The organism is Streptomyces flavalbus (genome assembly GCF_042674625.1).
Taxonomy (GTDB): Bacteria; Actinomycetota; Actinomycetes; order Streptomycetales; family Streptomycetaceae; genus Streptomyces; species Streptomyces flavalbus.
Genome location: NZ_JBHTEB010000001.1, coordinates 4,807,656 through 5,035,531, shown reverse-complemented (window position 1 = coordinate 5,035,531; position 227,876 = coordinate 4,807,656). Strand labels below are relative to the sequence as shown.

Genomic DNA, 227,876 nt, shown 5'->3' with positions numbered 1-227,876 from the left:
GCTCGCCGCCTGCGCGGTCCTGACCGCCTGCACCGGGCAGGACGGCGACGACGGCGACACCGCACCCGCCTACCAGCGCGGCACCCTGCGCGTCCTCGCCTCCAGCGAGCTGGGCGACATGACGCCGGTGCTCGACCAGGTCCGCGAGGAGACCGGGATCACCGTGCGGCCCACCTACATGGGCACCCTCGACGCCGTGGACCTGCTGGCGCGCGGCGCGGCGGACGGCACCTACGACGCGGTGTGGCTGGCCTCCAACGACTACCTGCGGCTGCGGCCCGAGGCGGCCGAGAAGGTCGTCTCCGAGACGCCGGTGATGTCCAGCCCGGTCGCCATCGGCGTCAGGCCGGACACCGTGGCCGAGCTGGGCTGGCAGCCGGAGGACGTGACCTGGGCCGACGTCGAGCGGGCCGTCCGGGACGGGAAGCTCACCTACGGCATGACCGACCCGACCCGCTCCAACTCCGGCTTCGCCACGCTGGTCTCGGTCGCCTCGGCGCTGTCCGGCGCCCAGTCCGCGCTCACCGACGCCGACGTGCGCCGGGCGACGCCCCGGCTGAAGGAGTTCTTCCAGGGCCAGCAGCTCACCTCGGGCTCCTCGGGCTGGCTGGCGCAGGCGTACCAGCGGCGCGGCACCGTCGACGCGCTCCTCAACTACGAGTCCGTACTCCTCGGCATCCCCGACCTGACGGTGATCCGCCCCCGCGACGGCGTCATCACCGCCGACTACCCGCTGTCGTCCCTGCGCTCCTCCAACGCCACCGCCCGCGAGGACGTCCGGCGGCTCGCGGAGGCGCTGCGCGAACCGGAGGTCCAGCGGCAGATCACCGGCACCACGCACCGCCGCCCGGTCGTCGCCGCCGTACCGCCGGGCCCCGGGCTCGACCCGGCGCGCCGCCGTGAACTGCCGTTCCCGGGCAGCCGTTCGGTCGCCGACGGCCTCCTCGACAGCTACCAGAACGAGCTGCGCCGCCCGTCGCGGACGGTGTACGTCCTCGACACCTCCGGCTCGATGCAAGGTGACCGGCTCGACCGGCTGAAGCAGGCCCTGACCGACCTCACCGGCGACTTCCGGGACCGCGAGGAGGTCACGCTGATGCCGTTCGGCTCCCAGGTGAAGGACGTCCGCACCCATGTCGTCGACCCCGCCGACCCCGCCCGGGGCCTGGACGGCATCCGCCGCGACACCGAGGCGCTCTCCGCCTGGGGCGACACCGCGATCTACACCTCCCTGGAGCGGGCCTACGACCATCTGCGCGCCGACAAGGACACGTTCACGTCCATCGTGCTGATGACGGACGGCGAGAACACCACCGGCGCCGACGCGGGCGCCTTCGACTCCTTCCACGCCTCCCTCACCGGCGCCCAGCGGGACATCCCCGTCTTCCCGATCCTGTTCGGCGACTCCGACCGGGCGGAGCTGGAACACATCGCCGACCTGACCGGCGGCCGTCTCTTCGACGCCCAGCAGGGCTCGCTCGACGGCGCCTTCGAGGAGATCCGTGGCTACCAGTGACCGGTCCGTGCCGCGGCGCCTGTCGGCGTACGTGGAGTCCCGGAAGAACCTGACCGGCAGCGTGTGCGGGCTGCTGGGCCTGGTGCTGACGTTCACCGGGGTGGCGGGCCCGTACTGGCCCGTGGTGGTCTTCGGCCTGTACGGCGCGGGCGCGCTGATCGCCCCGCCGGAACGGCCCCCGCTGCCGGACTTCCCCAGCCCGTCGGAGCAACTGGACGCCGTGCGCGCCGACTTCGACCGCCTCGGCGGCTACCTGGCCGACGTGGAACTCCCGCCCACGGTGGCCGGGCGGCTCACCGCGCTGACGGAGCTGCTGGGCGCGCTGCTGGCGCCCGGCTGGGTCGCGGAGGCGCTGGCCGCCGACCCGGAGGGCGTGCACACCGTCTCCCGGGCGGTGCGGCAGGACGTCCCCGAGGCCGTCGACGCGTTCGTGCGCACCCGCTGGTGGCACCGGATGACGCCGGGCCAGGAGCCGCCGGAGCGGCACCTGGAGCGGCAGCTCGGCCTGCTCCACGAGGAGGCGGAGCGGCTGGCGGCGGACCTCAGGGAGGCCGAGGCCCGCCGCCAGGAGTCGCACACGCGGTACCTGGAGGACCGCGGCGGGCTCAGCGGGTGACGTACACCGTCGCCGCCGCGGTGGACGGCTGGTGCAGGTCGTCGCCGGGCCAGCTCACCGTGTAGGTGGTCTCGCGGCGGGTGCGCGGCAGGTCGTCGATGGTGAAGGTGCCGTCCGCGGCGACCGTCACCGACGACAGCGTGCCCGAGCCGAGCCGGTCGGTCCGCTCCACCTTCAGCGTGGCCCGCTCCGGCAGCGCCTTGCCCTGCGCGGTGAACGTGCCGGTGATCCGCACCCCGCCGGACAGCGACGCCTCCGCCGGGGCGGTCAGCGCGATCGCCGTGGGCGCCTTGCCGACGGTCACCGTGTGGGTGAGGTCGGTGGCGGGGCGGTGGGTGAGGTCGCCGAGGAAGGAGACGGTGTAGGTGGCCTCGCCGACCAGGTCGGGCTCGTCGAGGACGGTGAAGGTGCCGTCGGACCTGACGGTGGCGGTGCCCAGGTCGTGGGTGCCGGTGGCGTCCGTGCGGGTCGCCCTCACCTTCAGCGGCTCGCTGGGCGCGGGCCCGTCCAGCTCCAGCCTGCCGCGCACGGCGAGCGGCTCGCCCGCGACGGCACCGGACGGGCTGTGGGTCAGCTCACCGGCGAAGCGGGTGTCGTACTGCACGGCCGGGGGCTGGATGACGTGCAGCCAGTACTGGCTGCCGCTGGCGTTGGTGGTCACCGCGAACAGCCGGGAGCCGTCCGCGGACCACTCCAGGCCGCGCGGCGCGACCCGGTCCCCGTCGAGGCTGCCCTCGAAGGCGAACTCCAGCGGCGCGGTCGCGTCGGTCGGGTCGGCGGGCTGGACCAGCAGGTCGGGCGTGGCACCGGTGGCCGCCGCGCCCCGGGCGACGTACGTGCCGTCGCCGCCGAAGGCGACCGCGCTGGCGGTGGCCCCGGCCGGGAGGGCGGGGTAGCCGGTCGCCGCGTCGGAGAGGTCGGCGGTGTTGAGCAGCCGGGTGCCGTAGGAGGCGTCGGCGACGGCGACCTTGCTGCCGTCCGCGGAGAACGCCATGTCCTTCAGGTTCAGCGCGCCGCGGCCGTCCGCGTCGGCGAAGCGGCGGGCGGCGTTGCGGACCAGCGTGTCACCGCTGGCGTCGAAGACGGTGAGGAACGGGTTGGCCGCCCGGGCGTTCAGCGGCTGCCCCATCAGCATCCGGTCCCCCGCCCCGGCCTCCAGTTGGAGCACCCCGAAGTCGTTCCAGCCGGTGCGCGTGTAGGTGGTGCCGGTGAGGGTGTCGAGGTTCGTCGGCACCGTCGCGCACGAGTCGGTGGTGCCGTACGGCGTGGTGAAGTGCAGTCGGCCGCCGGACTGCGCCAGCGAGCGCCCGCAGATGTCGACGGAGACGTTGGTGGTGCCGGTCTGCTGGTGGGTGGTGGTGTCGAAGGCGAGGATCTGGGTGCGCCCGCCGACGTACAGCGTGGAGCTGTCGGCGCTCAGGGCCAGGCCGGAGACGTAGTACTGGGTGCTGATGGTGGTGACGCGTTCGCCCTGGAAGTCGTATACGGCGATGTTCCCGGGGTTGTAGTAGTAGTCGGTGTTGCTGTCCGCGACGTAGACGCGCTGGTGGACGGAGTCCACGGCCATCGCGGAGTAGGTGCTGATCGGCAGCTTGGCCACCACGTCGGAGGCGGCGGCGTGGGCCGCGGGCGCGACGGCGACGGTGAGTCCGGTCCCGGCGAGCGCGGCGGCGAGGACGGTGGCCGCGAGTCGTCTCGGACGGTGTGCTGTATTCAACTGTGCCCCCCACAGGCTGTGTTGAGTCCCACCGGACACGGCGGGACTCGTGTGTCACCCATGTAACAGGGGTGAAGATCATGTGATCAAGGGGGCGCACCGGGGGCGGGTGGCACGGGAACGGCAGCACGCCCCGCACGCCGTTGTGCGGGGCATCGGTTCGTGACATGTGTGCCGCCGCCCGCGGCCGACCGTGACGATCGCTGGTCAGGGCTCCCATCGAGGGGTCGGCCGCGGGGGTTCTTGGGGGGAGGGCGTCAGCCCAGGCGCCGCACCAGGGCGCGGTACTCGTCCCACAGCTCCTTGGGCGTGTGCTCGCCGAAGGTGTTGAGGTGGTCGGGGACGAGGGCGGCCTCCTCGCGCCACACGTCCTTGTCGACGGTGAGCAGGAAGTCCAGGTCGCTGTCGGACAGGTCGAGGCCGTCCGTGTCGAGGGCGCCCTTGGCGGGCAGCACGCCGATCGGCGTCTCCACGCCCTCGGCCTTGCCCTCCAGACGCTCCACGATCCACTTCAGGACGCGCCCGTTCTCACCGAAGCCCGGCCACACGAACCGGCCCGCGTCGTCCTTGCGGAACCAGTTGACGTAGTAGATCTTCGGCAGCTTGGACTGGTCCTTGCCCTTGGCGACGTCGACCCAGTGGCCCATGTAGTCGCCCATGTTGTAGCCGCAGAACGGCAGCATGGCGAACGGGTCGCGGCGCAGCTCACCGACCTTGCCCTCGGCGGCGGCGGTCTTCTCGGAGGCCACGTTGGCACCGAGGAAGACGCCGTGGTTCCAGTCGAAGGACTCCGTGACCAGGGGGACGGCGGTGGCGCGCCGCCCGCCGAAGAGGATCGCGGAGATCGGCACGCCCCTCGGGTCCTCCCACTCCGGCGCGATGATCGGGCACTGCGCGGCGGGGACGGTGAAGCGGGCGTTGGGGTGCGCGGCGGGCGTCCCGGACTCGGGGGTCCAGTCGTTGCCCTTCCAGTCGGTGAGGTGGGCCGGGGGCTCCTCGGTCATGCCCTCCCACCACACGTCACCGTCGTCGGTGAGGGCGACGTTGGTGAAGACGGCGTTGCCCCACAGCGTCTTCATCGCGTTGGCGTTGGTGTGCTCACCGGTGCCGGGCGCGACGCCGAAGAAACCGGCCTCGGGGTTGATGGCGTACAGGCGGCCGTCCTCGCCGAAGCGCATCCAGGCGATGTCGTCGCCGATCGTCTCGACCGTCCAGCCGGGGATGGTCGGCTCCAGCATCGCCAGGTTGGTCTTGCCGCAGGCGCTCGGGAACGCGGCGGCGACGTACTTCGCCTCACCGCGCGGCGGGGTCAGCTTCAGGATGAGCATGTGCTCCGCGAGCCAGCCCTCGTCGCGGGCCATCACGGAGGCGATGCGCAGGGCGTAGCACTTCTTGCCGAGCAGCGCGTTGCCGCCGTAGCCGGAGCCGTAGGACCAGATCTCGCGGGTCTCCGGGAAGTGGGAGATGTACTTGGTCTGGTTGCACGGCCAGGGGACGTCCTGCTGGCCGGGCTCCAGGGGGGCGCCCAGCGAGTGCACGGCGCGCACGAAGAAGCCCTCGTCGCCCAGCTCGTCCAGGACCGGCTGGCCCATGCGGGTCATGGTGCGCATGGAGACGGCGACGTACGCCGAGTCGGTGATCTCGACGCCGATCGCGGACAGCGGCGAGCCCAGCGGTCCCATGCAGAAGGGCACGACGTACATGGTGCGGCCCCGCATCGAGCCGCGGAACAGGCCCTTCTCCCCGCTGAAGATCTCCCGCATCTCGGCGGGGTCCTTCCAGTGGTTGGTGGGACCGGCGTCCTGCTCCTTCTCGGAGCAGATGAAGGTGCGGTCCTCGACGCGGGCGACGTCGGTGGGGTCGGAGGCCGCGTAGTAGGAGTTGGGGCGCTTGATCGGGTCGAGTTTCCGGAAGGTGCCCTGCTCGACGAGCTGCCCGCACAGCCGCTCGTACTCCGCCTCGGATCCGTCACACCAGACCACGTTGTCCGGCTGGGTCAGTTCGGCGATCTCGTTGACCCACGAGATCAGTTCCTGGTGCTGGGTGGGGATGACGGGGGGAGCCGCGATATCGCGCGCCACGATCGCTCCTAGGTGAGGGTTTGTCGTGAGGGATATGTCGTTGTCTGCCCCGTGGGGGCCGCGACCCGGATGCGTTGCCGTGCTTGCGCGCTCATCCGGTGCCGACCGCACTCATATGATCATGCGATGCGAGTGCCCATCTGTCCAGAGGGCCTCACAACTGAGCAACGTGACCATTGCCACGTATGAAATGTCACTTTAGGTGCACTTTGCGTTCACTCGACTGTCTCTTTACGCCAACCGGAACCCGGTGCACCGCCCTCAACTCCCGTGAGACGATGGCCACTACCAGCCGGGGACTGATCCGTAACTTACGGTTCCGTAGGTACGATGTGGGCATGACTGCGTCCGCCTCCGACGCGCCCCTGGAGACGCAGGCCGTTGGCCGCGCCTCCGCCGCGCTCTCCCTGCCGCACCCGATCAAGCCGAAGCTCCGAGGCTGGCTGCATCTCGGCATGTTCCCGGCCGTCCTCATCGCGGGCCTGGTGCTCACCGCGCTGGCCGACTCCCCCCGAGGACGCCTGGCCTGCGGGATCTACGCCCTCACCGCGTGCCTGTTGTTCGGCGTCAGCGCGCTGTACCACCGGGGCAACTGGAGCCCCCGCATGGACGGCGTCCTGCGCAGGCTGGACCACGCGAACATCTTTCTGATCATCGCGGGCACCTACACCCCGCTGACGATCCTGCTGCTGCCGGACACCAAGGGGCAGTGGCTGCTGTGGGGCATCTGGGCCGCCGCGCTGGCCGGGATACTGTTCCGGGTCTGCTGGGTCGGCGCCCCGCGCTGGCTCTACACCCCCTGCTACATCGCCATGGGCTGGGCGGCCGTCTTCTACCTGCCCGACTTCATGCGCGCGGGCGGCATCGCCGTACTGGTCCTGGTGATCGTCGGAGGCGTGCTCTACAGCGCGGGCGGCGTCATCTACGGCATGAAGCGCCCCAACCCCTCGCCCCGCTGGTTCGGCTTCCACGAGGTCTTCCACTCGTTCACGCTGGCGGCGTTCATCGCGCACTACGTGGGGATCTCGCTGGTGGCGTACCAGCACGCGTAGCGGCTCCCGACAGCTCCTCCCTTCATGGCCACGGCATGTAAAGCCGTGGCCATTTTTGCTGCGCCCACCACTCTCCTGGCCCACGCATTGTTGACAGAGGATAGTGTTTGACAGTTACTCTCATTTCATGGCTACTGTCATCGTCCCGGTCGAGCCGAGCCACGACCCCCGCCGCTGGTGGGCCCTGGCCGCGCTGGTCGCGAGCACCCTCGTGCTCGGCTTCGACCTGACGATCCTCAACGTGGCCCTGCCGACCATGGCCGCGCAGCTCGGCGCGGGCACCGACGAACAGCAGTGGGTGGCGGACGCCTACGTCGTCGTCTTCGCGGCGCTGATGCTCCCCGCGGGACTGCTGGGCGACCGGTTCGGGCGCCGCCGGATGCTGGTCACCGGGCTCGTGGTCTTCCTCGCCGGGTCCCTGCTCGGCGTGTTCGCCGCGGACGTGCACACCGTCATCGCGGCCCGGGCCGTGATGGGCGTCGGCGGGGCGCTGGTGATGCCGCTGGCGCTGTCCGTGCTGCCCACGCTGTTCGGGCCCGGCGAGCGCCCCCGGGCCGTCGGCGTCCTGTCGGCCGCCTCCGCGCTCGGGATGCCGCTCGGACCGATCCTCGGCGGCTGGCTGCTCGACCACTTCTGGTGGGGCTCGGTCTTCCTGGTCAACGTGCCGATGGCCGTCATCGGCATCGCGGCCTGCCTGTTCCTGCTGCCGGAGACGAAGGACCCCGCCGCCCCCAGGGTCGACCCGGTCTCCACCGCGCTCACCACCGCCGGGCTCGGCACCCTCGTCTACGCCATCATCGAGGCGCCGGGACGCGGCTGGGGCGACGCCCACGTGCTGGTCCCGCTGGCCGGGGCGGCGCTGCTGCTCGGCGCGCTGGTGCGCCGGGAGCGGCGGACCGCGCGCCCGGTGCGCGACCTCGCCCTGCTCGGCGACCGCGGCTTCCTGCTCAACGCCGGGACGGCCACGCTGGTGACCTTCGTGCTGGCCGGGCTGCTGTTCCTGCTGCCGCCGTACCTCCAGGCCGTCCTCGGCCACGACGCCTTCGGCACCGGGCTGCGGCTGCTGCCCGTGATGGGCGGGGTGCTGCTCGCCGCGCGGGCCGCGCAGCCGCTGGTGGAGAAGCTGGGCTCGCAGACGGTGGTGAGCGCGGGCCTGGTGGTGCTGGCGTTCGCCGCGTTCCTCGGCAGCCGTACGACGGTGGACTCCGGGTACGGCTTCACCGCGCTGTGGCTCTCCCTGGTCGGCGTCGGCTTCGGCTTCTCCATGGTCCCGGCGATGGACGGCGCGCTGGCCGCGCTGCCCGCCGACCGCTCCGGCAGCGGCTCCGGCCTGCTGATGACCCTGCGCCAGGTGGGCGGCGCGATCGGCATCGCCCTGCTGGGCAGCCTCCTCGCCGGGGTCTACCGGGCCGGGCTCGACGTGCCCGGGCTCCCCGCCGCGGCCACCGAGACGGCCGGTCAGTCGGTCGTCGCCGCGCACCTGCTGGCCGAACACACCGGCGCCCCGGCCCTCGCCGCGTCCGCGAACGCCGCGTACGTGCAGGGCATGGCCGTGGTGCTGCTGGTCTGCGGGACGGCGGCACTGGCGGCGGCGCTGCTGGCGGCGGCGTTGCTGCCGGGGCTGGCGACGGCGGGTGGGTCGGGGGGCGTCGGGAGCCGGGCGGGGCAGGCAAGGCAAGCTGGGCAGACCCGCCAAACCGGGCAGAGCGGTCCACCGGATCAGGCCCACCGGATCAGGCGCACCGAGCGTGACGGGCGCGACGGGCGCGACGGGCGCATCGGGCATGTCGTAGGACGGAGCGGAAGCTGATGATCGACATCGAGGAGTACGACGGCGGGTACCTCGCCACGGAGACGTACGGCGGCGGGTACGGCGCCACCGAGACGTACGGCAGTGGTTACGGCGCCACCGAGACGCACGGCAGTGGTTACGGCGCCACCGAGACGTACGACGGCGGATACCTCGCCACGGAGACGTACGACGCCGGATACCTCGCCACGGAGACGTACGACGCCGGAAACCTCGCCACCGGGGAGCACGCTCCCCTCACCGACGACCACGTGCCCGCGCCCCCGCCCCCGGCGCCGACGCTGGCGCTCGCGCTGCGGTGTCGGATACCGGTGGGCGTGCCGGAGCCGACCGGGCAGTCGCCCTCCCACGGCATCGGTCCCTCATGGGAAGTGTGACCGCCGCCTGACATCCTGATCGGCGTGAACGGACCCGAGATCCACGTCGAATTCGCCCCCGGCCTCCACCTGTTCGTCCCGGCCGCCCGCCGCGCCGGACGCACCCCGCTGACCACCGACGGCGTCTCCACCCTCGGCCATGTCGTCGAGTCCCTGGGCGTGCCGCTGACCGAGGTGGGCGCGCTCGTGGTGGACGGCCGGGAGGTGCCCGCCGCGCACGTCCCGGCCGCCGGTGAGTCGGTGACCGTACGGGAGGTCACGCGCCCCCAGCGGGTGCCGGGCGCCCCCTTGCGGTTCCTGCTGGACGTGCACCTCGGCACGCTCGCCCGGCGGCTGCGGCTGCTCGGCGTGGACACGGCGTACGAGTCGACGGACATCGGCGACCCGGCGCTGGCCGCGCGCTCGGCGGCGGAGAAGCGGGTGATGCTCAGCCGCGACCGGGGCCTGCTGCGCCGCCGTGAGCTGTGGGCGGGCGCGTTCGTCTACAGCACCCGCCCCGACGACCAGCTCCAGGACGTCCTGGACCGCTTCGCCCCCGAACTGCGCCCGTGGACCCGCTGCACCGCCTGCAACGGGCTGCTGCGCACCGCCACCAAGGAGGAGGTGGCGGACCAGTTGAAGGGCGGCACCCAGCGCTCGTACGACGTGTTCGCCCAGTGCGCGGAGTGCGGGCGCGCCTACTGGAAGGGCGCCCACCACGACCAACTGGAGGCCATCGTGACCCGCGCGACGGCCCCCCGCGCCCAGGACGGCTAGCCGGTCAGCGCGTCAACGCCGCCCGCAGCCGCTCCCGGTCGGTCGTCGGGGCGTCGCAGGTGAAGTTGCGGCAGACGTACGCCGTCGGGGCGCCGTCGGTGAGCGGCCGGTCGGCGAGGAGCGGGAACTCGTCGCTGCCGACGGTGCCGTAGGCGACGACCGCGCCGGGCGCGGTGCCCAGCAGGGCCGTGCGGTGCAGCTCCCTGCTGGCGGGGTCGTCGAGCGCCGGTCCGACGACGGCGACCTCGCGCGGACCGTCGAGGAGCGCCTCCGCGACCGCCAGCCCCCACCCGACGAACCTCGGCACCCGCGGCCCGAGCGCCCGCACCACGCCGAGCGCCCGTTCGGCGGCGGTGCGGTGGGGCTCGGAGCCGGTCTGGGCGGCGTACCCGAGCAGGGCGCCCGCGGCGGCGCTCCAGCCGGACGGCACGGCGTTGTCGGTGGGGTCCTGCGGGCGCCGGATGAGCCGCTCGGCGTCCGCCGCGGTGTCGTACAGGGCGCCTGACTCCGCGTCGGTGAAGCGGACCAGCACATGGTCGAGGAGGAACCCGGCGAACTCCAGCCAGACGCCCTCCCCGGTCACCGACGCCAGCGCGAGGAACCCCTCCGCGACGTCGGCGTAGTCCTCCAGGACGCCCGCGTTGCTCCCGGCGCGGCCGTCCTTGCTGGTGCGGGTGAGCCGGGCGGCGTCGTCCAGGTGCAGCCGGACCAGCAGGTCGGCGGCGCAGACGGCGGCCTCCACCAGGTCGGGACGGTCGAAGTAGGCGCCGGTCTCGGCGAGCGCGGCGATCGCGAGCCCGTTCCAGGCGGCGACGACCTTGTCGTCCCGGCCGGGGGCGGGCCGCCCGCCGCGCGCCTCGAACAGCCGCCGCCGGATGGAGTCGATCCGCCCGGCGTCGACGACGCCCTCGCCCTGCGGCAGCCGCAGCACGGACGCGCCCTCCTCGAACGTGCCCTCCTCCGTCACCCCGAAGTGCTCGGCGGCGACCGCGGCGTCCGCCTCGCCGAGCACCTCACGCAGTTGCGCGGGCGTCCACACGTAGTACGCGCCCTCGACGTGCCGACCCGAACCGTCGTCGCTGTCGGCGTCCAGCGCGGACGCGAAGCCGCCCTGCTCGGTGCGGAGTTCACGGACCATGAAGTCGGCCGTCTCCAGCGCGATCCGCCGGGCCAGCGAGGAGCCGGTGGCCCGCCACAGGTGGGCGTAGACGCGGCACAGCAGCGCGTTGTCGTAGAGCATCTTCTCGAAGTGCGGCACGGTCCAGTCGCGGTCCACGGAGTAGCGGGCGAAACCGCCGCCGAGCTGGTCGTACAGCCCGCCGCGGGCCATGCGCTCGCAGGTGTCCGCCGCCATCTGGAGGGCGCCCTCCGCGCCGGTGCGGGCGTGGTGCCGCAGCAGGAACTCGATCACCATGGACGGCGGGAACTTCGGCGCCCCGCCGAACCCGCCGCGCTGCGGGTCGTACTCCCGGGTCAGCCCGAGCAGCGCCTGCGACAGCTCCTGCTCACCGGGGACCTCGGTGCCGCCGAAGGACACCTCCCGCCCGGCCAGGTCCCGGACGATCTTCCCCGCCACGTCCGCGACCTCCTCCCGCCGGTCCGCCCACGCGTGGTGCACGCCCTGAAGGACCTGCTGGAACGACGGCATCCCGCCGCGCGGCGCGGGCGGGAAGTACGTACCGAAGTAGAACGGCTCCGCGTCCGGCGTGAGGAACACCGTCATCGGCCACCCGCCCTGCCCGGTCGCCGCCTGCACCGCCTCCATGTAGACCGCGTCGACGTCCGGCCGCTCCTCCCGGTCGACCTTGACGGACACGAAGTGCCCGTTCATGTACGCGGCGGTGTCAGCGTCCTCGAAGGACTCGTGCGCCATGACGTGGCACCAGTGGCAACTGGAGTACCCCACGCTCAGCAGCACCGGCACGTCCCGTCGCCGTGCCTCCTCGAACGCCTCCGGCGACCAGGGCCACCAGTCGACCGGGTTCTCGGCGTGCTGGAGCAGATACGGCGAGGTCTCGTGCGCGAGTCGGTTCGGCATGGGGTCCATCCTGCCCCAGTACCCGGCCCGACACCGGACAGCGGCGGCCGGGTGATCCCGCCCCCTCGTCAGGTCGCGCCCCGGGCAGCACACTTGATGACCTACACAGCGATCCGCGGAGGGGGACACGATCATGCGGGACGCTCACCGCGCGGAGGCCGACCGGCTGCTGCGCCGGGCCGTGGAGGAGGAGGTACGGCGGTCAGGGGGCCGTACCGACGGACAGGTGCTGCTGACCCGGGCGCGCGGGGCCCTGGACGCGATGGGGCAGACCGCCGCCGAGGAGTACGCCGCCTACACCCGCGCCCTCGACGAGTCGGAGGCCGGGCGGCTCACCTTCGGCCAGCGGTACGCCCGGGAGGGCGCCGGGACGCCGCTGCTGGTGGCGGGCGTCGCCGGGCTCGCGGCGGTGGTGGCCGACCTGGCGCTGGGCACCGGCACCGGGACCGCGTTCGGCGCGGGCGTCACCGTCGGCGTCGTCGGCGCGGCGGCGACCGTGGTGAAGGTCGCCGGGACGCATCTGCCCGCCGCCCACCACCGCGCCGGTGCCGTCGGCCAGCCGGGCGGGCCCGAGCAGCTCAGGCTCCAGTGGCTGACCGCGCTTGAGGTGCGCGGCATCCGGCCGTTCCTGGACCAGCAGCGGGTGCTGGCCGCGTCCACCGGGCCGGTCGGCAAGCAGCAGGGGCCGAAGCTGCGCGGCGCGGACAAGAGCGGCAGGGCCCGCGGGCGCAGCGTGCTGGAGCAGTCGTTCGCCCAGCTCCCCGAGCCCACGGGCCCGTTCGCGGGGCGCCGTACCGAACTGGGCCGCATCCGGCAGTGGGTGCAGGCCGCCCGCGCCAGCACCGAGACCCGGCCCACGGTGGTGGTGCTGCACGGGCCGCCCGGCAGCGGTCGTACGACGCTCGCGGTGCGGGCCGTCCACGATCTGCGGGACCAGTTCCGCGGCGCCTGCGTGGTCGACCTGCGCGGGGACAGCCCGCAGGACCCGCCGCTGACCACCCGGGACGCCCTGCTGCACCTGCTGAACCGGCTCGGCGCCTCCCGCGAGCAACTGCTGTTCCGGGAGCGCTCCTCCCCCGACCAGCACGTCAAACGGCTCAGCGAGCTGTACCACCAGCACCTGACCGGCGTCCCCGTCACCGTCGTCCTCGACGACGCCTCGGACGTGGAGCAGATCCGCACCCTGGTGCCCGAGCGCTCCGACAGCCTCGTCCTGGTCACCGCCCGGGAGCCCCTGGAGCTGCCGTCCGACCTGCCCGCCTGGGTGCACCACCTGCCGGTGCCCGTGCTGGACGCGGCGGGCGCGGAGGAGCTGCTGGGCGCGGCGGCGCAGGACGCCTCGGGGCCCTACGACGCCGAGTCCGCGGAGACGGTCCGGGAGCTGTGCGGCGGGCTGCCGCTGGCGCTGCGCGTCGCCGGGTCCTCGCTCGGCCCGCGCTCGCCCCGCCAGCTCGCCGCCGACCTCGGCGCGTACGGGCCCGTGCAGCCGGTGGAGCGGGCGCTGTGGCTGTGCTACACCGACCAGTCGGACGCCGCCCGGCGGCTGCTGCGGCGCCTCGCGCTCGCCGGGCGGGCCTCGCTCGGGGCGGCGGCCGCGGCGGCGCTGATCGCCACCGACGAGGCCGAGGCGACCCGGCACCTCGTCGCGCTCGCCCGTGCCGGGCTCATCGACCAGGTGCGCGGCGACCGCTACCGGCTGCACGACCTGGTGCGCGTCTTCGCGCAGGCCGCCTCCTCGACGAGGAGGAGCCCGCGGAGCGCGCCGCCGCCCAGGAACGGCTGATCGTCAACTACGCCGAACTCGCCGACTCCGTGCTGCGGCTGGTCGACGGCAACATGTCCACCCGCTCCGACCGGTTCGGCCCGCACGGCTTCACCTCCCTCGACGAGGCGCTGCGCTGGCTGGACGACGAGTCCAGCTTCATCACCGCCACGCTGCGGCACGCCGAGGGCGTCGACCAGGGCGCGGTGCTGAACCTGCTGGGCGCGCTGTGCGACTACTGCCTGCTGCGCGGCGACCTCTACCGGCTCGGGGAGATCAGCGAACTCGCGCAGGCCGTCGACCAGGGGCTGCTGGTGCGGTCGGTGCAGTGGCGCACCGGTATCGCCGCCCGGCAGCTCGGTGAGCTGGACAAGGCCCGCACCACGCTGACCTCCGTCGTCGACCTGTACCGGGAGGCCCACCACGACGCGGGCGCCGCCCGTGCCCTGTGCTCGCTCGGCATCACCCTGCACCACCAGGGCAACCTCACCGAGGCCGCTGCCCGGCTCCGGGAGGCCCTCGACCTCCAGGCGTCCCCCGACCTCGCCACCGACCGGGCCTGGACCATGCACGCGCTGGCCGCCGTGGAACGCGACCGGGCCCACCTCGCGGAGGCCCTCGACCTGCTGACCCGCTCCCTGGAACTGCACCGCGCGGGCGAGTCCCTGCACGGCCAGGCGTGGGCGCACTACCAGCTCGGGCAGCTCTGTCTGCGCCTCGGTGACGTGCCGCGCGCCGAGACCGAGCTGCGGCACGCCCTCGACCGCTACGGCCGGACCCGCGACGCCCGCGGCGAGGCGTGGGCGCTGACCCAGCTCGCGCGGGCCCGGCTGGTCGCCGGGGACGCCACGGACGCGGTGACCGAGCTGCGGAGCGCCGCCGTGCGGCACCGGGAGAACGAGGACGCCCGCGGCGAGGCGTGGACCCTGTACTACCTCGGGCAGGCGCTGGAGGAGACGGGCGACCTGGACGTGGCGGTACGGGACCTGGAGCGGGCCCGCACGATGTTCTCCCGGATGCGGGACGTGTACGGCCTGGCCTGCGCCCGGCACCACTCCGCCCGCGTCACCCGCGACCAGCGGGCCGCGCAGACCGGGTCGCTGCGCAACTCCGGGTTCGCCCGGCAGCTCCTCGTCGACGCCCGCGCCGACTTCCAGCGCATCGGCGTCGCCCATGGCGAGGCGTGGACGTGTCTGGAGCTGGCCGTCGTCGACGCGGGCAACGGCCGCACCCAGCAGGCGCTCACCCTGTGCGACGAGGCCGCGGGCCTGTTCGCCTCCTACGGCGACCGGCGCGGCGAGGACTGGGCGCGCTTCCTGCGCTGCACCCTGCTGCCGTACGCCGCCCCCGGCGGGGTGGAGGTCGGTACCGCCGTCGCCCAGGAGGAGCTGGCCCAGCTCGCCCGCGCCGGGCATCCGGCGCGGGACGAGAAGCTCGACGACTTCGTGGGCGCCTACGAGCTGCTGCTGGAGCGCGGCATCACCCTGGAGTCGGGCTGGCAGGCATGGCGGCTCGGCATGGTGCCCAGCCGCCACGCACGTGAGGTGATGGGCGTCGCGGTACCGGCGACGCCGTGACCTCAGGCCTTGCCGGGTCGCTCGGCCCCGGAGTCGACGGCGGTGCCGTCCGCCTTCGGGGCCTCCTTGAAGTCGACGCGGCCCATGTGCCGGTTCATCGACTTCATCAGGCCCCACACGGCCAGGGCCATCACCGCGAACACGATGAAGCCGAGGACGCCGGGCGTCACCTTGTCCTCGTCGAGTTCCTTGGCGAGGGTCGCGACGTGGGTCATTGCCAGGCTTGCGCTTGCGCTCATATCAGGCATTGTCGCGGATGCCCGCGAAGAGGTCGTCCTCGGGGAGGGAGGTCTCCACGAGCGACTTCGCCAGCTCGTACTCCTCCGTCGGCCAGACCTCCTTCTGGAGCTCCATCGGCACCCGGAACCAGCCGCCGTCGGGGTCGATCTGCGTACGGTGCGCGATCAGCGCCTTGTCGCGGATCTCGAAGAAGTCCGCGCACGGGACGTGCGTGGTCAGGGTGCGCTCGGCGCGCTCGAACTCGTCCCAGCGCTTGAGCCACTCCCCGTAGGGCGACTCCAGGCCGCGGTCCAGCATCGCCTGGTGCAGCGCCTCGGTGCGGGGGCGGTTGAAGCCCTGGTTGTAGTAGACCTTCATCGGCTGGTAGGCCGGGCCGTACTCGGACTCCGGGTACTTCTCGGTGTCCGCCGCGCCCTCGAACGCCACCATCGTGATCTTGTGGGTCATGATGTGGTCGGGGTGCGGGTAGCCGCCGTTCTCGTCGTAGGTGGTGATCACCTGGGGCCTGAAGGCGCGGATCTTGCGCACCAGCTCCCCGGCCGCGTGGTCGACGTCCTCCAGGGCGAAGCAGCCCTCCGGCAGCGGCGGCAGCGGGTCGCCCTCCGGCAGCCCCGAGTCGACGAAGCCGAGCCACTCCTGCTTGACGCCGAGGATCTCCCGGGCCTCGTCCATCTCCTTCTTGCGTACCTCGTGGATGTGTTCCTCGATGTACGCGTCCCCCTGGAGCTTCGGGTTGAGGATGGAGCCGCGCTCCCCGCCCGTGCAGGTCACGACCAGCACGTCCACCCCCTCGGACACGTACTTCGCCATGGTGGCCGCGCCCTTGCTCGACTCGTCGTCGGGGTGGGCGTGGACGGCCATCAGTCGCAACTGGTCAGTCAAGACTCAATCCTCAAGTCGTTAGGCGCCCTGTGTGCGGTGGCGCGATGAGCGGCTTCTATAGTGACCGAATCGGGCGAGGAATAATTCCGCCCTGGGAACGACCCCAGGAACGGCCCCGAAGACCCCCGGGAGGACGAGGATCATGAGCACGGCGAGCACGCGCCTGCCCGAGGGCCGCTACGGCCGTTCCTCGGACGAGCGTGCCAACCGCACGCTCATGGTGGTCGGCGCCGTCCTGGGTGCCGGGCTCCTCGCCCTGATCGGCTACTTCGCCTACCACTACGTCGGCGGCAACAAGATCAGCGGCCAGGTGATCAGCTTCGACCTCGCGGACGACGCGGTGAAGGTGCGCCTCCAGGTGGAGAAGGACGCCGGTACCTCCGGCTACTGCACCGTGCGCTCCCAGGCCGCGGACGGCGCCGAGGTGGGCCGGGCCGACTTCCGCTTCGAGGGCGACGCCACCACCGTCACCCAGGTCGTCACGCTGCGGACGACGGCCCCGGGGTCGACGGCCGAACTGCTCGGCTGTCACGCCGACTGATGATCAACTCCGGGTGTTCATCCCCGCGTCACCACAGCGCGGTCGGTGTCACCCGGAATCCGTAGGCGCTGACCTGCGTTGACACGACTTTGGTGACTTATGTCCTCCCCCTTCCGCCACTGAATTGTTAGGCTCGTGGTTTCGCCCACTCCTGAAGGAACATTCTTCTGGGTAGGGCGATGCTTTGTATTCCCAGTACCGACGAGGAGCACCCTGTGACCCAGACCAGCGAGAACGTCACCTGGCTGACCCAGGAGGCGTACAACAAGCTCAAGGACGAGCTTGAGTACCTTACTGGTCCTGCGCGCACGGAGATCGCCGCCAAGATCGCGGCCGCGCGCGAGGAGGGCGACCTGCGCGAGAACGGCGGGTACCACGCGGCCAAGGAGGAGCAGGGCAAGCAGGAGCTCCGTGTGCGCCAGCTCACCCAGCTCCTCGAGAACGCCAAGGTCGGTGAGGCCCCCGCCTCGGCCGACGGGGCGGTCGCGCCGGGCATGGTCGTCACGATCGCCTTCGACGGCGACGAGGACGACACGCTGACCTTCCTGCTCGCCTCGCGTGAATACGCCAGCGGCGACATCGAGACGTACTCGCCGCAGTCGCCGCTCGGCACCGGCGTCATCGGCCACAAGGTCGGCGAGGACGCCCAGTACGAGCTGCCGAACGGCAAGAAGGCCTCGGTGCGCATCCTCAAGGCCGAGCCCTACAGCGGCTGACCGGCTGATCCCGCAGGACCCTGGCACGCCCCCGCTGTCTTCCTGACGCCGGGGGCGTCGCCATGCCGGTCTCCGTGCCCGGAGCCGCCGTCCGCCCGCCTACGCGGTCGCGGAGCGGTACTTGCGGACCGCCAGCGTCCGGAAGAGGGCGATGATGAGTATCGAGTAGATCAGCGAGGCCCAGACCGGGTGCTGCATGGGCCAGGCGTCCGACGGGCTCACCCCGGGGTTGCCGAACAGCTCGCGGCACGCCTGCACGGTGGCGCTGAACGGGTTCCAGTCCGCGACGTGCCGCAGCCACGGCGTCATCTGGCTGGAGTCCACGAACGCGTTGGACACGAAGGTGACCGGGAAGAGCCAGATCAGCCCGCCCGAGGTGGCCGCCTCCGGGGTCCGCACGGACAGCCCGATCAGCGCGCCGACCCAGGTGAACGCGTACCCGAGCAGGAGCAGCAGCCCGAAGGCGCCGAGCACCTCGCCTATGTTGGTGTGGGTCCGCCAGCCGACCAGCAGCGCGACGACCGCCAGCACCGTCACGGTCAGCGCGGTCTGCACCAGGTCGGCCAGCGTCCGCCCGGTCAGCACCGCCCCCCGGGCCATGGGCAGCGACCGGAAGCGGTCGATCAGCCCCTTGTGCATGTCGTCGGCGATGCCCGCCCCCGCACCGGCGGTGGCGAAGGTGACGGTCTGCGCGAAGATGCCCGCCATCAGGAACTCACGGTAGACACCCGGGTCGGTGGTGCCGCCGATGTTCATCGAGCCGCCGAAGACGTAGCTGAACAGCACCACGAACATGATCGGCTGGATGAGCCCGAAGATGACCATCTCCGGGATCCGCGTCATCCGGATCAGATTGCGCTTGGCGACCACGAGTGAGTCGCGCACGGACTGGCTGAGCGGGTTGGACGGCGCGCTGATCCGTACGGTGTCGGTGATGGCACTCACCTGACGGCCCCCTTCTCGTTCTCTTCGTCCTTGACCTCGGCCACGTGTCCGGTCAGGGACAGGAACACGTCGTCGAGCGTGGGTCGGCGCAGGCCGATGTCGTCTATCTCGATACCGCGCACGTCCAGCTCGCGGATGACCTCGGCGAGCAGCTTGGCGCCGCCGGTGACGGGCACGGTGAGCTTGCGGGTGTGGTCCTCGACGGTGACGTCGCCCTTGCCGAAGCCGCGCAGCACCTCGCCCGCGGTCGTGATGTGCTCACGCTCGTGCACCACGACCTCCACCCGCTCCCCGCCGGTGCGGGCCTTGAGCTGGTCGGAGGTGCCACGGGCGATCACCTTGCCCTGGTCGACCACCGCGATGTCATGGGCGAGGTGGTCGGCCTCCTCCAGGTACTGGGTGGTCAGCAGCAGCGTCGTACCGCCGGAGACCAGTTGCTTGATGACCTCCCAGAGCTGCTGGCGGTTGCGGGGGTCGAGGCCGGTCGTCGGCTCGTCCATGAACATCACCGGCGGCGAGACGACCAGCGCGGCGGCCAGGTCGAGGCGGCGGCGCATACCGCCCGAGTAGGTCTTGGCGGGGCGGTCGGCGGCGTCCGCGAGGTTGAACTGCTCCAGCAGCTCGGCGGCGCGGACCTTCGCGTCCTTGGCCCGCATCTGGTAGAGCTGCCCGACCATCTGGAGGTTCTCCCGGCCGGTCAGGTACTCGTCGACGGCGGCGAACTGGCCGGAGAGGCCGATGGAGCGCCGTACCTCGTTCGGGTGCTTGAGCACGTCTATGCCCGCGACCACCGCCCGGCCGCTGTCGGGGCGCAGCAGCGTGGTCAGGCAGCGGACCGTGGTGGTCTTGCCCGCGCCGTTCGGCCCGAGCAGGCCGAGGACCGTGCCCTCCGGGACGTCGAGGTCGACGCCGTCCAATGCCCTTACGTCGCCGAAGGTCTTCACCAGGCCTTCGGCATAGATGGCGCCTGGCATATGAGTCTCCACCTCATTGGGGTTCGTCAGGGATTCGTCAGGGGTCGTCGGCGGGATTCAGGTTCGGGATTCGGGATTCGGGTCAGGGAATCCGCGTTCGAGGTTCTCACCATAACGCGATGTATCGCGTCTCACAATGCGGTTCATTCGAACGGGTGAGGGAAGGGATGTCGATCCAGGGGGATGCGGTGGGGTCAGCCCATGACCAGGTATCCAGCGGCGCGCAGGGCGTCTTCGACCTCGACGCAGTGAGCCGGTCCCTTCGTCTCCAGGTGCAGTTCCACCTCCGCCTCCGTGAGCCCGAGCCGTGGGTCGGTCCGTACGTGGCTCACATCGAGGACGTTAGCGTCGACCACTGACAACACCCCCAGCATTTTCGCGAGGGCGCCCGGCCGGTCGGTCAGCCGCAGCCGAACGGCCAGGTAGCGGCCCTGCGCCGCCATGCCGTGCCGCAGCACCCGCTGCATCAGCACCGGGTCCACGTTGCCGCCGGACAGCACCGCCACCACCGGGCCCTCGAACGCCCCCGGCTCGCTCAGCAGCGCCGCGACCGGGCTGGCTCCCGCCGGTTCCACCACCAGCTTGGCCCGCTCCAGGCAGAGCAGCAGCGCGGTGGACAACTCGTCCTCGCTGACCGTGCGGACCTCGTCCACCAACTCCTCGACGATGCCGAACGGCACCTCGCCCGGCCGCCCCACCCGGATGCCGTCGGCCATCGTCGCCGGGTTCTCGACCGCCACCGGCCGCCCCGCCGCCAGCGAGGGCGGATAGGCAGCCGCGCCCGCCGCCTGCACGCCGACGATCCGCACGTCCGGCCGCAGCGTCTTCACCGCGACCGCGATCCCGGCCGCGAGCCCGCCGCCACCGACGCCCACCAGGATCGTGCGCACCTCCGGGCACTGCTCCAGGACTTCCAGGCCGACCGTGCCCTGCCCGGCGATGACGTCCGGGTGGTCGAAGGGGTGGATGAACACCGCGCCGGTCTGGGCGGCGTACTCCTGCGCGGCGGCCAGCGTCTCGTCGACCACCTGGCCGTGCAGGCGCACCTCGGCGCCGTAGTCACGGGTCGCGCTGATCTTGGGCAGCGGGGCGCCCTTCGGCATGAACACCGTCGCGCGCACCCCGAGCAGCGCGGACGCCAGGGCCACGCCCTGCGCGTGGTTGCCCGCGCTGGCCGCGACCACCCCGGCGGCCCGCTCCTCGGGCAGCAGCCCGGCGATCCGGACGTAGGCGCCGCGCAGCTTGAACGACCCCGTGCGCTGGAGGTTCTCGCACTTGAAGTGCACCGGCGCCCCCACGAGCTGCGTCAGGTGCCTGCTGCCCTCCATCGCGGTCACCCGGGCCACCCCGGTGAGCATCTTCTGCGCGCCGCGCACGTCGTCGAGGGTGACCGGCGGGACGGGGACCGACTTGCGGTGGTTCATGCCTCAAGTCTCGCAGTTCACACACGCCGACGGCTGTTGTGACCAACCTCCGAGACTGGTTTCCGCAGCCCCGGTACGGGCCGCCTGCCATCCGCGTAACCTGTCCCCCAACCCAGCTACCCAGCGATGAAGTGAGCCCCCCGCCATGCCCACAACACCTGAAATGTCGATGGACATGACGACCGTCGGCGACAGCGGTCTTCTCGACGCGCTCCAGCACGAGGTGGCGGTGTTCGCCCGCCGTGCGGAGCAGACCCGGCTCGGCGGCGTCGGTCAGGTGCGCAACTCCATGGACCGCGCCGCGTACCTGCTGCTCAACCGCCTCGACAAAGAGGGCCCGATGGGCGTCAAGGCGCTCGCCGCGAGCATGGGCATCGACTCCTCCACCGTCACCCGGCAGGTGGCTCCGCTCGTCGACACGGGCCTGGTCAAGCGCACCTCGCACCCCGAGGACGGCCGCGCGGTGGTCCTCCAGCTCTCCCCGCGCGGGCACTCCCGGCTGGACGAAGTACGGTCCTCACGGCGCCAGTTGATGGCCGACCTGACGCAGGACTGGGCGCCGGAGGAGCGCGCGGCGTTCTGCACCCTGCTGACCCGCTTCAACCAGTCACTGTCCGCCCGGATGGCCGCCCAGGGCGTGCCCGGCGCGGACCAGCCCACGCAGTCCTGACCTGCCGGGGCCGCCGCGGAGGGCACGGGCGGGACATACGGAGGACCCGCCTCCGCGGGCTGGTGGGTGCGCGGCTCTTGACCGAAAGGGCACCCCTGGCCTCATATGAGACCGGGTCCTGGTCCTCGTACGCGGGTTCGCGCGCCGTGCCCCGCGTCCGGCCGGGGTCCGTTGTCCTCAAGGTCGCCTTCAGGCGGGGGGAGGCGCGGTGCGAGATCGGCAAGCGTCCCGGGGTGCCCGCCGGGACGAGGAGTTCCGCGCGTTCGTCGCGGGCGCGGCGGGCAGGCTGCTGCACACCGCGACCCTGCTCACCGCGGAGGCCCCGGACGACAACCCGCGCGCGCGGCGGCTGCTGACGCTGGCCCTCGCCCACACCTACGCGCGCTGGGACGGGCTGCGCGGCGAGGACCCCTACGACCGCACCCGCCGCTATCTCGCCACCCGGTTCGCGCACGCGGCCTGGCACCACCACGGCGCCCTCCGCCGGGCCCGCCCGCACCCGCGCAGCGCGCTGTCCCACCTGTCGCCGCAGGAGCGTCTGGTCGTCGTCCTCAGGTTGTACGAGGGGGTCGCGGAGAAGCAGACGGCGGCCCTGCTCGGCCTGCCCGTCGAACGGGTCCGCGCCCTGTGTGACCGGGCGACGGCGCTGCTGCTCCACCCGCCCCGCGAGCCCGCCCCGGCCGTGGTGGCGGGGGCCAAGGTGGCGGCGTCATGAGCGGAGCCGTGACGGGCGGCCGTGCCGGGAGCCGGGCCGACGGGGAGGCCGCGTCATGAGCCGCGCCGACCGGGAGGCGGCGGCGCGGCGGGTCATGGACCGTACGCCGCCGAGGGTGCCGCCGGAGCTGTATCCCGACGCCGTACGCCGTGGCGCCCGCATCCTGCGCCGCCGCCAGCTCGTCCACCGGGTGCTGTGGGTGCTGCTGTGCGTGGCGGCGGTGGCGTTCACCGTGTGGGCGCTGGTCGCGCAGCCGTGGGTGGAGCCGCCGTCGGAGACGACCCCACCGCTCACGGACTGGTAGCCCGGCCCGGTCAGCCGAGGGCCTGCTCCAGGTCGGCCAGCAGGTCGTCGGCGTTCTCGATGCCGACGGAGAGCCGCACGAGGTCGGCGGGGACCTCCAGGGCCGAGCCCGCCGCGGACGCGTGGGTCATCCGCCCGGGGTGCTCGATCAGCGACTCGACGCCGCCCAGGGACTCACCGAGGGTGAACACCTTCGCTCGGTCGCAGACCGCGACGGCCGCCTCCTCGCCGCCCTCGACGCGGAAGGAGACCATGCCGCCGAAGGACCGCATCTGCTTGGCGGCGACCTCGTGACCGGGGTGGTCCGGCAGTCCGGGGTACAGCACGCGCGTCACGCGCGCGTGCCGGGTGAGCATGTCGGCGACCTTGGCGGCGTTCTCGCTGTGCCGGTCCATGCGCACCGGGAGCGTCTTGACGCCGCGCAGCACCAGCCAGGAGTCGAAGGGCCCGGCGACCGCGCCCATCGCGTTCTGGTGGTACGCCAGCTCCTCCCCGAGCCCCTCGTCAGCGACGACCAGGGCGCCGCCGACGACGTCGGAGTGGCCGCCCATGTACTTGGTGAGGGAGTGCACGACGACGTCCGCGCCGAGCGACAGCGGCTGCTGGAGGTAGGGCGTGGCGAAGGTGTTGTCGACCACGAGGCGGGCGCCCGCGTCCCGGCTGACCTGCGCGACCGCGGCGATGTCGGTGATGCCGAGGAGCGGGTTGGAGGGGGTCTCCACCCAGACGACCTTGGTCTTCGGGGTGATCGCGGCCCGTACGGCGGCCGGGTCGGAGGTGTCCGCGACCGACCACTCGACGCCCCAGCGCGCGACGACCTTGGCGAAGAGGCGGAAGGTGCCGCCGTACGCGTCGTTGGGGATGACCACGTGGTCGCCGGGGCTGAGCAGCGTACGCAACAGGCAGTCCTCGGCCGCCAGTCCGGACGCGAACGCGAGGCCGCGGCGACCGCCCTCCACGGCGGCGAGGTTCTCCTCCAGCGCGGTCCTGGTGGGGTTGGCGCTGCGGCTGTACTCGTAGCCGCCGCGCAGCCCGCCGACGCCGTCCTGCTTGTAGGTCGAGACCTGGTAGATCGGCGGGACGACGGCGCCGGTGAGGGGATCGGCGGTGTTGCCCGCGTGGATCGCCAGGGTCTCGAAGTGCTGACTGATGTGCCTGTCGCTCATGGGGACCGAGCGTAGTGCGCCCGGGGCGCGGACCGGGGCGCTGGGGGAACGCGGGTTTTCCACAGGCTCGCGCCACGGGTTGGCCAATTGTCACTGGCGTCTGGTTCGCTTGAGGCATGGAGATTCTCTGGGTCCTGATCGCGCTGGTCATGCTGGGGTTCGTGGTGCTGCCCCTCGTCCGTCGCAGGCGCGGTGCGATCGAGCAGGTCCCGCCGGGCCACCCGGACGCCGCGGACCCGTCGGACTACGGCTTCGCCCGGCAGGAGGAGCTGGACGTCCGGATGCCCGGCCCCGACAAGGACCTGCTGGACGTCCTGGACGTGGTGCAGCGCACGCAGGACTACCGGGCGGCGGCCCAACTGCTGGCGGGCACCGAGACGGAGGGCGAGCTGCGCTGGCAGCGGGTGCAGGCGTTCGCGGGCGCCGCGTCGCTGGAGCTGGCGCGGAGCCCGGGCGGGGTGAGCGAGCTGCCGGGCGGGCAGTGGCTGCGGATCTGGCGCACCGAGGCGCCCAAGGACGCGGGCGGCGCGGCGGTGCACGCCGAGTTCCTGGTGCAGCAGGCGTGGCGGACGGCGACGCCGGGCACGGACGAGTTCCGGATCATCATGGAGGAGGCGAAGGCGGCCTGCGGCGACGCGGCGCTGCTCGCCCCCGGCGACCCGGTGCCGTACATCGTGGAGCTGTCGGTGGCACGGGGCCTGGCGTACCCCCGCCCCGAGTTCGAACAACTCTGGCTGAAGATCCTCGACCGCGCCCCGAACCACATGGGCGCGCACCTGGCGGCCCTGCAGTACTGGTGCGAGAAGTGGCACGGCTCGCGCGAACTGGCGACGTCGTTCGCGGAGGCCGCGGCGGCCCGCGCGCCGCAGGGCTCCCTGCTGGCGGCGATGCCCCTGTTCGCGGTCTTCGAGCACCTGCCGGAGCTGAACCTGGTCAGGAGCTTCTACCAGAGCGAGGTCGTCAGCAAGGCGATCCACGGCGCCCTGCACGCGGTGCACTCGGCCCGCCCCGACGACCCCATGCTGGCGCACGTCCGCCACCTGCTGGTCTTCTTCCTGGTCCGCGCCGAGCGCTGGGCCGAGGCGATGACCCAACTGGTCCACGTCGACGGCCACGTGGGCGCCCTCCCCTGGACCCTCTCCCCCGACCCGGCCGCCGAGTTCGCGGTCTACCGCGCCCTGGCGGTAGCGGGCTACGAGGCGAACGGCGGCAGCCCGGCGACCCTCCCGGGCTGACCACCCCCGCCCCTGGAATGCGCAGCCCCGGCCGCGCCGTTGACGCGGTAGCCGCGCTGTCCCAGGAGAAGGAGCCCCGCAGATGCCGTTCGGCCGCACCCCCACGCTCCCCACCCGCGACCAGGCTCTGCGGGGCCGTCCGGCGCCGATCTTCACCGTCCCCGGCCACCACACGGTCCTCGGCACCCCGCTCCTCGGCCCCTATCCCGACGGCCTGGAGATCGCCGACTTCGGCCTCGGCTGCTTCTGGGGCGCCGAGCGCGCGTTCTCGAGGCTCCCCGAGGGTGTGTGGACCACCCTCGTCGGCTACCAGGGCGGCCATACCGAGCACCCCACGTACGAGGAGGTCTGCTCGGGCCTGACGGGCCACACGGAGGTGGTTCGCGTGGTCTACGCCCCCGAGCACCTCTCCTACGAGTCCCTCCTGAAGACCTTCTGGGAGTCCCACGACCCCACCCAGGGCTTCCGCCAGGGCAACGACGGGGGCACCCAGTACCGCTCGGCGATCTACACCCACACGCCCCAGCAGCACACCACGGCGACGGCCTCCCGCCAGACCTACCAGCGCGCCCTGACGTCCTCCGGGCACTGCCAGATCACCACGGAGGTCCTGCCCGCCGAGCCGCGCCCCTTCTACCCGGCGGAGCCGTACCACCAGCAGTACCTGGACAAGGACCCGGCGGGCTACTGCGGAATCGGCGGGACGGGGTCAGGCTGGGCGCCCGGTCCTGAGGCTCAAGAAGCTGGCCTGAGCCTCGAGAAGCTAGTCCACCTCGATCCCGAAGTCCCGTAGGAGCTGTTCCAGGCCGCCCGGATAGCCCTTGCCGCCCAGGACGAAGTCCCAGTCGCCGTTGGCGCGGCGACGGAAGGAGCCCAGTACCAGGGCGGTCTCGGCAGCGCGGCCGTCGGAGACGTCGAGTTGCCCAAGCTCGCTCCGGCTCGGGTCGAGCAGGCGGATGCGGGCGTCCGTGAAGCCGGAGAGGTCGGCGTCCGGGTTGACCTCCGGGTCGACGGCCGCCACCAGGACGAGGCGGTCGGCGGCATTCGGCAGGGCGTCGAAGGAGACGCAGATCGCGGCCTTGTCCGGCGCGGTGGCGGGCAGGGCCCGTACGGAGCCGTCCGGTGTGCGCGGGTTGTTGTAGAAGACGAAGTGGTCGTCGCTGAGGACCCGGTTGCCCTGGCAGACGAGCGCGCACACGTCCAGGGCGACGGTTCCGGTCCAGGACATGCCCAGGATGTTGTAGTCGTTCGGTAGGTCGGGATACGGGGCCGGACGGGCGGCCGGGGCCGCGCCGGTGGTCCGACGGCCGCCGTCCCCGAGACGCCCGCGCAGGCCGTGCCGGTGCAGCAGGTCGACGAGTTCGGTGCCCGAGACCAGCTCCAGCGGCTTGCCGTTGGCGAAGGTGTGGGAGCCTGGGCCGAACCCCGACGTGGTCACGAGCACGCCCTTGTTGGCACCGGCGTCCTGCATGGTCCCGTACAGGTCGCGTACTGCGGTGGGCGGTACGGTGTTCCGGTACCGCTTCACCTGGACGACCAGCTCGCCGCCCCGGATCGGTGTCGGGTCGATCGCCTTGACGTCCACGCCGCCGTCGTTGGAGCGCTGGGTCGTCACCGCCCGCATCCCCATCGCCTCGAAGAGTTCCGCCACGAGGTTCTCGAAGGCGATCGGGTCCATCTCGTACAGGTCCGGCTCCTCATCGCCGCCGTGCGCGACGACGCGGTTCCCGACCTCCTGTGGCCGCCGCCCCGGCCGTACCGGGGTGAACTGGTCCGGCCGGGCCGAGAGCTGTCCCCGGAGCGCGTCCGCCAGACAACTGCCCGGGTCGACCTGCGCCAGCCGCAGCTCACGGAACGCAGCCCTCGCCGCCATGACGGTGGCGAGGACGAACCGGCCCGGTCGGCCGGTCGTGGGGTCGTGTCCGTCGACGAACCCGTTCAGGGCCACCGACTCCAGGGCGCCCGTCTCGTCCGCCGCGAACAGCTCGTGCAGTACGAGCAGCACGCACTGCGCGAGGACCTCCCGGTACAGCGCCCGGCGCTGCCCCACCGGTCGCGGGCTCTCCTTGTACTGGTCGGCCGCGTACATGTACCGGACCGACTTCGTCTCCGGGACGACGTCGTACCCGGGCAGTTCCCAGTCCAGTACGAGCTGCCGGGCCGCGGGGTCGTAGGCGGCCACCACCTGCCGTGGGAAGCCCTCCGGCCACACCGTCGAGGCGTACAGCGCGGCGGAGAAGAACTCGATCACGGACTCGGGGTCCCTGCGCCTGACGCCCTCCGTCACCGCGAGCACACCGGCGTTGTGCCGCCGCGCCTCGGCCAGTTGGGCGTCGGCCCACTGCTGGTACTCCCGCTGGTACGACGCGAGCTGCTGCTGCCGGTGCGCCTCGGCGGCCTGGGCCGCCTGCCAGTCCCGCTCGAAGCGGGCCCGCGCCTCGGCCTGCGTCTGCGCCCGCTGACTGGCGGTCCAGCCGCCCTGGACCTCGTACTGCCGGAAGTCAGGCATGGGCACGGGCTGTGCCAGGTGGCCCGGCGCGAAGGGCTGGACCTCTTCTGCGCGCATCAGCGACGCCGCCCTGAACGCCGGAGCCTGGCAACCCGCGACGAGGATGCCCTGCAGCGCGGCGACCCGCGCGTCTAACTCCTCGGTGCGACGGAGCGCCTCAGCCACCTTGTACTCACGCTGACTCTGCGTGGCGCGCCACTGGTAGGCGCGGGCCTGCTGATCTTCCTGTCTCCGCCGTCTGGCTTCGGCTTCCAGTTGGCGCTGCTGCTGCCGCTGCATCTCGGCCCAGACGCCGACAAAATCGGTAGAGCGACGACTCATGTGGTGCGGGCCCCTCCCCAAGGCGCTCTGGCTGTCCCCACAACCAGCTGTAACGAGCCGACTGTACCGAGCAACCACGGCCCCGCCTATCCATGCGTCACGGGCAACCTGAACCTCTCGTCAGGCCGCCCCGCCCCCTACCCCTCCGCCTCCCACCGCAGCAGATCCCCCGGCTGGCACTCCAGTGCCTCGCACAGGGCCGCCAGGGTCGTGAAGCGGACCGCCTTGGCGCGGCCGTTCTTCAGGACGGCCAGGTTGGCGGGGGTGATGCCGACGCGGTCGGCGAGTTCGCTGACGGAGAGCTTGCGCTTGGCCATCATCACGTCGATGTCGACGACGATCGGCATCAGATGACCTCCGCCAGCTCGGCCCGCATCCGGGCCGCCTGGGCGAGCAGCATCCGCAGGACGAGGACGATGAGCGCGACGCCGAAGAGGCCGAGGGAGAGCCCGCAGACCAGCAGGACCACCCCCGGCGCCACGGCCTCCCCCGGCGCCAGGACGACCGCCAGCGAGAAGACCACCAGCGCCGCCGCCACGAACGCCCCCGTGATCACGTGCACGTAGCGGAACGCGCCCGGGGAGAAGACGGTGTCCCGGCGGACCATCGTCACCAGGCGCCATACGGCGGCCAGCACCACCTGCGCCGTCGCCACGCCCAGGACCACGATCACCAGGACCGGGACGCGCAGGTGGGCGACGTCCTCGTCCAGTCCGCGCATGTCGATCGCCAGCAGCGGCACCATCACCGCCTGCACGAACACCGAGCCCGCCAGCAGCAGCGCCAGCACGGCCCGCAGTGCGAGCACCGCCAGGTTTCCCATCGGTCGTTCCCTCCCCGCCTCGCCCATCCATCGTTCAGCGATAGGAATCTATCGATAAACGATAGGTGTGAGCAAGGGGGAGGTTCAGATCGTCGACGTGTCGATCACGAACCGGTAGCGCACGTCGCTCGCCAGCACCCGCTCGTACGCCTCGTTCACCTGCTCCGCGCGGATCACCTCGATCTCCGCGCCGATCCCGTGCGCCGCGCAGAAGTCCAGCATCTCCTGGGTCTCGCGGATGCCGCCGATGCTGGAACCCGCCAGCGTCTTGCGCCCGCCGATGACGGAGAACAGGTTGAGGGAGACCGGCTCCTCGGGGGCGCCCACGTTGACCAGCGCGCCGTCCGTCTTCAGCAGCGAGAGGTAGGCGCCGAGGTCCAGCGGGGCCGAGACCGTCGAGATGATCAGGTCGAAGGTGCCCGCCAGCTTCTGGAACGTCGTCGCGTCGCTGGTCGCGTGGTAGTGGTCGGCGCCCAGCCGCAGGCCGTCCTCCCGCTTGCGCAGGGACTGCGACAGCACCGTCACCTCCGCGCCCAGCGCGTGCGCCAGCTTCACCGCCATATGGCCGAGACCGCCCAGGCCGACCACGGCGACCCGCTTGCCGGGGCCCGCCTGCCAGTGCCGCAGCGGGGAGTACGTGGTGATGCCCGCGCACAGCAGCGGCGCGGCCACGTCGAGGGCCAGGCCGTCGGGGACGCGGACGACGTAGTTCTCGTCGACGACGATCTTCTCGGAGTAGCCGCCGTGCGTCGGCTGCCCGTCCCTGCCGACGCCGTTGTACGTCATCACGTTGCCGTTGGTGCAGTACTGCTCCAGCCCGGCGCGGCAGTTGTCGCACTCCCGGCAGGAGTCGACCATGCAGCCGACGCCCACCCGGTCGCCCACGGCGAACTTGGTGACGCCGGGGCCCACCTCGGAGACCACGCCCGCGATCTCATGGCCGGGGACCATCGGGAAGATCGCCTCGCCCCAGCCCTCCCGGACCTGGTGGATGTCGGAGTGGCAGATTCCGGCGTACTTGATGTCGATCAGGACGTCGTGCTCCCGTACCGCCCGGCGCTCGATCGTCGTGCGCTCCAGCGGAGCCTTGGCGGCGGGGGCGGCGTATGCGGCGACAGTGGTCATGCCGGTCGTTCTCCTAGCAACAATTTCCCGGAGGTCTTCTGACGCTGACCAGCCTGCCCCCGCCGTCCGCGTTCGCCCAGGTCACCGCTTTGCGTACGTCCGCTGTGCCTACCACTGGCAGGGACAGGCTCCCCGTCGTACGACCAGCCGCGCCTGGCGATACTGGGGGTATGGACCAGCAGCCCACCGAGCAGCAGCCCAGCGAGCAGCAGCCCGCGCCGACCCCCGGCGCCCCCGGCGGTGCCCTCGACCGGCGCGCCGAGCTGAGCGAGTTCCTGCGCACCCGGCGGGCCCGGCTGAAGCCGGAGGACGTCGGGCTGCCGGACTTCGGGCGGCACCGCCGCGTGCCGGGGCTGCGCCGCGAGGAGCTGGCCCAGCTCGCCGGGGTGTCGGTGGCGTACTACACCCGCCTCGAACAGGGCAACGGACGGAACGTGTCGGCCGAGGTGCTGGACTCCATCGCCCGCGCCCTGCGGCTGACCAGCGCCGAGCACGCGCACCTCACGCACCTCGCCCGGCCCACGCAGCAGCGCAGGAAGACCGCGCCGCGCACCCAGCACGTGCGCGGGGCGCTGCGGCAACTGCTGGACACCATCGACACCGTCCCGGCGTACATCGTCGGCCGCCGCACCGACATCCTCGCCTGGAACCGGATGGCGGCGGCCGTCTTCGGGGACTGGTCCGAGCTGCCCGCGCCGGAGCGGAACTGGGCGCGGCTGGTGTTCCTGCGGCCCGACTACCGCGACCTGTTCGTGGCGTGGGAGCAGAAGGCCGCCGACATCGTCAGCTACCTGCGGATGGACGCGGGCTGCCACCCGGACGACCCCCGGCTCTCCGCGCTGGTCGGGGAGCTGTCGGTCAAGAGCGAGGAGTTCCGGCGGCTGTGGGCGACGCACGACGTCAAGGAGAAGACGTACGGCGTCAAGTTGATGCGCCATCCGCTGGTCGGTGAACTGGCGCTGTCCTTCGAGAACTTCCGGCTGGTCGACGACGCCGAGCAGTCGCTGGTCACCTACCACCCCGAGCCGGGCTCACCGTCCGCCGAGTCCCTGCGGCTGCTGGCCAGCTGGGGCGCGGACGCCACCCGCGCGGGCACCTCATCATCGTCGGCGACCCGGGAGCAGTAGAACGGCGACCCGGGAGCAGGAGAACGGCCACCCGGGAGCAGGAGAACGCCGACCCCAGAGCAGGAGAACGGCCCCCCGGAAGCCATGCCTCCAGGGGACCGTTCCCTTCACCTCAGCGCTACCGCGGCAGCAGGCTCACTTGCCGTAGTACGCGTTGTAGATCGAGATCGTCGACTTGTTGCCCTTCTTGTCGGTGATCTTCGCGTGGTACGAGATCGACTTGCCCTTGGCCGGGTTCTTGACCTTGACCTTGCCGTCCTTGACGGTGAGCTTCTTCCAGGTCTGGCCGTGGTCGTACGACACGTACACGTGCAGCGACTTCAGGTTGGAGCCCTTGGCCGCGCCCTCGACGGTGACCGGGACGGTGGCCGTGCGACCGGCCGTCACCTTGCTGTCGAGGGTGGTGTTGGCGCCGAAGCGGACGGTGGAGGCCGGGAGCTGGACGATCTCGGCGTTGGACTTCTTGGAGCGGAAGGTGAACTTGGCGTCGATCCGGGTGGAGGCCGCCGCCACCTTGTTGCTCCGCTTGACCGAGGTCGTCAACTGGTACTGGGCGTCACCGGACGGGACCTTGAACATCTCCCCCTCCAGCGGGTCGCTGTTGGAGGCGATCTTGGTGCCGTTGCGGTACAGGTTCGTGGTCACCGAGGTGTACAGGGACGAGCCCGGGTGCTTGGCGCTGTCCGCGAAGAGCGGGAGCGAGCCGTAGATGTAGTTGTCCTCGCGGAACAGGCCGTAGTCCGAGTTCAGGGTCGGGCCGAAGACCGCGCGGTTGAAGGTGGTGCTGTAGGTGTTGCCCGCGCGGTACTTCTTCGGGTTGCCGCCCCCGTAGTACGCCTCCACGGTCCGGAAGCCGTCAGCGTCCACCGGGCCGAGCTGGAGGAAGTCGTACGACCAGCGGATGTCGTCCACCGTGGACAGGTGCAGCGTGCGCTTGGTGGGCAGCTTGCGGTCGATCTCGGAGCTGAAGACGGCGTTCTCCGGGAACAGGCCCCACGGCATGAGCGCGCCGGTCTTGCCGGGGGCGGAGGCGCCGACGTCCGCCTTCACCGTGGCGAGTTCGCTCTTCTTGAAGTGCCGGACCTTGTCGCCCTGGATCTTCTTCACGTTGGCGGTCGTGGCCACGTCGTACTCGCTGCCGGAGCCCTTGGTGAACTGGCCGAACCAGGTCTGGCTCAGGCCCCGGGGGATCTCCGGGCCCAGGTGGGCCATGCGCAGGTCGGCGAAGGAATCCGCGCCGAAGCCGATGCCGACCGCCTCGTCGAGGAAGTAGTCGATCGACGCGAACACCGGCTTGGCCGAGGAGTCCGGCACCCGGATGTCCGCCGCCTTCGTCTTACGGGCGTCCAGGGTCACCGAGGTGTTCTTGGTGACGCTCAGCTTGGGCTGGACCAGCCAGTCCAGGCCGCCCTCGAAGGTCTCGAAGTCCTTCACGATCCAGGCGTCCAGGACGTACGTGCCCTTGGCCACCCGCAGCGTCGTCACGCCCGACTCCACCGGCGGCACGGAGTAGGCGCGGCCCTCGCCGAGCCCGGAGTAGCCGAACAGCACGGTGTCGTACTGGTTGGCGGCCTGCCCGTCCCGGCCGATGTGCTTGACCTTGACGTCGTACGACTCCACCTCACGGTTGACCGCGGCGGCCGTGCGGACGGTCTGGCCGCCGCCCTTGGCCGTGACGTACGCCGAGTAGGTGCCGTCGAGGGTGCCGCCCAGCCGGGTGTCGGCGGTCATGGTCACGGAGGCCGTGCCGCCCGCGGGGACGGTCACCGTGCTGGCGCCCAGCGTGAAGAAGCCCGCCGGGGCCGCGGCGCCCTTGGGGTCGGTGGCGCTGACGCTGAGGTTCAGCGTCACGTCGGCGGTGCCGAGGTTGCGGTACGTCAGCTCCTTGCCGACCGGCGTGTCGTCGGTGTGCGGCCACTGCTGGGTACCGAAGCTCACCGACACCGGGTCGGCGATCACGGTCTGCTTGATCGCCTTGTCGACCTGGATGCGGCCCGAGCCCTGCTCGAACGGCGTGTACTTGCCGCCCTTCGTGGACGCGGTCAGCGCGCCCTTGAGTTCGGTGTACGTCCAGTCCGGGTGCTGCTGCTTGAGCAGCGCGGCGGCGCCCGCGACATGCGGGGTCGCCATCGACGTACCGGAGATGGTCAGGTAACCGGCGGGCGACTCGCCCACCTCCTGGGCGATGACGCTGCCCTTGGCCGACGCGGCGGTGATGTCGACGCCGGGCGCGGTGACGTCCGGCTTGATGGCGCCGTCCCCGACGCGCGGGCCGGTGCTGGAGAAGTCCGCCAGCTTGTCCTTGTCGTCGACGGCGCCGACGGTGAGCGCGGCGTCCGCGGAGCCCGGCGAACCGACCGACTCGGGGCCGGAGTTGCCCGCGGCGATCGCGAACAGCACGCCCGTCTCGGCGGAGAGCTTGTTGACCGCCGCCTCCAGCGGGTCGATCTCCGGGGTGTCGAAGCCGCCGAGGCTCATGTTGATGACGTCGGCGCCCTGCTGGGCCGCCCACTCCATACCGGCGAGGATGCCGGAGTCGTCACCGAAGCCGTTGTCGTCGAGGACCTTGCCGTTGAGGATCGTCGCCCCGGGGGCCACGCCCTTGAACTTGCCCCCCGACTTCGCCCCGGTACCGGCCGCGATGGACGCGACGTGCGTGCCGTGGCCGTACTTGTCGGTGGCGTCGGCGGCGGTGGTGAAGTTCTTCGCCACCGCGACCTGCGACTTCAGGTCCGCGTGGGTGGCGTCGACGCCGGTGTCCAGGACGGCGATCTTGACGCCCTTGCCGTCGTAACCGGCCTCCCACGCCTTGGGGGCGCCGATCTGCGGCACCGACTTGTCGAGGGTGACCTGGCGGACGCCGTCCAGCCAGACGTGCGCGATGCCGGAGGCGGTCCGCTGCCCGTCGGTGAGCGCGTCCCAGAGCTGCGGCGTGTCCTGCTCCGGGGTCCGCACCGCGTCGGCGTTCAGGGTTTTCAGGGTGCGGCGCAGGGTGCCCGCGTCCCGGACGTCCGCCTTGGCCGTGGCGGCGGTGCCGCGGTAGCCGACGATGACCTTCAGGGCGTCGTGCTCGCCGCTCCGGGACTGCGCCCTGCTCAACTCGGTGACGTCGAACAGCCGCTGGTCCAGCTTGCCGGTGGCGACCATGCGGGCCGCGTCGGCGGGTATGACGAGCGTGCGCCCCTCGATCTTGCGGATCTGCACGGGTATGTGCTCGCGCCCCTCGGCCCGGTCCAGGCCGACGACGCGCCCCTTGGCGTCCACGGTGACCTGGTCACCGGTGATGAGCGTGACGCGCTGGTTGGCGGTGTTCGCCGAGGCGTCGGCAGCGCCGGTCACGCGCTGCTCCCCCCGGTCGGTGGGCTTCGCCGACGCCGGGCTGGTCAGGCCCGCGGCGAGGGCGACGGCGGCTGCCGTGGCTACGGCGGCAGCGCCGACTCTCTTTACTTGTGTGCGCAAAACTCCCCCTGGGAGATGAGGTACCGGATGAATTCCCCTTCACCCGGCCGGGGGAGTTATCGCACGCGTACACGAACGCCCCCCGGAATACGCAGTATGCCGGGGGGTGATCACTTGCCTCAATACGGTCATCGGCCACAACCGGGCTATGACAGAACTGTTACGCACTCGGCCCGTGGGCCCGCGCGCTCACACGTTCTCCCTGACGGAGATCCTGCCCTTCTTGATGGTGGCCAGCCGCGGCGCCTTCCGCGCGATCGCGGAGTCATGGGTGACCATCACGAAGGTCAGCCCGTGCTCCTTCCACATGGACTCCAGTACGTCCATGATCTCGTCGCGCATCGACTCGTCGAGGTTGCCCGTGGGTTCGTCCGCCAGCAGCACCTTCGGCCGCTTGACCAGCGCCCGCGCGATGGCCACGCGCTGCTGCTGACCTCCGGACATCTCCCCGGGGAGGTGTCCGAGCCGCTCGCCGAGACCGACCGACCGCAGCGCCTCGGCGGCCCGTTCCCTGCGGTCCTTCGCCTTCACGCCGAGGGGGACGAGGGCGGTCTCGACGTTCTCCTGCGCGGTCAGCGTGGGGATGAGGTTGAAGCTCTGGAAAACGAACCCGATGCTTTCGCTTCGCACCCGGGTGAGCCGCGCCTCGGGCAGTTTGCCGAGGTCGATTCCGTCCAGCACCACATCGCCCGAGGTGGGCCGGTCGAGGCCGCCGAGCATCTGCAGCAGCGTGGACTTTCCCCCGCCGGTGGGTCCTTGAATGACCAGCCGGTCGCCGTCGGGGATGGTCAGGTCTATGCCGTCCAGGGCGTGGACGGTTTCCTTACCGCGCGTATACCGCTTGGTCACGGACGTGAGTTCGTACATGGGGACAACAACTCCTGGCAGAAGAAAAGGAGAACGGCGGGAACCGCGGGAACGCCGTGAACGGCTGTCAGAAAGGCGGGAACTGACCCAACCGATGCGCTACTCAACCCGTCGCAGCGCGTCCGCGGGCCGCAGCCGGGAGGCCCGCCAGCCGCCGAAGGCCCCCGCGATGAGCCCACCGGCCACCGCCAGACCGACCGCGAGACCGATGGTCGTCACACTGACCGGCGCCGTCAGCGCGACCTCCAGGGTGCGGGACGCCGCCTGCCGCATCGGACCGCCGCCCATGCCCCCGGGGCCGCCGGTCCCACCGCCACCGCCCAGCTCGGCCTGGAGCGTGGGGCTCACCGCCGTCACCGCGTAGGCGCCCGCGAGCCCCAGGGCGATGCCGAGGACGCCACCGACCAGACCGTTGACGACGGCCTCACCGACGACCTGCCGGGTGACCCGGCCCGACCGCCAGCCCAGCGCCTTCAGCGTGCCGAACTCCCGCACCCGGCGCGAGACCGCCGAGGAGGTGAGCAGCCCGGCGACCAGGAACGCGGCGATCAGCACCACGATGGACAGCCACTTGCCGACGCTGGTGGCCAGCGAGGACGCCGTCGACAGCGAACCGGAGACGGTGTCGGCGAGGTCGGCGGAGGTCGTCACCGTCGTACCGGAGATGTTCTTCTGGATCTCCGACTTGACGCTGTCGATCCGCTGGGAGTCGGTCGCCTGCACGTAGATCGTGGTGACCTTGTTCTTCGAGTCGCTGAGGGTCTGCGCCTGCTTCAGCGGGACGTAGAGGTTGGCCGCCGCGTCGCCGCTGTCGGCGGTGGCGATGCCGATGACCTCGAACTTGACGCTCTTGATCGTGACGGTGGAACCGACCTTGAGTTCCTTCTCCTTGGCGTACGCCGAGTCGACGACGGCGACCTTGGCGTTGGTCTCGGAGGTCTTGAACGTACGGCCGCTGGTGATCTTGGAGGAGGTCAGCGGGCCGAGGGCGGGCTCACTGACGTCGGTGCCGTAGACCGAGTAGTTGTTGACGTCGAAGTCGGCGCCGCCGCCCTGCACCTCACCGCCGGGCTGCTCACCGCCGCTCCCGCCGGGGAAGCCCTGCTGCGCGTTGCCGGAGTCGTCCTGCTGGAACTGACCGCGGGTGAACTGCCCGCTGACCTTGATGACCTGGAGGCTCAGCCCGCCGACCGCGTCGGAGACGCCGTCCTGCTCGGCGACCTTGGCGACGGTCGAGGACGACAGCGTCTGGAAGCCCTGCACCATGACGCGGTCGGTGCTCTGCTCCTCGTCGGAGTCGCTGTCCTGGGCGTCGAACTGGAACCGGGGCCGGGCGTCCTCGCCGTCGGTGGGCGCGGTCGCCGCCTTGGTGACGGTCATGTCGGTGCCCAGGCCGTAGAGCGATTCGAGGACCTTGTCCTGGGCCTTGCCCATGCCGGAGGACACGGAGTTGACGACGATGACCAGCGCGATGCCCAGCGCGAGGCCGGAGGCGACGACGAGGGCCGCCTTTCTGCGGCGGCGCAGCTCGCGCCTCAGGTAGGTGAAGAACATGCGCCGCAAGCTAGGCGCGCGGCGTGATGAAGGGATAAGCCCCGGATAAGAGAAGGATGAGAAGCCCCGGAGACGCCTCGGAGGCCCCCATGGACGCCGGAGCCTCCCGGAAAAGGCGAATGCCGCCCCGGAGGGCGGCATTCCCCGTGTGCGGGAGCGTCAGGCGGCGGAGCCCGCCGTCCACTGGTCCCAGCTCATGTTCCAGCCGTTGAGGCCGTTGTCCGGGGAGACGGTCTTGTCGCCGGTGTTCTGGACGACGACCACGTCACCGACGATCGAGTTGTTGTAGAACCAGGCGCCCGGCGTGTTCGGGTCGTCCGCGCCCTTCTTGTCCTGGAGGCCGACGCAGCCGTGGCTGGTGTTGACGTTGCCGAAGACGGACGGCGAGCCCCAGTAGTTGCCGTGGATGAAGGTGCCGGAGGTGGTCAGGCGCATGGCGTGCGGCACGTCCTTGATGTCGTACTCGCCCTTGCCGTCGTCGTCGGTGAAGCCGACCGTCGCGCCGTTCATCCGGGTCTCCTCGAACTTCTCGGAGATCACCATCTGGCCTTCGTACGTCTTGTTCTCGGGGGCGCCCGCGGAGATCGGGATGGTCTTGACGACCTTGCCGTCCTGGGTGACCTTCATCTGCTTGGTCTCGGCGTCGACGTAGGTGACCTGGTTGCGGCCGATCTTGAAGGTGACCGTCTTCTGCTGGACGCCGTAGACACCCTCGGCACCCTCGACGCCGTCGAGGGCCAGCTTCAGGGTGACGGTGGCGCCCTCCTGCCAGTAGTCCTGGGGGCGGCAGTCCATGCGGTTGGCGCTGAACCAGTGGCAGGCGACCTCCTGGCCGCTGCTGGAGGTGACCGTGACGCCCTTCTGGACCTCGGCCTTGTTGGTGATCGCCTTGTCGAAGTTGATCGACACGGGCATACCGACGCCGACCGTGGAGCCGTCCTCCGGCGTGAAGTAGCCGAGGAAGCTGTTGTCCGGGGAGACCGTGGTGAAGGAGGCGTTCTCGTGGGCGGCGCGGCCCTCGGAGTCCTCGGCGGTCGCCGAGATCTTGTAGGTGGTGGAGCGCTCAAGCTGGACGCTGGGCTTCCAGCTCGTCTTGTCGGCCGATATCTCGCCCTCGACGGCGACGCCCTCCGCGGTCTCCATGGTGACCTCGGTGAGCGTGCCCTTGCTCACGGTGACGGCGGCGTCGTTGTTGATGGAGGCGTTGCTCGAACCGTCCTTGGGCGTGATCTTGATCTGCGCCTCGGAGGTCTTCGCGGCGGCGGCCTCGTCGACCTTCGCGGCCGAGGTCTCGTTGCCGCCGCTGCCGGAGGCGTCGTCGCCGTCGTCTCCGGAGCAGGCCGAGAGCACCAGCACACCACCGAGCAGAGCGGACGCGACCGTCAGGCCCCGACGCCGCCTACTGTTCGTCATCACACGCTTCTCCATCGTTACCGAATCCCCAAAACCCCGGAGTCCCCGTCAAGAATCTTCAACGCTACGACCGGTTCGTCCCGTTCCACATACGCTCGATGTGTGGGGCACGCCACGTCCCGCCGTGCGGCTTGGCGCGATGGTCGGTCACTGCGCACCATGAGACGACGAAATCCCCGGCCGCGGTTGCCCTCCATGGTCACGATTTCCCCAAGGCGCCCGCCCCAATCCGCCCGCCGTGCCCCCTGTGAGATCCATGACGTCGGGCGAGATCCGTTCACCATCTCCCGACAAACCGCGACATCTTCGGACGTTTCCCCCGCGAGGCGCACATCCCATGGCTCCCGCGACTTTCCCGCGGCCCGGGCCTTTCATTAGCATCCCCCCACACGGCCAATTCGCCAGTGCCACAAGGGGATCGATATTCCGTGTCATCCGCTCGCCGTCCGTTGCTGACCGCCACCGCCGCAGGCACCCTGCTGGGGGCCCTGTGGTTCGTCCCCTCCGCGAACGCGACGGGAGACGACGCCACGGTCAGACATCTGCCCACGGACACGCGGACGGCGCAGGCGAGGGCGGTCTCGCTGACCACCTCCGACACCGGCGCGGCCACCGCGGCCGACACCGGCGCCGACAGCGGCACCCGGCTCGCCGACACCGGCAGCTTCGACAGCACCCCGTACGTCGTCGGCGGCACGTTCTGCCTCGCCCTGGGCGCCGGTTTCGTGGTGTATTCGGTGCGCAGGGAACGGCTTGGGTTCTAACTACCCGAATACGCGCTCGATTTGACGTTCCCTTGACCCTGTCTTCATAGTCCGCTCATGAAGAGATCATCGAGCGCGCGCCTGGGCGCCACGGCCGTGGTGGGCGTCCTGTCGCTCGCCCTCGTCACGGGCTGCTCCGACAGCGGTTCGGACGACACCAAGGACACCGGCTCGGGTTCCGCCTCCGGGTCGGGCTCCGGCACGCAGGCCGCGAAGGCGCTCAGCGCGGCGGAGTTGAAGGGCGTCATCCTCGCGCAGGGGGACGTCGAGGGCTACAAGATCGGGCCCGTGGAGGAGTCGATGACGTCCTCCAAGAGCGACATGAAGACGGACGAGAAGTGTCTGCCGATCGCCTACGTCATGAGCGGGCTCGCCCCCGGTGACGCGGCGGCGGAGACCAACCGCATGGCCACCCAGGAGAAGGAGCCCACGGACACGGCCTCCCAGTCGATGGAGGACCTGGACGAGGGCGAGTTCGAGGACGCGTTCACCGACGCGCTGAGCGTGGACGTCACCATCGTCGGGCTCTCCTCCTACGAGGGGGCGGGCGCCGAGGAGACCATGGCGGCCGTCTCCGACGCGGTGAAGGGCTGCGCGGGCGGCTTCTCCGCCACCTCGGAGGGCGAGGAGGCGAAGGTCACCAAGGTCGCCGAGGAGAAGGCGACCGGCGGCGGTGACGCGTCGGTGGCGTTCGCGGTGACCGGGGAGATGGACGAGTCCGGGGGCGACACGTCCACCGTGCACGCCCAGGTGGTCCGGCACGGCAGCACCATCGCCACGTACTACACGCTGAACCTGGGCGCGATGATGTCCGGTGGCGGCGAGGAGTACTCCGTCCCGGCCGCGCTGGTCGAGGCGCAGGCCGCCAAGCTCAAGTAGACCGGGAGGAGGGGCCCCAGGGCCCCTCCCCACCCCCTCACCGCAGCGGCCCCGTCACCTTCTCCACCGCCGCCAGCAGCCCCCCGCCCCGCACGAAGGCGTCCGCCGCCGCGAGGTCGGGGGCCAGGAACCGGTCGGGACCCGGCCCGCCGACCCCCGCCTCCCGGGCGGCGTCGATGACGGCGCGGGTCGCCGGGGCCGGGGTCAGCCCCTCGCGCAGCTCGACGGCGCGGGCGGCGGCGTACAGCTCGACGGCGAGGACCCGGGTCAGGTTGTCGACGGCGGTCCGCAGCTTGCGCGCCGCCGACCAGCCCATCGACACGTGGTCCTCCTGCATCGCGGAGGACGGGATCGAGTCCGCCGACGCCGGTACGGCCAGCCGCTTCAACTCGCTGACCAACGCGGCCTGCGTGTACTGGGCGATCATCAGCCCGGAGTCCACGCCCGCGTCGTCCGCGAGGAACGGCGGCAGCCCGTGGCTGCGGTTCTTGTCCAGCAGCCGGTCGGTGCGCCGCTCCGCGATGGACGCGAGGTCGGCGACGGCGATGGCGAGGAAGTCCAGCACATAGGCGACCGGCGCCCCGTGGAAGTTCCCGTTGGACTCCACCCGCCCGTCGGGAAGAACCACCGGGTTGTCCACCGCCGACGCCAGCTCCCGCTCCGCGACCAGCCGGGCGTGCGCGAGGGTGTCCCGCCCGGCACCGGCGACCTGCGGCGCGCAGCGCACCGAGTAGGCGTCCTGGACGCGGGGCGCGTCGTCCTGGTGGTGCCCGGTCAGCCCGGACCCCTTCAGCACGGCGAGCATGTTGGCGGCGCTGGCGGCCTGCCCGGGGTGCGGACGGATGGCGTGCAGCTCGGGGGCGAGCACCTTGTCCGTGCCGAGCAGCGCCTCCAGCGACAGCGCGGCGGTGACGTCGGCGGACTTGTACAGGGCGTCCAGGTCGGCGAGGGCCATGACCAGCATCCCGAGCATCCCGTCGGTGCCGTTGAGGAGCGCGAGCCCCTCCTTCTCACGCAGCTCGACGGGTTCGATCCCGTGCACGGCGAGCAGCTCACCGGCGGGCCGTACGACGCCGTCCGGGCCCTCGGCCTCCCCCTCCCCCATCAGGGTCAGCGCGCAGTGCGACAGCGGGGCGAGGTCGCCGGAGCAGCCGAGGGAGCCGTACTCGTGGACGACCGGGGTGATCCCGGCGTTCAGCACGTCGGCCATGGTCCGCGCGACCTCGGGGCGTACGCCGGTGTGCCCGGAGCAGACGGTCTTCAGCCGCAGGAACATCAGCGCCCGGACGACCTCCCGCTCGACCGGCGCGCCCATCCCGGCGGCGTGCGAGCGGACGATGTTGCGCTGGAGCTGGGCCCGCAGCTCCTGGCTGATGTGCCGGGTCGCGAGGGCGCCGAAGCCGGTGGAGACGCCGTAGACGGGGTCGGGCTTGGCCGCCAGCGCGTCGACGATCCCGCGGGCCGCGGTCAGGGCGGCCACCGCCTCCTCGGCCAGTTCGACCCGGGCGCCGCCACGCGCCACGGCGAGCACGTCGGACGCCGTCGTCCCGGACGTCCCCACCACCACAGTGTGCATATCCATATTCAGGAGCGTACGCAGTGAATCTGAGGATGTCACCAGTGGGGCGGCCTTGCACCCCTTACCCCGCCCACCCAGCGCCCCCCTTCTAGTCCCGCCCCCGGAAGCGCCGCCGCTCCGGGCTGGCCTCGTCGGACGGGGTGTCGGCCAGCCGTACGACCGGGTCGTCCGGCCCCTCCCGGCCCGCGACGACCGGCCGGGTGGAGCGCTCGGCCTTGGCCCGGTACTGGGCGGCGTCCGCGAGCCGGAACAGGCGGCGGGCGCTGCGCACCGGCCCGATCGGCTCCGCGGTGGACGCCACCCCGCACGCCACGCCCTCCCCCAGCTCCAGCTCGGCGGCCCGGCGGCACAGCTCGTCGGCCACCTTCACCACGTCGTCGGCGGGCGGGCCGACCGCGAGCAGGCAGAACTCGTCGCCGCCGAGCCGTGCCACCAGCGCGCCCGGCAGCATCGCGCCGCACAGCGACAGCACCGACCCGAACCGCTCCAGCAGCCGGTCACCGACCGCGTGCCCATGGGTGTCGTTGACCCGCTTGAGCCCGTTCACATCGCAGACGACGAGACTCACGACGGTGCCGTCCGCGCGGTACCGCTCGACCGCCTCGTCCAGCCGCATGTCCACGCAGCGCCGGTTGGCCAGCCCCGTCAGCGCGTCGGTGAAGGCCAGCCGCCGGGCCTCCTCCAGCCGCTCGGTCTGCGTCAGCCCCGCCGCCACCACGGAGGCGAGGACGGTCGCGAAGTCGGCGTCGCCCCGGTCGAAGACGTCCGCGCCGACCGGCCGGGCCACGTACAGCTCGCCCCATGCGCGCCCGTGCAGCACCACCGGCGCGACCACGCAGCAGCCCCGGCCCCGGCGGCGCAGGGCGGCGACGCGCTGGTGGCAGTACCCGGAGCGCAGCCCCTCGGCCGGGCCCTCGGCGGTCTCCACCCAGGCGTTGGGCTCACCGCCCGCGGCCCACTGCTCGTGCAGGAACTCGGTGATCTCCGCGAACTGGTGCACCGGGTACGCCTCGTCCTCCGGGAACTCCAGCTCGTCCGGGGCGCGCTCGCCGACGTTCACCAGGACCCTGAGCCGCCCCAGCTCCCGCTCCCACACCGACAGCGCGGCGAAGCTCCCGGTCAGCGCCCGGCAGGCGCCCAGGGCGGCGGCCCGCCATGACTCGCGCGGGGTGTGGGCGGCGGCCATGCCCTGCGCGAGCGCCACGACGTCCTGGAGCCGCTTGTCGTCAGCCATTCCTCCAGGCTAGGGACGTTCAGGGCGAACGGGGACATTGAGGGGACGGGAGGGTGATCGACCGACCCGCCAGGACCCCACCGGCGGCACCGGCGGCACCGGCGGCACCGGCGGCACCGGCCGCGCCCGCCTCACTCACCGGGCCACTGCGGCTTCCGCTTCTCGTTGAACGCCGCCACCCCCTCCGCCCGGTCCCCCGAGAACGCCACCGACCGCCACGCCGCGTCCTCCACCTCAAGCCCCGCCCGCAGATCAAGCCCGTGCCCCAGCCGCAGCGCCCGCTTGGCCGCCCGCAGCCCCACCGGCGAGTTCCCGGCGATCCGGGCGGCGAGCGCGAGGGCGGCCTCGCGGTCCCGCCCCTCCTCGACCAGCTCGTCCACGAGCCCCAGCTCGCGCGCCTCGGCCGCCGCCACCCGCCGCGCGCTGAAGATCAGCTCGGCGGCCCGCGCCGCCCCCACCCGGCGCGGCAGCAACTGCGTGCCGCCGCCTCCCGGGATCACCCCGACGGACACCTCGGGCAGCCCCACCACCGCCGTGCCGTCGGCCACGATCACGTCGCACGACAGGGCCAGCTCGAACCCGCCGCCCAGCGCGAACCCGTGCACCGCCGCGACCGTGGGCACCGGCAGCTCAAGCACCCCGGTGTAGGCGCCCCGTGCCACGGGCCGCTGCCGCACCAGCTCCGCGTCGCTGAAGGAGTTGCGCTCCTTCAGGTCGGCGCCCACGCAGAACGCCCGCTCGTGCGTGGAGGTGAGGACGACCACCCGGACCTCCCGGTCGGCCCCCAGCGCCGTACACGCCTCGGCGATGGACCGCGCCATCCCGGTCGACACGGCGTTCATGGCCTTGGGCCGGTCCAGGGCCAGCTCCGCCACGTGCCCGCCCTCATGCCGCCGCACCAGGACGAACTCCCCGAACCGCTCCTCGCTCACAACGCCCTCCGGTTAACGCGGGTTAACAACGTCCGCCACGATCATCGCAGCCCCGCCCCCCAAGGAGAAGAGGGGAAAACCCCGAGAGAACCCGGAGAACCCGGAGAACCCGGAGAGCCCGGGGAACCCGAGAAGCCATGGCCCCCGGAGAACCCGAGAAGCCATGGCCCCCGGAGAACCCGAGAAGCCATGGCCCCCGGAGAACCCGAGAGCCCCCGCAGGGCTACGCCCCGCCGTCCCGCCGCATCAGCAGCCACGGCTCCACGACCCCGAGTCCACGCACCGGCCGCTGCCACATCGGCTGAAGCGCGAAGCGGTACGTCGGCGGCTCCTCGCCCTCCTTCTCCGCCGCCGCCGCGGCCTCGGCCGCCTCCGTCTCCGAGGCGGGCGCCTCCCCGGTGCGGATCAGCTCCTCGGCGAAGGCGCTGTCGACGAGGACGGCGTCACGGGGCGCTATCGAGGTGAGCCGGGACGCCAGGTTCACGGTCGTACCGAAGACATCGCCCATCCGGGTGGTGACCGTGCCGAAGGCGATCCCGACGCGCAGCTCGGGCATGGTCTCGTCGTTGGCCATGGTCTCGATGAGCCGCAGCGCGATCTCGGCGGCGACCCCGGCGTCGTCGGCGCTGTAGAGCACCTCGTCACCGAGCGTCTTGATCAGCCGTCCGCCCCGGGCGGCGACCAGGTCGGCGGCGGTGGTCTCGAAGGCCTCCACCAGCTCCCCGAGTTCCTCCTCCTCAAGGCGCCGGGTCAGCCGGGTGAAGCCGACCAGGTCGGCGAAGCCCACGGCGAGCCGCCGGTCGACCATCTCCTCGTCGTCGGTGGCCTGCACGACCCGCCCGGTGGCCGCGGCGAGCTGCCGCCGCCAGACGTAGACGAGGAACTCCTCCAGTTCCGGCAGCAACAGCTCGACCAGCGGATACGTCACCTCGGTGCGGGTCATCCCCGGCTCCGGCGGCTCGGTCAGGCCCTCCAGGAAGGAGTCGATCTGCCAGTCCGCCAGCCGGGCGGTGGTCTGCCCGGTGGAGCGGGCCACCTGCACGGCCATCGCCTCGCTGAGCAGCCCCGCCTCCACCAGACCGGCGAGACGGCGCAGGGCGAGCACGTCGGCCTCGGTGAGCGCCTTGGCCTGCCCGATGTCGGCGAAGCCCATGGCCCGCCAGAACCGGGAGGCCAGTTCCATGGAGACCCCGGCGCTGCGGGCCGCCTGGAACGGGGTGTAGCGGCGCTCGGCGCCGAGGATGAGCTGTTCGAGGCGCAGGGCGAGGGGGTCGTCGCCGGGGTCGGCGGCCCTCGGCTCCGCCCGGCCTTGCGCGTCCGTGCCGGAGCCCGTGTCGTCGACGGTCACGCCTGTTGCCCTTCCGATCTGCCGCGGTCAGGTATCGACCGGCCTCAACTCTACGGCAGATGTGCCGCAGCTCACTCCGTGAGAAAAGCCGGACGCACGCTCTCTGCCTGCGTACTCGCCGGTGCGCCCGCCCGCGTACCCGGCCGCTCACGCGGGGCGCAGGTGCACGATGTCCCCCGCCCCCACGGGCTCCCGTACGCCGTCCTCGGTGGCGAGCACCAGCCGCCCGTCGCCGTCCACGGCGACCGCCTCACCGACCACCGCCCGCTCCCCGGGCAACTCGGCGCGCACCGGCCGCCCGAGCGTCGCGCACCCCGCGGCGTAGGTCTCCTGGAGCCCGCACGCCGACGCGTCGCCGCCGACGGCCCGCCACGTGCCGTACCACTGCTCCAGCGCCCGCAGGACGGCCCGCAGCAGCGGGTCGCGGTCCGTGCTGACCGCCCCGGCCAGCGCCAGCGACCCGGCGTGCGGCACCGGCAGCTCGTCGGCGCGCAGGGTGACGTTGACGCCGACGCCGATGACGACGCCGTCGTCGGCCCGCTCGGCGAGGATGCCGCCCGCCTTGCGCTCCTCGCCGCCGACGGTGACCAGGAGGTCGTTGGGCCACTTGAGGGCCGTGTCGACCCCGGCGGCGCGGGACAGCCCCGTGGCGACCGCGACGCCGGTGAGCAGCGGCAGCCAGCCCCAGTGGGCGACCGGCACCTCGGTGGGGCGCAGGAACACGGAGAAGAAGAGGCCGGAGCGGGCCGGTGCCGTCCACTGCCGGTCGAGCCGCCCGCGCCCCGCGGTCTGCTCCTCGGCCACGAGGACGGCGCCCTCGGCCACCTTGCCCGCGCTGGCCAGCGCGACGAGGTCACCGTTGGTGGAACCGGTGCTCCGCACCACCTCCACCCCGGACCACAGCCCGCCCTCCCGTACCAGCCCGCGGCGCAGGGAGGCGGTGTTCAGCGGGGGCCGTTCCAGGTCGGACCAGCGACCGCCGTTGTTCGCGTCTGATGCATCGTGCGGCGTCATGCAAGCCAGCCTAGGTGTGGTAAATGCCGCACTGCCGATCGGTAGGCCCCCCACTACGCTACGGATGAGTAGCCGACCCCCCTTCTGAGCACCCTTTTCAGAACCCGAGGCAGGGAGAGCAGCATCCCGATGTCCGAGCCGGAAGAGCTGGCGCAGCAGCCCGACATCCACACGACCGCGGGCAAGCTCGCGGACCTCCAGCGCCGTATCCACGAGGCGACCCACGCGGGCTCGGAGCGTGCCGTGGAGAAGCAGCACGCCAAGGGCAAGCTGACGGCGCGCGAGCGGATCGCCCTGCTGCTGGACGAGGACTCCTTCGTGGAGCTGGACGAGTTCGCCCGGCACCGCTCCACCAACTTCGGCCTGGAGAAGAACCGCCCCTACGGCGACGGCGTGGTCACCGGCTACGGCACGGTGGACGGCCGTCCGGTGGCCGTGTTCTCGCAGGACTTCACCGTGTTCGGCGGCGCGCTCGGCGAGACGTACGGCCAGAAGATCTGCAAGGTGATGGACTTCGCGCTGAAGACCGGCTGCCCGGTCATCGGCATCAACGACTCCGGCGGCGCCCGCATCCAGGAGGGCGTGGCCTCGCTCGGCGCGTACGGCGAGATCTTCCGCCGCAACACCCACGCCTCCGGTGTGATCCCGCAGATCAGCCTGGTCGTCGGCCCGTGCGCGGGCGGCGCGGTGTACTCCCCGGCGATCACCGACTTCACGGTCATGGTCGACCAGACGTCGCACATGTTCATCACCGGCCCGGACGTCATCAAGACGGTCACCGGTGAGGACGTCGGCTTCGAGGAGCTGGGCGGCGCCCGCACCCACAACACCGCCTCCGGCGTGGCCCACCACATGGCCGGGGACGAGAAGGACGCGGTCGAGTACGTCAAGCAGTTGCTGTCCTACCTGCCGTCGAACAACCTCTCCGAGCCCCCGGCCTTCCCCGAGGAGGCCGACCTGACGGTCACGGACGAGGACCGCGAGCTGGACGCGATCGTCCCGGACTCCGCGAACCAGCCGTACGACATGCACACCGTCATCGAACACGTCCTCGACGACGGGGAGTTCTTCGAGACGCAGGCGCTGTTCGCGCCGAACATCCTCACCGGGTACGGCCGCGTCGAGGGCCACCCGGTCGGCATCGTCGCCAACCAGCCGATGCAGTTCGCGGGCTGCCTGGACATCACCGCCTCCGAGAAGGCGGCCCGCTTCGTGCGCACCTGCGACGCGTTCAACATCCCGGTGCTGACCTTCGTCGACGTGCCCGGCTTCCTGCCCGGCGTCGACCAGGAGCACGACGGCATCATCCGCCGCGGCGCCAAGCTGATCTACGCCTACGCCGAGGCGACCGTCCCGCTGATCACCGTCATCACCCGCAAGGCGTTCGGCGGCGCGTACGACGTCATGGGCTCCAAGCACCTGGGCGCGGACCTGAACCTGGCCTGGCCCACGGCCCAGATCGCGGTGATGGGCGCGCAGGGCGCGGTCAACATCCTGCACCGCCGCACCATCGCCGAAGCGGAGGATGTGGAAGCGACCCGGGCGCGCCTGATCCAGGAGTACGAGGACGCCCTCCTCAACCCGTACACCGCCGCCGAGCGCGGCTACGTCGACGCGGTGATCATGCCGTCGGACACCCGCTCGCACATCGTCCGCGGCCTGCGCCAACTGCGCACCAAGCGGGCCGCGCTCCCCCCGAAGAAGCACGGCAACATCCCCCTCTGACGACTAGGAGCCCGCTGTGACCATCAAGGTCGTCCGGGGCAACCCGACCCCCGAGGAGCTGGCCGCCGCCCTGGCGGTGGTCCGCGCGCGCGCCGCGGCGGCGGCTGCCACGCCGCCCGGCGCGCCCGGCCCCCGCGCCTCCTGGGCCGACCCGTCCCGCATCGCCGCCCAGCACGTCCCGCACCCGGGCCCGGCGTCGTGGAGCCGCACGTACTGGCCCGCCTGACCCGCCGCTCGATTTGAGTACGCGTACTCAGGCGCCCTCAGGAGCCCCGCCGGACCATGGCAGACATGCTGTGGTCCGACCCGGAGAACGAGCCCCCCAAAGAGCTGCGCGCCATGCAGGCCATGCTGCGCAGACTGGGCGTCCTCCTGGCCCTGGCCATGATCCTGGCGATGATCGTGACGGGCCTGAGGTGAAGGGCCCCGGACCGCGCCACTAACCTGGCCGTATGACTGATCAGCCGCGCCGCCGCCTCGTCCTCGCCTCCCAGTCACCCGCCCGTCTGGGCCTGTTGCGGCAGGCGGGGCTGGCGCCGGAGGTCGTGGTGAGCGGGGTCGACGAGGACGCCGTCACCGCCCCCACCCCCGCCGACCTGGCGCTCGCGCTGGCCGAGGCGAAGGCGTCCGTGGTGGCCGCCCGGCCGGAGGTCAAGGGCGCCCTGGTGATCGGCTGCGACTCGGTCCTCGACCTGGACGGGCAGGCCCTGGGCAAGCCCGCGGACGCCGAGGAGGCCACCGCGCGCTGGAAGGCGATGCGCGGCCGGGTGGGCACCCTCCAGACGGGCCACTGCGTCTACGACACCCTCAGCGGCCGGTACGCCTCGGCGACCGCCTCCACGGTGGTCCGCTTCGGTGAGCCCACGGACGAGGAGGTCGCGGCGTACGTCGCCTCGGGTGAGCCGCTCCACGTCGCCGGGGCGTTCACGCTGGACGGCCGCTCGGCGCCGTTCATCGACGGCATCGACGGCGACCACGGCAACGTGATCGGCATCAGCCTGCCCCTCGTACGCCGTCTGCTGGCGGAACTGGGCGTGGGGATCACGGAGTTGTGGGCGCCGGTGGAGTGACGGCGGGCCCGTCGCCCTGGGTCTCCCGCGGGGCGTCGGCGGTGTCGCCCCGCTGACCGTCGTACGTCATCAGCAGCAGCACGATCAGGGCGAGCACGACGACCATGGACAGGAAGGCGTGCCAGCCCACCAGCCCCCAGGTGAAGGCGCCGAGCAGCCCGTGCACCACGGCCGCGCTGATCAGCAGCAGTCGCCCGAACCCGGCGGGCCGCCGGTCACGCAGGGCCACCAGCAGGGCGACCAGACCGCACAGCGCGAAGTAGAGCCCGAAGACCACTCCACCGACCTTCGAGGACGTCGACATAACGTCCGGGTCGAGGCCCGCGAGTGACATGTCCTGTCGGTCCACGACGACTCCGAGGAACCAGTTCAGCGCGGCCACGCCGAGGGCCTCCGCGAACAGCAGAACCGCCACCACCCACGCAACCGGCCTGCGCACCACAGCCCACCACCCCTGTTACCTCGGTTACCGGAAGTACGTTTCCTGTGAGCGCGAACGCTACTAACGGGTAAACCTTCGGACAAGGGTTCAGCGGTGGGCAAAGATTCGTTGGGCCATTCGTAGGGACTCCACAAAGAAACGGAGTGGGCCGCAGCACGCTCTCACAGAGACCTTGACCACACAGGACGGCTAGGGTTTTCCGGAGCAGCCCTGTGTACCGCAGTACGACAAGGGATTTCGCAGGTCGAGCGAGCCTCGAATCACGCTCCGTGTGGGCAAGCTCACCATTGGGGACGGGTCGAAGTGCCGTGTCGGCAGTCCCTAAACTCGGCTTGTTTCAAGGAGGGAGCCTCATCGTGCGCAAGGTGCTCATCGCCAACCGTGGCGAAATCGCTGTCCGCGTTGCCCGGGCCTGCCGGGACGCCGGTATCGCGAGCGTGGCCGTCTACGCCGACCCGGACCGGGACGCTCTGCATGTCCGCGCCGCGGATGAGGCGTTCGCCCTGGGCGGTGACACCCCGGCCACCAGCTATCTGGACATCGAGAAGGTCCTGGGCGCCGCCCGCGAGTCCGGGGCGGACGCGGTCCACCCGGGCTACGGCTTCCTCTCCGAGAACGCCGAGTTCGCGCAGGCGGTCCTGGACGCCGGTCTGATCTGGATCGGCCCGCCGCCGCAGGCCATCCGCGACCTGGGCGACAAGGTGGCCGCCCGGCACATCGCGCAGCGCGCCGGGGCCCCGCTGGTCGCGGGCACCCCCGACCCCGTGTCCGGCGCCGACGAGGTCGTGGCCTTCGCCGAGGAGCACGGCCTGCCCATCGCGATCAAGGCGGCGTTCGGTGGCGGCGGTCGCGGTCTGAAGGTGGCCCGCACCCTCGAAGAGGTCCCCGAGCTGTACGACTCCGCGGTCCGCGAGGCCGTGGCGGCCTTCGGCCGGGGCGAGTGCTTCGTCGAGCGCTACCTGGACAAGCCGCGCCACGTGGAGACGCAGTGCCTGGCCGACAAGCACGGCAACGTGGTCGTCGTCTCGACCCGTGACTGCTCCCTCCAGCGCCGCCACCAGAAGCTGGTGGAGGAGGCCCCGGCCCCGTTCCTCTCCGAGGCGCAGATGGCCGAGCTGTACGCGGCGTCGAAGGCCATCCTCAAGGAGGCCGGGTACGTCGGCGCGGGCACGGTGGAGTTCCTCGTCGGCAACGACGGCACGATCTCCTTCCTGGAGGTCAACACCCGCCTCCAGGTGGAGCACCCGGTCACCGAGGAGGTCGCCGGGATCGACCTGGTCCGCGAGATGTTCCGCATCGCCGACGGCGAGGAACTCGGCTACGGCGACCCGGAGCTGCGCGGCCATTCCCTCGAGTTCCGCATCAACGGCGAGGACCCGGGCCGGGGCTTCCTGCCCGCCCCCGGCACCGTCACCACGTTCGCCCCGCCGTCGGGCCCCGGCGTCCGCCTGGACGCGGGCGTGGAGTCCGGCAGCGTGATCGGCCCGGCGTGGGACTCCCTGCTGGCCAAGCTGATCGTGACCGGCCGCACCCGCAAGGAGGCCCTCCAGCGCGCCGCCCGCGCCCTGGAGGAGTTCACGGTCGAGGGCATGGCCACCGCCATCCCGTTCCACCGCGCGGTGGTGAAGGACCCGGCGTTCGCACCGGAGGTCCACGGCGAGGAAGGCCCCTTCACGGTCCACACCCGCTGGATCGAGACGGAGTTCGTCAACGAGATCAAGCCCTTCACCGCCACCGCCGACACGGAGACGGACGAGGAGACGGGTCGCGAGACGGTCGTCGTCGAGGTCGGCGGCAAGCGCCTGGAGGTCTCCCTCCCGGCCTCGCTGGGCATGTCCCTGGCCCGCACCGGCCTCGCCGCCGGGGCCAAGCCGAAGCGCCGCGCGGCCCGCAAGTCGGGCCCGGTGGCCTCCGGCGACACCCTCGCCTCACCCATGCAGGGCACCATCGTCAAGCTCGCGGTGGAGGAGGGTCAGGAGGTCAAGGAAGGCGACCTGATCGTCGTCCTGGAGGCGATGAAGATGGAGCAGCCCCTGAACGCCCACAAGTCGGGCACCGTCAAGGGCCTCGCGGCGGAGGTCGGCGCGTCCGTCACCTCGGGCGCGGCGATCTGCGAGATCAAGGACTGACGCACCCGGGAGCGCCCGGCGGCTGGCTGACGAAGGCAAGCCCGCCGGGCGCTCGCGCGTTCCCGCACCCGACCGCTCGCCCCCTCCCTCCCACGCCCGTCAGCGCCGCCGGAGGTCGGCGACCCTCGCCCGCTCGCTTCCGGGCGCCTGCTCCCCGAGGCTGCGCAGTGAGGGCGCCGTGCCCTGGACCTGACCGCGGCGCGGGGAGGGGAGCGGCACGTCCCGGCGCTGCTGGCGTGCTGGGGCGGGCTCACCCCCCGCCACGTTTCCCGAGCCGCCCTGCGCGCCCGCCACGGCGATCTGGACGCCCTGGTCGGCCAGGGCCTGCAGTTCGGTGGCGGCACGGTCGTCGTGCGCGGGCGGATCATCGGTCACCAGCCGGGTGATCACATCGGTCGGCACCGTCTGGAACATGGTGTCCGACCCCAGCTTGGTGTGGTCGGCCAGGACCACGACCTCGGCGGCGGCCTGCACGAGCGCCCGGTCGACGGACGCGGAGAGCATGTTGGACGTGGACAGCCCCCGCTCGGCGGTGAGCCCGCTCCCGGACAGGAAGGCACGGGACACCCGCAGCCCCTGGAGGGACTGTTCGGCTCCACTCCCGACCAGGGCGTAGTTGGACCCCCGCAGGGTCCCCCCGGTCATCACCACCTCCACCCGGTTGGCATGGGCCAGCGCCTGGGCCACCAGCAGCGAGTTGGTGACGACGGTCAGCCCGGGCACCCGGGCGAGCCGACGGGCCAGCTCCTGCGTCGTGGTCCCCGCCCCCACCACGATGGCCTCGCCCTCTTCGACGAAGCCCGCGGCGAGGTCGGCGATGGCCGTCTTCTCGGCGGTCGCGAGATGTGACTTCTGCGGAAAGCCGGACTCCCGCGTGAAACCGCCCGGCAGTACCGCACCGCCATGTCGGCGGTCGAGGAGTCCTTCTGCCTCCAGTGCGCGCACGTCCCGCCGTACGGTCACTTCGGAGGTCTGGACGACGCGGGCCAGCTCACGGAGCGACACGGCTCCGTTCGCTCGCACCATTTCGAGGATCAATTGGCGACGTTCTGCAGCGAACACGAAACTGACAGTAACCCCAACGACCGTCTGGTTTCAGCAGTTTGCGCCGAATAACAGAAGTTGTTCGCACACCAGGGGTGGAGGTGGTATAGGGGCCTAGGCCACCCGCCTATGCCACGACGCCACCCCGCCACCCTCCGTGACCAGCGAAGAGTCCCTTTCGGCCGTCAGACCTCGACGCCCGCCTTACGGGTGTGCAGTTGCCGCGCGACCTCCGCGATCGACCCCGACAGGGACGGGTAGACGGTGAAGGCGTTCGCGATCTGTTCGACGGTCAGGTTGTTGTCGACCGCGAGCGAAATCGGATGGATCAGCTCCGAGGCGCGCGGCGCGACCACGACACCCCCGACCACGATCCCGGTCCCCGGCCGACAGAAGATCTTGACGAACCCGTCCCGGATGCCCTGCATCTTGGCCCGCGGATTCCGCAGCAGCGGCAGCTTCACCACCCGGGCGTCGATCTTCCCGGCGTCGACGTCGGCCTGGCTGTACCCCACCGTGGCGATCTCCGGATCGGTGAAGACATTGGACGACACGGTCTTCAGGTTCAACGGGGCGACGGCATCACCAAGGAAGTGGTACATCGCGATACGCCCCTGCATGGCGGCGACGGACGCCAACGCGAACACCCCGGTGACGTCACCGGCCGCGTACACCCCCGGAGCGGTGGTCCGCGACACCTTGTCCGTCCAGATATGCCCGGAGTCCCGAAGCCGCACCCCCGCCTCCTCCAGCCCCATTCCGGCGCTGTTGGGAATGGCGCCCACGGCCATCAGACAGTGCGACCCGGCGATGACGCGCCCGTCAGCGAGCGTCACCTCGACCCGGTCCCCCACCCGCTTGGCGGACTGCGCACGGGACCGCGCCATGACGTTCATCCCGCGCCGCCGGAAGACCTCCTCCAGCACGGCGGCGGCGTCCGGGTCCTCCCCCGGCAGCACCCGGTCCCGCGACGACACGAGCGTCACCTTGGACCCGAGCGCCTGATAGGCCCCGGCGAACTCGGCCCCGGTGACACCGGACCCCACCACAATCAGCTCTTCAGGCAGCTCATCAAGGTCGTACACCTGGGTCCAGTTGAGGATCCGCTCCCCGTCGGGCCGGGCGTCGGGCAGCTCCCGGGAATGCCCCCCGGTAGCCACCAGCACCGCGTCCGCCGTCAGGGTCTCCTCACTCCCGTCGGCGGCGGTGACGACGACCTTCCGGGACCCGTCGAGGGCCTGCGTCCCCTCAAGGCGCCCGCGCCCCCGCATGACCCGCGCACCGGCGCGCGTCACGGCGGCGGTGATGTCGTGCGACTGCGCCAGCGCGAGCCGCTTCACGCGCCGGTTGACCTTCCCCAGGTCAACGCCCACCACCCGGGCGGCCTGCTCGATATGAGGGGTGTCATCGGCGACGATGATCCCCAGCTCCTCGTACGACGAGTCAAAGGTGGTCATCACCTCGGCCGTGGCGATGAGGGTCTTCGACGGCACGCAGTCGGTCAGCACCGACGCCCCGCCCAGACCGTCGCAGTCGACGACGGTCACCTCCGCGCCGAGTTGCGCGGCCACCAGGGCCGCTTCGTATCCGCCGGGTCCGCCACCGATGATCACGATCCGAGTCACGTACTCCATTGTCCCGCACACCTCACCCGAGGGCCGCCTCGGGGCCCTCCCGACGCCCCTTCCGTTACCGGAGTGACGCACGTGCCGCCTGCCGTACCCTCTCCCCATGTCGCTCTACGCCGCCTACGCCGGCAATCTCGACGCGCGGCTGATGACGCGCCGCGCCCCGCACTCGCCGCTGCGCGCCACCGGCTGGCTCAACGGCTGGCGGCTCACCTTCGGCGGCGAGCACCTGGGCTGGGAAGGCGCGCTGGCGACCCTCGTCGAGGACCCGGTCAGCCAGGTCTTCGTCGCCCTCTACGACATCGCCCCGATGGACGAGGAGTCACTCGACCGGTGGGAGGGCGTGGGCCTCGGCATCTACCGCCGCCTGCGCAACGTGCGCGTCCACACCCTGGAGGGCGAGGAGCAGTCCTGGACGTACGTCCTCGACACCTACGAGGGCGGCCTGCCCTCGGCCCGCTACCTGGGCGAAATCGCGGACGCGGCGGAATCCGCGGGCGCGCCCCACGACTACGTCATGGAGCTGCGGAAACGCCCCTGCTGACGCCACCCTCCTCGGAACGAGAACGGAACAATCCGCATCCGGTGAGGTCTGTCATCTACGCGCGTAGGCCCAGACCGGCTACCCTCAACCACGTGAACGCATCTCTTCTTCCGGACGACATCCAGGGCGACCCCCACGCCGCCGCCGACGCCGCCGCCGCTCGCCTGCGCGAACTCACGGGCGCCGAGTCCCACGACGTCGCCCTCGTGATGGGCTCCGGCTGGGCCCCGGCCGTGGACGCCCTCGGCGCACCCGAGGCCGAACTCCAGGTCACCGACCTGCCCGGCTTCCCGCCCCCGGCGGTCGCTGGCCACGGCGGCAAGGTCCGCTCGTACCGCATCGGCGACAACCGCGCCCTGGTCTTCCTCGGCCGCACCCACTTCTACGAGGGCCGGGGCGTCGCCGCCGTCGCCCACGGCGTCCGCACCGCGGTAGCCGCAGGCGCCAAGACAGTCATCCTCACCAACGGCTGCGGCGGTCTGCGCGAGGGTATGCGTCCCGGCCAGCCGGTCCTGATCAGCGACCACATCAACCTCACGGCGGTCTCCCCGATCATCGGCGCGAACTTCGTCGACCTGACCGACCTGTACTCGCCGCGCCTGCGCGCCCTGTGCAAGGAGATCGACGCCACGCTGGAGGAGGGCGTCTACGCCCAGTTCCCCGGCCCGCACTACGAGACTCCGGCCGAGATCCGCATGGCCCGCGTCATCGGAGCGGACCTGGTGGGCATGTCGACGGTCCTCGAAGCGATCGCCGCGCGGGAGGCGGGGGCGGAGGTGCTGGGGATCTCCCTCGTCACCAACCTCGCGGCGGGGATGACGGGGGAGCCGCTGAACCACGAGGAGGTCCTCCAGGCCGGACGCGACTCGGCGACGCGGATGGGGGCGTTGCTGGCGCAGGTGCTGGGGCGGTTGTAGGGGAGTCGGGGGCGTGCACGCCCCGGCGCTAACCGGGTGCCGCCGATCCCCGTACCGCTGGGTGGGTCGCGCGGCCCGGCGCTAACGGGGTGCCGCTGCGCCCACCCTCCCCCAAGCTCTCGGCTTCGCTCGAGCAGGGGGACCCCCATCGCCCCAGCGGCACGACTGCCCGCAGTGACGGCGGAGCCGACGACGAGTCGCAGTCGCCGTACTACGGAAGGGGCCGTGTCGGGGGGTGTCCGCCCGCAGTGGTTCGCGCGCAAGACCCCGTCCACCCCACGACCCACAGCCCGCGCGGTTCCGAGGACGGACACCCCCCGGCGCGGCCCCGACCCACCCCCCGGCAGACAGCGCTACGCACGCCACCCACCACACAGCCACAGGCCGCCGCAGGCATACTCACGAACACACCCGAGAGGTTGGACCGAACGTGCAGCACGACGATCTTCTCGCACGAGCCCAGGCATGGCTGGCCGAGGACCCCGACCCGGAGACCCGCGACGAGCTGGCCAAGCTCCTCGACGCGGGCCAGGACGCCACCGAAGAACTCGCCGCCCGCTTCAGCGGCACCCTCCAGTTCGGCACCGCCGGTCTCCGAGGCGAACTCGGCGCGGGCCCCATGCGCATGAACCGCTCCGTCGTCATCCGCGCCGCCGCCGGTCTCGCCGCGTACCTCAAGAAGCAGGGCAACCAGAACGGCCTCGTCGTCATCGGCTACGACGCCCGCCACAAGTCCCAGGACTTCGCCCGCGACACCGCCGCCGTCATGACCGGCGCGGGCCTCAGGGCAGCCGTACTCCCCCGCCCCCTCCCCACCCCCGTCCTCGCCTTCGCCATAAGGCACCTCGGCGCGGTAGCGGGCGTAGAGGTCACCGCCAGCCACAACCCACCCCGCGACAACGGCTACAAGGTGTACCTCGGCGACGGCTCCCAGATCGTCCCGCCCGCCGACACGGACATCGCCGCCGAGATCGCCGCGATCACGACCCTCACCACCGTCCCCCGCCCCACCACCGGCTGGGACACCCTCGACGACGACGTCCTCAACGCCTACCTCACCCGCACGGACGCCGTCCTCTCCCCCGACACCCCCCGCACCGCCCGCACCGTCTACACGGCGATGCACGGCGTGGGCAAGGACGTCCTCCTCGCCGCCTTCGCCCGAGCGGGCTTCCCCGAGCCCACCCTCGTCACCGAGCAGGCCGACCCCGACCCGGACTTCCCCACCGTCGCCTTCCCCAACCCGGAGGAGCCCGGCGCGATGGACCTCGCCTTCGCCAAGGCGACGGAGACCGACCCGGACCTGGTCATCGCCAACGACCCCGACGCGGACCGCTGCGCGGTCGCCGTCAAGGACGACGGCACCTGGCGGATGCTCCGCGGCGACGAGGTAGGCGCCCTCCTGGCCGCCCACCTGGTGTCCCGCGGCGCGCACGGCACGTTCGCGGAGTCGATCGTCTCGTCGTCCCTCCTCGCCCGCATCGCCGCGAAGGCGGGCCTCCCCCACGAGGAGACCCTGACCGGCTTCAAGTGGATCGCCCGGGTCGAGAACCTCCGCTACGGCTACGAGGAGGCCCTCGGCTACTGCGTGGACCCCGACGGCGTACGCGACAAGGACGGCATCACGGCCGCCCTCCTGATCACGGAACTGGCCTCGGTCCTCAAGGAAGAGGGCCGCACCCTGCTCGACCTCCTCGACGACCTCGCCGTCGAACACGGCCTGCACGCCACGGACCAGCTCTCGGTCCGCGTGGAGGACCTGTCGATCATCGCCAACGCGATGACCCGCCTCCGCGAGACCCCGCCCACCACCCTCGCGGACCTCCCCGTCACCAACGCGGAGGACCTCACCCAGGGCACGGCCACCCTCCCGCCCACGGACGGCCTCCGCTACACCCTCGACGGCGCCCGCGTCATCGTCCGCCCCAGCGGCACGGAACCGAAGCTGAAGTGCTACCTGGAGGTGGTGATCCCGGTCCCCGACCACACGACCCTCCCCACGGCCCGCGCAAAGGCAACGGACCTCCTGACGGCCCTCAAGCGAGACCTGGCCGCAGCAGCGGACCTCTAAAGGCCACGCCCCCACGCCCCGCTCAAGGCTCACGCCCCCGCAAAAGGCCCACGCCCCCGCGCCTCACCCAGAGGCGCGGGCCACGCACCCCCAGAAACCCCCGGTCACCCGACCGCCAGCAACACCACCACCAACAACACCGCCCCCGCCCCCGCAGGCCCCATCACCTCGTAAGCCCACCGCACGGACACCTCCCCCTGCGCCTCCGCCGCCTTCTCCCGAGCCCCCCACATCTCCCGCAACTCATCCATCACCTGGTCGGTCTCCGCCCGCACCGGCCCCGCGTCCGAGTCCGCCGCGACGGGATCGATCCCCCCGAGCCCCCCGAAGCCACCCCCGAACGACAGCCCCCGCCGCCGCCCCTCACCCCGCGCCGCCGCATCCCGCCGAGCCTGCTGCCGGGCCGCCTTCTTCCGCGCCCGCAGCGACACGGGGATGGACCACAACTGGTACTTCTCCCCCGACGCCGCCACCACCTCGTTCGTGTACCCGGACCGCAGCGACGCCACCTCCCCCCACGGCAGCACCACCACCCGGAAGGGGTTCCGCACCCGCAGCCGGTCCTCCCCCGCGAACACCGCGGGCCGCAGCGTGAACGCGATCACCAGCGGCACCAGGAACAGCATCACGGCCAGCGCCAGCCAGGGCGTGCGCCCCTCCCCCGTCACCACCGCGTCGCCCCCCAGCCACCCGATGACCAGGAGCAGCAGCACCCCGGCCACCAGGGCGGACGGCGACCGGTAGATCCGGTCCCGGGTGCGGGGCGGCTCGGGCCGGGGCCCGGATGACTGGTTCTCGGAGCTGCTCATGCCCCCGATTCTGCCCGACCCCACCGACACCGCCCCGCAGCGGTAGCCCCCGGACGTCCCCAGGAACCATCCCCCACGCCCTGTACAGCCGCTACGCGCGTAGATATGCTCGTCTGGTGACCATGCCCACCTCTGCACCCACCCCAGCGGCCCCCGCGACAGCGCCGAGGACGACGACCGAGGCGAACCCCTTCGCGGACGTCACCGCGTCCGACCGCACGCTGCGCCGCTTCCTCCACGGGCTGCCCGGCGTCGACCCGGTCGGCCTGGAGGCGCGCGCGGCCTCTCTCGGCACCCGCTCCATCAAGACGACCGCCAAGGCGTACGCCATCGACCTGGCCATCTCCATGGTCGACCTGACGACGCTGGAAGGCGCGGACACCCCCGGCAAGGTCCGGGCGCTCGGCGCCAAGGCGGTCCACCCCGACCCGACCGACCGTACGACCCCCGCCACCGCAGCGGTCTGCGTCTACCCCGACATGGTGGCCACCGCCAAGGAGGCCGTCGCGGGCTCCCCGGTCAAGGTCGCCTCGGTCGCCACCGCCTTCCCGGCGGGCCGCGCCCCCCTCGCGGTCAAGCTGGCGGACGTCCGCGAGGCCGTCGCCGCGGGCGCCGACGAGATCGACATGGTCATCGACCGCGGCGCGTTCCTCGCGGGCGACTACATGAAGGTGTACGACGAGATCACCGCGGTGAAGGACGCCTGCGGCACCAGCGCCCGCCTGAAGGTCATCTTCGAGACCGGCGAGCTGTCGACGTACGACAACATCCGCCGCGCGAGCTGGCTCGGCATGATGGCCGGGGCGGACTTCATCAAGACCTCGACGGGCAAGGTGGCGGTGAACGCGACCCCGGCGGGCACCCTCCTGATGCTGGAGGCCGTGCGCGACTTCCGCGCCGCCACCGGCGTCCAGGTGGGCGTGAAGCCCGCGGGCGGCATCCGCACCACCAAGGACGCGGTCAAGTTCCTGGTCCTGGTCAACGAGACCGTGGGCGAGGACTGGCTCGACAACCACTGGTTCCGCTTCGGCGCCTCCTCGCTCCTGAACGACCTGCTGATGCAGCGTCAGAAGCTGGCCACCGGCCGCTACTCCGGCCCCGACTACGTGACGGTGGACTGATCACCATGGCATCGGCATTCGCATACGCCCCCGCACCCGAGTCCCGCGCGGTCGTCGACATCGCCCCGTCGTACGGGCTGTTCATCGACGGCGAGTTCGCCGAGGCGGCGGACGGCAAGGTCTTCAAGACGGTCAGCCCCGCCTCCGAGGAGGTGCTCTCCGAGGTCGCCCAGGCGGGCGAGGCGGACGTGGACCGCGCGGTGAAGGCGGCCCGCAAGGCGTTCGAGAAGTGGTCGGCGCTGCCCGGCTCGGAACGCGCGAAGTACCTCTTCCGCATCGCCCGGATCATCCAGGAGCGCAGCCGCGAGCTGGCCGTCCTGGAGACCCTGGACAACGGCAAGCCGATCCGGGAGACCCGGGACGCGGACCTCCCCCTGGTCGCCGCGCACTTCTTCTACTACGCGGGCTGGGCGGACAAGCTCGACCACGCCGGGTTCGGACCGGCCCCGCGCCCGCTGGGCGTCGCGGGCCAGGTCATCCCCTGGAACTTCCCCCTCCTGATGCTGGCGTGGAAGATCGCCCCGGCGCTGGCGACCGGCAACACGGTCGTCCTCAAGCCCGCCGAGACGACCCCGCTCTCCGCTCTCTTCTTCGCGGACATCTGCCGCCAGGCGGGCCTGCCCAAGGGCGTCGTCAACATCGTCACCGGCGACGGCCGCACGGGCGCCGCGCTGGTCGCGCACCCGGACGTCAACAAGGTCGCGTTCACCGGCTCGACGGCGGTCGGCAAGGAGATCGCGCGCACGGTGGCCGGGACGGACAAGAAGCTCACCCTGGAGCTGGGCGGCAAGGGCGCCAACATCGTCTTCGACGACGCCCCGCTCGACCAGGCCGTCGAGGGCATCGTCAACGGCATCTTCTTCAACCAGGGCCAGGTGTGCTGCGCGGGCAGCCGCCTGCTGGTCCAGGAGTCGATCCAGGACGAACTGCTGGACTCCCTCAAGCGCCGCCTGTCCACCCTGCGCCTGGGCGACCCCCTGGACAAGAACACGGACATCGGCGCGATCAACTCCGCCGAGCAGCTCGCCCGCATCACCGCCCTCGCCGACCAGGGCGAGGCGGAGGGCGCCGAGCGCTGGTCCCCGCCGTGTGACCTGCCGACGTCCGGCTACTGGTTCGCCCCGACGCTCTTCACGAACGTCACCCAGGCGCACACGGTGGCCCGCGACGAGATCTTCGGCCCTGTCCTCTCGGTCCTGACCTTCCGCACCCCGGACGAGGCGGTGGCCAAGGCCAACAACACCCCGTACGGCCTCTCGGCAGGCATCTGGTCGGAGAAGGGCTCGCGCATCCTCGCGGTCGCGAACAAGCTCCGCGCGGGTGTCGTCTGGTCCAACACGTTCAACAAGTTCGACCCGACCTCGCCGTTCGGCGGTTACAAGGAGTCGGGCTTCGGCCGCGAAGGCGGTCGCCACGGCCTGGAGGCGTACCTCGATGTCTGACGTGACCCGACTCTCCGTCTTCAAGACCTACAAGCTGTACGTCGGCGGGAAGTTCCCGCGTTCCGAGAGCGGCCGGGTGTACGAGGTGACGGACCCGAAGAGCAACTGGCTGGCCAACGCGCCCCTGTCGTCCCGCAAGGACGCCCGGGACGCCGTGGTCGCGGCGCGCAAGGCGTTCGGCGGCTGGTCCGGCGCGACGGCGTACAACCGCGGCCAGGTCCTCTACCGCGTCGCGGAGATGCTGGAGGGCCGCCGCGACCAGTTCACCCGCGAGGTGGCCGACGCGGAGGGCCTGTCCAGGTCCAAGTCGGCGGCGGTCGTCGACGCGACGATCGACCGCTGGGTCTGGTACGCGGGCTGGACCGACAAGATCGCCCAGATCGTGGGCGGCGGAAACCCGGTGGCAGGCCCGTACTTCAACCTCTCCTCCCCCGAACCGACGGGCGTGGTGGCGGTGCTGGCCCCCCAGGACTCCTCCTTCCTGGGCCTGGTGAGCGTCCTCGCCCCGGTGATCGCCACGGGCAACACGGCGGTCGTGGTGGCCTCGGAGCAGCGCCCCCTCCCCGCCCTCTCCCTGGCCGAGGTGCTGGCCACCTCCGACGTCCCCGGCGGCGTGGTCAACGTCCTCTCGGGCCGTACGGCGGAGATCGCGGCGCCCCTCGCCGCCCACCAGGACGTCAACGCGATCGACCTGGCGGGCGCGGACGCGGACCTGGCGAAGGAGCTGGAGATCGCCGCGGCGGACAACCTGAAGCGGGTGCTGCGTCCACAGCCTGTGGATTACTTCGAGACCCCGGGCACCGACCGCATGACGGCGTTCCTGGAGACCAAGACGGTCTGGCACCCTACGGGTTCCCTGGGCGCGGGCGGCTCGTCGTACTGACGCCCACCACCCCCTGAGCAGGGCCGCGACTCCTCACCGTCCGGAGGAGCCGCGGCCCTTCTGTCATCTGTCGTTCCGGTCAGGAAACCTCCGCCATCGACCGCACGTCCTCGGGCTCCGCGGTCCACTCCGTCCCGCCGCCCTCGGGCCGCAGCCACACCAGCCCGTCCTGATAGTCCATGACGATCCCGCGCCGTTCCCGCCGTGTGTCGTAGGCGAGTTGACCGACCGGAACCGTCGTCGTGGGGCGTCGGGTTGCCACGGGTACCTCCTGGGGCGCGCTTGCACTGTTTCGCACACCCAGCGAAACGGTCGGCGCCGCCCCGCGGACAGGGTGACGGTGTTCCGCGACGCGTTACGGAACAGCCGCGGCCTGCCGTTCTTCACGGTTCGCACGCGGACCGTCACCCACCGCGACTACCGTGAACGGCGTGCGCCGTCCCCTCCGGTAAGGGAGCCCCACCATGCCCCACCCCGCCCGCGACCTCGACCCCGCCAGCTCGGCCCGCGACCTCTACGGCGTCGAACTCCACCGCCAACGCCAGCTCACGGGCCTGTCCCTGGACCGGCTCTCCGACATCGTCAACTACAGCAAGACCCACCTCCACGGCGTGGAGACCGGCGAACGGCTCCCCCTCCCCCGATCTCCGAGAAGCTGGACGCGGCGTTCGGAACGGGGGAGTTGCTCCAGGGGCTGTGGGGGGCGGTGAAGAGGGAGCACACGCCGAGGCGGTTCGATCATTGCCTGGAGTTGGAGGCGCGGGCGACGCGGATTCAGGAGTTCAGCGCGACCGTCATGCCAGGGCTGCTCCAGACCCCGTCGTATATGCGCGCGCTGTTCAGGAAGGGCCATCCGGGCGCCAGCACCAAAGAGATCGACAGCTTGGTGGGCGCCCGCCTGGGCCGTCAGGAAGTCCTGCGGAGCGACACTCCACCCGACGCCTGGTCGATCATCGGCGAAGCGGCCCTACGGCAAGCCGTGGGCGGCGCCGGGGTGATGCGCGAACAACTCGCGGCCCTGCTGCCGCTGGCGGAAACCCGCCACACCACGATTCAAGTCGTCGCGTTCAAGGCGGGCGCGTGCACCCTGATGAGCGGCACCCTGATCCTGCTGACCCTGCCGGACAACTCCACGACCGTGTACCAGGAAGGGCCGAGGAACGGCGAGATCTTCGACGACCGGGAGACCGTCATGCAGCGCGTGCGAGAGTACGATCTGATGAAGGCCAGCGCACTCCCCCCACAGGAATCCTGGGCGCTGATCAAAGCGACGATGGAGACGTACGAGCCATGCGAGTCACCCCGGACCTGAGCACCGCCCGCTGGCGAAAGTCCTCCTACAGCGGAAACCAACAGGGTGACGCGTGCGTCGAGGTCTCCGGCGACTACCCCGGCACCGTCCCCGTCCGCGACAGCAAGAACCCCGCCGGCCCTGTGCTGATGTTGGCCGGGGCTGCCTGGGAGCCGTTCGTCGCGGGTGTTCGGCGAGGTTCCCTGTAAGGAAGGGGGCCGCCCGCTTCTTTGCCAGTGTCGTGCTTCCACGGCCCGGCCTCAAGGGCGCTCCCTACGGTCGCGTCGCCTTCGGCGATGGCCCTGCGGGCCACCCTTGACCCCGGTCCGCTCCAGCACGGGTAAGAAGCGCGCGGACGGCCCGGAAAAACGGGGGCCCAGGCCTGTTGTCCCTTCAGGTGGGCTGCCTGGTGGGCGTGGGTGTGGGGGCGCGTCAGCGCCTCGCCAGCACGCCGGGCTGGCTTAGCGGCCTGCGGCCCGGTGGGGGGATGGGGGGTGGCAGCTTGCCTCTGCTGTCACATGAGCCCCACGAGTGTGCTGGAAGGGGGTGATTGGTGCCTTTGGCTCACACCCTGACCCCTTCTTCCCAGAGGGGTGTGGGCCAAAGGGGCCAATCACCGCCCGCCTCTTGACACGAGCCCCTCTCCTTCTCTCCCTCCCCACCCCCACCGGGCCGCAAGCCGCTAAGCCCACCCGGCGTGCAGGCGAGGCGCCAGCGCGCCCCCGCACCCACGCACACGTGGAGCCCACCCAAGGGACCCACAGGCCCCGGCCCTCCGTCTTTCCGGGCCGCCCGCGCGCTTCTCACCCGTGCTGGAGCGGACCGGGGTCAAGGGTCGGCCGCAGGCCGATCGGCGCAGCCGACGCGACCGCAGGGAGCGCCCTTGAGGCCGGGCCGTGGAGGCACGACCCTGGCAAAAGAAGCGGGCGGCCCCCACGGTCACTTGTCAGCGAGGGGTGAGTCCGCCCAGCGACCCCGCCACCTGCCCCACCCCCGGAATGCTCCCTACCGACGGTGCCTGGGCGACCGGACGGGTCAACCCCTGGGACGTCAGCGGCTGGAAGTCGGCGAGCTGGGTGCCGACGCCGTTGTCGAGGGGGTCGACGCCCGTGCCCGCCAGGGGGTTGGGCTTGAGGCCCGCGAGGGGGCCCGTGACGTAGCCGACCGAACCCGACACCGCCTGGAGGCCCGCCTGGGGGTTGATGTTGCCGAGGGAGGTGGGGCGGTACTTGACCATGCCCAGCATCTGCTGGGGGTCAGCCGCCGAGGACGTGGTGGTGCCCGCGCCCAGGGCGACGCCCGCCAGCGTGAGAACGGCGAACGTCCGCCGGGGCGTGGACTGCGAGGAGTCGTTACGGGCCGTCATTGCCGTCACCTTTTTCTGATGCTCTGGGTAATCGGGTCGACACGTAGGGTATTTGACACGTGACGTGGGCTTCAAAGCCGACCCGCTGAGTCGTTGACTGGGCGGGGGATGCCTCACACTGGTGTCCCGTGAGTCCCCATCCGCCCATACCCACGCGAGTCGTGCTGCTCTGCGGCCCCTCCGGCTCCGGCAAGTCCCTCCTCGCGGCCCGCTCCGGCCTCCCGGTGCTACGGCTCGACGACTTCTACAAGGAGGGCACCGACCCGACGCTCCCCCTCGTCAGGGGCAGCGCGGACATCGACTGGGACCACCCCGACTCCTGGGACGCGGACGCCGCCGTCACCGCGATCACCGACCTGTGCCGCACGGGCCGTACGAAGGTCCCGGTGTACGACATCTCGCTGAGCGCCCGCACCGGCGAGGACGGCGTCGACATCGGCCGGACCCCGCTGTTCATCGCGGAGGGCATCTTCGCCGCCGAGATCGTCACCCGCTGCCGTGAGCTGGGCGTCCTCGCCGACGCGCTGTGTCTGAGCCGGGGGCCGGTGAAGACGTTCCGGCGCCGGTTCGTGCGGGACCTGAGGGAGGGCCGCAAGTCGGTGCCGTTCCTGCTGCGGCGCGGCTGGCGGCTGATGCGGCAGGAGCGGACGATCATCGCCCGGCAGACGGCACTGGGCGCGTACGCCTGCGACCGGGACGAGGCGATGGGCCGCCTGGCGTCGGCGGCGGGCCGGTGCCCGTCGTCCTCGCCGCAGACGGCGGCGTGAAGACGTAGAGCGGAGAGCGGAGAACGTGGACCGCACACACAGAACAGCGGGACTGGATGGACCCCCCGGCCCTCCAGTCCCGCTCTCTGCGGGGCTCCCCCGAACCCCTGTGGTGCTCCCCCGTGCTTCCCCCGTGTTTCCCCTTTCCCCCGTGCTCCCCCGTGATTCCCCGTGGTGCTTCCCCCGTGGGGTGAGGCTGAGGAATCCCCCCGGGTTCCCCGTCCTCGTAGTCAGGAGTCCCGGGCATCCCCCGTGATACACCCCGGCCCCGGACTTCTCTGAAATTCTTCAGGCGACCAGTTCGCCGAAGGCGTCCTCCTGGTCACGGCCGAAGCTGAGGACCTCGTCCTCGCGCAGCCGACGCAGTGAGCGCCAGATGCTCGACTTCACCGTGCCGACGCTGATGTCCAGGATCTCCGCGATCTCCGGGTCCGTGCGGCCCTCGTAGTAGCGCAGGACCAGCATGGTGCGCTGGAGTTCGGGGAGCCGGGCCAGCGCCTGCCACAGGACCGCGCGCAGTTCGGTGCCGCGCATCGCGTCCGTGTCGCCGACGGTCTCCGGCAGCTCCTCGGTCGGGTACTCGTTCAGCTTGCGGCGGCGCCACGCGCTGATGTGCAGGTTGGTCATCGTGCGGCGCAGGTACCCGCCGACGGCGGCCTTGTCGCTGATCCGGTCCCACGCCCGGTACGTCGAGAACAGCGCGCTCTGGAGCAGGTCCTCGGCCTCGAAGCGGTCGCCGGTGAGGTGGTACGCGGTGGCGTACAGGGAGGCGCGGCGCTCCTGGACGTAGGCCGTGAACGCGGCTTCCGCGTCCGCCGACCGCGTCGCCGGGCGGCGCTCTCCCGTTTCCTCCCTGTACGCGGATCCCCCGTGCGTCTCCCCCGTGACCCCCGTGGGCGCGTCAACCACCGTCATGAAGCCGGTGTGCTGACGCCCGGTGCCGCGAGCGCACCCCCGCCCGCTCACGGCACCGGACTTCTCGGAACCCCGGCTCACGTCGTGCAGCCGCGTGATCACTGCGCTGGTGCTGTTGCCGTGCAGCGTGTTCATCTCGCGCCCCCCGTCGTGGACTTCCGGTGTTCGGTCTGGCTTCCGTGCTGTGTCGAAAATCCTGCCTCGGGCACTTCATCGCCGTGTCCGTCGACTGTCACAGACCTGTCACAGGGGCGCGTCGTGGGGCCGTAGCCGTACGGGTGTCGAAACCGCCACCCCCCATGGGCCAGAATGACCCCCGTGCCTTCCCTGTTGCTGATCGAGGACGACGACGCCATCCGTACGGCCCTGGAACTGTCTCTGACGCGCCAGGGACACCGGGTCGCGACCGCTGCCAGCGGTGAGGACGGTCTGAAGCTGCTCCGCGAGCAGCGGCCGGACCTGATCGTGCTGGACGTGATGCTGCCCGGCATCGACGGGTTCGAGGTGTGCCGTCGTATCCGGCGCACGGACCAGTTGCCCATCATCCTGTTGACCGCGCGCAGCGACGACATCGACGTGGTGGTGGGCCTGGAGTCCGGCGCCGACGACTACGTCGTCAAACCGGTGCAGGGGCGGGTCCTCGACGCCCGTATCCGGGCCGTGCTGCGGCGCGGCGAGCGGGAGGCGAACGACGCCGCCACGTTCGGCAGCCTGGTCATCGACCGGGCCGCGATGACCGTCACGAAGAACGGTGAAGACCTCCAGCTCACCCCGACCGAGCTGCGGCTGCTGCTCGAACTGAGCCGACGGCCGGGGCAGGCGCTGTCCCGGCAGCAGTTGCTGCGGCTGGTGTGGGAGCACGACTACCTCGGTGACTCACGGCTGGTGGACGCCTGTGTCCAGCGGCTGCGTGCCAAGGTCGAGGACGTGCCGTCGTCCCCGACCCTGATCCGTACCGTGCGCGGTGTCGGCTACCGGCTGGATCCGCCTCAGTGACCCACCAGCAACAAGAGCACCACGGGCACGACGAGCAAGACGGGCACGAGGGGCACGACGACGAGCACGACGGGCCGCGCGGCTGGGTCGGTGCCCTCACGCGCAAGGGGATATGGTCCCGGCTCCGCCTCACCAGCCTGCGGCTGCGGCTGGTCGTGGTGTTCGGGCTGGTCGCGCTGACGGCCGCGGTGTCCGCGTCGGGGATCGCGTACTGGCTCAACCGGGAGGCGGTGCTCACCCGCGCCCAGGACGCCGTACTGCGCGACTTCGAGAGCGAGATGGAGAACCGCGCGGGCGCGCTGCCCGAGCACCCCACGCGGGACGAACTCCAGCGCGTCGCCGGTCAGATGGCCACCGGCGGTCAGCACTTCACGGTGCTGCTGGTCGCGGAGGACGCCAGCGGCCTGCCGGTGTACGGCGGTTCCGGCGGCCTGAACGGGTTCACGCTGGCCGACGTGCCCGAGTCGCTGCGCACCGCCGTCAACGAGGAGCAGCCGGTCGACTCCGGCAACGCGTCGCCGTACCACCTGTACTGGCAGCGGATCGTGGACGACGGCACCCCGTACCTGGTGGCCGGGACGCGGGTGATCGGGGGCGGGCCGACCGGTTACATGCTGAAGTCGCTGGAGCCGGAGGCGAAGGACCTGAACTCGCTGGCGTGGTCGCTGGGCATCGCCACCGCGCTGGCGCTGATCGGCTCGGCGCTGCTCGCGCAGGCCGCCGCCACGACCGTACTGAAGCCGGTGCACCGGCTGGGCGTGGCCGCGCGGCGGCTCGGGGAGGGTCGGCTCGACACCCGGCTGCGGGTGTCCGGGACCGATGAACTCGCCGATCTTTCGAGGACCTTCAACAGTGCCGCGGAGGCGCTGGAGAAGCGCGTCGACGACATGGCGGCGCGGGAGTCCGCCTCGCGGCGGTTCGTGGCCGACATGAGCCATGAGCTGCGCACCCCGCTGACCGCGATCACCGCGGTCACCGAGGTGCTGGAGGAGGAGCTGGAGTCCGAGGGCGGCGGCATCGACCCGATGATCGAGCCCGCGGTGCGGCTGGTGGTGAGCGAGACGCGGCGGCTGAACGACCTCGTGGAGAACCTGATGGAGGTCACCCGCTTCGACGCGGGCACCGCCCGGCTCGTCCTCGACGACGTCGACGTGGCCGACCAGATCACCGCCTGCATCGACGCCCGCGCCTGGCTGGACGCCGTGGAGCTGGACGCCGAGCGCGGCATCCACGCCCGGATCGACCCGCGGCGGCTCGACGTGATACTCGCCAACCTGATCGGCAACGCCCTCAAGCACGGCGGGTCCCCGGTGCGGGTGTCGGTGCGGGACGCGGACGACTCCGTGACGATCCAGGTCCGCGACCACGGACCCGGCATCCCGGAGGACGTGCTGCCGCACGTCTTCGACCGGTTCTACAAGGCGAGCGCCTCCCGGCCGCGCTCCGAGGGCAGCGGGCTCGGGCTGTCGATCGCCCTGGAGAACGCGCACATCCACGGCGGCGAGATCACCGCGGCCAACTCCCCGGACGGCGGCGCGGTGTTCACACTGCGGCTGCCCCGGGACACCTCCGAGGACACGGGTTCGGAGAAGGGCACGGCTCGGAAGGGGGACGCGTGATGGGCGTACGGCGGAGGATGGTGTTCCTCCCCGTGCTGGCCGGGCTGGCCGCGGTGCTCGCCGGGTGCGGGATACGGCCCACGGAGGTGCCGACGGACTTCGGTCCGGCGCCGTCGCGGGCGCGGTGTTCGCTCGCGGAGCCCGACGTGACCACGCAGGCGTCGGGGGGTGGGATGCCGGTGCAGGTGTTCCTGCTCTGCGGGTCGTCGCTGGTGACCGTGGACCGGGCGATACGGGTGCCCGAGGGCGACTCGGAGACCGAGCGGCGGGTGCTGGTCGCGCAGGGCCTGCTGGACGAGCTGGCCCGCACGCCGTCGACCGCGGCGAAGGACGCCGGGTACGCCACCGACGTACGGCCCGGTACGAAGGTCAGCGGGCCGCGGCGCGGGGACCCCGAGGACGCCCTGCGGCTGAGCAGCGCGCCGGGTGACCTGTCGGCGTACGCCCTCGCGCAGATCGTCTGCACGTTCTCCGACTCGGCGGCGGCGGGCGAGGTCGACGGGTCGGTGATCCTCGGCGGGCCGGAGTCGGAGACGTTGCGCCGGTACGAGTGCACCGAGGGGGTGCGGGCGCGGCCGGGGGCGGGGGAACCGCCTTCGGGGGAAGTGTCCGCTGGGTGACGTTTCGGGTGGGGGTCCGGGGGTCGCCGTGGGTGTGGTGTATGCCTCATGCAGGCGGAGGGCGACATCCCGGAACCGATCGTGCCGAACGCCGCGTCTAGGGGGGCGTGCAGCGTCAAGGCTCCATGGGCGGCAACGCCGCGATCCACGTCCGTGTGACAGGAGGTGTCCTCCTCGTCGCCTATCTCGCGTTCGTCGCCTGGTTCACGCTGCGCCCCCTGGACGTCCCCTGGGTGATGCCCGCCAACCTGCGGCCCTTCGCCGGTATCCGCGCCGATCTCGCGCTCGGCTGGGAGCAGGCGGCGCGGTGCATCGGGGAGGGGCTGGCGCTGCTCGCCCCGCTGGGGGTGCTGCTGCCGCTGGCGGGCGGCAGGCTGACCGTGTCGCCGTGGGCGTCGCTGTTCCGTACGGTCGCCGCAGGGGCCCTGCTGTCGCTGACCATCGAGTTGTTGCAGACCGGCGTGCCCGGACGGGTCGTCGACGTCGACTCGCTGTTCCTGAACACCGCGGGCGTGGGGCTCGCCCACCTCGCCGTCGTACCCGCCGCCCGCGCCTGGCTGCGGCGGCGGTGCGCGTCGGGGCCGGGGGTGCCGTCCGCGCCGTCCGCGCCGTCCGCCCCGGATGAGGTGGGTCAGGGTCGGACCCCGACGATTCCCAGGGTCGGGATCGCTCCGTAGGGCGAGGCTTCTTCGGCCGCGTTTCCTTACCGTTGACGGTAGATGAGACGAATCGTCCCGAGGAATCGTCCCGAGGAATCGTCCCGAAGCCTCGTCATGAAGGAGCAGCCATGTCCCGCCTCGCCCGCCCCACCAACGGCCGCATGATCGGCGGTGTGTGCGCCGCGCTGGCCCAGCGCTTCGGCACCTCCGCGACGACGATGCGGGTGATCTTCCTGGTCTCCTGCCTGCTGCCCGGCCCGCAGTTCCTGGTCTACCTCGCCCTGTGGTTCCTGCTGCCCTCCGAGGACAAGGCCGCGCGTACGGCCTGGTGAGCACGCCGCCCGGGTACGACGACGGGGCGCATCCCTGGGGAAGGGGTGCGCCCCGCTGTCCTGCCCGGGGGTGGCGGGCCGGGGTCAGCCGCCCAGCGGGATGCCGTTGACCGGCGTGCCCTGGACGGGCAGGGCCGCGTCGGCAGTCCGCCGAGGAGCGCGGCGGCCGGGCCGGTCGGGCCCTCGGCGAGCAACTGCTGGACGGCGGGCTGCGCGGCCGTCAGCCCGGCGCCGACCGCCCGCTGGCCCTGGGCGAGCGCCCCGCTGCTGCCCGGCACCGTCTTCTCCAGGTTCTCCGCGGGCAGCGCCCGGACGGCGGTGTCCAGCACCCGGTTGCTGACACCGGCGACGTCGGGGGCGGCGTTCGCGGCACCCGTACCGGCGGCGGCGAAGGCGGCGCCGAGGGCGGCGACGCCGAGGGTCTTGGCGGTCGTGGCGGCAGACTGCTTCATGGTGAATAACGTCCTTGGGAACGAGGGAACGAACTGATTGAGAGCGGTCCAGGAACGTAAACACGGCAAGCCGTTCGCCGCAAACATCGAGTGGCCGGGGCGTGGTGAATTCCCGATGCTATGGGATGATGGGTGCGGAGGCTTGTTACCGCAGGTCAGGCCCGGGTCAGCGGAACAGCCATTCGGATTTCAGGGTGGCGTATCCGGGCTTGATCACGTCATTGATCATGGCCAGTCGTTCATCGAAAGGGATGAATGCTGACTTCATCGCATTGACGGAGAACCATTGCATGTCGTCGAGCGTGTAACCGAACGCGTCGACGAGGTGCTCGAATTCCCGGCTCATGCTGGTGCCCGACATCAGGCGGTTGTCGGTGTTGACCGTCGCCCGGAACTGCAGTTTCCGCAGCAGGCCGATGGGGTGGTCCGCGTAGGAGCTGGCGGCGCCCGTCTGGAGGTTGGAGCTGGGGCACAGCTCCAGCGGGACGCGCTTGTCGCGGACGTACGCGGCGAGGCGGCCGAGGGTGACGCTGCCGTCGTCCTTGACCTCGATGTCGTCGATGATGCGGACGCCGTGGCCGAGGCGGTCCGCGCCGCACCACTGGAGCGCCTGCCAGATCGACGGCAGGCCGAACGCCTCACCGGCGTGGATGGTGAAGTGGTTGTTCTCCCGCTTGAGGTACTCGAAGGCGTCCAGGTGCCGGGTGGGCGGGTAGCCCGCCTCCGCGCCCGCGATGTCGAAGCCGACGACGCCCAGGTCCCGGTAGCGGTTGGCCAGTTCGGCGATCTCCAGGGCGCGGGCGGCGTGCCGCATCGCGGTGAGCAGGGCGCCGACGCGGATGCGGTGGCCGCTGGCCTGCGCGCGCCGTTCGCCCTCGCGGAAGCCCTCGTTGACCGCCTCGACGACCTCTTCGAGGGTGAGCCCGGCCTCCAGGTGCTGTTCGGGGGCGTACCGGATCTCGGCGTAGACGACGCCGTCGGCGGCCAGGTCCTCCGCGCACTCGGCGGCCACCCGGACGAGCGCGTCGCGGGTCTGCATGACGCCGACCGTGTGCGAGAACGTCTCCAGGTACCGCTCCAGGGAGCCGGAGTCGGCGGCCTCCCGGAACCAGACGCCGAGTTTCCCGGGGTCGGTCTCGGGGAGTTGCGTGTAGCCCGTCTCGCGGGCCAGGTCGACGATGGTGGCGGGGCGCAGGCCGCCGTCGAGGTGGTCGTGCAGGAGGACCTTGGGGGCGCGGTGGATCTGCTCCGGGGTCGGGGAGTTGGCCGCCCTGGCGGTGGGGTTCCGGTGAGTCTCGCTCGTCATTTCCGCACTCTAACTCCTACGCGCGTAGATCGCTTGTTGATCGGGCGTTCTGGTTTTAGCGGTCGCTTGGTGGCCTCGGCCTTGTGCGGTTCCGCGGACTCGGACTTGTACAGTTCCGCCGATATGTAACGGTGACCGCACGGACGGGTGGCGTATACCCGTGATTCTGACACTGTTCTGTCATGGTGCAGCAAGCTACGGCGGCCCGCAGGGCCCGGCTGGGGCGGGTGTTCGGACCGGTACCGACGGCGGTGAGCGGCGTGGTGCTGCTGCTGCCCGCCGGTGACGAGGTCTCCGGCCGCAGGCCCTCTCCCTTCTTCTCCGTCGCGTCCGTACGGGCGTTGGGGCGGCGGCTGGCGCGGGTGGGGCGGGCGGAGGGGCTCGCCGTGCACGTCGTCCACTACCGCTACCGCGGCTGGAACGGCAGCGAGGCGCATCTGGCGCGGGACGCGGCGTGGGCCGCCGACGAGGCCGTACGGCTCTACGGCGACGTACCCGTCTGCCTCGTCGGGCGGGACATGGGCGCGCGGGCGGCGCTGCACGCGGGCGGGCACGAGGCCGTCAACTCCGTGCTGGCGATCGCGCCCTGGCTGCCGGAGGACGACGTGGCGGCGCCGCCCGAGCCCGTGAAGCAGCTCGTGGGGCGGCGGGTGCTGATCGTGCACGGCACGAACGACGAACGGACCGATCCCGAGCTGTCGTTCCGGCTGGCGGCGCGGGCGAAGAAGGCGAACCGGGAGGTGTGCCGGTTCGAGGTGCACTCCGACCGGCACCGGTTGCGGCAGCACCGGGCGGAGGTGGCGGCGTTGGCGGAGGACTTCGTGATGGGGGCGCTGTTCGGGCGGGCGTTCTCGCGTCCGGTGCGGGACGCGTTGGCGGCGCCGCCGCCGTTGGGGTTGCGGATGCCGTTGGCTGCGGGGTTTGGGGGGAGTTGGGGGCGGTAGGGGGTTGGGGGCGGTAGGGGGTTGGGGGTTCGGGTTACGGCAGTAGGTTGCCCCTTCTTGACAGCAGGAACTTCTTGAACGCCGCGACCGGTGGGGTGTCCTGGCGGCCCTCCAGCCAGGCGACGCCGATCTCGCGGGCCGCGCGGGGGGCGGTGACGGTGAGTTCTACGACGCCGGGGCGGGGGACGGCCGGGGGTGGGAGGAGGGCCACGCCGAGTCCCGCGGCCACCAGGCCCCTGAGTGTCTCGGCCTCCTCGCCCTCGAAAGCGATCCTCGGCTTGAAGCCCGCCTCGTTGCAGAGGTCGTCGGTGATGCGGCGCAGGCCGTAGCCGGGTTCCAGGGTGACGAACGCCTCCTCGGCGGCCTCCGCGAGGCGGACGCGTCTGCGGGCCGCGAGGCGGTGGTCGGCCGGGACGACCAGCCGCAGCTTCTGCTCGTCGAGGCGCCGGGTGACGAGGTCGGGCGCGGTGGGGACGGGGGAGGTCAGGCAGAGGTCGAGTTCTCCGGCGCGGAGGCGTTCGATCATGGCCTCGCCGTAGTTCTGGACGAGGCTGAAGCGGACCCTCGGGTGGTCGGCGCGGAAGGCGTGGATCAGGCCGGGGACGGTCTCGGCGCCCATGGTGTGCAGGAAGCCGAACGCGACCTTGCCGGTGGCCGGGTCGGCGTCCGCGCGCACCTCCTCCGCGGCGCGTTCCACCTCCGCGAGGGCGCGCTCGACGTGGGTGAGGAACGTGCGGCCCGCGGGGGTGAGGGAGACGGTGCGGCCACGGCGGGCGAACAGGTCGACGCCGAGGTCCTGTTCGAGGCGGACCAGGGCGCGGGAGAGGGTGGACTGGGGGACGTTCAGCTCCTGGGCGGCGCGGGTGACGTGCTCGGTGCGGGCGACTCCGGCGAAGTGGGCGAGGCGGGGGGCGAGGCGGGTGACGATGTCTCGTGCGTCACTGCTTGTGTCACTGGTGTGTGACAGGCGGGGCTGGGAGCTGGGTTGATGCGGCACGGGAACGATTATGGGGGTTCTGTGCATTGGACGGATGAGTGCGGGGGTTCGTAGGTTCGGGGTATGTCTCCTGCCAGTACCGGGGCGTCCACGGTCGTGGGCGCCGTTCCTGTTCCCGCTGCCGCTGCCGCTGCCGCTGCCGCTGCCGCTGATCGACGTATGGAGCCGGGTGGTCCCGGTTACCGGCGGATGAGTTTCGCGCTGTTCCTGGCCGGGGTCGCCACCTTCGCGCTGCTGTACTCCACGCAGGCGCTGCTGCCGTTGATCTCCGGGGAGTTCGGGGTGACGGCGAGTGCGGCGAGTTGGACGGTGGCGGCGGCCACGGGTGGGCTGGCGCTGTTCGTGCTGCCGATGAGCGCGCTGTCGGAGCGGTTCGGGCGGCGTGCGGTGATGACGGGGTCGCTGGCGGTGGCGGTGGGTGTGGGGCTGCTGGTGCCGTTCGCGCCGTCGTTGCCGGTGCTGGTGGTGTTGCGGGCGGTGCAGGGCGCCGCACTGGCGGGGCTGCCCGCTTCGGCCACGGCGTATCTGGCGGAGGAGGTCCGGCCTCGGGCGCTGGTGACGGCGATCGGGCTGTTCGTCGCGGGCAACAGTGTGGGCGGGATGAGCGGTCGGGTCATCACCGGGTGGGTCGCGCAGGAGTGGGGCTGGCGGGTCGCGGTCGGGGTGATCGGGGCGGTGGCGGTGGTGTGCGCGGTGTCGTTCCGGCTGCTGCTGCCCGCGCCTCGGCACTTCGTGGCGGGGTCGTTGCGGCCTGGGGTGCTGGTGGGGACGGTGCGGGACCATCTGGGGACTCCGTTGCTGCGGCGGCTGTACGCGATCGGTGCGCTGTTCATGACGGTGTTCGGTGGCGTGTACACGGTGATCGGGTACCGCCTGACGGAGGCGCCGTTCTCGTTGCCGCAGGGTGTGGTGGGGTCGATCTTCCTGGTGTACCTGGTCGGTACGGTGTCGGCTTCCGGTGCGGGGCGGCTGGTGGGGCGGTTGGGGCGTCGGGGAGCGCTGTACCTGGCCGGGGGGACTACCGCTTTGGGGCTGCTGCTGTCCCTGGCGGACTCGCTGGGGGCGGTGGTGGCGGGGCTGGTGCTGATCACGGCGGGGTTCTTCGCGGGGCACGCGGTCGCCTCGTCGGCGGTGAGCAAGACGGCGACGCGGGGGCGGGCGCAGGCGTCTGCGCTGTACCAGTCCGCGTACTACGTCGGCTCCAGTGCGGGCAGTACGGCGGGGGCGGTGGCGTTCCACGCGGGGGGCTGGGGCGGGACGGTGCTGGTCGGCCTCACGGCCGTGGCTGGCGTCGTCGCCATCACGGTGGCGGGCTCGCGGGCGGCTGCCCGAGCGTGACGCACTGCCTGCGGCGGCCTGCGCGGGTGGTGTGGGTGGCGTGCGTAGCGCTGTCTGCCGGGGGGTGGGTCGGGGCCGCGCCGGGGGGTGTCCGTCCTCGGAACCGCGCGGGCTGGGGGTCGTGAGGGGAACGGGGTCTTGCGCGCGAACCACTGCGGGCGGACACCCCCCGACACGGCCCCTTCCGTCGTACGGCGACTGCGACTCGTCGTCGGCTCCGCCGTCACTGCGGGCAGTCGTGCCGCTGTAGCCGCCGTCGTAGCTGCGGGCAGTCGTGCCGCTGGGGCGGCACGGGTGGGCGCAGCGGCACCCCGTAGCGCCGGGCCGCGCGACCCACCGCCGCCAGCAGCCGCGCCGGGCGGGTGAGGACACCCTCCCCCCTGCTGACCAGGTAATTCCCCGCTCCGGACGCCATTGTCAGTGGGCTGCGGTAGCTTCCAAGGTGCCGGGCGCGATGGCGCGCTACAGGAATGCCACAGGGGTGGGTGGACGCACGATGAGCAACGGTACGGCGACGACGACAGAGCTTGACGCGCAGTTGGAGAAGTACCGTGTCGAGCTGACCGGTTACTGCTACCGAATGCTCGGCTCGTCCTTCGAGGCCGAGGACGCGGTGCAGGACACGATGGTCCGGGCGTGGCGGAGCTACGAGAAGTTCGAGGGGCGCTCCAGCCTGCGGTCGTGGCTCTACCGCATCGCCACGAATGTCTGTCTCGATCTGCTCACCGCGGGTAACAAGCGCGCCAGACCGATGGACCTGACGGAGGCCACCCCGCTGGCGCAGGCGGCGTTGTCGCCGCGGCCCGATCACACCTGGCTGGAGCCCATGCCGGACGCCCGAGTGCTGCCGACCACCGCGGACCCGGCGGAGGCCGCCGTCGCCAAGGAGTCGGTGCGGCTGGCGTTCATGGCCGCGTTGCAGCAGTTGCCGCCCAAGCAGCGGGCGGTGCTGATCCTGCGGGAGGTGCTGGCGTGGAAGGCGAGCGAGGTCGCCGAGTTGCTCGGCACGTCGGTCGCGTCGGTGAACAGTGCCCTTCAGCGGGCCAGGGCGACCCTCGCCGAGCGGGCGGACAGCGGCGCCGAGGCGGCCGTGTCCGATCCGCTGGACGAGGAGCAGCGCAAGTTGTTGGAGCGGTATGTCGCGGCTTTCGAGGGCTACGACATGACCGCGCTGACGGCGCTGCTGCACGAGGACGCCGTCATGACGATGCCGCCGTTCGACCTGTGGTTGCTCGGGCCTTCGGACATCACCGGGTTCATGACGACGATGGGCGCGTCCTGCGCCGGGTCGCGGCTGCTGCCGGTGGAGGTGAACGGGCTGCCCGGGTTCGCGCACTACAAGCCGGACGAGGAGGCGGGTGGCTTCAGTCCCTGGGCGGTGCAGGTGCTGGAGATCTCAGGGGGGCGCATCACTGGGTTCCACTGCTTCCTCGACACCAAGCGGTGGTTCCCGCTGTTCGGGCTGCCCCTCCATCTCGAAGCGGAGACCGACCAGGTCGAGGAGGGCAGGTAGTCCGGGGGCGGGGTTGCGGAGGCGGATGTGGCCTCCGGCCCGTTTCGCCGTGAGTTGGAGGCGGGCGAGGAGGTCGACGGTCGTCAGGCCGGGTGGTCCGAGTCCGGCGACGTCGCAGACGACGACTCTGACGGCGGCCCCCTCCAGCCGTACCCGTACGTCCTCACAGAGTCCCGTCACCTCGTCCCGGGTGACGGGGCCTACGAGCACGAGTTCGGCGGGTGTCTTGGCGTCCACGATCGGTAGACCGGGTGGACGCCGTGAACTAATCGGCGGGGAACTCCGACGTGTCGATGACCAGGTCGAAGGGGGCGGGCAGCTTGATCGGCTCGCCGAACTTGGCCGTGCTCAGGGGGCGGTAGACGTCGTCCTTCGGGTCTCCGTACAGCGTCGCTGTGGCGCCTTCCGGGGCCCAGCGGTCGATCAGCAGGTACAGGGGGATGCCCGCGGCGGCGTAGGCGGCGGGTTTGCTGATGCGGTCATGGCGGGCGTTGGATTTGGAGGTGATCTCTACGACCAGTTCGGCGAGAGAGGCGGGGACGTGGTTCTCCGCCTGGTCGCACAGGGCGACGGGAGCGACCACGAGGTCCGGGATGAACATGCCCAGGCGGGACGGCACGGCGATGGACAGCGTCTGGAAGATTCCCCAGTCGTCAGGGATCACGGAGTAGAGGCGACGTTGGAGACGGTCCGCGATCAGGTTGTGGCGGGTCGCGGGAGAAGGTGACGCGGTGATGATCCCCTCGATGATCTCCACCTTGCTGCCCTCAGGCCACTCCATCTCCTCCCGGAAGCGGACGAGGTCGTCCCAGTTGTGCTCGGGGTCATGGCTGACGGTGAGTGCGCTCATGGCGGTCTCCTATCGGTGCGTCACCGAGTCCAGCATGGCGAACGGGACCGGTGGTGGTCCACCGATCCCGTTCACCCGTATGAGGAAACCGCTGGTCAGGCGATACGTTCCAGCACCACGGGGGATGCCGTGAAGTCCGTGCCGGGCTGCGCGATGTCGTAGGCGTTCGTGAGGGAGTCCAGGGCGTACTCGAAGCGGTCGGGGGTGTCCGTGTGGAGGGTCAGGAGGGGCTGGCCCTCGGTGACCTGGTCGCCGGGCTTGGCGTGCATTTCGATGCCCGCGCCTGCCTGGACCGGGTCCTCCTTGCGGGCGCGGCCCGCGCCGAGGCGCCAGGCGGCGACGCCGATGTCGTAGGCGTCCAGGCGGGTCAGCGTGCCGGACGCCGGGGCCTTGATCACGTGCTGTTCGCGGGAGGTCGGCAGGGGGGCGTCCGGGTCGCCGCCCTGGGCGGTGATCATGCGGCGCCAGACGTCCATCGCCGAGCCGTCGGCGAGGGCCTTCGCCGGGTCGGTGTCGTGGAGGCCCGCCGCTGCCAGCATCTCGCGGGCCAGGGCCAGGGTGAGGTCCACTACGTCCGACGGGCCGCCGCCTGACAGGACCTCGATGGACTCGCGGACCTCCAGGGCGTTGCCCGCGGTGAGGCCGAGGGGGGTGGACATGTCCGTGAGGAGGGCGACCGTGCGGACGCCGTGGTCCGTGCCCAGGCCGACCATCGTCGCGGCCAGTTCTCGGGCGTCTTCGATGGTCTTCATGAAGGCGCCTGTGCCTACCTTCACGTCCAGGACCAGGCTGCCCGTGCCTTCCGCGATCTTCTTCGACATGATGGAGGAGGCGATCAGGGGGATGGCCTCGACCGTGCCCGTGACGTCGCGGAGGGCGTACAGCTTCTTGTCGGCGGGGGCCAGGCCGTCGCCCGCCGCGCAGATCACCGCGCCGGTGGTGTCGAGGACGTTCAGCATCTCCTCGTTGGAGAGCAGGGCCCGCCAGCCCGGGATCGACTCCAGCTTGTCCAGGGTGCCGCCCGTGTGGCCGAGGCCGCGGCCCGAGAGCTGCGGGACCGCCGCGCCGCAGGCCGCCACCAGGGGGGCGAGCGGGAGCGTGATCTTGTCGCCCACGCCGCCCGTGGAGTGCTTGTCGGCGGTGGGGCGGGTGAGGGAGGAGAAGTCCATCCGCTCGCCCGAGTTGATCATCGCGGCGGTCCAGCGGGCGATCTCCCGGCGGTTCATGCCGTTGAGGAGGATGGCCATGGCGAGCGAGGACATCTGCTCGTCGGCGACCTCGCCGCGGGTGTACGCGTCGATGACCCAGTCGATCTGCGCGTCACTGAGTTCGCCGCGGTCCCGCTTGGTGCGGATGACGGAGATGGCGTCCATGGCCATGGGGTTCCTTACCTTCCGAGTGGTTCTGGAAGTGTGCGGCCCCTCCGGTGTGTGGTCCGAAGGGGCCGTCGTGGGGGCTTACTTGGTGAGGTGGTCCGGGCCGAAGGCCTGGGGCAGCATCTCGGAGAGCGGGAGGATGCCCGCGGGGGTCTCCAGGAGCAGGTCCGGGCCGCCGTGCTCGTACAGGAGCTGGCGGCAGCGGCCGCACGGGACGAGGATGTCGCCCTTGCCGTCGACGCAGGTGAAGTGGGTCAGACGGCCGCCGCCGGTGCGCTGGAGTTCCGAGACCAGGCCGCACTCGGCGCACAGGCCGAGGCCGTAGGAGGCGTTCTCCACGTTGCAGCCGGAGACCGTGCGGCCGTCGTCGACCCTGGCCGCGACGCCGACCGGGTAGCCCGAGTAGGGGGCGTAGGCGTGGGTCATGGCCTCGTGTGCCACCTCGCGCAGGGCGTCCCAGTCGGCTTCGGTCACTTGCCCTGTCCCTTCCGGTACGGCAGGCCGTCCGCCTTCGGCATCCGCAGGCGCTGGGCCGAGAGGGCCAGGACCAGGAGCGTGATGACGTAGGGGGTGGCGGAGACGACCTGGTTGGGGACCTCGTTCGTGCCCGCGTACCAGGCGAAGACCGCCGCGCCGACGATCAGGGTGATCACGGCGGGGACGTAGTTCTTGCGGATCGCCAGGTAGATCGCGCCGATGAGGAGGAGCAGGGCGCCCAGGAGGAGCAGCGCGTGGACGTTCTCCGAGCCGCCTCGGAGGTTGAGGCTGTCCGTGTAGCCGAACAGGCCCGCGCCGATCGCCAGGCCGCCCGGCATCCAGTTGCCGAAGATCATCGCGGCGAGGCCGATGTAGCCGCGTCCGCTGGTCTGGCCCTCCAGGTAGAAGGGGTTGGCGACGATGGAGAGGAAGACGCCGCCCAGGCCCGCGAGCGCACCCGAGATGATCACGGCGATGTACTTGTACTTGTAGACGTTGACGCCGAGGGACTCGGCGGCGATCGGGTTCTCGCCGCAGGAGCGCAGGCGGAGGCCGAACGGGGTGCGCCAGAGGATGTACCAGGTGCCCGGGATGAGGGCCACCGCGACGAGGGTCAGCCAGGAGACGTTGGTGACCAGGCCGCCGAGCAGGCCCGCGATGTCGGAGAGGAAGAACCAGCCCTTGGCGTTGAGGTCCCGGAGCCAGTCGGAGAGGCCGGGGACCGTGAAGTGGCCGAGGGACTCGACCGGCGGGGACTGCTTGGCGGAGCCGCCCTGGTGGCCCTCGAAGGCGAGGGGGGCCAGGTAGCGGGTCGCGCCGAGGGCGAGGATGTTGATGGCCACGCCGGAGACGATGTGGTTGACGTTGAAGGTGACCGTGACGATCGCGTGCAGCAGGCCGCCGATCGCGCCGCCCGCGAGGCCGACGAGGACGCCGGTCCACGGGCCCCACTGGAAGCCCGCCCAGGCACCGAACCAGGTGCCGAGGATCATCATGCCCTCAAGGCCGATGTTGACGACGCCCGCGCGTTCCGCCCAGAGGCCGCCGAGACCGGCGAGGCCGATCGGCACGGCGAGCTGGAGGGCGGTGGACATCTGGCTGACGTTGGTGATGCCGTCCGCGCCGGTGATGATGCGGACGATCGAGGTTAGCGCCAGCGCTCCGGCGATGACCAGGAGCAGGACCGGCAGGGAGAGGCGGCGGCCGGTGGGTGCCGCGGGCGTCAGCGTCGGCTGGTTGACGTCGGTCGCTGAGGTCGGCGCGGTCATCGGCCAGCCACCTCCTTCGTGGTGTTGTTGTCGGCGCCGAGCGCGTTACCGGCGGCCAGTTCGGCGCCGACGTGGCGCTGCTGGCGGCGCAGGCCCCATTCGCGTACGGCTTCGTAGGAGACGACGACCGCGAGGACGATCACGCCCTGCATGATGACGGCGATCTCCTTGTCGTAGCCGTGGAAGTCCAGCTCGGGCGAGGCCTTGTCGAGCCAGGCCCACAGCAGGGAGGCGAAGGCGATGCCGACCGGGCTGTTGCGGCCGAGGAGGGCGATGCCGATGCCGAGGAAGCCGATGCCGGTGGGGAAGCTGCGGCTGAAGGTGTGGGTGTCGCCCATGAGGATCGGCAGGCCCGCGAGTCCGGCGACGGCACCCGAGATCAGCAGGGCGGAGAGCACCATGCGCTTGGGGTCGACGCCGGACGCCGCGGCGGCGGTCTGGGAGGCGCCGGAGGCGCGCAGGTCGAAGCCGAAGCGGGTGCGGTTGAGGACGACCCAGTAGCCGATGCCGAGCAGGGCGGCGAGGACGACCAGGCCGTAGATCTCGCCCGCCTCGCCCATGTCGATGCCGGGGACCCAGCCGGACTCGGCCATCTCGCCGGTGGTGCTGTTGTTGCCGACCTTCTCGCCGAAGACGTCGGGCAGCCACATGTAGGAGATGAGGCTGACGGCGACCGCGTTGAGCATGATCGTCGCGACGACCTCGCTGACGCCTCGGGTGACCTTCAGGATTCCGGCGATCCCGGCCCACAGGGAGCCGGTGAGGGCGGCGGCCAGGAGCAGCAGCGGGATCTGGATGACCGACGGCAGGTCCATGTGGGCGCCGACGATCGCGGCGATCATGGCGGCGAGCTGGTACTGGCCGTCGACGCCGATGTTGAACAGGTTCATCCGGAAGCCGATGGCCACCGCGAGCGCCGCGATGTAGTACATCGAGGCCTGGTTGATGATCAGGACCTGGATGTCGGAGAACGTGGCCTGCTCGAACATGATCGAGAACGGCTCGAACGGGTTCTTGCCGGACGCGACCAGCACGATCGCGCTGAGCACGAAGGCCACGGCGAGCGCGATGACCGGACCGGCCAGCGCGAGGAGCACGCGCTCCTTGTCGAACTTCTTCATCAGCGGGCCTCGTCTTCCGGAGCCTCGGGGGCCTGGGCCGGGGTCTCGGGGGTCTCTTCGTCTTCGAGGTGTCCGGAGGCCGCGCCGGTCATGGCGGAGCCCAGCGCCTCCGGGGTGATGGTGGCCGGGTCGGCGTCCGCGACCAGCCTGCCGTTGTAGATCACCCGCAGGGTGTCCGACAGGCCGATGAGCTCGTCCAGGTCGGCGGAGATCAGCAGTACCGCGAGGCCCTCGCGGCGGGCGGCGCGGATGTGGTCCCAGATGGCGGCCTGGGCGCCGACGTCCACACCGCGGGTGGGGTGGGCGGCGATCAGGAAGCGCGGGCCGCTGCTCATCTCCCGGCCGACGATCAGCTTCTGCTGGTTGCCGCCGGACAGGGAGGCGGCGGTGACGTCGATGCCGGGGGTGCGGACGTCGTACTCCTTGACGATCCGGCGGGTGTCCTCCTGGGCGGCCTTCGGGTTCAGCCAGACGCCCTTGGCGTTGGGCTGCTCGGTGACGTGGCCGAGGATGCGGTTCTCCCAGAGGGGGGCCTCCAGGAGCAGGCCGTGCCGGTGGCGGTCCTCGGGGATGTAGCCGATGCCCTGCTCACGGCGCCTGCGGGTGGGCCAGGCGGTGATCTCCTCGCCCGCGAGGGTGATGGTGCCGGAGTCGGCGCCCTTCAGGCCGATGAGGGCGTCGACCAGTTCGGTCTGGCCGTTGCCCTCGACGCCCGCGATGCCGAGGACCTCGCCCGCGTGGATGGTGAAGCTGATGTCGTCCAGCAGGGCCTTGCCGCCGGGGGCCGCCAGGTGCAGCTTGTCGACGGTGATGACGGGGCGGTCGGTGACCGTGGACTCGGCGGTCTCGGGGGTGGGCAGCTCGCTGCCGACCATCATCTCCGCGAGCTGGCGGGGGGTGGTCTCGGAGGGGATCGCGGTGCCGACGGTGGTGCCGCGGCGGATGACGGTGATGTCGTCGGCGACGGAGAGGACCTCGCCCAGCTTGTGCGAGATGAAGATGACCGACAGGCCCTCGGCGCGCAGCTCGCGCAGGTTGGCGAAGAGGGCGTCGACCTCCTGCGGGACCAGGACGGCGGTGGGCTCGTCGAGGATCAGGGTGCGGGCGCCGCGGTAGAGGACCTTGAGGATCTCCACGCGCTGGCGGGCGGCGACGCCGAGTTCCTCGACCAGGCGGTCGGGCTCGACGCCGAGGCCGTAGCGGTCGGAGATCTCCCTGATCTTGCGGCGGGCCTTGGCGCCGATGCCGTACAGCTTCTCGCTGCCGAGGACCACGTTCTCCAGGACCGTGAGGTTGTCGGCGAGCATGAAGTGCTGGTGGACCATGCCGATGCCGCGGGTGATGGCGTCGGCGGGCGAGTGCAGGGAGACCTGCTCGCCCTCGATGGTGATGGTGCCCTCGTCCGGCTTCTGCATACCGTAGAGGATCTTCATCAGCGTGGACTTGCCCGCGCCGTTCTCGCCGACGAGGGCGTGGACGGTGCCCTTGCGGACGCTGAGGTGGATGTCGTGGTTGGCCACGACGCCGGGGAAACGCTTGGTGATCCCGGCGAGTTCGACGGCGGTCTGCTGACCGTTGACCGCCGCTCCGGCCGGAGGGCTGCTGGACGCGTTGATGGCGCACTCTCCTGGGGACGGGGGTCGTCTACGCGCGTAGCGCCCCTACGGCATTCAAAGGGGCGACGCACCGCTGACAACGGGGTACGGGGAGCAAGCCTCCCCGTACCCCGTTGAGCGGACGTAACCCCGCGGTTACACGCTGCTCAGGGTCTCGGACGTGTCTGGTGGATCCGGTCGGTGTCACGGGTTCCGGCACACGTGGCCGCGCTGTCGTCAGTCGCCATGGCCCCGCCATGACTCCCTCCTCCGCCTCGCAGCCGCGCGTACCGGACCCCGGTCAGGCTGACCCCGCTCGGGCTGGCCACAACCTACCGTCGATCCACGGTGATCTGGACCATGGGACGACCCTGTTTCGTCAGCTCGACTTGACCTCGATCTCGCCGCTGATGATCTTCTGCTTGGCCGTCTCGATGGCCTTCTGGAGGTCGGCGTCGCCCTTGAACGCGGGGTTCGAGTCCGACAGGCCGACCTCGCCCGTCTTCAGATCGCCCTTGACGATACCGGTCGCCGGGCTTCCGTCCTCGACCGACTTCGCCAGGTTGTAGACCGCCTTGGCGACGTCCTTCATCGCCGAGGTGAGGATCGAGTCCTTGTACTGGGCGAGGGCTTCCTGCTTGTACTGGTCGGAGTCGACGCCGATCGCCCACACCTTGTTGGCGGCGGCGGCCTCGATCACGCCCTGACCGGAGAGACCGGCCGCCGCGTACACGACGTCGGCCTTCTTCTCGATCTGGCCCTCGGCGGCCGACTTGCCCTTGTCGGGGCTGGAGAAGCCGCCCTCCTCCGCCGTCTGGGTCAGGTACTGCGAGAGCACCTTCACCTTCGGGTTGGTGTCCGTCACACCCTGCTCGAAGCCCGCCTGGAACTTGTGGATCAGCGGGATGTCCACGCCGCCCACGAAGCCGACGGTGTTCGTCTTGGTGGACTTGGCGGCGGCGACACCGGCCAGGTACGACGCCTGCTCCTCGGAGAAGACCAGGTCCGCGACGTTGTCCGCCTCGATGGTGGCGTCGTCGACGATGCCGAAGGTGGTGTCCGGGAACTTCTCCGCGGCTTCCTTCACGGCGGCGGCGTACGCGTAGCCGACGCCGATCACCGGGTTGTAGCCCTGCTTGGCCAGCGAGGACAGCCGCTGGGTCTTGTCGGCGTCCGTCTCGCCGTCGGTGGGCTCGATGTCGGCCGTCTCGTAGCCGAACTCCTTCTTCGCCTGCTCCAGGCCCGCGAAGGCGGCGTCGTTGAAGGACTGGTCGCCCTTGCCGCCGACGTCGTACGCGATGGCGAGGCCCTTGTCCCCGCCCTTCGACTCCGAGGAGGCGCTCTCGGAGGAGGTGCCGCCGCAGGCGGAGAGGGCGAGGGCCAGGGAGGCGGTCGCTGCGCCTGCGACCGTGATCCGGGAAATCCGGCGCATTGTGGTGCTCCTGTCGTACTAGCGGGTCCGGAGAAGAAGGGGGTACCCACACTTCCCGGGGTCGCTTAGCGCCGGGACGGTTCAGCAACGGCGCTGGCTTTTCCGCAGATTAACGCGCGTAGACCTGCCTGAAAACCCCTTCTGTCCGCCTTGTTATGTCCCCGTGTTCTGGGGGGCGGAGAGCTTGGTCACAGGCCCCGGGGAGGGTGGCGGTGGGTGACGTCCCGGTCGCGGGGTGGTCCGGACACGCCGAAGCGGGCGGGGCTGGGGGCGCCCGCCCGCTTCGCGCGTGGAGTACGACCGGTTACGGCTACTCGGTCTTGACCTTGATCGAGCCGTCGATGATGCCCTCCTTGGCCTTGGCCACGGCGTCCTGGAGGCCCTCGATCTCGGCGAACTTCGGGTTGGAGTCGGACAGGCCCACGCCGTCCACCTTCAGGTCGAAGGTCTGCACGCCGGTCAGCGGCTTGCCGTCCTCGACGGACTTGGCCAGCGCGTACACGGCGCCGCCGACGTCCTTCAGCGCGGAGGTGAGGATGTAGTCCTTGTACGCGGCGAGGGCTTCCTGCTCGTACTGGTCGGAGTCGACGCCGATCGCCCAGACCTTGGCCTTCGCCGCGGCCTCGATCACGCCCTGGCCGGAGAGACCGGCCGCCTGGTAGACGACGTCGGCGTTCTTCTCGATCTGGCCCTCGGCCGCCGCCTTGCCCTTGTCGGGGCTGGAGAAGCCGCCCTCTTCGGCCGTCTGGGTCAGGTACTGCGAGAGCACCTTGACCTTCGGGTCGGTGTCGGTCACGCCCTGCTTGTAACCGGCCTCGAACTTGTGGATCAGCGGGATGTCCACACCGCCCACGAAGCCGACGGTCTTGGTCTTGGTGGCCTTGGCGGCGGCGACACCGGCGAGGTACGACGCCTGCTCCTCGGCGAAGACGAGGGACGCGACGTTGTCGCCCTCGACGACGGAGTCGATGATGCCGAAGGTGGTGTCCGGGTACTTCGCGGCGACGGCCTCCATCGCGGGGCCGTAGGCGAAGCCGACGCCGACGACGGGGTTGTAGCCCTGCTTGGCCAGGGACGCCAGCCGCTGCTCCTTGTCGGCGTCCGTCTCGCCCTCGGTCGGCTCGATGTCGGCGGTCTTGTAGCCGAACTCGGCCTTGGCCTTCTCCAGGCCCGCGAAGGCGGCGTCGTTGAAGGACTGGTCGCCCTTGCCGCCGATGTCGTAGGCGATGGCGAGGCCGAGCTTCTCCTTGCCGCCGTCGCTGCCGCTGTCGTTGTCGCTGTCACTGCTGGTGCCACCGCAGGCCGTGGCGGCGAGCGCGAGCGACGCGATCCCCACCGCGACGCGGGTCAGTTTGGATATCCGACGCATCGTGAAGTTCCCCATTCTCCAAAGCCCCGCAGTGGGTGCTCAGTTCGGCGCACATTAACGCGCGTAGACACTCCTGGGAACGGGGTGCCGCAGGGCCGTTATCCATTCGTGCCGGTGGCCGGTTACGTCCCCGTGAACCACCGGATCGAATGGTGCATACAGGGCGAGATGTGCGCGCCTCGACGTCACGCGCACCACGTTGCCCCGGGGCGTGCGGGACCGCAACCGGAGGGGGTACGAACGGTCACCAGGCGCTGTCGACGAGGGCCGCGGCGGTGAACAGCTCCACCCCCACGGTGATCGCGTGCTCGTCCACGTCGAAGTCGCCCTGGTGGAGGTCGCGGACCGTGCGCTCGCCGGGGGTGCGCACGCCGAGGCGGGCCATGGCGCCGGGGACGTGTTCGAGGTACCAGGAGAAGTCCTCGCCGCCGAGGCTCTGCTCGGTGTCCTCGACGGAGTCGGCGCCGCGCCGGGCGGTCATCGCCGCGCGCAGGAGTTCGGTGGCGTCGGGGTGGTTCACCACGGGCGGCACGCCACGGACGTAGTTGATCTCCGACTTGGCGCGGTGCAGGTTGGCCACCTCGTCGACGGCCGCGTGCACCACGTCGGGCGCGGTCCGCCAGGTGTCCAGGTCCAGGCAGCGCACCGTGCCGGACAGCTCGGCGTGCTGCGGGATGACGTTCGGGGCGTGGCCGGACTCGATGCGGCCCCAGGTGACGGCGAGTCCGGCGCGGGTGTCCACGCGCCGGGCGACGATCGCGGGCACGTCGGTGACCACCCGGGCGACGGCGGTGATCAGGTCGGTGGTCAGGTGCGGGCGGGCGGTGTGGCCGCCGGGGCCGTCGAGGGCGATCTCCAGCCGGTCGCAGGCGGAGGTGATGGCGCCCTGGCGCAGCCCGATGCGCCCGGCGTCGACGCGCGGGTCGCAGTGCACGGCGATGATCCGGCCCACGCCCTCCAGCGCGCCGCACTCGATGACGTCGGCGGCGCCGCCGGGCAGCACCTCCTCGGCGGGCTGGAAGACCAGCCGCACCGGGCGGGGCAGCAGGCCGCGGCGGTGCAGGTCGGCCAGGACCAGACCGGCGCCCAGCACGACGGTGGTGTGCACGTCGTGGCCGCAGGCGTGGGCGCGGTCGGGCACGGTGGAGCGGTACGGGCACTCCGTCTTGGCGTCGGGGATGGGCAGCGCGTCGATGTCGGCCCGCAGGGCGAGGACGGCGGGGCCGTCGGCCTGGGGGTCGCCGATGTCGCAGACGAGTCCGGTTCCGACGGCGAGGACGCGCGGCGCGAGGCCCGCCTTCTCCAGCCGGGCCTTGATCGCGGCGGTGGTGCGGAACTCCTGGTTGCCGAGTTCCGGGTGCATGTGCAGGTCGCGGCGGAACGCGACCAGCTCGGCGCGCAGGGCCTCCGGCAGCGTGCCGGGCAGCGCGGCTTCCCCGGGGGCGTCGGCTTCGGCTTCGGACTCCAGTGACATCAAGTGCTTCACCCTCTGAAGGGTAGGACGCCCGGACGGCCAACTGACCCGAGATCAACAAAACTTCAGCCCGTTAGGGGAAGAAAAACTGGCCGCCGGACGCATAGGCGTCGGAACGGATGGGTAAACTCGCCGGATTTCCGACCCTGGCGAGGCTCTGGCGCCCACCCGCTCCCTCACGCATACCACGCCCCACCCCGCCCACGCTCGCCCGTTCAGTGGGCGGACGGGACTGTGGCAGTCAGGCGCCGGGTACCGCCAGCAGTCGGTCCACACCGCGGGCGGTGCCCGTGACGCCGTTCAGGAAGCCCTGGGCGCGCGGGGAGGCGCCGGTGGTGAGCCAGTCGGGGTCGATGTCGCAGACGGCGACCCTGACCTCCGTACCGGCGAGGGCCAGCGGGAGGGTGTGCACGACCGTCGACGGGAAGCTGAGGATGGTCCGGCCGATGGGGCCGCGGCGGGCGATCAGCTCCAGCGGGAGGTCGGGGCGGACGACCTCCAGGCCGGTCTCCAGGGAGAGCCGGTGGAGTTTGTCGGCGCTCTCCCGGCGGTGCGCGAAGTAGCGGGTGGCGCCGTGCGCCTTGGCGAGGGTGCGGACGGCCTCCAGGTACCGTTCGCCGTCGACGACGCCGGTCTCCACCAGGGAGGTGCCGACCAGGTCGGCGCCCTTGGTGAGGCGGGGCGGGCCGAAGCGGGCGCGGGTCCAGGAGAAGTCGTTGGCGGTGATCTCCACGCCGCCGGGGACCTCCTCGATCGGCATGGAGGAGAAGATCCGCACCCGGTGCCGCTCGCCGGGGGTGAGGCGGCGCCGGGCGGCCGAGGAGACCGGGCCGAAGACCAGGTCGCGGGGGCCGGGGCGGCTGCCCTTGCGGTGCCAGCGCACCAGGCGTTCGCCGCGGGCGAGCTGGGTGACGAACTCCATGGTCGCGGTGCCGTCGTCGACGACGACCAGGTCGCGGGCGCGGGTGATCGTCAGCAGCAGTTGGACGTAACGCGAGAACGGATCGCCCATGACGATCCGTTCGGCGCGGCGCAGCGGGCCGACGAGGGAGCCGATGGTCTGGAAGGGCGCGGCGGCGCCGCCCCGCGCCTCCTCCCAGCGGACCTCGTGCCCCTCCTCCCGGGCCAGCTCGGACATGCGCCGGAGCTGGCCGCGGGTCATCGGGTCGACCGGGGAGAGCACGACGAGCGTGAGGTCCGCGCCGGAGGCGTGGCGGTGCGCCCACTCCAGGGTGTTCAGGAGCTGGACCGGGCTCTCGACGAAGGCGAGAGTGGGGGCGCTGGCGTTCCCGGCGCGGGGGCTCATCGGCGTACGACCGTCCCGTGGTGAGGGGGTTGTGGGGTGGTGGTGTCCGTCGGTCAGACGGTGACGGGCTCGCCCGCGGCGGCGGCGATCTCCGCCTCGGCGACGACGCCCTGGACGCGGCGGAGCTTCTTCATCGGGCCCAGCTCGGAGTCGTAGACCTTCTTGACGCCGTCGCCGAGGGAGGACTCGATGGTGCGGATGTCGCGGACGAGGCGCTGCAGGCCCTGCGGCTCCACGGAGGCGGCCTGGTCGGAGCCCCACATGGCGCGGTCGAGGGTGATGTGGCGCTCGACGAAGACGGCGCCGAGGGCGACCGCGGCCAGCGTGGTCTGGAGGCCGGTCTCGTGGCCGGAGTAGCCGATCGGGACGTTCGGGTACTCCTGCTGGAGGGTGTTGATGACGCGCAGGTTCAGCTCCTCCGCCTTCGCGGGGTAGGTGGAGGTGGCGTGGCAGAGCAGGATGTTGTCGCTGCCGAGGACCTCCACGGCGTGCCGGATCTGCTTCGGCGTGGACATGCCGGTGGAGAGGATGATCGTGCGGCCGGTGGCGCGCAGCGAGCGCAGCAGCTCGTCGTCGGTGAGCGAGGCGGAGGCCACCTTGTGGGCGGGGACGTCGAACTTCTCCAGGAAGGCGACGGCCTCGGTGTCCCACGGGGAGGCGAACCAGGCGATGTCCCGGCTCTTGCAGTACGAGTCGATCTGGCGGTACTCGTCCTCACCGAACTCCACGCGGTGGCGGTAGTCGATGTACGTCATCCGGCCCCAGGGGGTGTCGCGCTCGATGTCCCACTGGTCGCGCGGGGTGCAGATCTCCGGCGTGCGCTTCTGGAACTTCACCGCGTCGCAGCCCGCCTCGGCGGCGGCGTCGATCAGCTTGAAGGCGTTCTCCAGCTCACCGTTGTGGTTGATCCCGATCTCGCCGGTGATGTAGACGGGCTGGCCCGGACCGGCGGTCTTGGAACCGAGGGCGCGCAGACGGGAGTTGGTGCTCATTTCAGGGGTTTCCTTACTGGGTGAGGGGGTCGAGAGAGTCGAGCGAGGGTCCGAGGATCCAGCTGGCGATCTCCCGGATCGCGCCGTCGCCACCCGGGACGGTGGTCACGGCGCGGGCGGCGCCGCGGACGACGTCGTGGGCGCTGGCGACCGCCACGGGCCAGCCGACGAGGGCGAAGCACGGGAGGTCGTTGACGTCGTTGCCGACGTAGAGCACGCGCTCGGGCGCGATGCCCTGGTCCTCGCACCACTGCTTGAGCGCGAGGTCCTTGCGGTCGACGCCGTGCAGCACCGGGAGCTTGAGCTTGCGGGCGCGGGCGGCGACGACCGGGTTCTGTTCCGTGGACAGGATCAGCATCCGCAGCCCCGACCTGCGCAGGGCGGCGATGCCGAGTCCGTCGCCGCGGTGCACGGAGACGAACTCCCGTCCCTCGGAGTCGATCAGCACCCGGTCGTCGGTCTGGGTGCCGTCGAAGTCGAGGACGACCGCGTCGATGTCGTCGGCGGTCGGCAGGGCGCCGGGCCGGTCGGCGTCGAAGAGCGGGGCGAGGGCGCGGGCGCGGGCCAGCTCGTGCGGGTCGTCGATCTCCAGCACGCGCGCGGGGTCGGTGCGGACGAGTTCGGTGTGGCCGAAGAAGCGGTGCAGGTGCTCGCGGAAGCCGGGGGCGGCCATGGCGTAGGCGGCGCCGGTCTCCAGGAAGTCCTGGGGGCGGTCCTGGCGGCGGGGGCGGAAGGACTTGTCGTGGTTGACGCCGTAGCCGCCGGTGGGGTTGTCGCCCTCGGTGTCGGTGGCCTCGTCGTCGGCGTCGCGCCAGACGAAGCCGTGGAAGGGGGCGACGGTGACGGCGGTGTCGGCGCCGTTCTCGACGACCGCGGCGGCGACCCCGTCGATGTCCTCGCGGACCAGGAAGGGGCTGGTGCACTGCACGAGGAGGACCACGTCGACGGGGGTGCCGTGCAGTGCCTCGTGGGCGTCCATGGCGTGCAGGACCGCGGCCTCGGAGGTGGCGGTGTCCCCGGCGATGGCGGCGGGCCGCAGCACGACCTCGGCGCCCGCCTCCCGGGCGGCGGCGGCGATGGCCTGGTCGTCGGTGGAGACGACGACGTCGGTGACGAGCCGGGCGGCGCGGCACTCGCGCACGGCGCGGGCGACCAGCGGGACGCCGCCGACGGGGGCGAGGTTCTTCGCGGGCACGCCCTTGGAGCCGCCCCGCGCGGGGATCACCGCGAGCACCCGGCGCATCGTCGCGCCCGGTGTCGCTTCCGGGTGGGTCATGGGCTGTACTCCTGGCTTCGAAGAGGGTGAGTGGGTCACAGCTCCCCCATCCGCCGGATGACGGGGGCGACCCGCTGGACGCCGTGCCGGTAGGCACCGCGGGCGGCGCGGCGGACTATCTGCCGGACCGGTCCGGGGTCCTTGTCGTGGGCGGGGGCGCCGGGCAGCGGGGTGCCGTCGGGGCCGAGGTGGTGGCGGGCGAGGATGCCGGGGAGGTAGCCGGGCGCGGTCACGGGCGTGTAGTACGGCGTGATCGGCGGGAGCCCGCCGGGGGTCGCGAGGAGTTTCGCGATGCGTTCGCGGGCGGCGTCGAAGGCGGTGGCGTAGGAGCCGTCGGCGCACACGCCCTGCCGGGCGGTCCACTCCTCGTCGGCCTCGGGCCGGTGCCCGGCGTCGAGCTGCTCCCAGGAGGCGAGGCAGCCGGAGCCGGTGAAGTGGTGGTTGCCGAGGGTCTCGCGGATGCCGAGGTCGGTGAGGACGACGGTGGGGATCCGGCGGTGCAGTGACTCCAGGGCGGCCGTGGAGCTGACCGTGACCAGCAGGTCGGTGCGGTCCAGGACCTCGCCCATGTTGCCGTAGACGAGCCGGAAGTTGGGCGGGAGGTCGCCGTGCCGCTGGGCGAGCTTCTGGTAGGGCAGTTCCTCGATGTGGGTGGTGTGCTCGCCGGGCTTGGAGCGCAGCTTCAGGAGGACCTCGCGCTCGGGGTGCAGCCGGGCGTGCCGGACCAGCCGGTCGAGGAGGTAGGTGCGGTCCTTGCGGCTGTCGGGTACGGAGGGCTGCGCGGCGAACACCACGGTGTACGGGTCGTGTTCGCCGGTGTAGGGGGTGCCGCCGAGGAACGGCAGGGCCACTTCGGTGACCGTCGAGGAGTCGGCGCCCACCCCGTCGTACACGGCGCGGAAGCGGTCGGCGTCCTGGCGGGAGTTGGCGAGCACGAGGTCCGCGCCGTGCCGCAGCAGCAGACCGTCGGCGAGCTTCTCGTAGACGACGCCGACGTAGCCGGTGACGATCACGGGCCGGTCGGTGCGGCCCTCGAAGACGCGCGCCAGCCCGTGCAGCATCGCCTGCACCCCGCCGCCGACGAGGGAGAGCACCAGCACGTCGTACGACTCCCGCTCCATGGTGCGCAGGAACTCGACGGCGGTGACCTCGCGCAGCGAGTCGGCGCGCACGCCGACCTCCGCGAGCTGGCGGGGGGTGGGGGTGGCCCGGCCGCGCAGCAGGAATCCGTCGAGCGCGGCAGTGACTTGCGTCCCGTCGAGCGGTCCGGCTTCCATGGACGGGCCCGGAACGATTCGGCCCGCGGTCAGCGCACCCCATTTCCAGCGGGTGTCGGAGTCCGCGAGTACTGCGATCCGTGGGGGCTTCGTTGTACGTGGTGGCACAGCTCAAAACCTAGGGAGGAATTCCTAGTTGTGGACGAACCGCCACGCAACAAAAAGTAAACAGCAGACCACCGAAAGCCGAACTGGCCCGTCAACCCCCAGGAAGTACACGGGATGCACCAATCCGACACATTGAGTTCACCTTCCGTACCCCGAGTCGAAAGTTCCACCGCCGGGCCCCCTCCTAGGCTTTCGCGGGTGCCCAAGCTCTCCGTGATCGTGCCGTTCTACAACGTCCAGCAATACGCGCCGGACACCCTCAGAAGCATTCGCGCAAACGCGCGAAAAGACTTTGAATTCATCCTCGTCGACGACCATTCGAGGGACGAAACCCCGGCCATTCTCGAACGCGCTGCCGAGGACCTCTCGAAGTACGCCGAGGTGCGCCACGTCCGCCACGAGGTGAACGGCGGTCTCGCCACCGCCCGCAACACCGGGCTGGACCTCGCGCGCGGCGAGTACCTCACCTTCCTCGACGGCGACGACTGGCTGGCCCCCGGCTACCTGGAGCAACTGGTCGCCGCCATCGAGGCGCTGGGCTGCGACTTCGTCCGCACCGACCACGTGCAGGCCACCGCGCGCGCCCGCTCCGTGCACCGGGCGCCGGTCGGCCGCCGCGACGAGGTGCTGAACCCGCGCGAGGCGATCCTCCCCGTGGACCGCACCACCTCCGTCGACTACGCCTACGCGTGGGCGGGCGCCTACCACCGCCGACTGCTCGACAAGGGCGTCCTGCACTTCACCGACGGGCTGCGCACCGCCGAGGACCGGCCGTGGATCTGGAAGCTGCACCGGGAGGCGGACTCGTTCGCCGTGCTGAGCCTGCTCGGCGTCTTCTACCGCCGGGGCGTGGCCAACTCGCTCACCCAGATCGGTGATGTGCGTCAACTCGACTTCATCCGCGCCTTCGACCAGGTGGTGGCGGAGACCGCCGCCGACCGGGACGCCGCGAAGCTGCTCCCCAAGGCGGTGCGCACCTACTGCGCGATCATCGCCCACCACCTGTCGGAGATCGAGAAGTTCGAGGCTCCGGTCGCCAAGCAGTTGCGGGTGATGGCGGCGGCGGCCATAAAGCGGATGCCGCAGGACGCGCTCGGCGACGTCCTGGAGACCATGGACCTGCGGCGCGCCGCCAAGCTGCGGCGACTGCGGCGCCGGATCACCACAGCGAAGGCGGCTGCCTGATGTCCCGTACCACCCAGATCTTCTGCGTCTCCACGCTGTACGGCGCCGCCACCCTGGCCGCCGCGGTCGACGCCGACTGCTTCGACGCCGCAGACCGCCGGATGCTGCTGGTGTCCAACAACGCCGCGACCCCGGAGACCACCCCGTCGGTGCACGAGATGCCCGGCTTCGAGGCGCTGCGCGACCGCTTCGACGACGTCGTCTTCCACAACGACGCCATCCGCCCCTTCCACCCGGGCGCCTGGTCGCCGCGCCCGGACGACCTGCCGCTGTTCGAGCGGTACCTGCGGCTGCTGTGGGGGCTGGGCGACGACCGGGTGGAGCTGGTCCTGGAGTCCCTCCAGGTCAACCCCGCGCTGGCGCTCGCCCAGACGTTCACCGGCGCGCCCGTGCACGTCTACGCGGACGGGCTGATGAGCTACGGACCCACCCGCAACAAGCTGGACCCGCTGGTCGGCACGCGGGTACGGCGGCTGCTCCACCTGGACCTGGTGCCGGGTCTGACGCCGATGCTGCTCACCGAGTTCGACGTGCCCGCGCAGGTGGTGCCGACGGCGGCGTTCACCAAGGTGCTCAGCAGCCTCACCGGCGCCTCCGGCGAGCTGCCCGCGGTGCCGGAGAACGCGGCGCTGCTGCTCGGGCAGTACCTGTCCGCGCTGAACATCCTCAGCGCGGACGAGGAGGAGGAGCTGCACGTACGGATGATGCGGGGCGCCGCCGAACGCGGTCACCGCGCGGTGGTGTTCAAGCCGCACCCCGCCGCACCGGCCGCTACAACCTCGCCCTGGAGGCGGAGGCGGAGAGGCTGGGCGTGGCGCTGACCGTCCTCGACTCCCCCGTCCTCGCCGAGGCGCTGTTCGTCAGGAACCGGCCCGCGCTGGTCGTCGGCTGCTTCTCGACCGCGCTGTTCACGGCGTCCGCGCTGTACGACCTGCCGGTGGCCCGCGTCGGCACCGAGCCGCTGCTCGACCGGCTCACGCCGTACCAGAACAGCAACCGCGTCCCGGTCACCCTGGCCGACGTGCTGCTGCCGCCGCTGGAGGGTGAACGCGCCGACGCGGACACGGTCCCGGCCGACCTGCTGGGCCCGCTGCTCACCACGGTCGGCTTCACCATGCAGCCGCAGATCTACCCGGGCCTGCGGCCGACAGCGGAACGGTTCCTCGCGGCGCACTACGGGCCGCTGGTGCAGCGGTACTTCAAGCGGCGGAGGTTGACCTCGCTGGGGTTGCCGGGGGGGATTCCGGAGCGGCTGGGCTTCCTGCCGCGCAATGCCACGGCACGGCGGGTGGTGCGGCGGGCGCGGGCGCTGAAGAAGGCGGTCAGGCGCTGAAGGATGCGGGTTCCGTGCGTCCCAGGGGATCACCATGGGCCCCACGGAACCCGTCCTTGCCCTTTTGGTCGCTAGGTCAGTCGTTCGAAAGTGACTGTTCACCGACCATGCACCGGGAAGCCACCTGCGCTCGCTCGGGGTGGGGCACATTCGTCCTCCGATCGGAGGACGGTGGAACGGATGACGAACCCCCTGGCGGGACTGTTCAAGGCACGGCACAAGGAAGCCGCCAGGCAGGAGCTGTACGCCCGTGGTGTGCGCCGGTGCGGCGCCTACCTCGCGGAGCTCGGGGACACGTCCACCCCTGGTCAGGCCCGTCTGGCGCAAGCGGTCGGCACCCTCACCGCCGCCCTCGGCACCCCGGCGGCCGACCCCTTCGACGCCCTGCTCCAGGTCGGCGAGCGCGCGCTGGAGGCCGGGGGGCCGCACGAACTCCGGCTCGCCCTCGTCATCGCGGAGGTGTCGGCCACGCTGCGGCAGCGGTCCAAGGGCGCCTGGCGGCTGCGCGGGCTGGCGCTGGACGGGCTCGGGCGGGACGCCGAGGCACTGGAGAGCTACGAACGGTACCTGTCCCTGCTCCCCGACCCGAAGAACGCGGCGCCCCGGGTGGCCCGCAGGATGGACACCCTGCGCGGACGGCGGGCCTGCCTGGCCGAGGCCACGGCGCTGCTGTCCGGACCGGCGATCACGGCGCCCGAGTTCGCCGCCCGGGTGCGGGAGCACACCGCCCGGCACGGCCTCGGCGACCCCAGGACGCGGCGGCTGCTGGAGCTGTACGGCCGCCACCGCAGGCTGGTCGAGCGGGAGGCGGTGGCCGAGGAGCTGATCGGCGCGAGCACCCCCGTCGGCGCCGGTGGGCTGCGCGCGCTCGTCGCGGACCGCGCGGTGTGCCTGGTGTCGAACGCCGCCGACGTCGCCGCCAGCGGCCTCGGCGCGGAGATCGACGGCTACGACGTCGTGGTGCGCTGCGACTCCTTCCGCCTCCGCGCCGGGGGCACCGGCGCGCGCACCGACGTGCACGCGGTCACCCTGCGCGGGGACACCCCGTGGGAGGGGCCCGCCTGGACCCAGCGGGCGGGCACCCGACTGGTCTTCGGGGAGTCGGCGGCGGCCTGGCGGCGTGCCGTGCGGGAGCGGCTGGTGCCCGGCGCGCAGGACCGCGTCGGTGACGTGTCCCTGCGCCGTCCCCTGGCCGACCCCGCGCTGCTGGGTGAGGGCGGCTGGGGCCCGGGTACCAGCACCGCCTTCACCGTCCTGCGGCTGCTGGACTTCCTGGACGTGAGCGCCCGGCTGGACCTGGTCGGCTTCACCCTGCCCGGCCGACTGCGGCCGAAGGAGGCCGAGTGGGTCATGGACCGCGCCCAGCACGTCGACGACAGCAAGATGAGGATCGCCCTGCGATGACGCACTCCTCTGCGGACGACCGCAGCACCATCACCGGCAAGCGCCGCGTCGCCTTCGCCGTCCACACCGACGCGGACCGGCTGTCCGACGTGGCCGTGCTGCTGCGCAGCCTGGCGCTGACCAACCCCGGCGTGTGCGAGGACGTCGTCGTCCTCCACCCGGGCCTGCCCGAGGACGCCTTCGACGGGCTGCGCCGACTGCACCCCCGGATCGTCACGCGCCGCGCGGCCGACCGCACGGAGGCGTTCCGGCTGGCGGACTACGACACCGTCATCGCCCTCAGCCCCGGCATGGTCGTCCTCGGCGGCCTCGGCGAGCTGCTGCGCCTGCGGCACGGGGTGGCCGCCGTACCGCAGTTGCTGTGCGACGCGGACGGCACGGAGCGGCGGGCGGTGCTGCCGGACGGGCTGTACGTCATCCAGCGCGCCGACGTCGACGACACCGCGCCCGACCCGGCCGCGAGCGGGCCGCTGACGGCGCTGCACGCGCGCTACGACTTCGTCGCCCGGCGCCTGCGCGACGACCTGCCGGTGCCCGGTGAGGTCGCGGTCCTGCGGTTCACGGGGCCGGTCGACGCGCCCGGTCACGGCCCGGCCACCGCGGCGTGGCGCCGGTTCGAGATGGACGACGAGGACTTCTGGGCGGCGTACTGCGCCCTGCCCGGCGGCAAGCACCCCGACCTGCTGGCGCTGTGCGCGCCGCCGCTGCTCAAAGCGCGGACCTCCCTCGACCTGGCCCGCACCGTCGCCGACGTCTACCGCCGCCAGGGCCGCTACGACGAGGCGGTGGAGGTGCTGGCGCCGGTGGTGGCCGACCGGCTGGACGCGCCGCGCTGCCAGGAGACGCTGGGCCTGTGTCTGATGGCCCTGTCGCGCTACGACGAGGCCGAGGCGCGACTGCTGCTGGCTGCGGCGTCGCCCGACGTGGCGCCGCGGGCGTTCGCGCAGCTCGCCCGGCTGGCCTGGCTGTGCGGGCGGACGGCGGACGCGCACGCCTACGCCCGGCAGGGGCTGTCCGCCGATCCGACGGACGCCGGGTGCCATAGCTGGTCCGTGCGGACCGCCAGCCCCGAGGAGAACGACGACACGGTCGTGCCCGCCGAGCAGTTGGCGCACGTGGCGCTGTTCGCGGGGGGGCAGGAGAACGCGGGCGACAAGGTGCTGCCCGAGGCAGTGCGGATGTGCTTCGGCGCCGACACCGGTCCGCGCCACTGGTACCAGCAGCCGGTGCACCGGCTGGTCGACGAGGCGGCGCTGGAGCGGCTGAACGCCCGGCGCGGGATCGTCGTCGGCGGCGGCGGGCTGTTCCTGCCCGACACCTCGCCCAACGGCAACAGCCACTGGCAGTGGAACGTCCCCGACGACGTGCTGGCCCGGATCAGCACGCCGCTCGCGGTGTTCGCGGTCGGCTACAACGTGTTCGACGGCCAGCTCTACCGGCGCAACCGGTTCGCGGAGAGCCTGCGCGTCCTCGTCGAGCGGTCGGCGTTCTTCGGGCTGCGCAACCACGGCTCCATCGACCGGGTCCGCGAGCTGCTCCCCGCCGAACTACGCGACCGGGTGCGCTACCAGCCCTGCCCGACCACGGTGGCCCGGCAACTGGTCCCCGACTGGACTGACCCGGCGGAGCGCTCCGGCACGGTCCTGGTGAACTGCGCCTACGACCGCGAAGGGCTGCGCTTCGGCCACGACTACGCCCACTTCCTCGCCCAACTGGCCACCGCGCTGCGGCGGCTGCGGGGCCGGGCCGAGGTGCGGTACGCCGCCCACATGCCCGCCGACGAGCGGTTCGTGCACGACCTGCGCCGGGAGCACGGCATCACGCTGCCCGTCGAGCCGCTGTACGACATGACGAACGACGCCATCCGCACCCTGTACGCCCGCTCCCTGCTGGTCATCGGGATGCGCGGGCACGCCGGGATGATCCCGTTCGGCTGCGGCACCCCGATCCTGAGCCTGGTCTCGCACCCGAAACTGGCTTATTTCCTCACGGACATCGGCCACCGCGAGTGGGGCCTCTCGGTGCACGAGCGGGAGTTGGGCGGGCTGCTGGTGGAGCGGGCCACCGCGGTCCTCGATGACCACCCGGCCGCCGTGGCGGACGTGCACGCCGCCCAGGGATTCCTGTGGAAGACCACGCAGTCGAACCTCGACGAGCTGCGGGAGATCTTCAACGACGGCTGAGTCCCCAAGAATTCACTTTCACCGCGAATGGAATTCACCTGTCCGTGTCCGCGGCGCCACCGCCTCTCACAGGAGGCCGTTAGCCTGTTCTAATCTCCATCCCCCGAACGTGAGAGGCCCGCGTGCCCAGACTGTCCGTTGTCGTCCCCATGCACAATGTGGGGGCCTTCGCCGAGACCACTCTGCGAAGCCTCGCCAACAACGCGGACCCGGATTTCGAGTTCCTGATCGTCGACGACTGCTCGACCGACTCCACCCCCTGGGCCATCGAGCGCTGGGCGGAAAAGCTGCCGAACACCAAGGTGATACGGCACGCGGAGAACAAGGGCATAGCCCACGCCCGCAACAGCGGCATCGACGCGGCGAACGGCGAGTTCCTCACCTTCCTCGACGGTGACGACTGGTACGGCCCCGGCCACCTCGCCGGGCTGGTGCGCTCGATGGACGAACTGGGCTGCGACTTCGCCCGCACCGACCACGTCCAGGCCACCGGCACCCAGCGGGTGATCCGGCGGCCCCCGGCGCGGGTGCGCAACGCCGTGATGGACCCCCGCGACGGCATAGCGCCCGCCGACACGGAGACGATGGTCGACTACCCCTTCGTCTGGGCGGGCGTCTACCGCCGCCACCTCTTCGACGACGGCGCGATGCGCTACGAGACCCGGCTGCGCACCGCCGAGGACCGGCTGTGGATCTGGCGCCTGCACCTGAGGGCCCGCAGCTACGCCTCCCTCAGCCTGAACGGCGTGTTCTACCGGCGCGGCGTCGCCACCTCGCTCACCCAGGTCAAGGACGACCGCCAACTGGACTTCATCCCCGCGTACGACGCCCTCCTGAAGGACGTGCGCGAGGACCCGGAGAGCGACCGCTTCCTGCTCAAGGCGGTGCGGACGTACTGCGCGATGATCGCCTTCCACATCGGCAAGGTGGACGAGTACGAGACGTCGGCGGCCCAGCGGCTGCGGCGGGAGGCACGGGCCGCGCTGCACCGGATGCCCGAGCGGGAACTCGCGGAGACCCTCCGCACCATCGACAGGACCAGAGGCAGGTTGCTCAGCCGCCTGCGTGACGGGCGGAAGGCTGCCTGATCCATGCCCCACCGAACCCAGATATTCCAGGTCTCGACCCTGTACGGGGCCGCCACCCTGGCCGCCGCGCTCGACGCGGGCCAGTTCGGACCGCGCGAGGACGTCCGGCGCATCCTGCTGGTCTCCAACAACGCTGCGATACCGGAGACCGCGCTGCGCCTGGACGAGATGCACGGCTACGCGCGCATAGCCGCCCGCTTCGACTCGGTGATCAGCTGGAACGAGGCGATACGCCCGTTCCACCCCAGCACCTGGGGCCCCCGCGGCCATGACACCGTGATCTGGCAGAAGGCGTTCCGCCTCGCCTGGGGCATCGACGAACACGACCTCATCGACCTCGCCGTCGAGTCGATCCAGGTCAACCCGGCCCGCGCCCTGACCGCGATCTTCTCCGAGAGCGCCGTCCACGTGTACGCCGACGGCCTGATGAGCTACGGCCCGACCCGCGACAAGCTGCCGCTGGCCATCGCCAACCGGGTCCAGCGGCTGCTGCACCTCGATCTGATCCCCGGCCTGCGACCGCTGCTGCTGTCCGAGTACGGCGTCGAGCCCGAGGTCGTCCCGGACGACGCGTTCCGCGCGGCCCTCGACGAGATCTCCCAGGACGCCGCTGACGACCCGCGGCTGACGCCCGTCCTGGAGGAAGCGCCCACGGCCGTGCTGCTCGGCCAGTACCTGGCCGCCATCAACATCCTCAGCCCGCAGGAGGAGGAGGACCTCCACGTCCGGATGCTCACCGCCGCCGCGCGGGCCGGGCACCGGTCGGTGGTCTTCAAGCCGCACCCCACCGCCCCCGCCAGCTACTCGGCCGCCCTCAGCAAGGCCGCGGCGGAGGCGGGCGTACGGCTCACCGTGCTGGACGCGCCGCTGCTGGCGGAGACGCTGTACCACCACTGCGCACCCGAACTCGTCGTCGGCTGCTTCTCCACGGCCATGGTGACCGCCTCCGCTTACTACGGCGTCCCGATCGGCCGGGTCGGCACCGCGCTGGTCATGCGGCGGCTCAAGCCCTACCCGAACAGCAACCGGGTACCGCTGGCCATCGTCGACCACCTGGTGCCCGACCTGGAGCGCGACGGGGCCACCCCGGCCCCGGTCGGCACGGCACCCCGGTCGCTGGCGCCGCTGGTCCGGGCGATCGGCTACGCCATGCAGCCCGGCACGCACGCCCGCCTGCGGGAGACGACCGAGCGGTGGCTGCGCGACCACCTGGCGGCCAGCCCCGACTACTACTTCCCCGAACTGCGGCTGGCCGAGCTTGACCTGCCCGGCAGCAGCCCGCAGGTCCGCGCGAAGCTGCGGGTGCGGCGCGCGCGCAGAGCGGTGCGCGGCGCGGTCCGCCGCCGCGCGAAGAAGTGACACCGGGCCTCCAGAGCCCTCCCCCGATCCCCCGCACGACGAAGACCATGGGAGTTCCGCGGTGCCGAACGAGACCGCCCTACGTCCGCCACAGCAGGGCAGTGCCCCCTCCGGGGCCAGCGCCGAGACGCGGGAGCACCGCTTCGACGTCGACCTGATGCGGCTGCTCTGCTCCGCCACCGTGATGCTGGGCCACGTCGGCGCCCAGTTCATCAAGGCCACCGGGAACGACTCGGCCAACGGCGCCGGGTCGTACTGGGCCGGGCACGTGGCCGAGGCGATCAACCCGTTCGCCGTCCCCATGTACTTCGCCATCGCGGGCTGGGCCGTGCTGTCCGGCGCGCCACCGCGGGACAGCGACCGCATGTGGAAGAGGCTCGTCCGCAACACCGTGCCGCTCTTCGCGTGGACGGCGATCTACCTGGCCTGGGCCTGGCTGCGGAACCGCAACGACGAGCCCATGACCGACCTGGCGGTCGACTCCCTCTTCGGCTCGGTGCAGCCCGCCTACCACCTGTGGTTCATGTACAACTACATCCCGATCATCGCGCTGCTCGCCTTCGCCACGCTCATCAGGGCCGGGCAGCGGCCCTGGCGGCTGGGCGCGGTGCTGTTCTGCATCGCGGTCGCGCCCAGCGTGCTGGACACCCTCGGCGAGGTCACCGACCACGAACTGCCCTCGGTGGCCTGGGGCTTCGGCACCTACTCGCTGGTGTACGCGGTCGGCGGCGCGCTGCTGTTCAGCCTCCCAGCGGGGACCGTCCGCTGGCGCTGGCCGCTGGTCGCGCTGCTGCCGGTCACGATGGCCGGGTGCCTCTGGTACAACACGCAGGTCCACTACGTCATCCCGAACGCACACCTGTTCGTGGCCGTCATGAGCGTCTGCGTGCTGCTGCTGATCAGCAGGATCCGCGTCCCCGAGAAGCACCGCCCGCTGCTGCGCAGGCTGGCCGGTGCCGCGCTCGGCGCGTACATGGTGCACGTCCTCTTCGTCGAGGAACTCGTCACCCCCCTGGTCTCGGCGGACCTGTCCGCACCGGTGGCCGGACTGCTGCTGGTCGGTCTGCTGGCCGCCGTCATGACGCTGTCGTTCGCCGCCAGCCTGCTGTGGGGGAGGCTGAACCTGCGTCGTCTGCTCGGCTGACCGGCCGGTCAGCGCCCCGACCCCCGGCCTTTCCCGCACCGCGAATCACGCCACTCCGACTCGACTCCCGACGGATTGAGGTCTTCGCACCATGAAAAGCCGTTCCCTTCTCACCAGTTCGGCCTCCCGGCGCCTGCTGCGCCCGGTCGCCGACCTCATCGACCAGCGCATCGACCGGCGGCTCCGCTCGGCGGCGGCCGACAACTCCGCCCAGTTGGAACGGCTGCGGGAGGCCGTGGAGCGGGCCAGGAGCCACCAGCTCGCCGTGGACATGCTCATCGGCCCAGGCGGCCGTGGCCTCTCCCGCACCGTCTACCAGGGCCCCCTGGAGCGGCTGCACACCGAGCTGACGGAGCTGACCGGGGACCGGGAGTCCGCGGTCCGCGGCGTCGCCACCGCCTACCGGCTGCTGATCGCGCTGGAGTCGCTCGGGGTGGGCCGGATCGCCGGGGGCACCATGAACATCTGCGGCAAGCTGGCGGCCATACCGCTCCTCGACCCGCCGAACGACGAGATCCTGGAGATCGGCACGCTGTACGGCATGTTCTCCGCCGGGCTGGTGCGGATGATGGAGCGCGACGGCCGCAGCCCGAGCGTGACCATCGTCGACCCGTTCGCCGGGATCCAGCTCCAGCCCGGCACCGACCGGCGCCCCGACCCCACCGGCGCCCCCGTCGACGAGCACGCCGTGCGCACCAACCTCGCCCTGGCCGGTCCGGCGGGCGCCGCCGCCCGCATCCAGCGCGGCTTCTCCGAGGACCCCGACACCCGCGCCGCCGTCTCCGACCGCGCCTACGGCGTCATCATCATCGACGGCGACCACTCCCTGGAAGGCGTCCTCGCCGACCTCCAGTGGGCCGAGGAGATCGCCGCCCCCAGCGCGGTGATCGTCCTCGACGACTTCGGCGACGCCAAGTGGCCCGGCGTCAAGGACGCCGTGGACAAGCACCTGGCGCTGGACACCCGCTTCACCTACCTGGGCAAGTGCGCCCACTCGGCGTTCCTGCGGGCGGCCTGAGCCCTCGGTCAGTTGGCGGCCAGGTAGGCCAGCGCGCACATGGCGGCCACCGCCGCGCAGAAGACCACCACGTAGCCGGTGGGGAACGGGGGCGGCGGCCCGTGCGGATCCCGGCGCACCTGGTCGCCGTAGGCCGTGAGCCCGTGTCTGATGAGGAACAGGCCGAGCGCGAGGCCCGTCCAGCAGAAGGAGTACAGCACCAGCATCTGCCGGGCGCTCCACAGCTCGGATTCCACGGCTCCCACCCCGGCCATGCCGAGGCAGGCGGCGACGGACATCGCGGCGACGGCCGCGATCGCCGCCCGCGGGGGCCGCAGCCAGCGGTACGTCGCCAGGCACAGCAGCGCGGTGGCGGTCGCTGCCATCAGCAGCAGGTACGGCAGGGGAAGCCGCGCGAGCATCAGAGTCCTTCCGCGCCGCCCGGGGCCGGGGCGCGACACCGCCGGCCCCGGGCGCGCTGTGCTCAGTCGAACCAGGAACCGACCGTACTGGCCAGCGACCCCACGGTGCTGGTCACCGGTGAGACGAGGTCGTTGGCGAACCGGGTGACGCGTGAGGCGCCGTTGTAGACGGGCCGCAGCCACGGTGCGGAGCCGAAGGTGGCCAGGCCGATCGCGGCGCCCTGGAGCGACGACACGAACTCGCCGCTGGTCCAGCCGTAGCCCCAGCCGGTGAACAGGACGTTCAGTCCGGCGAAGCCGAGGGACGTGATCGCCATGCCCGCCGACAGGGCCAGCACGGCCGGGGCGAGCGGGCCGAACAGCGGGGCGGACAGGGCGAGTCCGGCGGCGGCGAAGCCGGTGCCGATGCTGATCCAGTTGCAGATGTTCGCCGCGGTCTTGGCGTCGTCGTTCTCCTTCCACCAGGGGTTGCCGCCCTTGACGGTGTCGTTCTCGGCGGTTTCGGCCGGGCTGGTGCCGCTCTGCCGGGCCTCGCGCGCCTCCTGGGCCGCCTGCCTGGCCGCGGCGGTGATCTCGGCCTGCCGCTTGGCGCTGGCGATCCGGTGCGCGTCGCTCGCCGCCGCGGAGGCCGCCGCCGCGTCCTGGCCCGCCTGGAGTGCCGCGGCGCGTGCCGCGGCGGCGGACGCCTGGGCCGAGTTGGCGGAGGCGCTGGCGCGGCGGGCGGCGTCCACCGCGCGGTTGGCGGAGTAGTTCGCGGCGCGGGCGGCCGAGCGGGCGGTGGTCGCCGCCGCCTTCGCCCGGTCCGCGGACGCCTGCGCGTCCCGGGCCGACTGCTCGGCCCTGTCCGCGTGCGCGTCCGCCTGCTGGGCGGAGACAGTGGCGGCCTGCGCCGACGCCTGCGCCTTGTCCGCCCACTGCGCCGCCTCCGCCGCGGCGTCGCGTGCCTTGGCGGCCGCCTCCTGGGCGCGGGCGGCGTCCTCCTGCGCCTTGTGGGCGATCTTCGCGGCGGCGGCGATCGCGCCCTGGACGGCGGCGATGTGGCAGGCGGAGTCGTGGTCGAGCTGGGCGGTCTTGTACTGCGCCTCGTGGATGAAGTTGCGGCGCATCCAGGCGGGGCCCGCCATCGCGGCCTGGGCGTGAGCCTTGGTGTAGGGGCCCGCGGTGGCCAGCAGGGTGCTGGTGGCCACCGCGTCGTCCTCCCTCAGCGCCGCCTCGTAGGTGCCGCTGAAGAACGCGTGCAGCGCCTCGGGGGTGCCCGCGTCCAGCGCGGCGTTCGCGGCGGCGGTCACCGCCTTGCCGGGGTTGTCGGCGAGGATGCGGCTGACCGCGACCCGGTTGTCCATGGCGGCGGCGGCCAGCACGCCAGAGGAGAGGAAGGCCGTGGCGGCGTCCGGGTCGGCGCTCTCCACGGCGCTCACGGCGGCGTCCGCGATGTCCGGGCTGGTGAGGGTCTGCGCCAGGTAGAGGGCGGTCTCCCGGTCATCCTGCCGCCGGGCGAGGACCCGGTCGGCGTCGATCCAGGCGTGCACGTCGGCGTCCGTGCCGCAGAGCGCGAACCGGGCGGCCTCCCGCGACCAGGTGCCGTACGAGTCCATCAGGGCCAGCGCCGCCTTGCGGCCGACCGTGGTGGCCAGGGACGTGTCGCCGTCCCGCAGGGCGGCCTCGGCGCGGGCGACGAGGTCCTTGGTGGCCTGGTCGGTCCGCTCCTCCTGGGTGCGCCGGTCGGCGAGGGCCGCCCGGTCCTGTTCGTCGATCTCGGAGAGCAGTCGGCACTCCTCGATCGCCTGCTTCATGTCCTCGTCCAGGCGCTGCCATTCGGCTTCCCTGGCCTGCTTCTCCACCTCGATCGCCCGGTTGACGGCGTCGGTGGCGGTGTTCGCGGCGAGGGTGGCGGCGTTGGCGAACTCGGTGGACTTCTTGGCGTACTCCAGCGCCTGGCCCGCGTACTGCGCCGCCCACTCGGCCGCCGTGGCGGCCCCCTCCGCGTGGCCCGCGGCGCTGTTGGCGGCGTCACGGGCGGTGCGCGCGGCGGTCGCGGCCGTGTTGGCGAGGGTCTGCGCGGTCCCGGCCGCGTTGGTGGCGATGGTGGCGTTGGTGCTGGCGATCTGCGCCTGCCGCTTGGCCTCCGCGGCCTGCGCCTGCGCGACACCGGCGGACGCGGCGGCGGCGGCCGAGGCACTGGCCGCCGCCGAGGCGTTGCGGGCGGCCGACGCGGCGGCGGACCCGGCGGACGCGGCCTGCGCGGAGGCGGTGGCGGCGTGGTCGGCGGCGGTGGCGGCGCTGCGGGCCTTGGCGGCGGCGTTACGGGCGGCGACGGCCGCGTTCTTCGCGGCGGACGCCTGCGAGGCGTCCTTGGAGGCGGCGATCGCCGCGTGGTAGGCGCGGGCGGCGGCGGACCCGGCACGGGCGGCGGCCTGGCTGGCGGCGGTGGCGGCGTAGGCGGCGCGGCGGGAGGCCTGGACGGCGGCGTGCGAGGCGCGAATCGCGACCCGTGCCGAGTCGGCGGCGCCGCTGGCGGCGTCGGCGGCCTTCCGGGCGGCGGCCCCCGCCTTGGCCACGTCGTCCTGGGCGGCCTGGGCCTCGGCCGCTGCCTTCTCGGCCGCCGTCCTGGCCTTGGCGGCGGCGTCGACGGCGCGGGCCGCGGCCTCCTCAGCCTGCTTGGTCTTGGCGTCGGCCTTCTTGCCCTCGCGTTCGACGACCGCGACGAGTTCCGCGATGGAGGCGCTCTCCTGGTCACGGGCCCGGGCAATGTGCTGGCCGCTCTCCAGGAACCACTCGATGTCGGCGGCGCCGCCGTCCAGGGCGCGGGAGGCGTACTTCCGCACTTCGGGGCCCGCCTGGAACATCAGGGTGCTGACCTCGACCCGCATGTCCTCAAGGCGGGCGGTGTACTGGCCGTCGACGAGGTACGCCGACAGCGCGGCCTCGGTGCCGGTGTTCAGGGCGGCGTCGCCTGCCCGGACGACGGCCTTGCCGCCGGTGGCCATCACAGTGGAGGCCGCCACCCGCAGGTCTTCGAGGATGGCGTTCTTGTATCCGCCGTCGAGGAACGCGGTGATGGCGGCGTCCCCGCCGTCGAGGGCGGCGGTGGCCTCGCGCCGGGTGCCCTTGCCGCCCCCGGCGAGGGCGGTGGAGACGGCGACACGGTTGTCCTCGGCGGTGAGGCGGGGCAGTTCGGCCGCGAGGAAGTTCTGTACGTCGGTGTCGGAGCCGATGAGGGCGAGTTCGGCGGCGGCGCGGACGGCCTTGCCGCCGAGCAGCCAGGCCCGTACGGCCCGGCCGCGGTCGGTGTCCGGCAGGGCTAACGGGTCGCCGTCCTCGCCCGGCTCCGGTTCGGTGGCGGCGCGGGCCGCCGTGGGGGTGAGGACGAGGCTCGACGTGGCGGCGGTGGCCGCGGTGGCGGCGAGGGCGCCGAGCACCCGTCGTCGGCTCCAGTACGTGGTGTTCACCGTGGTCCTTCGGGATCGGTGCCCGGTGGCGGTGCGCAGACGGCGACCCGCCACTGGGCAGACGTATGTGCGAATAGCGGGCCCCGGAGGGAGACATGGCCCCCGGGGCCGTCACGGCGGGGAAGGTGTCAGCGGATCGCCATGCCGAACGCCTTGCCCGTCAGGGGCAGGCCGTTCAGTCCGGGCTGGTGGGTGATGACGGTGCCGCCGGTGGCGCCCATCGCGTCGGCCCACGGCAGCCCGTGGACGGCGCCGCGCTCGGCGGGCCCGTGCGGCATACCGATCCACAGGTGCGTGCCGGTGGCGTGCAGGTACTTGCCGACTCGCTGCGAGGCGCCCGGCGTGCCGGGCAGGCCGCGGGCGTTGCCCGCCTCGATCCAGTGGTCGGAGTCGCCCGGGGCGCCCAGCAGCGAGAAGGTCTGGACGACGCCCGCGTCCGTCGCCGTACCGACGTCCTTGCCCGGCACACCGACCGCCAGCACCATCGTCGCGGCGGTGCCGGTCGCCCGCGGCGCCAGGTTGGCGGCGGCCACCTGGGTGCCGAAGCCGTCCCCGGCCGCGGAGGCGCCGTTCACGCCCTCGACGCCCTGGTGGACGGTGGCCAGTTCGCTGACCGCCCCGGCCGCGCTGACCCGGAGCGTGGTCACCTGACCGGCCTGCGCGTAGGAGGTGGTGCCGACCCAGAGCGTCTCGCCCGGCGTGCCGACGGCGAGCACCGAGTCGGTCGCGGCGGTGGCGCCGGCGGGGCGGTACGGCACCATCGACAGCGCGGCGCCGAACCGGTCGCCCCCCTCGGAGGCGTCGCCGATCCCGTCGCTGTCCTGATTGACGCTGGCCACCGGGGTGGGCACGCCGTCCGCGCTCAGCTCATGCCTGAGGACGACCGCCATCCCCGCGTCGGCGGCGGTGCCGACGGTCTCGCCCGGGGCGCCGACCGCGAGGTGGTTCGGCGAGCCCGCGAGGGCGGCCCCGAACTCGTCGCCCGCGCTGATGGTGCCGACGATGCCCGGCGAGTCCAGGTGGAAGGAGAGGCTGGTGGATCCGCGCAGGTAGTACACCAGGCCAGCGTCGACGTACCCCTTCAGGTTCTTGCCGGGCGCGCCGATCGCCAGGTACGGCTCACCGGTGGCGGTCTGCCCGGCGGCCAGCGCGGTGCCCATCCGGTCGTCCGCCTCGGACGCGCGCTCCGCGAGGGCGCCGGTGCCCTGCTGGAGGGTGAGCGCGGCCTTGCCGTGGCCCAGCCCGTCCGGGGAGCCGTACAGGACGGTCACCCAGCCCGCGTCGACGATGCTGTTGACGTCCTCCAGCGGGGTGCCCACCACGAGGTCGGTGCAGCCGTCCTCGTCGTGGTCGACGGTGGCGAGGACGCCGCCGAACTCGTCCCCGGCCTCGGCGCCGCCGGGCACGTACGAGAGGTCCTGGTGGAAGGCCTCGCTGCCCTTGCCCGCGCCGTAGACGACCTTGAGCAGCCCGGCCTGGGACAGCCCGGACACGGACGCCTTGGGGTCGCCGACCGCGGTGTCCTCGACGGCGTCGCAGTTGAAGTCGGTCACGCGGGTGTCGGCGGTCTTCGCGGCCACCCAGTCGCCCAGGTCGTCGACCCGGGTGGCGACGCCTCCGGTGCGGGTCTCGGCGGCGTCCGCGCCGAAGCAGCCGCCCTGCCAGGAACGGCTGTTGACGGCGGCGAGCCGCGTCTGCACGCCGCTGGTGCGCAGCACCGGGCCCCCGGCGTCGCCCGCGCAGATCGCGGCGCCGCCCTGCCCGGTCACCGTGGCGGTGGTGGCGTTGGTGGCGTCCAGGGAGAAGGCGCCGGTGTGCAGCTTCAGCGGGGCCCACTCGCCCTTGGTACGGCCGTAGCCCGCGACGGTGAGCTGCTCGCCGACGGTGGGCGCGGTGCTGGCGAGGGTGACGGGGGTTGCGGTGGTGACGGGCCGGGACAGCCGGGCCAGCACCAGGTCGCGGTCGGTGCGCGGAACCAGCTCCACGACCCGGATGACCTGACCGGCGGTGGTGGTGAGGTCGGTGCGGCCGATCGTCGCGGTGGTCTTCAGCCGGGGGGCTCCTGCGGGCACGGCGAGGCTGGTGGCCGGGTCGTCGGCGAAGCAACTGGCCGCCGTCAGCAGCCACTCGGCGTGCACGAGGGTGCCCGAGCAGGCGCGGGTGCCGTCGCCGATGTCGAGGCGGGCGGTGGCGGCGTAGGCCGTGCCGGTCGCCGCGGTGCCGCTGACGGCGTGGGCGGGCGGGGCGGCCAGGGCGAGGGGGGCCGCGAGGAGGGCGGCGACGAGGGCGAGCCGGACGGGTCTGGTGGATATCGCGGACACGGCGGACGCCGTGCCTCCGACGGAATGCGTGTTCATGATTCCCCTGGGGCGAGTTCCAACGGGCCGGGACGCGACCTGACCCGTTCTGACGAGGTCGGTGAAAAGCACTCGCTACTTGGTCGTGCGGATTTCAACGAGCGCGTACTCACGCCCTTGCTCAGCACTCTCGCCTACCGGGGTCCAAGTGTTCTTCTCGATGTCGTACGACTTCTCCTCGCCGTCCACGGTCATGTCGACCTGGGTCGAGTAGTCGTTTCCCCGGACGCTGAACACGGAGGGGATTTCCAGCGTCAGAAATCCGGAGTCGCCGGTGGTGCGGAAGCAGATGCGGTCCACCGACGAGCGGGCCCAGACCTCCAGCAGCCCCGCCTCGCTGTCGCAGGTGGCGAGCACGATGTGGCCGTCACCGCGCTTGAGGGTGATGCCTCGCTCGGCGGCGATCTTGTCGGCCTGCGGGTAGTCGAAGTCCTCGACGGCGTAGCCGGGCGCCTCGTCGGCAACCGGTGTGACGGGCGCGACGGCGGCCGTTCCCCCGGCCATCACGAGCCACGCTAAGACGGCTGCCGCGACGGCCCCCAGCACATGCGGCACAAATCTCTTCATCACAGTCCTGTTCTGTATTCCGGGGTCGGTTCGGTAATGCGTGACCGAGCACGACACAAATCCCGGAAAAGATGGGCGGAAAGGTCCTTGGCGACGCCATGGAATCCCAAGAATCCACGCCTGTCCACACTACAAATCGGAATAAATCGAACACCCGCGCAGACCCCCCGGAAGGGTCGGAGAACGCCAGGCAACCAATGCGACTTTCAGGTGAACTGTGCGGGTCTGTCCGGCAAATCGCCACCCCTTCGAACGGAGGTGCGTCATGCGGCGTCCTAAGGTCGGTGTATTCCAGCCCGGCGGACTTCGAAAGGTGCCAGCGTGACCGAAATGGTCGTGAACACCACACAGCCGTCCGTGACGGCCACCACGCCCGGCGCCGCCACCCTCGCCCGGCCCCCCGTACCGCGCCGCGAACAGCGATCAGGCGGCAGGCTGCGCGCCCTGGACGGACTGCGGTTGCTGGCCGCGCTGATGGTGGCGCTGTACCACTACGGCGGCCGGGGCGGCGACATCACCCGGGCCTGGGGGTCCTCGCCGAAAGTGCAGTTCCCGACGCTGCACTCGTATTTCGCCTACGGCCCGCTCGGTGTGCACATCTTCTTCGTCATCAGCGGTTTCGTGATCTGCATGAGCGGCTGGGGCCGCCCGCTGCGCTCCTTCTTCGCCTCCCGGACCGCCCGGCTGATGCCCGCCTACTGGGTCGCCGTCGTGCTGGTCACCGCCGTGTTCGCGCTGCCCGCGGTGGCGTACGACGCGGTCACCCCGAGCGAGGCGCTGCTGAACCTGACGCTGCTTCAGGAGCCGCTCGGCGCGCACCGGGTGCTCGGCGTGGACTGGACGCTGTGGGTGGAGGTCCGCTTCTACGCGCTGTTCGCCCTGTGCATCGTGCTGCCGGGCGCGAGCCGCCGCCGGGTCGTGCTGTTCTGCGCGGTGTGGACGCTGGCGGCGACGCTCGCACAGGCGTCCGGAGAACCGTTCCTGGACCTGCTGCTGATGCCGGAGTACGCGCCCTTCTTCATCGGCGGCATCGCGCTCTACCTCATCCACCGGGACCGCCGCGACGTCACCGCCTGGGGCATCCTGGCCGTGAGCTGGCTGACCGGACAGCACATCGCGGTGTCCCACCTGTGGCACAGCGACCACCCCGGCCAGTTCTCCTACCGCTCGGCCACGGTCATCATCCTCATCGTCACCTTCGGCTTCGCGGCGGTCCTCGCCATCGCGCTGGGCTGGCTGGACTGGGCGAACTGGCGCTGGCTGACGGTCGCGGGGGCGCTGACCTACCCGTTCTACCTGGTCCACGAGCACCTGGGCTGGGTCGTCATCCACTATCTGCACCAGGACCTCGGCATCCCGTCCTGGGCCACCTTCGCCGCCACCCTCACCGCGATGCTGGCCCTGGCCTGGCTCCTCAACCGGTACGTGGAGCGCTGGGCGACCCCGGCCCTGCGGAAGGCGCTGGCGCGGCCGTCGGAGCCGTCGGGGCCGGTGGGGTAGCCGTACGCCGGGCGGGTGAGTCTCGCGGGCTGTTTGACGTCAAGCGGCCGGAATTAGCGTGAAGTTCACGAATGGAGGGGTTTGCTCGACTTGGTCCGGGCAAGGAGTGACCAGTTCCCGAACCCCCACCGCACAAGGGAGTGCTCCCCCTCCATGAGCGACGCACACACCGCCGTACGCGACGCCGCGCCGGGCCCCCCGGCGGGGGCGCCCGCGCCGCCCCGCCGTCTAGAGGACGTCCGCGGCTGGTTCCCCGTACTCGACCAGGTGCTCTTCGAGTGGCTCCTCGACCGGCAGGAGGCCGCCGGGACGCGGGGTGACCTGCTGGAGGTCGGGGTGTTCATGGGCAAGAGCGCGATCTTCCTCGGCCGCCACCTGCGGCCCGGCGAGCGGTACACGGTGTGCGACCTGTTCGAGGGCGACGCCCCCGACGACGCCAACCAGGCGGAGTCCCGCAAGTCGTACGCCGCGCTCACCCGGCGCGCGTTCGAGGCGAACTACCTCGCCTTCCACGACGAACTCCCGCGCGTCCTCCAGGGCCCCAGCTCCCTGGTCCCCGCCGAGGTGCCCGCGGGCTCCTGCCGCTTCGTGCACATCGACGGCTCGCACCTCTACGAGCACGTGTACGGCGACATCGGCGCCGCCCGCGACGCGCTGCTCCCGGACGGGGTGGTCGTCCTGGACGACTTCCGCTCCGAGCACACCCCCGGCGTCTCCGTCGCCGCCTGGGAGGCCGTGCTCAACCGGGGGCTGCGGCCGATCTGCCTGAGCACCCAGAAGCTGTACGGCACCTGGGGCGACCCGGAGCCCGTACAGGAGGCGCTGCTGGCCATGGCGCGCGGCCGGGACGACTGCCACCTGAGCGTGCAGCAGGCGGCGGGCCACCGGCTGATCCGCCTCAAGGCCAAGCGGGAGATGCAGGCCCCGCCCTTCCCGCTGTCCCGGTACGGCCAACCGCCCCAGGAAACGCCGGAGACGCCGGAGACGTCGGAGCCGGTGCAGGTGCCGCACCAGCCCGCCAGGCCCGCGTCACCCGCCGCGCCCCGCCGACGCCCCCGCAGCCGCGCCCGTCGACTCGCCGTCGACCTGCTGCCGCCGCTGCTCACCCGCGCCCTGGTCAACGCCCGTGCGGCCCGGCGCCCGCCCGCCAGGTCGTGAGCTACGAGCTGGCCAGCGACAGCTTCACCGCGAACCCCAGGAACAGCGCCCCCGCCGCCGAGGTCGCCCCCGCCGACAGGCGCCTGCGGCGGCGGAACGCGGCGGCCAGCTTCGTGCCGCTGAATATCAGCGCCGTCAGGTACAGGAAGCTGGCGAGCTGGGCCAGCGTCCCCAGGACGACGAAGGAGAGCGCCGGATAGGCGTACCCCGGGTCCACGAACTGCACGAAGAAGGCGACGAAGAACAGGATCGCCTTCGGGTTGAAGAGGCTGATCACCAGCGCCCGCCGGTAGGGCCGCTCATCGGTGACGGCCTCCGGCCCGGCGTCGGCGACGGGCGACCGCCGCGCCCGCCACATCCCCCACGCGGCCCGCAGCATCCCGACCGCGAGCCAGGTCAGGTACCCGGCGCCCGCGTACTTCACGATCCCGAACAGCACGGCGTTGGCCTGGAGCAGCGAGGCCACCCCGGCCGCCGACAGCGTCATCAGCACGGTGTCCCCGCACCACACCCCGGCCGCCGCCGTGTACCCGGCCCGCACGCCGCGCCGGGCGGCCACGGAGAGGACGTAGAGGGAGTTGGGGCCGGGCAGCAGGACGATCAGGACGAGGCCCGCGAGGTACGTGGGAAGGTCGATGACACCGAACATGGAAAGGAGTGTCGCACGGGGGTACGACACTCCCCCACGGGATTTCCGCCGCCGCCGTCAGACGAGGGGAACGCCCAGGTCAGAACGCGTCCGACGGCACGTACGTGCCCCAGACCTCCCGCAGCGCGTTGCACACCTCGCCCACCGTCGCCCGCGCCCGCAGGGCGTCCTTCATCGGGTACAGGACGTTGTCCTCGCCCTCGGCGGCCTTCTTCAGGGCGGCCAGGGCCGCGTCGACGGCGCCCTGGTCGCGCTCGGCGCGCAGCTTCGCCAGCCGCTCCGCCTGCTGCGCCTCGATCGCGGGGTCGACGCGCAGGGGCTCGTACGGCTCCTCCTCGTCGAGCTGGAAGCGGTTGACGCCGACGACGACCCGCTCGCCGCTGTCCGTCTCCTGGGCGATGCGGTAGGCGCTGCGCTCGATCTCGTTCTTCTGGAAGCCGCGCTCGATGGCGTTGACCGCGCCGCCGAGGTCCTCGACCTTGCGCATCAGCTCCAGCGTCGCCGCCTCGACGTCGTCGGTCATCTTCTCGATGACGTAGGAACCGGCGAACGGGTCGACGGTCGCCGTCACGTCCGTCTCGTAGGCGAGGACCTGCTGGGTGCGCAGCGCGAGCCGGGCGGACTTGTCCGTGGGCAGCGCGATCGCCTCGTCGAAGCTGTTGGTGTGCAGCGACTGGGTGCCGCCGAGGACGGCGGCCAGGCCCTGGACGGCGACGCGGACCAGGTTGACCTCGGGCTGCTGGGCGGTGAGCTGCACGCCCGCGGTCTGGGTGTGGAAGCGCAGCATCAGCGACTTGGGGTTCTTCGCGCCGAACTCCTCCTTCATCACCCGCGCCCAGATCCGGCGCGCGGCGCGGAACTTGGCGACCTCCTCCAGGATCGTCGTACGGGCGACGAAGAAGAAGGACAGGCGGGGGGCGAAGTCGTCGACGTCCATTCCGGCGGCGACCGCCGTGCGGACGTACTCGATGCCGTCGGCCAGCGTGAACGCGATCTCCTGCGCGGGGGACGCGCCCGCCTCGGCCATGTGGTAGCCGGAGATCGAGATGGTGTTCCACTTGGGGATCTCGGCCTTGCAGTACTTGAAGATGTCGGCGATCAGCCGCAGGGAGGGCTTCGGCGGGAAGATGTACGTCCCGCGCGCGATGTACTCCTTCAGCACGTCGTTCTGGATCGTGCCGGTGAGCTTGTCCGCGCTGACGCCCTGCTCCTCGGCGACGAGTTGGTAGAGGAGCAGCAGCAGGGCGGCGGGGGCGTTGATCGTCATCGACGTCGACACCTTGTCCAGCGGGATACCGCCGAACAGCACCCGCATGTCGTCGATCGAGTCGATCGCCACGCCGACCTTGCCGACCTCACCGTGTGCGATCGGGGCGTCGGAGTCGTGGCCCATCTGGGTGGGCAGGTCGAAGGCGACCGACAGGCCCATGGTGCCGTTGGCGATGAGCTGCTGGTAGCGGGCGTTGGACTCCGCCGCGGTGCCGAAACCGGCGTACTGGCGCATCGTCCAGGGACGGCCCGTGTACATCGAGGGGTAGACACCGCGCGTGTACGGGTACGAACCAGGCTCACCCAGCTTCCGCGCCGGGTCCCAGCCCTCAAGGGCGTCCGGTCCGTAGACCGGCTCGATGGGGAGTCCGGACTCCGACTCGCGTGCCATGGTGCGCCTCCGCGTTGCTTGGGTTACTCGCCAGTACGGCCGTCCCTTCGCCACGGACTGTAGCGGCGGCCGTGCGCCCGGTGGAGTGCTCCACGCTGGGACCTTCCTCACAACGATGCCCCGTGGTTGGCCCGCCGTCACGGACGGGGAAGGATCAGGGCATGGGGACCACGAGGCCGTACGCCACCCTGCTCGGCGCCCCCGTCGCGCTCGCCCTGCTGGCGGCGACGGTGGCGGGCTGCACGGTCCAGCCCACCGGGCCGGACGGGAAGCCGGTACCGCCGGTGCGGTTCGAGACGCCGTCCACGGCGACCACGGGGAGCACCGCGCGCGGCACCCCCTCCGCGCCGCCCGCCGCGCCGCGGGTGCTGTACGCGCGCGGGGACAGCGGCCCGGAGGTGCGCGAACTCCAGGCCCGGCTGCGGCAGATCGAGTGGCTCTTCGACGGGCCGACGGGCACCTACGACGACCTGACCGAGGAGGCCGTACGCGGCTTCCAGGGCAAGCGCGGGCTGCCCGCGACCGGCGCGACCGACACCGTCACCTGGCAGCGGCTGCTGGGGATGACCCGGAAGCCGGGCAAGTGGGACCTGTACCTGATGGGCGGCCAGCCCGCCGACGCGCCCGACCCGCGCTGTCTGACGGGGCGGGTGCTGTGCGTCAGCAAGTCCAGCCGGACCCTGCGCTGGATGATCGACGGGCGGACGGTGTCGGTGCTGCCGGTGCGGTTCGGCTCCGAGTACACCCCCACCCGGGAGGGTGTGTTCGAGGTCTACTGGAAGTCCCGGCACCATGTGTCCACGCTCTACGACTCCCCCATGCCGTACGCCATGTTCTTCAGCGGCGGGCAGGCCGTGCACTTCTCGTCGGACTTCGCGGCGCGGGGGTACGCGGGCGCGTCACACGGCTGCGTCAACGTACGGGACGAGGCGGCGATCGCGGATCTGTACGGACAGGTCCGCAACGGCGACAAGGTCGTCATCCACTGGTGAGGGGCGCGCATCTCGGGGCGGGCGTCCCGGGCCGGGCTTCCGGGGGCCGGGCTTCTTCTGGGGCGCGGGCGGGACCGGGGGAACGTGTCCCGCCCGCGCCGAGATGCACGAGCCCTGGGTACGGGGGGAACCCCGGCTCTGTGCCATGAAGCCGATGACCAGTCGGCTCACTCATTACTGCGCCTGGCGGGCCGAAAGTGTCACACCTTGCGGGAGGAAAGTCAGGCGCGGGGCGAACTCGCAGGTCAGAGCGGGGTGGAGGAGGGCAGAGCGAGGTGGAGGAGGGCAGAGCGTGGAGGAGGGCAGAGCGAGGCGGAGGAGGGCAGAGCGGGTCAACCGCCGTGGTGGCCCTTCCCCTTGTCCTCGTCCTTGCCCTTGTCCTTCTCCCCGCCCTCGTCCGTCCCGTCGTTCTTCCCGTTCCCCTTGCCCTTGCCGTGGTCCGCGTCGGACTTCTCCTGGTCGGCGTTGTCGTCGCCGCGGTTGTCGCCAGCGTTGTCGCCACCGTTGTCATCGGTGGCGGGGGTGTCGGGGAGGTCCGGGGACTCGGCCTTCAGGGCGTGGTCGCAGAACTTCGGGACGCGGGACGGGCCGCCCGCCGCTCCCTCCAGGGCGCGTCGGCGCCCGGCGTCCAGGCTCTTGCCGTCGCGCAGGTCGCGGCAGGCCGCGGTGACGGCGGCGGAGGCGGACGGCCAGCCGCCGCCGGGCCTGGCCCCGCGGTCGTCGCCGGTCCGGCCGTCGGCGTCGCCCTTCCCGGCGGGCTCGCGCGAAGCACCGGAGGCGGAGGCGGAGGCGCTGGCTCCGGCGCCGGGGGCGGCCGTGCCGGTGCCGCCGCCGCGGGTGCCGTCCGGAGACGGCGAGACCAGCGGGCGTTCGGGGGTCACGGCCGCGGAGACGGAGCTGGCCGGGGCCGGTGCGCCGTCGTCGAACGGCGTCGGCAGGACTCCGGTTCCGGCCGCCACGGCGACCCCGCCGACCATGCCGACGGTGAGGGTGGCGGCCAGCCCGAACCGCAGGGGGCGGCCCCAGCGCGGGCGGCGCGACGCGGTGCGGCGGCCTTCGATGCGGACCAGCCCGGCGTCCGGCAAGCGGGGTGCGGAGGCGCTCGCGCCGAGGGCGGCGCGCTGCTCGGCGCGCTCCGCGCGGACCTTGCGGAAGGCGGCCAACGCGGCCTCCTCGCCCGGGAGTTCCTCGCTGGTCAGCGGGGTGGGCGTGGCCAGGGTGCGGAGGGCCTCGGACAGCCTGCGGGCCCCGTCACGGGCGTCGGCGTCGGCAGCGTCGAGCGGCTCGCCGCGCAGCAAACGCTCCGCCGTGTCGCGGTCCAGCCACCTGTACTGCTCGTCGGCCATCACACATCCTTCTGCGTCCGCGCGCGCGTATGCGTCACAGTCGCGGACGTCACCGCCCGGCCGTGTGGTTGCCGCGGCGCGGGGACGGCTTCGAGCACCCCGGCGGATTCCGGATCGTCGCCGAACTGCTCGCCGAGGAGTTCCGCGAGCCGTTTCAGGCCGCGGTGGGCGGCGGTGCGGACGGCGCCGGGACGCTTGCCGAGGGTGTCGGCGGCGGTCTTGGCGTCGAGCCCGACGACGACCCTGAGGACGACGGCCTCGGCCTGGTCCTGCGGCAGCCGGGCGATGAGGGAGAGGGTGCGGTCGGTGGCCAGCGCCTCGATGGCCTCGCCCGCGGTGTCGGACTCGGCGGCGCGGCCGGTCAGCTCCGTCTCGTCGCCGCCGATGGCGGGGCGGCGGCCCCGCATCCGGATGTGGTCCAGGGCGCGGTTGCGGGCTATCCGGGCGGCCCAGCCGCGGAAGCGGTCGGCGTCGCCGGTGAACCGCTCCAGGTCGCGGGCTATCTGGAGCCACGCCTCGGACGTCACGTCCTCCGCGTCGGGATCACCGACCAGCGTGCGGACGTATCCGAGCAGCCGTGGGTGCACCGCGCGGTACACAGTCCGGAACGCGCTTTCGTCCCCGTCCTGTGCCGCAAGCACCGCGGCGGTCAGCTCCGCGTCGTCCCCCAGCACCGACACCCCTCTTTTGCGCCTAAGCCTGGTCCTGCCTCTTGCCCACCTGTCCGTGGAACGGCGCGAAACGCACGTTACGGCGTGAAACCGCTCCCCGTCCATGTCCGTAGAAGATGCAACTAACTCGTGACGCGGTGGGTGTGACAGAAACCGCACCCCCGGCGCTGTAGGTAGTACGGGCCGCCGCGCGGCCCGTGCCGCGCGACGGCCGGGGCCTCTCCTGTGGGGGGTGGCGGCCCCGGCCGTTGCCATGGCGGCGGCCGCAATCCGCCTCCCCGCTGGTTCGCTACGGGTTCTTCCCACCCGAGTTTTCGACGCTCTCTGCGTTCTCCGCGTTTTCTGCGTTCTCCGCGTTTTCCGCCTTGTCGTTCTCAGCGTCATCCGCGTTGTCCGCGTTCTCGTTCGCCGCGCTCTCCGCCGGGGCGGTCGGGGCCGTGGGCGCGGGCGGGGTGGTGGCCCTGCCGGTCGTCGTCGGTCTGGGCGGCGTCGTGGGGCGGGTCGGCTGGGCGGCCCCCTGGGTCGGTTCGGCCCGCGCCGACTGCTCGGCGCCCGCCGTCTGCCGCGCGCAGTACGCGTCGACCTTCTCCGCGCCGCCCGCCTCCTCCACCAGGCGCTCCCAGGCGGTGGCGTCCAGGGCCTTGCCGCGCTCCTCGACCTGCTCGTACGCCGCGCAGCGCGCCTCGGTGTCCTGGGCGGCGGGCGGGTGCCCCGGCCGGGTGGACGCGGCGCCGGTGCCGCCGGGGCCGGAACCGGCCGCGGGGTCGGTGGGGGCGCTGGCCGACGTCCGCGCGCCGCCCCGGTCCTGCCCCGCGTCGTCGGCCGTGGACCCGGCCGAGCCGATCGCGGCCACCGCGACTCCGCCCAGCGTGAGACTGCCGAGCACCACGGCGAGCGTGGCCCGCAGCGAGCGTCCGGCGCGCCGGTGCGGGCGGGGCCGCCAGTCGTCCCGGCGGCGGGTGCGGGCGCGGTGCGCCCCCGCGTCCCGGGCGGTGCGGAACGCCACGACGGCGCGCTGCTCGGCGTCGGCGTCGATGTGGGCCTCGCGCAGCGCGAGGGCGATCAGCGCCTCCAGGGCGCCGTCCTGGTCGGCCCACCAGGGGTCGGCCGCGGGGCCGTCGGGGTGCCCATGCCGACGGCCGGGGACTTCGCCGCCGCTCAGCCGTTCACCCATGTCCGCTTCCGTTCCTGTCCGCCTCGCTGACCCGATCCCCATCCGGTCCGGCAACTGTCGGTGACTGTCATTTCGACTCCCCCAGCGTCCGGGGGCCGTCATCCGTCACACCCCCGGTCGCGGAGTCCTCCGCTCCGAGGCGGCGGGCGAGGCGTTTCAGGCCGCGGTAGGCGGCGGTGCGGACGGCGCCCGGACGCTTGCCGAGGACCCGGGCCGCGGCGGGGCCGTCCAGGCCGACGACCACCCGGAGCAGCACCGCCTCCGCCTGGTCACGCGGCAGTTCACGGACGAGGCTGAGGGCGCGCTCGGTGGAGAGCGCCTCCAGGGCCTGGTCGTGGGTGGTGTGCGGTCCGGGCAGTTCCAGTACGTCCTGTTCCAGCGCGCTCGGCCGGGGCCGTACCCGCTGGCGGCGCAGGTGGTCAAGGGCCCGGTGCCGGGCGATCGTCGCGGTCCAGCCGCGGAACCCCGCCCCGTCGCCCTTGAACCGCCCGAGGTCCCGGGCTATCTCCAGCCAGGCGTCGGACGCCACGTCCTCGGCGTCGTCGCCGACCAGCCCGCGCAGATAACCCAGCAGGCCCGGCTGCACGATCCGGTACGCCACCGCGAACGCGGCCTCGTCCCCGTCCTGGGCCCGCGCGACGGCCGCGCCCAGCTCCCCGTCGTACGCCTGTGCGCGCCGGGGTTCCCCTCCCTGGCCCAAGACTGTCCTCGTTCGTACGGCTCCGTTGCTCGTCCGCGCCGTGTGACACGCATCGGCCGTGTCGACGCCCCCCAAGGTCATCAGCGTCGGTGCGCGCAGAAGTGTCACAGGTCGTCAGCTCAGGCCGCCGGTCTTCGGGTGCGGCCGTGCAGGGTCAGGTAGAAGGTGTGCAGGGACTCGCCGGGGCCGCCCGCCCCGAAGCGGTTGCGGACCTTGCCGAGCGGGTTCCAGATCCGGCCGTCGGGCATCCGCACCCCGACCGGCTGGCCGAGGACGGCGCGCTGGTCGCCGTCCAGGTCCACCCAGACGGCGCCCGCCCGGCGCACCAGCACCTCACCGACGTAGGCGCCCAGGCCGCACAGCGTGTCGTGGGCCCGCTCCGGGTCGGCGCCGCCCTTGCGCAGCCCGTCGAGCAGGAAGTCGACGACGCGCAGGCTGCGGACGGAGTAGTCCAGCGGCAGCCGGTTGCGGGCGGTGACACGTGCGACGAACTCCGTGGCGTACGGACGCATCTCGCGCGCGCACGGCACGTGCACGTCGACTCGGCTCATGAGACCCCACCCCTTCGCTCGGTGTCGGAGAACACACAGCGGCCCCCCTCAGTCCCAGCGGACGCCCCTCGTGAAACGACACGGGACGGGGCCATGGCGAATGTCACAGAGGCGGTGCGAGCCGCCCGTACAACCCTTTCCGCGTCTCAGGAATCTGTCGTGTTCATGGGATAGGTGAGTGTGTAACCTATGCCGCGCCATTCGTGTGACGAATGTGCCTGGCGTGACTTCATTTACTGATCTTCTTCGGCTGAGTCTTCTTCGGCCTTACACGGCCTGTTTTGGGGTGGGTTCGTCTTGAGTCGCCGTACGTCGCACGCGTACAGACCACTGAGTTTGAAGCGCAGGGCCTGGTTGACGCTGGGAGCTGTCGTCCTGGGCGGCGGAGGTGTCGCGACCTACGCCCTGGCCAGCCCGTCCGACGGTCCGGACGCGTCGGCGTACGGGCGCGAGAAGCGGCCCGTCGAGGTCTACGACCTGGCGCTGAAGGGCTCCGGCACCAAGGAGCGCGAACTGCCGCGCACCAGCACCGAGCAGTTCTCCCTGCTCGGTGTCTCCTGGACGGGGCCCCAGGTGCAGGTCGACGGCACCGCGCAGGTGCGCACCCGCAGCAGCGAGACCGGTGAGTGGACCGGCTGGCAGGACCTGGAGCTGGGCGTGGACCCGCCGGAGGGCGTCGAGCCGGGGATGCGCGGCGCCTCCGAGCCGCTCTGGGTCGGCCCGTCCGACGGTGTCGAGGTGCAGGTCGTCCGGGACGACGGCACGGCGAGTGCCGGGCTGCCCAAGGGACTTGAGGTCAACCTCGTCGACCCGGGCGTGGTGACCACCGCCGAGACCAAGTCCATCGGCACCGAGCTGGAACCGGCCGCGTTCGCCGCGGAGACCGCGAGCCCGTCCGCCACGGAGTCCGCCACGGGCACGGCCACCGCGACCGCCACGACGACCGCCGACCCGACGGCGACCGCCACCGCGACCGCGACCGCGACGGCCACCGCCTCGCCGACCGGCTCCACGACCCCGTCGCCCACGGGCTCGGCCACCATCACGCCGTCGCCGACCTCGACCGTCCCGACCGCGCCGCCGTCCACCGTCACCCGGCCGCCCATCACCAGCCGGGCCGGTTGGGGCGCCGACGAGTCGATGGTCGCGGACCCGCCGTCGTACATCGACAAGGTGCAGGCCGTCTTCGTGCACCACACGGTCGGCTCCAACAGCTACAGCTGCGCCCAGTCGGCGTCGCTGGTGCGCGGCATCATGGCCTACCACGTGCAGGTCAACGGCTGGAACGACCTCGGCTACAACTTCCTGGTCGACAAGTGCGGCCAGATCTTCGAGGGCCGCGCGGGCGGCACCGACCTGCCCGTGATGGGCGCCCACACCTACGGCTTCAACACCTACTCCACCGGCATCGCCGTCCTCGGCGACTTCCAGGGCGACCCCGCCAAGGGCACCCCCGCGGCGCGTCCGACCCGGGCCACGCTGGAGTCGGTGGCCCGCATAGCCGCGTGGAAGCTGGGCCAGTACGGCGGCAACCCGACCGGCAAGGTCACCCTGACCGCCGGTGGCGACACCGGCGTGTGGAAGAAGGGCGAGGCGGCCACCCTCAACCAGATCTCCGGCCACCGCGACGGCTACGCCACCGAGTGCCCCGGCACCACGATGTACGCCAAGCTCGGTGAGATCCGCCGGTTCGCCGCGAGCGCCGGTGCCAAGTCGGCCATCCCGACCGCCGACTACAACCGCGACGGCGTCAACGACCTCGTCGCCGGTGTCCCGAAGGGCAACAGCGTCGTGCTGGTCCCGGGCGGCACGGACGGCCCCGTCGCCGAGCTGAAGCGGACGATCAGCCAGAACAGCTCCGGGGTGCCCGGCGGCACCGAGACCGGCGACAACTTCGGCACGGACAGCGCCTGGGGGGACTACAACGGCGACGGCTACGCCGACCTGATGATCGGCGCCCCCGGCGAGGACGACACCAGCGGCAACGCCGACCGCGGCGCGGTGACCGTGCTCTACGGCCCCGGCCTCAACCGCGGCTTCTCGTTCACCAGCGGCTCCGGCATCACCGCGGCGGGCGCCAAGCTCGGCACCACCGTCACCTCCGGTGACTTCAACGCGGACGGCAAGGCCGACGTCTTCACCGCGGGCACCGGCCACGGCGGCGCCTACCAGGTCCGGCTCGCGGGCTCGGCGACCATGGCCACCGGCAAGCTGACCTCCGCCTCCGGTTCGATCTCCGCCCTGGACGCCACGACCGGCGACTTCAACCGGGACGGCTACGCGGACGTCGCCCTCAACTACCTGGACAACGGCGGCATCGGCCGCGTCGTCCGGTTCGCGGGCTCGGCGAACGGCCTCACCAAGGTCGGCGTCATCTCCGTCAAGGGCGGCCGGTCCATCACGGCGGGCGACTTCAACGGCAACGGCTACGACGACATCGCCATCGGCCAGCCGAACGCCAGCGAGTCCGGCGCCTACAAGGGCGGCCAGGTCACCATGCTGTTCGGCACCTCGACCGGCTTCACCACCACCGGGATGCGGACCCTCCACCAGGACACCAGCGGTGTCCCGGGAACCGCCGTGTCCGGTGACGGCGTGGGCTACGCCGTCTCCGCGGGCGACTACAACGACGACGGGTACGCGGACCTGCTGGTCGGCCTGCCCAACAAGGACCTCGTCCGCAGCGGCGTCACGTACTCCAACGCGGGCATGACCCTGCTGCTCCCGGGTTCCTCGTCCGGTCTGACCGGCACCGGCGCCAAGGCGTTCCACCAGGACACCAGCGGCATCGGCGGGGTCAGCGAGACCAACGACAAGCTCGGCACCGCGGTGGTCCTCCAGGACCTGTCCGGCTGGGGCCGCGCGGACCTGGCCATCGGCGCCCGGGGCGAGGACGCCTACGACGGTGTGATCCTCCAGTTGGACAGCGGCAGCTCCGGCATCAGCACCAGCGGGTACGTGTACTACACCCGCAGCGGCCTCGGTACGCCCACCGGGGGCAACCTGGGTGGCGTGCTGGCGCCGTAGCCCGCACGGAGAAACGCGGAACCGGCCGGAGCCCCCTTCAGGGCCCCGGCCGGTTCCCTGTCCGGGCGGTCCTCAGCCGCGTCCGCCCGCCGTGGCGTCCCGGCACAGCAGCCGCAGCGAGCCGCCGTCGCCGTCGAAACAGCGGCGGGCCTCCGCGATCGGGTCCCACAGCCGCCCGTCGGGGGTGCGCACCCAGTGCTCGCCGCCGGACGTCCACCACTCGGCGCCCGTCTGCCGGACGATCACCTCACCGGCGTACGCCCCGAAGCCGCGCAGCACGCTCCGCACGGCCGGGAGCGGTGTGCCCTCCTGGCGCAGGTCGTCGATCATCCGGTCGACCCGCCACAGGCTCTGCGCGGTGTAGTCGAGGCGGACCCGCGCGCCCTCGCGCATGGTCGCCACCGCGTCCGCCGCCCAGCGCACCGGCTTCGCGGCGGCGGGCGGCCTGCCCGCGGACCGGTCCGCACCGGTCGTCGTGCCGGTCGCCGTGCCAGGGGCCGTCCCGGTGGCCGTCCCGGGGGCGGTCCCGGGGGCTGTCCCGGGGGCTGTCCCACTCTCCGCCGCGGTCGTCACAGTCGTCGTCACAGTCGTCACATACGGAAGAGCGAGGTCGGGGGCCATTTCATCACCCGGTTCCGGGCGTCTCCCCAGGACCGGCGCACGACCGGCCCACCGCGCCCGCGGGACGGTCACACGGCTCAGCCGCCGACCCGGGCCCGCCGCGACACCACCGCGCGCAGCACCCGGCGCCCCTCGACGGTCACCTCAAGCGCCGGGCGCAGCCCGCCCGCGCCGTGCCCGGCGAGCAGCTCCAGGACGGTGACCTGCCGCCGCAGCTCGGCGGCGACCAGCGGCGACAGGGCCTCCGTACGGCCCTCCGCGCGGAGGTCGTCGCCCGGGTCCGTACCGTCGGCGGCGGGGTCGAGCAGGCGGTGGACGCGCAGGGAGGCGACCGAGCAGGCGTCGGCCCACGCGCGCAGCGCGTCGGCGGTCCGCGCGTCGGGGGCGGCGGCCAGCATCCGCCGCGCGAGCAGACCGGCCTCACCCTCGTCGGCGGGCTCGGCGTCGAGCCTGCCGCGCGCCTCCGCCAGCAGCGCGCCCCACGCGTCCGCGTCGCCGCCCTCCGTGAGGCTGGCCCACAGGGGCCGCAGCACCTCGTCGTCGCCGCCGAGCAGCGGCACGCACCGATCCAAACAAGCCAGGGCGCTGGCAGCCAGTCCGCGCTCGTCGGCCTGCGTGATCAGTTCCACCAGGCTCATCCAAGCCTCCCTCACCAGGGCGCCATCCCTTACGGAGCCCGCACTTTCCCTTACTGCGCGCTACGGCCCGGGAATGTCACAGCGGCCCGCGACGCGCCGGTCAGGGAAAGGGAACAGCATGTTTTCGGCCAGCGGTAGCCCATGCGCGGGATTCACCCCAGCCGGTCCGCGAGCCGCCGGAACTCCGTCCACGACAGCTCGGGCGCCCCGGCGTCCCACAGCTTCTGCACCGTCGCCCGCAGCGGCAGCCGGATACCGGCGGCCACCTGGTCCTGGGTCTGCGCACCGGCCAGGTCGCACCACACCGCCAGGGAGCCGCCGAGGATCTGCCCGTCGTAGCGCTCGTCGACGGCCTCGGTGCCGCGCAGCACGCGGGGCGTCCACTGCTCGTAGATCCGCTGTCCGGTCGGGTAGACGAAGGTCTGCGGCTCCCCGAGGACGTAGTAGAGGAACTCGTCGTTGTAGTTGATCAGCTTGCGGCCCGCGCTCAGGTACTCCACCGGCTGCCGGGCGCCGATCTCCTTGCCGGTCCAGTACGCCACCCGCACGTCGTCGCCGGTGCGCGCCCGCACGCCGGGGTAGAAGCCGTCGTTCCAGGCGCGCGGGGTGCGGCCGTGCGCGCGGACGGTGTCGGCGCGGTCCGCCAACCACCCCGTCGCCAGGTCCGCGACCGTGGCCCCGGCGCCGAACCGCTTGCGCGCCGCCGCCGCGAGCTGGGGGTAGGACGCCTCCGGGTCGGCCGCCGTGAGCGCCCGGTACTCGTCGCCGCCGAGGTGCCACTGCCCGCCGGGGAACAGGTCCGCGTACTCGTCGAGCAGCTCGTCCACGAGGGTGGCGGCGTCCGCCCGCGAGATGTCCACGGCCCCGCGCGCCGCGTTGCCCGCCGCGTCCCGCAACTGGAGCCGCGGATGCGCGTCGATGACGGCGCCCAGGTGGCCGGGCGAGTCGATCTCGGGGACGACGGTGATGTGCCGCTCGGCGGCGAGGTCCACGATCCGCCGCACCTCCGCCTTGGTCAGCCGCTGCTCGGAGACGACCTCCGGGTGGCGGTCGGACTCGATGCGGAAGCCCTGGTCGTCGGAGAAGTGCAGCCCGAGCTGGTTGAACTTCAGGTCCCCCAGCTCCCGCACCCGGTCCTCGATCCAGGACGCGGTGAAATGCTTGCGCGCGATGTCCAGCATCAGCCCGCGCTGCGCCTTGGCGGGCGCGTCCCGCACCACCCCCTCCGGCGCCGTGCCGCCGTCGTGGACCTCCTGCTTCAGCGTCCGGGTGCCGTAGAACACCCCCGCGTCGCTCGGCCCGCTGATCTCCACCCGGCCGCCGCGCACGGTCATGGTGTACGACTCCGCACCGGCCTTCTGGTCCCCGCCGAGCGCCAGCCGCAGGTCCCCGGCCCGGGTGTCGTCCTTCTCCCCCGCGTACGTCAGCCCCAGCTCACCGGCGATCAGCCGCCCCTCGTCGGCGAGCGCGCCGTCCGCGACGACCACCCGCTGCCCCTTGGCGGGCCGCCACCCCGGACCGCGCGCCGGGGTGTGCTCGCGCACCGCGGGTATGGTGCGCGGCGCCGTCGAGAGCGGGTACGAGCGACTGGGGCTCGGCGACGGGGAGGGGGAGCGCGCGGCGCTGGCGGAGACGTCCCCGGTGGGGCCCACCGCCGACCCGCCGTCACCGTCCCCGGAGGCGGCCCACAACCCGAGGCCGACCCCGCCCGCGACCACGGCGAGGCCGACGCCCGCCGCCATCAGTCCCTGCCTGCGTGTTCCGTGCCGTGTCGCCCGGTGCCTGTGCTGACTCACCCCGCCAACGTAAGGCCCACGTTGACGGCAAGCGTCCACCACACGTTCCGAAACTCTTCCTTCCGGGTGAATTTCGGGCATCCCTCGGACACGTCATGACCACTCTCGATAACGTGAGCGCACATCTCCCACACCGTCCCCTGCCGAAACCCCGTGACGCCCACACATCTCCCCGGCCACGTCGCCATACCCGAGCTGGACCACTTCAACGGCGCTCCCGCCGCCGACCTGCGGCCCGCCCTCCTCGACTGCCTGCGCAGCGACCGCTGGGCCCACCGCATCACGGCCCACCGCCCCTACCCCGACCTCGACTCCCTCCTGGCCGCCTCCGACGAGGCCGCCTACGACCTGACCCCGGCCGAACTGGCCGACGCGCTGGCCGGGGAGACCCTCCCGAGGCTCCCGGAGGACACGTACGAGGCGGCGCACACGGCCCTGAACGCCGCTTATGCGGCATACGAGGCGAAGTTCGGCCACGTCTTCGTCATCAGCCTGGACGGGACCCCCGCCACGCAGATGGTGAACAGAGTCCTGGAAGCCATCCGGTCACGCCTGGCACACGACCCGGAGGAGGAACGCGCGGTGACGGCGGAGGAACTCCGGCAGTTGGCGAAGGTACGGCTGAGCCGCACCCTCAGGGGCGCGGGACTGTGATCGACATGCGGCTACCGCCGCGCGGGCGCGAACAGCCACAGACAACCCGCACCGGACAGATAAGGCGAATCCCCCATCCGCGTGCCAGTTTGATCACACCGCGAGGCCCCCTGTAAGCCCCACGCGTATCCGTCGCTACCATGCTGGGGGCCGGTGGACCGTACCCGGCCGGGCCCGACCGACACATAGCCGGCGCGGCCCCAGTCCCCGCTCCCGGAGGGTTCTTCCGTGCCGGCTGGAACGCTGTACCGCGGACGGGAAGGAATGTGGTCCTGGGTGGCTCACCGAGTCACCGGCGTCCTCATCTTCTTCTTCCTGTTCGTACACGTCCTGGACACGTCTCTCGTCCGTGTCTCCCCCGAGGCCTACGACGAGGTCGTGGCCACGTACAAGACGCCGATCGTGGCCTTGCTGGAGTACGGCCTCGTCGCCGCCATCCTCTTCCACGCGCTCAACGGCCTGCGCGTCATCGCCGTCGACTTCTGGTCGAAGGGCGCCCGCTACCAGAAGCAGATGCTGTGGTCCGTAGTCGGCCTGTGGGTCGTGCTGGTGCTCGGGGCGATCTACCCCGTCCTCGGCCACGCCGCTCGTGAACTGTTCGGGAGCTGACGCGCATGTCCACCATCGAGAGCACCGCCACCGCCGTCGGCCCCGTCGAGGGCGCGCCCGTCTACGGCGTCGACAACCCGGCGCCGCTGATCGAGGCGCCGCGCAAGCGCACCAAGAAGACCCCGAAGTCAAGCCGCGGCAACTTCGAGATGGCCGCCTGGCTGTTCATGCGGCTGTCCGGCGTCGTGCTGGCCGTCCTGGTCGTCGGCCACCTCATCATCCAGCTCGTGCTGGACGGCGGCGTGTCGAAGATCGGCTTCGCCTTCGTGGCGGGCCGCTGGGCGAGCCCGTTCTGGCAGGTCTGGGACCTGCTGATGCTGTGGCTCGCGATGCTGCACGGCACCAACGGCCTGCGCACGGTCATCAACGACTACGCCGAGCGCGCGAACACCCGGCTGTGGCTGAAGGGCCTGCTCTACACCGCCGCGGTCTTCACCATCCTGCTGGGCACGCTGGTGATCTTCACCTTCGACCCGAACATCCGCTAGGCACGGGGCTGCGAGAATCATGAAGATCCACAAGTACGACACCGTCATCGTCGGCGCCGGTGGCGCCGGTATGCGCGCGGCCATCGAGTCGACCAAGCGCAGCCGCACCGCGGTGCTCACCAAGCTCTACCCCACCCGCTCCCACACGGGCGCCGCGCAGGGCGGCATGGCCGCCGCGCTGGCCAACGTGGAGGAGGACAACTGGGAGTGGCACACCTTCGACACCGTCAAGGGCGGTGACTACCTGGTCGACCAGGACGCCGCCGAGATCCTGGCGAAGGAGGCCATCGACTCCGTCCTCGACCTGGAGAAGATGGGCCTGCCGTTCAACCGCACCCCGAACGGCACCATCGACCAGCGCCGCTTCGGCGGCCACAGCCGCAACCACGGCGAGGCCCCGGTGCGCCGGTCCTGCTACGCCGCGGACCGCACCGGCCACATGATCCTCCAGACGCTGTACCAGAACTGCGTCAAGGAGGGCGTGGAGTTCTTCAACGAGTTCTACGTCCTGGACCAGCTCATCACCGAGGTCGACGGCATCAAGAAGTCGGCCGGTGTGGTGGCGTACGAGCTGGCCACCGGTGAGATCCACGTCTTCCAGGCGAAGGCCGTGATCTACGCGTCCGGCGGCTGCGGCAAGTTCTTCAAGGTGACGTCGAACGCGCACACCCTGACCGGTGACGGCCAGGCGGCGGTGTACCGGCGCGGGCTGCCGCTGGAGGACATGGAGTTCTTCCAGTTCCACCCGACCGGCATCTGGCGCATGGGCATCCTGCTGACGGAGGGCGCCCGCGGTGAGGGCGGCATCCTGCGCAACAAGGACGGCGAGCGCTTCATGGAGAAGTACGCGCCGGTCATGAAGGACCTCGCCTCCCGTGACGTCGTCTCCCGCTCCATCTACACGGAGATCCGCGAGGGCCGCGGCTGCGGTCCCGAGGGCGACCACGTCTACCTGGACCTCACCCACCTACCGCCGGAGCAGCTCGACGCCAAGCTGCCGGACATCACCGAGTTCGCCCGCACCTACCTGGGCATCGAGCCGTACACCGACCCGATCCCGATCCAGCCGACCGCGCACTACGCGATGGGCGGCATCCCGACCAACGTCGAGGGCGAGGTGCTCGCCGACAACACCACCGTCGTGCCGGGCCTGTACGCCGCCGGTGAGGTCGCGTGCGTGTCGGTGCACGGCGCCAACCGGCTGGGCACCAACTCGCTCCTGGACATCAACGTCTTCGGGCGGCGCGCGGGCATCGCCGCCGCCGAGTACTCCCAGAAGGCGGACTTCGTCGAGCTGCCGGAGAACCCGGCGGAGTTCGTGCAGGCGCAGGTGGAGAACCTGCGCAACTCCACGGGCACCGAGCGGGTGGCGACGCTCCGCAAGGAGCTGCAGGAGACCATGGACGCCAACGTCATGGTGTTCCGCACCGAGCAGACGATCAAGACGGCGGTCGAGAAGATCGCCGAGCTGCGGGAGCGCTACAAGAACGTGGCGATCCAGGACAAGGGCAAGCGGTTCAACACGGACCTCCTGGAGGCCATCGAGCTGGGCAACCTGCTCGACCTGGCCGAGGTCATGGCGGTCTCCGCCCTGGCCCGCAAGGAGTCCCGCGGCGGTCACTACCGCGAGGACTACCCCAACCGCGACGACGTCAACTTCATGCGCCACACCATGGCGTACCGCGAGGTCGGCGCCGACGGGTCCGAAACCGTCCGTCTCGACTACAAGCCGGTCGTCCAGACCCGCTACCAGCCGATGGAGCGTAAGTACTGATGGCAACCCCTGTTCTGGACAAGTCCGAGGCGGACGCCCAGGCGACGGCCTCCCCGTACATCACGGTCACCTTCCGGGTGCGGCGCTTCAACCCGGAGGTCTCCGCGGAGGCCACCTGGGAGGACTTCCAGCTCGAGATCGACCCCAAGGAACGCGTCCTCGACGGCCTCCACAAGATCAAGTGGGAGCTGGACGGCACGCTGACCTTCCGCCGTTCCTGCGCCCACGGCATCTGCGGTTCGGACGCCATGCGGATCAACGGCAAGAACCGGCTGGCCTGCAAGACGCTGATCAAGGACATCAACCCGGAGAAGCCGATCACGGTCGAGCCCATCAAGGGCCTGACGGTCCTGAAGGACCTGGTCGTCGACATGGAGCCGTTCTTCCAGGCGTACCGGGACGTGATGCCCTTCCTGATCACGAAGGACACCAACGAGCCCACGCGGGAGCGCCTCCAGACCGCCGAGGACCGCGAGCGCTTCGACGACACGACCAAGTGCATCCTGTGCGCCGCGTGCACGTCCTCGTGCCCGGTGTTCTGGAACGACGGGCAGTACTTCGGCCCGGCCGCGATCGTCAACGCGCACCGCTTCATCTTCGACTCGCGTGACGAGGCGGGCGAGCAGCGCCTGGAGATCCTCAACGACCGCGACGGTGTGTGGCGCTGCCGTACGACGTTCAACTGCACGGACGCCTGTCCGCGCGGCATCGAGGTCACCAAGGCGATCGCCGAGGTGAAGCGGGCGCTGATCACGCGCCGCTACTGATCCGCCCGGTACGTCCGTGAAGGGCCCGCTTCCCCCGGGAGGCGGGCCCTTCGGCGTGCCCGGCGGGAGGGGCGCCGGGGTCGTCCTAACCTGATGCCATGTCAGATGAAGAGTCGTACGAACTGCTCGGGTTCGACAACGTGCTGCTGCCGGTCGGGGACCTCGGCCAGGCCGTGGAGTTCTACGAGCGTGCCGGGTTCACGGTGGGGTTCCGGTTCGACGAGGCGGGGATCGCGCTGCTGAAGGTGGGCGGTGAGACGCCCGGCATCCTGCTGCGGCACGAGGAGGGCGTCGGCCACCGCCCGCCGCCGTGGCCCGCGCCGCGGGTGTGGCTGGAGGTGCCGGACGCGCGGGCGACGGCCCGGGAGCTGGCGAGCGCGGGTGTCGCGCCGCTGGACGAGCCGTTCCCCGCGGTCACCGGCTGGACGGTCGAGGTCGCGGACCCCTGGGGGAACGTCATCGGCTTCACGGACTACTCCAAGCGCCCGGCACTGGGGCGGCGGGGGGCCGGGGCGGTGTCGTAGTGACGTAGCACTCACCCCCACCCATTGAGTTGAACACGTTCAAAACTCGCCCTAGAGTCGTCCCTGTCAGCGTTTTGAACGCGTTCAACGAAGGGTGGCGGCATGGACCGCACGGTCATCGCCTACGTCATCTACCTGGTCGTCAGCATCTCCCTGACGGTCTGGGTGGCCCGTACGCTCAGCCACAACGGGCGGATCTTCCTCTCCGACGTGCTGCACGGCAACGAACAGCTCGCCGACGCCGTCAACCACCTGCTGGTCGTCGGCTTCTACCTCGTCAACCTCGGCTTCGTGGCCCTGTACCTGAGCGGCGACGACACGATCAGCGACACGCGCGGCATCTTCGAGGCGCTGTCGACCAAGCTCGGCGTGGTGCTGCTGGTGCTCGGCATGATGCACCTCGGCAACGTCTTCGTCCTCAACAAGATCCGGCGGCGCGGGGTGATGGAGCGCGAGCAGGTGCCGCCGGTCGCGCCGCAGGACTGGGCGCGGGCGTGACGGCCACCGCACCGGACCGGGACGCCGCGCGTGTCCCGGTCCGCCGCCTCACCGTCCTGTACGACGCCCAGTGCCCGCTCTGCGCCCACGTCCGCGACTGGCTGCGGCGGCAGCGGCAGTTGGTGCCGCTGGAGCTGGTCCCCGCGGGCTCGGAGGAGGCCAGGCGGCGCTTCCCCGGCCTGGAGCACCGCACCACCCTGGAGGAGATCACCGTCGTCGGGGACTCCGGGCAGGTCTACCGCTCGTCCGCCGCCTGGATCGTCGTCCTGTGGGCGCTGCGCGAGCACCGGCCGCTCGCCCACCGGCTGTCCACGCCCACCGGCGCGGTGTTCGCCAAGGGCGCGGTGCTGGCCGCCGCGAAGTGGCGCACGGCGCGGTGGGGCGGGCGGGCGTACCAGCGGGCGGACGGCTGGGTGTACGACGGGAGGCGGGGCTGGGTCCACGACGGGAAGCAGGGCTGGACGTACGACCCGCCGCGGTGCGACGACGGGACGTGCGCGACGGCCTGAGACGTACCGCGTCCCGAGTACTGGTTAGGCTCGCCCCGTGCCCCCGAAGAACCCAGCAGGCCCCGCCGAGGGCGCCGCGCCCAGCAAGTCCGAGCAGACCCGCGCGCTGATCCTGGAGACGGCGATGCGGCTGTTCGAGGAGCGCGGCTACGACAAGACCACGATGCGGGCCATCGCCAAGGAGGCGGGCGTCTCCGTCGGCAACGCCTACTACTACTTCGAGGGCAAGGAGCACCTGATCCAGGGCTTCTACGACCGGATCGCCGCCGAGCACCAGGCGGCGGTCCGTGAGGTCCTGGCCCGCGAGACCGACCTGGAGGCGCGGCTCGCGGGGGTGTTGAAGGTGTGGCTGGACGTGGCCGAGCCCTACCACCCTTTCGCCGTGCAGTTCTTCAAGAACGCCGCCGATCCCGACAGCCCGCTCAGCCCCTTCTCCGCGGAGTCGGAGCACGCGCGCGTGGCGGCCGTCTCCGTCCACCGGGAGGTGCTGCGGGGCGCGACGAGGACGAAGGTGCCGGAGGAGCTGCGGGACGTCCTGCCGGAGCTGATGTGGCTCTCGCAGATGGGTCTCGTCCTGTACTGGATCTTCGACCGCACGCCGGGGCGGGCCCGCAGCTACCGCCTCGCGGAACGCGGCGCCCGGCTCACCGCGCGCGGGGTGGCGCTGTCCCGGTTCCGGGTGCTGCGGCCCCTGGTGCGCGAGGTGCACGAGCTGTTCAGGGACTTCCTGCCGGGGATGACGAAGACGACGAAGGGGGGACCCGGTGAGTCCCCCCGCGTGCCGTCGGACGGCTAGTTGACCGCGTCCACCTCGCCCTCCGCGACCTCCGTCAGCTCCACGTCGAAGACGACCGGCTCGCCGTCCACGACGACGTGCCGGGCGCGGGAGCCGTGGTCGGGGGCGGTGGCGGACAGGACGTAGGAGCCGGGGGCCGGGACCGAGACGATGTAGGAGCCGTCGGCCAGTGAGGTCACCCGGTCCAGTTGGCGTCCGGCCCTGGAGAGCAGGGTGACCGCCGCGTCCGCGACGGGGGCGCCGTCGGCGGTGCGGACGTAGCCGTGGATCGCTGAGGCGCCGCCCTCGGGCGCCGTCTTCTCGGGGGCGTCCTCGCGGGGCTCCACCGCGAGGTGCGGCAGCCGCTTCTCCAGCCCGGCGGGCAGCCACCAGTTGGAGTCGCCCAGCAGGTGCATCGCGGCCGGGACCAGCGCCGTACGCAGGATGAACGCGTCCAGCGCGACCGCCGCCGCGAGGCCGATGCCCGCCATCGCGCCCTCCATGTCGCCGCTGAGGACGAACGCGGAGAACACGCAGATCATGATGAGCGCGGCGCAGTTGATGACCCGGCTGGTCTCGGCGAGGCCCACCCGCACGGCGCGGGCGTTGTCCTTGGTGTGCACCCACTCCTCGTGCATCCGGCTGACCAGGAACACCTGGTAGTCCATGGAGAGGCCGAACAGCAGGGACAGCATGATGACCGGCAGGAACGCCGTGATCGGGCCCTCCTTGCCGATGCCGAGGAGTTCGGTGCCCCAGCCCCACTGGAAGATCGCCACCAGCACACCGAACGACGAGGCCGCCGCGATCAGGTTCATTAGCGCCGCCGTCAGCGGGACGACCAGCGAGCGGAACGCCACGAGCAGCAGCAGGAAGCCCAGCGCGATGATCGTCGCGATGAAGTACGGCAGCCGGTCGCCGGTCACCGACGCGAAGTCCTTGAAGACGGCGGTCACCCCGCCGACGTGCGCCTCGACCCCGGCCGCCGGGATCACGTCGTCGCGCAGCCGGTCGATCAGGTCGTCCGTCTCCTCGGACTGCGGGGACGTCGTCGGCACCACGTTGATCACCGAGACGCCGTTCGCGGGCGGTGCGGCGGCGACCTGGGCGACGCCCTCGGTGTCCTCGATGCCGGAGATCAGCGAGGCGGGCACCGGGCCCTCGACGACGACCTGGAGGGGCCCGTTGACGCCGGGTCCGAAGCCCTCGGCGAGCAGGTCGTACGCCTGCCGGGTGGTCGTGGAGTCCTGGTGGTTGCCCTGGTCGGTGGCGCCGAGGCGGATCGACAGCACGGGCAGCGCCAGCACCGCCATGACGACGACGGCCAGCGTGGCGATCGAGCGCGGGCGCTTCTGCACGACCGCCGACCAGCGGGCCGCGAGCCCGCTCGCCTCCCCCGTCTCCGGTCCCGTCGCGGCCAGCCTGCGGCGCTGGCGGCGGCTGAGCACCTTCATGCCGAGCAGACCCAGCAGGGCGGGCAGCAGGGTGACCGCGGCGAGGACGCTCAGCACCACCGTCAGGGAGGTCGCGATGACCACGCCGTCCAGGAAGCGCAGGTTCGTCACCAACATGCCCGCGAGGGCGATACAGACGGTGCCGCCCGCGAACAGCACCGCGCGGCCCGAGGTGTTGAGGGCGGTGACGGCGGCGTCCTCGGGTTCGGCGCCGCGCAGGATGCCGCGCCGGTGCCGGGTGACGATGAACAGGGCGTAGTCGATGCCGACGCCGAGGCCGATCAGCGAGCCGAGCAGCGGCGCCACCTCGGGCACGTCGGTGGCGTGGCTGAGCAGCATCGTGGCGAGCATCCCGGTGCCGACGCCCGCGATCGCCACGACCAGCGGCAGCAGCATCGCGAACAGCGAACCGAACGCCAGGAACAGCACGATCGCCGCGGCGATGATGCCGACCATCTCGGCGGTACCGGCGGGCGGCTCCTGGGTGCGGGCGATCGCCTGACCGCCCAGCTCCACCTGGAGCCCGTCGCCCCCGGCGGCCTGCGCGGTGTCGACGACGTCCTCGATCAGCTCCTTGGGGATGCCGTTGGCCTGTTCCCCGAAGGTGATCTGGGCGTACGCGATCGACCCGTCCTGGCTGATCTGCGCCGCTCCCCGCTCGCCCTGGTAGGGGCTCGCGACCTCGCCTACGCCGTCCATCCGGCCGATCTCCGCGAGCGCGGGCTCGATCCGGGACCGTACGGCGTCGTCGCGCACCGTGCCCTCGTCGGTCTTCCACACCACCGTGTCGGTGTCGCCCGCGCGCTCCGGGAACGCCTTCTCCAGCAGGTCGTAGGCCGTGGTGGAGTCGGTGTTGGGCAGGGAGAAGACGTTCGCGTAGTTCGTTCCCGCCGACGTGGCCGAGAAGCCGAGCCCGAACAGCGCCCCCACCCACAACACCAGGACCACCAGCCGGTGCCTGAAACACCACCGTGCCAATGCCGCCACGTTCATCGCTCCTTCGATCCGGTTGGTCCCCCCAGGTCCTGGCCACCAGGATTGGCGGCGGCACACGCGCGTGGACACCTGGTACGCCTGACTCTCAAGGAACTCCAAAGGGAACACGGGTCCGGGTGTCAGTGGGGGCGCCGATACTGGGGGCATGACGACGGTTCCCGGCACCGTGCTGGTGGTGGAGGACGAGGAGTCCATCGCGGACGTCCTCGCCATCGCCCTGCGCTACCACCGGTTCGAGGTGATGACGGCGGGCTCGGTCCGCGAGGCGCTGGCGCTCGCCGAGCGCACCCGGCCCGACGCGGCCCTGCTCGACGTCATGCTGCCCGACGGCGACGGCCGCGCCCTGGGGCGTGAACTGCGCGCCCGCCGCCCCGACCTGGCGGTGGTGTTCCTCACCGCGCGGGACTCACCGGCGGAGATCGTCGGCGCGCTCGGCTTCGGCGACGACTACATCACCAAGCCGTTCAACATCGACGAGGTCGTCGCCCGGATCACCGCGGTCCTGCGCCGCACCCGCCCGGCCGACGTCCTCCCGCAGCGCCCGCCCCTGCGCTACGGCGACCTGGAACTGGACGAGACGACGTACTCGGTGCACCGCGCGGGCCGGACGGTGCAGCTCACCCCCACCGAGTACGCGCTGCTGCGGTTCCTGGTGCGCAACGGCGGCCGGATCGTCCCCAAGGAGCAACTGCTGCGGCACGTCTGGCAGTACGAGCACGCACCGGCCGAGTCGACCGTCGTGGAGACCTACATCAGCTATCTGCGCCGCAAGCTGGACACCCTGGGCGCCCCGGTGATCACCACCCGGCGCGGGGTGGGGTACGGGCTCGCGTGAGCGGCGTGTGGCCGCCTCTGACGGCCTGGCGCGGGGCGCTGACGGCCTGGCGCGGGCCCTGCCGACGCGGCGGCGGGCTGCACTCGCTGCGCGGCAAGCTGACGCTGGCGAACGTGGCGCTGCTCGCGCTGGGCATCGTGCTGGCGACGGCGGTGAGCCTGATGGGGATGCGGCACTACCTGCTGTCCCAGATCGACAGCGAACTCGGTGAGATGCGGACCTCGTTGAGCGGGCTGGCGCTGACCGCGGAGCAGATCGACTCCTTCAGCGCGCTGGCGCTGGTGCGGGAGCGGATCGCGCCGCCGGCGTCGGACGACCGGCCGCGCCCCGACTCCATCGTCACCGCCGTCGACGCCGACGGCCGGGTCAAGGAGTTCGCCGGGTTCGCGCCGACCGACACCCAGCGGGAGCTGGCCAGGGCGGTGGCGGACCCGGGCGCGCTGGCCGCCGCCGACGAGCCGCACGACATCACCGTGCACGGCACGCCGTACCGGGCCACGGCGTCCCGGCTCGCGGACGGCACCCTCATCCTGATCGCCGCCTCCACCGACGCCCTGCACACCGGTGTCGCCAAGGCGCTCAAGCTGGACCTCGCCGTGGGCACCGCGCTGCTGGCGCTGCTGGCCTGGCTGACGATGGTCAGCGTGGGGCGGCGGATGCGGCCCCTGGAGGACATGGTGGAGACGTCGTCGGCGATCGCGGAGGGCGACCTGACCCGGCGGGTGCCCTCCAGCGGCGATCCGACGCTGGAGGTGGAGCAGTTGCGGGTCGCCCTGAACTCGATGCTGCACCAGGTGGAGTCGGCGTACCGCACGCGCGAGCGCAGCGCCGACCAGCTACGGCGCTTCGTCGCCGACGCCTCGCACGAGCTGCGCACCCCGCTGTCCGCGATACGCGGCTACCTCCAGCTCTACGACAAGGGCATGTTGAGCGACCCGGACGACCGCAAGCGGGCCTGGGAGCGGGTGATGGCCGAGGCCGACCGGATGGGCCGCCTCGTCGACGAGCTGCTCACCCTGGCCCGCCTTGAGCAGCAGCCCGAACTGCGGTTCCGCGAGGTGGACGTGAGCCGTCTGGTGCGGGAGGCCGCGGACGACCTGCGCGTCCAGCAGCCGGAGCGGCCCGTCACGGTGGACGCCGAGGGCGCCGTGCTGGCGCACGCCGACGAGTCCGGGCTGCGGCAGATACTGGGCAACCTGGTGGGCAACGTCCGCGTGCACACGCCCGTCGACGTGCCGGTCCACCTCGGCGCCGACCGCGACGGCGAGGGCCGCGTCCGGCTCCGCGTCAGCGACGAGGGCCCCGGCCTGCCCGCGGAGGACGCCGCCCGCATCTTCGACCGCTTCTTCCGCGCCAGCGGCGGCCCCGGCAGCGGCCTCGGCATGGCCATCGTGCGGGGGGTGGTACGGGCGCACGGGGGGCGGGTGGAGGTGCGTACGGCGCCGGGGAAGGGCTTGTCGGTGACGGTGACCCTGCCGCACCCGCTGTAGGCGTCCGCCCGGCTACGCCTGCCGCGACGCGAGCTGGATCACCGTGATGTCGGACTCCGCGCCCACCCGGGTGGGCGGCCCCCAGGCCCCGGCCCCCCGCGTCACGTAGAGCTGCGTGTCGCCGTACCGCTCAAGACCCGCCACCGTGGGGTTCGCCGCCGCGGCGAGCAGGTTGCCCGGCCACAACTGCCCCCCGTGCGTATGGCCGGACAGTTGGAGGTCGACCCCGTGGTCCACCGCGTCATGGATCTGCACCGGCTGATGTGCGAGCAGCACACACGCCCGCCCCCGGTCGCGGTCCCCGAGCGCCCTGGCGAAGTCGGGCCCCTGCCCCTCGTCCTCCCCCGCCACGTCGTTGACCCCGGCGAGATCGAAGTACGGCAGCTCGGTACGGGCGTTCTCCAGGGGCCGCAGCCCCAGCCGCCGCACCTCGTCGACCCACTCCGCGGCACCGGAGAAGTACTCGTGATTGCCAGTGACGAAAAAGGCGCCGTGCCGCGCCCGCAGCCCCGCCAGCGGCGCCGCCGCCGAGCCCAGGTTCCGCACGCTCCCGTCGACGAGGTCACCGACGACCGCGATCAGGTCGGGCTGCGTGGAGTTGATCGTGTCGACGACCTTCCGCGCGAACGCCCGGCCGAGCACCGGGCTCAGATGGATGTCGCTGACGACGGCGATCCGGTACCCGTGCGCCGCGCGCGGCAGCTTGGCCAGCGGCACCGTGACGCGTTTCACACCCGGCCCGTTCAGCACACCGTAGGTCCCCGCGCCGACGGTCCCGACGGCCACCGCCGCGGCGGTCCCCGCGACGACCCGGGAGACGAACAGACGGCGCGAGGGATCGACGGCGAGGGGCGCGGACTCCGGCTCCGTCTGCTCGCCCTCGGCCACCGTCTCCGCCGCTCCCCCGCCCGCCGGTACCGGCTCCGGCCGGGGTATCCCCGCCGCGGTGGCGGGCGCCCGGTCGCGGGCCCGGCGCTGTAGGAACCGCCGCAGCAGCGGCCGTACCGCCTCCCCGGCGACCACCGCGAGCAGCAGGTAGAGGGACAGGGCCAGCCACAGAAAGCCCGGCCAGGCGAGCGTGCGCTGGAGCCAGAACGGCGCGTCCGCACGCTCCGCGACCAGCGCGCCCACGGCGAGCGCCCAGCCGCCCGCGATGCCCACCGCACCGGCGCGGCGGGCGGGGCCCGGGGCGCGGGTGGTGTCGCGGAAGAGACGGCGCCACAGGTACCAGTTGGCCGTCACCAGGACGGTCAGCGCCAGCAGCGCGAAGACGATCACCATGAAGTTCGATTCCCCTCGGCCGGAGCCCGGTTGGCGGTCACGTGCGGCCCGGCTATGACGTGTGGCGCAGTGCGCGCAGTCCGCGCAACCCAATGCCCCCGATGACCGTCCCCAGTACGAAGGAGACGACGGCCAGCGTCAGATGCACCCAGAAGTAGGCCGTCGGACTGTCTCCGTCGAACGCGAGCCCGCTGCTGTCCTTGACCAGGTTCTTGACGAAAGTGACCCAGATGACCCAGCTCCACACCCCGAAAGCGAGCAGGAACCAGGAGAGGGGGCGGCTGAGTTTCATGCGTTCAGTATCGCCGTCGGGTGACCGGTTCCCTGGCCGGGGTGGGGACCTGGGCGGGACTTCGCGGCGAACGCCAGGTACTTTCTCGGTCGTGCCCGCTCCCATGAAGACCGTCAAGACCGCGGTCGCCGTGCTGTCCTGCTCGCTGTCGCTGTCCCTGTCGGTGACGGCGCCCGCCGCGTTCGCCGCGCCGAAGCCGTCACCGAGCGCCTCGGTGACGCCACCGGCGAACATGTCGACCGTGGGCGGTGAGCGGCTCGGTCAGCCGGGCACGCAGGTCAGCCTGGCGGCCGGGGTGCCGGTGCTGCCGAAGGACCTGTCCGCGCGGTCGTGGATCGTCGCGGACGCCGAGTCGGGCGAGGTGCTCGCCGCGCACAACGCGCACTGGCGGCTGGCCCCGGCGAGCACCCTGAAGATGCTCTTCGCGGACACGCTGCTGCCGAAGTTCCCGAGCACGACCGAGCACAAGGTGGTCCCGTCCGATCTGGCGGGCATCGGCGCCGGGTCCAGCATGGTCGGCATAAAGGAGGACGAGACGTACACCGTCCACGACCTGTGGCTCGGTGTGTTCCTGCGCTCCGGCAACGACGCCGTGCACGTGCTGTCCGCGATGAACGGCGGTGTCGAGGAGACCGTCGAGGAGATGAACGAGCACGCCGAGGAGTTGCAGGCCCTCGACACGCACGCGGTCAGCCCGGACGGCTATGACGCGCCCGGCCAGGTGTCGTCCGCCTACGACCTGACGCTGATCGCCCGCTCCGGACTCCAGAAGAAGGACTTCCGCGAGTACTGCTCGACGCTGACCGCCAAGTTCCCGGGCGAGACGAAGAAGAACAAGAAGGGCAAGAAGGTCCGGACGTCCTTCGAGATCCAGAACACCAACCGGCTGCTGACCGGCGACTACGACATCTCCCAGTACCAGGGCATCGCGGGCGTCAAGAACGGCAACACCACCAACGCGGGCGCCACCTTCACCGGGGTCGCCGAGCGCGACGGCAGGGTGCTGCTCGTCACGGTGATGAACCCGCAGAAGAGTGACCACAACGAGGTCTACCGGGAGACCGCCCGGCTGTTCGACTGGGGTTTCAAGGCGGCCGGGAAGGTCGAGCCGGTGGGTGAGCTGGTGCCGCCGAAGAGCGCCGAGACGGGCGGGGACGGCGGCCAGCCGAGCGCCCAGCCAGGCGCGAACGCCTCCGGTGAGGCCGGGGGCGCGGGGAACGCCTCGGGCCAGCCGGTGGCGAGCGCCCCCGCCGCGTCGGGCTCCAGCGGCGTCGGCATGGCGCTGGCCATCACCGGCGGGCTGCTGGCGCTGCTGGCGGCGGGCGTGTTCCTGGTCAACCGCCGCTGGCCGCTGCCGGATCTGGTGCGCCGCCGGAACCGCCCCTGACGCCGTCCGCCCCGGGCGTGGGCGGCGCGGCCCCGGCGTCCTTGGCCGGGGTCGCCGTCCAGGCCGCGCAGTACAGCACCAGCTTCGAGGTGAAGTTGATCCACAGCAGCAGGGCGACCGGCACGCCGAACGCGCCGTACATGTTCTTCGCGGCCACGCCCTGCATGTAGCCGCTCAGCAGCAGCTTCAGCAGTTCGAAGCCGACCGCCCCGACCAGCGCGCCGACGAACAGCCGACGCCGGGTCGGCTCCGCGCCGGGCAGCAGGGTGAGGACGTACAGCAGGAGCAGGAAGTCCGCGAGGACGGCGACGGCGAACGCGGCGAGCTGCAACAGGGCGCTCCCCCAGCCCTGTTCCGCCAGGCCGAGCTGGCGGGCCGTCCAGCCGACGGTGGCGGTGGCGACGGTGGACGCGACCAGGGTGACCAGCAGGGCGCCGCCGAGGCCGAACAGCACGCCCAGGTCCTTGGCCTTGTTCAGCAGGGGGTTGTCCTCGCTGTCCGGCAGCTCCCACACGGCGCGCAGGCAGTCCCGTACCGAGCCGACCCAGTTGACGCCGGTGAACAGCAGCAGGGCTCCGGCGATCAGACCGATGGTCCCGGCGTTGTCGGCGACGGCGCCGATGTCGAGCTGCTGTTTGGTGATGCCGGGGAACTGTTCGGCGATCCGGTCCTGGAGGTCGGCCTGCTGGGCGCCGCTGAGGGTGGCGGCGGCGATCGCGGCGGCCACGGTGAGCAGCGGGAACAGGGCGATGAAACTGGTGAAGGTCATCGCGGCGGCCAGGCGCGTCCACTTCACCCGGTCGAGGCGCTCGTAGGAGCGCCAGGCGTGGGTGGCCATCAGCCGGGTCGCCCAGGGCCCGACGACGGGGAGGTTCTTCAGCCAGTCCATGATGCGAACCCTGCCCTCCTCACGCGCACCCGATGTCCAGGTGCCCCGGATCGGGCGAAAGCTGCCACCCCGACCAGACCGGTCAGCGTTTCACCCCTGAACGTCCCGTTATGGGCGATACGGTCACCGGCATGTCCACTCCCACCACCACCCGTCTGATCCGGCCACGGTCGTACGAGGAGACCGTCGCCGCCGTCCGCGACTGCGGCGCGCGGGGCGGCATCGCCGGGGGCGGCGGTGCCGCGCGGGGCGGCATCGCCGGGGGCGGCGGCGCCGCGCGGGGCGGCATCGGAGGGGGCGACTCCGGGTGGAGCGGGTCGGCGCGCGGCGGGTTGGTGCGCGGCGGGCTCGCGCTCGGCGGGTTGGTGCGCGGGGGCGGCGTGTGGGGCGCGGGTTGGGCGCCCGGGGACGCCGCGCGCTGCGCGGGTGGCGCGGTGCTCGACATGACCGGCCTGGACCGCGTCCACGCCGTCGACGCCGTCGACGGGACCGTGCTGTGCGACGCGGGCCTCACCCTGCACCGGCTGGCCGAGGCGCTGCTGCCGCTCGGCTGGCTCCCGCCCGTTCTGCCCGCCAGCGCGCACACCACGGTCGGCGCCGCGATCGCCACCGACGCGCACGGCCACGACCACCCCGTCTCCGGCGCCTTCTCCCGGCACGTGCTGGCGCTGGAGCTGCTCACCGCCGACGGCCGGATCGTGAGCGCGCTCCCGGGCACCGACCTGTTCGACGCCACCACCGGCGGGCTCGGCCTGACCGGCGTCATCCTCACGGCGACGCTGCGGCTCCAGCCGGTGCGGACCCCGTTCGTGCGCGTCCGCACCGAGCACGCGACGGACCTGGACGACCTGCTCGCCCGGATGACCCCGGCTGACCACCGCTACACGACCGCCCGCCTCGACCCACTCGCGCGGGGCGGCGCGGTCCTCCTCCACGCCGACCCCGTGCCCCCGCCCGGCCGCCGTACCACCGGTGTGCTGGACGCACTACGGCACCGTGCCGCGCCCGGCATCCGCACCACCGGCCGCCTCCGGCACGTCACCGCCCTCCCCCACCTCCTCGACGCCCCGGCCCCGATCCGCCTCGCGCCGTGGCGGTACGGCGGTGGCGGCGTCGTCCGCTACCGGTTCGCCGTCCCCTACGGGCAGGAGGAGACCCTGCGCCGGATCGTGCGCCGGATCTCGGGGCGCCGCCGCCCGCCCTCCCCCGCGCTGCTCACCCGCCTCGGGGAGGCCGACGCGGGCTGGCTGTCCTTCCCGGTGCCGGGCTGGAGCCTGGCCGTGGACCTGCCGACCGGGCGGCGCGGGCTCCCCGCCCTCCTCGACACCCTGGACGAGGAGGTCGCCCGCGCGGGCGGGCGCGTCTGCCTCGCCCGGGACTCCCGGCTGCGGCCCGACCTGCTCGCCGCGATGTACCCACGGCTGGCCGACTTCCGCGCCCTGCGCGCCGCGCTGGACCCGCGCGGGGTCTTCACCTCGGACCTGTCCCGCCGCCTCGCCCTGTGACCCCCGCTAAAGGAGCTGTCGTGAAGGACGCCTTCGGCCTGCCCCAGTCCCTGCTCGTGCTCGGCGGTACCTCCGAGATCGCCCTGGCCACCGCCCGCCGACTGATCACCCGCCGCACCCGCACCATCTGGCTCGCCGGACGCCCCTCGCCCGCCCTGGAGACGGCGGCCGGTGAGCTGCGCGCCCGGGGCGCCGAGGTGCACACCGTCGCCTTCGACGCCCTCGACCCCGACTCCCACGAGACCGTGCTCGGCAAGGTCTTCGCGGAGGGCGACGTCGACATGGTGCTGCTCGCCTTCGGCGTCCCCGGCGACCAGGCCAGCGACGAGCGCGACCCGGCGGGCGCGGTCCGGGTCGCCCAGACCAACTACACCGGCGCCCTGTCGGCGGGCCTGGTCAGCGCCCGCGCGCTCCAGGCGCAGGGCCACGGCTCCCTGGTGGTGCTGTCGTCCGTCGCCGGGGAGCGGGCCCGCCGCGCCGACTTCATCTACGGCTCCAGCAAGGCGGGCCTCGACACCTTCGCGCAGGGCCTCGGCGACGCGCTGCACGGCACCGGCGTGCACGTCATGGTCGTACGCCCCGCGACGGTCGTACGCTCCCAGGCCGCCGCGCGCTCCGGGTCAGGCCGGACGCGGCTGCTCGGCGGGCTGCCGGAGGCGCCGCTGGCGACCACGCCGGAGGCCGTCGCCACGGCCATCGAGCTGGGGCTGCGCTGCTGCTCGGAGACGGTGTGGGTGCCCGGCTCGCTGCGGCTGCTGATGTCGGCGCTGCGGCACCTGCCGCGCGGGGTGTTCCGGCGGCTGCCGGTTCAGTAGCGGTCGGCGGGCTGGTGGTCGCGCTCGGCCGGCGCGGCGGCCTGCGGCGGCACCACCGGACCGCCGAAGGTGAACTCGCGCAGCTTGCGCCAGACCCCGTCGGCGCCCTGTTCGTAGAGGGCGAACCCGGTGCAGGGCCACTCGGCGGCGTAGTCCGCGAGTTCCTCGAAGGCCCGGTCCATGGCCTCCTCGGCGATGCCGTGGGCCACGGTGACATGCGGGTGGTACGGGAACTGGAGGTCCCGCGCGACCGGCCCGGAGCCGTCCCTGACCTGCTTCTGGAGCCAGGCGCACTCCTCGCCGCCCTCCACCACCCGCACGAACACCACCGGTGACAGCGGGCGGAAGGTGCCGGTGCCGGAGAGCCGCATCGGGAAGGGCCGCCCGGCCGCCGCGACCTCGGTGAGGTGCGCCTCGATCGCGGGCAGCAGTGCCTCGTCGACCTCCGTCGGCGGCAGCAGGGTGACATGCGTGGGGATGCCGTGAGCCGCGACGTCGCCGAAGCCCGCGCGCCGCTGCTGGAGCAGGCTGCCGTGCGGCTCCGGGACCGCGATCGACACCCCGATCGTTACGGTCCCCACGTCGTCTCCTGTCGTCCTGGTGGTGAGCAGGGTCGGCCGCTGGTACGGCCGTCCGGCTTTCGACTGTACGGCCACGGCCATGCTCGGGGCAGGCGCAGCCGGAGTGATGTGCAGCGCTGTGCGGTGCGCCGTGGCGCGGTGGTGCATGGTGTGGGGGGTTGGGGGCGGCTGCCCCCGGCGCTCGTACCGCGTGCCCCAGGCTCCGCGCCTCGGGCTCAGTGCTTGGCCGGGAGGAAGCCCACCTTGTCGTACGCCTGCGCCAGCGTCTCCGCCGCGACGGCGCGCGCCTTCTCCGCGCCCTTGGCCAGGATCGAGTCCAGCGACTCCGGGTCGTCCAGGTACTGCTGGGTGCGCTCCCGGAACGGCGTCACGAACTCGACCATGACCTCGGCGAGGTCCGTCTTGAGCGCACCGTAGCCCTTCCCCGCGTACTTCTCCTCCAGTTCGCCGATTCCGGCCCCGGTGAGGGTGGAGTAGATGGTGAGGAGGTTGCTGACGCCCGGCTTGTTCTCGGTGTCGTAGCGGACGATCGTGTCGGTGTCGGTGACCGCGCTCTTGACCTTCTTGGCGGTGGCCTTGGGCTCGTCGAGGAGGTTGATGAGCCCCTTCGGCGTGGACGCCGACTTGCTCATCTTGATCGACGGGTCCTGGAGGTCGTAGATCTTCGCCGTCTCCTTGAGGATGTACGGCTTCGGGATGGTGAAGGTCTGACCGAAGCGGCCGTTGAACCGCTCGGCGAGGTCCCGGGTCAGCTCGATGTGCTGGCGCTGGTCCTCACCGACCGGCACCTCGTTGGCCTGGTAGAGCAGGATGTCCGCGACCTGGAGGACGGGGTAGGTGAACAGCCCGACGGACGCGCGGTCGGCGCCCTGCCGGGCCGCCTTGTCCTTGAACTGGGTCATCCGGCTGGCCTCGCCGAACCCGGTGAGGCAGTTCATGATCCAGCCGAGCTGGGCGTGCTCGGGGACGTGGCTCTGCACGAACAGCGTGCACCGCTCCGGGTCGAGCCCGGCGGCCAGTAGCTGGGCCGCGGCGAGCCGCGTGTTGGCGCGCAGCTCCTTCGGGTCCTGCGGGACCGTGATCGCGTGCAGGTCGACGACCATGTAGAACGCGTCGTGGGTCTCCTGGAGCGCCACCCACTGGCGGACGGCGCCGAGGTAGTTGCCGAGGTGGAACGAGCCTGCGGTGGGCTGGATTCCGGAGAGCACACGGGGTCGATCAGAGGCCATGCCCATCATTCTCTCATTGCCCGCACCCCTTCCAGGGCATGGGGATTCCCCTCTTCCGCCCCCGTTCTTCCGCCGCTCCTCGCCCTGGGCTCAGCCCGCCAGCACCGCCCGCAACTGGTCCAGGCCCCAGTCCAGGTCCTCCTCGCTGATCACCAGGGGCGGGGCGATGCGGATCGTCGAGCCGTGGGTGTCCTTGACCAGGACGCCGCGGTCCATCAGCCGCTCCGAGATCTCCCGGCCCGTGCCGTACGCCCGGTCCACGTCCACGCCCGCCCAGAGGCCGCGGCCCCGCACCGCCGTGACCCGGCCGCCGTCCGTGAGCGCGCCCAGCTCCCGGTGCAGGTGCCCGCCCAGCTCCGCCGCCCGCGCCTGGTACTCCCCCGACCGCAGCATGGCGATCACCTCCAGCGCCACCGCGCAGGCCAGCGGGTTCCCGCCGAACGTCGACCCGTGCTCGCCGGGCCGGAACACCCCGAGCACCTCCGCCGACGACACCACCGCCGACACCGGCAGGATCCCGCCGCCGAGCGCCTTGCCCAGCACGTACACGTCCGGGACCACCCCCTCGTGCTCGCACGCGAAGGTCCGTCCCGTGCGGCCCAGGCCGGACTGGATCTCGTCCGCCACGAACAGCACGTTCCGCTCGCGGGTCAGTCGCCGCACCGTCGGGAGGTATCCCTCCGGCGGCACGATCACCCCCGACTCGCCCTGGATCGGCTCCAGCAGCACCGCCACCGTGTTCTCCGTCAGCGCCTGCCGCATCGCCGTCAGGTCCCCGTACGGCACGATCTCGAAGCCCGGCGTGTACGGCCCGTAGTCGGCGCGGGCCTCGGGGTCCGTGGAGAAGCTGATCACCGTCGTCGTCCGGCCGTGGAAGTTGCCGCCCGCCACCACGATCTTCGCCATCTCCGCGGGCACGCCCTTGACGCGGTACCCCCATTTGCGCGCCGTCTTCACCGCGGTCTCCACGGCCTCCGCGCCGGTGTTCATCGGCAGCACCATCTCCATGCCGCACAGCTCCGCCAGCCGGGTGCAGAACGCCGCGAACCGGTCGTGGTGGAAGGCCCGCGACGTCAGCGTCACCCGCTCCAACTGGGCCCGCGCCGCGTCGAGCAGCCGACGGTTGCCGTGCCCGAAGTTGAGCGCCGAGTAACCCGCCAGCAGATCCAGGTACCGGCGCCCCTCCACGTCCGTCATCCACGCCCCGTCGGCGGCGGCCACCACCACCGGCAGCGGGTGGTAGTTGTGCGCGCTGTGCGCCTCGGCGGCGGCGATGAGGTCTTCCGTAGCGGTCACGGCAGCTCCACGAGGTGATCCAGGACGCGGCTCGGCACCTCAGGCGTACCCCCTTCCCGGCGCGCTCGCATGTTGGACGGGAGAAGGAGCCCGCCCGACGTGCCCGGTAGGCTGATCCACGGGCCGTGACTGGCGCGCTGGGATGGGACCGACCATCGGGGAGCGGCCCGCGCGAGCGAGTGCCGTGCGCCTGGGCCGAACCGTGAACCGTGACCATGCCGCAAGCCACGCCGTCCGGAGGCCGACCATGCCAGACCAGTCCCTCTCTTCCGAGTCCACCGCCTTCCGCGCCGCCCTCGACGTGATCCGCGCCGTCGAGCCGCGGGTCGCCGACGCCATCGGCCAGGAGGTCAGCGACCAGCGCGAGATGCTCAAGCTGATCGCCTCCGAGAACTACGCCTCCCCGGCCACCCTGCTGGCGATGGGCAACTGGTTCAGCGACAAGTACGCCGAGGGCACCATCGGCCGCCGCTTCTACGCGGGCTGCCGCAACGTCGACACCGTGGAGTCCCTCGCCGCCGAGCACGCCCGGGAACTCTTCGGCGCCCGCCACGCCTACGTCCAGCCGCACTCCGGCATCGACGCCAACCTCGTCGCCTTCTGGTCCGTCCTCGCGCAGCGCGTCGAGGCGCCCGCCCTGGAGAAGGCGGGCGTCCGCCAGGTCAACGACCTCTCCGACGCCGACTGGGCCGAGCTGCGCCAGGCCTTCGGCAACCAGCGGATGCTCGGGATGTCCCTGGACGCGGGCGGCCACCTCACCCACGGCTTCCGCCCGAACATCTCCGGCAAGATGTTCGACCAGCGCTCCTACGGCACCGACCCCGCCACCGGCCTGATCGACTACGACGCGCTGCGCGCCTCCGCGCGGGAGTTCAAGCCGCTGATCATCGTCGCCGGGTACTCCGCCTACCCCCGACTGGTGAACTTCCGCGTGATGCGGGAGATCGCCGACGAGGTCGGCGCCACGCTGATGGTCGACATGGCGCACTTCGCCGGTCTCGTCGCCGGAAAGGTGCTCACCGGCGACTTCGACCCGGTGCCGCACGCGCAGATCGTCACGACCACCACCCACAAGTCGCTGCGCGGTCCGCGCGGCGGCATGGTCCTGTGCGACGACTCCCTGAAGGACCAGGTGGACCGGGGCTGCCCGATGGTCCTCGGCGGCCCGCTGCCGCATGTGATGGCGGCCAAGGCGGTGGCGTTGGCGGAGGCGCGGCAGGAGTCCTTCCGCGACTACGCCCAGCGCATCGTGGACAACTCCCGCGCGCTCGCCGAGGGCCTGATGCGGCGCGGCGCCACCCTCGTCACCGGCGGCACCGACAACCACCTCAACCTGATCGACGTCGCCACCTCCTACGGCCTCACCGGCCGTCAGGCCGAGGCCGCCCTGCTGGAGTCCGGCATCGTCACCAACCGCAACGCCATCCCGGCCGACCCGAACGGCGCCTGGTACACCTCCGGCATCCGCATCGGCACCCCCGCCCTCACCACCCGGGGCCTGGGCACCGCCGAGATGGACGAGGTCGCCGGGCTCATCGACCGGGTCCTCACCACCACCGAGCCCGGCACCACCAGCAAGGGCGCTCCGTCCAAGGCGCAGCACGTCCTGGACGCGAAGGTCGCCGACGAGATCTCCCGCCGCGCCACCGACCTGGTCGCCGGGTTCCCGCTCTACCCGGAGATCGACCTCGGCTGACCTGTGAGCGGGCTCGGCTGACCCGTGAGCGGGCCCGGCTGGGCCGTGAGCGGGCCCGGCTAGCCCCTCATCCCTTCGGCTCGCCTCCCGCTCAGGCGTCGACATCCCGTAGCTCCTGCCTGGGGCCCGGCTCCGCCCGGAGTCGGTAGGAGGACAGCCACGACACCGCGAGCGGGCGCAGCAGCAGGGCCAGCACGGCACCGGCTGCCGCGCCCGGGAGCGCCCACCACCCGCCGCCGTCGCCACCACCCGGCACGGCGGCGGTGGCCGGGGCGGCCGACGTGCTGACCGTCGGCTCCCCGTCGGCGCCGGTCACTGCGGACTCGGCGGTCTCCGTGCTCTGCGGATAGCTGGGAGGCACCGCCAGATCCCGCGCGGGGCCCAGTACGCCGAGGCCCTTGAGCAGGGACCGCAGGCGCGCGGGCTGCTGGGCGCGGTGCCAGGTGCCGGTCCACTGGCCGGGGTCGGTCGAGGTGTGGACCCACACCGTCCCCTCGTCGGGGGTCAGATGGACGAAGTCCATGCGCCAGGGCTCTATGCCGTGCAGCAGCCAGGTGACGGTCAGTTGCCGCGCGTTGACCAGCTCGCCGTCGGAGGGTTCGCTGCCGCTGGCCACGGGCTTGCCGCCGAGCAGCCTGTCCAGGGCGGCGTACTCCTTGTCGGAGTAGTACAGCCCGGCGGACTCCTGGCTCTCCGGGGAGACGATGAGCGCGCTGGTCGGTCCCCCGGCCGACGCGGGCGGGGCCAGCCACAGCAACAGCAGCAGGCTCCAGGTCAACGCCAGCGCCAGCCCGCCTGCCGTCAGTCGCCTCATGTCGATGTCCATCGCGGCCCCCTGCCGAGTGATCCCCAACCCGTGCGGCCCGTCCACGAGCCGCCTGTCACTTCTGGTACACCGCCCGGCCCCTCGGGGTTCCCACCTCGCCCACGACATCTGCCGAGGTTTCCGGGAGCCGGTCAACCGGCCGCTACGGCCGCCCCACCGACCTGGCGATCTCCACCGCCCGCCCCTTCGACGGCACGCCCTCCAGCCGCAGTGTCACCACGGCTTCACCCCCCGGGCCGCCAAGACCCCACAGCAGCGTCGGACCCGCCGTACGCGTCTCGCGGGTGTAGCGGCTGCCGTCCGGGGCCACCAGCCAGTACGTCAGCCGGTGCGGACGCGGGAACCACAGGGCCGGGTCCGACGTACTGCCGCCGAGTTGGAGCCACTCCGGCTGCTCCCGCACGGTCTTGGCGAAGCCGATGTCGAGGTGGGCCGGATGCTCGTCCAGCCGTATCGTGCGCCCCCGCTCCCGCCAGCACAGCGTCACCAGGAACCGCCCCCGCGGCTCCCGGCTCACCGAGACCGCGTCGGGAGCGCCGAGCGCCTCCGGCACCAGCGGCCGGAACCCGGCCTCGCGCTCGGCCCGGGCGAGCGACACCGACCGCCCGCAGCCGGGCACCTCACCGGGCGTCGGCGGCGGCGCCGACGGGTCGTAGCGCACCTCGACGCCGCCGAAGCCGAACCAGTCGATGACCTCGGCCCGCACTGGAGGCGTGAGCGCCAGCACGGTGAACAGCCCGCACAGCACCGCCGTCAGCGCACGCCACCGCGTCCGCGCCCACCGCCGCGCCGCCCGCAGCCGCGCACCCACAGCGCCCACAGCACCCGCGGCACCCCCGGCCCTCGCCGGGTCGGCCACCGGCACCGGCAGTTGCTCGGCCAGTATCCGCGCCAGCACCCGCTCGGCCATCGTCTCCGCCCCGACGTCCCCCGGCCGGTCCAGCGACCGCCCCAGCGCCCGCAACTCCTCCGGCAGCCGGGAACCACCCGATCCACCCGATCCACCCGATCCACCGGGCCCACCGGGCCCAGTCGGTCCACCCGATCCACCGGGCCCAGTCGGTCCATCCGATCCCCCAGGCCCACGCGGCTCACTCATCCTCCTCACCCCCTCCCCCCGTCCCCTGCCCGCCGGGCATGAAGTCCGGCAGCAGTCGGCCCAGCTTGCGCAGGGCGCGGTTCAGGCGGGACTTGACCGTGCCGCGGGGCCAGCCGAGGGCCTGGGCCGTCTCGGGCTCGTCCATCTCCAGCAGATAGCGGTAGGTGACGACCAGGCGGTGCTCCTCGCTCAGCTTCTCCAGGGCCGACAGCAGGGCCGTACGGCGCTCGGTCTCCAGCGTGGCGACGGCCGGGTCGGCGGACTCCGGTATCAGCGGCTCGGCCTCCGCGTAGGCCGCCTCGCGGCCCGCGAGCGTGCGCTGCCGCGCCGCCGTGCGCACGGTGTTGCGCGCCTCGTTGGCGACGATCGACAGCAGCCACGGCTTGAACGCCGAGCCGTCCCTGAACCGGCCCAGCGCGCAGTACGCCTTCACGAACGCCTGCTGCACCACGTCCTCCGCGTCCGCCCCCGCCCCGAGCGCCTTGGCCGCCCGCAGTGCGATGCCCGTATGGGCGCGCACCAGCTCCGCGTACGCCTCCGGCTCTCCGGCGCGTACGCGTGCGATCACCGCGGCCTCATCGACGATGCGGCCCCCCTCCCGCGTCCTCACACTTTTGGTACACCGCCCGCCCCCGATCGGTTCCCACCCCGGCCCCCCGAATTCCGGAACCACGAGACGGCCCCACCACCACGCCGCCCCACGCCGCCCCACGCCGCCCACCACACGGCCCCGACCACCGCGCGCCACCCGCCCACCGGTGTGAGACTGCGAGGCGAGGCAAGCCGAAGCGGGAGTCACCGCGGGAGACGGGAGAAGGGAGACGAGGTGGGGATGCCGGTGCCCGAGGGCGGCCTGCTGGAGGAGTTCCTCGCCGACGCGGCCAACTTCGACCTGGACCTGGCCACGGTGACCGCGCGCTGTTCCACGGCCCTGGGCCTCCAGCACTCCGTGGTCTACCTCGCCGACATCCAGCAGCGCCAACTGCTGAAGATGACCGACACCGCCGCCGCCCTGCCCATCGACGACTCCCTGGCGGGCTGGTGCTACCGCACCCAGGCGCTGCGCGTGGAGGAGTCGGAGACGGGCGGCATGATCGCCTGGTTCCCGCTCCTCGACGGCGCCGAACGGCTCGGCGTGCTCGCGGTGCACGCGCCCGCGCTCACGCCGGTGGTACTGCGCCGGGGCCGCGCCCTCGCCTCGCTGCTCGCCATGATGATCACCTCCAAACGGGCGTACAAGGACACCTTCGTACGGCGGACCCGTACCGAGCCCATGCACCTGCCCGCCGAGATGCTGCGCGCCTTCCTGCCGCCGCGCACGATCGGCACCGCGCACGTCGTGTCGACGGCGGTGCTCGAACCGGCCTACGACATCGGCGGGGACGCCTTCGACCACTCCCTGACCGAGACCACCCTGCACACCGCCGTCCTCGACGCGATGGGCCACAACCTCGCCTCGGGCCTGACGACGGCGGTGTCCCTGGCCGCCTGCCGCAACGCCCGCCGCACCGGCGCGAACCTGCCGGAGCTGGTGACCAGCGTGGACGACGCGCTGGCGGCGTGGCTGCCGGACCAGTTCTGCACCGGGGTGATCGCCCAGCTCGACCTGGCGACCGGCGTGCTGCGGTGGATGAACTGCGGGCACCCGGCGCCGCTGCTGATCCGCGACGAGCTGCCGCTGATCGAGGAGATGGCGCGCCAGCCGGACCCGCCGATGGGGCTGCCGTTCCTGCTCGCGGGCCGCCCCCGGCAGACCCATGAGATCACCCTCGAACCCGGTGACCGGGTGCTGATGTACACCGACGGCGTCACCGAGGCCCGCACGCGCGAGGGCGACGAGTTCGGTCTGCACCGCTTCGCCGACTCCATCATCCGGGCGACCGCCGCGGGCGAACTCGCCCCCGAGGTGCTGCGCCGCCTGATCCACTCCATCCTCGACGCCCAGAGCAACCGTCTGCGCGACGACGCGACGATCCTGATGTTCGAGTGGTGGCCCCCGACGACGTGACGATGCCCGTCGTCACGCGCCATGACGTCCACCCGTCACCCACGCCCCCGCCACTGTTCGAGCTGCTCGCGGGTGGCCGATGTGTCGGAATGGTCGGGACCCTGGATGCGGATCTGGTCGGCGAGGAGTGCTTCGAGCGTGCTGACGGCGCCCGCGTGGTCTCCGGCCTCTCCCTGCCAACGGCCGAGACTGCCGCGAATCTTCAGGGCGAGCAGCGAGTCGGGACCGTGGGTGCGCACGATGTCGGCGTGGAGTTCACGCAGCGCCGCGGCGGCGCCCGTGGCGTCCCCCTCCTCCCCCAGCCAGCGTGCCAGGTTGTTACGGGTGGACAGGGTGCCGGTGTGGTCGGGGCCCAGAACGCGCGTCTGGTGCACGAGCAGTTCCTCCAGAGCCACGACGGCCCCCGGCCGGTCGCCCGCCAGCGCCCTGAACGCGGCCAGGTTGGCGCGCGTGGTCAGGGTGTCCGGTGCGTCGGGACCGAGGATGCGCAGCCGGTCGTCCAGGAGTTCCTGGTACGCGGCGACGGCGCCTTCCACGTCTCCGGACCTCCCACGGAAGTAGGCCAGGTTGTTGCGGGTGACGAGGGTGTCGGGAGCATCGGGGCCGAGCACCCGCAGCCGGTCGGGGAGAAGTTCCGCCAGGGCGGCGACGGCGCCCGGGAAATCACCGCTCTGCCCGGCCCAGGACGCCAGATGGTGCCGCGTGGCCAGCGTGTCCGGGTGGTCGGGGCCCAGGACGCGCGTCTGGTCCGCCAACAGCCCCTCCAACTCGGTGACGGCACCCGCCGTGTCCCCCGCCGTGCCCAGGGCGAAGGCGAGGTTGCGCCGGGTGATCAGGGTCTCGGGGGCGTCGGGACCGAGCACTCGCGCCACGTCCACGAGGAGCGTCCGGTGGGCGGGAACGGCGTCGGCCGTGATCCCGGCCGCACCCCGCCAGCGGGTCAGGTTGATGCGGCTGACCAGGGTGTCGTAGTGGTCCGGGCCCCGCACGCGCAGATGGTCGGCGACGAGTTCCTCGTAGGCGGCCACCGCCCCGGCCGCGTCGCCGGTCAGTCCGCGGAAGTACGCCAGGTTGTTGCGGGTGGTGAGGGTTTCCAACGCGTCGGGGCCGTACTGGCGGAGGGTGTCGGCGAGCAGTTCCTCGAACGTGGCGGCGGCCCTGGCCGCGTCCCCTGCCAGCCCCTGGCAGCGGGCGAGGTTGCTCCGCGTGTTGAGTGTGTCGCGGTCGTCGGGGCCGAGGAGCCGTGACACGTCCGGCAGCAGTTCCTGGAACGCGGTGATGGCCCCGGCGGTGTCCCCGGCCTCGCCCCGCCAGTACGCCAGGTTGTTGCGGGCGCTGAGGGTGCTGCGGTGTTCGGGGCCGAGGTGGCGCAGGCAGGCGTCCGTGAGGTCCTGGCTGGCGGTCAGGGCCGCGCCGACCTGGCCGGTGCGCCCCAGGTCGGCGATGGCGTGGAAGAGCACGCGGTGGGCGCCGGTGTCCTCGGCGAACAGGGAAGACCCCGAAACATCGCGGAGCGCGGCGGAGTTGGCGCGCAGGACCGACCCGAACTCCCCCTGGCCGGTCTCCGGCCACACGTGCAGCAGGCTGTCGGCCGCGGTGCGGACGAGTCGGGTGAAGGACTCCGCCCCCGTGTCCCCGCCCGCGACCAGGCTCTCTCGGGTGGCGCGTTGGATGAGCTGGTGGACCCTGACCTCCTGGTGGGCGGCGGTGCGGTCGTGATCGATGAGGTTGTGCCGGTGCAGTACACGCAGCGCTCGGTCCACCGCGGCGGCGTCCACCTCCGCTTCCCCGCCCCCGTGCGGGCGGCCTGACTCCCGCTGCCGGAGGCGGGCGAGGTGGTCCAGCGCGGGTGGGCTGGTCAGCGCGGTCTGCGGGATTCCCGCGCCGTCCAGGACCGCGGCTAGCTGCAGCAGCGGCCGGGCCAGCCCCGCGGGGTCGGTGCGGTCCGCGTGGTCGACGGACAGCTCCCAGGTGGCGCTGACGATCCGCTGGTGATCGTCCGGCAGCGAGTCCGCGCCGGGGACGGAGCGGACCAGCAGTTGGGTAGCCAACCGCCGTCGGTAGGCGGAGACATCGCTGCCGTCGTCGACGATGTAGGCCGCGGCCTGCGCCAGCCCGATCGGCAGGTGCCCGAGGTCGGCGGCGAGCGCGGCCAGCTCGGTACGGTCCTGGGGCTCGGGGAGCTTGGCGGTCAGGTAGGCGTGGGCCTCGTCGGTGGTGAACACGCCGATGTCGACGGTGCGGCGGCCGGAGCCGCTCAGGGCGGCCTCGCGGAGCCGGGTGGTGACGACGACCCGGCCACCCGCCGAGGTGTCCGCCGCGGGCCACAGCCCGTTGACGTCAGCCGGGCGCCGTACGTCGTCGAGGACGACCAGCCAGCTCCGGTCCGTGGCGGTCTCCGCCCAGGTCAGGAACGTCTCCGCGGCGAGGCCGGGGTCGTCGGGGTCGGCCAGCGGCAGCCCAAGACGCCGCGCCGCGCGGGCGTAGGCGGTGACGATGCCGTCACGGGTGGCGGCGTTCACCCAGACCAGGACCTGTACCCCGGCGGCCCAGGCACGCCGCGCGTATGCCGCGGCCAGCTGGGTCTTGCCGACGCCGCCCATGCCGCGCAGCACCTGGGTGAGCACGACGGTCCCGCTCTCGTCGACCGCCGCTGCCAGGCTGGTCGCGGCCTCCCGCTGCTGGAAGCAGTCCGCCGCGCGCGGCACCACGCCCTCACGGACCCGGGGCACCGGCTCGGCGGGCGGCGTGTGGTGGGCCGTGGCCGGGCGTCCGCCCTTGCCGCGCCGCTCCGCGCGGGCGCTCTCCCAGGTCCCTTCCCACCACGCGTCGTCCGGGGCGACATAGGAGGGTGTCCTGGCGCGCGCACGAGCACGCAGGTACGTCACCAGGAAGTGGGCGGTGGCCCGGTCCGTGGGGACGTTCTTGCCGTTGCGCCACTCGCTCCACGAGGACGAGGGCACTTTGACCGGCGGGCGCTGGCGGCCACCCTGTCGTTCGATCTCGCCGCCGGTCGGCTCTCCGGCTGCCTGCCACAGCTCGCGCAGAGCCCGCGCCCACCTTTCGGTCGAGTCCGGATCAGCCATGGCCCCCGCCTTCCGTCACGTCCGGGCCGGAACCGTACGGAAAAGACCTTCTGAGCCCCGCGCCCCCATGGTGACCAGCCTGCCCGTCCGACGGACGGTCGGCACCGCGTTCCGGAAAACGTCCCGGAGCGGCTTCCTCGACCGCGAACGCCCCCGGCGCCCGCCGGGGCCGACCGTTCAAGTCCTGGGAGGGATCGCCGTGTTCGACCGTCCGTTCTGGCGGGGCCTTACGCGCCTCGCCGTCATCGCCACCGTCTGCGCCGCCGCCAACGCCGTCGGCGCCGGACTCGTCCAGCTCGCCGCCTGGTGGTTCACGAACCGCTGAACCCGCTCCGCCTCCGCTACGGCAGCGCCCTGCACAGCGCCTCCAGCGTCCCCGCCCACGCGTGGTCGGGCGGGGTCGCGTAGCCGACGACCAGGGCGTCCGGGGCCCGGGTCGTCGCGGGCGTGGCGGGGTGGCGGTAGCGGGAGAGGCCGTGGACCGCCAGTCCGTGCCAGGCGGCGGCGCGTACGACGGCCTGTTCGGTGCCGGGCGGCAGCCGCAGGACGGCGTGCAGTCCCGCCGCGATGCCCGTGACCTCGACGTCGGGCGCCCGCTCGGCGAGCGCGGCGACCAGTTCGTCCCGGCGTCGCCGGTACCGCAGCCGGGCGGCGCGCACATGGCGGTCGTAGTCGCCGGAGACGAGGAACTCCGCCAGGGTGAGCTGGTCCAGGACGCCGGTGGTGGTGCCGCCGAGGTGCCGGGCCGTCTCCGCGGCGAGGGACGGCGGCAGCACCAGCCAGCCCAGCCGCAGCCCGGGCGCGAGGGACTTGCTGGCGGTGCCGAGGTAGGCGACGTGGTCGGGGGCGAGGTCCTGGAGGGCGCCGATCGGCTGGCGGTCGTAGCGGAACTCGCCGTCGTAGTCATCCTCAAGGATGAGACGGCCGGTGCGGCGCGCCCAGTCGACCGCCGCCGCCCGGCGCTCGGGGCGCAGCGCCACGCCGATGGGGAACTGGTGCGCCGGGGTGAGCAGCATGGCCGCCGCGTCGGCCGGGGGTGCGTCGGTGCGGGTGCCGTGGTCGTCGAGCGGGAGCGGGAGGGTGCGCAGCCCCGCCCGTTCCACGAGGTTCCAGTGCACGTCGAGGCCGTAGGACTCCACGGCCAGCGCGTCGCCGGACCCGCGGGCGCGCAGCACCTCCGCGAGCAGCTTCACGCCGTGCGCGAAGCCGGAGCAGATGACGACGCGCTCGGGGTCGGCGCGTACGCCGCGGGCCCGGGAGAGGTAGGCGGCGAGCGCGGCGCGCAGTTCGACCCGGCCGCGCGGGTCGCCGTACCCGAGGGCGTCGTGGGGCGCGGCGGCCAGGGCGCGGCGGGCGGCCCTGAGCCACTGGGCGCGCGGGAAGGACGCGAGGTCGGGGGTGCCGGGGACGAGGCTGTACGTGGGTCCGCCCGGCGTACGCCCGCGCGGCGCCGGACGGTCCGGCACCGGTGGCAGCGCACGGTCGGCGACCCGGGTGCCGGAGCCCTGCCGGGCGGTGAGCCAGCCCTCGGCGACGAGGTCGGCGTAGGACTCGGCGACCGTGTTGCGGGCGATGCCCAGGTCGGCGGCGAGGGAGCGGGAGGAGGGCAGCCGGGTGCCCGGCGCGAGACGGCCACCGCGGACGGCCTCCCGCAGCGCGTCGGTCAGCCCCCGGCGCAGCCCCGGACCGGCGGGTTCCAGATGCAGGTCGACCCCGAAGACGCCCTCGGCGTCGACGCCCTGGTCACCGCTGCCGTCGCCGTCAGAAGTGGCCCACGATCCCCGCATGGAAATGGACCATACCCCTGGGCCTCCCGCTCCCTACGCTCGACGCCATGACGAACAGCGAGACCGCGCCGCGGACCACCCCCGAGGACCACCCCTACGCCCCCGAACCCGCCTCCCGCCTGGACTGGGCCGCCCTGGCCCCGGACGTCTACAAGGCGATGGTCCGCCTCGACGCCGCCAGCCAGCAGGGGCTGGACCGCACGCTGCTTGAGCTGGTGAAGGTCCGCGCCTCGCAGCTGAACCGCTGCGCGCTCTGCCTGGACATGCACAGCAAGGACGCGCTGGCCGCCGGGGAGAGCGCGGAGCGGCTCATCCAGCTCAGCGCCTGGGAGGAGTCGCCGCACTTCTACACCGAGCGGGAGCTGGCCGCCCTGGAGCTGACGGAGGCGGTCACCGTCCTGACGGACGGCTTCGTGCCCGACGAGGTGTACGAGCGGGCGGCGAAGCACTTCGGGGAGGAGGAGCTGGCCCGGCTCATCGCGTCGATCACGGTGATCAACGCCTGGAACCGGCTCGGCGTGACCTGCCGCCGCGCGCCGGGCCACTACCAGCCGGACGGCCAGCGCCGCCCCTGACAGCGGTCGCCCAGGGGGCGCGCTAGTCGCACGAGTAGTACGGCGGGCAGAAGTAGGTGAGCGCCGTGTCCAGCAGTTCCCGCTCGTCGTCGCGGCCGTCGGCGTCGGGGCCGTAGGCGGCGACGGCGTACAGGTTGCCGTCGGCGGCGACGAAGCGTTCGTCGACGACGTGCCAGGTGCCGACGTCGGGCTCGCCCTTGATGGAATCGGCGAGGTACTCGAGGCGGGAGCCGCCCTCGCCCACCTGTTCCAGGGTGAGTTCCTCGAAGCCGTCCGCCTTCGGGGTGTCGTCGGAGAGGAACAGGTCGAAGGACGCCTCGGGGGAGGTCTCCGCCACCTCGAACACCTGGAGCCGCAGCTCGCCGTCCGCGCTGCGGTAGTTGACGATGTCCATGCCGTACTGGGAGTCCACCGCCTCGCGCGTCCAGCCCGTCGGCCGGGCGATGCTGAAGCCCTCGGCGTCCTCGTACAGCTCGTACCCGGCGGGTACGTCGACGGTGGCGGAGGGCGACGGCGGCTCCTCAAGCGGCGACTGCTGCGGCGCCTCACCCTCCGGTGGCGGCGTCTCACCCTCCGGTGGCGACGCGTCGCCCTCGGGTGGCGCCTCCGACACCGGGGCGGTGCTCTCCCCGCTCGCCTTGCCCTTCCCGTCCGTGCCCCCGTCCCCGTTCCCGTCCCCGACGACCAGCGTCAGCACCAGCGCCACGGCGGCCCCGGCGACGGCCGCGCCGCCCAGCACCGTCCACAGCGTCCGGCGGCTGAGCCCGCCGACCCGCTGGGGCCCCGGGTGCGGCAGCTCGGGGCTGGACCAGCCGCCCCCGGGCGCGAAGTCCGGGGGCGGCACGGACGGCGGCACGGACGGCGGCGGGACGATGGGCGCCGGTGGCGGGCTCGCCGGTGGCGGCGTCACCGGCGCCGGTGTCACCGGGGCCCGGCCCGCCGCCTCCGCGCCGTCCTCCCAGCGCTGGGCGTCCTCGTTCCAGTACCGCTGTCCCCCGCTCATGGCGAACCCCTCACATCCCCAGCAGCCCGGCGACCGTCCCGGCCGACGCGAACAGCGTCAGCACGGACTGGGCGTCCTCCAGCAGTTCCCGCAGCCGCTGCCGACGGGACTGTCCCGCCGTACCGGTGCGGTCGATCTCCTCCTCGGTCTCCGCGAGGGCCGCGTCAAGGCGCGTGGTCTGCTCGCTCTCCCGCAGCCGCGCGAGGTCGGCGCGCAGTTCCCGTACCGCTTCGAGGAGTTGCTCGGCGTCGGCGTCGCGGGTGGCCGGGGCGGTGGTGTTGTGGGTCTCGGCGCGGCCGTGGCTGCCGAAGGCGAACGCGGAGTTGTCGGCGCGGCCGATGTGGACGTTCGGGGGCGGGGGCAGGGGGTCACTTGCCGCCATCGCTGGCCGGTCCCTTCTGCGGCTCGGGGCCGCTGTTGACGGTGGAGGAGCTGGCGTGCTCGCCGAAGGCGAAGGAGGAGTTGTCGGCGCGGCCGATGTGCACGGCGCCCTCGCTGACATTGATGATCTTCTGCACGAACTCGCCGGTCTCGTAGCCCGCCTCGGCGAGCGCCAGCCGGACGCCGTGCCCGATGCGGTCCTGGACGGTGCGCAGGTACCGGGCGGTGTCCATCTCCTGGAAGGTGGAGCCGTCCGGTACGGAGCCCAGTTCGCGCACGGACACGGCGGGCCCGTCGGGCAGCGCGGCCGAGTGGCCGCCGGTCAGCAGCCGCCAGGCGTAGCGCGCCCCGTGGCCGAGGGTGACCAGGGCCAGGCCCAGCGAGCGGGGCGTCAGCAGCAGGGCGGTGAGCGCCTTGCCGACCACGTTGTCGTGGCGGAGCCGGTGGGCGGCGCGGTCGGCGTCCTTGAAGTCCGCGCGGACCGGGGTCAGCACGTGCGGGGCGATCTCCAGCATGAGCATCCGGCCCTGGGTGTGGATGCGCACGAAGACGGTGACGACCAGCTCCTCCTCCCAGCCGCCGACGCGGATGCGCAGGAAGTGCCGCCGCTTCTCGCCGCCCTCCTCGACGGCGCGGGCGCGGTGCTGCTCGAACTGCTCGGGGCCGTAGGGGGCCTGGTCGCGCCGGAGCAGGCCCTCGGCGGGCAGGAACACGCACTCGTCGATCTCCAGCCGCCGCAGCCGGTCGCGCACGGCGGTCCCGGCGTACTCGGCGGGCACCCGCAGTTGTTCGAGCAGCGGCCGGATGCGCTCCAGGATCGCCCGGTTGCTCAGCGGCTGCTGGGTGGCGTCCTCGTCGGGGCGGAGTTCGACGGCGAGCACCCAGGTGTCGTACGCGGCTCCCGCGCCGCAGAACGGGCGGGCCTCGTGGTACATCACCAGCGGCGCGTGCTGCTCCACGCGGATGCGGTGCATCACCCGCCGGAACCGCTGCCCCTCGGCCCGCTCGGCGGGGTCGCTGGCCGCGTCCGGGAAGCGCTGTGGGGAGAGTTCGGCGGTGAGGGCGCGGGCGAACTGGCCGCGCTGCGCGGCGACGCACAGCGCGATCAGCGCGAGCACCCCGAGCGCCATCCACGCCTGCCAGGGGTCGATCAGCTCCGCGAGGTCGTCGGCGGCGGGCACCAGCAGGTCCGTCAGGCTCACCGACTCGGGGTCGCTGAGGTCGTAGGGGTCGTACGCCGACCCGTAGCCGGAGTCGTCGTCGCCGCCGTCGCCGAAGGCGATGCTGACGGCGATGAAGAGGAAGTAGGCGAAGATGACGCGGCCCCACCAGCGGGCGACGAAGGCGGCGACCCTGCGGTACAGCGGCGGCTCGGCGGCGCGGCCCCGGAGCCAGGGCGCGAGGGCGAGCAGCAGGCTGGGGTAGAGCACACCGGCGAGCAGCCAGCCGCTGAGCGGCAGGCCCACGATCCACAGTCCGACGATGGCGGCGGCCCAGAGCTGTTCCTGTTTGCGGGCGCGCAGCGCGTGGGCGAGGACGCGGGCGGCGTCGATGCCGAGGGACGGTGCCACGATCCGCTGTTCGTCGAGGTACAGCTCGTCGATGACGCGGTCCCGGTAGCGGGGGTCCAGGTAGGCGCCCGCGCACAGCAGCCGGGTGGCCTCGCTGGCGTGCGGCGGGATGGGCGGGGGGTCCGCGAGGGCGGACCCGGGGTCGGTCTGGTGTGGCACGTGCGCGGTGGTCACGCCTATCCCCCGAGATAGCGACAGTTGACGGCGCATCAGCATAGGAGAGATGAGCAGGGCTGTCCTCATCCTTTACGCATCCTCCCCGCCGCTCTTTGACTAGAGTCAAAGACCATGGACTCCACCGCGTCGACAGCCTCCACCGCGCCCGGCCGTGAGCAGATCGCGGCCTTCCGCCGTTTCAACCGCTACTTCACCCGCCGCATCGGCGCCCTCGACGACCACTACCTCGGCCAGGACCGCCCGCTCGGCGAGGCCCGGCTGCTGTTCGAGATCGCCGGGAGCCCGCGGGGCGCCTCCCTGCGCGAACTGCGCGCCCGGCTCGGCCTGGACGCCGGGTACCTGAGCCGGATGGTCAAGGCGCTCCAGGCGCAGAACCTGGTCACCCTCGCCCCCGACCCGCGCGACCAGCGGCTGCGCACGGTCACGCTGACGGCGGCCGGGCGTGCCGAGGTCCGGGAGCAGGACCGCCGCTCCGACGCCCTGGTGGCGGGCCTGCTGGACGGGCTGACCCCGGCCCAGCGCGACCGGCTGACGGAGGCCATGGCCACCGCCCGGCGACTGCTGCGCCTCGCCGCGATCACCGTGCGCCCCGTCGACGCCGCCGGTGCCGACGCCCGCGCCTGCCTGGACGCCTACGCCGCCGAGATCGACGCCCGGTTCCCGGAGGGCTTCGACCGGTCCGACCTGGTGCGGGCCGAGGAGGTGTCGGGCGCGGCGGGCGCGTTCCTCGTGGCGTACGAGGAGGGGGTGCCGGTGGGCTGCGGGGCGCTGCGGCGCCTCACGCCCGGCGTCGGCGAGCTGCGGCACGTCTGGGTGGCCCCGGCCGCCCGCCGACTGGGCCTGGCCCGACGCATCCTCGGGGGGCTGGAGCGGGAGGCGGGCGCCCGCGGCCTGGACGTCGTACGCCTCGACACGCACGCCACGCTGACGGAGGCGCGGGTGATGTACCGGGCGTGCGGGTACCGGGAGATCCCGGCGTACTCGGACCACGTCTACGGGGCGCACTGGTTCGAGAAGCGGCTGCCCGCGTACGACGGGAGCGCCCATGACGAGGCCCCGCCCCGGACGGACCGGGACGGGGCCTGAGGAACCCCGCGGGGGTCGTCAGATGAGGCCGAGGCCGCGGACCGCCTCGCGCTCCTCCTCCAGCTCCTTGACGGAGGCGTCGATGCGGGCGCGGGAGAAGTCGTTGATCTCCAGGCCCTGCACGATCTCGTACTTGCCGTCCTTGCAGGTGACGGGGAAGGAGGAGATCAGGCCCTCCGGGACGCCGTAGGAACCGTCGGACGGGATGCCCATGGAGACCCAGTCGCCGTCGGCGGTGCCGTTGACCCAGGTGTCGACGTGGTCGATGGCGGCGTTGGCGGCGGACGCGGCCGAGGAGGCGCCGCGGGCCTCGATGATGGCGGCGCCGCGCTTGGCGACGGTCGGGATGAAGTCGTCGGCGAGCCACTGCTCGTCGTTCACGACCTCGGCGGCGTTCTTGCCCGCGACGGTGGCGTGGAAGATGTCGGGGTACTGGGTGGCGGAGTGGTTGCCCCAGATCGTCAGCTTCCGGATCTCGGAGACCGCGACGCCCGTCTTCTTCGCGAGCTGGGTCAGGGCGCGGTTGTGGTCCAGGCGGGTCATCGCGGTGAAGCGCTCGGCCGGTACGTCCGGGGCGGCGGCCTGCGCGATCAGCGCGTTGGTGTTGGCCGGGTTGCCGACGACCAGGACGCGCACGTCGTCGGCGGCGTGGTCGTTGATGGCCTTGCCCTGCGGCTTGAAGATGCCGCCGTTGGCCTCCAGCAGGTCGCCGCGCTCCATGCCCTTGGTGCGCGGGCGGGCGCCGACGAGGAGGGCGACGTTGGTGCCGTCGAAGGCCACGTTCGGGTCGTCGCTGATGTCGATGCCCTGGAGCAGCGGGAACGCGCAGTCGTCCAGCTCCATCGCGGTGCCCTCGGCGGCCTTCAGGGCCGGGGTGATCTCCAGGAGGCGCAGGCGGACCGGCACGTCCGCGCCGAGGAGCTGGCCGGAGGCGATGCGGAAGAGCAGGGCGTAACCGATCTGGCCGGCCGCGCCGGTGACGGTGACGTTCACGGGAGTGCGGGTCATGGCGTTCTCCGTATGACAGCTGGCGGTGGGGCGTCCCTGCCCCGGGGGTTCCGGATGATCGATCTCTTGGCGTCAAGAGATCTCTCGGCGGTCAGGCTATCGCGCCTCCGCCATCCCGCACGGCCGCCCCGGTGTGGCCCGTCCCACAGAGGGCGTACCCCTGCGGGAAAGAGGGAGTGCCCCCTGCGGAAGTACCCCTGCGAAGTCCCCGCGGAAGTCCCCCTGCGAAGTCCCTGCGGACGTCCCCCGCGGACGTCCCCCGCGGAAAAAGGGGCGGCGGCCGCTCGTCCGGGAGAGGAGAGACGAAAACGGCCGCCTGTGGGGGTACCGACTCCGCCGGACTCCCGTGGGGGTACGGTTCGCGTGCCCCCGATCGGCGGGGCCATGCCTGCCCCGGCGCTCTCTTTTTCGGTCCGTCGCCCGGGCCTACCGCGTGCAGCCCTTCTCGCCCGAGGTCAGCGTCACGCACGCCACCGCGTCGGTGGCCTTCCGGACGGCGATCATCGGGGTGTACGCGTCGGTGTCCCCGGCTTCCGTGACGGACCCGTCCCGCACGGCCCCGCCCACGGTCACCCGCACCGCGTCGCCCGGTACGGCCTGGTTGATACGGCCCCAGGCGGCGGCGCAGGTCTCGCTGTACCGCACCTCCACCAGCGTGGTGCCCACGGTGACGGACTGGGCGGTCGTGGCCAGCTCGCCGCCGCACCCCATGTCCTCCGCGTCCTTGCCGGTGCAGCTCTCCCCGCTGCACTTCACGCCGGGCGGCAGCTTGACCTTGGTGGCGGTGGGCGTGGGCGAGGGGGTGGGGGCGGCCTCCTTGGCGTCCCCGCCGCGGCTGGTGAGCAGATAGGCGGCGAGGGCCGTGGCCAGCACGCCGACGACACCGGCGAGCAGCAGGCCGAGGCGTCGCCCACGGCCGCCCGGGCCACGGCGCTGGTCCGCCGCCTGGGCTCCGTGCGGCGGTTCGCCGTACGACCCCGGGGTCGGCGAGGCCGCGGGGCCCGGCGTCGACGTGGTCGCGGGGCGCGCCCCTGGCGTCGGCGTGGTCGTGGGGTTCGGCTTCGGCCCGCGGGGGCCCACCGGGGACGGTCCGGTGTACCCGGCGAGGCCCCAGGAGTTGGTGCGGCCCGGGGACGCGGCGGCGCCGTTCTCGCGGGCGTCGGCGTCGGGGGCGGTGGGCTGGGCGGGAACCGTCGGCACGCTCGGGACGACGCCCGCGGGCCCGGCGATCCCGGGGGTGGCCGTCGCGTTGCCGCCCTTGCGGGCCGACTTGTTCTTGGCACCCGCGGCGGGTGCGCCCGCCGGGGGCGGCCCGAACTCGCTGAGCGCGGCGCGCGCCTGCGAGATCTTCATGGCCTCCATGGTCATGTCGTGGCGCATCTCCGAACGGCTCCAGGCCCGTTCGGCCAGCTCCCACATGGTGGTGAGGTGGACGGGGTTGGTGCCGGTGACCTCGGCGAGGGCGACGATGGCGCCCTTGGGCGCGAGCAGTCGGCCGCCCAGGTAGCGCTCCCAGGACGTCTTGCTGTAGCCGGTTCGGTCGGCGACCGCCGCGACGCTCAGTCCGCTGCGGTCCACGAGTCGGCGGAGCTGGCTGGTGAACTCCCGGATCTGCGGGTCGAGTTCCTCCGGCAGGTCCTTCCAACGAGGCATCGCTTCCCCCTCTTCCCCCCGCTACGTGCTGGTTGTCGCCGCGCCGCCCCGCCCCAGGGGAGGCGCCGGGCCAGGATCCCAGTTCCCGGACCGCGGGCACACCCCGCCTCCGCGAACCTGTCGATACGCCGACACGACGGACACACACCGGTGACCTCGGGCGCACCGGTGGCCTCCCCGCCCCTGGTACGCAAACGCGCCACGGTCGTTTCAGGAGGTTGTGTCAGGTCGCGGACACCGTAGCGGAACGGTCACTTCCGTGCCACAGCGCACGGACAGCCGTTGAACGCCCCGCTCCGGTCACGGGAGTGTGGGTCGCGGCGGCGGCCCGTCCCTTGGCTCGGGGGAGGGGACGGGGCGCCGCGTCAGCGACGGGCCCGAGGGGCGCTAGCTGCTGACGGTGAAGTGCAGCGTGTCCTTGAGGAAGGGGATCTCCAGCAGGGGGTTCGGCTGCACCATCAGCGCCAGCAGGACGATCGTCAGGCCGAGGATGCCGTAGGTGGCGATGTCGGTGAAGCGGGAGCGCACCGCGAGCATTCCGACGCCGGGCAGCAGCCAGCGCAGGGCGGCGCCGCCGAGCAGGGCGACGCCGATCAGCATCGTCCCGTACCGGAACTGGTCCAGGGCGGTGAGCAGCAGGCCCGCGCCCACCACGCCGAGGACGAGCAGCGTCGGCCACTGCCGGGCGGGCGCCGGGGCGGCGCCGGACGCGGCCCGGCCGCCGCCCTCGGGCCGGGCGGTGTCCCGGGTGAACAGCGGGAACCGCCGGGTGACCCGGCGTGGCCTGCCCTCCGCGTCGGGGGCGCTGATGGGGTCGCGGACGGTCAGCTCGGAGTCGTCCGCCTCGGCGGGACCGCCGGAGCCGTCAGCGACCGCGGCGCCCTCGTCGGCCACCTCGCCCTTGTCGCCCCGCGTCCCGCCCGTCTCAGCCGACACTGCGTTCCGCCGCCTCGACCACGTTGACCAGAAGCTGGGCCCGGGTCATCGGGCCCACGCCGCCGGGGTTGGGGGAGATCCAGCCCGCGACCTCGGCGACGTCGGGGTGCACATCGCCGACGATCTTGCCCTCGGCGCTGCGGGAGACGCCGACGTCGAGGACGGCGGCGCCCGGCTTGACGTCCTCGGCCCGCACCAGGTGGGCGGAGCCCGCCGCGGCGATGATGATGTCCGCGCGGCGCAGGTGCGCGGCGAGGTCCCGGGTGCCGGTGTGGCACTGCGTCACCGTGGCGTTCTCGCTGCGCCGGGTCAGCAGCAGCGGCATCGGACGCCCGATGGTCACGCCCCGGCCGACCACCACGACCTCCGCGCCCTTGATCTCGACGCCGTGGCGGCGCAGCAGGGTGAGGATGCCGTTGGGGGTGCAGGGCAGCGGCGCGGGCTCGTTGAGGACGAGGCGGCCGAGGTTCATGGGGTGCAGCCCGTCGGCGTCCTTGTCGGGGTCCATCAGCTCCAGGACGCGGTTCTCGTCGATGCCGCGGGGCAGCGGGAGCTGGACGATGTAGCCGGTGCAGGCCGGGTCCTCGTTCAGTTCGCGGACGACCGCCTCGATCTCCTCCTGCGTCGCCGTGCCCGGCAGTTCGCGCTGGATGGAGGCGATGCCGACCTGGGCGCAGTCGCGGTGCTTCCCGGCGACGTACTTCTGGCTGCCGGGGTCGTCCCCGACGAGGATCGTGCCGAGGCCGGGCGTGACGCCCTTCTCCTTCAGCGCCGCCACGCGGGCGGTCAGATCGGACTTGATCGCGGCTGCGGTGGCCTTGCCATCGAGAATCTGGGCAGTCATGCCTCCATCCTCGCGGATAACCGCCCCTGGGGACCAATCGCGCCTTCTGACCACCGGGTGATCAGGAGGTTGCACTTGCACAACACAAACCGAATGCGACTGGACAAATTCCGGCAGCCTGAAGAACGATGAGCGGCGCAATACCGCGGTTCATGTTCGGGGGCAAACCGCTCACATCGCGTCCTTTCGCGACGATCCGTGACGTTCCTCGTGCGACCCGCGCCGTCCCCGCCCCTGCACGGAGGAATGTCGCCCATGAGTTTCGGCTCCCCCAACAACCCGTACGGCGAACAGCCGCAGCAACCGCAGCAGCCCGGGTACGGCTACCCGGGCCAGCAGCCGCCCGGCTACGGCTACCCGCAGGCCCCCGGCGGCGCCCCCCCGCAGGGCGGCGGCTACGGCGGCTACCCGTCCTACCCGGCCGGTGCCCCCGGCACCCCGGGCGGTATGCCGGGTATGCCCGGTATGCCGAGGGTGGCGTCGATGGGCCGCCGCTTCGGCGCCCGGCTGCTGGACGGCGTCGCGTTCCTGGTCATCTACTTCGTCCTCGGCCTGCTCGGGCTCGCGGGCTCGGCGTCCGCCATCAACGACTGCGACCAGCCCACCGACAGCGCCGCCTACCAGTCGTGCGTGGAGGACGGCCTCGGCGACGTCGTCGCGTCGCTGATGGTGGTCTTCGTCATCATGGCGGCCATCGGCCTGCTGTACGAGTGGCTGCTCACCGCCCTGCTCGGCGGCACCCTCGGCAAGCTGGCGGTCGGCATCCGGGTCGTGAACGTCAACACCGGCCAGAAGATCGGCCTGGGCTCGTCGTTCATCCGCTGGATCATCCCGATCGTGGGCAGCTTCGCCTGCGGCATCGGCCAGTTGCTCGTCTACCTGTCCCCCTTCTGGGACAAGTCGGGCCGCCAGCAGGGCTGGCACGACAAGGCCGCGAGCACGATGGTCATCCAGAACTGACCCACCGCGCCCGGCGCCGGACGCGGCGCTTCACGAGGGCCGTGTCCCACCCGCACCCGGGGGGCACGGCCCTCGCGCGTGCCCCTCAGTCGCCCTGCCCCGCCGCCCGCAGCACCGACGCCCCCACGGGCGTCAGGGTGTGCAGCACCTGGGCGCCCTCACGGACGCTGGTGATCAGGCCCGCGTCCCGCAGCGCGGTGGCGTGACGGCTGGCCGAGGACGCCGACACCCCCGCGGCGCGGGCGAGTTCGCCGGTCGTCGCGCCCGAGACGGCGGCGTGTAACGCGGCGGCCCGGGTGCGCCCGAGCAGGGCGACCAGGGACCTGCCGGAGCTGTCGGTGTCCGTCTGCGGCGAGCGGTGCTCGTCCAGCAGCGGGTACCACAGCACCGGCGGCAGGTCGGGGTCCGCGAAGCTGACGGGCTGCCCCCAGGTGAAGTAGGAGGGGACGAGGGTCAGTCCACGGCCGTTGAGGTACAGGTCCCGGTCCTCGGGATAGCTGGCCTCCAGCACCGGGGGCCGCCACCGCATCCCGGAGCCCTGCCCCAGGGAGGCCAGCAGCCCCTCCACCCCGCCGTCCAGCAGGGCCCGGCAGCGCGCCGCGCGTTCCGCGTCGACGCGGGCCCGCACATGGTCCCGGTAGGGCGCCACGACGGCCTCGTGGTAGTCGTGCAGCAGCCGTACGAACTCCTTGCGGGTGCCCAGGTCGGCGAGTTGGCCCACCCAGGCGGGGGCGCCCACGGCCCGGTCGAGCAGGGCCATCTCGTGCCGTATCCGGCGTCCGGGCGTGGCGAGGATCAGCTCCGCCCCGGCCTCGATGCTGCCGTCCGTGCCGACCGGCGTCAGGAAGTCCGGGAAGTAGGTGGCCCGTGGGTAGAGCGGCAGCAGGACGTTCCGCACGGCGCGCTCCAGTCCCCTGCGGTGCAGTTGCAGCCGGGCGGAGCGGAACCATCCCGCGTACGCCCAACGGCCCTTGCGGGACTGGAACCGGTGCAGGCTCCCCGCGATCTCCCAGAGTGGGTCGGAACTCGCGGCGAGCCGGGTTCTGGCAAGGTCGAGCTCACTGAAATGGATGCGCAGCACCTTGTTCCCCCGTTGAACTCAGCATTTGCACTCAGCCGCAACAGCATGGACCGCCAGCACGTCCGGGGGCAATTGTGAGACCGCACAGAGCCCCCCTCACACCCCCCACCCGAGGACGCCACATTGGCCATCGACCTTCCCCCGAGACCGACGAGGGCGCGGCACGCCCAGGGCACCGTCACGGGCGTCACCTGAGCCTCGACGGGCACTCGCTCTTCGTCGGCACCCAGTAACCCAGGGGAACGTACCGCCCACTGGGGCACGGCCACCATCGCGGTCCACCAGGCGTGAGAGAAGGCGCGTTAGCCATGTACAGCATCATCGTCGTACCACCGAAACATGCCGCCACCCACGACCACATCCACCTCACCAGCGGCGAACGGCTGCCCTTCGGCAGCGCGCGGACCCCGGGCGGCCTGACCATCCCGCACCCGGGCGTGCTCCCGCGCGCCGGGGAGATCACCGCGAACGGCACCTACTGGTTACTGAGCAACCTCAGCGACGACCAGACCTACGTCGTCGAGAACCCCGAGGGCGCGGGCGAACACGTCAAGATCGCGCCGGGCCGGGTGGAGGCGCCGGTGCCGTTCGAGTTCGGGCGGCTGGTGCTGCTGGCGGGCGGTGACCTGATACCGATCGACGTCTGGGCGCCCCGGCACACCTTCCGCAGCGCCGCCCGGCGCGGGCTGACCGGCTCGCCCATGGCACCGGCGTTCAGCCTGGACCGCACCAAGCGCTACTTCGCCGTCCTGGTCGCCCTGTGCGAGCCCCGGCTGCGCGGCGCGGCGCACGCCCCGCTGCCCGCCGTGGAGGACCTGGTGGAGCGCCTGCGGCCGACGTGGCCGACGGTCAGCCGTACGGCGGTGCACTGGAACCTCGACTACCTCGCCCTGAAGCTGCGGCTGCGCCCGGACCACGACCCGACGGAGTCCCCCGCCTGCACAACGGCAGGCGGGAGTCCCTGGTGTCCCTGGCGCTGCGCTTCAACCTGGCCCGCGAGGACGACCTGGCCATCCTCAACGAGTACTGCGCCGGCCCCCGTTGACGGGGGCCGGTGAGTACCCCGTCGGCCGTCAGCCGTCAGCCGTCAGCCGTCAGTGGAAGAAGTGCCGCGTCCCGGTGAAGTACATGGTCACGCCGGCCTTCTTCGCGGCCTCCACGACCAGTTCGTCACGGACCGAACCGCCCGGCTGGACGACCGCCCTGACCCCGGCCCCGGTGAGGATCTCCAGGCCGTCCGGGAAGGGGAAGAACGCGTCGGACGCCGCGTAGGCGCCCCGCGCGCGCTCCGCGCCCGCCCGCTCGACGGCGAGCTTCGCGGAGTCGACGCGGTTGACCTGGCCCATGCCGACGCCGACGGAGGCGCCGTCCTTGGCGAGCAGGATCGCGTTGGACTTCACCGCGCGGCACGCCTTCCACGCGAACGCCAGCTCGGCCAGCTCGTCGGCGTCCAGCGCCTCGCCGGTGGCGAGGGTCCAGTTGGCCGGGTCGTCGCCGTCGGCCTGGAGGCGGTCGGTGACCTGGAGGAGGGCGCCGCCGTCGACGGGCTTGACCTCGACCGGGTTTCCGGGGCCCTCGGGGCAGCGCAGGACGCGGATGCCCTTCTTCTTGGTGAGGGCGTCGAGGGCGCCCTCCTCGTAGTCCGGCGCGACGATGACCTCGGTGAAGATCTCGGCGACCTGCTCCGCCATCTCCCTGCTGACCGGCCGGTTGACGGCGATCACACCGCCGTACGCGGAGAGCGGGTCGCACGCGTGGGCCTTGCGGTGCGCCTCGGCGACGTCCGCGCCGACGGCGATGCCGCACGGGTTGGCGTGCTTGATGATCGCGACGCACGGCTCGGCGTGGTCGTACGCGGCACGGCGGGCGGCGTCCGTGTCCGTGTAGTTGTTGTACGACATCTCCTTGCCGTGCAGTTGCTCGGCCTGCGCGAGGCCGCCGGTGCCGTCGACGTAGAGGGCGGCGGGCTGGTGCGGGTTCTCGCCGTAGCGGAGGGTGTTGCTCCGCTCCCAGGTGGCGCCGAGGAAGTCGGGGAAGGCGGAGTCGTCCACGGGCGCGTACTCGCTGGCGAACCAGCCCGCCACCGCGACGTCGTACGCCGCCGTGTGCCGGAACGCCTCCGCGGCGAGCCGCTTGCGGGCGGCGAGGTCGAAGCCGCCCGCGCGGACGGCGGCGAGCACGTCGGCGTACCGGTCGGGGCTGGTGACGACGGCGACGGACGGGTGGTTCTTGGCGGCGGCGCGGACCATCGACGGGCCGCCGATGTCGATCTGCTCCACGCACTCGTCGGGTGAGGCGCCCGAGGCGACGGTCTCCCGGAACGGGTAGAGGTTGACGACGACCAGGTCGAACGGCTCGACCCCCAACTCCTGGAGCTGGCGCTGGTGCTCGGGGAGCCGCAGGTCGGCGAGGATGCCCGCGTGCACCCGGGGGTGCAGGGTCTTGACCCGGCCGTCCAGGCACTCGGGGAAGCCGGTCAGCTCCTCGACCTTGGTGACGGGGACACCGGCGGCGGCGATACGGCCCGCGGTGGAGCCGGTGGAAACCAGCTCCACGCCCGCCTCGTGCAGGCCGCGGGCGAGGTCCTCAAGGCCCGTCTTGTCGTAGACGCTGACGAGCGCGCGCCGGATCGGCCGCTGGGTGCTCCCGTTGCTCTCGGCGGTCACTGGATAACTACCTTTCGTCCCTCAATGCGATAGCCGTTGCGGGCGAGCCGCCCCACGACCTCGACGAGCAGCCTTCGCTCGACTTCCTTGATGCGCTCGTGCAGAGCGCTCTCGTCGTCCTCGTCCCGGATCTCCACCACGCCCTGCGCGATGATCGGTCCGGTGTCGACGCCGTCGTCGACGAAGTGGACGGTGCAGCCGGTGACCCGGGCGCCGTACGCGAGCGCGTCACGGACGCCGTGGGCGCCGGGAAAACTGGGCAGCAGGGCCGGGTGCGTGTTGACGAACCGCCCCCCGAACCGGGCCAGGAACTCCTTGCCGACGATCTTCATGAACCCGGCGGAGACGACGAGGTCGGGCTCGTGCGCCGCGACCGCGTCGGCGAGGGCGGCGTCCCACTCGTCCCGGGAGGCGAAGTCCCTGACCCGGCACACGAAGGTCGGCAGCCCGGCGCGTTCGGCCCGCGCGAGCCCCTCGATGCCGTCACGGTCGGCGCCTACGGCCACGATCTCGGCGCCGTACGCGTCGGCACCCGTGGCGTCGATGGCGTCGAGCAGCGCCTGGAGGTTGGTGCCGGATCCGGAGACCAGCACCACGAGGCGCTTGGCACTCCTGGCCACGGGCTTGGCGGCCACGGTGGGGCCCTTTCTCGGGACAGCGTCTTTGTATGGTCGTACGAATGCTTCGCGCCCCTCGATACGGGGAAGTGTACGAAGCGGCCGACCGTCAGCAACGATACCGGCACACCGGGCGGCCCCCACGGGACGGGGGCGTGGCCGGAAGGTAGCGTCTGGGAGGAGTGCGTTCGGGAACGCGGCCGGGGGACGGCGCGTTCTCGTAGTGACAGCTCACAGCAGACAGCCGTATCGCCTAGGGGAAGACGCTCACTTGATGCCGGACCGCAGCCTGCGACTCCTCACGCTCCCCCCGCAGTCGGTGCTGGGAGGGGAGCGCAGCGGCGTGGTGGCGCTGCGGGAGCGCCCCGCCTCACCGCCCGACGCGTCCGAGGGTGACCAGCGGGGCGACCAGCCCGGTGACCAGCGGCGCGGCGCTGGTCAGGAGGACAATCCCTTCGCGCCGCCGCCGGAGGGCACGCCCGACCAGCCCTGGCAGCCGCGTCGGCCGACCGGTTCGGACGAGGGCTCCGACGACTCGGGCTCCGGCGACTCCGGGGGCGGCGGTCGCTCCCCGTGGGGCAGCCGCTGGAGCGACCGGCAGCCCGGCCGCTCCCAGGGCGGCGGCTTCGGCGAGCGGCCCGGCAGCTCACCGGAGGGCTCCGGTGGCAACGGCCCCAGCTCCGGCAACCCGCGCTGGGACCCGACCGACCCGGCCCAGCGGCGCGCGCGGTACGCGTTGCTGGGCGGCATGTGGGCCTTCTTCTTCGCCCTGTTCAGTTGGCCGTACGCGGCGCTGCTGCTGGGGGCGCTCGCCCTGTACTGGGGCATCAGCGCGCTGCGCGCCAAGCCGCGAGGCGCCGACCCCGACGCCCCGGCCGCCGAGCCCCCGGCCCGCCCGCAGACCGCCGCGGCGATCAGTGGCCTGGTCACGGCGTCGCTGGCGCTGGCCCTGGTCGCGGCGTCCTTCGCCGCGCAGCTCGTCTACCGCGACTACTACACCTGCCGCGACGACGCCCTCACCAACGAGGCCGCCAGGCGTGCAGCAAGCTCCTGCCGGAGGAGTTGCGGGGGGTGCTGGGGACGGAGGGCTGACCCCGGGTCCCGTTCTGGGGCGGTGTCAGGGGGCGCGGTCCGAAGGGCTGGCGGGCTGGCCGCCTGGCTTGCGGGCGACCCCGAACCAGGCGGCGAGGGCGGCGATACGGCTCCGCCGGGGGGCGGGGGGAGCTGCGGGAGTGGCAGAGGCGGCGGGGGTGGCAGGGGCGGTCGGGGTGGCAGGGGTTGCGGGGGTGGCAGGGGTTGCCTCCGCGCCTTCTCCCTGATCCGGGTTCCTCTCCTCCTGCCCCGGCTCGCTCGCCGCGGGCGCCTTCTCCGGTCCCGGCTCGCCCGCCGCGGGCGTCCCGGCCACGCCCCGGCGCCACCAGCGCCTGCGACCAGCCACCGGCGGTGGTGACGTCACTGGCGGTGGTGACGTCACCGGCGAGGGCGTCGGTGCCGGGGATGGCGTTGGCACCGGGGATGGCGTAGGTGCCGGGGATGGCGTTGGTACCGGGGACTGCTTCGGAGCCGGGGGCTGCTTCGGTGCCGGGGACCGCTTCGGTGCCGGGGACCGCTTTGGTTCGCGGCAGCGCCACGCCCGTACGCCCGCCGCCACCGGTACCGCCACCGTCACCGTCCACAGCAGGGTCGCGGCGCCCACCTGCCACCACACGGGGCCGAAGCGGGCGAGGGCGGCGACGCCCAGGGGGCCGCCCGCGCAGGCGGCGAGGGCGGACATGGCGGTCGCGCAGAGCAGCGCGGCCAGGACGGTGGCGGTGACGGTCCGGCCGCGCGGCCAGGCAGCCGTACGGTCACCGCCGCGCGGTGCGGCAACCCCCGCCACGTACCACCCCACCGCCACCGCGCTCACCACCGGCACCACCAGCACCGCCCAGCGCAACGGCGTCCCCGCCCCCTCCCCCGGCACCGCCGCCAGCAGCGGGAACGGCGGCAGCAGGGGGGCCGGGGCGGCGGCCAGCGGGCTGGTGACCCGGCCGACGCCGAGACAGAAGCCGGGGCCGAGGGCGTACGCGGCGCCCCACACCGCCGCGTTCGGGACCAGCGCGAGACAGAGCAGCAGCACCGCGAACCGGCCGGACAGGCCCTCCGTCAACTGGAGGAAGGCCGTCCGCGTCGCCCCGCCGTGCCACGCCAGCGACAGGGCCACCAGCAGCGCCCCGCCTCCGACGGAGGCCGCGACCCCGGCGCCCGCGCCCCGCACCGCCGCCTCGTACCGCTGCCGCGCCGCCGCGCCGAACAGCCGTCGGCGCACCCGGCGCGGCACGCGCACCAGCACACCGTCCACGGGGTGCCGGGGTCGGCCGTACGCCGTCCACACCCCCGACGCCGCCGCGCCCACGGCGAGCAGCGGCAGCAGCGCGAGGGGCCACCGCCACGCGGGCCGCAGGTCACCGCCCGCCGCGTACAGCAGGGCCGCGCCGCCGACGGTGAGGTAGCCGAGGACGACGCCCGCCCACGCCGTACGCCCGGAGACCGGCACGACGGGGGCGCCGTCGTCGCCGCCGTCCACCGCGTCCCGCGCCGCCCGGTGCACCAGCCACACCGGCAGCGCGAGCAGCAGCAACGGGGTGACGCCGACCGGGGCGGGGACGCCGGAGAGGGTGTCGACGCGGACCAGGTCCGCGCCGTGCGCCAGCAGCCAGAGCGCGGCGGCGACGTGCAGCGCCGCGCCGGGTCCGCTGTCGGGGTACGGCGAGCTGATCCACAGCACCGTCGCCAGCACCGCGAACACCGCGAGACCCAGCCCCGCCGCGACCGCGCCGCCCACCAGACCGGCGACCAGCCCGGACGGCCGTCGACTCATCCGGGTGAGCAGCGGCGGCAGGGGGGTGCGGAGGGACGGCGGCGGGCGGTGTTCGGGGGTCGGGATCACGCCGCCATGCTGCCAACGACACGCGCTTTTCCGTCGTAACACGTGAACCCCCGACGTGTCACTCAATATGTGTTTATGTACTTTTTCGCACGAAAGGGCCTCCGGTGACGCAGAGCCCCGCCACCCCGCTCCCGCCCCCCAAGGAACGCCGACGCCTGCGCGACGCGGCGGGGTTGACGCAGGCTCAGCTCGCGGCTCGGGTGGGGGTCAGCCGTGCGACGGTACGGGCGTGGGAGACCGGCCGCACCACTCCGCTCGGCCGCAAACGGGAGGCGTACGCGAGGCTGCTCGCGGAGTTCGCCGCCAGGCCCGCGCCCGCGAAGAGCCCCGCGCCCGCGGTGAGCCTGGAGAAGCAGCACACCCGCGCGGAGACACCGGCCGAGCCCACGCTCACCCCGCCCCTGACCCCACTGACCTCCCCGACCCCGCTGACGGCCGCTCAGGCCTTTGACGCCCTCTACGCCTTCTGCGCCCCCGCCCTCGTACGGCAGACCTATCTGCTCACCGGGCGCCGGGAACTGGCCCGGGAGTCGGTCGAGCGGGCCTTCCAGCAGGCGTGGGACCGCTGGCCCGAGGTGGCCGTCGACCGGGACCCGGCGGGCTGGGTGCGGGCGGCGGCGTACGAGTACGCCCTCTCCCCCTGGCACCGCTTCCGCCCCCGCTACCGGCACCCCGAGCCCCCGCCCGCCAGCCCCACCCACCGCGCCCTGCTGGACGTCCTCCTGGACCTCCCGCCGTCGTACCGCCGCACGCTCCTCCTCTACGACGGCGTCGGCCTCGACCTGCCGGAGACCGCCGCGGAGACGGAGGCGAGCACCAGGGCGGCGGCCAGCCGCCTGCTGCGCGCCCGCGAGGCCGTGACCACCCGGCTCCCGGACCTCACCGACCCGGCCGTCCTGCACCGCCGCCTCGCCGAACTGGCCTCCACGGAACGCCTCCGCGCCGCGAAGCCCCCCACCGTCCGCGCCTTCAGCGAACGCCGGGCCCGCTTCTGGACCCGCGCCGCCATCGCCTTCACCCTCACCCTCATCAGCGCCACCACCCTCTCCCTGCGCACGGCCCCCACCCGGTACGAGCCACCGGTGCCGCCTGGCGAGACGGTCCAGGGGGTGCCTCCACGCTCGGCCCCCGGGCCCCTGTCGGAGGAGGCGCTGGAACTCCGCGAGAAGCTGAGGAGGACGACGGAGAGCGGCCCGGAGCGACTCCTGCCGGAGCCCCGGTGACGTGGCTGGCGCCCGGCGCGACGGGCGAGAACGCCGGTGGGCCCGCCACCCCACAGGTGAACGGGCCCACAAACGGTCAACCGGGGTCAACCGAGGAGAACTCAGGCGCTCAGGATCTCCCGCGCCAGCTTCGCCGTCTCGGTCGGCGTCTTGCCGACCTTGACGCCCGCCGCCTCCAGCGCTTCCTTCTTCGCCTGGGCGGTGCCGGACGAGCCGGAGACGATGGCACCGGCGTGGCCCATGGTCTTGCCCTCGGGCGCGGTGAAACCGGCGACGTAGCCGACGACCGGCTTGGTGACGTTCTTCGCGATGAAGTCGGCGGCCCGCTCCTCCGCGTCGCCACCGATCTCACCGATCATCACGATCAGGTCGGTGTCCGCGTCGGCCTCGAACGCGGCGAGCGCGTCGATGTGCGTGGTGCCGATGATCGGGTCGCCACCGATGCCGACGGCGGTCGAGAAGCCGATGTCCCGCAGCTCGTACATCATCTGGTACGTCAGCGTGCCGGACTTGGAGACCAGCCCGATCCGGCCCGGCTTGGTGATGTCACCGGGGATGATGCCGACGTTGGACTGGCCGGGCGTGATGATGCCGGGGCAGTTCGGGCCGATGATGCGGGTCTTGTTGCCCTTCTTGCCCGCGTACGCCCAGAACGCCGCCGTGTCGTGCACGGCGATGCCCTCGGTGATCACGACGGCCAGCGGGATCTCGGCGTCGATGGCCTCGACGACGGCGTCCTTGGTGAACTTCTCCGGTACGAAGATCACGGAGACGTTGGCGCCGGTCTTCTCGATGGCCTCGGCGACCGTCCCGAAGACGGGTACCTCGGTGCCGTCGAAGTCCACGGTCTGCCCCGCCTTGCGCGGGTTCACGCCGCCCACGACGTTGGTGCCGTCCCCGAGCATGAGCTTGGTGTGCTTCATGCCCGTGGCGCCCGTCATGCCCTGGACGATGACCTTGCTGTCCTTGTTGAGCCAGATAGCCATGGTGTGTTGGTGTCCTCGTCCTGAGTGCTTACTTGGCGGCGTGGGCCAGCTCGGCGGCCTTGTCGGCCGCGCCGTCCATGGTGTCGACGCGCTGGACCAGCGGGTGGTTGGCGTCGGTGAGGATCTTCCGGCCCAGCTCGGCGTTGTTGCCGTCGAGACGGACGACCAGCGGCTTGGTGACCTCCTCGCCGCGCTCCTCCAGCAGCTTCAGGGCCTGGACGATGCCGTTGGCGACCTCGTCACAGGCGGTGATGCCACCGAAGACGTTGACGAAGACGGACTTGACGTCCGCGTCGCCGAGGATGATCTCCAGGCCGTTCGCCATCACCTGGGCGGAGGCGCCGCCACCGATGTCCAGGAAGTTGGCGGGCTTGACGTTGCCGTGCTTCTCACCGGCGTACGCGACGACGTCCAGGGTCGACATGACCAGGCCCGCGCCGTTGCCGATGATGCCGACCTCGCCGTCGAGCTTGACGTAGTTGAGGTTCTTCTCCTTGGCGGCGGCCTCCAGCGGGTTGGCCGCGGCCTTGTCGTGGAGCTCCTCGAAGTCCGGGTGGCGGAACTCGGCGTTGTCGTCCAGCGACACCTTGCCGTCGAGGGCGATGACGTCCCCGCCCGCGACCTTGGCCAGCGGGTTCACCTCGACCAGGAGGGCGTCCTCCTTGATGAAGGTGTCCCAGAGCCTGACCAGGACGTTGACGACCTTGTCCGCGACCTCGGCCGGGAACTTCGCGGCCTCGACGATCTCGCGGGCCTTGGCCTCGTCCACACCGTCGATCGGGTCGATCGGCGTCTTGGCGACGGCCTCCGGACGGGTGGCCGCCACCTCCTCGATCTCCACGCCGCCCTCGACGGAGGCGATGGAGAGGAAGGTGCGGTTGGCACGGTCGAGGAGGAAGGAGACGTAGTACTCCTCGACGATCTCCGGCGCGGTCTCGGCGATCATGACCTTGTGGACCGTGTGGCCCTTGATGTCCATGCCGAGGATGTCCGTCGCCCGGGCGACGGCCTCGTCCGCGCTGGCGGCCAGCTTCACGCCACCGGCCTTGCCGCGACCACCGACCTTCACCTGCGCCTTGACGACGGACTTGCCGCCCAGCCGCTCGGTGATCTCGCGCGCCGCCTCAGGCGTGTCGATGACTTCACCGGCCAGCACCGGTACATCGTGCTTGGCGAAGAGGTCCCTCGCCTGGTACTCGAACAGGTCCACGCGCTTCCGTCCCTATCAGTGATCTCGCGGTTCGTTGGATGCGTGGGCGTGCCGCGAAGGGCAACGTGACGACGTCCGCTGTGTCACAAGGGAAGCGCACACGGTGTCCGAGGGCGCGGCATGTCCGTCTCGCAGGTTATCCCCGCTCGGCGAAGCTCTCTAAATCGCATCTCACACGTGAGCGGTGATACCTGTCACATGATGCCGGACTCACTGTCACCCCGTGCCGCCGGAGAGGCGCCTCACCGGGCCGCTGGCGCCGCGGTGAGGCCCCTGACCTGCGGCGGCTCGGACGCCGCGGGCCCCCCTAGGCCACGTCCGGTATCGGCAGCGGGCGCTTCTCTATCGCCGCCGCCATCACCTCCGGGAAGAGGTCCGGCGTGCAGGCGAACGCCGGGGCGCCGAGGCCCGCGAGCGCGGCGGCGTGCTCGCGGTCGTAGGCGGGCGCCCCCTCGTCGGAGAGCGCGAGCAGCGTCACGAACTGCACCCCGGACGCCTTCATCGCCGCGACCCGCTTCAGCATCTCGTCGCGTATGCCGCCCTCGTAGAGGTCGCTGATGAGCACCACGACCGTGTCGGCCGGGCGGGTGATCTGGGACTGGCAGTAGGCCAGCGCCCGGTTGATGTCCGTGCCGCCGCCGAGCTGGGTGCCGAAGAGGACGTCCACCGGGTCGTCCAGTTGGTCGGTGAGGTCGACGACCGCCGTGTCGAAGACGACCAGCCGAGTGCTGATCGACCGCATCGACGCCAGCACCGCCCCGAACACCGACGCGTACACCACGGACGCCGCCATCGACCCCGACTGGTCGATGCAGAGGACGACCTCCTTCTTCACGGACTGCGAGGCGCGCCCGTACCCGATCAGCCGCTCCGGGACGACCGTGCCGTACTCGGGCAGGTAGTGCTTGAGGTTGGCCGCGATGGTGCGGTTCCAGTCGATGTCGTGGTGGCGGGGCCGGTTGACGCGGGCGCTGCGGTCGAGCGCGCCGGTGAGCGTGGCCCGGGTGCGGGTGGCTAGCCGCTTCTCCAGGTCCTCGACGACCTTGCGCACCACGGCGCGGGCCGTCTCCTTCGTCGTCTCGGGCATCGCCTTGTTGAGGGAGAGCAGCGTGCCGACGAGGTGCACGTCGGCCTCCACGGCCTCCAGCATCTCCGGCTCAAGCAGCAGCGTGGACAGCCCGAGCCGGTCGATCGCGTCCCGCTGCATGACCTGGACGACGGAGGACGGGAAGTACGTCCGGATGTCCCCCAGCCAGCGCGCCACGGACGGCGCCGACGCCCCGAGCCCCGCCGACCGGTCCTTGCCCGTCCGCGGCTTGTCACCCTTGCCGTAGAGGGCGCTCAGCGCCCCGTCCATCGCCGCGTCCCGCCCGCTCAGTCCGCAGCCGATGCCGTCCGCGGCGTCCCCACCGAGCACCATCCGCCACCGCCGCAACCGCTCCCGCCCGGCGCCAGCCACGTCGGCCGTCATACCCCCACCTCCACGAATCCGTGCTCCTCGCCGCCGCCCGTCACTCCGGCGGCCTCATCCCTCGCCCACGCCAGCCGCGCCACCGGCCGCACGCCACCCGTCCGCCCGACGCCGACCACACCCGCCGTCACACGCCCACCTCCACAAGCCCGTGCTCCTCGCCACCACACGTCGCTCTGGGGCCGTCGTCCGTGGCCCACGCCAACCGCGCCACCGGCCGCACGGCACCTGTCCGCACGGCGCCAGCCACGTCGGCCGTCATACCCCCACCCCCACGAGCCCGTGCTCCTCGCCACCGCCCGTCGCCCCGGCGGCCTCGTCCAGCCCCAGGAGCAGTCGCACCACCGGCACTACGGCGTCCGCCCGAGCGGTGTCCAGGTCCGGTGCGAAGCCCGGTATCCCGGTGCCCGTGGCCCGTGCCCGGGTCGGCTGGCCGGGTGCGCGGCGCACCAGCTCCCCGAGGGTGCGGCGGACGCCGGGTTCGTACGCCGAGAAGGTGCGCCGCAGCAGCGGCAGCACGTCCGTGAACGCCTCCGCCGTCACCCCGGTCAGCCAGCCGTCGATCAGCCCGAGCAGCCGTTCGTCGTGCACGAGGAGCATCCCGCCGCCGCCTCCGCCGACGAACCCCTCGATCCACGCGGCGGCGTCGGCCGGTGGCGTCCCCGGCGACAGCGCGAGCCCCATGAGCCGCGCCGCGTCGGCCGCCTCCAGCTCCCCGTCGTCCAGCAGCAGCCGCACCGCCCGCCCCCGGATCACGCCGGGCACGCTCTCCCGCGCGCACAGCAGCCGCAGCACGACGTGCCACCGCCCGCGCAGTCCGGCGTGGGACGGGGCCGCCGCCTCCACGGCGTCCCCGAGCAGCCCCACCGCGCCGTGCACCGCGTCGACATGGCGCCGCATCTCGTCGGCGGCGTCCGCGTCGAGCGCGGCGCAGGCCGGGGGCAGCCCGACGAACACCCGCTCCGCGAGGCCCGCGGCGACCTCCGTCAGCGCCCCCGTGCCCGTGCCCCGCACGTCGCCGTAGCGCAGCGAGCGCACCAGCGCGGGCAGCGCCTGCGCAAGGTGGCCGACGTCCGCGTCCAGCGCGGCGCGGTCGGCGAGGACCCGCATCACCGCGGGCAGCGCCTCCGCCAGGTCGGCCAGCAGACACTGCTCGGCGAGCCCGGTGACCTCCGCGAGGCCCTGCGCGGTGGTGGCGTCGGCCTCCGCCTTGGCGGTCGCTGCGGCCAGTACGGTCGTCCCCCACACCCCCGCCTCAGCGACCCGCACGGACAGCTCGGGCTCCCAGCGCAGCCGCCAGGTCTCCCGGAAGGTGCCCGTGCTGCCCCGCGAGGATGCCGGTTCGCCCCAGCCGACGCCGAGCAGCCGCAGCCGATGCAGCAGTCTGCTGCGCTCGCCGTCGGTCTCCTTGCGCAGGTCGAGCTCCAGCTCCCGCTCCAGCGCCTCCGGCTTGAGCCGCAGCCGCCGCTGCAGGCGGGTCAGGTCCCGCTGCAACGGCACCGCGGGCGCCGACGGCGGCACCTCCCCCAGCACGTCCCCGACCACCAGCCGGTCGTGCACCAGCGCCAGCGGCACGTCCGAGCCCTCGCACATCACCGCCCGCACGGCGTCCGTGGACTCGCTGAGGCCGGGCAGCGGACGGCCCCGCATCGCGGCGAGCGTCTCCGCCAGCCGCACCGCCTCGATGACGTGCGCGGAGGACACGATCCGGTCCTCCTCGCGGAGCAGCCCCGCGACCTTGGTCAGCCACCGCTCGACCGGCCGGTCCGGCGCCCCGAACAGGTGCCCGTACCAGCCGGGCGAGTCGATGCCCGCGCCGTACCCGCTGGCCCGCGCCAGCCTGCGGTGCGTCCACGGCACCCACGTCATGTCCGTCTTGACCTTGGGCAGCCCCTTCAGCAGCGCCCGGTCCGCGGCGACGGTGGTCCTGCGGCGCAGCGCGGGCACGTGCCACGCCCCGCACACCACGGCGACGTCCTCCCCGAACTCCTTCCGCGCCGCCCGCAACTGGAGGCGCATGTGGGCCTCGCGCACCAGGTCCCGGTCGTCGCCGCCGCTGCCGTACGTCTCGCGCAGCGCCGCCATCGCCTCCTCCAGCGCGGTGAACGGCGCGTACGCGTCCCCCGTGCCGACGCCCCGGTGCTCGACGACGTCCTCCCACCAGCGCTCCGGGTCGTCGTAACCGGCGGCCTCGGCAAGCACGGCGAGGGGGTCCACGCGGACGTCGGCGGCCGGGGGTCCGGCGTCCCCGGTGTCCGCGCCGGGCGCGGCGGCGCCCGTGTCCGGGGCGCCCGTCGCTGTCTCCGTGTCCGCGTCCGCGTCCGCGTCGGGGGCGGAGGCGGGGGCGGAGGCGGGGGCGCCCGTCCCCTCCTCGGGCGCCCCTCCCCTCTCCCACGCCAGCGAGTGCGTCGCCGGGAGGTCGATGAAGTGGGCCGGGACGCCGTGCTCCAGCGCCCAGCGGATGGCGACCCACTCCGGGGAGAACTGGGCCAGCGGCCAGAAGGCCGACCGGCCGGGTTCGTCGACGGCGTGGGCAAGCAGCGCGACCGGGGGCCGCATCTCCTCGTCGGCGGCGAGCGGGATCAACGCGTCGGCCTCGGGCGGCCCCTCGATCAGCACGACGCGGGGCCGCGCCGCCGCCAGCGCCGCCCGCACGGCGCGCGCCGACCCCGGCCCGTGGTGCCGTACCCCGAGCAGCAGCGGCCTCGCCGGGCCGCCGCCGCCCGTCCTCTCCTCAGCCCCGTCCACACCGTCCCCCTTTGGGTTTGGGCTTGGGCCAGCCCAGGTCGTCGTCCCCCCGTGCCCCGTACGGCGCGCCGGTCATGCGCTCACCTCCCGGCAGGCCCGGTAGAAGTCCTTCCAGCCGTCCCGCTCGCGGACGACCGCCTCCAGGTACTCCTGCCAGACCACCCGGTCCGCCGCCGGATCGCGGACGACGGCGCCGAGGATGCCCGCGGCCACGTCACCGGAGCGCAGCACGCCGTCGCCGAAGTGGGTGGCCAGCGCGAGTCCGTTGGTGACGACGGAGATGGCCTCGGCGGTGGACAGGGTGCCGCTGGGCGACTTGACCTTCGTCCGCCCGTCGGCCGTGACCCCGCCGCGCAGCTCACGGAAGACGGTGACGACGCGGCGGATCTCGTCGATGCCGTCCGGCACGGCGGGCAGGTCCAGCGAGCGGCCGATCTGCTCGACGCGCCGCGAGACGATGTCGACCTCCGCCTCGACGCTCTCCGGCAGCGGCAGCACCACCGTGTTGAAGCGGCGGCGCAGGGCGCTGGACAGGTCGTTGACGCCGCGGTCGCGGTCGTTGGCGGTGGCGATCAGGTTGAAGCCGCGGACCGCCTGCACCTCCTGCCCCAGCTCCGGTATCGGCAGGGTCTTCTCCGACAGGATCGTGATCAGCGTGTCCTGTACGTCGGCCGGGATACGGGTCAGCTCCTCGACCCGTGCCGTCATCCCCTCCGCCATCGCCCGCATGACCGGGCTGGGCACGAGGGCCTCGCGGCTGGGGCCGTGGGCGAGCAGTTGCGCGTAGTTCCAGCCGTACCGGATGGCCTCCTCCGGTGTCCCGGCCGTGCCCTGCACCAGCAGGGTGGAGTCGCCGCTGACCGCGGCGGCCAGGTGCTCGGACACCCACGTCTTGGCGGTGCCGGGGACGCCGAGCAGCAGCAGGGCGCGGTCGGTGGCGAGTGTGGTGACGGCGACCTCGACGATACGGCGCGGGCCCACGTACTTCGGTGTGATCACCGTGCCGTCCGGCAGGGTGCCGCCGAGCAGGTACGTCGCCACGGCCCACGGCGACAGCTTCCAGCGGGCCGGGCGCGGCCGGTCGTCCTGCGCGGCCAGCGCGGCGAGTTCGGCCGCGAAGGCGTGCTCGGCGTGCGGTCGCAACGCCTCGCCCGGCTCGTCTCCCCGCTGGTGCGCGGCTGCTGGTTCGACGGACGTCGGTTCAACGGACACAGACATGGCTGAGGCCCCCTCAAGCTCGGCCGGTTCGGATCTGGTGTCCACCGTGCACCATCCCACTGACAATCGCTCTGACCTGCGACGATGCGCTGTCCGGTCCGATTGTCAGTGGGGGGATCTACCTTCGATGGCATGACTCAGCAGGGGGTGCGCTGGACTGCGGACCAGGTGCTGGCACTGGCGCCTGACGTCGCGTCACGCAAGGCGGGCAGCAAACTCGGAGCGGCGGGGCCGTGGTCCGAGGCGGGGAGTACCGACGAGGGGACGGTGTGGGGCCTGTGCAAGGGCAGTGGCAGCAAGCCGTATCAGACGGTCGTCGACATCGCGGACGCCTCCGGGCCCGCGTACAAGTGCAGTTGTCCGAGCCGGAAGTTCCCGTGCAAGCACGCGCTCGGGCTGCTGCTGCTCTGGGCGGGCGGCGACGGCGCGGTGCCGGGCGCGGAGCCGCCGGACTGGGCGGAGCAGTGGCTGGCGGGCAGAAGGAAGCGCGCGGAGGACAAGAAGGCGGCGGGCGCCGGGGGTTCCGCGTCGGGTCAGGCTGACCCGGAGGCGGCGCGGCGCCGGGCGGAGCGCCGGGCGGCGCGGATCACCGCGGGCGCCACGGAGTTGGAGCAGCGCCTGGCCGACCTGCTGCGCGGCGGACTGGCCGCGGCCGAGCAGGCGGGGTACGGGCTGTGGGAGGAGACCGCGGCCCGCATGGTCGACGCCCAGGCGTCCGGCCTGGCGGCCCGGGTGCGGGAGTTGGGGGCGATACCGGGCACCGGGCCGGGCTGGCCGGTGCGGTTGCTGGAGGAGTGCGCGCTGCTCCACCTCCTGGACCAGGGCTGGCTGCGCCGGGAGCGGCTGCCCGAGGACCTCGCGGCGACAGTGCGCTCCCGCGTCGGTCTGCCCGCCTCGGCGGAGGGTCCGCCGGTGCGCGACCGCTGGCTGGTCCTCGCCCAGTACGACACGGCGGACAGCAAGCTGACCACCCGCCGCGTCTGGCTGTACGGCGCCGACTCCGGTCGTACGGCGCTGCTCCTCTCTTATGGCGCGGCGGGCCGCGCGCCGGAGCTGGCGCTGCCGGTGGGGCTCGCGCTGGAGGCGGAGGTGTCCCCCTATCCGGGCGCCGGGCAGGTGCGGGCGGCCCTGGGCGAGCAGTTCGCCCCGCCCGCGCCGGTGGCGATACGTCCGCCCGGGGTGTCGACGGCGGAGGCGGCCACGCGGTACGGCGAGGCGCTGCGCGCCGATCCCTGGCTGGACTCCGTTCCGGTGACGCTGGACCGGGTCATACCTGCCCCGGACGGCGACTCCTGGCAACTCGCGGACGCCGACGAGGACGCGGCCCTCCCGCTCACCCCCGTCGCACGCTCGCGGCCGGGTCTGTGGCGGCTGGTCGCCCTGTCCGGCGGCGCCCCCGTCAAGGTCTTCGGCGAGTGCGGCCACCAGGGCTTCACCCCGTTGACGGCCTGGCCCCATGGCGCGGGAGCGGCGGTCCCGCTGTGCTGACCGTCCACCCCGCGCGCCACCACATCCTGCTCCCAGCGGGCCGCCCCGCGCGACACCCGGGGGCGAGCCGGACCCACCAGACCGCCCACCCACGGAAAGGCCCCTTGTGACCAGGATCCCCATGACCAAGACGCCTGCGACCAAGGCCTCCGTGACGACGCCCCCTGCGACCAGGACCTCCGTGACCACGACCCCGGCAACCAGAACCTCCGCGACCAAGACGCCTGCAACCACGCCCGCCGCTCCCACGGAGCCGCCCGCGTCGGGTGCCCCCTGGGAGGAACTCGTCACCGCCGCGCTGCTCGGCACCGAGCGCCGCACCCCGCCCGGTACCGCCCCCGGCCGGGAGGCGCCGGTGGCGCTGCTGGACGCGGCGGCCCTGGAGACCGTACGGCGGCGGGCGGGGCTGCGGCCCGCGCGGGCGGCCACCCGGCTCGCACCGGCCCCGGAGGAGACCCGTACGCCGCTGCCCGAGGCGGCGGCCCGCAGGCTGGCGATGCTGCTCGCCGACAGACCGGGTGCGGGCGGTGGGGGGCGTCGGGGCACGGCGCCCGACCTCATGGAGCTGCTGCCGCAGTGGCTCGCGGCGGCCAACGCCCGCGGCTTCGCCGCGCCGCCCGAGGCGCTGCCCGCGCTGCTGGACGCGGCCAGGGGCCGTACGGACCTGCGCCCCGCGGTGCTGACGTTCGCGGGGCCGCGGGCCCTGTGGCTGGCCCGGCTCAACACGGACTGGCGGTTCGCCCTGCGCGCCACGCCCGGTGGGGGCGCCCCCCTGCCGCACCTGGCCGACGCGGACGGGGTGGAACGGGTGTGGCAGGAGGGCCTGTTCGCGGAACGGGTCGCCCTCCTCGCCGCGATACGCGCCCGGGAACCCGCCGCCGCGCGGGAGTTGCTGGCGTCGACGTGGGCGACGGAGCGGGCCGAGGACCGGCTGATGTTCCTCGACTCGCTGCGCACCGGCCTCGGTGCCGAGGACGAGCCGTTCCTGGAGCAGGCACTCGCCGACCGCAGTCGGAACGTGCGGGCCACGGCGGCGGAGCTGCTGTCGGCGCTGCCCGGTTCGGCGCTGGCGGCCCGGATGGCGGTCCGGGCGGGGGCGTGCGTGGCCCTCGACCACACCGGCGACGGCCCGGTCATCTCCGTGGAGGCCCCGCACGAGTGCGACGCGGGCATGGAGCGGGACGGCGTGGTCGCCAAGGCCCCGACGGGCCGGGGCGAACGGTCGTGGTGGCTCGGTCAGTTGGTGGAGGCGGCCCCGCTCGAGAGCTGGCCGCGGCGGCTGGGCGGGCGTACGGCACGGGAGATCGTGGCGATGCCGGTGGCGGACGACTGGCGGGCCGAACTGCACGCGGCCTGGTGCCGGGCGGCCGTGCGGCAGCGGAACGCCGAGTGGTCGCGGGCGCTGCTCGGCACACCCGCGGCACCGGAGGCGGGCGGGCCCGGGGCGGTGTCCCTGGCCGAGCGCGCCAAGCTGCTCGGCACGCTCGGCGCGGAGGAACGGGCGGACTGGGTGGCCGGGTTCATCGCGGCACACGGTCTGTCGGAGGCGTTCCAACTGCTCGGCGTGTGCGGGGTGCCGTGGTCGCCGCCGCTGGGCCGGGCGGTGGTGGACGCCCTCAACATCGCGCGCGACGCGGGGAGTTACCCATGGAGTTTCAGCGGGGTGATGGGGCTGGCCGAGCGCTGCCTCGACCCGTCCGAGGCGACCCGGCTGGACGGCCTGCTGGCCGTGCCGGAGGAACCGGAGGACGCGTCACCGGGGGCGGGCGGCTACTGGGCGGAGGCGTTCCAGCGCCTGGTCACGACCTTGCGGCTGCGCGGGACGATGCTGGCGGAGCTGGGGGCGTAGCGACCGCCGCCAGCGCACCCGGGCCGCCGGACGACACCGCACGCCCGGACCACCGGACGAGGCCACGCATCCAGCCCGCCGTACGACACCACACGGACCGAACCGACGCCCCCGCCAACGTGGGGGGCCACCGCACCGCCCCCTTCGCTCCCTACGCCCCCGCGGGCTGCCGCACGTTGGCCCGTACCCAGTCCACGATCGACGCCGTCGTCGCGCCCGGGGTGAAGATCTCCGCGACGCCCTTCTCCTTCAGCGGCGCGATGTCCCCCTCGGGGATGATGCCGCCGCCGAAGACCAGGATGTCCTCGGCGTCGCGCTCCTTGAGGAGGTCGATCACCGCGGCGAAGAGCGTGTTGTGCGCACCGGAGAGGATGGACAGCCCGATCGCGTCGGCGTCCTCCTGGATCGCGGTGTCGACGATCTGCTCGGGAGTCTGGTGGAGGCCGGTGTAGATGACCTCCATACCGGCGTCCCGCAGCGCCCGTGCGATGACCTTGGCCCCGCGATCGTGGCCGTCGAGCCCCGGCTTGGCCACCACCACGCGGATCGGACCGGCTGCCACACCCATCACTGCCTCCATGAAGCGACTACATCCTCCGTACCCGACAAGTACCGCACACATCGCGCATGTCGTACATGTGGCGCATACCACTCATTCACGGCGGAGCCCCGCACCACGTCGGACGGGGAAGTGAACGAACGTTATCGCCAGCATCCCGCAACCGGCAGTTTCGCGGTGCGGAGCGAGGGGGAAATCACACGGTGGGACACGTTCGCCGCGCACCGTTCCGAGTCTCCGCGGCCCACACGCCGCGTACCCCCGCGGCCACCGGGCCGCGGCGACCGGCGGAACACGCGCCACGGGAGCCGCTACGAGGTTGCCGCACCCCCGCACCGCAGGCCGCGCGCCACGGGGGTGCGGCATCGCACATCCACGCACCGTCACGCACCTCGACCCGGCTTCCCAACCAGGGCACACGGGGGACAGGGCCGCCCTCCGGCGTGCCGACAGGAGGTCGGCCATGAAGGTCACCGGGCTGCTGCCCATCCGCTTGCTCCCCTTTCCCGCACTTCCCGCACTTCCCGCGCTTTCCGCACTTCCCGCTGTCGGCCGCCTGGCGGGACTCCCCCTGGCGCTGCTGAAGGCGACGGCGCTCGAAGTCGCGATCCTCGCGGGCCATCTCCTCCTCTATCCCTCCGGCATCATCCAGGAACGCCGCTCGGAGGACACCGGACTCCCGCCGGACGGCGCGGCACCGCTGCCGACGCGGGCGCGGCCCCCGGTCGTGCTGCTGCACGGGTTCATCGACAACCGCTCGGTCTTCGTCCTGCTGCGCCGCTCCCTCGCCCGGCACGGGCAGCAGGTGGAGTCACTCAACTACTCCCCGCTGACCTGCGACGTGCGCACCGCCGCCGCGCTGCTCGGTCGGCACATAGAGGAGATCTGCCGACGCACCGGCAGCGACCGGGTCGACGTCGTGGGGCACAGCCTGGGCGGACTGATAGCGCGCTACTACGTGCAACGGCTCGGCGGCGACACGCGCGTACGCACCCTCGTCACCCTCGGCACCCCGCACTCCGGCACACGGGTCGCGCCCGTGGCGAACGCACACCCCATCGTGCGCCAGATGCGCCCCGGTTCGGCGTTGCTCAAGGAGCTGTCCCAGCCCGCCCCTGACTGCCGTACGCAATTCATCTGTTTCTGGAGTGATCTGGACCACTTGATGAACCCGGTGGAGGCGGCCCGCCTCGACCACCCCGATCTGCCCACGCAGAACGTGCAGGTCACCGGCATCGGACACCTCGCCCTGCCGGTCCACCCCGCGGTGGCGGCCCGGATACGGCAGGCCCTCGACGACACGTCCGCGGAAGGCTCGGCGCCCACCCGGCCCGGTAGCCGCGCCACGGGCGCGGGCGGTCTGCGCCTGGCGTGAGAACGGCCGCGGAGGCGGCCAGAGACAGCGACCAAAACTCGAACAACCTTCGAACACAAGGCCAAGCCTGCGCCTGCCGACCGCCAAAAGGCGGCCGAATGCCCGTTTCCTGCGCGCGTGAAACCTGCCGAAGATTGTCGTGCCCGCGTACCGCCGGGTACAGTCGCCGCACTGCTCTGGCAGCCCCTGTTGTCGAGGCGAAAGAGAAGTTGGTGAACGATCGTCACCCGTCGGGGACCATGACGTCCCCGGCTCCGGCTTCCGACGCCGCCTCCGCGCACTACGCGCCCTACGGCGGTCAGGAAGCCCAGTACGGTGACTTCACCACGTACGGCGACCCCAACGCCACTGGTTTTGACGGCGGTTACGGCGCCACCGCCCACACCACCGCCGCCTTCTCCGCCGACCCCCTCTTCGGGGCGCTCCCGGACCACGGCCAGGCCACCGGCGCGTACGACACCACCCAGTGGGCCACCGGCGGCCACCAGACGCCGAACTACGACCCGTACGCGGCCCAGCACCAGGCCGCCTACGACACCGGCGCCCACGACACCACCGCCTGGACGGCCGACCACCAGCAGCTCGCCGGTATCCCCCACCAGGCCACGGGCAACGACACCAGCGGCCAGTGGGACGCGAGCGCCTGGCTCCAGCCCGACCAGTCCACGGTCCCGGCGCCCGACCAGACCCAGCAGTGGGACTGGGGCACGCAGACCTTCGACACCGGCGCGTACGACGCCACGCAGTGGAACACCGACGGCACCGGCCACGACGAGCACGGCTACCCGCACGACTACGCGCGGCAGACCGAGCACGACCCCTACGGTCAGCGGCAGGCCGCCGACCACGAGGGCTTCCCTGATACCGGGGCGCCCGCCGCCGACCCGGACAGCACCTCCGACGAACCCGAGTTGAGCCGCACCGGCGAACTGCCCGCCGTAGAGCCGCTGGTGGAGACCGTGGCCGAGCCGCTCCTCGACGATCAGGAAGAACGCGCGCCGGCCCCCGCCACCCGTGCCGCGGCCCGCGCGTCCCGTTCCCGCCGCCGCCAGCCCGCCAAGCGCTCCGCGCTGCTGACCGTCGCCGTGCCGTCGGCGTGCGTGATGGGCGTCGCGGGGATCGCCGCCGCCTCGGTCGGCGGGTTCAGCGAGGACGAGCAGGAGGCGCCCGCGACCGCCGCGGACGCACCGGCGGCCAAACCCGCCGCCGCCAACGACAAGCTCGCCACCCAGCTCGAGTCCCTCACCGCCGAGGCGAACGACTTCGGTGACCGGGTCAGCCGTACCCAGGAGCGCATCGACCTCAAGGCGGAACAGGAGGCCGAGCAGAAGCGGGCGGCGGCCGAGGCGGCCCGTAAGGAGCGGCTGCGCCCGAAGTTCGCCCTGCCGGTCGCGGCGCACGGCCTGAGCGCCTACTACGGCCAGGCGGGCATCAACTGGATGTCCGTGCACACCGGCATCGACTTCCCCGTCTCCTACGGCACCACGGTGATGGCCGCGACCGACGGCACCGTGCGCACCGAGTACAACACCGCCTACGGCAACATGATGATCGTGACCGCGATGGACGGCACGGAGACGTGGTACTGCCACCTCTCCAGCTACCAGGTGCCCTCCGGTACGACGGTCAAGGCGGGCGACGCGATCGCGTTCTCCGGCAACTCCGGCAACTCCACCGGTCCGCACCTGCACTTCGAGGTCCGGCCCGGTGGCGGCTCGTCCATCGACCCGCTGGCCTGGCTGCGCAGCCATGGCCTGGACCCGTCGTAACGCGTCAGCCGTAACGGTTCTTCCAGCCGGGCCCCGCCGCGCACGACGAGGTCCCGCCACACGACGAGGTCCCGCCACATGGCGGGGGCCCACCGTACGGCGAGGGCCCGCCCCCGTGGGCCCGCGCGCTCCCTACAGCTTCTCCACCGGCGCGTACCGCAGCAGCAGCCGCTTCGGCTTGGCGTCTCCGAAGTCGATCGTCGCCTCGGCGTTGGCACCCGTGCCCTTCACCGCCGTCACCGTGCCGAGCCCGAACTGGTCGTGGGTGACGCGGTCCCCGACCGCCAGCGCGACCACCGGCTTCTCGTCGGTCCTGCGGGTGGCGAACCCGGACGCCCCCGAGGCCGAGGACCGGGAGCGCGACGACGACAGGGACGCCGCCACGCCCGAGACGGGGCCCGCGGGCGCCGCGGAGCCGCCGGTGCGCTTCCAGTCGACGTGCTCGCCGGGGATCTCCTCCAGGAAGCGGGAGGGCGGGTTGTACTGCGGCTGGCCCCAGGCGCTGCGCATCGCGGACCGGGTGAGGTAGAGCCGCTCGCGGGCGCGGGTGATGCCGACGTAGGCGAGGCGGCGCTCCTCCTCCAGCTCCTTGGTCTGGCCGAGGGCGCGCATGTGCGGGAAGACGCCGTCCTCCATGCCGGTGAGGAAGACCACCGGGAACTCCAGGCCCTTGGCGGTGTGCAGGGTCATCAGGGTGATGACGCCGTCGCCGTCCTCCTCGTCGGGGATCTGGTCGGAGTCGGCGACCAGCGCGACCTGCTCCAGGAAGTCGGCCAGCGTGCCGGACTCCCCTTCGCCACGCTCCTGCTCGAACTCCATGGCCACGGCGGCGAGTTCCTGGAGGTTCTCGATCCGGGTCTCGTCCTGCGGGTCGGTCGACGCCTGCAGCTCGGCCAGGTAGCCGGTGCGTTCGAGAACCGCCTCCAGGATGGTCGCGGGGCCCGCGCCGGACTCGACGATCGTACGGAGGTCCTCCATCAGCGTGTTGAACCGCTTGACGGCGTTGGTGGACCGCGCGGCCATGCCGTACGCCTCGTCGACGCGGCGCAGTGCCTGCGGGAAGCTGATCTTCTCGCGCTGGGAGAGCGCGTCGATCATGGCCTCGGCGCGGTCACCGATGCCGCGCTTGGGCACGTTGAGGATGCGGCGCAGCGGGACGGAGTCCTCCGGGTTGGCGAGCACCCGCAGGTAGGCGAGGACGTCCCGGACCTCCTTGCGCTCGTAGAAGCGGACCCCGCCGACGACCTTGTAGGGCAGGCCGACGCGGATGAAGACCTCTTCGAAGACACGGGACTGGGCGTTCGTCCGGTAGAAGACGGCGACGTCCCCGGCCTTGGCCTCGCCCGCGTCGGTGAGGCGGTCTATCTCGTCGGCGACGAACTGGGCCTCGTCGTGCTCGGTGTCGGCCACGTAGCCGGTGATGCGCGCGCCCGCGCCCGCGTTGGTCCACAGGTTCTTCGGGCGGCGGGACTCGTTGCGCTCGATGACGGCGTTGGCGGCGGTGAGGATCGTCTGGGTGGAGCGGTAGTTCTGCTCCAGGAGGATCGTCGTCGCGTCGGGGTAGTCCTCCTCGAACTGGAGGATGTTGCGGATGGTCGCGCCGCGGAAGGCGTAGATCGACTGGTCGGCGTCACCGACGACGCACAGCTCGGCCGGGTCCTCTCCCTCGCCGGACGGGCCGACGAGTTCGCGGACGAGGGCGTACTGCGCGTGGTTGGTGTCCTGGTACTCGTCGACCAGGACGTGCCGGAAACGGCGGCGGTAGTGCTCCGCGACGTCCGGGAAGGCGCGCAGCAGGTTGACCGTCGTCATGATCAGGTCGTCGAAGTCGAGGGCGTTCGCCTCGCGCAGCCGCGACTGGTACAGCGCGTACGCCTGGGCGAGGGTCTTCTCGAAGCCGTCGGCGGCCTGGGCGGCGAAGTCCTCCTCGTCGATCAGCTCGTTCTTCAGGTTGCTGATCTTGGCGCTGAAGGACTTGGGCGGGAACCGCTTCGGGTCGAGGTCCAGGTCGCGGCAGACCAGGGCCATCAGGCGCTTGGAGTCGGCGGCGTCGTAGATCGAGAAGGACGAGGTGAAGCCGAGCCGCTTGCTCTCGCGGCGCAGGATGCGCACGCACGCGCTGTGGAACGTCATCACCCACATCGCGTTCGCGCGCGGGCCGACGAGCTGCTCGACGCGTTCCTTCATCTCGCCCGCGGCCTTGTTGGTGAAGGTGATCGCGAGGATCTGCCCGGGGTGGACGCCCCGCTCGGCCAGCAGGTGGGCGATGCGGTGGGTGAGCACCCGGGTCTTGCCGGACCCGGCACCGGCCACGATGAGCAGCGGGGAGCCCGCGTGCACGACGGCGGCGCGCTGGTTCTCGTTCAGCCCCGCCAGCAGGGTGGCGGTGTCCACCGCGGGGCGCGGGGCGCCGTCGCGGTAGTAGGCGTCCCGGTCCGGGGGCGCGTCGAACTTCCCGCCGAACAGATCGTCCGGAATCGGCTCCGGTACGTGATCGTCCTCGGGCGGCGGCGGGGGTTCGTCCGCGGGGCCGCGCTGGGCCTGGAGGTCCGCCAGGAAGCTGTCGTCAAAGAGGCTGCTCATCGCTCTCCGAGTCTAGGGCGCCGCACTGACAACCGGAGCCGGATCCCACCGACCCGGCGCCCGCACCGCCCCGCACCCCTGCCGCCCGGGATGACTGTCACGGATCACTGCCACCCGGACACGGTGAGCGACGTTCCGGATAAGGTCACGAAAATGTATCGGGCATATCACCCACCAACCTTCACAGCCGCCACACGAGTTGGCTACGGTGCCGAGCGGGCCGTACGACCCCCTCCGGCGAACGTCGCCGGGCCGCGCGGCCTCCGCCGAGTCCGGCGTGCCCGCGTGGCAGTGGCCGGAGCCGGGGACCCACCGATCCCGGGGTGAATCGGCTCACTCCTCCTGAGGGAGTGGCCGTAGGGCAACCCTTCCGAACCACCCGCCCGAACCCGACAGCTAACTCGGTAGGCGGTACATGGAAGGAGTCGCCTCCTTGGCGTCGCACCGCAAGTCACGTGCCGCGGGCAGCCGCGTGGCCGGTATCCGCACCCCCGCCCTGGCCACCGCCGCCCTCACCTCCGTGGCCCTGCTCTCCCAGACGGCCAACGCGGCCCCCTCGGACGACCGCCCGAGCCTGGAGGAGGTCGAGAAGAAGGTCGACGACCTCTACCGCCAGGCCGAGTCCGCGACCGAGAAGTACAACGCGGCCAAGGAGAAGACCGCGAAGCAGCGCAAGCAGGTCGACACCCTCCTCGACGACGTCGCCCAGCGCACCCAGAAGCTCAACGACGCGCGCGAGGAACTCGGCTCCTACGCCGCCGCCCAGTACCGCACCGGCGCCGCCGCCCCGGACACCGCCACCTTCCTGCTCGCGGACTCACCGCAGGACTACTTCGACCAGACCCAGCTCATGGGGCGGCTCACCAGCACCCAGAAGTCGGCGGTCGACGACTACTTCGCCGAGCAGACGGCGACGATGAAGAAGCGCCAGGAGGCCACCGAGAGCCTCCAGACGCTCACCGAGTCGCAGAGCGACCTCCGGACGGCCAAGTCCACCGTGCAGAAGAAGCTCGCCGACGCGCGCGACCTGCTGTCGGAGCTGACCGCCGAGGAGAAGGCGCGGCTCGCGGCGATCGAGAAGAAGAAGCAGGAGGAGGCCGCGCGCAAGGCGGCCGAGCTGGCCCGCCAGCAGGCCGAGGAGCAGCAGCGCCAGGAGGAGGAGGCCGCGGCGGCGCAGGAGCAGGAGCAGGAGAGCGGCACCTCAGGCTCCACGGGCTCCGCCGACACCTCCACCGGCACCTCGACGGACACCTCCGTCGACTCCTCGTACGCCACCAAGGCCGAGAAGGCGCTCGCCTTCGCCCGCGCCCAGATCGGCAAGCCGTACGTCTGGGGCGCCACCGGCCCCGACTCCTACGACTGCTCCGGACTGACCCAGGCCGCCTGGAACGCCGCCGGGATCTCCCTGCCGCGCACCACCTACGACCAGGTCAACGCGGGCACCACGGTCTCCCTGTCCAGCGCCCAGCCCGGTGACCTGGTCTTCTTCTACGACGATGTCACCCACGTCGGCATCTACATCGGCAACGGCATGATGATCCACGCCCCGAAGCCGGGCGCCTACGTCCGCGAGGAGTCGATCTACTACGACGGCGAGTCCTCGATCCACAGCGTGGTGCGGCCCGCCTAGGTCTCCGCCGGGTCCGCCTGGTCCGTCGGGTCCGCCGGGTCCGCCGGGTCCGTCAGGTCCACAGCACCGCGATGAAGATGTTCGCCGTGGTCAGCAGGCCCACCAGGCCGAACACGCCCTTGTCCACCCTCTCGTCGTCCCGCTTCACATAGACGAGCCCGAGGATCACGATCAGCAGGGCCAGCTTCACGCCGATCTTGATGTTGTCGAGGGTCCGGTCGTCGGCCTGGTTCAGGCCGACCAGGACCACGCCGGTGACCAGCATCGTCAGGGCCCCGTGCAGCATCGCGGGGACGAAGCGGGCGGTGCCCTGGCCCATCGCCTTCATCTGGGTGAGGAAGCCGCCGAGCAGCGCGGCGATGCCGATGACGTGCAGACCGACGAAGAGGTGGATGAGTACGTCCATGGAGCCGGAGCCTAATAACGCACCGGCCGCCCCCCGACACCGGCCCACCCCCTACGGGCCTCCCCCGGCGCCCGTCGCATATATGCGCCCATAGCAGCCGTGCCGCCGTGTCGGCGCCCGGTTCCCCACATCGGTCAGCGCACCGCGTGAAGTCGACGGCCCGCCTCGGGAACCCCGGTCATCTCCGGTCGCCCCGCGGTCCGCTGGAGTCACTTCCGGACAACGAGTCACCGTGCGGACACACCCGGGATTAGCGTCCTCCCCCAGGTGACCGGCTCCCAACCCGCCCAGGCCAGGGGCGGGGCGGTCACCCCCGCCGAGAAGGTCCGGCGGCGGCCCACTCCCCCTGTGCGGGCCGCCGCCGGACGCGTCCCCCCGCTCCTCGCGGCCCGTAGGAAAGGATGTGCAGCCCAGGTGGCAGCGCACCGCAAGCCCCCACACCGTCCGGCAGGCGGCACCACGGTCCGGACCGCCGCCACCCTCGCCCTCGCGGGCGCGGCCACCGCCACCGCCTTCGACGGCACCGGGCAGGCCGCCCCGGACCTCACCCCGGCGCAGGTCAGGGCCAAGGTCGCCAAGCTGTACCAGGAGGCGGAGGCCGCCACCGACCGGTACAACGGCGCCAGGGAGAAGGCCGACGCCGCCGCGGACCGGCTGGCGGAACTGCGCGACGAGGCGGCCCGCAGGACGGACCGGCTCAACTCGGCGCGCGAGGCGCTCGGTTCGGCCGCCGCGGCACAGTACCGGGGCGGCGGGCTCGACCCCGCGCTCCAGCTCGCCCTCTCCGCCGACCCCGACGACTACCTCGACGGCGCCGCGTTCACCGAGCGCGCCGGTCACCAGCGGGCGGCCACCGTCACCCGCGTCCACAGGCACCTGCGGGAGATCGAGCGGCTGCGCGGCGCCGCCCGCGTCGAACTGGCCTCCCTGAGGTCACGCCAGACGGAGCTGAAGCGCCACCGGCGGACCATCACCGGCAAACTGGACGCCGCCGAGCGGCTCCTGGACCGGCTGTCGGCCGACCAACGCGCCCGCGTCACCTCCCGCACCGCCCCCGACCGCGCCTCCCGCGCCTCGACCGGCCCCCGCGCCAGCCTCCCCTCCCCGAACACCACCACCACCGCCGCCGCCAACTCCCGCGCCGCGACGGCCGTCTCCTACGCATACCAGGCCCTCGGCAGCCCCTACGTCTGGGGCGCCACCGGCCCCGACGCCTTCGACTGCTCCGGCCTCACCCAGGCCGCCTACCGTGCCGCCGGGGTCTCCCTGCCCCGCACCACCTACGCCCAGATCGGCGCCGGACGCCGCGTCTCCCGCTCCGAGCTGCTCCCCGGCGACCTGGTCTTCTTCTACTCCGGCATCAGCCACGTCGGCCTCTACGTCGGCGACGGCCAGATGATCCACGCCCCGAACCCCTCCTCCCCGGTACGCCTGGCCCCGATCAGCGAGATGCCGTTCGCGGGGGCGACACGGGTGGTGTGAGCGCTGGGCGTGCGTGGGCGTCGGTGGGGCGCGAGGCGGGTCTCACACCAGGCGGCGTGCCGTGGCCCATCGGGTCAGCTCGTGCCGGTTGGAGAGCTGGAGCTTCCGCAGTACCGCCGAGACATGGGACTCGACCGTCTTCACGGAGATGTAGAGCTGCTTGGCGATCTCCTTGTAGGCGTAGCCGCGGGCGATGAGCCGCAGCACCTCGCGCTCGCGCTGGGTGAGCCGGTCGAGGTCCTCGTCGACCGGCGGGGCGTCGGTGGAGGCGAAGGCGTCGAGGACGAACCCGGCGAGCCGCGGCGAGAAGACCGCGTCGCCCTCCTGGACCCGGAAGACGGAGTCGACCAGGTCGGTGCCGGTGATCGTCTTGGTGACATAGCCGCGGGCGCCGCCCCGGATCACCCCGATCACGTCCTCCGCGGCGTCCGAGACGGACAGCGCGAGGAAGCGGACGGGCCGCTCGGTGTCCGCCATCAACGCGGCGCACCGGCGCAGCACTTCCACCCCGCCGCCACCCGGGAGGTGCACGTCGAGGAGGACGACCTCGGGCCGGGTCGCCGTGATCACCGTGACCGCCTGGTCGACGTCGGCGGCCTCACCGACCACCTCGACGCCAGTCTGCTCGGTCTGGCCGATCTCGGCCTGGACGCCGGTGCGGAACATGCGGTGGTCGTCGACGAGGACCACCCGCACCCGGCGTCCGGGCGCACCGCCGCCCGCGGGTGGCGTGGACTCGGCCGCCTGTGCCGCTCCCGCCGTGCCGTTCGTCTCGGAAGGGTCGCTCATGACGTCTTCTCCGCCCTCTCCATCTCCAGCTCGACCTCCGTGCCGCCGTCCGGCACCGCGCGCAGCCGCGCTGTGCCGCCGTTGCGCTCCATGCGGCCGATGATCGATTCTCTAACGCCCATACGGTCGGCGGGTATCGAGTCGAGGTCGAAGCCGGGGCCGCGGTCGCGGACGGACACGAAGACCGTCTTGCCCTCGACTTCGGCGTAGACCTGGACGGCGCCGCCCTCGCCACCGTACTTGGCGGCGTTCACCATCGCTTCGCGCGCGGCCTGCATCTGGGCGGCGGTCTTCTCGTCGAGGGGGCAGTCGCCCACGACGACGACCTCCAGCGGGACGCCGTGCTTGTCCTCAACCTCGGCCGCGTTGCGCCGCACGGCCTCGGCGAGGGTGGTCGGCTCGTCGGCCTCCTCCTTGCCGGTGCCCTCGGGTCTGTACAGCCAGGTGCGCAGGTCGCGCTCCTGGGCGCGGGCGAGGCGGCGCACCTCGCCGGGGTTGTCGGCGTTGCGCTGTATCAACGTGAGGGTGTGCAGCACCGAGTCGTGGACGTGGGCGGCGACCTCGGCGCGCTCCTGGGCGCGGATGCGCATCAGCCGCTCCTCGGAGAGGTCCTGCGTCATGCGGACCAGATAGGGACCGGCGAGCAGGGTGATCCCGACGAGGACGGCGAGGGCGGCCTGGAGGACGGAGCCGAGGTGCGCGGCGGAGCCCTTCAGGACGAAGATGCCGGTGACGCCCGCGGTGACCAGGAGGACACCGGCGACCGTGCGCAGCAGGTTCAGCGTGCGCCTGCGGCGGCCGACCTCGACCCAGCGGGCCCGGCGGGCGTTGTCCGCCTGCCGCCAGACCAGGGCGACGCCCGCGCCGACCAGGACGGTGGGCCAGAGGTACGCCTGCGCCCCGCTGCCGAGATTCACGTTGCCCACGAAGATCATGGCCACGACGACCATGAGGAGCAGGGCGACCAACTGGCCCTTGTCCGGTTTGCGGGTGACGAGTCTGCGGCGGCCGTCGGGTGAGGTCTCCGTGTGCACGAGGGACGGGGGACGCTGGGCGTCGACGCCGCCCACGCCGAGCGGGACGAAGAACCAGAACGCGGCGTACAGCAGCGCGCCGAGGCCGTCTGCCATGAACAGGCCGACGAAGACCAGGCGCACCCAGACCACGGGCAGCCCGAGATGCCCGGCGAGCCCCCGCGCCACGCCACCGAGCCAGCGTCCGTCGCTGCTGCGGTAGAGCTTGCGCGGTGGCCGCGGTGACAGGACTTGCGCTGCTGCGGCTTCCGGCATGTCATTGATGGTCACACGACGGCCGGTCCCGGGCATCAGGGTCGGCCCCCGAGACTCCCCTGATCTTCACGGGGTGCGGGCACCGCCTGGCCTCGAACGCTTCCCCCGCGGCGGCTCAGGGGTGATTTCAGGGTTCGGCCAGGGTCATGCCGACTGCCGCGGCGGCGGCTCGCCCGTCACCATGGACTCATGACTGATCACCAGCACGCCGCGGACGCCGTGCCCGAGGCGGGGCCTCCGTCCGACGCGGCAGCCGCGGGCGCCGCGGGTGAGGAACCGCGCGCGCACCCAGGCGCGGGCGCGCACGGACGCGCGAGTACGGAAGCGACACCACCGGGCCCACCCGGCCCGGGCGGCCCACCCGGCCCCGGCGGCCCACCCGGCCCCGGTGCCCCGTCGGGCCCAGGCGAGCCGTCCGCCGAGGCGGACATGGTCGAGACGTTCCGCAAGTTCCGCCGTGAGCGGCGGCACAAGATGCTGGCCGGGGTCTGCTCGGGTCTCGGGCGGCGCTGCCACATGGATCCGGTGATCTTCCGGATCACGCTCGCCGTGCTCTCCGCGACCGGCGGCATCGGCCTCATCTTCTACGGCTTCGCCTGGCTCTTCGTCCCCTACGAGGACGAGGAGGAGAACGAGGTGCGCAAGCTCCTGACCGGCCGGGTGGACGGCCAGGCGCTCGCGGCGGTGCTGTTCGCGCTGGTCGGCTGCGGGGTGTTCCTGTCGATGCTGCGCAACGGCGGCGTGCTGACCTTCGCCGTCGTCCTCTCCATACTGCTGGCGGGCGCCGGGTACTGGTCGCAGCACCGTGACGCCCCCGATCCCGACCCGCTGGCCGCGCAGGCCGCCGCCGACGCCCCACCCGAGGCCCAGGCGCCACCCGTCCCGGCGGCCTATCCGTCCTGGTGGCGTGACCCGATCGTCAAGGACGGCACCCACGTCGGCGGCACCGGCTATCTGTGGGGTCCGTCGGACTCCCGGGACCGGGACATCGCGGCGGCCGTCAACATCGGCCGGGGCAGTGCCGTCCAGGAGACCATGGCCCGCTGGCACGCGCAGCCGCCGAAGCCGCGCGGCCCCCGCTGGACGGGCGGCTGGATCGTCCTGCTCGCCCTGGTCGCGGGCGGCCTCGGCACCGGGCTGAGCTGGGAGGAGCAGCCGCTCGGCACGAGTCTCCAGATCGGGCTGGCGGGAATGCTCATCGTGCTCGGCCTGGGCATCGCGGTCAGCTCCTTCCTGGGCCGCACCGGCGCCGGTTCGATCTTCCTGGTGCTCATCACGGCGGGCCTGCTCGCCGTCGCCGCCGCCCTGCCGAAGGACATCACCACGCACTGGATACGCACGACCTGGGAGCCCACCGCGGTGTCCCAGGTCAGACCGAAGTACGAACTGGGCACCGGCGTCGGCACGCTGGACCTGTCCGAGCTGGACCTCGCCGGGAACCAGACGCTGACCACCGGCGCGGAGGTGGGCCTGGGCCAGCTCCGGGTGATCGTGCCGCCGGACGTGACCGTGAAGGTGAGCATCGAGGTCGGCGTGGGCGACATCCAGTTGCCCGGCGAGAAGCGGCAGGACGTCGACGTGCAGCCGGGCCGGTACGAGGTGAGGACCCTGAGCCCCGCCAAGGGGGCCGGGGGTGAGGGCGGCACGCTCGACCTCGATCTCGAGGTCGGCGTGGGACAGGTGGAGGTGAGCCGTGCTGCGTCATGAGTTCCAGCCCGGTCGGCTGGTCGCGGGGTTCTTCGTCAGCGTCGCGGGCGTCATCTACGCCGGTGACGCGGGCGGCGCCTGGGAGACACCGTGGTTCGTGGTGATCCCGGTCGTCGCGGGCGGCCTCTGCCTGGCAGCCGTGGCGGGACTCGTGGGCCACGGCATACGCCGCCACCGCCGCTCAAGCCGACCCGACACCGGCACCGGCTCCGACACCGGCTCCGACACCGGCTCCGGCTCCGGCTCCGGCTCCGGCTCCGGCTCCACCGCACCCTCCGACCCTGAGCCACGCCCCCACGTCTGACCGCGTCAGCCGTACGTCCCCGTCCGTCGCTGACGCCGGGCACGCCAGACGGCGTCCAGCGACAGCAGCGGGGCCCCGGCGAGGACGAGGGGCAGCCAGGCCATCAGATAGGCGAGGTCGTTGCCGTAGTAGTAGGGGTCGGAGGCCCAGCTCACGGTGAGCCACAGGCTGAGGGAGATCAGCGCCCCGCCGAGCGCGGCGAGGCGGGCGAGGAGACCGAGGAGGGTGCCGATGCCGACGGCGAGTTCACCGAAGGCGATGGCGTAGCCGAAGCCGACGGGGTTCTTCAGGGCGAGGTCGACCAGGGCCGGGATGGCGGACGAGTCGCGGACGCCGCGCATCAGGTCACCGATCGACCCGGCCCCGGCGTCCCGCATGAAGGCGCTGTCGGTGAGCTTGTCCAGACCGGCGTAGACGAAGGTGACCCCGAGGAAGATCCGGAGCGGAAGGAGGGCGTAGCGGGTGGCGGTGTCCCGCCAGTTGCCGTCACCGTCGAGACGGGGGGTGCGCGTATCCGTGGGGAACCCGTGTGTCATCGCTGCCGCCGCCTCTCCACCAAAGCCCTTCAAGTCCCTGCGCACGGCCGAAGGACCGTACGCACGACCATACGCACGGCGGGGGAAGACCGCTCAGCCGTCGTCAACCGAATTGCCGAGGGCCACACACACCCGGCTCACGCACCCTGCTCACTCTGTCACATCGATCACATAAGCACCTGTCTCCACGCCAGCCGCCGTCACCACACGGACCTCCACCTTCCCCGGTTCGACATCGACCGGTACCGGGACGGTGAGCAGGCCGTCGGTGGGGTTGCTGAAGCCGCCGGAGACGGGGACCAGGGGGACATGCACATGGACAGCACCCACGCGGACGACCATCCGGGACAGCCGGTCCGCGGTCCCGGCGCCGGGCGGTACGAAACCGGCGCCGCGGATCTCGATGTCCTCGCCGGTGCGGATCGGCGCGTCCAGGTCGCCCGCCTCCCGGGCCCGCACCACGGAGAGGATCACGGGCCGCCCGCCGTCGGCGTACTTCCCGGCGAAGTAGGTCGCCGCGGACACCAGCACCACCACGGCGAGCCCCCAGGGCAGGTCGGGGAGCTGGTCGGGGCGGCGGGCCAGCCGCACCGCGGCGAACAGCAGGGCGACGGCACTGATGACGACGTACTGGATGTCGCCGAAGGTGCCCCGGCCGGAGTCGTCGGTGAGCAGGTCGGCGGCGCGGGGCCGGTGGGCCCGCACCTTCTGGAGCCGCTGCCCGAGCACCCGTACGCCGACGACCCGGCGCACCACGACGGCGATCGCGCAGACCACGGCGAGCACGGTCACCATGCCCGCGCCACGGGCGAGTTCGAGGCCGTCGATCAGGGCGTCGCGCTCGGCGGCGCTGGAGGCCGCGGCGAGCCGTCCCACCAGCACCAGGACGGCGTACGCCACGAAGAGCACCCACACCGCGGCCACCGCGCGGGAGGTGGAGAGCCGGTTGTCCTCACCGATCACGGGCGCCAGCGCGCCGCCGCGCGCCCGGTGGTACCAGGAGGCCGCGGTCAGGGCGGCGGCCAGCAGCAGCGCGGCTGCCAGTCCGGCGGTGCGGGCGGCCGTCCAGCCCGTGCCGATCGCGGTGAGCGCCTGCACCAGCAGCAGGAGCACCACGCCCGCCCACACCGTGACGGCCGTGCGGCGCCACAGCCCGGCCAGCCAGGCGTCGCCCTCGGCCCGGCCGCGTTCGGCGACGAGCTGGGCGGACTGGGTCAGTTCGTCGGAGACCCACTGGCGGGAGGCCGCGGCCGAGTGCGCCACCGCGGCGGGCAGCCCGTGCCCGGCCGCGAACTCGTCCCGCCGCCGCAGGAACGCGGCGACCGCTCGCCGGTGCCCCTCCCGGGCCCCGTGCGGACAGTCCCCGCACGTACAGCCGCCGCCATGGGCGGCCCCGCGCGCATCCGGCTCACCGCCCCTACTCGCCTCCTGCACCGCCACGCCCCGCAACCGCCTTCCGACCGGTCGAACCCCGCCGCAACTCCCATAACTCCCATGCGACGACAGCGAATTGTGCCCTACGCCACGTGCGGCACGCCCGGCAGGTGGGGGGTCGCCATGGCCTCATGAGGGTGATGGGGCGGTCACCGTGTTGACCCGGCTGCGAGAATCCTTCTATGGCCGAGATCATCCAGCGTGACGGGACCTGGGCCTTCGACGGCACAACGATCAGGATCACGCCGGGACTTCACCGCTCCGTGCCGTTGTTCCGGCAGACGTACGGGGAGATCGCGGTGCCGCTGGAAGCCGTCTCCGGCGTCGTCTTCGAACCGGAGCGCAAACGCGGACGGCTCCGCCTGCGGCTGCGGGAGGGCGCCGACCCCCTGCTGCACGCCACCGGGGGCAGACTGCCCGACCCCGCCGACCCCTACCGGCTGGTGGTGAACGTGGACCGCTCCGGGGTCGCCGAGTACCTCGCCGAGGAGATACGCCAGGCGCTCCTCCTCGACCAGGTGCCCAGGGACCCGACGAAGACGTTCCTGCTGCCGGGTCCGCCGGTGCCGGTGTCGGTGCGGTCGTCGGACGGGACGGTGTCCTTCGACGGCGTGCAGGTGCGGATCGACTGGAGCGACACCTCCGACCGGGTCAAGCGCGCGACCGGCCCGCGCATCCTCGGCCTCGGTGAGCTGGTGCAGGTGGAATGGCTGCCCAACACCGGCTACGAGAACGGCTTCCTGCGGTTCGTGACCCGGGAGACGGCGTACTCCAAGCTGCCGCCCGAGAAGGACCCGTACGCCCTCGACCTGTGGGGCAGTGCCCGGCGTGACCTGCTCACCGCGCTGGTCGCCACGGCGGTCACCGCCCGGCTGCCGCACCCGTCCACCCGCACGGGGGCGCCGCTGGCCCGGCTCCCGCACCAGCCGGTGGCCGGGCCGCCGTCGGCCGCCGACCACCATGACGTCCTGCTGCGCCGACTGCGGGAGCTGGGCGAGCTGCACCGGGACGGGGTGCTCACGGACGAGGAGTTCGCCCGGACGAAGGCGGTGGTCCTGCGGGACTTCTGAAACACCCCCGCCCCACCCCACCCCGCCCCGCCCCAAGGGGGCGCGCGCTCAGCTCAGCAGGTCCGGTTCGCTGCGGCTGATGTCCTGCCACAGCGGCTGGTAGTTGATCCACGCCACGAGGTCGCCGCCGAGCTGTTCCCGGGTGGCGACGGCCTGCTTGTGGTCGATGAGGACGGGGCGGCCCGCGGCACGCGCGGTGAGCTGGACCTGGCAGGAGCGTTCCATGGACAGGAACCACCAGGCCGCCGCGTCCACCGAGCCGCCGACCGTCAGCAGCCCGTGGTTGCGCAGCACCAGCGCCTTGCCCGAGCCGAGCGCGGCGGCGATCCGGCGGCCCTCCCCGGCGTCGACGGTGACGCCGCTGTAGGAGTCGTACAGGGCGTGGTCCTCGTAGAAGGCGCAGCTCTCCTGGGTGATCGGGTCGAGCAGCTCACCGAGCGCGGACAGGGCGCGGCCGTGCACCGAGTGGCAGTGCGCGACGGCGACGACGTCGGGGCGGGCGGCGTGCACCTGCGCGTGCACGGTGAACGCGGCCTGGTTGACGTGGTAGTTGCCGTCGATGACCTGACCGTCCTGGTTGGCCAGCACCAGGTCGCTCACGGTGACGTGGCCGAACGGCAGCCCGAAGGGGTTGACCCAGAAGCAGTCGGAGAACTCCGGGTCACGGGCCGTGATGTGCCCGGACACCCCGTCCTCAAAGCCGAACCGCCCGAAGATCCGCAGCGCGCCCGCGAGGCGTTCCTTGCGGTGGCGGCGCTCGTCCTCGACGGAGTCGTGCCTCGGCGGCATGGCGAACCGCAGCCGGTCGGTGGGCAGGGGTTGAGGGGGGTTTGGCCCGAGCATGGGTCCTCCGGCGCTGGGTTCCGTCACGGGCGGGAAGCTACCCCCGGTCAGCCCAGGATGACAGGGCCACGCGGGCAATCGGCACACGCCCGCGACTCGGGTACCCGATACCTGACAGAGGATGTCGGGTATCGGCGCGACACTGCCGTCATGGCACCTGTCACGGCGACGAACTGGGCCGCGTTCACCGCGGCCGAACCCGAACTGGCGAAGACGGTCGAGGAGCGCTTCGGGGCGTTCACGCACCACGTCCTGGCCACCCTGCGCAAGGACGGCTCCCCCCGCACCAGCGGCCTGGAGGCCCGCTTCCTGGGCGGAGAGCTGTGGCTCGGCATGATGCCGAACTCGCTCAAGGCCCTCGACCTGCGCCGCGACCCACGCTTCGCGCTCCAGGCCAACCCGGGCGACGGCACCGGCATGGGCGGCGGTGACGTACGGATCGCCGGGCGGGCGGTGGAGGTGCGGGACCCGGCGGAGAAGGCCAGGTACAGCGAAGAGGTGGAACCGCCGGAGCCGTTCCACCTCTTCCGCGCCGAGCTGACGGAGGTCGTACGGACCTCCGTCGAGGACGACACCTACCTGGTCGTCCAGGTCTGGCGGCCGCGCCACGCCCTGCGCACCGTCAAGCGCACCTGAGCCCCCGCACAGGCCCCTGGAAGGGGATCACTCCCACTCGATCGTCCCCGGCGGCTTGCTCGTCACGTCCAGCACCACGCGGTTGACGTCCGCCACCTCGTTGGTGATCCGGGTGGAGATCTTCGCGAGGACGTCGTACGGCAGCCGCGACCAGTCGGCGGTCATGGCGTCCTCGGAGGAGACCGGGCGCAGCACGATCGGGTGGCCGTAGGTGCGGCCGTCGCCCTGGACGCCGACCGAGCGCACGTCCGCGAGCAGCACCACCGGGCACTGCCAGATGTCGCGGTCGAGCCCGGCCGCGGTCAGCTCCTCGCGGGCGATGGCGTCGGCCTCGCGGAGCAGGTCGAGCCGCTCCTTGGTGACCTCACCGACGATCCGGATGCCGAGGCCCGGCCCCGGGAACGGCTGGCGCTGGACGATCTCCTCCGGCAGGCCCAGCTCCTGGCCGACCATGCGGACCTCGTCCTTGAACAGCTTGCGCAGCGGTTCGATCAGCCGGAACTCCAGGTCCTCCGGGAGCCCGCCGACGTTGTGGTGGGACTTGATGTTGGCGGTGCCGGTGCCGCCGCCGGACTCCACGACGTCCGGGTAGAGGGTGCCCTGCACCAGGAACTCCACCGCCGGGCCCTCGTCGGCGATGATCTCGGCCTGCGCCTGCTCGAAGACGCGGATGAACTCCCGGCCGATGATCTTCCGCTTCTCCTCGGGGTCGGAGACCCCGGCCAGCGCCTTCAGGAACCGCTCGGAGGCGTCCACGACCTTGAGCTGTACGCCGGTCGCGGCCACGAAGTCCTTCTCGACCTGCTCGGTCTCGCCCTTGCGCATCAGGCCGTGGTCGACGTACACGCAGGTGAGCTGGGAGCCGATGGCCTTCTGGACGAGGGCGGCGGCGACCGCGGAGTCCACGCCGCCGGACAGCCCGCAGATCGCGCGCTTGTCGCCGACCTGGGCGCGGATCGCCTCGACCTGCTCCTCGATGACGTTGCCGGTGGTCCAGTCCGGCTTCAGCCCCGCGCCGCGGTACAGGAAGTGCTCAAGGACCTGCTGGCCGTGCGTGGAGTGCATGACCTCGGGGTGGTACTGGACGCCGTACAGCCTCTTCTCGTCGTTCTCGAAGGCGGCGACCGGGACGACGTCCGTGGACGCGGTCACGGTGAAGCCCTCGGGGGCGGCGGAGCAGGCGTCGCCGTGGGACATCCACACGGACTGCTCGTCCGGGGTGCCCTCGAAGAGGGTGGAGGACGCCTTGGAGACGTGCAGCGGCGTACGGCCGTACTCACGGGCGCCGGTGTTGTCGACGGTGCCGCCGAGGGCCTGCGCCATGAGCTGGAAGCCGTAGCACATGCCGAAGACGGGGACGCCGGACTCGAAGATCTCGCGCTCCAGGCGCGGCGCGCCCTCCGCGTACACCGACGAGGGGCCGCCGGAGAGGATGATCGCCGCCGGGTTCTTGGCGAGCATCTCCGCCACCGGCATGGTGCTCGGCACGATCTCGCTGTAGACCCGCGCCTCGCGGACGCGTCGGGCGATGAGCTGGGCGTACTGCGCGCCGAAGTCGACGACCAGGACGGTGTCGGGGGCGGCGGCTGGGGTCGCTGGTGACACGGGTTGCCTTCCGGCGGCTGGAAAGGGGTGGTGCCACCGATTCTACGGGGCGCCCACGCGTGACCCCCGTCTCAGGATGCGAACCCGTGTCCGCTCGCCCCGCCACCCCCGGCATACTGGCCCCATGCTCACGCACCAGACCTACGTCTTTACCTATGGCGACCGGCCCACCGGCTGCCATGGTCGTGCTGCTTGAGCAACTGACAAGCCACATCCCAGGCGCCCCGGGCCGACAAGGTCCGGGGCGCCTGGCGTTGCACGGACCGTGCCGCTCCGGGACCCCGATCCACCCCAAGGAGTCCCCATGGCCGCCCTCGACACCTCCCTCGAATCCCTCACCGTGACCGGTGCCCGGACCGCCGACGCCGCCGAGGTGATCACCGGCGCGCGGGAGCGCATCGACGCGCTCGACGACCGGATCATCGGGCTGATCCAGGAACGGATGGCCGTCTCCGCCGTCATCCAGGACGCCCGGATCTCCTCCGGTGGCCGCCGCGTGAACCTCTCCCGGGAGATGGAGGTCCTCGCCCACTACCGGGACGCGCTGGGCAAGCCCGGTACGTCGCTGGCGATGACGCTCCTCGAACTGTGCCGGGGCCGGATCTGAGCCCCGTCCGCTGGCATCTCTCACCCGTACGGAGCGTGACGCGTCCCGCCCGTCCTCGTTGTTCCCGGTGTCCGTGCCAGCCAGGGGCGGGCCCGAAAGAACCACGCGTGGCTCACTGGAGCGATGAGACGTACGGATCGTGCCGTGCGTCGTGGGACCTCGCTCCAGACAGTGACCGGACGGCAGGGGACAGCAGCCCGGTCACCCAAGAGAACGGTCGGCTCCGGGGACGCCCGGGGCCGACCGCCGGAACGGCACAACACCCCCACCCGAGACCAGCGGCGCACTCCCCCGGCGCCGCTCCCCGCGCACCGGCGAGGCCCTGACGCCGGTGCTGACGGAGAAGGGCCCCGCGGCCGCGGGGCCCTTCGCTGTGCCCGCACGGCGGCCACCTCGCGGGAACCATTTATGTGACGCAGGCCACATGAGAATTCCGTGAGAGCCGGGACAACCATTGCCCGGGGTCGCGGATCAAACCTGCTGAACCAAGGGCCACACCCGCCCAGCCCGCCGAGCCAGCCCAGCCCGCCCAGCCCCGCAGAGGTCAGAGGTCTCCATGAAACTGCGCCGCGCCATCGCAGCGGCAGCCGCCACGGCCGCGATAGCCCCGCTGGCGCTGCTGTCGGCCCCGGCCGCCCTCGCCGCGTCCGGCGATGAGTCCGCGTCGCCCTCGGTGTCCGCCTCGGTCACGGAGCAGGACACCGCCGCCTCCGCCAGCGCGTCGCCGTCCGACACCGAGTCCGCCCCGGACACGAGCGACTCCCGGTCGGAGTCCACGGACGACACCGAGGACGCCAGCGAGTCGGAGAACGAGACCGACACGGACACGGACCCGGGCACCACGGACTCGGAGGACGACACCGACGAGGACCCGGCCGCCGACCCGAACGCGTCGGCCAGCACGTCGACCTCCCCGAGCCCGAGCCCGAGCGCGTCGGAGTCGCAGGACGAGGAGAAGCCCGACTTCTGCGCCGACCCCGACGACGACTCGATCGGCCTCAGCACCGAGCTGCGCAGCGGACTGTCCGGGCTCCCGGAGACGGTCGTGGCGGGCAGCGGCTGGACGCCGTTCAGCTTCGACGTCTCCAACAAGGGCGACGACGAGATCAAGGACATCATGCCCCTGATCGGTGTCGCGGCGGTCGGCTGGAACGAGGAGGACTACTCCGGTCAGATCCGCGTCCAGGTCCTGGACAAGTCCACCGGTTCCTGGAAGACCCTCGCGGACGCCGCCGGTGAGGGCGCGACGTTCCCCGCCTTCTCGCTCGGCGCGGGCCAGTCGACCTCGTTCCAGCTCCGGCTCAGCGTCAGCGGCAAGGTGCCGGACGCCATCGGTCTGACCGGCGGCTTCGCGCAGTACGCGGACGACGAGGGCTGCTGGCTGGCCGACGACCCGAACGGCTGGATCTACTTCTTCGACATCCTGGCCGCCGGTTCCGACGCCGGGGACCCGAACGAGGCCGAGCCGCAGGGCGGCATGGGCGACCTCGACGCGGTCGCCCAGGTGGCGGCCACCGGCAGCCTCGCCGAGACGGGCTCCAGCTCCGCGCTCCCGGTGATCGGCCTCGTCGGCGGCATCGCCGTGGTCGCGGGCGCGGGCGCGGTGTTCGCGGTGCGGCGCCGGAAGTCGGGAACCGACGCCTGACCAGACTCACCGGCGCCTGACGGCGGCCGACGGGTGCTCAGCGGTACGCAAGCACCACGCAAGACAGAGGGACCTGCGCTCGGAGGGGGGCGCAGGTCCCTCTCACATCCGCCTAGCTCTCCTTCTCCGCCTTCGGCGGCACCACCGGCACCGGCAGCAGCGGCAGTCGCAGTGCGCCGAACGCGTCGGCGGGGACGGCCGGTGCCTTCGGCTCGACCGGTTGCAGCCGCTCGTACGCCGCCCCCTGCGCGGGACGCGGGTCGGCCTCGCCCTTGTTGGGCCAGTACGACATCGCGCGCTCGGCCTGCGCGGTGATGGTGAGGGACGGGTTGACGCCCAGGTTCGCGGAGACGGCGGCACCGTCGACGACGGAGATGCCGGGGTGGCCGTACAGCCGGTGGTACGGGTCGATGACGCCGGTCTCCCGGGAGTCCCCGATGGGACAGCCGCCGAGGAAGTGCGCGGTGAGCGGGGTGCCCATCAGCTCACCGACGTTGGAGCCCGGGAAGCCGTTGATCTCCTCGGCGATCGCGGACGCCGCCTCGGTGGCGGCCTTGATCTGCTTGGGGTTGGGGGCGCCGTGGCCCTGCCGGGCGGTGAGCAGCCCCTTGCCGACGCCGTTCGGCTTGAGGTACGTCGTCAGGGAGTTGTCCAGCGACTGCATGACCAGGCCGATGATGGTCCGCTCCGACCAGCGGCGGTTGGACAGCGAGCGCAGCACCAGCAGCGGGTGGCGGACGGCGTTGCCCAGCCAGGCCAGCGCCCGGGACGAGCCCTCGGCGTACGGCACCTGGAGGATGGACAGGCCGCCCATCGAGTTGGAGCCCTTGCCGTAGCGGACGGGCTCGATGTGGGTGCTGGCGTCCGGGTGGATGGAGGACGTGATGGCGACGCCACGGGTGAAGTCGGCCCTGGGCTGGCCGGTGGCCTTGCGGTAGCGCCGGTCGCTGGTCTGCGCGCCGACCAGGGCCTCGGAGTTGGTGCGGGTCAGCTCACCGAGCCGGTCGGATACGTACGGCAGTTGCCCGCCCGCCTTCATCCGGTGCAGCAGGGTCTGGGTGCCGTAGGTCCCGGCGGCGAGGACGACGCGCCGGGCGGTGAAGACCCGCCCCTTGCCCTTCCTGCGGTTGTCGGTCGGCACGGTGGTGACGGCGTAGCCGCCGCGGGAGTCGTCGGTGAGGGAGACGACCGTGGTCATCGGGTGGACGACGGCGCCCGCCTTCTCGGCGAGGTGGAGGTAGTTCTCGGTGAGGGTGTTCTTCGCGCCGTGACGGCAGCCGGTCATGCACTCGCCGCACTCGTTGCAGGCGGTGCGCGCGGGCCCGGCGCCGCCGAAGTAGGGGTCGGGCACCTTCTCGCCGGGCCTGGCCTTCGCCTTCCCGTCGGCGTCCTCGCCGTCGCCGAAGAACACGCCGACCGGCGCGAGGTGGAAGGTGTCACCGACGCCCATCCGCTCGGCCGCCGCCTTCAGATGGACGTCGGAGGGGGTCATGGTCGGGTTGAGCCGTACCCCGAGCATCCGCCGCGCCTGGTCGTAGTACGGCTTCAGCTCCTCCTGCCAGTCGGTGATGTCCCGCCACTGGGGGTCGTCGAAGAACGGCTTGGGCGGGACGTAGAGGGTGTTGGCGTAGTTGAGGGAGCCGCCGCCGACGCCCGCGCCTGCCAGGACCATGACATTCCCGAGCAGGTGGATGCGCTGGAGGCCGTACATGCCGAGCTTGGGGGCCCACAGGTAGTTCTTCAGGTCCCAGGAGTTCCTGGGGAGCGTCTCGCGGGTGAAGCGGCGGCCCGCTTCGAGGACGCCGACGTCGTACCCCTTCTCCGTGAGGCGCAGGGCGGTGACGGAGCCGCCGAAGCCTGAGCCGATGACGATGACGTCGTAGTCGTAGCCATGGGTGTCCTGGGGCACGGTCGCTCCTCGTTGAGTACGTGCTGGAGTGGGCCGGGTTAGCGGAAGCGGAACGCCTTCATCAGGCGCAGGCTGCGGGTCATGAAGGCCGCGTACTTCTCGTCGTCCATGCCGAGCGCGGGCGCCATCGGCAGCAGCCGCTGGTGGGCGACGGTCTGGGCCTCGGTGTACTTGAGGATGCCCTCCGCGCCGTGGCGGCGGCCGAGCCCGGAGTCCTTCATGCCGCCCATCGGGGACTGGACGCTGCCGTACGCCGAGGCGTACCCCTCGTTGATGTTGACGGTGCCGGTGCGCAGCCGGGCGGCGATCTCCCGGCCCCGGCGGCCGTCCCTGGTCCAGACGGAGGAGTTGAGTCCGTACGGCGTGGAGTTGGCGCGCTCCACCGCCTCGTCGTCGGAGCTGAACCGGTAGACGGAGACGACGGGGCCGAAGGTCTCGTCGGAGCAGACGGTCATGGACTCGGTGACGCCGTCGAGGATGGTCGGCTCGTAGAAGTACGGACCGATGTCCGGGCGCGCGGTGCCGCCCGCGACGAGCGTGGCGCCCTGGTCCAGGGCCTCCTCCACGTGGTGGATGACGGTCTGGAGCTGCCCGGGTCCGGCCAGCGACCCCATGTCGGCGCCGTAGGCGAGGGACGTGCCCAGCCGCATCGCCCGGGTGCGGGCGGCGAACCGCTCCAGGAAGGCGTCGGCGACCGACTCGTGGACGTACAGCCGCTCGACGGAGATGCACAGTTGGCCCGCCGAGGAGAAGCAGGCCCGGACGGCGCCCGCGGCGGCCTTGTCGAGGTCCGCGTCGTCGAGGACCAGCATGGCGTTCTTGCCGCCGAGTTCGAGGGAGACGCCGACCAGCCGGGCGGCGGCGCCCCGCGCGACCTCGCGGCCGGTGCGGGTGGAGCCGGTGAAGGAGACGTAGTCGGCGTGCCGGACGATCTCGGGCCCGACGACCGGCCCGTCCCCGAGGACGACCTGCCAGACGTCGGCGGGCAGCCCGGCCTCGATGAGCAGGTCCCGCGCCCAGAGCGCCGTGAGGCAGGTCTCCGTGTCCGGCTTCATCACGACCGCGTTCCCCGCGACGAAGGCGGGCAGCGCGTCCCCGACCGACAGCTCCAGCGGGTAGTTCCAGGGCGCGATCTGGCCTACGACGCCCCGCGGGTGGCGCAGTTCGGTGACCCGGGTCAGCGCGGGCACGGCGCCCGCGTGCCGCTTGGGCCGCAGATAGGCGGCGGCGCGGCGGCCGTAGTGCCGGGCGGCGACGGCGACGGCCTGCACTTCCTCGTGGGCGTGCAGCCGGGCCTTGCCGGTCTCGAGCTGTATCAGGTCGAGGATCTCGCCCTGGCGCTCCAGGATCAGGTCGTGGAAGCGGAGCAGGACGGCGGCCCGCTGCCGCAGCGGTGTCCGCGCCCACACGTCCTGCGCGGCGCGGGCCGCCTCGAAGGCCCGTGCCACGTCCTCGGGCGTGGACTCCGGCAGGTCGGCCAGCTTCTCGCCGGTGAACGGGGTGTGGTTGGCGGTCCGCCCGGAACCGGTCACGCCCTTGGTGAGGTGGGCGACCAGTTGGGGGGTGACCACATCGGCGGCGGTCCGTGCGCCCGCCGGGGCGGGGGCGAGGGGGTTGGTGCCGCTGCGACCGTTCCGGCCGGTCTCTTCCATGGCCTGCGCGTCCGTCATGAGCCGCAGGGTATGCCGGGGGACGGGGTTTGTGTACCCGTCGGTAATGGGGATTCACCGACCGCACACAACACGCCAGTGAACGCTGGCAACAAACGCGCTGATCAGGGCGTAGTTCGGCGGGAAAGGGAGGAGGACCGGTCGTTTCCTATCCCGGCCCGCTGGCGCCCCCTCCTCCGATCTCCAGGCGGTCGCGCGCGCCCTCGAACACCGCGGTGCCCTCCCGCTCGTGGGCGGCGCCCCGGGGCATGTCGACGCGCAGTTGGTACATCCGCCGGTCGCCGGTGCGGAACAGCAGCTCCAGCGCGCGGGCGGGGGAACCGTCCGGACGCAGGTACGTCGTGTCGGCGACGACGGCCTCCTGGCCCTGGACGCTGGTGCGGGTGTAGCGCGTGCGCGCCCCGTCCCACCCGGCGCGCGCCCGGCGCGCCTGGCTCAGCGGGGAGCGGGGCGCCGTGTCCCACTGGGTGAGGCGCACCCGGAGGGGCGCGTCGGCGTCCGTCTCCGTGTCGGTGTACACCACGAGCCGGGGCGGATCGGCGGCCCCGCCCCGCCGCTCGGACTCCTCGTAGCCGACGGGCAGGGCGAGTACGGCGTCCATGTCCGGTTCTTGGTGCTCCGCCCAGGTCACCCCGGCGTTCGCGGTGTCGGCCGTGGCGGAGGGGAGCAGGGCGGCGCCGAGGAGGACGGCGGTCAGCAGCAGCGCGCTGAGCAGCGGGAGGGCGGCGGGGTGCCGCAGGGGGTGCCGGGGGCGGGGGGCGCCGGGGTCCGGCGAGGGGCGAGGTTCGCCGAGGTCCGGCGCCGAGGTGTCGTACGCCGTTCCGGTCTCCGCCGCGGCTTCCCTCCGTGTCGCCTCCGGAACCTCCACCCCGGCCACCGCCGCCAGCCCGGCCGCCACCTCCGCCGGTTCCGGCCTCCGCGCCGGGTCCCTGTCCAGCAGCCGTACGAGCAGCGGCTCCAGCGGCCCCCCGCCCGCCACCGCCGCGTCCAGCAGAGCCCCCAGCGACCACAGGTCGGACGCCGGACCAGCGCCCCGCCCCGCGGCCCGCTCGGGCGCGACGAACCCGGCGTCCCCGTCCAGGTCGCCCGCGAACCCGAAGTCGGTGAGGACGACCCGGCCGGTGCCCGCCTCGACGAGCACGTTGGCGGGCTTCAGGTCCCGGTGCACGATCCCCACGGAGTGCGCGGCGCGCAGCGCGCCCAGTACGGCGAGGCCGATCCGGGCGGCCTCGGGCGGGTCGAGCGGACCGCGCCCGATCAGCGCGCGCAGGGTCTCGCCCCGCACCAGCTCCATGACGATCCAGGGCGGTCCGTCGGCCCCGTCGCCCTCCTCCACCACCACGTCGTGCACGGACACGGCCGACGGGTGGTCGACCCGGGCGGCGGCGCGGGCCTCGCGGTAGAGCCGGTGGGCGGCGCGCCGGTACGCCTCGTCCTCCGGGTCGCCCGGTAACCGGGGCTCCTTCACGGCGACTTCCCGGCCCGCCTGCTCGTCGTACGCCCGCCAGACGGTGCCCGTGGCGCCGGAGCCGAGCGGCTCGACGAGCCGGTAGCGCCCGGCGAGCGGCGGTCCGTCGCCGTGCCGTGCCGCGCCGTCAGTACCGTCAGTACCGTCAGTCATGGCCGTCCGTCATGTTCCATGTTCTGGCTACCGGCTCTTGATGTCCCAGTTGTCGAGCACGATCCGCGCGATCTCCCTGCTGTCGTCGACGAAGTGCCCCTCGCCCGGGCCGTCGATGGAGAGCCGGTACAGGTCGCCGTTCGCGGCGACGTAGTAGTAGATCCGGTACTCGCGCTTGCTCGGGTTGTCCGAGTCGTCGGTCGTGTAGGAGATCGTGTTCTCGGCGGCCTTCGCGCCGTGGTACGTGGTCTCCTTCGGCTCGCCCTTGGGGGCGGGCTCGGCGGCGATGTTCCAGCCGTACTCGCCGTCCTTGAGCGTGTCCCAGTCGGCGTACGCCTGGTCGAGCGCCCGGCCGGGGATCTCGCCGTCCGCGTCGTCCTTCTTCAGGTCGCGGTCGGCGGTGATCGACAGCAGCCCGCTGGGATCGGCGTACGTGGCGACCGTCCCGTCCGAGTCCTCGGCGGGCGGCAGCTCCCTGAACCCGTCGGGCAGCGCGAGGCTGACGCCGACCTTGTCGCCCAGGTCCCGCGTCTTCCAGCCGTCCGGCAGCGGTCCCGCGAACGGGTCCGCGAGCACCAGGTACCCCGCCACCGCCGCCGCGACGACCACCGCGCCGAGCCCCAGCAGGGTCTTGCGCCCGACCCGGATGCCGGGGGCCTGCGGGACGGGACCGGCGAGGGTCGCGACCTGCGTCGGCGCGGGCTCCGGCGGGTTCGCGGTAGCCTCCAGCAGGGCGCGCACCTGGGCGGCGTGCGGACGGCGCGCCGGGTCCTTCTGGAGCAGGCCGTTGATGGCCTCGGCGAGCGGGCCCCGCGCGGTCGCGGGCGGCGCGGGCGTGGCGTTGAGGACGGACTGGAGGGTGGCGGGCGTGTTGCTGCGCCGGAACGGCGACACGCCCTCCGTCGCCGCGTACAGCACGACGCCAAGCGACCACAGGTCGGAGGCGGCGCCGGGGCGTTGGCCGAGCACCCGCTCCGGGGCGATGTACTCGGGGGAGCCGACGAAGCCGCCGGTGTCGGTGAGGTTGGTCTCGCCCTCGATCTGGGCGATGCCGAAGTCCGTGAGGACGACGCGGTCGTGCCGCCCGAGCAGCACGTTGTCCGGCTTGACGTCCCGGTGCAGGATGCCCGCGGCGTGCGCGGCCTCCAGCGCGCCGAGCACTTCGAGGCCGATGCGGGCGGCCTCGCGGGCGTCGAGGGTGCCCTCCTGGAGGGCGGCGCCGAGGGAACGCCCCCGCACCAGCTCCATGACGATCCACGGCTGGCCGTCCACCACGGCCACGTCGTGCACGTTGACGACGGCCGGGTGGTCGAGGCGGGCGGCGGCGCGGGCCTCGCGGCGCATCCGCTCGAAGGCGTTGGCCCGTTCACGCTCGGGAAGGTGGTCCGGAACGCGCGGTTCCTTGACCGCGACCTCACGGTCCACCGTCTCGTCCTTGGCCCGCCAGACCGTGCCCATGCCGCCGTGCCCGAGCTTGGCGATCAGCCGGTACCGCCCGGCGATGAGCCGCCCCGCCCCGGGGTCGGCGGCGGGCGCGACAGGCGCCGCGGGTACGGCGGGCGCGACGGGTGCGGCGGGCGCTGCGGACGCGGCGGACGCGGCGGGCTGCGGTGGTACGACCTGGGTGGGTGCCAGGTACGGGTTGTCCGGGTGGGGTGTGGCGGCGGGCGGGTTCGGCGGTTGCAGACCAAAACTCGTCGGCTCGTCGGCCCCGTAGCGGGCTCCCCCGTTGCTGCTCATGGGTTCATGCATATCGCGCCGGGCGCGTCCGTAGCCACCGCGAGCGCCCGGCGGTCACAGACCCGTGACGCGGGCTGCCGCTTATCTCCCATTTACTCCGGTGCCGGGACCCGTACCGGTGGGGGACGCCAGGGACGGCGGTCCGCTGCCGCTCGGCGGCGAGGTGGTCGTCACGGTCGTCACCGTCCCCGGCGTCGGCCCCACCGGCGTGCCCTCCCCGCTGACCAGCAGCGCCACCGCCGACACCCCCGCCACCGCCACCGCGGCCACCAGCACCGCCGCCGCCAGCACGCTCCTGCGCGGCCGTTCCGTCCGCACCTCCTCCTCCGGCGCGCCGGGCACCGGTTCCGGCTCCGGCATCCGTCCCGTCGCCCGGAACTCCCGCAGCATCCACTCGGCCCGCACCGCGTCGAGCCGCCGGTCCGGGTCGCGCTCCAACAGCCCCCGTACGACGGGCAGCAGCGGCCCGGCCTCCTGCGGCGGATGGATCTCGTCCGACAGCACGGCGTGCAGGACGCCGCCCAGCGAGTCCCGGTGGAACGGCGACCGCCCGCTCAGCGCCGCGCACAGCAGCGCGCCCAGCGACCACAGGTCGGCGGCGGGACTCGTGCCGCCGCCGGACATCCGCTCGGGCGCGGTGTACTCGGGCGAGCCGACGAAGGTGCCACTCTCGGTGAGCGTGGTCGCGCCGGGGATCTGGGCCACCCCGAAGTCGGTGAGGACGACCCGGTCGCTGCCGTTCTCGACCATGACGTTGGCGGGCTTGATGTCCCGGTGCAGCACCCCGGCCGCGTGGGCGGTGCGCAGCGCCCCGAGCAGCCCGATCCCGATCCGCGCGGCCTCGTCCACGCTGACCGGCCCCTGCCCGGCGATCCGGTCGGCGAGGGAGTCGCCGTCGACGAACTCCATGACCAGGTAGGGACGTTCGTCATGCTCCACGACGTCGTGGACGACGATGATGTGCGGGTGCCGCAGCCGGGCCACCGCGCGCGCCTCGCGCAGGGTGCTCTCCCGCTGCCGCCGTGCCTCGTCGGCGGTGAGGGAGGGGTCGAGGAACAGCTCCTTGACCGCGACCCGGCGCCCGAGCAGCCGGTCGGTGGCCCGCCAGACGACGCCCATGCCGCCCCGCCCGAGTGGAGTCTCCAGCCGGTAACGCCCCGCTATGACACGCCCGTCCGACCTCTCGGTCCCCATGCGTCTCATCATGCCGCAGACGGTGCGGACGACTCCCTGGTCAGCACGCGAAGTTGGCCGACAACCGACGCCCGGCGACCGGCCCGTCCCCGCCTACGCCGTCCCCGGCCGCCACCCCTGCAACACCGTCTCGAACTGCTCGCGCGTCGTCGGCCAGTCCTCCGCCGCCGAGGACATGTAGAGCACGTACTCCGTGCCGTCCCGGTCGAAGTACGTCAGCTCGACGGCGTGCCGCGGCCCGGGGAACTCGGTGTCCTTGGCCAGCGCCGTCCAGGTCCACTCCCAGCGCGCGGCGGGCCGGTCCCGGTAGACCTCCTCCACCAGGGTCACCCGCTGGTAGTCGACGAGGCGCTGGAGCTGCTGTTCGAGGTCGAGCTGGTGCTCGTAGGCGCTGGGGAACTGCGGGGACTCGTCCACGGCGATCCGGATGAACGTCCGGCCGCCGTCGGGCGTGTAGTCGATCTGGTTGCCGTCGTTCACCTCCCGCACCCAGTCCGCGCCGGGCACCGCCAGGCTGAAGCCCGCGGGGTCCTCCTTGCGCACCCACCCGTCGGGCAGCGCGCCACCGGAACCGGACGTCGGGGAGGCGGAGTCGGAGGGCGAGGCCGACCCCGAGCCGGTGGGCGTGGGCGTCGGGGACGGCGACTCGGACGTCGACGTCCCGCCCCGGTCCTGCTCCCGTCCCGCGTCCCACGCCATGATCCCCACCGCCGTGCCCCCGCCGACCACCGCGGCGAGTACGACGACCAGCGCGAGCGTGCGCAGCCGCTGCCGCCGCGACGGCGCGGGCGGCGGCGCCCCGGCACCGGGGAACGTCACCCCGGTGTGGGCCCGGGTGTCGGGACCGGGGTGCGCGGCGGGGAAACCGGTCGGCGTGGTGGCGCCGGTCTGCGCGGGGTACCCCGGCTGGTTGCCCTGCGCCGGGTACCCCGGCTGGACCGCCGTACCTCCGGCCTGCCGCGGGAAGCCGGTCCGCGCCGTGGGCCCGGTCACCCCGGTCGCCCCCGTGGCCCCGGTCATCCCGGCCATCCCGGTCGCCCCGGTCGGCACGTACCCCTGCGCCTCCCGCGGCTGCCGTCCCTCCGCCGCCTCGGCCAGCATCCGTTCCGCCGCGGCGGAGTCGGGCCGTTCGGCCGGATCCTTGCGCAGCAGCGCGATGATGACCGGCGTCAGCGGACCGGCGTACCGCGCCTCGGTGGCCTCCTCCTCGACCACCGCCTGCATGGTCGACAGCGGCGAGGTGCGCCGGAACGGCGACCGGCCCTCCACCGCCGTGTACAGCGTCGCGCCGAGCGCCCACAGGTCGGAGGCGGGCCCGGGGTCGTGGCCGCGGATCCGCTCGGGGGCGAGGTAGTCGACCGAGCCGACGACCTCCCCGGTGCGGGTGATGGTGGAGTCGCCCTCGATCTGGGCGATGCCGAAGTCGGTGAGCAGCACGCGTCCGTCGCGGGCGAGCAGGACGTTGCCGGGCTTGATGTCGCGGTGCAGGACACCCGCGGTGTGCGCGGCGCGCAGGGCGCGCAGCACCCACAGGCCGATCCGGGCGGCCTCGGTGGGCGCGAGGCGGCCGTCCTCCTTGACCGCGTCGGCCAGCGAGCGGCCCTCGACCAGTTCCATCACGATCCACGGGCGGCCGTCGTGGTCGAGCACGTCGTGCACGGTCACGACGGCGGAGTGGTTGATCCGGGCGGCGGCGCGCGCCTCCGCGCGGGTGCGGGCGAGGAGGCGTTCCTGGTCGCTGTCGGAGACGTAGTGCGCGGCGGTCAGTTCCTTGATGGCGACGGCCCGGTGCAGCACCTCGTCGTGGGCGCGCCACACCCGGCCCATGCCTCCGCTGCCGATGGTGTCGACGAGCCGGTAACGGCCCGCGACGAGCGCACCCTGCATCTGATCCACGTTCCCCCGCAATGTCCTTGACAGGTTCAGGTTAGGGACCCGTACCCGTCCGGGGAACCTGCGCGGGGTCTTGGAGACCGCACTGTGACGGTTGTCGCTTTCCGTGACGGACGGGAACCGAACCGGGTGTGTCCGAAGGTGTTCAGCCGGTGATCTCGTACGTCGCTGACGCCTGCTCGAACAGCCGTGTCACCTCGTCCCGTTCGGTCTCCGGACCGCGCACCTGGACCACGTGGTAGCGGTCCCCGACGAGGATGGCGAGGTTGCGCACGAACACCTCGTTGCCCTCGCCGTCACTCCAGGTGAACTGCCCCTCCGCCATGGCCCGTTCACCCACCTGGATGCTCTTCAGCCCGGCGGCCGTGGCCCAGGTCGACTCGCGGTAGGGCTGCAACTCCCGCTCCCGTTCCCGCTGGTAGGTCATCGGGTCGCTGCCGTACTCGCCGGTGCCGTCCCGCCCGGGGACGACGATCAGCTCGAAGCCGCCGCGGGAGTAGACGACCTGCCCGCTGCCGTTCTTGGGGGCGCGCTGCCAGCCCTTGGCGACGGCGATGCGGAAGCCCTCGTCGTCGGTGCGGAGCGTGAACCCGGGGGCGACCTCGGGGCCGGTGGTCGTGGTCTGGCCCGACTCCTCGGAGCCGGTCGCGGAGGGCGGCCCGGTCTGGTCGGGCCGGGGCTCGCTGCTGGCCTCCGGCGAGGGGTCGGCGGGCGCCGGGCTCACCTGGTTCGCGGCGCCGGTCCGCTGGGCGTCACCCGCGCCCTCCTCGTCCGCCTTGGGCATGAAGAGCATGGCGTACGCCACCACTCCGGCCAGCGCCAGCAGGACGAGCAGCAGCAGCGTCCGGCCGAGCGACCGTGGCGAACGGGACCTCTCCTTGCCCCGCTTGTGCCGCCCGTGCGTCGCGGGCAGCCCGGCGCGCCGCCTGCGCACCAGCTCGCCACGGCGGCGTATCACCGGCAGTCGGCTGGTCTCGACCGGCGGCGCGGCGACGACGTGCAGCCCCGCGTCCGGCTCGGGCGCGGACCGCACCAGGGAGCGCAGCCAGCCGCGCAGCTCCTCGAAGTCGAGGCGCTCGGTCGGGTCCTGACGCAGCAGCGACTCCACGACCGGGCGCAGCGGACCGCACTCCTCCGCGAAGGCGGGCGGCTCCGCGCACACCATCTGCACCAGTTCGGCGGTCGACTCCTCGGGGTACGGCGCATGGCCCTGTACGGCCCTGAAGAGCAGCGCGCCCAGCGCCCACAGGTCGGTCGCGGGACCGATGGGCGCGGCGAGCTGCCAGTTCTCGTGCACCGGACCGGCCTGCTCGGGCGCCCAGCGCTCGGTGACCGGCCCGACGACCGCCATCCGCGCCTGCCTGGCCCGCTCGGCCGCCAGCGCGGTGGCGGGCCCGCGCGGCGTGGGCGCCCCCGCGGCCAGCTCGTCCCACCGGCCCGCGCTCGGCGCGGGCACGGCGGCCTCACCGGCGCCGGGGCCAGCGGTGGCGGGGAGCGCGGTGCGTCCCTGCACCGGTCCGAGGGCGCCCTGCGCCACCACGCCGTTGCTCTGCCCGTTCGCCTGCCCGCTGTGCTGCGTCGGGAAGCCCTGGGCGCCGTCCGGTGCCGCCGGTCGGGGCGCCGCGGCCCGCCAGGAGGCGCCGCGCACTCCGTACGGGTCGGCTATCTGCCCGGGCGGCGCGCCGCTCTCCCCCGGGCCCTGCACGCCCTGCTGGGCGGCGTACGGCGACGGTGCCGGGCCGACCTCGCGGGGGCCGCCCTCGGCCGGGGGACGGGCCCCCGGCAGCGCCGCGCGCCCGTTCTGCGCCTCCTGCACCCGGGCCGCCGCACGCGCGCCCGCCCGGTACGCGGCGATCGCCCCGGCCCGCGCGGCCCGGATGTCCCCGCCACTGCCACCACTGCCGCCGCTGCCACCACTCTCGGGCACCCGCCGCGCCACCGCGGCCGACGGACCGCCCCCGTCGCCACTCCCGCCGTCCGGGCCTGGCCCCGGCAGCCGTCCCGCCGCCCGCGCCTCGATCGCGGCCCGCCGCGCGGCCTCGGGATCGGCACCGGCCGAACCCGCGGGGCCCACCGGACCTTCCGGACCTCCGGCACCTCCCGGACCGGCCGCTTTGGGCGCCGGAACCGCCAGCGCGCCGCCGCCCGGACCCTCGTCCTCCCGGGGCACCGGGTCGTACCCGCACAGCGCCTCCTCGGCCGCACCGGCCGCCAGCCCGGTCAGCATGACCCGGCCGTCGTCGCAGACGAGCACCGTGCGCGCGGTGATGTTGCGGTGCGTCCAGCCGTGCGCGTGCAGCACCCGCAGCGCCATGAGCACGTCGGAGGCGACCTCCGCCGCCCGGTACGGCGTCAGCGGCTGCTCGGCGAGCAGCGCGGCCAGCGGCCGGGCGGCCACCAGCTCACTGACGATCCACAGCGAACCGCCCTCGGCGAACACGTCGAAGACCTGGTCCAGCCGGGGGTGGTCCGGTATCCGGGCCGCGGCCTGCGCCGCCTCCATCGCCCGCCGTACGACGGGATCGGTGGGCCTGCGCGTGCCACCACGGGCGGGAGGACGCCGGGCCGCCGGGCCACGGTCACGCCGGGTGAAGCCGTCGGGCAGGCCCTCGGCGTCGAGCACCTCGGCCTCGACGACCTCCGGCAGCGGCACCTGCCGTATCAGGACCTCCTGGCCGCTGTAGGTGTCGAAGGCCCGCGTCTCGGTGAGTTCGTACTCCTCGGAGGGCGGCAGCGGCAGGCGGTAGCGGTCGGCGAGTACCCGGCCCGCATAGTCGTCCACGTTGGCCTCCCCCGGCCGCCCGGCTGGTCAAATCCGTTCGAGTGGCGTCCCGTTCCGGATTCTTTCCGGCTGCGTACGGTTCGCAACCACTCACGATACGTGCCGGAGGCAACCCACAATGACGGGATGCCAGATCTCAGGCCGCAAAACTGGTAAGTGCCGTGCTCAGGACTTCGGTTCGAAGGTCTTCGTCAGGGTCCGCCAGGTGCCCCGGCGCAGATCGCTGCCCCAGTCGGCGGCCTTGGCCGTGTACATCAGCGCGTACCCCTGGCTGTCGCTCACCACGAACCCGCGGTCGATCGTCCGGTACTTGGTGCCGCCGTCGACGTAGGTGAACTCCCAGTCGGCCGTGTTCCAGCCGCGGTAGCCCACCTCCTCTATGCGGATGCGCTTGTACTGCGAGCGCGTCATGTAGCGCTCCTGGTTCTCCCAGTCGGCGACGGGGTCGCCTTTGGGCGTGGAGGTCCAGGCGACGAGGAGCTTCTGCCCGCTCGGCCCGGTGAAGCGGTCCCCGGCGGAGTCGGACGAGCGGTACTTCCAGCCGTCGGGCAGTCCGATGGAGTACCCCTGGCCGCCCTGGTGCACCGACTTGGCGCCGTCCTCGTCGGCGTCGTCGTTCTTGGAGTCCCCGGACCCGGACGTCCCCTCGTCGTCGGAGCCCGCCGAGCCGTCCGCCTTGCCCGAGTCGTCGTCGGAGTCGGCGCCGCCGCCCGGCGCGGTGCCGGTGCCGGTCGGCGACTGACCGGCCGTCGCCGCGCCGTCGGTGCCGACGCCGCCCTTGTCGTCGTTCTTGGGGTCCTTGGGGTCCTTGGGGTCGGCGCTGGCGGTGGCGGCGGTGCCCCCGCCACCGGCGTTCTTGTCGTCGTCGCCGCCGAGGGTGAGCGCCAGGACGGTGCCGAGCACGGCGAGCACCAGGACCACCGCGATGACCACCAGCGTCCGCTTGGGCACCACGTCGGTCAGCGGCGCCCTGGGCACGGACCTGGGCGCCACGTCCGGCGGCGGCGTCATCACGGGCCAGCCGGAACTCCGGCCTCCGGCGGCGGAGGTGGCCCCCGCGGCGGTGGCACCCGCTGCCGAGCCGCTTGCGGTGTCGACCCGCTCCGGGGCACCGGCCCTGGCGGAGCCCGCCTTGGCCGCGCCCGCCGCACCCGCGGCGACGGCGGCCTTGCGGGTGGCCCGCAGCGCCCCCCGGAGCCGCTCGCCCGCGCCTCCCGTGCCGCCGCCCGCGGGCCCGTCCGGCTGCGGTGGCAGCGGTACGACCTTGGTGGCGTCCACGGGTTCGGCCGCCGCCGGTGCGGGGGCGTGGATGACGGCGTTGAGCATCCTGCGGGCGCCCGCGTCGTCGAGGCGCTCGGCGGGGTCCTTGTTGAGCAGGCCGTAGATGACGTCCCGGAGCGGGCCCGCGTGCTTCGGCTCCTCCAGCGGCTCGGTCATCACCGCGGTGAGGGTGGCGATCGCGGAGCCCTTGTCGTAGGGCGGGGTGCCCTCGACGGCGGCGTAGAGCAGTCCGCCGAGCGACCACAGGTCGGCGGCCGGGCCGGGCTTGTGACCGCGGGCGCGCTCGGGGGAGATGTAGGAGGGGGCGCCGACGAGCATCCCGGTGGAGGTGATGGACGGGTCGCCCTCGACCTGGGCGATGCCGAAGTCGGTGAGGACCACCCGGCCGTCGTCCGCGATCAGCACGTTGGACGGCTTCACGTCCCGGTGCAGGATGCCCTCGCGGTGCGCCGAGCGCAGCACGTCGAGGACGGCGAGGCCGACCTCGGCGGCCCGCCTGGGTTCCAGCAGGCCGTCCTCACGGATGACCTCGGCGAGCGACTTGCCCTCGACGAGTTCCATCACGATCCACGGCCGGTCGTCCTCCTGGACGACGTCGAAGACCGTCACCGCGCTGTTGTTGCGGATCCGCGCGATGGCCTTGGCCTCGCGCAGGGTCCGGGTGATCAGTCGGCGCTTCTCCTCCTCGTCGATGTTCGACGGGAACCGCAGCTCCTTCACGGCGACCGTGCGCCCGAGGGTCTCGTCCTCCGCGCGCCACACCGTGCCCATGCCGCCGCGGCCGAGCACTCGGCCCAGCCGGTACCGACCGGCGAGAAGACGGTCGTGGTTGTCCTGACGAGTCTCCTGACGAGATGTCCCCGCCCGCTCCGCCTCCGACATGCGTCCCCTCATGCAACCCGCCCTGACAGAGCCTCCATTGTCCCTCACCCGACAAGCGCCCAACGCCCAGGGTGGCCCTCACGCCCCACCCGCCCCGGCAACCGCCTCCCCTACCCGGAACCACGCCCTCCGCAGATCACTTTCAGCCATGGATTCCAAGGCCCTACGCGGCGTCACCCCACCTGTTCCCAGCCGCGGCAGGGCCCCGCGCCCCGCTGCCGGAGCGACAGCGGACGCGTCACAGCGGCACTATGTCCGGCGCCCCGAGCCGGGCCGCGTCCGCCGTCAGGTCGTCGGGCTGGCGCTGCGACTCCCGCTCGGCCTCCACCCGCTTCTCGTAGTGCTGTATCTCCCGTTCGGTGTGGTCCTTGTCCCAGCCGAGCACGGGCGCCATCAGCTCCGCCGCCTCCCGGGCGCAGCGGGTGCCCCGGTCGAAGGTCTCGATGGAGATGCGGGTGCGCCGGGTGAGCACGTCGTCCAGGTGCCGGGCGCCCTCGTGCGAGACGGCGTACACCACCTCGGCGCGCAGGTAGTCCTCGGCGCCGCGCAGGGGCGCGCCCAGGGTGGGGTCGGCGGCGATGAGTTCGAGGACCTCCTCGGCCAGCGAGCCGTACCGGTTGAGCAGGTGCTCCACGCGGACGACGTGCAGCCCGGTGCGGGCGGCGGTCCGCGCCCGCGCGTTCCACAGCGCGCGGTAGCCCTCGGCGCCCAGCAGCGGCACGTCCTCGGTGACGCAGTCAGCGACGCGCAGGTTGAGCGCGTGCACCGCCTCGTCCACGGCGTCCTTGGCCATCACCCGGTACGTCGTGTACTTGCCGCCCGCGACCACGACGAGGCCCGGCACCGGATGGGCGACGGTGTGCTCGCGGGAGAGCTTGCTGGTGGCGTCCGACTCCCCGGCGAGCAGCGGGCGCAGCCCGGCGTAGACGCCCTGCACGTCGTCGCGGGTGAGGGGGACGGCGAGGACGGAGTTGACGTGCTCCAGCAGGTAGTCGATGTCGGCGCTGGAGGCGGCCGGGTGGGCCTTGTCGAGGTCCCAGTCGGTGTCGGTGGTGCCGACGATCCAGTGGCGGCCCCAGGGGATGACGAACAGGACGGACTTCTCGGTGCGCAGGATCAGGCCGGTGGAGGAGTGGATGCGGTCCTTGGGCACGACGAGGTGGATGCCCTTGGAGGCGCGGACGTGGAACTGGCCGCGCTCGCCGACCATGGCCTGGGTGTCGTCGGTCCACACGCCGGTGGCGTTGACGACCTGCTGGGCGCGGATCTCGTACTCGCCGCCCGCCTCGACGTCCTGCACCCGGGCGCCGACGACCCGCTCGCCCTCGCGCAGGAAGCCGGTGACCCGGGCGCGGTTGGCCGCCTTGGCGCCGTAGGCCGCGGCGGTGCGCACCAGGGTGGCGACGAAGCGGGCGTCGTCCATCTGGGCGTCGTAGTACTGGAGGGCGCCGACCAGTGCGTCCTTCTTCAAGGCGGGCGCCACCCGCAGGGCGTGACGGCGGCTCAGGTGCCGGTGCACGGGCAGCCCCCGGCCGTGGCCGCGGGCCATCGACATGGCGTCGTAGAGGGCGACGCCCGAGCCCGCGTACAGCCGCTCCCAGCCCTTGTGCTGGAGGGGGTAGAGGAAGGGCACCGGTTTCACCAGGTGCGGGGCGAGGCGCTCCAGCAGCAGGCCGCGCTCCTTGAGTGCCTCGCGGACGAGGGCGAAGTCGAGCATCTCCAGGTAGCGCAGGCCGCCGTGGATGAGCTTGCTGGACCTGCTGGAGGTGCCGGACGCCCAGTCACGCGCCTCGACGAGGCCGGTGGACAGGCCCCGGGTCACCGCGTCAAGCGCGGTGCCCGCGCCGACCACGCCGCCGCCCACCACGAGTACGTCCAGCTCGCGCTCGGCCATGGCCGCGAGTGATTCGGCGCGCTGCGCCGGTCCCAGTGCCGCTGTCCTCACCGCTGCCTCCCGCTCATGCGTCGCGTCGGCCACACCCGTGTGGCGGGGCCCGGTCCGTATCCCCTGCCCAAATTCTGACCGGCTTGCCCGACTTCAGCCACCAGTCACCCCCAGCCTGTGGATAACCCCCACGGAAACACGCCCACCCAATCCCGCAAATCGGTCATATTTACTCCTAGTCTGACATTGCGCTCGCTCGTTCTGTCCACAGCGGTTGCGCACCTGTCCCGCTTCGGCTATTGGGAAGGACGGCCCACGCCATGCCCGCAGATCTCGCCGTCATCGGACTCGGCCCCCTCGGCCTGCCGCTGGCCCAGGCCGCCGTCGCCGCAGGCATCCCCACCGTCGGCTACCGCACCGGGCCGGAGCCCGGCTCGCTCAGCCCCGCCGAACTGCGCCGGATGCTCTCGGGGGGCTTCCGGCACGCCGTGGGACCGGCCGAGCTGGGGCGGGTGCGCACCGCCGTGATCTGCGCGCCCACCCCGCGCGGGACGGACGGCGACCTCGACCTGTCCCAGGTGGAGGCCGCCGCCCGCACCCTCGCCGCCCGGCTGCGCCCGCACACCACGGTGATCCTCGAATCCCCCGTCCCGCCCGGCACCACGGAGGACTTCCTGCGCCCGCTCCTCGAAGAGGGCTCCGGACTGCGCGCGGGCCGCGACTTCCACCTCGCCTACTCCCCCAGCCGCGTCGACCCCGGCAACCGCGAGTTCACCCCGGCCAACACGCCGAAGGTCATCGGCGGCCTCACCCCCGCCTGCACCGAGTCGGCCGCCACCTTCTACGGACGGCTGACCGACAAGGTGGTACGCGCGCGTGGCCTGCGCGAGGCGGAGACCGTGCACGTCCTGGAGACCAACTTCCGGCACGTCAACATCGCCCTGGTGAACGAGATGGCCGTCCTCTGCCACGGCCTCGGCGTCGACCTGTGGGACGTCATCCGCTGCGCGGAGACCAAGCCGTTCGG

The 227,876-nt window shown here is 72.5% G+C and carries 192 protein-coding genes, 4 pseudogenes and 2 riboswitches (2 of these 198 cut by a window edge); of the genes and pseudogenes, 88 read left to right on the top strand and 108 right to left on the bottom strand.

All coding sequences use genetic code 11. The annotated features are described in order from the left end of the window. Together ACFQZ6_RS22805 and ACFQZ6_RS22800 are read left to right on the top strand one after the other, a co-directional pair. Positions 1 to 1,516: the 3' portion of a substrate-binding and vWA domain-containing protein gene (locus ACFQZ6_RS22805; RefSeq protein ID WP_381611940.1), read on the top strand. Its footprint begins 29 nt before the window's first position; only the last 1,516 of its 1,545 coding nucleotides appear in the window; its start codon lies beyond the left edge, outside the window; it ends in the stop codon at positions 1,514 to 1,516. A gap of 31 nt (positions 1,517 to 1,547) precedes the next feature. Beyond that, positions 1,548 to 2,132: a hypothetical protein gene (locus ACFQZ6_RS22800; RefSeq protein WP_381618558.1), complete on the top strand. Its 585-nt coding sequence runs from the start codon at positions 1,548 to 1,550 to the stop codon at positions 2,130 to 2,132. Here the strand turns inward: ACFQZ6_RS22800 and ACFQZ6_RS22795 are convergent. Together ACFQZ6_RS22795 and ACFQZ6_RS22790 are read right to left on the bottom strand one after the other, a co-directional pair. Next, positions 2,122 to 3,849, bottom strand: a complete 1,728-nt coding sequence (locus ACFQZ6_RS22795) for an Ig-like domain repeat protein (protein WP_381611938.1) — start codon at positions 3,847 to 3,849, stop codon at positions 2,122 to 2,124. The two genes, ACFQZ6_RS22800 and ACFQZ6_RS22795, sit on opposite strands and share 11 nt — an antisense overlap. A 257-nt stretch (positions 3,850 to 4,106) precedes the next feature. Beyond that, on the bottom strand, positions 4,107 to 5,930 hold the full coding sequence (locus ACFQZ6_RS22790) for a phosphoenolpyruvate carboxykinase (GTP) (protein WP_381611936.1): 1,824 nt from the start codon (positions 5,928 to 5,930) through the stop codon (positions 4,107 to 4,109). 338 nt (positions 5,931 to 6,268) lie between these two features. On the opposite strand from ACFQZ6_RS22790, the gene trhA reads away from it, so the two are divergent. From trhA to ACFQZ6_RS22770, 4 genes are all read left to right on the top strand, one after another. After that, positions 6,269 to 6,982 carry a PAQR family membrane homeostasis protein TrhA gene (trhA, locus tag ACFQZ6_RS22785; protein ID WP_381611934.1) on the top strand — a complete coding sequence of 238 codons (714 nt, stop codon included), beginning with the start codon at positions 6,269 to 6,271 and terminating at the stop codon, positions 6,980 to 6,982. Between the two features lie 127 nt (positions 6,983 to 7,109). After that, positions 7,110 to 8,792, top strand: coding sequence for an MFS transporter (locus tag ACFQZ6_RS22780; protein WP_381611932.1), 1,683 nt, complete (start codon positions 7,110 to 7,112; stop codon positions 8,790 to 8,792). Beyond that, positions 8,792 to 9,169, top strand: a complete 378-nt coding sequence (locus ACFQZ6_RS22775; protein WP_381611931.1) for a hypothetical protein — start codon at positions 8,792 to 8,794, stop codon at positions 9,167 to 9,169. The genes ACFQZ6_RS22780 and ACFQZ6_RS22775 overlap by 1 nt, the downstream gene beginning before the upstream one ends. Before the next feature lie 24 nt (positions 9,170 to 9,193). Next, entirely contained in the window at positions 9,194 to 9,925 is a 732-nt protein-coding gene (locus ACFQZ6_RS22770) for a Mut7-C RNAse domain-containing protein (protein WP_381611929.1), read from the top strand. A gap of 4 nt (positions 9,926 to 9,929) precedes the next feature. Here ACFQZ6_RS22770 and ACFQZ6_RS22765 read toward each other — a convergent pair whose 3' ends face one another. Further along, positions 9,930 to 11,963 (bottom strand): thioredoxin domain-containing protein, encoded by a 2,034-nt coding sequence (locus ACFQZ6_RS22765; RefSeq protein ID WP_381611927.1) that lies wholly within the window; start codon positions 11,961 to 11,963, stop codon positions 9,930 to 9,932. Between the two features lie 133 nt (positions 11,964 to 12,096). Between ACFQZ6_RS22765 and ACFQZ6_RS22760 the strand changes: the two are divergent. Beyond that, positions 12,097 to 15,302: pseudogene (locus ACFQZ6_RS22760) on the top strand (tetratricopeptide repeat protein). A gap of 2 nt (positions 15,303 to 15,304) precedes the next feature. Here ACFQZ6_RS22760 and ACFQZ6_RS22755 read toward each other — a convergent pair. Together ACFQZ6_RS22755 and mca are read right to left on the bottom strand one after the other, a co-directional pair. After that, positions 15,305 to 15,550, bottom strand: a complete 246-nt coding sequence (locus ACFQZ6_RS22755; RefSeq protein ID WP_381611925.1) for a hypothetical protein — start codon at positions 15,548 to 15,550, stop codon at positions 15,305 to 15,307. Then, positions 15,543 to 16,424 (bottom strand): mycothiol conjugate amidase Mca, encoded by an 882-nt coding sequence (gene mca / locus ACFQZ6_RS22750; protein WP_381611923.1) that lies wholly within the window; start codon positions 16,422 to 16,424, stop codon positions 15,543 to 15,545. Before mca ends, ACFQZ6_RS22755 begins: the two co-directional genes overlap by 8 nt. A gap of 142 nt (positions 16,425 to 16,566) precedes the next feature. On the opposite strand from mca, the gene ACFQZ6_RS22745 reads away from it, so the two are divergent. Both ACFQZ6_RS22745 and greA read left to right on the top strand, forming a co-directional pair. Then, complete coding sequence (locus ACFQZ6_RS22745; RefSeq protein ID WP_381611921.1) at positions 16,567 to 16,965, top strand: DUF4307 domain-containing protein; 399 nt, start codon at positions 16,567 to 16,569, stop codon at positions 16,963 to 16,965. Positions 16,966 to 17,180: 215 nt separating this feature from the next. Then, positions 17,181 to 17,681, top strand: a complete 501-nt coding sequence (gene greA, locus ACFQZ6_RS22740) for a transcription elongation factor GreA (protein ID WP_381611920.1) — start codon at positions 17,181 to 17,183, stop codon at positions 17,679 to 17,681. Between the two features lie 99 nt (positions 17,682 to 17,780). On the opposite strand, the gene ACFQZ6_RS22735 is transcribed toward greA, so the two are convergent. From ACFQZ6_RS22735 to ilvA, 3 genes are all read right to left on the bottom strand, one after another. Further along, the gene (locus ACFQZ6_RS22735) at positions 17,781 to 18,626 is read right to left on the bottom strand and encodes an ABC transporter permease (protein WP_381611918.1); all 846 of its coding nucleotides are present in this window, start codon (positions 18,624 to 18,626) and stop codon (positions 17,781 to 17,783) included. Further along, positions 18,623 to 19,600, bottom strand: coding sequence for an ATP-binding cassette domain-containing protein (locus tag ACFQZ6_RS22730; protein WP_381611916.1), 978 nt, complete (start codon positions 19,598 to 19,600; stop codon positions 18,623 to 18,625). Before ACFQZ6_RS22730 ends, ACFQZ6_RS22735 begins: the two co-directional genes overlap by 4 nt. 194 nt (positions 19,601 to 19,794) lie before the next feature. Then, positions 19,795 to 21,024 (bottom strand): threonine ammonia-lyase, encoded by a 1,230-nt coding sequence (gene ilvA / locus ACFQZ6_RS22725; protein ID WP_381611914.1) that lies wholly within the window; start codon positions 21,022 to 21,024, stop codon positions 19,795 to 19,797. A 163-nt stretch (positions 21,025 to 21,187) separates the two neighbouring features. Here ilvA and ACFQZ6_RS22720 point away from each other — a divergent pair, with 163 nt between their 5' ends. The 3 genes from ACFQZ6_RS22720 (at position 21,188) to ACFQZ6_RS22710 (ending at position 22,713) form a co-directional block, all read left to right on the top strand. Then, the gene (locus tag ACFQZ6_RS22720; RefSeq protein ID WP_381611912.1) at positions 21,188 to 21,694 is read left to right on the top strand and encodes a MarR family winged helix-turn-helix transcriptional regulator; all 507 of its coding nucleotides are present in this window, start codon (positions 21,188 to 21,190) and stop codon (positions 21,692 to 21,694) included. A gap of 208 nt (positions 21,695 to 21,902) precedes the next feature. Further along, positions 21,903 to 22,409, top strand: coding sequence for a sigma factor-like helix-turn-helix DNA-binding protein (locus ACFQZ6_RS22715; RefSeq protein WP_381611910.1), 507 nt, complete (start codon positions 21,903 to 21,905; stop codon positions 22,407 to 22,409). Between the two features lie 55 nt (positions 22,410 to 22,464). Next, positions 22,465 to 22,713, top strand: a complete 249-nt coding sequence (locus ACFQZ6_RS22710; protein WP_381611908.1) for a hypothetical protein — start codon at positions 22,465 to 22,467, stop codon at positions 22,711 to 22,713. Between the two features lie 10 nt (positions 22,714 to 22,723). On the opposite strand, the gene ACFQZ6_RS22705 is transcribed toward ACFQZ6_RS22710, so the two are convergent. Then, the gene (locus ACFQZ6_RS22705; protein ID WP_381611906.1) at positions 22,724 to 23,878 is read right to left on the bottom strand and encodes a cystathionine gamma-synthase; all 1,155 of its coding nucleotides are present in this window, start codon (positions 23,876 to 23,878) and stop codon (positions 22,724 to 22,726) included. Positions 23,879 to 23,994: 116 nt separating this feature from the next. On the opposite strand from ACFQZ6_RS22705, the gene ACFQZ6_RS22700 reads away from it, so the two are divergent. Both ACFQZ6_RS22700 and msrA read left to right on the top strand, forming a co-directional pair. Next, positions 23,995 to 25,113, top strand: a complete 1,119-nt coding sequence (locus tag ACFQZ6_RS22700; RefSeq protein ID WP_381611904.1) for a hypothetical protein — start codon at positions 23,995 to 23,997, stop codon at positions 25,111 to 25,113. Between the two features lie 82 nt (positions 25,114 to 25,195). Further along, on the top strand, positions 25,196 to 25,906 hold the full coding sequence (gene msrA / locus ACFQZ6_RS22695; RefSeq protein WP_381611902.1) for a peptide-methionine (S)-S-oxide reductase MsrA: 711 nt from the start codon (positions 25,196 to 25,198) through the stop codon (positions 25,904 to 25,906). Here the strand turns inward: msrA and ACFQZ6_RS22690 are convergent. From ACFQZ6_RS22690 to ACFQZ6_RS22675, 4 genes are all read right to left on the bottom strand, one after another. Next, on the bottom strand, positions 25,877 to 27,943 hold the full coding sequence (locus ACFQZ6_RS22690) for a restriction endonuclease (protein WP_381611900.1): 2,067 nt from the start codon (positions 27,941 to 27,943) through the stop codon (positions 25,877 to 25,879). The genes msrA and ACFQZ6_RS22690 overlap by 30 nt on opposite strands. A 137-nt stretch (positions 27,944 to 28,080) precedes the next feature. Next, positions 28,081 to 28,290 carry a helix-turn-helix domain-containing protein gene (locus ACFQZ6_RS22685; protein ID WP_381611898.1) on the bottom strand — a complete coding sequence of 70 codons (210 nt, stop codon included), beginning with the start codon at positions 28,288 to 28,290 and terminating at the stop codon, positions 28,081 to 28,083. Next, complete coding sequence (locus ACFQZ6_RS22680) at positions 28,290 to 28,766, bottom strand: DUF2975 domain-containing protein (RefSeq protein WP_381611896.1); 477 nt, start codon at positions 28,764 to 28,766, stop codon at positions 28,290 to 28,292. Before ACFQZ6_RS22680 ends, ACFQZ6_RS22685 begins: the two co-directional genes overlap by 1 nt. A gap of 84 nt (positions 28,767 to 28,850) precedes the next feature. Continuing rightward, positions 28,851 to 29,891 (bottom strand): NAD(P)-dependent alcohol dehydrogenase, encoded by a 1,041-nt coding sequence (locus ACFQZ6_RS22675; RefSeq protein ID WP_381611894.1) that lies wholly within the window; start codon positions 29,889 to 29,891, stop codon positions 28,851 to 28,853. Positions 29,892 to 30,061: 170 nt separating this feature from the next. On the opposite strand from ACFQZ6_RS22675, the gene ACFQZ6_RS22670 reads away from it, so the two are divergent. After that, complete coding sequence (locus ACFQZ6_RS22670; RefSeq protein WP_381611892.1) at positions 30,062 to 31,018, top strand: helix-turn-helix domain-containing protein; 957 nt, start codon at positions 30,062 to 30,064, stop codon at positions 31,016 to 31,018. A gap of 135 nt (positions 31,019 to 31,153) precedes the next feature. On the opposite strand, the gene ACFQZ6_RS22665 is transcribed toward ACFQZ6_RS22670, so the two are convergent. The 4 genes from ACFQZ6_RS22665 to ACFQZ6_RS22650 all read right to left on the bottom strand — a co-directional run bounded on the left by ACFQZ6_RS22665 (position 31,154) and on the right by ACFQZ6_RS22650 (position 38,311). Further along, entirely contained in the window at positions 31,154 to 34,477 is a 3,324-nt protein-coding gene (locus ACFQZ6_RS22665) for a S8 family peptidase (protein WP_381611890.1), read from the bottom strand. 189 nt (positions 34,478 to 34,666) lie between these two features. Further along, the gene (locus tag ACFQZ6_RS22660) at positions 34,667 to 35,344 is read right to left on the bottom strand and encodes an ABC transporter ATP-binding protein (RefSeq protein ID WP_381611888.1); all 678 of its coding nucleotides are present in this window, start codon (positions 35,342 to 35,344) and stop codon (positions 34,667 to 34,669) included. A 99-nt stretch (positions 35,345 to 35,443) separates the two neighbouring features. Continuing rightward, positions 35,444 to 36,898, bottom strand: coding sequence for an ABC transporter permease (locus ACFQZ6_RS22655; RefSeq protein WP_381611886.1), 1,455 nt, complete (start codon positions 36,896 to 36,898; stop codon positions 35,444 to 35,446). 159 nt (positions 36,899 to 37,057) lie between these two features. Next, positions 37,058 to 38,311, bottom strand: coding sequence for a L,D-transpeptidase (locus tag ACFQZ6_RS22650; protein ID WP_381611885.1), 1,254 nt, complete (start codon positions 38,309 to 38,311; stop codon positions 37,058 to 37,060). 428 nt (positions 38,312 to 38,739) lie between these two features. On the opposite strand from ACFQZ6_RS22650, the gene ACFQZ6_RS22645 reads away from it, so the two are divergent. Next, positions 38,740 to 39,075: a hypothetical protein gene (locus ACFQZ6_RS22645; RefSeq protein WP_381611883.1), complete on the top strand. Its 336-nt coding sequence runs from the start codon at positions 38,740 to 38,742 to the stop codon at positions 39,073 to 39,075. A gap of 57 nt (positions 39,076 to 39,132) precedes the next feature. Further along, positions 39,133 to 39,954, top strand: coding sequence for a hypothetical protein (locus ACFQZ6_RS22640; protein ID WP_381611881.1), 822 nt, complete (start codon positions 39,133 to 39,135; stop codon positions 39,952 to 39,954). 37 nt (positions 39,955 to 39,991) lie between these two features. Here the strand turns inward: ACFQZ6_RS22640 and hutH are convergent, their stop codons facing one another. The 5 genes from hutH to ACFQZ6_RS22615 all read right to left on the bottom strand — a co-directional run bounded on the left by hutH (position 39,992) and on the right by ACFQZ6_RS22615 (position 46,061). Next, a complete protein-coding gene (gene hutH / locus ACFQZ6_RS22635) occupies positions 39,992 to 41,530 on the bottom strand; it encodes a histidine ammonia-lyase (RefSeq protein ID WP_381618555.1) in 1,539 nt (512 codons plus the stop codon). Positions 41,531 to 41,621: 91 nt separating this feature from the next. Then, positions 41,622 to 42,767, bottom strand: coding sequence for a GGDEF domain-containing protein (locus ACFQZ6_RS22630; RefSeq protein WP_381611879.1), 1,146 nt, complete (start codon positions 42,765 to 42,767; stop codon positions 41,622 to 41,624). A gap of 131 nt (positions 42,768 to 42,898) precedes the next feature. Beyond that, entirely contained in the window at positions 42,899 to 43,699 is an 801-nt protein-coding gene (locus tag ACFQZ6_RS22625) for an enoyl-CoA hydratase/isomerase family protein (protein ID WP_381611877.1), read from the bottom strand. A 223-nt stretch (positions 43,700 to 43,922) separates the two neighbouring features. Continuing rightward, a complete protein-coding gene (locus tag ACFQZ6_RS22620) occupies positions 43,923 to 45,047 on the bottom strand; it encodes an adenylate/guanylate cyclase domain-containing protein (RefSeq protein WP_381611875.1) in 1,125 nt (374 codons plus the stop codon). Between the two features lie 147 nt (positions 45,048 to 45,194). Beyond that, entirely contained in the window at positions 45,195 to 46,061 is an 867-nt protein-coding gene (locus ACFQZ6_RS22615) for a biotin--[acetyl-CoA-carboxylase] ligase (protein ID WP_381611874.1), read from the bottom strand. 129 nt (positions 46,062 to 46,190) lie between these two features. Here ACFQZ6_RS22615 and ACFQZ6_RS22610 point away from each other — a divergent pair, with 129 nt between their 5' ends. The 4 genes from ACFQZ6_RS22610 to ACFQZ6_RS22595 all read left to right on the top strand — a co-directional run bounded on the left by ACFQZ6_RS22610 (position 46,191) and on the right by ACFQZ6_RS22595 (position 48,856). Continuing rightward, positions 46,191 to 47,786 (top strand): acyl-CoA carboxylase subunit beta, encoded by a 1,596-nt coding sequence (locus ACFQZ6_RS22610; RefSeq protein WP_381611872.1) that lies wholly within the window; start codon positions 46,191 to 46,193, stop codon positions 47,784 to 47,786. A 16-nt stretch (positions 47,787 to 47,802) separates the two neighbouring features. Continuing rightward, positions 47,803 to 48,012 (top strand): acyl-CoA carboxylase epsilon subunit, encoded by a 210-nt coding sequence (locus tag ACFQZ6_RS22605; RefSeq protein WP_381611871.1) that lies wholly within the window; start codon positions 47,803 to 47,805, stop codon positions 48,010 to 48,012. Positions 48,013 to 48,077: 65 nt separating this feature from the next. Then, positions 48,078 to 48,206 carry a morphogenic membrane protein MmpB gene (gene mmpB, locus ACFQZ6_RS22600; protein ID WP_381618553.1) on the top strand — a complete coding sequence of 43 codons (129 nt, stop codon included), beginning with the start codon at positions 48,078 to 48,080 and terminating at the stop codon, positions 48,204 to 48,206. Positions 48,207 to 48,238: 32 nt separating this feature from the next. Next, entirely contained in the window at positions 48,239 to 48,856 is a 618-nt protein-coding gene (locus ACFQZ6_RS22595; protein ID WP_381611869.1) for a Maf family protein, read from the top strand. On the opposite strand, the gene ACFQZ6_RS22590 is transcribed toward ACFQZ6_RS22595, so the two are convergent. Further along, a complete protein-coding gene (locus tag ACFQZ6_RS22590; RefSeq protein ID WP_381611867.1) occupies positions 48,828 to 49,298 on the bottom strand; it encodes a hypothetical protein in 471 nt (156 codons plus the stop codon). The two genes, ACFQZ6_RS22595 and ACFQZ6_RS22590, sit on opposite strands and share 29 nt — an antisense overlap. A 356-nt stretch (positions 49,299 to 49,654) precedes the next feature. Here ACFQZ6_RS22590 and ACFQZ6_RS22585 point away from each other — a divergent pair, with 356 nt between their 5' ends. Beyond that, positions 49,655 to 51,427: an acetyl/propionyl/methylcrotonyl-CoA carboxylase subunit alpha gene (locus tag ACFQZ6_RS22585; protein ID WP_381611865.1), complete on the top strand. Its 1,773-nt coding sequence runs from the start codon at positions 49,655 to 49,657 to the stop codon at positions 51,425 to 51,427. A gap of 99 nt (positions 51,428 to 51,526) precedes the next feature. On the opposite strand, the gene ACFQZ6_RS22580 is transcribed toward ACFQZ6_RS22585, so the two are convergent. Both ACFQZ6_RS22580 and ACFQZ6_RS22575 read right to left on the bottom strand, forming a co-directional pair. Continuing rightward, a complete protein-coding gene (locus ACFQZ6_RS22580) occupies positions 51,527 to 52,489 on the bottom strand; it encodes a DeoR/GlpR family DNA-binding transcription regulator (RefSeq protein ID WP_381611863.1) in 963 nt (320 codons plus the stop codon). Positions 52,490 to 52,656: 167 nt separating this feature from the next. Then, positions 52,657 to 54,105, bottom strand: coding sequence for an NAD(P)H-quinone dehydrogenase (locus ACFQZ6_RS22575; protein WP_381611862.1), 1,449 nt, complete (start codon positions 54,103 to 54,105; stop codon positions 52,657 to 52,659). 97 nt (positions 54,106 to 54,202) lie between these two features. Between ACFQZ6_RS22575 and ACFQZ6_RS22570 the strand changes: the two genes are divergently transcribed. From ACFQZ6_RS22570 to ACFQZ6_RS22560, 3 genes are all read left to right on the top strand, one after another. Further along, entirely contained in the window at positions 54,203 to 54,643 is a 441-nt protein-coding gene (locus tag ACFQZ6_RS22570; RefSeq protein ID WP_360217975.1) for a gamma-glutamylcyclotransferase, read from the top strand. Positions 54,644 to 54,735: 92 nt separating this feature from the next. Beyond that, entirely contained in the window at positions 54,736 to 55,560 is an 825-nt protein-coding gene (locus tag ACFQZ6_RS22565) for a purine-nucleoside phosphorylase (protein WP_381611859.1), read from the top strand. Between the two features lie 430 nt (positions 55,561 to 55,990). Next, positions 55,991 to 57,631: a phospho-sugar mutase gene (locus tag ACFQZ6_RS22560; protein ID WP_381611858.1), complete on the top strand. Its 1,641-nt coding sequence runs from the start codon at positions 55,991 to 55,993 to the stop codon at positions 57,629 to 57,631. A 104-nt stretch (positions 57,632 to 57,735) separates the two neighbouring features. Here the strand turns inward: ACFQZ6_RS22560 and ACFQZ6_RS22555 are convergent, their stop codons facing one another. Next, positions 57,736 to 58,440, bottom strand: a complete 705-nt coding sequence (locus ACFQZ6_RS22555) for a PH domain-containing protein (protein WP_381611856.1) — start codon at positions 58,438 to 58,440, stop codon at positions 57,736 to 57,738. Between the two features lie 122 nt (positions 58,441 to 58,562). Here ACFQZ6_RS22555 and deoC point away from each other — a divergent pair, with 122 nt between their 5' ends. From deoC to ACFQZ6_RS22540, 3 genes are read left to right on the top strand one after another with little or no spacing between them, the layout of a single operon-like run. After that, positions 58,563 to 59,561, top strand: coding sequence for a deoxyribose-phosphate aldolase (gene deoC / locus ACFQZ6_RS22550; RefSeq protein ID WP_381618550.1), 999 nt, complete (start codon positions 58,563 to 58,565; stop codon positions 59,559 to 59,561). A gap of 5 nt (positions 59,562 to 59,566) precedes the next feature. Continuing rightward, on the top strand, positions 59,567 to 61,003 hold the full coding sequence (locus ACFQZ6_RS22545; protein ID WP_381611855.1) for an aldehyde dehydrogenase family protein: 1,437 nt from the start codon (positions 59,567 to 59,569) through the stop codon (positions 61,001 to 61,003). After that, entirely contained in the window at positions 60,996 to 61,886 is an 891-nt protein-coding gene (locus ACFQZ6_RS22540) for an aldehyde dehydrogenase family protein (protein ID WP_381611853.1), read from the top strand. Before ACFQZ6_RS22545 ends, ACFQZ6_RS22540 begins: the two co-directional genes overlap by 8 nt. Positions 61,887 to 61,965: 79 nt before the next feature. Here the strand turns inward: ACFQZ6_RS22540 and ACFQZ6_RS22535 are convergent, their stop codons facing one another. Next, entirely contained in the window at positions 61,966 to 62,148 is a 183-nt protein-coding gene (locus ACFQZ6_RS22535; protein ID WP_381611852.1) for a hypothetical protein, read from the bottom strand. Positions 62,149 to 62,350: 202 nt separating this feature from the next. Between ACFQZ6_RS22535 and ACFQZ6_RS22530 the strand changes: the two genes are divergently transcribed. The 3 genes from ACFQZ6_RS22530 to ACFQZ6_RS22520 are packed head-to-tail and all read left to right on the top strand — an operon-like array spanning position 62,351 to position 63,386. After that, a complete protein-coding gene (locus ACFQZ6_RS22530; RefSeq protein WP_381611850.1) occupies positions 62,351 to 62,596 on the top strand; it encodes a helix-turn-helix domain-containing protein in 246 nt (81 codons plus the stop codon). After that, positions 62,593 to 63,198, top strand: a complete 606-nt coding sequence (locus ACFQZ6_RS22525) for a DUF5753 domain-containing protein (protein ID WP_381611848.1) — start codon at positions 62,593 to 62,595, stop codon at positions 63,196 to 63,198. The genes ACFQZ6_RS22530 and ACFQZ6_RS22525 overlap by 4 nt, the downstream gene beginning before the upstream one ends. Beyond that, positions 63,177 to 63,386, top strand: coding sequence for a DUF397 domain-containing protein (locus ACFQZ6_RS22520; protein ID WP_381611846.1), 210 nt, complete (start codon positions 63,177 to 63,179; stop codon positions 63,384 to 63,386). Before ACFQZ6_RS22525 ends, ACFQZ6_RS22520 begins: the two co-directional genes overlap by 22 nt. 737 nt (positions 63,387 to 64,123) lie before the next feature. Here the strand turns inward: ACFQZ6_RS22520 and ACFQZ6_RS22515 are convergent. Next, entirely contained in the window at positions 64,124 to 64,543 is a 420-nt protein-coding gene (locus ACFQZ6_RS22515; RefSeq protein ID WP_381611844.1) for a hypothetical protein, read from the bottom strand. Positions 64,544 to 64,671: 128 nt separating this feature from the next. Here ACFQZ6_RS22515 and ACFQZ6_RS22510 point away from each other — a divergent pair, with 128 nt between their 5' ends. Then, on the top strand, positions 64,672 to 65,310 hold the full coding sequence (locus ACFQZ6_RS22510; RefSeq protein ID WP_381611842.1) for a uridine kinase family protein: 639 nt from the start codon (positions 64,672 to 64,674) through the stop codon (positions 65,308 to 65,310). 288 nt (positions 65,311 to 65,598) lie between these two features. Here ACFQZ6_RS22510 and ACFQZ6_RS22505 read toward each other — a convergent pair whose 3' ends face one another. Continuing rightward, positions 65,599 to 66,360 carry a SigE family RNA polymerase sigma factor gene (locus ACFQZ6_RS22505; RefSeq protein ID WP_381611840.1) on the bottom strand — a complete coding sequence of 254 codons (762 nt, stop codon included), beginning with the start codon at positions 66,358 to 66,360 and terminating at the stop codon, positions 65,599 to 65,601. A gap of 183 nt (positions 66,361 to 66,543) precedes the next feature. Between ACFQZ6_RS22505 and afsQ1 the strand changes: the two genes are divergently transcribed. The 5 genes from afsQ1 (at position 66,544) to ACFQZ6_RS22480 (ending at position 70,451) form a co-directional block, all read left to right on the top strand. Beyond that, positions 66,544 to 67,221 carry a two-component system response regulator AfsQ1 gene (afsQ1, locus tag ACFQZ6_RS22500; protein ID WP_189702231.1) on the top strand — a complete coding sequence of 226 codons (678 nt, stop codon included), beginning with the start codon at positions 66,544 to 66,546 and terminating at the stop codon, positions 67,219 to 67,221. Between the two features lie 110 nt (positions 67,222 to 67,331). After that, positions 67,332 to 68,840: an ATP-binding protein gene (locus ACFQZ6_RS22495; protein ID WP_381618547.1), complete on the top strand. Its 1,509-nt coding sequence runs from the start codon at positions 67,332 to 67,334 to the stop codon at positions 68,838 to 68,840. Beyond that, entirely contained in the window at positions 68,840 to 69,460 is a 621-nt protein-coding gene (locus tag ACFQZ6_RS22490) for a hypothetical protein (RefSeq protein WP_381611838.1), read from the top strand. The genes ACFQZ6_RS22495 and ACFQZ6_RS22490 overlap by 1 nt, the downstream gene beginning before the upstream one ends. 107 nt (positions 69,461 to 69,567) lie before the next feature. Further along, on the top strand, positions 69,568 to 70,137 hold the full coding sequence (locus ACFQZ6_RS22485; protein WP_381611836.1) for a VanZ family protein: 570 nt from the start codon (positions 69,568 to 69,570) through the stop codon (positions 70,135 to 70,137). 110 nt (positions 70,138 to 70,247) lie between these two features. Beyond that, positions 70,248 to 70,451 (top strand): PspC domain-containing protein, encoded by a 204-nt coding sequence (locus ACFQZ6_RS22480; protein ID WP_381611834.1) that lies wholly within the window; start codon positions 70,248 to 70,250, stop codon positions 70,449 to 70,451. On the opposite strand, the gene ACFQZ6_RS22475 is transcribed toward ACFQZ6_RS22480, so the two are convergent. Both ACFQZ6_RS22475 and ACFQZ6_RS22470 read right to left on the bottom strand, forming a co-directional pair. Next, positions 70,391 to 70,903, bottom strand: a complete 513-nt coding sequence (locus ACFQZ6_RS22475) for a hypothetical protein (RefSeq protein WP_381611832.1) — start codon at positions 70,901 to 70,903, stop codon at positions 70,391 to 70,393. The genes ACFQZ6_RS22480 and ACFQZ6_RS22475 overlap by 61 nt on opposite strands. Positions 70,904 to 71,069: 166 nt before the next feature. Next, a complete protein-coding gene (locus ACFQZ6_RS22470) occupies positions 71,070 to 72,209 on the bottom strand; it encodes an adenosine deaminase (RefSeq protein WP_381611830.1) in 1,140 nt (379 codons plus the stop codon). 182 nt (positions 72,210 to 72,391) lie between these two features. On the opposite strand from ACFQZ6_RS22470, the gene ACFQZ6_RS22465 reads away from it, so the two are divergent. After that, on the top strand, positions 72,392 to 73,153 hold the full coding sequence (locus tag ACFQZ6_RS22465; protein WP_381611829.1) for an alpha/beta hydrolase: 762 nt from the start codon (positions 72,392 to 72,394) through the stop codon (positions 73,151 to 73,153). A 34-nt stretch (positions 73,154 to 73,187) separates the two neighbouring features. On the opposite strand, the gene ACFQZ6_RS22460 is transcribed toward ACFQZ6_RS22465, so the two are convergent. After that, positions 73,188 to 74,150, bottom strand: coding sequence for a LysR family transcriptional regulator (locus ACFQZ6_RS22460; RefSeq protein WP_381611827.1), 963 nt, complete (start codon positions 74,148 to 74,150; stop codon positions 73,188 to 73,190). Positions 74,151 to 74,213: 63 nt separating this feature from the next. Here ACFQZ6_RS22460 and ACFQZ6_RS22455 point away from each other — a divergent pair, with 63 nt between their 5' ends. Next, a complete protein-coding gene (locus tag ACFQZ6_RS22455) occupies positions 74,214 to 75,488 on the top strand; it encodes an MFS transporter (protein WP_381611826.1) in 1,275 nt (424 codons plus the stop codon). Positions 75,489 to 75,711: 223 nt separating this feature from the next. Here the strand turns inward: ACFQZ6_RS22455 and ACFQZ6_RS22450 are convergent, their stop codons facing one another. Then, complete coding sequence (locus tag ACFQZ6_RS22450; protein WP_381611824.1) at positions 75,712 to 75,903, bottom strand: hypothetical protein; 192 nt, start codon at positions 75,901 to 75,903, stop codon at positions 75,712 to 75,714. Between the two features lie 81 nt (positions 75,904 to 75,984). Here ACFQZ6_RS22450 and ACFQZ6_RS22445 point away from each other — a divergent pair, with 81 nt between their 5' ends. Next, entirely contained in the window at positions 75,985 to 77,001 is a 1,017-nt protein-coding gene (locus tag ACFQZ6_RS22445; protein ID WP_381611822.1) for a sigma-70 family RNA polymerase sigma factor, read from the top strand. Here the strand turns inward: ACFQZ6_RS22445 and ACFQZ6_RS22440 are convergent. The 14 genes from ACFQZ6_RS22440 to ACFQZ6_RS22375 form a co-directional block, all read right to left on the bottom strand. Then, on the bottom strand, positions 76,885 to 77,271 hold the full coding sequence (locus ACFQZ6_RS22440) for an STAS domain-containing protein (protein WP_381618544.1): 387 nt from the start codon (positions 77,269 to 77,271) through the stop codon (positions 76,885 to 76,887). The two genes, ACFQZ6_RS22445 and ACFQZ6_RS22440, sit on opposite strands and share 117 nt — an antisense overlap. Next, on the bottom strand, positions 77,267 to 77,851 hold the full coding sequence (locus tag ACFQZ6_RS22435; RefSeq protein WP_381611821.1) for a Uma2 family endonuclease: 585 nt from the start codon (positions 77,849 to 77,851) through the stop codon (positions 77,267 to 77,269). The genes ACFQZ6_RS22440 and ACFQZ6_RS22435 overlap by 5 nt, the downstream gene beginning before the upstream one ends. A 95-nt stretch (positions 77,852 to 77,946) precedes the next feature. Next, positions 77,947 to 79,224, bottom strand: a complete 1,278-nt coding sequence (locus tag ACFQZ6_RS22430; RefSeq protein WP_381611819.1) for a thymidine phosphorylase — start codon at positions 79,222 to 79,224, stop codon at positions 77,947 to 77,949. An 84-nt stretch (positions 79,225 to 79,308) separates the two neighbouring features. Further along, on the bottom strand, positions 79,309 to 79,701 hold the full coding sequence (locus tag ACFQZ6_RS22425; RefSeq protein WP_381611817.1) for a cytidine deaminase: 393 nt from the start codon (positions 79,699 to 79,701) through the stop codon (positions 79,309 to 79,311). Then, positions 79,698 to 80,972 (bottom strand): ABC transporter permease, encoded by a 1,275-nt coding sequence (locus ACFQZ6_RS22420; protein ID WP_381611815.1) that lies wholly within the window; start codon positions 80,970 to 80,972, stop codon positions 79,698 to 79,700. The genes ACFQZ6_RS22425 and ACFQZ6_RS22420 overlap by 4 nt, the downstream gene beginning before the upstream one ends. Then, positions 80,969 to 82,093 carry an ABC transporter permease gene (locus ACFQZ6_RS22415; RefSeq protein ID WP_381611813.1) on the bottom strand — a complete coding sequence of 375 codons (1,125 nt, stop codon included), beginning with the start codon at positions 82,091 to 82,093 and terminating at the stop codon, positions 80,969 to 80,971. Before ACFQZ6_RS22415 ends, ACFQZ6_RS22420 begins: the two co-directional genes overlap by 4 nt. Beyond that, a complete protein-coding gene (locus tag ACFQZ6_RS22410) occupies positions 82,093 to 83,709 on the bottom strand; it encodes an ABC transporter ATP-binding protein (protein ID WP_381618542.1) in 1,617 nt (538 codons plus the stop codon). The genes ACFQZ6_RS22415 and ACFQZ6_RS22410 overlap by 1 nt, the downstream gene beginning before the upstream one ends. Positions 83,710 to 84,067: 358 nt before the next feature. Beyond that, positions 84,068 to 85,120, bottom strand: coding sequence for a BMP family lipoprotein (locus ACFQZ6_RS22405; protein WP_381611811.1), 1,053 nt, complete (start codon positions 85,118 to 85,120; stop codon positions 84,068 to 84,070). Positions 85,121 to 85,430: 310 nt separating this feature from the next. Beyond that, a complete protein-coding gene (locus ACFQZ6_RS22400) occupies positions 85,431 to 86,489 on the bottom strand; it encodes a BMP family lipoprotein (RefSeq protein ID WP_381611809.1) in 1,059 nt (352 codons plus the stop codon). A gap of 244 nt (positions 86,490 to 86,733) precedes the next feature. Beyond that, a complete protein-coding gene (locus tag ACFQZ6_RS22395; RefSeq protein WP_381618539.1) occupies positions 86,734 to 87,963 on the bottom strand; it encodes a M20 family metallopeptidase in 1,230 nt (409 codons plus the stop codon). Positions 87,964 to 88,204: 241 nt separating this feature from the next. Continuing rightward, positions 88,205 to 89,269 carry a hypothetical protein gene (locus tag ACFQZ6_RS22390; protein ID WP_381611807.1) on the bottom strand — a complete coding sequence of 355 codons (1,065 nt, stop codon included), beginning with the start codon at positions 89,267 to 89,269 and terminating at the stop codon, positions 88,205 to 88,207. Between the two features lie 53 nt (positions 89,270 to 89,322). Next, entirely contained in the window at positions 89,323 to 90,261 is a 939-nt protein-coding gene (locus ACFQZ6_RS22385; protein WP_381611805.1) for an N-acetylneuraminate synthase family protein, read from the bottom strand. A gap of 13 nt (positions 90,262 to 90,274) precedes the next feature. Then, positions 90,275 to 91,537 (bottom strand): cytidylyltransferase domain-containing protein, encoded by a 1,263-nt coding sequence (locus tag ACFQZ6_RS22380; protein ID WP_381611803.1) that lies wholly within the window; start codon positions 91,535 to 91,537, stop codon positions 90,275 to 90,277. Between the two features lie 35 nt (positions 91,538 to 91,572). Continuing rightward, a complete protein-coding gene (locus ACFQZ6_RS22375) occupies positions 91,573 to 92,922 on the bottom strand; it encodes a DUF6716 putative glycosyltransferase (protein WP_381611802.1) in 1,350 nt (449 codons plus the stop codon). Between the two features lie 198 nt (positions 92,923 to 93,120). Here ACFQZ6_RS22375 and ACFQZ6_RS22370 point away from each other — a divergent pair, with 198 nt between their 5' ends. The 8 genes and pseudogenes from ACFQZ6_RS22370 (at position 93,121) to ACFQZ6_RS22335 (ending at position 103,636) form a co-directional block, all read left to right on the top strand. Continuing rightward, positions 93,121 to 94,107, top strand: a complete 987-nt coding sequence (locus ACFQZ6_RS22370) for a glycosyltransferase family 2 protein (protein WP_381611800.1) — start codon at positions 93,121 to 93,123, stop codon at positions 94,105 to 94,107. Then, a pseudogene (locus tag ACFQZ6_RS22365) lies at positions 94,107 to 95,440 on the top strand (alpha-2,8-polysialyltransferase family protein). Before ACFQZ6_RS22370 ends, ACFQZ6_RS22365 begins: the two are co-directional and overlap by 1 nt. Before the next feature lie 180 nt (positions 95,441 to 95,620). Next, positions 95,621 to 96,844, top strand: a complete 1,224-nt coding sequence (locus ACFQZ6_RS22360; RefSeq protein WP_381611798.1) for a hypothetical protein — start codon at positions 95,621 to 95,623, stop codon at positions 96,842 to 96,844. Further along, positions 96,841 to 99,027, top strand: a complete 2,187-nt coding sequence (locus ACFQZ6_RS22355) for a polysaccharide pyruvyl transferase family protein (RefSeq protein ID WP_381611797.1) — start codon at positions 96,841 to 96,843, stop codon at positions 99,025 to 99,027. Before ACFQZ6_RS22360 ends, ACFQZ6_RS22355 begins: the two co-directional genes overlap by 4 nt. Positions 99,028 to 99,149: 122 nt before the next feature. Further along, positions 99,150 to 100,115: a glycosyltransferase family 2 protein gene (locus ACFQZ6_RS22350; RefSeq protein ID WP_381611795.1), complete on the top strand. Its 966-nt coding sequence runs from the start codon at positions 99,150 to 99,152 to the stop codon at positions 100,113 to 100,115. Positions 100,116 to 100,118: 3 nt separating this feature from the next. Next, a complete protein-coding gene (locus tag ACFQZ6_RS22345) occupies positions 100,119 to 101,474 on the top strand; it encodes a polysialyltransferase family glycosyltransferase (protein WP_381611793.1) in 1,356 nt (451 codons plus the stop codon). A gap of 61 nt (positions 101,475 to 101,535) precedes the next feature. After that, entirely contained in the window at positions 101,536 to 102,618 is a 1,083-nt protein-coding gene (locus ACFQZ6_RS22340) for an acyltransferase (RefSeq protein WP_381611791.1), read from the top strand. A 91-nt stretch (positions 102,619 to 102,709) separates the two neighbouring features. Beyond that, entirely contained in the window at positions 102,710 to 103,636 is a 927-nt protein-coding gene (locus ACFQZ6_RS22335) for a class I SAM-dependent methyltransferase (protein WP_381611789.1), read from the top strand. 8 nt (positions 103,637 to 103,644) lie between these two features. Here ACFQZ6_RS22335 and ACFQZ6_RS22330 read toward each other — a convergent pair whose 3' ends face one another. The 4 genes from ACFQZ6_RS22330 to ACFQZ6_RS22315 form a co-directional block, all read right to left on the bottom strand. Continuing rightward, a complete protein-coding gene (locus tag ACFQZ6_RS22330) occupies positions 103,645 to 104,037 on the bottom strand; it encodes a hypothetical protein (RefSeq protein ID WP_381611787.1) in 393 nt (130 codons plus the stop codon). A 62-nt stretch (positions 104,038 to 104,099) separates the two neighbouring features. Continuing rightward, positions 104,100 to 107,486 (bottom strand): hypothetical protein, encoded by a 3,387-nt coding sequence (locus ACFQZ6_RS22325; RefSeq protein ID WP_381611785.1) that lies wholly within the window; start codon positions 107,484 to 107,486, stop codon positions 104,100 to 104,102. Between the two features lie 128 nt (positions 107,487 to 107,614). After that, a complete protein-coding gene (locus ACFQZ6_RS22320; RefSeq protein ID WP_381611783.1) occupies positions 107,615 to 109,843 on the bottom strand; it encodes a S1 family peptidase in 2,229 nt (742 codons plus the stop codon). Positions 109,844 to 109,918: 75 nt separating this feature from the next. Further along, the gene (locus ACFQZ6_RS22315) at positions 109,919 to 110,410 is read right to left on the bottom strand and encodes a hypothetical protein (RefSeq protein ID WP_381611781.1); all 492 of its coding nucleotides are present in this window, start codon (positions 110,408 to 110,410) and stop codon (positions 109,919 to 109,921) included. 321 nt (positions 110,411 to 110,731) lie between these two features. On the opposite strand from ACFQZ6_RS22315, the gene ACFQZ6_RS22310 reads away from it, so the two are divergent. Beyond that, positions 110,732 to 111,910, top strand: a complete 1,179-nt coding sequence (locus ACFQZ6_RS22310; protein ID WP_381611779.1) for an acyltransferase family protein — start codon at positions 110,732 to 110,734, stop codon at positions 111,908 to 111,910. Between the two features lie 153 nt (positions 111,911 to 112,063). Then, the gene (locus tag ACFQZ6_RS22305) at positions 112,064 to 113,068 is read left to right on the top strand and encodes a class I SAM-dependent methyltransferase (protein WP_381611777.1); all 1,005 of its coding nucleotides are present in this window, start codon (positions 112,064 to 112,066) and stop codon (positions 113,066 to 113,068) included. Position 113,069: 1 nt separating this feature from the next. Here ACFQZ6_RS22305 and leuE read toward each other — a convergent pair whose 3' ends face one another. Continuing rightward, a complete protein-coding gene (gene leuE / locus ACFQZ6_RS22300; protein WP_381611775.1) occupies positions 113,070 to 113,717 on the bottom strand; it encodes a leucine efflux protein LeuE in 648 nt (215 codons plus the stop codon). A gap of 79 nt (positions 113,718 to 113,796) precedes the next feature. Further along, a complete protein-coding gene (locus ACFQZ6_RS22295) occupies positions 113,797 to 115,377 on the bottom strand; it encodes an acyl-CoA mutase large subunit family protein (RefSeq protein ID WP_381611773.1) in 1,581 nt (526 codons plus the stop codon). Between the two features lie 161 nt (positions 115,378 to 115,538). On the opposite strand from ACFQZ6_RS22295, the gene ACFQZ6_RS22290 reads away from it, so the two are divergent. After that, positions 115,539 to 116,369: a L,D-transpeptidase family protein gene (locus ACFQZ6_RS22290; RefSeq protein WP_381611771.1), complete on the top strand. Its 831-nt coding sequence runs from the start codon at positions 115,539 to 115,541 to the stop codon at positions 116,367 to 116,369. Between the two features lie 332 nt (positions 116,370 to 116,701). Here ACFQZ6_RS22290 and ACFQZ6_RS22285 read toward each other — a convergent pair whose 3' ends face one another. The 5 genes from ACFQZ6_RS22285 to ACFQZ6_RS22265 all read right to left on the bottom strand — a co-directional run bounded on the left by ACFQZ6_RS22285 (position 116,702) and on the right by ACFQZ6_RS22265 (position 120,811). Continuing rightward, entirely contained in the window at positions 116,702 to 117,715 is a 1,014-nt protein-coding gene (locus ACFQZ6_RS22285; RefSeq protein WP_381611769.1) for a hypothetical protein, read from the bottom strand. Next, complete coding sequence (locus tag ACFQZ6_RS22280; RefSeq protein ID WP_381611767.1) at positions 117,715 to 118,389, bottom strand: RNA polymerase sigma factor; 675 nt, start codon at positions 118,387 to 118,389, stop codon at positions 117,715 to 117,717. The genes ACFQZ6_RS22285 and ACFQZ6_RS22280 overlap by 1 nt, the downstream gene beginning before the upstream one ends. A gap of 286 nt (positions 118,390 to 118,675) precedes the next feature. Then, positions 118,676 to 119,560, bottom strand: a complete 885-nt coding sequence (locus tag ACFQZ6_RS22275) for a hypothetical protein (protein ID WP_381611765.1) — start codon at positions 119,558 to 119,560, stop codon at positions 118,676 to 118,678. A gap of 67 nt (positions 119,561 to 119,627) precedes the next feature. Then, complete coding sequence (locus ACFQZ6_RS22270) at positions 119,628 to 120,260, bottom strand: RNA polymerase sigma factor (protein ID WP_381611763.1); 633 nt, start codon at positions 120,258 to 120,260, stop codon at positions 119,628 to 119,630. A 119-nt stretch (positions 120,261 to 120,379) separates the two neighbouring features. Beyond that, entirely contained in the window at positions 120,380 to 120,811 is a 432-nt protein-coding gene (locus tag ACFQZ6_RS22265; RefSeq protein WP_381611761.1) for a hypothetical protein, read from the bottom strand. Between the two features lie 354 nt (positions 120,812 to 121,165). Between ACFQZ6_RS22265 and ACFQZ6_RS22260 the strand changes: the two genes are divergently transcribed. Further along, positions 121,166 to 123,838 (top strand): FG-GAP-like repeat-containing protein, encoded by a 2,673-nt coding sequence (locus ACFQZ6_RS22260; RefSeq protein ID WP_381611759.1) that lies wholly within the window; start codon positions 121,166 to 121,168, stop codon positions 123,836 to 123,838. A gap of 72 nt (positions 123,839 to 123,910) precedes the next feature. Here the strand turns inward: ACFQZ6_RS22260 and ACFQZ6_RS22255 are convergent, their stop codons facing one another. From ACFQZ6_RS22255 to ACFQZ6_RS22245, 3 genes are all read right to left on the bottom strand, one after another. Next, positions 123,911 to 124,261: a hypothetical protein gene (locus ACFQZ6_RS22255; protein ID WP_381618536.1), complete on the bottom strand. Its 351-nt coding sequence runs from the start codon at positions 124,259 to 124,261 to the stop codon at positions 123,911 to 123,913. Positions 124,262 to 124,536: 275 nt separating this feature from the next. After that, positions 124,537 to 125,097, bottom strand: coding sequence for a hypothetical protein (locus ACFQZ6_RS22250; protein ID WP_381611758.1), 561 nt, complete (start codon positions 125,095 to 125,097; stop codon positions 124,537 to 124,539). Positions 125,098 to 125,249: 152 nt separating this feature from the next. Continuing rightward, positions 125,250 to 126,839 (bottom strand): beta-N-acetylhexosaminidase, encoded by a 1,590-nt coding sequence (locus tag ACFQZ6_RS22245; protein ID WP_381618533.1) that lies wholly within the window; start codon positions 126,837 to 126,839, stop codon positions 125,250 to 125,252. A gap of 207 nt (positions 126,840 to 127,046) precedes the next feature. Here ACFQZ6_RS22245 and ACFQZ6_RS22240 point away from each other — a divergent pair, with 207 nt between their 5' ends. The 9 genes from ACFQZ6_RS22240 to ACFQZ6_RS22200 all read left to right on the top strand — a co-directional run bounded on the left by ACFQZ6_RS22240 (position 127,047) and on the right by ACFQZ6_RS22200 (position 133,512). Further along, positions 127,047 to 127,547 (top strand): 2-oxo-4-hydroxy-4-carboxy-5-ureidoimidazoline decarboxylase, encoded by a 501-nt coding sequence (locus tag ACFQZ6_RS22240; RefSeq protein WP_381611756.1) that lies wholly within the window; start codon positions 127,047 to 127,049, stop codon positions 127,545 to 127,547. Positions 127,548 to 127,775: 228 nt separating this feature from the next. Then, positions 127,776 to 128,156 carry a succinate dehydrogenase, cytochrome b556 subunit gene (gene sdhC / locus ACFQZ6_RS22235; protein WP_381611754.1) on the top strand — a complete coding sequence of 127 codons (381 nt, stop codon included), beginning with the start codon at positions 127,776 to 127,778 and terminating at the stop codon, positions 128,154 to 128,156. Between the two features lie 5 nt (positions 128,157 to 128,161). Further along, positions 128,162 to 128,644 (top strand): succinate dehydrogenase hydrophobic membrane anchor subunit, encoded by a 483-nt coding sequence (locus ACFQZ6_RS22230; RefSeq protein ID WP_381611752.1) that lies wholly within the window; start codon positions 128,162 to 128,164, stop codon positions 128,642 to 128,644. A 19-nt stretch (positions 128,645 to 128,663) separates the two neighbouring features. After that, positions 128,664 to 130,418, top strand: a complete 1,755-nt coding sequence (sdhA, locus tag ACFQZ6_RS22225; RefSeq protein ID WP_381611750.1) for a succinate dehydrogenase flavoprotein subunit — start codon at positions 128,664 to 128,666, stop codon at positions 130,416 to 130,418. Further along, positions 130,418 to 131,185: a succinate dehydrogenase iron-sulfur subunit gene (locus ACFQZ6_RS22220; RefSeq protein ID WP_381611748.1), complete on the top strand. Its 768-nt coding sequence runs from the start codon at positions 130,418 to 130,420 to the stop codon at positions 131,183 to 131,185. Before sdhA ends, ACFQZ6_RS22220 begins: the two co-directional genes overlap by 1 nt. 98 nt (positions 131,186 to 131,283) lie before the next feature. Next, entirely contained in the window at positions 131,284 to 131,709 is a 426-nt protein-coding gene (locus ACFQZ6_RS22215) for a VOC family protein (protein WP_381611747.1), read from the top strand. A 102-nt stretch (positions 131,710 to 131,811) separates the two neighbouring features. Beyond that, a complete protein-coding gene (locus ACFQZ6_RS22210; protein WP_381611746.1) occupies positions 131,812 to 132,207 on the top strand; it encodes a hypothetical protein in 396 nt (131 codons plus the stop codon). Then, positions 132,204 to 132,716, top strand: coding sequence for a thiol-disulfide oxidoreductase DCC family protein (locus ACFQZ6_RS22205; RefSeq protein WP_381611745.1), 513 nt, complete (start codon positions 132,204 to 132,206; stop codon positions 132,714 to 132,716). Before ACFQZ6_RS22210 ends, ACFQZ6_RS22205 begins: the two co-directional genes overlap by 4 nt. Before the next feature lie 37 nt (positions 132,717 to 132,753). Then, entirely contained in the window at positions 132,754 to 133,512 is a 759-nt protein-coding gene (locus ACFQZ6_RS22200; protein WP_381611743.1) for a TetR family transcriptional regulator, read from the top strand. Here ACFQZ6_RS22200 and ACFQZ6_RS22195 read toward each other — a convergent pair. Continuing rightward, on the bottom strand, positions 133,509 to 135,938 hold the full coding sequence (locus ACFQZ6_RS22195) for an MMPL family transporter (RefSeq protein ID WP_381611741.1): 2,430 nt from the start codon (positions 135,936 to 135,938) through the stop codon (positions 133,509 to 133,511). The two genes, ACFQZ6_RS22200 and ACFQZ6_RS22195, sit on opposite strands and share 4 nt — an antisense overlap. Positions 135,939 to 136,086: 148 nt before the next feature. Between ACFQZ6_RS22195 and ACFQZ6_RS22190 the strand changes: the two genes are divergently transcribed. After that, positions 136,087 to 136,776 carry a response regulator transcription factor gene (locus ACFQZ6_RS22190; protein ID WP_381611739.1) on the top strand — a complete coding sequence of 230 codons (690 nt, stop codon included), beginning with the start codon at positions 136,087 to 136,089 and terminating at the stop codon, positions 136,774 to 136,776. Between the two features lie 38 nt (positions 136,777 to 136,814). Continuing rightward, positions 136,815 to 138,266 carry a sensor histidine kinase gene (locus tag ACFQZ6_RS22185; RefSeq protein WP_381618530.1) on the top strand — a complete coding sequence of 484 codons (1,452 nt, stop codon included), beginning with the start codon at positions 136,815 to 136,817 and terminating at the stop codon, positions 138,264 to 138,266. Between the two features lie 12 nt (positions 138,267 to 138,278). Here the strand turns inward: ACFQZ6_RS22185 and ACFQZ6_RS22180 are convergent, their stop codons facing one another. Next, a complete protein-coding gene (locus tag ACFQZ6_RS22180; protein WP_381611737.1) occupies positions 138,279 to 139,547 on the bottom strand; it encodes a metallophosphoesterase in 1,269 nt (422 codons plus the stop codon). A gap of 52 nt (positions 139,548 to 139,599) precedes the next feature. Next, positions 139,600 to 139,839, bottom strand: coding sequence for an SCO4848 family membrane protein (locus ACFQZ6_RS22175; RefSeq protein ID WP_381611735.1), 240 nt, complete (start codon positions 139,837 to 139,839; stop codon positions 139,600 to 139,602). 91 nt (positions 139,840 to 139,930) lie between these two features. Here ACFQZ6_RS22175 and ACFQZ6_RS22170 point away from each other — a divergent pair, with 91 nt between their 5' ends. Further along, entirely contained in the window at positions 139,931 to 141,226 is a 1,296-nt protein-coding gene (locus tag ACFQZ6_RS22170; RefSeq protein WP_381611733.1) for a D-alanyl-D-alanine carboxypeptidase family protein, read from the top strand. Here ACFQZ6_RS22170 and ACFQZ6_RS22165 read toward each other — a convergent pair. Next, entirely contained in the window at positions 141,174 to 142,115 is a 942-nt protein-coding gene (locus tag ACFQZ6_RS22165; RefSeq protein ID WP_381611731.1) for a YihY/virulence factor BrkB family protein, read from the bottom strand. The genes ACFQZ6_RS22170 and ACFQZ6_RS22165 overlap by 53 nt on opposite strands. 131 nt (positions 142,116 to 142,246) lie before the next feature. Here ACFQZ6_RS22165 and ACFQZ6_RS22160 point away from each other — a divergent pair, with 131 nt between their 5' ends. Continuing rightward, positions 142,247 to 143,620, top strand: coding sequence for an FAD-binding oxidoreductase (locus ACFQZ6_RS22160; RefSeq protein WP_381611729.1), 1,374 nt, complete (start codon positions 142,247 to 142,249; stop codon positions 143,618 to 143,620). Between the two features lie 20 nt (positions 143,621 to 143,640). Beyond that, positions 143,641 to 144,435: a decaprenylphospho-beta-D-erythro-pentofuranosid-2-ulose 2-reductase gene (locus ACFQZ6_RS22155; RefSeq protein ID WP_381611727.1), complete on the top strand. Its 795-nt coding sequence runs from the start codon at positions 143,641 to 143,643 to the stop codon at positions 144,433 to 144,435. Here the strand turns inward: ACFQZ6_RS22155 and ACFQZ6_RS22150 are convergent. From ACFQZ6_RS22150 to rocD, 3 genes are all read right to left on the bottom strand, one after another. Then, positions 144,429 to 145,016 carry a 2'-5' RNA ligase family protein gene (locus ACFQZ6_RS22150; RefSeq protein WP_381611725.1) on the bottom strand — a complete coding sequence of 196 codons (588 nt, stop codon included), beginning with the start codon at positions 145,014 to 145,016 and terminating at the stop codon, positions 144,429 to 144,431. The two genes, ACFQZ6_RS22155 and ACFQZ6_RS22150, sit on opposite strands and share 7 nt — an antisense overlap. Positions 145,017 to 145,231: 215 nt before the next feature. Next, complete coding sequence (gene trpS, locus ACFQZ6_RS22145; protein ID WP_381611723.1) at positions 145,232 to 146,245, bottom strand: tryptophan--tRNA ligase; 1,014 nt, start codon at positions 146,243 to 146,245, stop codon at positions 145,232 to 145,234. A 90-nt stretch (positions 146,246 to 146,335) separates the two neighbouring features. After that, the gene (gene rocD / locus ACFQZ6_RS22140; protein ID WP_381611721.1) at positions 146,336 to 147,541 is read right to left on the bottom strand and encodes an ornithine--oxo-acid transaminase; all 1,206 of its coding nucleotides are present in this window, start codon (positions 147,539 to 147,541) and stop codon (positions 146,336 to 146,338) included. Between the two features lie 115 nt (positions 147,542 to 147,656). Continuing rightward, positions 147,657 to 147,744: riboswitch (ZMP/ZTP riboswitch) on the top strand. A gap of 44 nt (positions 147,745 to 147,788) precedes the next feature. On the opposite strand from rocD, the gene ACFQZ6_RS22135 reads away from it, so the two are divergent. Further along, the gene (locus ACFQZ6_RS22135) at positions 147,789 to 149,237 is read left to right on the top strand and encodes a glycine hydroxymethyltransferase (RefSeq protein WP_381611719.1); all 1,449 of its coding nucleotides are present in this window, start codon (positions 147,789 to 147,791) and stop codon (positions 149,235 to 149,237) included. A gap of 91 nt (positions 149,238 to 149,328) precedes the next feature. On the opposite strand, the gene ACFQZ6_RS22130 is transcribed toward ACFQZ6_RS22135, so the two are convergent. The 3 genes from ACFQZ6_RS22130 to ACFQZ6_RS22120 all read right to left on the bottom strand — a co-directional run bounded on the left by ACFQZ6_RS22130 (position 149,329) and on the right by ACFQZ6_RS22120 (position 151,772). Further along, positions 149,329 to 150,063 (bottom strand): hypothetical protein, encoded by a 735-nt coding sequence (locus ACFQZ6_RS22130; RefSeq protein ID WP_381611717.1) that lies wholly within the window; start codon positions 150,061 to 150,063, stop codon positions 149,329 to 149,331. A 142-nt stretch (positions 150,064 to 150,205) separates the two neighbouring features. Beyond that, positions 150,206 to 151,162, bottom strand: a complete 957-nt coding sequence (locus ACFQZ6_RS22125; RefSeq protein WP_381611715.1) for a hypothetical protein — start codon at positions 151,160 to 151,162, stop codon at positions 150,206 to 150,208. Continuing rightward, positions 151,155 to 151,772, bottom strand: a complete 618-nt coding sequence (locus ACFQZ6_RS22120) for an RNA polymerase sigma factor (RefSeq protein ID WP_381611713.1) — start codon at positions 151,770 to 151,772, stop codon at positions 151,155 to 151,157. Before ACFQZ6_RS22120 ends, ACFQZ6_RS22125 begins: the two co-directional genes overlap by 8 nt. 222 nt (positions 151,773 to 151,994) lie before the next feature. On the opposite strand from ACFQZ6_RS22120, the gene ACFQZ6_RS22115 reads away from it, so the two are divergent. Continuing rightward, on the top strand, positions 151,995 to 153,170 hold the full coding sequence (locus tag ACFQZ6_RS22115) for a PP2C family protein-serine/threonine phosphatase (RefSeq protein ID WP_381611711.1): 1,176 nt from the start codon (positions 151,995 to 151,997) through the stop codon (positions 153,168 to 153,170). 35 nt (positions 153,171 to 153,205) lie between these two features. Here ACFQZ6_RS22115 and ACFQZ6_RS22110 read toward each other — a convergent pair whose 3' ends face one another. After that, positions 153,206 to 156,256 carry a tetratricopeptide repeat protein gene (locus tag ACFQZ6_RS22110; RefSeq protein WP_381611709.1) on the bottom strand — a complete coding sequence of 1,017 codons (3,051 nt, stop codon included), beginning with the start codon at positions 156,254 to 156,256 and terminating at the stop codon, positions 153,206 to 153,208. Positions 156,257 to 156,455: 199 nt separating this feature from the next. On the opposite strand from ACFQZ6_RS22110, the gene ACFQZ6_RS22105 reads away from it, so the two are divergent. Then, the gene (locus ACFQZ6_RS22105; RefSeq protein WP_381611707.1) at positions 156,456 to 156,581 is read left to right on the top strand and encodes a hypothetical protein; all 126 of its coding nucleotides are present in this window, start codon (positions 156,456 to 156,458) and stop codon (positions 156,579 to 156,581) included. 16 nt (positions 156,582 to 156,597) lie between these two features. Here the strand turns inward: ACFQZ6_RS22105 and pdxR are convergent, their stop codons facing one another. After that, positions 156,598 to 158,043, bottom strand: a complete 1,446-nt coding sequence (gene pdxR / locus ACFQZ6_RS22100; protein ID WP_381611705.1) for a MocR-like pyridoxine biosynthesis transcription factor PdxR — start codon at positions 158,041 to 158,043, stop codon at positions 156,598 to 156,600. Positions 158,044 to 158,090: 47 nt separating this feature from the next. Between pdxR and ACFQZ6_RS22095 the strand changes: the two genes are divergently transcribed. After that, positions 158,091 to 158,618: a carboxymuconolactone decarboxylase family protein gene (locus ACFQZ6_RS22095; protein ID WP_381611703.1), complete on the top strand. Its 528-nt coding sequence runs from the start codon at positions 158,091 to 158,093 to the stop codon at positions 158,616 to 158,618. A gap of 22 nt (positions 158,619 to 158,640) precedes the next feature. On the opposite strand, the gene ACFQZ6_RS22090 is transcribed toward ACFQZ6_RS22095, so the two are convergent. Genes ACFQZ6_RS22090 through ACFQZ6_RS22080 form a run of 3 tightly spaced genes read right to left on the bottom strand, consistent with a single transcriptional unit; the run spans position 158,641 to position 161,747 of the window. Then, positions 158,641 to 159,621, bottom strand: a complete 981-nt coding sequence (locus ACFQZ6_RS22090) for a hypothetical protein (protein ID WP_381611702.1) — start codon at positions 159,619 to 159,621, stop codon at positions 158,641 to 158,643. 10 nt (positions 159,622 to 159,631) lie between these two features. Beyond that, positions 159,632 to 160,003: a hypothetical protein gene (locus ACFQZ6_RS22085; RefSeq protein WP_381611700.1), complete on the bottom strand. Its 372-nt coding sequence runs from the start codon at positions 160,001 to 160,003 to the stop codon at positions 159,632 to 159,634. Next, a complete protein-coding gene (locus tag ACFQZ6_RS22080) occupies positions 159,990 to 161,747 on the bottom strand; it encodes a hypothetical protein (RefSeq protein WP_381611698.1) in 1,758 nt (585 codons plus the stop codon). The genes ACFQZ6_RS22085 and ACFQZ6_RS22080 overlap by 14 nt, the downstream gene beginning before the upstream one ends. A gap of 114 nt (positions 161,748 to 161,861) precedes the next feature. Between ACFQZ6_RS22080 and ACFQZ6_RS22075 the strand changes: the two genes are divergently transcribed. Then, on the top strand, positions 161,862 to 162,836 hold the full coding sequence (locus ACFQZ6_RS22075) for a bifunctional helix-turn-helix transcriptional regulator/GNAT family N-acetyltransferase (RefSeq protein ID WP_381611697.1): 975 nt from the start codon (positions 161,862 to 161,864) through the stop codon (positions 162,834 to 162,836). 18 nt (positions 162,837 to 162,854) lie between these two features. Here ACFQZ6_RS22075 and ACFQZ6_RS22070 read toward each other — a convergent pair whose 3' ends face one another. From ACFQZ6_RS22070 to ACFQZ6_RS22055, 4 genes are all read right to left on the bottom strand, one after another. Then, positions 162,855 to 163,844 carry a malate dehydrogenase gene (locus ACFQZ6_RS22070; protein WP_381611695.1) on the bottom strand — a complete coding sequence of 330 codons (990 nt, stop codon included), beginning with the start codon at positions 163,842 to 163,844 and terminating at the stop codon, positions 162,855 to 162,857. A 426-nt stretch (positions 163,845 to 164,270) separates the two neighbouring features. Then, entirely contained in the window at positions 164,271 to 165,497 is a 1,227-nt protein-coding gene (locus tag ACFQZ6_RS22065) for a helix-turn-helix domain-containing protein (protein ID WP_381611694.1), read from the bottom strand. Positions 165,498 to 165,884: 387 nt separating this feature from the next. After that, a complete protein-coding gene (locus tag ACFQZ6_RS22060; RefSeq protein ID WP_381618527.1) occupies positions 165,885 to 166,325 on the bottom strand; it encodes a DUF3017 domain-containing protein in 441 nt (146 codons plus the stop codon). 97 nt (positions 166,326 to 166,422) lie between these two features. Further along, positions 166,423 to 167,277, bottom strand: coding sequence for a bifunctional methylenetetrahydrofolate dehydrogenase/methenyltetrahydrofolate cyclohydrolase (locus ACFQZ6_RS22055; RefSeq protein ID WP_381611692.1), 855 nt, complete (start codon positions 167,275 to 167,277; stop codon positions 166,423 to 166,425). A 255-nt stretch (positions 167,278 to 167,532) separates the two neighbouring features. Between ACFQZ6_RS22055 and ACFQZ6_RS22050 the strand changes: the two genes are divergently transcribed. Continuing rightward, positions 167,533 to 168,237 (top strand): RDD family protein, encoded by a 705-nt coding sequence (locus ACFQZ6_RS22050; protein ID WP_381611690.1) that lies wholly within the window; start codon positions 167,533 to 167,535, stop codon positions 168,235 to 168,237. 85 nt (positions 168,238 to 168,322) lie between these two features. Here the strand turns inward: ACFQZ6_RS22050 and ACFQZ6_RS22045 are convergent, their stop codons facing one another. Continuing rightward, positions 168,323 to 169,318, bottom strand: coding sequence for an ArsR family transcriptional regulator (locus tag ACFQZ6_RS22045; RefSeq protein ID WP_381611689.1), 996 nt, complete (start codon positions 169,316 to 169,318; stop codon positions 168,323 to 168,325). A gap of 308 nt (positions 169,319 to 169,626) precedes the next feature. Here ACFQZ6_RS22045 and ACFQZ6_RS22040 point away from each other — a divergent pair. Next, positions 169,627 to 170,363 (top strand): annotated as a pseudogene (locus ACFQZ6_RS22040) (FHA domain-containing protein). 49 nt (positions 170,364 to 170,412) lie between these two features. Here ACFQZ6_RS22040 and purH read toward each other — a convergent pair. Further along, positions 170,413 to 171,984, bottom strand: a complete 1,572-nt coding sequence (gene purH, locus ACFQZ6_RS22035) for a bifunctional phosphoribosylaminoimidazolecarboxamide formyltransferase/IMP cyclohydrolase (protein ID WP_381611687.1) — start codon at positions 171,982 to 171,984, stop codon at positions 170,413 to 170,415. Further along, a complete protein-coding gene (gene purN / locus ACFQZ6_RS22030; RefSeq protein ID WP_381611685.1) occupies positions 171,981 to 172,619 on the bottom strand; it encodes a phosphoribosylglycinamide formyltransferase in 639 nt (212 codons plus the stop codon). Before purN ends, purH begins: the two co-directional genes overlap by 4 nt. Positions 172,620 to 172,875: 256 nt before the next feature. Here purN and ACFQZ6_RS22025 point away from each other — a divergent pair. Continuing rightward, positions 172,876 to 173,693, top strand: a pseudogene (locus tag ACFQZ6_RS22025) (hypothetical protein). Positions 173,694 to 173,718: 25 nt separating this feature from the next. On the opposite strand, the gene ACFQZ6_RS22020 reads toward ACFQZ6_RS22025, so the two are convergent. Next, positions 173,719 to 175,461 carry a cell division protein PerM gene (locus ACFQZ6_RS22020; protein ID WP_449334083.1) on the bottom strand — a complete coding sequence of 581 codons (1,743 nt, stop codon included), beginning with the start codon at positions 175,459 to 175,461 and terminating at the stop codon, positions 173,719 to 173,721. A gap of 173 nt (positions 175,462 to 175,634) precedes the next feature. Here ACFQZ6_RS22020 and ACFQZ6_RS22015 point away from each other — a divergent pair, with 173 nt between their 5' ends. Further along, positions 175,635 to 176,753, top strand: a complete 1,119-nt coding sequence (locus ACFQZ6_RS22015) for a sigma factor-like helix-turn-helix DNA-binding protein (RefSeq protein WP_381611681.1) — start codon at positions 175,635 to 175,637, stop codon at positions 176,751 to 176,753. Positions 176,754 to 176,854: 101 nt separating this feature from the next. Here ACFQZ6_RS22015 and sucD read toward each other — a convergent pair whose 3' ends face one another. The 6 genes from sucD to ACFQZ6_RS21985 form a co-directional block, all read right to left on the bottom strand. Further along, complete coding sequence (sucD, locus tag ACFQZ6_RS22010) at positions 176,855 to 177,739, bottom strand: succinate--CoA ligase subunit alpha (protein WP_381611679.1); 885 nt, start codon at positions 177,737 to 177,739, stop codon at positions 176,855 to 176,857. 28 nt (positions 177,740 to 177,767) lie between these two features. Continuing rightward, positions 177,768 to 178,949, bottom strand: coding sequence for an ADP-forming succinate--CoA ligase subunit beta (sucC, locus tag ACFQZ6_RS22005; protein WP_381611678.1), 1,182 nt, complete (start codon positions 178,947 to 178,949; stop codon positions 177,768 to 177,770). 307 nt (positions 178,950 to 179,256) lie between these two features. After that, complete coding sequence (locus ACFQZ6_RS22000) at positions 179,257 to 180,420, bottom strand: VWA domain-containing protein (RefSeq protein WP_381611676.1); 1,164 nt, start codon at positions 180,418 to 180,420, stop codon at positions 179,257 to 179,259. Continuing rightward, positions 180,417 to 180,551 carry a hypothetical protein gene (locus ACFQZ6_RS21995; protein WP_381611674.1) on the bottom strand — a complete coding sequence of 45 codons (135 nt, stop codon included), beginning with the start codon at positions 180,549 to 180,551 and terminating at the stop codon, positions 180,417 to 180,419. The genes ACFQZ6_RS22000 and ACFQZ6_RS21995 overlap by 4 nt, the downstream gene beginning before the upstream one ends. Positions 180,552 to 180,678: 127 nt before the next feature. After that, positions 180,679 to 183,168: a DUF5682 family protein gene (locus ACFQZ6_RS21990; protein ID WP_381611672.1), complete on the bottom strand. Its 2,490-nt coding sequence runs from the start codon at positions 183,166 to 183,168 to the stop codon at positions 180,679 to 180,681. Between the two features lie 72 nt (positions 183,169 to 183,240). Then, positions 183,241 to 184,386, bottom strand: a complete 1,146-nt coding sequence (locus ACFQZ6_RS21985) for an ATP-binding protein (protein WP_381611670.1) — start codon at positions 184,384 to 184,386, stop codon at positions 183,241 to 183,243. Between the two features lie 132 nt (positions 184,387 to 184,518). On the opposite strand from ACFQZ6_RS21985, the gene ACFQZ6_RS21980 reads away from it, so the two are divergent. Together ACFQZ6_RS21980 and ACFQZ6_RS21975 are read left to right on the top strand one after the other, a co-directional pair. After that, positions 184,519 to 185,874, top strand: a complete 1,356-nt coding sequence (locus ACFQZ6_RS21980) for an SWIM zinc finger family protein (RefSeq protein ID WP_381611668.1) — start codon at positions 184,519 to 184,521, stop codon at positions 185,872 to 185,874. Between the two features lie 121 nt (positions 185,875 to 185,995). Then, on the top strand, positions 185,996 to 187,723 hold the full coding sequence (locus ACFQZ6_RS21975; protein WP_381611666.1) for a DUF5691 domain-containing protein: 1,728 nt from the start codon (positions 185,996 to 185,998) through the stop codon (positions 187,721 to 187,723). 151 nt (positions 187,724 to 187,874) lie between these two features. Here ACFQZ6_RS21975 and ACFQZ6_RS21970 read toward each other — a convergent pair whose 3' ends face one another. Continuing rightward, the gene (locus tag ACFQZ6_RS21970) at positions 187,875 to 188,291 is read right to left on the bottom strand and encodes a cobalamin B12-binding domain-containing protein (protein WP_381611664.1); all 417 of its coding nucleotides are present in this window, start codon (positions 188,289 to 188,291) and stop codon (positions 187,875 to 187,877) included. A 454-nt stretch (positions 188,292 to 188,745) separates the two neighbouring features. On the opposite strand from ACFQZ6_RS21970, the gene ACFQZ6_RS21965 reads away from it, so the two are divergent. After that, positions 188,746 to 189,657: an esterase/lipase family protein gene (locus ACFQZ6_RS21965; protein ID WP_381611662.1), complete on the top strand. Its 912-nt coding sequence runs from the start codon at positions 188,746 to 188,748 to the stop codon at positions 189,655 to 189,657. A 212-nt stretch (positions 189,658 to 189,869) separates the two neighbouring features. Continuing rightward, positions 189,870 to 191,426, top strand: coding sequence for a M23 family metallopeptidase (locus ACFQZ6_RS21960; RefSeq protein ID WP_381611661.1), 1,557 nt, complete (start codon positions 189,870 to 189,872; stop codon positions 191,424 to 191,426). Between the two features lie 132 nt (positions 191,427 to 191,558). Here ACFQZ6_RS21960 and pcrA read toward each other — a convergent pair whose 3' ends face one another. Further along, positions 191,559 to 194,009 (bottom strand): DNA helicase PcrA, encoded by a 2,451-nt coding sequence (pcrA, locus tag ACFQZ6_RS21955; protein ID WP_381611659.1) that lies wholly within the window; start codon positions 194,007 to 194,009, stop codon positions 191,559 to 191,561. 254 nt (positions 194,010 to 194,263) lie between these two features. Continuing rightward, positions 194,264 to 194,435: riboswitch (cyclic di-AMP (ydaO/yuaA leader) on the top strand. Between the two features lie 7 nt (positions 194,436 to 194,442). On the opposite strand from pcrA, the gene ACFQZ6_RS21950 reads away from it, so the two are divergent. After that, on the top strand, positions 194,443 to 195,639 hold the full coding sequence (locus ACFQZ6_RS21950) for a C40 family peptidase (RefSeq protein WP_381611657.1): 1,197 nt from the start codon (positions 194,443 to 194,445) through the stop codon (positions 195,637 to 195,639). 52 nt (positions 195,640 to 195,691) lie between these two features. On the opposite strand, the gene ACFQZ6_RS21945 is transcribed toward ACFQZ6_RS21950, so the two are convergent. Further along, the gene (locus tag ACFQZ6_RS21945; RefSeq protein WP_381611655.1) at positions 195,692 to 196,045 is read right to left on the bottom strand and encodes a hypothetical protein; all 354 of its coding nucleotides are present in this window, start codon (positions 196,043 to 196,045) and stop codon (positions 195,692 to 195,694) included. A gap of 414 nt (positions 196,046 to 196,459) precedes the next feature. On the opposite strand from ACFQZ6_RS21945, the gene ACFQZ6_RS21940 reads away from it, so the two are divergent. Continuing rightward, positions 196,460 to 197,527, top strand: coding sequence for a C40 family peptidase (locus tag ACFQZ6_RS21940; protein ID WP_381611654.1), 1,068 nt, complete (start codon positions 196,460 to 196,462; stop codon positions 197,525 to 197,527). Between the two features lie 42 nt (positions 197,528 to 197,569). On the opposite strand, the gene ACFQZ6_RS21935 is transcribed toward ACFQZ6_RS21940, so the two are convergent. Further along, positions 197,570 to 198,316, bottom strand: coding sequence for a LuxR C-terminal-related transcriptional regulator (locus ACFQZ6_RS21935; RefSeq protein ID WP_381611652.1), 747 nt, complete (start codon positions 198,314 to 198,316; stop codon positions 197,570 to 197,572). Further along, positions 198,313 to 199,605, bottom strand: coding sequence for an ATP-binding protein (locus ACFQZ6_RS21930; RefSeq protein WP_381611650.1), 1,293 nt, complete (start codon positions 199,603 to 199,605; stop codon positions 198,313 to 198,315). Before ACFQZ6_RS21930 ends, ACFQZ6_RS21935 begins: the two co-directional genes overlap by 4 nt. Positions 199,606 to 199,794: 189 nt before the next feature. On the opposite strand from ACFQZ6_RS21930, the gene ACFQZ6_RS21925 reads away from it, so the two are divergent. Both ACFQZ6_RS21925 and ACFQZ6_RS21920 read left to right on the top strand, forming a co-directional pair. Beyond that, complete coding sequence (locus tag ACFQZ6_RS21925) at positions 199,795 to 201,312, top strand: PspC domain-containing protein (RefSeq protein ID WP_381611648.1); 1,518 nt, start codon at positions 199,795 to 199,797, stop codon at positions 201,310 to 201,312. Then, on the top strand, positions 201,299 to 201,616 hold the full coding sequence (locus ACFQZ6_RS21920) for a hypothetical protein (protein WP_381611646.1): 318 nt from the start codon (positions 201,299 to 201,301) through the stop codon (positions 201,614 to 201,616). The genes ACFQZ6_RS21925 and ACFQZ6_RS21920 overlap by 14 nt, the downstream gene beginning before the upstream one ends. 5 nt (positions 201,617 to 201,621) lie before the next feature. On the opposite strand, the gene ACFQZ6_RS21915 is transcribed toward ACFQZ6_RS21920, so the two are convergent. Beyond that, the gene (locus ACFQZ6_RS21915; RefSeq protein WP_381611644.1) at positions 201,622 to 202,152 is read right to left on the bottom strand and encodes a DoxX family membrane protein; all 531 of its coding nucleotides are present in this window, start codon (positions 202,150 to 202,152) and stop codon (positions 201,622 to 201,624) included. Between the two features lie 150 nt (positions 202,153 to 202,302). Further along, on the bottom strand, positions 202,303 to 203,592 hold the full coding sequence (locus ACFQZ6_RS21910; RefSeq protein ID WP_381611642.1) for a hypothetical protein: 1,290 nt from the start codon (positions 203,590 to 203,592) through the stop codon (positions 202,303 to 202,305). Positions 203,593 to 203,768: 176 nt separating this feature from the next. Here ACFQZ6_RS21910 and ACFQZ6_RS21905 point away from each other — a divergent pair, with 176 nt between their 5' ends. After that, complete coding sequence (locus ACFQZ6_RS21905; RefSeq protein ID WP_381611641.1) at positions 203,769 to 204,656, top strand: DUF4429 domain-containing protein; 888 nt, start codon at positions 203,769 to 203,771, stop codon at positions 204,654 to 204,656. A 48-nt stretch (positions 204,657 to 204,704) separates the two neighbouring features. On the opposite strand, the gene ACFQZ6_RS21900 is transcribed toward ACFQZ6_RS21905, so the two are convergent. Continuing rightward, positions 204,705 to 205,499, bottom strand: a complete 795-nt coding sequence (locus tag ACFQZ6_RS21900; protein ID WP_381611639.1) for a class II aldolase/adducin family protein — start codon at positions 205,497 to 205,499, stop codon at positions 204,705 to 204,707. 150 nt (positions 205,500 to 205,649) lie between these two features. Here ACFQZ6_RS21900 and ACFQZ6_RS21895 point away from each other — a divergent pair, with 150 nt between their 5' ends. Then, complete coding sequence (locus ACFQZ6_RS21895) at positions 205,650 to 206,135, top strand: pyridoxamine 5'-phosphate oxidase family protein (RefSeq protein ID WP_381611637.1); 486 nt, start codon at positions 205,650 to 205,652, stop codon at positions 206,133 to 206,135. A 27-nt stretch (positions 206,136 to 206,162) separates the two neighbouring features. Here ACFQZ6_RS21895 and guaA read toward each other — a convergent pair whose 3' ends face one another. Next, positions 206,163 to 207,740 (bottom strand): glutamine-hydrolyzing GMP synthase, encoded by a 1,578-nt coding sequence (gene guaA / locus ACFQZ6_RS21890; protein ID WP_381611635.1) that lies wholly within the window; start codon positions 207,738 to 207,740, stop codon positions 206,163 to 206,165. 304 nt (positions 207,741 to 208,044) lie between these two features. On the opposite strand from guaA, the gene ACFQZ6_RS21885 reads away from it, so the two are divergent. Together ACFQZ6_RS21885 and ACFQZ6_RS21880 are read left to right on the top strand one after the other, a co-directional pair. Further along, on the top strand, positions 208,045 to 208,347 hold the full coding sequence (locus ACFQZ6_RS21885; RefSeq protein ID WP_381611633.1) for a chorismate mutase: 303 nt from the start codon (positions 208,045 to 208,047) through the stop codon (positions 208,345 to 208,347). Positions 208,348 to 208,903: 556 nt separating this feature from the next. Continuing rightward, the gene (locus ACFQZ6_RS21880) at positions 208,904 to 209,992 is read left to right on the top strand and encodes an LAETG motif-containing sortase-dependent surface protein (RefSeq protein ID WP_381611632.1); all 1,089 of its coding nucleotides are present in this window, start codon (positions 208,904 to 208,906) and stop codon (positions 209,990 to 209,992) included. 112 nt (positions 209,993 to 210,104) lie between these two features. Here the strand turns inward: ACFQZ6_RS21880 and ACFQZ6_RS21875 are convergent, their stop codons facing one another. From ACFQZ6_RS21875 to ACFQZ6_RS21835, 9 genes are all read right to left on the bottom strand, one after another. Then, on the bottom strand, positions 210,105 to 211,901 hold the full coding sequence (locus tag ACFQZ6_RS21875) for a GMC family oxidoreductase N-terminal domain-containing protein (protein WP_381611630.1): 1,797 nt from the start codon (positions 211,899 to 211,901) through the stop codon (positions 210,105 to 210,107). Between the two features lie 38 nt (positions 211,902 to 211,939). Beyond that, entirely contained in the window at positions 211,940 to 213,571 is a 1,632-nt protein-coding gene (locus ACFQZ6_RS21870; RefSeq protein ID WP_381611628.1) for a succinic semialdehyde dehydrogenase, read from the bottom strand. Between the two features lie 148 nt (positions 213,572 to 213,719). Beyond that, a complete protein-coding gene (locus ACFQZ6_RS21865) occupies positions 213,720 to 215,192 on the bottom strand; it encodes a protein kinase domain-containing protein (RefSeq protein ID WP_381611626.1) in 1,473 nt (490 codons plus the stop codon). Between the two features lie 27 nt (positions 215,193 to 215,219). Then, on the bottom strand, positions 215,220 to 216,932 hold the full coding sequence (locus ACFQZ6_RS21860; RefSeq protein ID WP_381611624.1) for a serine/threonine-protein kinase: 1,713 nt from the start codon (positions 216,930 to 216,932) through the stop codon (positions 215,220 to 215,222). Between the two features lie 81 nt (positions 216,933 to 217,013). Next, a complete protein-coding gene (locus ACFQZ6_RS21855) occupies positions 217,014 to 218,126 on the bottom strand; it encodes a serine/threonine-protein kinase (protein ID WP_381611622.1) in 1,113 nt (370 codons plus the stop codon). A gap of 93 nt (positions 218,127 to 218,219) precedes the next feature. Then, positions 218,220 to 220,013, bottom strand: a complete 1,794-nt coding sequence (locus ACFQZ6_RS21850; RefSeq protein WP_381611620.1) for a serine/threonine-protein kinase — start codon at positions 220,011 to 220,013, stop codon at positions 218,220 to 218,222. Positions 220,014 to 220,164: 151 nt separating this feature from the next. Further along, positions 220,165 to 222,801 (bottom strand): protein kinase, encoded by a 2,637-nt coding sequence (locus ACFQZ6_RS21845; protein WP_381611619.1) that lies wholly within the window; start codon positions 222,799 to 222,801, stop codon positions 220,165 to 220,167. A gap of 165 nt (positions 222,802 to 222,966) precedes the next feature. Then, a complete protein-coding gene (locus ACFQZ6_RS21840) occupies positions 222,967 to 224,964 on the bottom strand; it encodes a serine/threonine-protein kinase (RefSeq protein WP_381618524.1) in 1,998 nt (665 codons plus the stop codon). A gap of 238 nt (positions 224,965 to 225,202) precedes the next feature. Beyond that, the gene (locus ACFQZ6_RS21835) at positions 225,203 to 226,909 is read right to left on the bottom strand and encodes a glycerol-3-phosphate dehydrogenase/oxidase (protein WP_381611617.1); all 1,707 of its coding nucleotides are present in this window, start codon (positions 226,907 to 226,909) and stop codon (positions 225,203 to 225,205) included. A 260-nt stretch (positions 226,910 to 227,169) separates the two neighbouring features. Here ACFQZ6_RS21835 and ACFQZ6_RS21830 point away from each other — a divergent pair, with 260 nt between their 5' ends. After that, on the top strand, positions 227,170 to 227,876 hold the 5' portion of the coding sequence (locus ACFQZ6_RS21830; protein ID WP_381611616.1) for a nucleotide sugar dehydrogenase. The gene runs 502 nt beyond the window's last position; 707 of the gene's 1,209 nt are visible here — the first part of the coding sequence; it begins with the start codon at positions 227,170 to 227,172; its stop codon lies beyond the right edge, outside the window.

Coding starts and splice junctions, on each gene's coding strand:
- trhA (WP_381611934.1), top strand. CDS start 6,269: ATGACTGCGTCCGCCTCCGACGCGCCCCTGGAGACGCAGGCCGTTGGC.
- ACFQZ6_RS22780 (WP_381611932.1), top strand. CDS start 7,110: ATGGCTACTGTCATCGTCCCGGTCGAGCCGAGCCACGACCCCCGCCGC.
- ACFQZ6_RS22775 (WP_381611931.1), top strand. CDS start 8,792: ATGATCGACATCGAGGAGTACGACGGCGGGTACCTCGCCACGGAGACG.
- ACFQZ6_RS22765 (WP_381611927.1), bottom strand. CDS start 11,963: ATGCCGAACCGACTCGCGCACGAGACCTCGCCGTATCTGCTCCAGCAC.
- ACFQZ6_RS22755 (WP_381611925.1), bottom strand. CDS start 15,550: ATGCCTGATATGAGCGCAAGCGCAAGCCTGGCAATGACCCACGTCGCG.
- ACFQZ6_RS22745 (WP_381611921.1), top strand. CDS start 16,567: ATGAGCACGGCGAGCACGCGCCTGCCCGAGGGCCGCTACGGCCGTTCC.
- ACFQZ6_RS22730 (WP_381611916.1), bottom strand. CDS start 19,600: ATGCCAGGCGCCATCTATGCCGAAGGCCTGGTGAAGACCTTCGGCGAC.
- ilvA (WP_381611914.1), bottom strand. CDS start 21,024: ATGAACCACCGCAAGTCGGTCCCCGTCCCGCCGGTCACCCTCGACGAC.
- ACFQZ6_RS22720 (WP_381611912.1), top strand. CDS start 21,188: ATGTCGATGGACATGACGACCGTCGGCGACAGCGGTCTTCTCGACGCG.
- ACFQZ6_RS22710 (WP_381611908.1), top strand. CDS start 22,465: ATGAGCCGCGCCGACCGGGAGGCGGCGGCGCGGCGGGTCATGGACCGT.
- ACFQZ6_RS22705 (WP_381611906.1), bottom strand. CDS start 23,878: ATGAGCGACAGGCACATCAGTCAGCACTTCGAGACCCTGGCGATCCAC.
- ACFQZ6_RS22700 (WP_381611904.1), top strand. CDS start 23,995: ATGGAGATTCTCTGGGTCCTGATCGCGCTGGTCATGCTGGGGTTCGTG.
- msrA (WP_381611902.1), top strand. CDS start 25,196: ATGCCGTTCGGCCGCACCCCCACGCTCCCCACCCGCGACCAGGCTCTG.
- ACFQZ6_RS22690 (WP_381611900.1), bottom strand. CDS start 27,943: ATGAGTCGTCGCTCTACCGATTTTGTCGGCGTCTGGGCCGAGATGCAG.
- ACFQZ6_RS22685 (WP_381611898.1), bottom strand. CDS start 28,290: ATGCCGATCGTCGTCGACATCGACGTGATGATGGCCAAGCGCAAGCTC.
- ACFQZ6_RS22680 (WP_381611896.1), bottom strand. CDS start 28,766: ATGGGAAACCTGGCGGTGCTCGCACTGCGGGCCGTGCTGGCGCTGCTG.
- ACFQZ6_RS22675 (WP_381611894.1), bottom strand. CDS start 29,891: ATGACCACTGTCGCCGCATACGCCGCCCCCGCCGCCAAGGCTCCGCTG.
- ACFQZ6_RS22670 (WP_381611892.1), top strand. CDS start 30,062: ATGGACCAGCAGCCCACCGAGCAGCAGCCCAGCGAGCAGCAGCCCGCG.
- ACFQZ6_RS22660 (WP_381611888.1), bottom strand. CDS start 35,344: ATGTACGAACTCACGTCCGTGACCAAGCGGTATACGCGCGGTAAGGAA.
- ACFQZ6_RS22655 (WP_381611886.1), bottom strand. CDS start 36,898: ATGTTCTTCACCTACCTGAGGCGCGAGCTGCGCCGCCGCAGAAAGGCG.
- ACFQZ6_RS22650 (WP_381611885.1), bottom strand. CDS start 38,311: ATGACGAACAGTAGGCGGCGTCGGGGCCTGACGGTCGCGTCCGCTCTG.
- ACFQZ6_RS22640 (WP_381611881.1), top strand. CDS start 39,133: ATGAAGAGATCATCGAGCGCGCGCCTGGGCGCCACGGCCGTGGTGGGC.
- hutH (WP_381618555.1), bottom strand. CDS start 41,530: ATGCACACTGTGGTGGTGGGGACGTCCGGGACGACGGCGTCCGACGTG.
- ACFQZ6_RS22630 (WP_381611879.1), bottom strand. CDS start 42,767: ATGGCTGACGACAAGCGGCTCCAGGACGTCGTGGCGCTCGCGCAGGGC.
- ACFQZ6_RS22615 (WP_381611874.1), bottom strand. CDS start 46,061: ATGACGCCGCACGATGCATCAGACGCGAACAACGGCGGTCGCTGGTCC.
- ACFQZ6_RS22610 (WP_381611872.1), top strand. CDS start 46,191: ATGTCCGAGCCGGAAGAGCTGGCGCAGCAGCCCGACATCCACACGACC.
- mmpB (WP_381618553.1), top strand. CDS start 48,078: ATGCTGTGGTCCGACCCGGAGAACGAGCCCCCCAAAGAGCTGCGCGCC.
- ACFQZ6_RS22595 (WP_381611869.1), top strand. CDS start 48,239: ATGACTGATCAGCCGCGCCGCCGCCTCGTCCTCGCCTCCCAGTCACCC.
- ACFQZ6_RS22575 (WP_381611862.1), bottom strand. CDS start 54,105: ATGGAGTACGTGACTCGGATCGTGATCATCGGTGGCGGACCCGGCGGA.
- ACFQZ6_RS22570 (WP_360217975.1), top strand. CDS start 54,203: ATGTCGCTCTACGCCGCCTACGCCGGCAATCTCGACGCGCGGCTGATG.
- ACFQZ6_RS22555 (WP_381611856.1), bottom strand. CDS start 58,440: ATGAGCAGCTCCGAGAACCAGTCATCCGGGCCCCGGCCCGAGCCGCCC.
- deoC (WP_381618550.1), top strand. CDS start 58,563: ATGCCCACCTCTGCACCCACCCCAGCGGCCCCCGCGACAGCGCCGAGG.
- ACFQZ6_RS22545 (WP_381611855.1), top strand. CDS start 59,567: ATGGCATCGGCATTCGCATACGCCCCCGCACCCGAGTCCCGCGCGGTC.
- ACFQZ6_RS22540 (WP_381611853.1), top strand. CDS start 60,996: ATGTCTGACGTGACCCGACTCTCCGTCTTCAAGACCTACAAGCTGTAC.
- ACFQZ6_RS22530 (WP_381611850.1), top strand. CDS start 62,351: ATGCCCCACCCCGCCCGCGACCTCGACCCCGCCAGCTCGGCCCGCGAC.
- ACFQZ6_RS22520 (WP_381611846.1), top strand. CDS start 63,177: ATGCGAGTCACCCCGGACCTGAGCACCGCCCGCTGGCGAAAGTCCTCC.
- ACFQZ6_RS22515 (WP_381611844.1), bottom strand. CDS start 64,543: ATGACGGCCCGTAACGACTCCTCGCAGTCCACGCCCCGGCGGACGTTC.
- ACFQZ6_RS22505 (WP_381611840.1), bottom strand. CDS start 66,360: ATGAACACGCTGCACGGCAACAGCACCAGCGCAGTGATCACGCGGCTG.
- ACFQZ6_RS22490 (WP_381611838.1), top strand. CDS start 68,840: ATGGGCGTACGGCGGAGGATGGTGTTCCTCCCCGTGCTGGCCGGGCTG.
- ACFQZ6_RS22480 (WP_381611834.1), top strand. CDS start 70,248: ATGTCCCGCCTCGCCCGCCCCACCAACGGCCGCATGATCGGCGGTGTG.
- ACFQZ6_RS22475 (WP_381611832.1), bottom strand. CDS start 70,903: ATGAAGCAGTCTGCCGCCACGACCGCCAAGACCCTCGGCGTCGCCGCC.
- ACFQZ6_RS22470 (WP_381611830.1), bottom strand. CDS start 72,209: ATGACGAGCGAGACTCACCGGAACCCCACCGCCAGGGCGGCCAACTCC.
- ACFQZ6_RS22465 (WP_381611829.1), top strand. CDS start 72,392: ATGGTGCAGCAAGCTACGGCGGCCCGCAGGGCCCGGCTGGGGCGGGTG.
- ACFQZ6_RS22455 (WP_381611826.1), top strand. CDS start 74,214: ATGTCTCCTGCCAGTACCGGGGCGTCCACGGTCGTGGGCGCCGTTCCT.
- ACFQZ6_RS22450 (WP_381611824.1), bottom strand. CDS start 75,903: ATGGCGTCCGGAGCGGGGAATTACCTGGTCAGCAGGGGGGAGGGTGTC.
- ACFQZ6_RS22445 (WP_381611822.1), top strand. CDS start 75,985: ATGAGCAACGGTACGGCGACGACGACAGAGCTTGACGCGCAGTTGGAG.
- ACFQZ6_RS22435 (WP_381611821.1), bottom strand. CDS start 77,851: ATGAGCGCACTCACCGTCAGCCATGACCCCGAGCACAACTGGGACGAC.
- ACFQZ6_RS22430 (WP_381611819.1), bottom strand. CDS start 79,224: ATGGACGCCATCTCCGTCATCCGCACCAAGCGGGACCGCGGCGAACTC.
- ACFQZ6_RS22420 (WP_381611815.1), bottom strand. CDS start 80,972: ATGACCGCGCCGACCTCAGCGACCGACGTCAACCAGCCGACGCTGACG.
- ACFQZ6_RS22415 (WP_381611813.1), bottom strand. CDS start 82,093: ATGAAGAAGTTCGACAAGGAGCGCGTGCTCCTCGCGCTGGCCGGTCCG.
- ACFQZ6_RS22405 (WP_381611811.1), bottom strand. CDS start 85,120: ATGCGCCGGATTTCCCGGATCACGGTCGCAGGCGCAGCGACCGCCTCC.
- ACFQZ6_RS22400 (WP_381611809.1), bottom strand. CDS start 86,489: ATGCGTCGGATATCCAAACTGACCCGCGTCGCGGTGGGGATCGCGTCG.
- ACFQZ6_RS22395 (WP_381618539.1), bottom strand. CDS start 87,963: ATGTCACTGGAGTCCGAAGCCGAAGCCGACGCCCCCGGGGAAGCCGCG.
- ACFQZ6_RS22390 (WP_381611807.1), bottom strand. CDS start 89,269: ATGAGCCCCCGCGCCGGGAACGCCAGCGCCCCCACTCTCGCCTTCGTC.
- ACFQZ6_RS22385 (WP_381611805.1), bottom strand. CDS start 90,261: ATGAGCACCAACTCCCGTCTGCGCGCCCTCGGTTCCAAGACCGCCGGT.
- ACFQZ6_RS22380 (WP_381611803.1), bottom strand. CDS start 91,537: ATGACCCACCCGGAAGCGACACCGGGCGCGACGATGCGCCGGGTGCTC.
- ACFQZ6_RS22360 (WP_381611798.1), top strand. CDS start 95,621: ATGACGAACCCCCTGGCGGGACTGTTCAAGGCACGGCACAAGGAAGCC.
- ACFQZ6_RS22355 (WP_381611797.1), top strand. CDS start 96,841: ATGACGCACTCCTCTGCGGACGACCGCAGCACCATCACCGGCAAGCGC.
- ACFQZ6_RS22345 (WP_381611793.1), top strand. CDS start 100,119: ATGCCCCACCGAACCCAGATATTCCAGGTCTCGACCCTGTACGGGGCC.
- ACFQZ6_RS22335 (WP_381611789.1), top strand. CDS start 102,710: ATGAAAAGCCGTTCCCTTCTCACCAGTTCGGCCTCCCGGCGCCTGCTG.
- ACFQZ6_RS22330 (WP_381611787.1), bottom strand. CDS start 104,037: ATGCTCGCGCGGCTTCCCCTGCCGTACCTGCTGCTGATGGCAGCGACC.
- ACFQZ6_RS22320 (WP_381611783.1), bottom strand. CDS start 109,843: ATGAACACGCATTCCGTCGGAGGCACGGCGTCCGCCGTGTCCGCGATA.
- ACFQZ6_RS22315 (WP_381611781.1), bottom strand. CDS start 110,410: ATGAAGAGATTTGTGCCGCATGTGCTGGGGGCCGTCGCGGCAGCCGTC.
- ACFQZ6_RS22305 (WP_381611777.1), top strand. CDS start 112,064: ATGAGCGACGCACACACCGCCGTACGCGACGCCGCGCCGGGCCCCCCG.
- leuE (WP_381611775.1), bottom strand. CDS start 113,717: ATGTTCGGTGTCATCGACCTTCCCACGTACCTCGCGGGCCTCGTCCTG.
- ACFQZ6_RS22295 (WP_381611773.1), bottom strand. CDS start 115,377: ATGGCACGCGAGTCGGAGTCCGGACTCCCCATCGAGCCGGTCTACGGA.
- ACFQZ6_RS22290 (WP_381611771.1), top strand. CDS start 115,539: ATGGGGACCACGAGGCCGTACGCCACCCTGCTCGGCGCCCCCGTCGCG.
- ACFQZ6_RS22285 (WP_381611769.1), bottom strand. CDS start 117,715: ATGGCCGACGAGCAGTACAGGTGGCTGGACCGCGACACGGCGGAGCGT.
- ACFQZ6_RS22275 (WP_381611765.1), bottom strand. CDS start 119,560: ATGGGTGAACGGCTGAGCGGCGGCGAAGTCCCCGGCCGTCGGCATGGG.
- ACFQZ6_RS22265 (WP_381611761.1), bottom strand. CDS start 120,811: ATGAGCCGAGTCGACGTGCACGTGCCGTGCGCGCGCGAGATGCGTCCG.
- ACFQZ6_RS22250 (WP_381611758.1), bottom strand. CDS start 125,097: ATGAGCCTGGTGGAACTGATCACGCAGGCCGACGAGCGCGGACTGGCT.
- ACFQZ6_RS22245 (WP_381618533.1), bottom strand. CDS start 126,839: ATGGCGGCGGGCGTCGGCCTCGCCGTGGTCGCGGGCGGGGTCGGCCTC.
- ACFQZ6_RS22230 (WP_381611752.1), top strand. CDS start 128,162: ATGTCCACCATCGAGAGCACCGCCACCGCCGTCGGCCCCGTCGAGGGC.
- sdhA (WP_381611750.1), top strand. CDS start 128,664: ATGAAGATCCACAAGTACGACACCGTCATCGTCGGCGCCGGTGGCGCC.
- ACFQZ6_RS22220 (WP_381611748.1), top strand. CDS start 130,418: ATGGCAACCCCTGTTCTGGACAAGTCCGAGGCGGACGCCCAGGCGACG.
- ACFQZ6_RS22215 (WP_381611747.1), top strand. CDS start 131,284: ATGTCAGATGAAGAGTCGTACGAACTGCTCGGGTTCGACAACGTGCTG.
- ACFQZ6_RS22210 (WP_381611746.1), top strand. CDS start 131,812: ATGGACCGCACGGTCATCGCCTACGTCATCTACCTGGTCGTCAGCATC.
- ACFQZ6_RS22195 (WP_381611741.1), bottom strand. CDS start 135,938: ATGAACGTGGCGGCATTGGCACGGTGGTGTTTCAGGCACCGGCTGGTG.
- ACFQZ6_RS22190 (WP_381611739.1), top strand. CDS start 136,087: ATGACGACGGTTCCCGGCACCGTGCTGGTGGTGGAGGACGAGGAGTCC.
- ACFQZ6_RS22180 (WP_381611737.1), bottom strand. CDS start 139,547: ATGGTGATCGTCTTCGCGCTGCTGGCGCTGACCGTCCTGGTGACGGCC.
- ACFQZ6_RS22175 (WP_381611735.1), bottom strand. CDS start 139,839: ATGAAACTCAGCCGCCCCCTCTCCTGGTTCCTGCTCGCTTTCGGGGTG.
- ACFQZ6_RS22165 (WP_381611731.1), bottom strand. CDS start 142,115: ATGGACTGGCTGAAGAACCTCCCCGTCGTCGGGCCCTGGGCGACCCGG.
- ACFQZ6_RS22160 (WP_381611729.1), top strand. CDS start 142,247: ATGTCCACTCCCACCACCACCCGTCTGATCCGGCCACGGTCGTACGAG.
- trpS (WP_381611723.1), bottom strand. CDS start 146,245: ATGGCCTCTGATCGACCCCGTGTGCTCTCCGGAATCCAGCCCACCGCA.
- ACFQZ6_RS22135 (WP_381611719.1), top strand. CDS start 147,789: ATGCCAGACCAGTCCCTCTCTTCCGAGTCCACCGCCTTCCGCGCCGCC.
- ACFQZ6_RS22130 (WP_381611717.1), bottom strand. CDS start 150,063: ATGGACATCGACATGAGGCGACTGACGGCAGGCGGGCTGGCGCTGGCG.
- ACFQZ6_RS22125 (WP_381611715.1), bottom strand. CDS start 151,162: ATGAGTGAGCCGCGTGGGCCTGGGGGATCGGATGGACCGACTGGGCCC.
- ACFQZ6_RS22115 (WP_381611711.1), top strand. CDS start 151,995: ATGCCGGTGCCCGAGGGCGGCCTGCTGGAGGAGTTCCTCGCCGACGCG.
- ACFQZ6_RS22110 (WP_381611709.1), bottom strand. CDS start 156,256: ATGGCTGATCCGGACTCGACCGAAAGGTGGGCGCGGGCTCTGCGCGAG.
- pdxR (WP_381611705.1), bottom strand. CDS start 158,043: ATGCGGGGATCGTGGGCCACTTCTGACGGCGACGGCAGCGGTGACCAG.
- ACFQZ6_RS22095 (WP_381611703.1), top strand. CDS start 158,091: ATGACGAACAGCGAGACCGCGCCGCGGACCACCCCCGAGGACCACCCC.
- ACFQZ6_RS22090 (WP_381611702.1), bottom strand. CDS start 159,621: ATGAGCGGGGGACAGCGGTACTGGAACGAGGACGCCCAGCGCTGGGAG.
- ACFQZ6_RS22085 (WP_381611700.1), bottom strand. CDS start 160,003: ATGGCGGCAAGTGACCCCCTGCCCCCGCCCCCGAACGTCCACATCGGC.
- ACFQZ6_RS22075 (WP_381611697.1), top strand. CDS start 161,862: ATGGACTCCACCGCGTCGACAGCCTCCACCGCGCCCGGCCGTGAGCAG.
- ACFQZ6_RS22070 (WP_381611695.1), bottom strand. CDS start 163,844: ATGACCCGCACTCCCGTGAACGTCACCGTCACCGGCGCGGCCGGCCAG.
- ACFQZ6_RS22065 (WP_381611694.1), bottom strand. CDS start 165,497: ATGCCTCGTTGGAAGGACCTGCCGGAGGAACTCGACCCGCAGATCCGG.
- ACFQZ6_RS22055 (WP_381611692.1), bottom strand. CDS start 167,277: ATGACTGCCCAGATTCTCGATGGCAAGGCCACCGCAGCCGCGATCAAG.
- ACFQZ6_RS22050 (WP_381611690.1), top strand. CDS start 167,533: ATGAGTTTCGGCTCCCCCAACAACCCGTACGGCGAACAGCCGCAGCAA.
- ACFQZ6_RS22020 (WP_449334083.1), bottom strand. CDS start 175,461: ATGAGTCGACGGCCGTCCGGGCTGGTCGCCGGTCTGGTGGGCGGCGCG.
- sucD (WP_381611679.1), bottom strand. CDS start 177,739: ATGGCTATCTGGCTCAACAAGGACAGCAAGGTCATCGTCCAGGGCATG.
- ACFQZ6_RS22000 (WP_381611676.1), bottom strand. CDS start 180,420: ATGACGGCCGACGTGGCTGGCGCCGGGCGGGAGCGGTTGCGGCGGTGG.
- ACFQZ6_RS21985 (WP_381611670.1), bottom strand. CDS start 184,386: ATGTCTGTGTCCGTTGAACCGACGTCCGTCGAACCAGCAGCCGCGCAC.
- ACFQZ6_RS21980 (WP_381611668.1), top strand. CDS start 184,519: ATGACTCAGCAGGGGGTGCGCTGGACTGCGGACCAGGTGCTGGCACTG.
- ACFQZ6_RS21975 (WP_381611666.1), top strand. CDS start 185,996: ATGACCAAGACGCCTGCGACCAAGGCCTCCGTGACGACGCCCCCTGCG.
- ACFQZ6_RS21970 (WP_381611664.1), bottom strand. CDS start 188,291: ATGGGTGTGGCAGCCGGTCCGATCCGCGTGGTGGTGGCCAAGCCGGGG.
- ACFQZ6_RS21965 (WP_381611662.1), top strand. CDS start 188,746: ATGAAGGTCACCGGGCTGCTGCCCATCCGCTTGCTCCCCTTTCCCGCA.
- pcrA (WP_381611659.1), bottom strand. CDS start 194,009: ATGAGCAGCCTCTTTGACGACAGCTTCCTGGCGGACCTCCAGGCCCAG.
- ACFQZ6_RS21945 (WP_381611655.1), bottom strand. CDS start 196,045: ATGGACGTACTCATCCACCTCTTCGTCGGTCTGCACGTCATCGGCATC.
- ACFQZ6_RS21935 (WP_381611652.1), bottom strand. CDS start 198,316: ATGAGCGACCCTTCCGAGACGAACGGCACGGCGGGAGCGGCACAGGCG.
- ACFQZ6_RS21930 (WP_381611650.1), bottom strand. CDS start 199,605: ATGCCGGAAGCCGCAGCAGCGCAAGTCCTGTCACCGCGGCCACCGCGC.
- ACFQZ6_RS21925 (WP_381611648.1), top strand. CDS start 199,795: ATGACTGATCACCAGCACGCCGCGGACGCCGTGCCCGAGGCGGGGCCT.
- ACFQZ6_RS21915 (WP_381611644.1), bottom strand. CDS start 202,152: ATGACACACGGGTTCCCCACGGATACGCGCACCCCCCGTCTCGACGGT.
- ACFQZ6_RS21905 (WP_381611641.1), top strand. CDS start 203,769: ATGGCCGAGATCATCCAGCGTGACGGGACCTGGGCCTTCGACGGCACA.
- ACFQZ6_RS21900 (WP_381611639.1), bottom strand. CDS start 205,499: ATGCTCGGGCCAAACCCCCCTCAACCCCTGCCCACCGACCGGCTGCGG.
- ACFQZ6_RS21895 (WP_381611637.1), top strand. CDS start 205,650: ATGGCACCTGTCACGGCGACGAACTGGGCCGCGTTCACCGCGGCCGAA.
- ACFQZ6_RS21885 (WP_381611633.1), top strand. CDS start 208,045: ATGGCCGCCCTCGACACCTCCCTCGAATCCCTCACCGTGACCGGTGCC.
- ACFQZ6_RS21880 (WP_381611632.1), top strand. CDS start 208,904: ATGAAACTGCGCCGCGCCATCGCAGCGGCAGCCGCCACGGCCGCGATA.
- ACFQZ6_RS21870 (WP_381611628.1), bottom strand. CDS start 213,571: ATGACGGACGCGCAGGCCATGGAAGAGACCGGCCGGAACGGTCGCAGC.
- ACFQZ6_RS21865 (WP_381611626.1), bottom strand. CDS start 215,192: ATGACTGACGGTACTGACGGTACTGACGGCGCGGCACGGCACGGCGAC.
- ACFQZ6_RS21860 (WP_381611624.1), bottom strand. CDS start 216,932: ATGAGCAGCAACGGGGGAGCCCGCTACGGGGCCGACGAGCCGACGAGT.
- ACFQZ6_RS21855 (WP_381611622.1), bottom strand. CDS start 218,126: ATGGGGACCGAGAGGTCGGACGGGCGTGTCATAGCGGGGCGTTACCGG.
- ACFQZ6_RS21850 (WP_381611620.1), bottom strand. CDS start 220,013: ATGCAGGGTGCGCTCGTCGCGGGCCGTTACCGGCTCGTCGACACCATC.
- ACFQZ6_RS21840 (WP_381618524.1), bottom strand. CDS start 224,964: ATGTCGGAGGCGGAGCGGGCGGGGACATCTCGTCAGGAGACTCGTCAG.